Source organism: Allobosea sp. CCNWLY174 (assembly GCF_037120455.1).
In the GTDB taxonomy this organism is placed as follows: domain Bacteria; phylum Pseudomonadota; class Alphaproteobacteria; order Rhizobiales; family Beijerinckiaceae; genus Allobosea; species Allobosea lupini.
Window position 1 is genome coordinate 895,960 of the sequence record NZ_JBBBBQ010000001.1, and the last position, 225,674, is coordinate 1,121,633.

Consider the following 225,674-nt stretch of genomic DNA (forward strand, 5'->3'; position numbering starts at 1 on the left):
TGACCGTCACGGCCGCGCTGACCGGTGCCGCTGACAGGCTGCGCCGACGATAGTGCGGCGATATGGAGTGCTGCCTCGTGCGCAGTCTGCTTTATTCACAACCCGGAGCAGCCGACTCGCTCCTTTGGCGCAATCCTCGGCTGCAATCGAAACGACATCGGGGTGTCGCAGCAGCCGGGTGAAACGGAAACCGGCGGAAGGAGAACGGCGTGGTGCAGCAGACGGACGAGATCGAAGCTCACCAGCCCGAGTGGCCGCCGAAACGCCGCTCGCCTTTGCACGCCTTCCTGGAAAGCGGTGCGGCGGCCGGTGTCCTATTGGTCTTCTCCGCCGCTCTGGCGCTGATCATCGCCAATTCGGCGCTCGGCCCGGTCTATTTCAAGCTGCTGGAGGCGAAGGTCGCCGGCCTTTCGATCCTGCACTGGATCAACGACGCGCTCATGGCGCTGTTCTTCCTGCTCGTCGGGCTGGAGATCAAGCGCGAGTTCATCGAAGGCCAGCTCGCAACCTGGAGCCGCCGCGCCCTGCCGGCGCTGGCTGCGCTGGGCGGCATGATCGCGCCCGCCTTGATCTATGCCACGCTCGCCCGCAGCGACCCTGAAGCCTTGCGTGGCTGGGCGATCCCCGCTGCCACCGACATCGCATTTGCGCTTGGCGTGCTCGCCATCCTGGGCTCGCGCGTGCCGGTCTCGCTCAAGATCTTCCTGACCGCGCTCGCCATTCTCGACGATCTCGGCGCGATCCTGATCATCGCCCTGTTCTATTCCGGCGATCTCTCGCTGCCGATGCTGGCCGGCGCCGCCGCCTGCCTCGCCATCCTGATCGCGCTCAACCTGCGCGGCGTCCGCCTGCTGCCGCTCTATCTCGCCATCGGCGCCGTGCTCTGGTTCTTCGTGCTGAAATCCGGCATCCACGCCACGCTCGCCGGTGTCGCGCTGGCGCTGACCATCCCGCTCGGCGGCCGTGGCAAGGAGAGCGACGAGCCCGAGCATTCGCCGCTGCACACGCTGGAGCACCGGCTCCACCCCTGGTCATCCTATTTCATCGTGCCGGTCTTCGGCTTCGCCAATGCCGGCGTCTCGATCGCCGGCATGTCGCCCTCGCTCCTGCTGACGCCAGTACCGCTCGGCATCGTGCTCGGACTTTTCCTCGGCAAGCAGATCGGCGTCTTCGGCTTCGCCTGGCTTGCGGTGCGGCTCGGCCTCGGCACCATGCCAGCCAAGGCGACATGGGCGCAGCTCTACGGCGTCTCGCTGCTCTGCGGCATCGGCTTCACGATGAGCCTGTTCATCGGGGCGCTGGCCTTCGCGAACAGCGCCGCGCTCAACGACGCCACCAAGATCGGCGTGCTCGCCGGCTCGGCGCTGTCGGCGGTGATCGGCTATGTCGTGCTCCATCTCGCCGGCCGGCATCTGGTCAAGGAGGATGTGCCCGTGGCGGCGATCGCTCCACAAAGGCGAGCCCGCTGAGAGGCGATCTGACGATCACACAATCACCGCAGCTGCGGCGGAACCAAGGCGGCGCCTCGACGTTGTCTGCGCAGTGGCGGAGGTGGCAATGGGCTTCAGTCTTCTGGAAATCTCGATCGTGATGGGGTGCATATCGCTGCTCGGCTTCCTGATCGCCGATAATCTGGCCTGATTCGATCCCACCGCAGGCGGGTCAGCCCGCCTGCATCAGCCGCCGCAGCCGTTCGCGGCCAGCGGCTCTGATGTGATCGCGGGCGGCAGCCTCCGCCCTGATCGGATCGCGAGCTTCGATCGCCGAGACAATCGCGTCATGCTCGGCATGGGCCTGTCCCGCCCGATCTGCATCGAGCAATGTCGAGGAGCCGAGCAGCGCACGCGCATCGCGCAGCGCGTTCAGGGCCTTCAGCAGATAGCGGTTATGCGCGGCGCCATAGAGTGCCGAATGGAAGCGCTCATTGTGACGCGCCAGCTCCTGCGGGCGGCTGAGCAGCCCAGCCTCGATCGCGTGCAGATCACGCAGCAGCGCGACATCGCCCTCGGAGGCGTGGCGCGCGGCGAAGGCGGCGACAGTTCCCTCCAACACCTCGCGCATCGCATAAAGCTCGGACACCGCCTGATGGTCGAGCGTCATCACGACGAGCGTGCGCGAATCGCGGGTGAAAAAGCCTTCGGCCTCGAGCCGGCGGACCGCCTCGCGCAAGGGCGTACGGCTCATCTCCAGACGGGTGGCGAGATCCTCCTCCCGCAGGCGCATGCCCGGCTTGAGCTCGCCGGCGTCGATCGCCTCACGCAGGCGCGCATAAGCCTGGCCCGCGAGCGAGCGTACCGGCTGGACATCGGCGAACACCGTCAAACTGCGCCCTCTCCCATTTCTCCAGGCCCGATGCCCTGATCGCCCGGCCCTGCGCCGAAATCAACGCTTGCCTCTGCGGCTCAATTCAGCATACTTCGGTATACTGAAAAATCAAAACAATGTGGGAGGCATCATGTTACGCCGGTTTCCAAGGTTCCTGCTCGCTGCCGCATTCGCCGCGCTGCCGGCCATCGCTGCGAAAGCGCAGGACTGGCCGAGCAAGGCAATCACCATGGTCGTGCCTTATGCCGCCGGCGGCGGCACCGACGTGATCGCGCGGGCGGTGGCGCAGAAGCTGCAAGATCGGCTCGGGGTCGGCGTCGTCGTCGAAAACCGCGCCGGCGCCGGCGGCAATCTGGGCACCACGGCCGCGGCGCAGGCCCCGGCCGACGGCTATACAATGCTGATCAGCAATATCGGCCCGATGGCTGTCAATCCGAGCCTGTTCAAGAACCTGAAGCACGACCCGGCCGAAGTGCTGGAGCCGGTGACGCTGATCGCCAAGGCGCCGCTGCTTCTGCTGGTCCACCCTTCGGTCAAGGCCAACTCGGTCGCGGAATTGGTCGCGCTCGCCAAGGCGCAGCCGGAGGGGCTGACCTATGGCACCGCCGGGCACGGCTCGGCCAACCACATCGCCACTGCGCTGTTCGAGCTGATGGCAGGCGTCAAGCTGAAGCACGCTCCCTATCGCGGCGCCGGCCCGGCGCTCAACGACCTGCTGGGCGGCCATATCCCGATGATGTTCGCGACGCTGCCCTCGGCGATCGGCCATGTGAACGGCGGCGGCCTCAAGGCGCTCGCCGTCACCACGGCCGAGCGGGCTCCGGCGCTGCCGCAGGTGCCGACGCTCGCGGAAGCCGGCGTGCCCGGGTACGAGGCGAGCGGCTGGTACGGCGTCTTCGTGCGCAAGGGCACAGCGCAGGCGATCGTCGACAAGCTGCGCAGCGAGGTCGCGACCATCATCAACCTGCCGGAGGTGCGCAGGAACCTGGAGCTGGAAGGCGCCCAGCCCATCGGCAATACGCCCGCCGAGTTCGCCGCCTTCGTCAAGGCCGAGCGCGAGAAGTGGTCGAAGGTCGTCGCCGAGGCCGACATCAAGATCGAGTGACGCCTCCTCGTCCCCTTTCCCTTTCATCACTTCCGGACTGACGCCGACATGACCGACGCAACCTCACCTGCCCTGCGCCTGCTCGTCCTCGAAGGGGATGGCATCGGCCCCGAGATCGCGGCGGCGACCTGCAAGGTGCTCGACGCGGCAAGCAAGCTCTTCGGCTTCGGACTCGCTTTTGAGCGTGCCGAGATCGGATTCGCGGCGCTCGCCAATCAGGGCACGACCTTCCCCGAGACCGTGCTCGCGGCGGCAAAACGGACGGACGGCGTCATCCTCGGCCCGGTCTCGCACAACGAGTATCCGCCGGCCGAGAAGGGGGGTCTCAACCCGTCCGGACAGCTGCGCAAGCGGCTCGACCTCTACGCCAATATCCGCCCGGCCCGCTCGCGCGAAGGTTTCGCGCCGCGCTGCGGCAAGCCGCTCGACCTCGTCATGGTGCGCGAGAACACGGAAGGCTTCTATTCCGACCGCTCGATGCATCTCGGCCCCGGCGAGATCATGCCGACGCCGGACCTCGCCATGTCGTTCCGCAAGGTGACGCGGCAGGCTTCCCTACGCATCGCCGAGAGCGCCTTTGCACTGGCCCGCCAGCGTCGGCGCAAGGTCACGGCCGTGCACAAGGCCAATGTTTTGCGCATCTCCGACGGGCTCTTCCTCGAATGCGTGCGCTCGGTGGCCGAGCGTTATCCCGATGTCGCATACGAGGAGAAGATCATCGACGCCATGGCTGCGCTGCTGGTGCGCGACGCCAGCGTCTTCGACGTGATCGTCACCACCAACATGTTCGGCGACATCCTCTCCGACCAGGCCTCGGAAATCTCCGGCAGCCTCGGCCTCGCCGCCTCGCTCAATGCCGGCGAAGATCACGCGGTGGCGCAGGCCCAGCACGGCTCGGCGCCTGATATCGCGGGTCGCGACCTCGCCAACCCGGCCTCGCTGATCGGCTCGGCCGCGATGCTGCTCGCCTGGCTCGGCGAGCGGCGGCAGGCCCCTGCCCTGCTGCAGGCAGGAGAGGCTATCGAGCGGGCGATCGACCTGACGATCAAGGCGCCGGAGCTGCGCACGCGCGATCTTGGCGGCCCGCTCGGTACGCGAGCCTTCGCGGAACAGGTTCTCGGCATGCTGGCAGAGGCCGCAGAGGCGGCCTGACTCTGGCGCAATCGGCGGTCCCACGGAGGTCATGGCCAGGCGGGAACGTCCCGCCTGCTCGCGGATTGAGAGGAGGCGCTGCCAGGTCCGGGGCGCGGCCGGAGCCTAACGATGCAGACTGCCGATCATTCCGTAACCGCGATCAAGCGCCTTGCCTGCGACCTCCAGAAATGGCCCTCTTCCCTGACTGCCAAGGCGCTCGCCCGTACGGCGAAACGGGCCGGCACCTGCGCGGACGAGCTCGCGCCCTATTTCGAGCGAATTCATCTGGCGGCCACCGATCTGCTGAAACCGGGCGGCAGGCCCGATCCGACCTATGCAGAACTGCGCCAGGCGGTGGCGATCCTCGACACGGTCGCCAAGGTCAGACGGCAGACAAAGAGCCGTCTGCAATAATCTGCCAGATCAACAGAAAAGCCCCCGGCTTTCGCCGGGGGCTCGTGATGTCGACCGGCCGAAGCCAGGATCAGATGTCCTGGTCGCCCTGCAGAGCGGCGACGGCCGCCGGGCCGAGGCCATCCTTGTTGTAGATGTCATCGCGGAACTGCACGCCGCCGTCGGGCGTGGCCCAGGCGGTGATGTAGACCCAGTAGCACGGCACCGGATTGGCGATGCGGGCATTGACGCGCTCGCCAGACGCAATGGTCTCGTCGATCTTGGCGCGATCCCAGCCGGGCGTCTCCTTGAGCAGGAAGGCGATGTAGTCGCGCACGTTCTGGACGCGGATGCAGCCCGAGGACACGAAGCGGTAATCGTCGCCGAAGATGCCCTTCGACGGCGTGTCGTGCATGTAGACCCCGTGCGGGCTCGGAATGTTGATGCGCACGAAGCCGAGCGAGTTGAACTCGCCACCCGGGTCCTGGCGGAAGGTGTATCGGGTCGCCTCGTCCGAGCGCCAGTTGACGCGCTCGGGCGGGATCTCGCCATTGGGACCGATGATGCGGATCTTGTTCTCGGTGAGGTAGGTCGGCTCCTTCTGCATCTTCGGGATCAGATCCTTGCGGATGATCGAAGCCGGAACCGTCCAGGTCGGGTTGAAGTTGACCTCGGGAATCTTGGTCTGCAGCAGCGGCGACTGGCGGTCGATCTTGCCGACGCCGGCGGCATGGCGGGTCGCGACATGGCCGTTCTCGACCGTCTCGACCGCAGCGGCCGGGATGTTGGCGACGACATAGCGGTTGCCGAGATTGCCCGACCAGGTGCGCAGGCGCACGATATTGGTCTCGAGCTGGCGGATGCGCCGGTCGACCGGCACGTTGAGCGCCGCCAGCGTCGCGCGGTTGATGCTGCCGGTGGTCGACAGGCCCATGCGCGACTGGAAGCGGCGCACGCCGCCCTCGACATAGGAATCGTAGATATTGCTGTCGCCGGCAGAAGCGTCGAGATCGCCGGTGATGATCAGCCGCTGGCGCAGGGCGACCACGCTCGGACCGCGCGAACCGACGGAAAGCCGCTCGCTGACCTGCAGTGTCGGCCAGCCGCCGCGCGCGGCGATCTCGCGATAAGTCTCGACGGCCTGCTCGGTCGCGGCCAACGCGGCCGGGGAGAGCATCGGGGTCGAAGAGCGGTGGACGGCGTTGCGCGAGCCGGCATCGTAGCTCTGGCGCCACTCGGCCTGCTGGGCGAAGGCCGGCAGGCTCGCGCCGGCGGCAGCAGTCGAGAGCAGGGCCAGAACCGTCTCGCGGCGGGTCAGGCGGATATTCGGCATCGATCGTTACCCCTTGGACTTCGCAATATCATCGGAGCGGGACGCGACCCGCCCCTTCGGCCGGGCATCTGCCACGGCCGGTCGCTGGGGACGATCCCTTACCACAGTTAACACGGTATGATGAGCGCGGCATTTTTGGGGCGGCGATGCGTCGCGCTCACGCGGGTTTGATCGCTGTGGCCGAAGGGAAATCACTGTTGCCGTAAAGAAACAGGCGCGCGCCCCGGCCGGGAGGCCGAAGCGCGCTGCGGGGGATACTGTCGAGACCGGGCCCTTGGCCCGGCGCTCAGAGCTTGTAGCGGATCTGGTCGGTCCAGAAGCGCTCGAGGCGCAGCAGGGCGTTGTTCATCCGCTCGAAATCGTCGGCCGCGATGCCGCCGATCTGCTCGACCGTGCGGACATGCTTGTCGTAGACGCCCTTGACGATGTGATGCACCTCGCGGCCCTTGTCGGTCAGGCTGATGCGCACCGAGCGGCGGTCGATCCGCGAACGGGCATGATGGAGGAAGCCGAGCTCGACCAGCTTCTTGACGTTGTAGGAGACGTTCGAGCCGAGATAGTAGCCGCGGGTGCGCAGCTCGCTGGCCGAGAGCTCGGCGTCACCGATATTGTAGAGCAGCAGCGCCTGCACGCTGTTGACGTCGTCGCGGTTGCGACGCTCGAACTCGTCCTTGATCACGTCAAGCAGCCGGCGATGCAGCCGCTCGACCAAGGTGAGGGACTCAAGGTAAAGCGGCTTCACCTTGAGCTGAACCTCGTCAGATGCGGCCGGCTCCACAGTCTTTACATTGCTCTTCATGGTAATATCCCGCCTGTTGATGACCGGCCAGGATTGTCTCCCGGTCCGCTTCTGAGAGACACCATAGGCGGAGCCGATGAAAACGAGTTTAAATATCAGGATGAATCAGGGATTTACCCATTTGGGTGAATCCGAAATGAACCGCAAATCCCTTAAGCTAAAGCGATTCTTACTATCGCCCAGCGTATTCGAGGCAGGCGTGCGTCTCAGGATTCCTGGTTCTCGGCGGCCCAGGTTGCGAGGAAATAGGCCAGCATCAACGCGACATAGGTGCCAATCAGCGCCGGCGACAATGTCAGCCAGCGCGGGAAGAAGAAGCCGAGCAGCAACTGGCTGACGGCGGCGAGCAGCCAGAGCACGCCGCCCCAGGTCGCGGTCAGCCAGAGGCCGACGCCGGCGACGAGATCGAAGACCGCGAAATAGACGGTGATCGCCTGGAAGGTCAGCGGGCGCGTCTCGAAAGCGGGGCCGGGCTCGAACACCAATCCGAGCCCAAGGATCGTCATCCAATGCATCAGGCCCTTGCCGATCCAGACCACCGAGAGCAGGCGCAGCAGCCAGACCAGCAGCAGGCGCCAGCGAACCCGGCGCTTCACCTCACCCGCCTGCCCCGGGCCGCGCAGAACCTCGCCGTCGCGTATCGTCATTTCAGCCGCCCAGCGCCAACTCGGCCGCGCCGAGCGGAGCGAAATAGGCCGCCACATCTGCCGGATCGAGCTCCTCCAGCGTCCGCGGCCGCCAGGACGGGGCCTGGTCCTTGTCGATCACCACGGCGCGCACGCCCTCGTAGAAATCATGGCCATGCGGGATGCGCGAGACGATGCGGAATTCGAGCTGCATCGCCTCAGCGAAGCCGAGCGAGGCGCCGCGGCGCATCTGCTCGAAGGCGATGGCGACGCTGGTCGGCGACTTCGCCCGGATCGTGGCGAGCGTCTTGGCGGCGAAGGAATCGCCAGCCGCTGCCTTCGCGTCGAGCCGGCCGAGGACATCCGGCAGTGTCGCGGCGCCGAAGCAATGCGCGATCGTCGCGCGCTCCGGTGCGAGCTTGCCCGGCCCGGGATCGACCGCGAAACCGGCGATCGTCGCATCGACAGGCTCGGAGCCGGTCAGGGCCTCGGCGAGCTCGGCCATGCGGGCCGAGGGAACCGCATGCGTCGCCAGCCCGAGCGCGAGCGCATCGGCCTGGCCGACGCGGTCTCCGGTCAAAGCGAGATAGGTGCCGGCGTGATCAGGCAGGCGCGGCAAGGCATAAGTCGCACCGACATCGGGAAAGAAGCCGATGCCGACCTCGGGCATGGCGAAGAGCCAGCGCTCGCCGGCAACACGGTGGCTGCCATGCAGGGAGAGGCCGACGCCACCGCCCATGACGATACCGTCGACCAGCGCGATGTAGGGCTTGGGATAGCTCTGGATCCGGGCGTTGAGGATGTATTCCTCTCGCCAGAAGGTCAGCATCTCGTCATGCTGACCGGCCTTGCCGAGATCGTGCAGGCTGCGGATGTCCCCCCCGGCGCAGAAAGCCTTCTCGCCCGCTCCGGTGACGACGATGCGTGTCACGGCAGGATCGTGCTCCCAGGCATCGAGCGCCTTGGCCAGCTCGCGCACCATGGGAAGATTGAGCGCGTTCAGCGCCTTCGGCCGGTTGAGCACCACGAAGCCGGCGCTGCCGCGGATGTCACAGATGATCTCGGGCGCGTCCGACATGGCGTTCTTTCGTCTCGTGCGGCTTGAGGGCGTGTTTGGGCGCTGGCCGGGTGGCTGTCAACGCGGAGCGCTGCACGATGCGCCTGGGTGAAAGCACGGCCGGAGCCGGGTTGGGCCATGCGACCATCGCGCCTGTTTTGGACGCCTTCCGATATGCTAAGGGATCGCCGGCAAGCCACTATCGCATTCACGGCGGAGGCGTCGATGACTTCCCGGGCACAGCCCCTCTCCGCGCCGCGGGCCGCAAGCTCCGCAGCCGATTCGCTCGGCCTCACCCGCCGCATGCGCCGCAACCGCAAGGCCGAGTGGTCGCGCCGGCTGGTGCGCGAGAACCGCCTGACCAGCGACGACCTGATCTGGCCGATCTTCCTGATCGATTCCGCGGAAGCCGTCTCGCCCGTCGCCTGGATGCCGGGCGTCGATCGTCTCAACATCGACGAAGCCGTACGCCAGGCCGAGGCGGCGGCCACGCTTGGCGTCCCCGCCATCGCACCTTTTCCTTATGTCGACCGGACCTTGCGCGACGCGACCGGCTCGGAAGCGCTGAACAGCCGCAACCTGATGTGCCGGGCAGTCCGTGCGATCAAGGCGGCGGTGCCGCAGATCGGCATCATCTGCGACGCGGCGCTCGACCCCTATACCTCGCATGGCCATGATGGCGTGATGGATGGCGAGCGCATCCTGAACGATGCCAGCGTCGGCATCCTCGTGCGGCAGGCGCTGGCTCTCGCCGACGCAGGCGCCGACGTGATCGCGCCGTCCGACATGATGGACGGGCGCGTCGGCGCGATCCGGGCCGCGCTCGACGCCGGCGGCCACGAGGACGTGCAGATCATGGCCTATTCGGCCAAGTACGCCTCGGCGTTCTACGGCCCGTTCCGCGACGCGATCGGCACCAACGCCACGCTGATCGGCGACAAGCGCACCTACCAGATGGACCCGGCCAATAGCGACGAGGCGATCGCCGAGGTCGCGCTCGATCTCGAGGAGGGCGCCGACATGGTGATGGTCAAGCCCGGCCTGCCCTATCTCGACATCATCGCGCGGGTGAAGGACACGTTCTCGGTGCCGACCTTCGCCTACCAGGTCTCCGGCGAGTACGCGATGATCATGGCGGCGGCCAATAATGGCTGGCTCGACGGCGACAAGGCAATGCTGGAGAGCCTGCTCGCCTTCAAGCGCGCCGGCGCCGACGGCGTGCTGACCTATTTCGCGCCGAAGGTCGCGACGATGCTGAAGGAGCGCGGCTGAGCTAGGCCGGCAGGCGATAGACCGAGACGTGCGAGCGTGAGTCCGCCGTGAAGGGCGCCCCGTTCCAATCGGCATGCCGGCTTTCAAGCGCAAAGCCGGCAAGCTCAGCCATCAGGTCGAGCTCCGCCGGCCAGATGTAGCGGTGCGGCGAGCGGAATAGCTCCGCCTTCTGGCCCTCGCCAAAGCGGACATGGTGCGAAACCAGCTGCTGATTCAGCACGTCATAGGTATCGAGGCCGATATAGCCGGCCTCGGACTGCCAGACGACGGCCTGTTGCCCGGGCGGCAGCTTGCGCAGCTCCGGCACCCAAAGCTCGATCACGAAGCAGCCTCCGGGCGAGAGATGGCGCGCCGCATTGCGAAAGCAGGCCACCTGCTGCGCCTGCGTGAGGAGGTTCGAGATCGTGTTGTAGACGAGGTAGACGAGCGAAAAGCTGCCGGGACAAGTCGCCGTCGCCATGTCGCCGCGGACGACGGGAATCGTGGCTTCATCGACCTTGGCCCGCAGCTCGGCGATCATCGCAGGCGAGAGCTCGATGCCCGCCACCGGCACATTCCGCTGGGCGAGCGGCACGGCGACGCGACCGGTCCCGATCGCGAATTCGAGTACCCTGCCGCCTTCCGCCAGTTGCGCCAGTCGTTCGACCGCCGGATCCAGCACCTCCGGCGAGAACATCCCGGTCCCCGGCGTGTCATAGGTCCTGGCCGCGTCGGCGTCCCAGATCTCGTCCTGCTGCATGCCGGATGTCCCGCTGCGTGCCCGTGCTGGCTGTGCTCCAGCGCGGATCGGATGTGCATCGTCCTGTCGATTTATCAAGCCCTGCGATTGCTCGCCCGGCGCGCGTGCCGCGAGTTCCAACCTCCTGGTTCTCGCGCTAGCGTGCGCCACGATGCGCGCCCTGTTCACGTCGATTCTGCTCTGTCTCGCGCTCGCCGCCTGCGGGCGCTTCGATACCGATCAGATTCGCGCCTGCCGGCTCGCGATCCCGGCGCTGAACCCGACCGACACCGTCATCACCATCGAGGGCACCGGCAGCGGCCCGCGTGCCGACATCCTGCGGATCGTCTACCGGGCGCAGGCGCCTGACGAGCCCCCGCGGCAGCGCACCATCGACTGCATCTTCGCCGGCGAAGGCACCGCGCTGCAGCGCGGCGCGCTGGCAGGCCTCGCCTCCGACGGCGTGCCGATGACCGATGCCAGCTTCCTGCTGCTGCGGCGCTTCTATCTCGAATACAAGGCGGAGCCGCCCGTCGATCCCGGCATGTCGCCCGGGGCCGATCTCCTGACCGTGCCGCCCGGCCTCGCCTATGGTCTGCAGCAGGGCCTGGCCGCCCTGCCCTCGGCCGCGATCTACGCGCTGCTCGCCAGCGCCTATGCGCTGATCTACGGGCTCAACGGCCGCATCCTGCTGACCTTCGGCGAATTCTCGGCGCTTGGCGCACTCGCCGCGGTGGTCGGTGTGGCGCTGACTTTGTCGCTTTCGGTCTCGACGCCGGTCTCCGGCCTGTTCATCGCCTTTGCCGTCGCGATCGCCGTCAGCGCGCTGCACGGCTTCGCCATGGGCCGGTTCGTGCTGCGCCATCTCGATAAGAGCAACGGCCAGCAGGTGCTGATCGCGACGATCGGGCTCGCCATCGCGCTGTCGGAATACCTGCGCCTCGCGCAGGGGGCCGAATTGCGCTGGCTGCCGCCGGTGTTCAACGAGCCCATGCCGCTGGTGCGGGCCGAGCAGTTCATCGTCACGGCGACACCGGTCTCGCTCGCCATGGCCGGGCTCGGCTTCTGCGCCGCGACCTGCCTCATCCTCTATCTCGCCCGCTCGTCCTATGGCCGGGCCTGGCGCGCAGTCTCCGACGATGCCAGGACCGCCTCGCTGTTCGGGATCGATCCGCGCGCAGTGCACGACCGGGCGCTGATCATCGCCTGCGCCATCTGCGGCGCGGCCGGCGTCATCGTCACGGTGATCTATGGCGGCATGGGGTTTTCCGGCGGCTTCACGCTCGGCCTCAAGGCACTCGTCGCCGCGGTCCTGGGCGGCATCGGCTCGGTGCCCGGCGCCTGCCTGGGCGGCCTCGCCATCGCCGCCTTCGAGGTGCTGTGGTCGGCGACGATGCCGCTCGAACAGCGCGACATCGCAGTCTATAGCTTGCTCGCCGTGACGCTGATCCTGCGCCCCGGCGGCTTCTTCGGCGACGGCGCGCTGACGCCGCGCCAGGTCTGAAAAAAACGACACGACGGGGTAACGGATGGGCAGCGGCTTCGCGATCAGCTTCGCCGATATCGAGGCGGCTGCGCAGACCATCGCAAGCCATGTGCTGAAGACGCCGCTGATGCCGGCGCCGCGCCTGTCGGCCCTGACCGGCGCGGTGGTCTTCGTCAAGCACGAGAACATGCAGGCGACCGCCTCCTTCAAGGAGCGCGGCGCAGTCAACAAGCTGCTGAGCCTCACGCAGGACGAGAGGCGTCGCGGCGTTATCGCCATGTCGGCCGGCAACCATGCCCAGGCCGTGGCCTATCATGCGCGGCGCTTCGGCATCCCGGCGACGATCGTCATGCCGGAGACGACGCCGCTGGTGAAGGTGGAGAATACGCGTGCCCATGGCGCCGAGGTCGTGCTGTTCGGCGAGACGCTTTACGAGTCCACGCAGAGGGCGCGCGAGATCGCCGCGCAGAAAAGCCTCGTTTTCGTCCACCCCTATGACGACGCGGCTGTGATGGCCGGCCAGGGCACCGTCGCGCTGGAAATGCTGCGCGAGGTCCCCGAACTCGACACGCTGCTGATCCCGCTCGGTGGCGGCGGCCTTATGGCCGGTAACGCCATCGCCGCCAAGGCGCTGAAGCCGTCGGTCGAGATGATCGGCGTCGAGGCGGCGCTCTATCCCTCCTTCCACAATGCCGTCGATGGCGCCGACCTGCCGATCGGCGGTGCGACGCTGGCCGAGGGCATCGCGGTCAAGACCGTCGGCGCACAGACCCTGCCGGTGGTGAAGGCGTTGGTCTCCGACATCGTGCTGGTGAGCGAGGACCTGATCGAGCGCGCCGTCAATGCCTGCGCGACGCTGCAGCACACCCTCGCCGAAGGCGCGGGCGCCGCCGGCCTCGCGGCTATGCTGAAGGAACCGGAGCGCTATCGCGGCCGCAAGGTCGGCCTCGTGCTCTCGGGCGGCAATATCGATGCGCGCCTGCTCGCGGCGATCATGGTACGCGAGCTCGAGCGCGAGCAGCGCATCGCCGCCTTCCGCCTCACCGCCAGCGACCGGCCAGGGCTGCTCGGCAAGGTCGCGAGCCTGTTCGGCACGCTCGGCGCCAACATCCTGGAGGTCAGCCATGGCCGGCTCTTCCTCGACGTTCCCGCCAAGGGCGTGATGCTCGACGTCACCATCGAGACTCGCGACGAGGCGCACACCGCCGCGATCGAAGAGGCGTTGCGCCAGGAAGGCTTCGCGCCGCGGCGGATTTACCCTCGCGGCCTTGCGGAACCGGCCGGCTGATCAAACATTATTGTCCGGTGGGCCATCCTGGCCCCTGAGCAATGAGGAATTCAACGTCGATGTCGAACCCGTCCTATCGCCAGCCGCCGATCGTCGCGCTGGAGGACCGGCCGCTGCAGGATACGCGCGGCGTGCTCGGGTCGCGCCTGTTCGCCTGGATCGGCGACGTCGTCGTGCTGTTCATCTTGGGCAGCATGGTCTGGTTTCTGCTCGCCATCCTCGGCATCGTCACCTTCGGCCTGACTTGGCTGCTGATGGGCGGCGCGACGATCGCGGTCGCGCTCGGCTATGCCGCGATCACCATCGGCGGGCGCAAGCAGGCGACGCTCGGCATGCGCATGGCCGGCCTGCGGGTCGAGACCGCCTCTGGCGGCCGGCCCGATGCGCTGGCTGCCGCCGTGCACGCGCTCTTCTTCTATGTCGCGGCTGGCACGGTCGGCCTCTGGTTCCTCGATGTCGCCTGCGGGCTGGTCCGCGAGGACCGGCGCCTCGGCCACGACATCCTGACCGGGCTCGTGGTGGTGCGCGCCTGAGCCGATCTCAAAAGCGATAGCGCAGCAGCAGGCCGATGCGGGCCAGCGGCGGGATCAACGAGAAGAACTGCATCGTACAGCGTGCCGGCCACGACATGCGAGCGATCTGGGCGGGATCGTAACCATCAGGGTCGTAGGCCGTCATTTCGGTCACCAGCTCCAGTCCCGGCACCTGCCGCTCGAGTTCGCAGGGATCGTCGAGCGACCAGTGCAGCGCCGCGCCGGTCGCCTTGATCGAGGGCTGCATCGCGATCAGCTTGAGGCCGAACGGACTATAGGCGTCGAAGACGATCTCCCCGCTCGGGGAGCGCTGAACCAGCCGCTCCAGCAGCAATGGCACCTCTTCTTCGGGCAGATAGAGCAAAAGCCCCTCGGCCACGATCATCGTCGGGCGATCCCGCGGCAGCCCGGCGATCCAGCCTGGCTCCGTCACCGACGAGCCGATCAGATGATAGCCGTCGCGCGCCGGGTAGAGCTTTTGCCTGAGCGCGATGACATCCGGATAGTCGATGTCGTACCAATCGACACCGGCCGGCGGATCGATCCGGAAGACGCGGCTGTCGAGCCCGCAGCCGAGATGCAGCACCAGAGCTTCGGGGTGCCTGCCGAGAAAATCGCGTGTCCAGCCATCGAGCGCATGAGCACGCATGGCGAGGCCGACCATCAAGTCGCGGTTGACCTTGAGCCTGGCGAAATCATAGTCGATGTGAGTTGCAGCCTCGGCGGCGAAACGATCCTTGAGCAGGGAATCGGGCAGCAGGCTCTCGCCGGCCTTGGCCCAGAGCGTGATCAGCAGGGTTTCCTTCTCGCGGGTCAACGCGACCGTCTCGGCCTGCATCGCATCACCCCCGCCTCTGGGGTCTCAAGGGAATCCCTGCGAGCGCAAGCTAGCACTGATTCAGGGGTTATCCCATGCGGAGTGGCCGCTCCCGGCTTCCCGCTTGTTGCCGCCGCACCGGCTGCTAAACTCAGGTTCAATTCGGCGGTTCCGGAGCCTGCCTGACGTGACACGTCCCTTGCGGGATGCCCCGCAATTCTACCTGACCTCGCCGACGCCCTGCCCCTACCTGCCGGGCCGCGAGGAGCGCAAGGTGTTCACCCATCTCGTCGGGGCGCGGGCGCGCGACCTCAACGACGTACTCTCGCAAGGCGGCTTCCGGCGCTCGCAGAGCATCGCCTATCGGCCGGCCTGCGAGACCTGCCGGGCCTGCATCTCTGTCAGGATCGTCGTCGCCGATTTCCGGCCCTCGCGCACCTTCCGCAAGATCCTCTCGCATAACAGCGACCTGATCGGCGAGGCGCTGCCGCCGCAGCCGCGCTCGGAGCATTATTCGCTGTTCCGCGGCTATCTCGACGACCGCCATCCCGATGGCGGGATGGCGACGATGTCGGCGCTCGACTTCGCCATGATGGTCGAGGACACCCATGTCGAGACCAGCCTGATCGAATACCGTCGGCGCAGTCCTGACAGCGGCTTCACCGGACGAGGCCAGGGCGACCTCTTCGCCTTCGCTTTGACCGACCGGCTGAGCGACGGGCTCTCCATGGTCTATTCGGTCTATGACCCCGCCCTCGAAGCCCGCTCGCTCGGCACCTTCATGGTGCTGGAGCATATCGAGCGCGCCCGCAAGCTCGGCCTGCCTTACGTCTATCTCGGCTACTGGGTCGAGGGCTCGCCGAAAATGGCCTACAAGGCCCGCTTCCTGCCGCAGGAGCGGCTGATGCCGCAGGGCTGGGAGCGCGTGGGCTGACAGGTCGGCGCGTCATTGTCGGGCGAAGCGAAGCGCAGACCCTAGAATCTCAGGACGAGAAGGCGCTGACAGGAGCCCTTCTGGCATGAGATGCTCGGGTCAAGCCCGAGCATGACGAAAGTCACGATTTAAATCGTTTAATGCGCGCGACTGCGCTGCAAAATCCGCACTTGCCTGCTGAGCCCCCGCTGCGCAAGGTGCCCGCAAGGCCGCCGAAACGGCCGCACCGGAGGAACCATGACGGACACGCTGACCGAGCGCCTCGAACGCTGCTACACCGGCATCATCCACGATACGATGCGCGCCATGGGGCTGAAGGACTTCACCTTGCCGCCGGCGCTGCGTCCGCTGCTGCCCGGCGTGAAGCTCGCCGGCCCGGCCTTCACCGTCGAGGGCAAGACCGGCGAGTTCGATGCGCACGAGACCCTGCTCGGCTGGACCGGACTGCTCTCCGCCGCCAAGCCCGGCCATGTCTGGGTCTGCCAGCCCAACACCGAAGAGGTCGCGCTGATGGGCGAGCTCTCGGCCGAGACGCTGAAGAACAAGGGCGTGCGCGGCTGCGTCATCGACGGCCTGTCGCGTGACACCGAATTCATGGTCGAGATGGGCTTCCAGGCCTATTTCAAGGCCTATACCCCGCGCGATATCGTCGGCGTCTGGCTGCCCAAGGCGGTCGACGAGCCGATCAAGATCGGCGACGTCTGGATCCGGCCCGGCGACTACATCCTCGCCGACCGCGACGGCGTCGTCCGCATCCCCCTGGAGATCATCGAGGAAGTGCTGGAGAAGTCCGAGACCGCGATCTCGGCCGAGAACAAGGTGCGCACCGCGATCCTCGCCGGCACCGACCCGCAGCAAGCCTATCTGCAGTTCGGCAAGTTCTGATGTCCCAGCACGATCCCCGCCTGATCCTGCTAGACCCGCGCGACAACGTCTTCGTCGCGCGCACCCGCCTGCCGGCAGGCGAGCCGATCGAGACCGGCATGGGCCCGGCGGTGATCGACCGCGACATCGCGCTCGCCCACAAGATCGCCCGGCGCGCCATCGCGGCCGGCGAGAAGATCCTGAAGTACGGCGCGCCGATCGGGGTGGCGACAAAGGCGATCGCTGCGGGTCACCATGTCCATGTCCAGAACATGAAGAGCGACTACACGCCGACCTATCATCTCGAGGACGAGCGCAAGGCGGGAGCGGCGGAATGAGCGGACTGCAAGGCTATCTCCGCAGCGACGGCCGCAAGGGCATCCGCAACGTCGTCGCCGTCGCCTATCTGGTCGAATGCGCCCACCATGTCGCGCGCGAGATCGCCCTGCCATGGCGCGAGCATGAGGTGCACGCCATCGGCTTCCCGGGCTGCTATCCCAACCCCTACGCCGAGAAGATGATGGAGCAGCTCTGCACCCATCCCAATGTCGGGGCGGTGCTGCTGGTCTCGCTCGGCTGCGAAAGCTTCAATAAATATGCGCTGGAGCGGGCGGTGCGCGCCACCGGCCGGCCGGTGAAGACCATCGTGATCCAGGGCACCGGCGGCACCCGCGCCTCGATCAAGGAGGGCCGCGGCTGGGTCGAGGAGCAGCGCATCGCGCTCGACGCTGCCGAGACCGTGCCGATGCAGGTCAGCGAACTGGTGATCGGCACCGTCTGCGGCGGCTCGGACGGCACTTCCGGCATCACCGGCAACCCGGCGGCTGGCCGCGCCTTCGACCAACTCATCGCCGAGGGCGCCGCCTGCATCTTCGAGGAGACCGGCGAGTTGATCGGCTGCGAGCACATCATGGCGGCCCGCGCGATCACGCCCGAGCTCGGTGTCGAGCTGGAGAAATCTGTGGCCAAGGCAGCGCGCTACTATGCGACGCTCGGCTACGGCTCCTTCGCCGCCGGCAATGCCGAGGGCGGGCTCTCGACCATCGAGGAGAAGTCGATGGGCGCCTATGCCAAATCGGGGGCGTCGCCGATCTCCGGGCTTCTGAAGCCAGGCGACGTGCCGCCGCGCGGCGGGCTCTATCTGCTCGACGTGGTGCCGGACGGCGAGGTCCGCTTCGGCTTCCCCAACATCAACGATAATGCCGAGATCGCCGAACTGATCGCCTGCGGCGCGCATTGCGTGCTGTTCGTCACCGGCCGCGGCTCGGTGGTCGGCTCGGCGATCTCGCCGGTGGTGAAGATCTGCGCCAATCCGGAGACCTATCGCCGGATGAGCGACGATATGGACGTCGATGCGGGCCGTATCCTCGAGGGCCGAGCCAGCCTCGACGAGGTCGGAACCGAAATCCGCGATCTCGTCGTCTCGCTGGCTCAGGGCGGGCGGACGAAGTCTGAGGAGCTCGGCCATCAGGAGTTCATCCTGACCTATAAGAGCTTCGAGCCGCTCGGCCCGGCCTGCCTGCCGGCCGCATAAGCCAAGTTGCCTTGCAGCCATCCTTGCCCCCTCCCCGAGCCCGGAACTAGCCTTGAGTCACCGGGGACGGGCAGGATCGAGATCACGGCGCTCGCGTCACCGCGCTTCTCGCACAATGCGCTGATCGATCTCGGGCTGGCGATGCCGAACTCGACCAGCCAGGGCCGCACCCTGCCCAACGCCATCATCGGCCCGTTGACCATGGCGGCGCTGGAGCGCGCCATCATCGCGCAAAGCGCCCTCAACCGGCGCGCCGACGCCAACAAGGCACGCAGGCACGGTGCCGCCGTTCGCTAGATCGACGCTCCTGGCCTCATAGGCCCGGGATCACCGGGACGCCCGATATCAGCAGGAGTAGCCATGGTTGTCGCAATCGCTCCCGGCACCGCCACGATCACCGCCAACAAGGGCTTCCTGGTGACCTACAAGCTCGGCGACCACCGCAACAATCCGTTTCCCTTGCGTCAGACCAATGGCGTGACGCATTCACCGAACGTCCTGCACACGGCGCGGCGGGACGACGGCTTCATCGCCTATTTCGTCACCAGGGAACGCGGCACGACGGTGCATCATCTGGCACGGATCGGCTGGCACATCATCTGGCATGGCATGCTGGGCTGGGCCACACCGACCGCCAAGCGGACAGTCGCCATGGTGACGTCGCGCATCGATATCGGCTAGCCGACCACCGACGCCGTCGACAACACCGCTTTCCCGAAATCAGCCGCGATCGCAAAAAACCCGCAGCGGCCGACCTGCAACGACGGCACCGCCTTCGACAGGGGCTATGGATCGGGCGCGCGCGAGCCGGTGCGGGTTGAATCGACTGCGCGCACCGGCAACCTGCCGAGCGTCTTCTTCCCAGCGCCGTGGATCGTCACGCGGCCGGCTCAGTCCAGCTGGTCGTCCAGGTCTCGCTGAGCGTCGCCCTGGGCGTGCGCAGGAAAATGCGCAGATCGGTGCTCTCGCCGGGCCGGAGCGTGACATCGACGATGACGCGGAAGCCTTTCGCCGCGAAGTTCGGATCGATGGTCGCCCGGGCGACCGTGCCGGTCGACACCGTCGCGACCACGGAGACGCGCTTGGGGTCGGACAGATAGTATTCGAGATCGCCGGCGTTGAAGTCGACAATGAAGCGCCGCTTCGCCAGCCCTGCGGCCGCGTCGAGCTCCTCGCGAGCGGCGATGCTGCTCTGGACTTGCGCCATTGCGTGCAGGGTCTCGGTCGTCGACACCGTGGTGATGCGATAGCTCAGCTCGGTCGGCTGGCCGCTCGGCAACGGCGTCTTCGGCGTCCAGCAGCAGACGATGTTGTCGAACTCCTCGCCCTGGGTCGGGATCTCGATCAGGTCGACGCGGCCCTCGCCCCAGTCGCCCGACGGCTCGATCCAATAGCCGGGGCGGGCGTGGTAATGCGCCTCCAGATCTTGGTAGTGGCCGAATTCGCGGTCGCGCTGGATCAGGCCGAAGCCGCGCGGGTTGCGATCGTGGAAGGACGAGATCGTCAGCGCCTGCGGATTGCGGATCGGCCGCCAGATCCATTCGCCCGCACCGGTCTTCAGCATCAGCCCGTCGGAATCGTGGACCTCGGGCCGGAAATCGGTGCGTTGCTCCCGGTCGCCCTCGCCGGCGAGGAACATCGAGGTCAGCGGCGCGATACCGATGCGCTCGATCGTCCGGCGCGGCACGATCGTCGCCGTCACGGCGACGCTGGTCTGCTGACCGGGGGTGACGACATAGCGGAAGGCACCGCTGACGGAAGGCGAATCCAGCAAAGCGTAGATGACGAGATCGACGCTGTCGGGCTGCGGCTTATCCAGCCAGAGCGCGCGGAAGAACGGAAACTCCTCGGCCTGCTCGCCACCGACATCGAGGGCGAGCGAGCGAGCAGAGAGACCATAGCGGTGGCCGCGTCCCAGGAAGCGGAAATAGCTGGCGCCAAGGAACGAGATAACCTCGTCCTGCACTTTCAGATCATTCAGCGTCGTGGTGACGGCGAAGCCGGCGAAGCCGAGCGAGACCGGCAGCTTCTGCGGAACCTGGGCCTTGCCATACTCGAACAGCGCCATGTTGAACGGCAGCGGAATCGCATTGCCGTCGCTGATCACATGGATCGGTACAGGCTTGTCGTGCAGGAAGCCGAGGTGGAATAGGTGAAGGCGGTAGTCAGAGCCGCCATCCTGCCAGAGCGCCTTCTCGCGCCGGAACCTGATCTCGCGATAGCTGTCATAAGTCAGCGATGTCAGCGCATCGGGAACGGCGGGGGCGCTGGTGTCGAACGGACGGGCCGCGAGCTCGCGGGCCTGGCGGACGACATCCTCATAGCCGAAATTGCCACGCCGTGGCTCGACAGGCGGCGCGGCGGCCGGCGGGCGGCCATCCTGGGAGCGGAGGGGCGTGGCGAGCCAGATCGAGCCCAAGGCAGCCAGCAACGTCCGGCGCGACAACCCAGTTACTGCATCGACGACTAAACGCCTGTGCGCGTCAGATCGGCTTGTCATCATGCTCCGCATCGTGGGCTGTGTCGATGGCCGCAGAAGGACGGCAACCTGCCAACGTGAGCCGGGCGAGGATGTTCCGCCCGCGACGACCAAAGCCATATATCTTTGGTTGTATAAATATAAAACTGCAATCTAAAGATTGCCCTTTTGACACTTAAATACTGGCGATTCTTCGGCCGGCTTAAGACTAAATCAAATGGCGCTGGGTAAAGTCTGGCAGGTCCCGCAAACGTGATACTTCGCCGGAAGCCACGCCGATGCTCAACACTCTGACCCGCATGCCCGCGGACATGTCGTCGGACTCCCGACGCAAGCTGCTCAATGCGGTGACGGATTTGTTCCTGCTTGACACCGACCCGAGCGAGGAATCGAAGGATCACTACGGCGACATCGCGCTGCGCTCGTTGCCGCATCTCGATGCCGACGGCCGCCGCGAATACGCTGACTCCGTTGCCGCGACCGGAACGCTACCGCGGCAAGTGGCGGTGACGCTGGCGAACGATGCGGATGCCGACGTGGCGCGGCTGGTGCTCAAGCTCTCCCCGGTCCTGACCGACACCGACCTCGCAGCCATCGCCGTCAGCCAGACGCAAACCCATCTCGCGGCGATCGCCGAACGCGCCCGCCTGTCCGAAGGCGTGACCGATATCTTGGTCGAGCGCGGCGACACGACGGTGCTGCGCACGGTCTCCGGCAATGAAGGGGCGCAATTCTCCGACCACGGCTTCGACCGGCTGCTGCAACGCGGCGGCGACGATGCGGGCGTAGGCGAAGCACTCTCACGTCGCTCCGACCTGTCGCCGCAGCGGGCCCAGCGCGTGCTGCGCATCGTGGAGCAGATCTCCGACCAGTCCGAGCGCAACGAGGAAGCCGAGACCCTCGCGAAGCAGGCGCGCCAGCAAAGGCTCGAGGTCAAGCTGCTGCTCTCGGACCTGCGCGCGAAGACCCGCACGCTCGACGACGTCGTCACGATGCTGGCGGAGGAGGATCGCGCCTTCCACCTCGCCCAGGTGATCGCGACCAGCGCCGAGGTCACCAACGAGCAGGCGCTGCGCGTGCTGATGCAGCGCGACGTCAGCGGCATCGCCGTGCTGGCGCGCATACTGGAACTCGGCAAGCACAGCTTTCACGCCATTCTGGAGCTGCGCGCACGACGCCTCTATTTTAAGGCCAAGGACATCGAGGACGATCTCAAGGACTATGAGCAGCTCGACATGGCTACCGCCGAACGGACGATGCGGTTCCTGCGTCTCAAAACCAAGCTGAGCTGACGACCTGGTGTCGCGCCACAAAAGCGCGACAATCCCACCTTCACCTGCTATGCCATGAGCATGATCCCGGTCATCGGCACCGCACGCATGAAGCTACTTTCAGCCGGCGCAGCCTTGGCCGCGCTGCTCGCGACCGGCGCCCCGGCGCAGGCGCAAGCCTTCCTGCCGCTCTCCGGCTTCGGCGTCCTGCCCTCCTTCGCCTGGTCGCAGCCGACCCTGTCGCCCGGCGGCGTCAAATGGGAAGGCTCCTATGCCCGCATCTCCAGCGGCTTCCAGGTCACCAGTTCGAAGCATTACGGGACGTCCGCCGGACCGGTGATCGGGCTGGAAGCCGGCAAGATGTGGCGCGACGGCGACTTCGTCTACGGCATCGCCGGAGCGCTCGAATTCTCGCCCGCCTTCGGCGGCTACGCCAATCCCGGCTTCAACCGCGCGACCTATACCCGCGACATCGCCGGCGCGTTCCAGGTCAAGGCCGGCGTGTTCGCGACACCGGACGTGCTGCTCTACACCACGGTCGGCCTGGCGGCAGCCGACGAGACCTTCCGCTATGGCGCGACCTCGTTCTCGGCGCCGTTCTCGCGCTCCGACATCGCCGTCCGGCCGGAGGCGCGCGCCGGCGTCGAATGGGCGGTCACCGACAAGATAACGCTCGGACTCGAAGTCGGCGTCGTCGGGCCTGCGATGCGCTGAGGATGCGATTCAAGACGCTGGCGAGTTGATTCAAGCTGTCGCCCTAAGCCTTTGAAGTACCGTCATTCTCGGACGAAGCGAAGCGCAGCCGCGAGAATCTCGTGACGGTACGGCCAAGGCAGCCGCTTCAGGCCTGAGATGCTCGGGTCAAGCCCGAGCATGACGTCCTGCATCAGCCCCCGAACTTATTGTTCTTCGGGAAGCCCTTGGGCGGCAGGCGGCCTGCCTCGGCGCGGTGGCCGAGCCATTCGAGCAATTCGGCCTGCGCCACCGTCCAGGTCCGACCGGAGGTGTCGAGCCAGGTCAGCCCATCCTCCAGCTTGAAGACCTTGGCGTCCGACAGGCCGCCATCCTTGTAGCGCTGCAGCCTGACACCCTTGCCGCGCCCCATCTCCGCAACCTCGGAGAGCGGGAAGCAGAGCAGCTTGCGGTTCTGGCCGATGATCGCGACATGGTCGCCTTCGGCCGGCACCGCCAGCATCGCCTCCATCGGCGCCTCGACGTTCAGCACCTGCTTGCCCTTGCGGGTGTTGGCGACGACGTCGTCGGTCGGAACGACGAAGCCGCGCCCCTCGGTCGTCGCGACCAGCAGTTTCAGGCCCGCCCGGTAGGGGAACGCGGCGACGATCTCGGCGCTCTCCTCCAGCTCGATCATCAGCCGGATCGGATCGCCGAAGCCACGCCCACCGGGCAGCTTCGAGGCTTCCAGCGTGAAGACCTTGCCGTTGGTCGCCATCACCAGGATCTTGGACGTCGTCTCGCTGAAGAAGGCGGTGCGTAGACCGTCGTCCCCCTTGAAGGACAGGGTCGAGAGGTCCTGGACATGGCCCTTCAGCGCCCGGATCCAGCCCTTCTTCGAGATCACCACCGTCACCGGCTCGCGCTCGACCATGGCCTGGGTCAGGTCGATATCGGTGGTGTCCGGCATATCGGCGAAAGTGGTGCGGCGCTTGCCGATCGCCGTCTCCGGGCCGAACAGCTTCTTCACCTCGCGGATGTCCCAGGAGATGGTCTTCCACTGCTGGGCTTCGGAGGCGAGCAGCCCCTCGATCTGGCCCTTCTCCTGGGTCAGCTCGTCGAACTCGGTCTTGAGCTGCATCTCCTCCAGCTTGCGCAAGGCGCGCAGGCGGGTGTCGAGGATGGCGTTGGCCTGGACCTCGTTGAGCGCGAAGACCTTCATCAGCTCGATCTTGGGCTCGTCCTCCTCGCGGATGATTTTGATCACCCGGTCGAGATCGAGATAGACGATCAGGAGGCCCGCGAGGATTTCAAGCCGCTTGTCGATCTGGCCGAGACGGAAGCGCGAGCGCCGCTGCAAGACCTCGCGGCGATGGTCGAGCCAGGCCCGCAACGCTTCAGCCAGGCTGAGCACGCGCGGCACGACGCCGCCTGTCAGCACGTTCATGTTCATCGGAATGCGCGATTCCAGCTCGGAGAGCCTGAACAGCGATTCCATCATCAGATTGGCGTCGACATTGCGGGCGCGCGGCTCGATGACGACGCGGATGTCCTCGGCCGACTCGTCGCGCAGGTCCGCGACCAGCGGCAGCTTCCGATCGCCCAGCAATTCGGCGATCTTCTCGATCAGCCGGCCCTTCTGGACCCCGTAGGGGATCTCGGTGACGACGACGAACCAGGTGCCGCGCCCCTGGTCCTCGACATGCCAGCGCGCCCGCGTGCGGAAACCGCCACGGCCGGTGCGATAGGTCTCGGCCATCGACGAGCGCGTCTCGACGATGATGCCGCCGGTCGGGAAGTCCGGCCCGGGCACGAAGGTCATCAACTGCTCGGACGTCGTGTCCGGATGCTGGATCAGATAGAGCGCCGCGTCGCAGAGCTCGGCGGCGTTGTGCGGCGGGATCGAGGTCGCCATGCCGACCGCGATGCCCTGCGAGCCGTTGGCGAGCAGGTTCGGGAAGGCGGCCGGGAGCACCATCGGCTCCTCGTCCTCGGCATTGTAGGTCGGACGGAAATCGACCGCGTCCTCCTCGATGCCGTCGAGCAGGAGGCGCGCGACCTCGGTCATGCGTGCTTCGGTATAGCGGTAGGCAGCGGCGTTATCGCCGTCGATATTGCCGAAATTGCCTTGCCCGTCGATCAGCGGGTAGCGCTGGGCGAAATCCTGGGCGAGGCGGACCAGCGCGTCATAGACCGACTGGTCGCCATGCGGGTGAAAGCCGCCGATGACGTCGCCGACGATCTTGGCGCATTTGCGGTGGACGACGTCGGGGTTCAGGCGCAGGAGGCGCATCGCATAGAGAATGCGGCGATGGACCGGCTTCAGCCCGTCGCGCGCATCCGGCAGGGCGCGATGCATGATCGTGGAGAGCGCATAGGCGAGGTAACGCTCCTCGAGCGCGCTCTTCAGATCGACGCGTTCGGCTTCCTCCTCCGGAGGCGGCTCGACGGGTTTGCCCATGCTTCTATCAACCTAGTTCGACACGCAGCCCAGAAAAGGGGCCAACACCGGTCCATACCTCGCGAGCCGAGGGAATAAGGGCCCGAATCACTTGATGCAACGATGCAGCCGGGATGCAAGCGACGCAAAGCGCCGCAGTCCGAAAACCAGCGGAAATCAGTGGATTTTCGCTGCCAGCTCCAGCAGGCGCGCCCGCTCGGGCGGCTCCTGCAGGCCGCGCGGTTCGTAGAGGTCGCGGCGCAGGAAAAAGCCGGTCAGGGCGAAGCCGGCAGCGATCTCGGCCGGCGCCGGCCGGCGCGCGCCCTGTCCCTCGCTCAGGAAGGGCGGCAAGGCCAGGAGCCGGTCGAGATAGGGCTCGGCCGCCTTGCGGCTGACCGCCTTGCCGGATTTCGGCGAGACATGGCTCAAGTCCTCGCGCAGGCCGGTAACAGCGCAGCGTTCGAGCGAGAGCCCGTAGCCGAGCTCGGACAGCATGGCGAGTTCGAAGCGTACCATCAGCGCCGGCGCGATCGCGATCTCGTCGAGATGGGCCAGCAGCACTGCCAGCCCCTCGTAGAGGCCCGGATGCGGATCGCGCTCCGGCAGCAGCCGCAGCAGGCCCGCGACATTGGCGAGGCCGTAAAGCGCGACCGGCTGGGCCATCAGCCTCGCCGCATGCGAGGTCAGGAGTTCGACCTTGTATTCGCCAAGATGCTCGTCGAGCCGCGCCCGCCAATTCAGCGATACGAGATTGCCGGGCTGGAGCACCGGTTGCTGCTTGCTGGAGCGGCCACCGCGGACGAGGCCGAGATGGCGGCCATGGTCACGCGTCATCACCTCCAGGATCACGGCGCTCTCGCCATGACGCCTGACGCCGATGATCGTGCCCTCGTCGCTCCATTCCATGCAGCGGTGTTATGGTCCCACTCGTGCATAGGTCAAATGATGCGAGTCGTCCCGGGCGGAGCGAAGCGGATACCCGGGACCCATTCCGGAACCCCTTTCGGAAAAGCTCAGGAATGCATCCCGGATCGGCGCCGCTCCGCGGCTTGTCCGGGATGACTAATATTGTAAGGCGCTACGCCACGTACTGCGCGATGCCGCCGCCGAAGGACCAGTCCTCGCGCTTGACCTCGACGAGGTTGATGAAGATGTCGTCGGGCTTCAGGCCGGGCTCCTTCTGCAGGTTCTCGGCGATAGCGGCATAGAGCGCCTTCTTCTGGGTGACGCCACGGGTGTTGGCGACATTAAGCTGGATGATCACCAGGGAGTCGCTGCGGTTGAAGCCAAAAAAGTTGTTGTCGAAGATGAACTCCTCGGCCTCGTGCTGGTGCACCACGGCAAAAAGGTCGTTCTCCGGCACCTCGAAGGTGGCGCGCAGGGCGCGATATACGCCGTCGACGATGGCGGCGGGGTGCGAGGCCGGGCGGCCGCGGCGCATCGAAATCCGGATCAGAGGCATGACAGGCTCCATGTGGCAGGGGCGGTCTTTGCCGCCGACACTTGGAAACTAGGCTTGAAATATTCATCTGAAAATCGTATTTTTGATGATATCAATAATCGCAAATTCAGATTTATCATGAGCAACACACTCGACCTCGACGGCGTCGCCGCCTTCCTGCGCGCAGCGGAGTTCAGCAGCTTCACCCGCGCCGCCGAGGCGCTCGGCACGGCGCAATCGCTGGTCTCGACGCGCATCAAGAAGCTGGAGGAGGCGCTTGGCCAATTGCTGCTGCAGCGGCATCCGCGCCTCGTCCGGCTGACTGCCGAAGGTGAGCGCTTCCTGCCGGCGGCGCGTGACTTGATGGCGGCGCATGAGCGGGCGCTGACCTCGTTCCGGCAGGTCCAGGAGCGCATCAGCATCGGCATCAGCGAGCAGGCTGTGGGAGCCGACGCCCCTGCCCTGCTGGCGCGGCTGGCCCGCCACGACCCTTCTCTGGTGATCGGGCTGCGCATCGAGCCCTCGGCGGCGCTCGATACGGCGTTCGAGCGCGGCGAGCTCGATGTCGCCGTGATCCGCCGGCTGGGCTCGGGCCGCACCGGCGAGGTGCTGCGCCGTGACGCCTTCGGCTGGTTCGGCGCGCCCTCGCTGACGAAGCCCAACGGGCCCGTGCCGCTGGTCAGCCTGATGCCGGAATGTCGCCTGCGCCGCCATGCCATGGAGGCGCTCGACAGCGCCGGCCTGCCCTGGCGCGAAGCCTTCATCGGCGGCGGCATGGCAGCGGTGCTGGCGGCGGTCGAAGGCGGCCTCGGCGTCTCGCCGCTGGCCGCCCGGATCGCGCCGCGCGGGGCGATCGATCTGGGGCCGGACTGGGGGTTGCCGGCGCTAGACACCTTCGAGGTGGTGCTGCGCAGCAATGTCGCCACGCCCCGCGCCAACGCCTTCGTCAGGGAGCTCGCGGCGGCGTTCCGGGCGGGGTGATTCAGGCCGCGTGCGCAAGCACATAGGGTATGCGGGGGATCCCCTCTCCCGGATGGGAGAGGGGTAGGGGTGAGGGACCGCCGCGAATTATTGAAACTCAGCGGCGCCGCTGCGCCTTCTGCGGATAGGGCGGGCCCTCATCCCTGCCCTTCTCCCACACGGGAGAAGGGTTCCCCGCGCCCGTGATCCCACCCTCGCGTCAAGCAACCGCGGCTCGACGCAGAGCATGACGCCTTTCTCTACGCCACCACCCTCTCGACCCTGCTGATCACGCGCTTCTCGCGCAGTTCGCTGATGATCGCGCTGAGGTGCTTCAGGTCCCAAACCGTCAGGTCGATGGTGACGTCGGTGAAATCCGGCGTCGGGCGGACCATCGAGACCGCGTCGATATTGCCGTCATGCTCGGCGATGGTGGTGGTGATCTGGGCGAGCGATCCCGGCTCGTTGATCGAGTTGAGCTGGATGCGCGCCGGGAAGCGCTGCGGGCGCTTGTCGTCGAGGTCCCAGCGCACATCGAGCCAGCGCTCCGGCTCGTTGTCGAAGGCGGCGAGCGAAGGCGACTGGATCGGATAGATCGTCACCGCCTCGCCCGGCGTCAGGATGCCGACGATGCGATCGCCCGGCACGGCGCCGCCGCCCGGCGCGAAACGGACCGGCAGGTCGCCGCCGAGGCCGCGGATCGGGATCGCGTCGCTGCCGGGCGTCTCGTTTGGCAGCTTGAACTTGAGGTTCTCGCCCTGGCGCAGTTCGAACCAGCCCTTGCCGGAGGGCTTGGCCTTGGCGTCGCCGGTAGCGCCGCGCTTCTCTGGTTCGAGATCGGGGTAGACCGCCCGCACCACGTCGCCGGAGAACATCTCGCCGCGCCCGACCGCCGCCAGCACGTCGTCGACCGCCGTGCGGGCGAGCCGCTTCAACGCCGCCTTGAGCTTGTCGTCGGAGAACGGGCGTTCGGCCCGCATGAAGGCGCGTTCCAGGATCTGGCGGCCGAGGCCGGCATATTGCCGGCGCACGGCGACACGGGTGGCGCGGCGGATGGCGGCCCGGGCCTTGCCGGTGACCACCAGCGATTCCCAGGCGGCGGGAGGCGCCTGCCCCTCGGCGCGGGTGATCTCGACCTCGTCGCCGTTCTGGAGTTCGGTCAGCAGCGGCGCGATCCGCCCATTGATCTTGGCGCCGACAGCCGTGTTGCCGACATCGGTATGGACGGCATAGGCGAAGTCGATCGGCGTCGCCCCGCGCGGCAGGGCGATCAGGCGCCCCTTGGGCGTGAAGCAGAAGACCTGGTCGTGGAAGAGCTCGAGCTTGGTGTGCTCGAGGAACTCCTCGGGATTGTCGCCCTCGGCCAGAAGATCGACGGTGCGGCGCAGCCACTGATAGGCGCGGCTCTCGTCGGCGGCGGCGACGACGCCGGCGGTGCGCCCGTCCTTGTAGCGGGCATGGGCGGCGATGCCGAACTCGGCGACGCGGTCCATCCCGTCGGTGCGGATCTGCAATTCGACGCGCTGGCGGCCGGGACCGACGACGGTGGTGTGCAGCGAGCGGTAGTCGTTCTGCTTCGGCGTCGAGATGTAGTCCTTGTAGCGGCCTGGCACCATCGGCCAGGTCATGTGCACGATGCCGAGGACGCGATAGCAGTCCTCCGGCTTGTCGACGATGACGCGGAAGCCGAAAATATCGGAGAGCTGCTCGAAGGAGACGGATTTGCGCTCCATCTTCTTCCAGATCGAATAGGGCCGCTTGCGCCGGCCATAGACCTGCGCCTCGATGCCGCGTTCGGCGAGCTTGGCCTTGAGATCGCTCTCGATCTCGCCGATGACCTTGCCCTCGCGCTGGGTCACCTCTTCCAGCCGCTTGGTGATGGTGGCGTGCGCTTCCGGCTTGATATGGCGGAAAGCGAGCTCCTCCAGCTCCTCGCGCAATTCCTGCATGCCCATGCGGCCGGCGAGCGGCGCATAGATCTCGATCGTCTCCTCGGCGACGCGCAGGCGCTTTTCCGGCGGCACGTAATGCAGCGTGCGCATGTTGTGCAGCCGGTCGGCGAGCTTGACCAGCAGCACCCGGATATCGTCGACGATGGCGAGCAGCAGCTTGCGGAAGTTCTCGCCCTGCGCCGCCTTCTTGGAGACGAGGTCGAGCTTCTTGATCTTGGTGAGACCGTCGACGAGGCGGCGGATATCGGGCCCGAACAGGGTCTCGATTTCCTCCAGCGTCGCCTCGGTGTCCTCGACGGTATCGTGCAGGACGGCGGCGACGATTGTGGCGTCGTCGAGCTTGAGCTCGGTGAGGATCGCCGCGACTTCGAGCGGATGGGCGAAGAACGGGTCGCCCGAGGCGCGCTTCTGCGTTCCATGCGCACGCATGGCGTAGACATAGGCGCGGTTGAGCAGCTCCTCGTCGGTGTTCGGGTTGTAGCGCTTGACCCGGTCGACAAGCTCATATTGCCGCATCATGCCCATGCGGGCGCAACTCCACCGCTCAACTCGATTGGATTCGCTTCAATATCGACGATCGCGGCAGGTCGCGGCAAGATCAATCCGTCCGGTACAGGCATGAAAAAGCCCGGCAGGGCCGGGCTTTAGCAAACGTCATAAACGCTTTCCGACGGTTCAATCTTCGTCGTCGGCGCTCTCGGTCGGCGGGACGAGCCCGTCGAGGCCGCGCAGCAGATCGTCTTCGCTCATCCGATCGAACTGGACTTCCGAATCGGGGGTGGCGACATGCGACTGCGAGGTCAGCAGCGGCACGGTGTCGGCCTCCGGCTCGTCGACCTCGACATGCTTCTGCAGCGAGTGGATCAGGTCTTCCTTGAGATCCTCGGGGGTGAGCTTCTCGTCGGCGATCTCGCGCAGGGCGACGACCGGGTTCTTGTCGTTGTCGCGCTGGACGAGGATCGAGGAGCCCGAGGCGATCATGCGGGCGCGGTGGCTCGCGAGGAGAACCAGCTCGAAGCGGTTCTCGACCTTGTCGATGCAGTCCTCAACGGTGACGCGAGCCATTCGCGGCTCCTTCTGATCGTGCGCGATGCGATGGAAAGGTTGAACGGCGCTCATACAGGTTGAAACGGAGGGATGCAAGAATTTCGCTGCTGCCATGCGAACGCATCGGTCATTGCTTGACTGGGGCTCTCCAACTGTCTTCGGCGGAGGTTTCGGTTTGACCAGTTCCTCCCGCTCCCGCAGCCTGTCGGGTCGGTGCTTTTGCGGCGTGGTGTCCTACAGCGTTACAGACGCCTTCGACTACGCCATGAACTGCCATTGTTCGCAGTGCCGCCGGACCACCGGAGCCGCCTTCAAACCATTCGCCGGCATTGCGAGGCGGGAGCTCGACGTCACGAAGGGCGTCGACGCCCTGCTGCGCTATGGCAGCGACGAAGCCCATGACGTTCACTGCGGACGGTGTGGCTCGCTGCTCTATTCCGTGGTCCGCGAGGGTGCTTTCGTCCATGTCACCCTGGGCACGTTGACCGACGCACCCAGCATCAGGCCGACGGCGCACATCTTCGTCGCTTCCAAGGCACCGTGGTTCGAAATCACCGATGCCCTGCCGCAATATGCCGAGTTCCCCGGCGGCCCGCTCATCGCATCCGGTTGACGACAGCGTCAGAGTCCACGCATGCGGGCGACGAGCTCCTCGACCAGCGGCTCGCGATGCTCCGCCTGTGCCGGCATACGACCAGCCATCGCCGGCAGTTCCTCGGGTCGCTGCTCCAGGAAGCGCATACGCATCGTCGTCGCGACCGCCTCGCCGAAGGCGATCGCCTCGCGATTGCCGATCGAGGAGAGGAAGGCGATGGTGCTGGCCGAGGCATCGGCGATCGCGGCCCGGATGATCTCCTGATCGCGATCATTGCCGAGACGCATGGCGAAGACGGTCGAGCATTGCGACAGGATGGTCGGGTCGAGTTCGCCGGGACGCTGCGTCACCAGGCCGAGATAAGCGCCGTATTTGCGCCCCTCCTTGGCGATGCGGGCGATGGCCTGGCGCGTCGGCGCGAAGCCGAGCGCCTGATCCTGCGGCACATAGCGATGCGCCTCCTCGCAGAGCAGCAAAATCTCGTAGCTGCCGCGGCTCGCCATGGCGAGATCGAAGGCGAGTCGCGCCAGGCTGGACGCGACGGCGTTGACGACCTCCGAGGGCAGCCCGGCGAGCTGGAAGACGGTGATCGGCCGGCCCCGATGCGGAACGCGGAAGACCTGGCTGATCACCGGGGCGATCGTCTCCATGCTGTTGGCATGGGCGAAGAGGAAGCCGTAGCGCGGGTCGCCGTGCAACGTCTCCAGCCGCACCCTGAGCGCCCGCAGGGTCGTGCGCGGATAACGCAGTTCGTGGAGACCGATCAGCTCGTCGATTGCCGCGAAGAGATCGGCGAGGCGATACGGCGCGGCAAGCTCGGCAGATCCGCTGGCGTCGGCCGGACGACGTGCGGCGCCGAACTCCAGCGGTCGCTTCAGCACGCTGCTGCCAAGATCGCGCGCCATGTCCTGCGGCGACACGGTGCGGTAGCGGCTGCGCGCGACGGCGATGACCTCGCGCAGGATCTCGGCCTCGTCCTCCAGCGGAGAGCGGCCGCGGAAGACGATGTCGGCGAACTCCTCGAAGCGGAACAGCCAGAACGGCAGGTCGAGCGTGCTCGCATCGATCCGCGCGGAGTTTTCGGGGAAGGCGTGGGCGTACTCGTTGTGGGGATCGAGGATCAGCACGCGCAGATTCGGCTTGGCCGCGACCGCCTTGCGCAGCATCAGCGCGACAGCGCTCGACTTGCCGACACCGGTGGTGCCGAGCACGGCAAAATGCCGCGACAGCAGGCGCTCGATGTCGACGCTCGCCGCGACGCCCGCATCCTGCGTCAGGCTGCCGAGGACGACGCCCTTGCGCTGACCGAGATCGTGGATGCGCTCGAGGTCGCGCGAGCGGATGCGGTGCGCCGGCGCTCCGATCGGCGGATAGGTGGTGATGCCGCTGTCGAAGCGCGCAGTGCCGTTCTCGTCATCGACGACCTCGCCGAGCAGTTCGACCTCGACTGCTATGGAATTGCACCCGGCCTCGTTCCAGGCCGATTCCAACGCACGCATCTCGTAAACCAGGCCAACGATTCGGCTGGTGCCGAGATTGATCGAGAGCAGGCGGCCGATCGCACAGCCGTCCAGCGTGCCTGGCCCTGCCGCGGACGCGCTTGCCGCGATCGTGGCGCGCGAACCCGAACAGGCAATCACGCGGCCGAGCGCGCGATCGGACGACCGGTTCGCATCGCGCCGATCGGGGGTAACCTCGCTCTCGAACTGCCGATGGTTCGCGGGAAGCTGCATGACAGGTCTGAAAACGCCCAAGGGAATTTTCGGAGGCTAGTTTCCAGGACTTAACAACAATCACGCCGCAGATTTCGCGCATCCTCCGATAACACACGTATTGCGTGCATCAATTGATCAAGAACGCTGACGGTGTCGATCACATTGCTTGCCTTGAACCGCTGCCGAGTGCGGCGTAGACGGCAGAGGACGGAGGGGCGACCATGACCGAGAACCGCTTGCGCCTTGGCGTGAACATCGACCATGTCGCGACCGTGCGAAATGCCCGCGGCGGCGCCCTGCCCGATCCGGTGCGTGCCGCCCTTCTCGCAGTGGCCGCCGGCGCCGACGGCATCACCGCCCATCTGCGCGAAGACAGACGCCATATCCGCGACGCCGACATGGCAAGGCTGGCAACCGAACTGTCCAGGCCGCTCAATTTCGAGCTGGCCGCGACGGAGGAGATGATCGGCCTCGCCGAGAGGTTCAAGCCGCATGCCGCCTGCCTGGTCCCCGAGAAGCGCGAGGAACGCACCACCGAGGGCGGGCTCGACGTCGTCGGCCAGGCGCAGGCGCTCGCTGCCCCAATCGCCCGCCTAAAGGCTGCGGGTTGCCGCGTATCGCTGTTCATCGAGGCTGACGAGGCGCCGATCGCGATGGCGGCGAAACTCGGTGCCCCCGTGGTCGAGCTGCATACCGGCACCTGGTGCCACGCCGTGGCGGACGGCCATGCCGACAAGGCGCAAGCCGAGTTCCAGCGGCTCGCCAATGGCGCAGCCTTTGCCGCCTCGCTGGGCCTCGAAGTCCATGCCGGCCATGGGCTCGACTACGACACCGCCCGAAAGCTCGCCGGGGTCGCCGATTTCGTCGAGTTCAACATCGGCCATTTCCTGATCGGCGAAGCGATCTTCGTCGGGCTTGAGACGGCCATCGCCGTGATGCGGCGAGCGATGGACGAAGGACGTGCGGCCAGCTAGACCGCTGGCATGATCATCGGCATCGGCTCCGATCTCTGCGACATCCGTCGCATCGAGAACTCGCTCGCCCGCTTCGGCGAGCGTTTTACGCAGCGCATCTTCACTCCAGGCGAGCAGGCGAAATCCGATCGCCGCGCCACGCGGGCAGCGTCCTATGCCCGTCGCTTTGCCGCCAAGGAAGCCTGCTCGAAGGCGCTCGGCACCGGCATCCGCTCCGGCGTCTTCTGGCGCGACATGGAGGTGGTGAACCTGCCGAGCGGGCGGCCGACCATGCGGCTGACCGGGGGCGCCGCAGCGCGTCTCGCGCAGATGGTACCGCCGGGCCATGAGGCGGTCGTGCATGTTTCGCTGACCGACGATCCGCCTCTGGCCCAGGCCTTCGTGGTGATCGAGGCCAGGCCGATCCAGGCCTGACCTCGTTTCGCATAGCGCTATTCGGCGGGAGCCGGGTTGACGCCGGTGATCTGGCCCTTCGGCTCGTCGCTCAGCCAGCGGTAAAGAGCGCCGCCGAGCACGCCGCCGATGATCGGGGCAACCCAGAACAGCCAGAGCTGCTGCAAAGCCCAGCCGCCGACGAAAAGCGCCGGGCCGGTAGAGCGCGCCGGGTTCACCGAGGTGTTGGTCACCGGAATGCTGACCAGGTGGATCAGGGCGAGGCCGAGGCCGATGGCGAGCGGGGCGAAGCCGGCCGGCGCCTTGCCATGGGTCGCGCCCATGATGATGAACAGGAACATCATGGTCATCACCACCTCGGTCAGGAAGGACGAGGCCAGGCCGTATTTGCCGGGGGAGTGCTCGCCATAGCCGTTCGAGGCGAAGCCCTTGGCGAGATCGAAGCCGGGCGCGCCGACCGCGATGAAATAGAGCACGGTGGCGGCGAGGATGGCGCCGACGACCTGGGCGACGATGTAGGGCACCACCTGACCGGTCGGGAAGCGCCCGCCGGCGGCGAGGCCGATCGTGACGGCCGGGTTGAGATGGCAGCCGGAGATATGGCCGATCGAGTAGGCCATGGTGACGACGGTCAGACCGAACGCGAGCGAGACGCCAAGCAACCCGATGCCGACTTGCGGAAAGCCCGCCGCGATCACGGCGCTGCCGCAGCCCGCGAAAGTCAGCCAGAAGGTTCCGATCGCCTCTGCGACATAATTTCTCGTGCTCATGCCGATTCCCCCCTGGTTGCAATCACGGGACTGTGATCGCAGGCGGACCCAGCGTCAATCTGGCGCAGACGCAGGGGGGCGCGGAGGGCAGCGTTTCGCCAAGGCACCGGCCTAAGGCCGGGCATGCCTTCGGCAGCGCTTGCAGAGGCACCCTGCACTGAGGACACCACCTCGGGGCTTTTCGGCGACGGCCGATAGGAGTATCGGCACAGCATGCCTTCGGCCCGTGCAAGGGCCGTCTCTTCTTCCATATCGCCTTGTCATATCACGCGTTCGTTGTCCGCCGCCCGATAGTCGGCTAGACCGCGCAATCGAAACGCATCCAGCAGGAGCCCCCGCGTGGCGAACGACGCCGAGATCAAAAGCAAGACCAAGGACGAAGGCGGCATCCTCGAGACGGTCAAGGTCGTCGTCCAGGCGTTGCTGATCGCCCTGGTGATCCGCACCCTGCTGTTCCAGCCCTTCAACATCCCCTCGGGCTCGCTGATCCCGACGCTGCTGATCGGCGACTACCTGTTCGTCTCGAAATACACCTACGGCTATTCGAAGCACTCGATGCCGTTCAGCCCGCCGCTGTTCCAGGGCCGGGTCTGGGCCGCCGAGCCCAAGCGCGGCGACATCGCGGTGTTCAAGCTGCCGAGCGACGGATCGACCGACTACATCAAGCGCGTCATCGGCCTGCCGGGCGACCGCATCCAGATGATCGACGGCATCCTCCACATCAACAACGCGCCGGTGAAGCGCGAGCGCATCGCCGATTTCGTCACCACCGATGCCTGGGGCCGCTCGGCGCCCGTGATCCAGTACCGCGAGACCCTGCCGAACGGGGTCAGCCACAACATCATCGAGCGCGAGGGCGACACCGGCACCTTCGACAACACCCCAGTGTTCACGGTGCCCGCCGGCCATTTCTTCATGATGGGCGACAATCGCGACAACTCGCTCGATTCGCGCGACCGCAGCGTCGGCTATGTGCCGTTCGAGAACTTCGTCGGCCGCGCCGAGATCATCTTCTTCTCGATCGACGAGGGCGCATCGGCCTGGCGCATCTGGGAGTGGCCCTGGACGGTGCGCTGGAACCGCATGTTCTCGACGATCAAGTGAGCAAGCCCAGCGATAGCGGCCGCAAGCTGCCCGAACTCTCGCGGCTCGAGGACAGGCTCGGCTACCGCTTCCGCGACCGGACCCTGCTGGAGACGGCGCTCACCCATATGAGCGCCGATCCGCGCCGGCTCGCGAGCTATCAGCGGCTCGAATTCCTCGGCGACCGCGTGCTCGGTCTCTCGATCGCCGACATGCTGTTCACCACCTACCCGCAGGCCGAGGAAGGCGACATGTCGCGCCGCCTCGCCGACCTGGTCCGCAAGGAAACCTGCGCGGCGGTGGCGGGCGCCTGGGACGTCGGCCCGCATCTTCGCCTCGGCGAGGGCGAGATCCTTTCCGGCGCGCGCAAGAACAAGGCGATCCTGGCCGATGCCTGCGAGGCGATCATCGGTGCCGTCTTCATCGACGGTGGCTATGATGCCGCGCGCAAGCTCGTCGAAGCCGGCTTCGGCGAGCGGCTGCTGACGCCGGTGACGCCCTTACGCGACGCCAAGACCGCGTTGCAGGAATGGGCGCAGGGCCAGGGCCATCCGACGCCGACCTATGCCGAGCGCGGCCGCTCCGGCCCCGACCATGCGCCGATCTTCCGGATCGCGGTGAGGATCGGCTCGCTGGTGGAAGCAGAGGCCGAAGGCCGCTCGAAGCGACTGGCCGAGCAGGCGGCGGCCGAAGCCTTCCTGCGGCGGCAGGGATTGTGGAACGAAGGGGCGGAGGCCGACCATGGCTGAGGGCGACCAGCAAACCCGCTGCGGCTTCGTCGCGCTGATCGGCGCGCCCAATGCCGGCAAGTCGACGCTGCTGAACCAGCTCGTCGGCGCCAAGATCTCGATCGTCTCGCGCAAGGTGCAGACGACGCGCACGCAGGTGCGCGGCATCGCCCTCTCAGGCCCGACACAGATCATCTTCGTCGACACGCCCGGCATCTTCGCGCCCAAGCGCCGGCTCGACCGCGCCATGGTGACGAGCGCCTGGGGCGGTGCAACCGATGCCGACCTGATCGGCGTGCTGATCGATGTCGGCCGCTTCGACCATGAAGAGAACACCGCGCTGCTGGAAAGGCTCGCGCAGCTGAAGCAGCCGAAGTTCCTGATCCTCAACAAGATCGACACGATCCCGAAGGAGAAACTGCTCGCCATCACCGCAGCAGTAAACGAGCAGTCCAAGTTCGAGACGACCTTCATGGTCGCGGCGCTGACCGGCTATGGCGTCAAGGACATCCTCGCCTGGCTGGAGAGCCGGCTGAAGCCCGGTCCCTGGCTCTATCCGGAGGATCAGATCTCGGATGCGCCGTTGCGCTTCCTTGCCGCCGAGATCACCCGCGAGAAGATCTTCGAGCGGCTGCACGACGAACTCCCCTACCGCTCGACGGTCGAGACCGAGAGCTGGCAGCAGCGCCCGGACGGCTCGGTCAGGATCGAGCAGACGATCTATGTCGAGCGCGAAGGCCAGCGGAAGATCGTGCTCGGCGAAGGCGGCCAGACGATCAAGGCGATCGGCCAGAAGGCGCGCGTCGAGATCGCCGAAGCGGCCGAGGCGAAGGTGCACCTCTTCCTTTTCGTCAAGGTCCGCGAGAATTGGAGCGACGATCCGGAGCGCTATCGCGAGATGGGATTGGACTTTCCAAAAAGCTGAATATTGCAGCGTTCGCACGTGAAAATGGTAAAATCTGCTCCCAATCTTGCGCGGTACGCCACATTCACCACATAAGCGCCGAAGGATCGCTCGATTTGGAGCGTCAGCCTGACATTATTCGACCCAGATCCGTGCCGATTCTTATTGATCGACCGTATTTAAGCCAGGAGCCATTGCATGGCAGGTGAACCGCGTATCGCGCTCTTCATCGACGGAGCTAACCTCTACGCGACGTCGAAGCAGCTCGGCTTCGACATGGACTATCGACGCCTGCTCAAGGAATTCCAGGGACGCGGCAATCTGATACGTGCCTTCTACTTCACAACACTTGTGGAAAGCGAAGAGTACACCTCGATCAGACCGCTGGTCGACTGGCTCGACTACAACGGCTACCGCGTCGTCACCAAGGCTGCCAAGGAGTTCACCGACGCGACCGGGCGCCGGCGCGTCAAGGGCAACATGGACATCGAGCTCGCCATCGAGATGCTCGAGCTCGCCCCCCATCTCGACCAAATCTACCTGTTCTCCGGCGATGGCGATTTCCGCCCGCTGGTCGAGGCGGTCCAGCGCAAGGGCGTGAAAGTCTCGGTGGTCTCGACCATCAACACCAATCCGCCGATGGTCGCCGACGATCTGCGCCGGCAATGCGACGAGTTCGTCGAACTCGCCAGCCTGATGCAGAAGGTCGGCCGCGACCCGGCCGAGCGCGCGGCGCGCGCGCCCGGCGCCGGTAATCCGGGGCTGGAGCGGCGCTACGGCATCCGCCAGGGGGACGAGCTGCCGGAAGGTTGAACCTGCCCTGCCCTGTCGCGTTGTCGATGCAGGGAGCAGCGACGTTGAGCCGCGGGCACTTGACCGCAGCTGCGGCTCGCGCAACCTCTGTTTCCGCAACGACACCCGGAGGGCACGCCTTGGAACGCCGCAGCTTTCTCACCGGCCTCGCCGCCGGTTCAGCCTTCGTGATTGCCCGTCCGGCGCTGGTCCTGGCGCAGGCGGCCCCTGCGCCGGCACCCGCCGCTCCGCCGCCGGTCTTCACACTGCCGAAGCTCTCTTACGCCTATGAGGCGCTGGAGCCGGTCATCGACGCGCAGACCATGCGCATCCACCATTCGCTGCACCATCAGGCTTACGTGAACGGCGCCAACGCGGCCGCGGGCCAGTGGGAAGCGCTGCGCACCACGCCGATCGAGACGGTGCTCGCCGATCTCAGCGTTGCCCCGGATAATGTCCGCACCGCCGTGCGCAACAATGTCGGCGGGCACTGGAACCACAGCTTCTTCTGGGAGCTGATGACGCCGGGCGGCGCGCAGCAGCCCGGTGCGGAGCTGAAGAGCGCGATCGACGGCGCCTTCGGTTCGATGCTCGAGCTGGTGCAAAAGGTCAATCAGGCCGGCGCGACGCGCTTCGGTTCGGGCTGGGCCTGGCTCGTCGTCGACAAGGACAAGAAGCTCGCCATCATCTCGACGGCCAACCAGGACACGCCGCTGGAGCTAGGCGCGAAGGCCGTGCTCGGCATCGACGTCTGGGAGCACGCCTACTACCTGAAGTACCAGAATCGCCGACCCGAATACCTCGCCGCCTGGTGGAAGACGGTGAACTGGGACAAGGCGAACGAGAACTTCAAGAAAGCGATGGGCTGACAGAGGGAACTTGCCCCGACCTCTCCCGTTACGGTTGCAACGGGAAAAGGGGGGCAGTTCCATGTCGGATGTCAGCGCGATCGCGCGCGCCTGCTACCAAGTTTATGTCGACAAGGATCGGGCAGCGATCGAAGCCCTGCTCGACGATGACTTCCATTTCACCAGCCCGCTCGACAATCGCCTCGATCGCGCGACCTATTTCGAGCGCTGCTGGCCGAACAGCGAGCGCATCCGCGCCTGCACGTTCAAGCACCTGATCGCGAGCGGCGAGACGGTCTTCGTGACCTATGAGGGCGAAGGCCGCGACGGCAAGGGCTTTCGCAACACCGAGATCCTGACAATCCGGAACGGCAAGATCGTCGAGGTCGAGGTCTATTTCGGCTGGTCGCTGCCTCACTCGGCGCCAGAGGGAGGTTTTGTCGAGCCTGACGGGCTGACCGCCGGATAGGCAGGAATTGGGCGCCTATCCGCCCGTCTTCAGGATGCGCGCCTTGTCGCGGTTCCAGTCGCGGGCCTTCTCGGTCTCGCGCTTGTCGTGCAGCTTCTTGCCCTTGCCGAGGCCGAGCTCGACCTTCGCCCGGCCCTTGTCGTTGAAATAGACCTTGAGCGGGATGACGGTGTAGCCCTCGCGCTGGATCGCGCCCATCAGCTTGTCGATCTGGCGGCGGTGCAGCAGCAGCTTACGCGGCCGGCGGACATCGTGGTTGAAGCGGTTGGCTTCGAGATATTCCGGGATATGGGCGTTGAACAGGAAGAGCTCGGTGCCCATCGGCCCGGCATAGCTCTCGCCGATCGTCGCCTTGCCGCCGCGCAGCGACTTGATCTCGGTGCCCTGGAGGGCGATGCCGGCTTCCAGCGTCTCGGTGATGGCATAGTTGTAGCGCGCCTTGCGGTTGTCGGCCGCAAGCTTGTAGCGCTCGGGATCGGGCTTACTCATCGAAACACTCCGGCAACCGGCGGCCGCAAATAGCGGGACCGATCGCCTTACTTAAGCATTCAACAGGCCGGCGTGAACCATGGCGCTGCGAATGACCTCGCCGGTCGCCGGCGTCACCGCCATCAGCGGCAGACGGACTTCCTCCTCGATCCGGCCGAGACGCTTCAGACCGTGCTTGGCGCCGGCAAGGCCCGGCTCCTTGAAGATGGCGTCGTGCAGCGGCACCAGCCGGTCCTGGATCTTCAGGGCACCGGCATAGTCGCCCTTGAGCGCGCAAGCCATCAGGTCGGCGCAAAGCTTGGGCGCGACATTGGCGACGACCGAGATGCAGCCATGGCCGCCGGCAGCCATATAGGCCAGCGCGGTCATGTCTTCGCCCGAGAGCTGGATGAAATCGGGTCCGAGCACATGGCGCTGCAGCGATACGCGCGCGAGATTGGCGGTCGCGTCCTTCACGCCCGCGATGTTCTTGAGCTCGTAGAGCCGCGCCATGGTCTCGACCGACATGTCGACCACCGAGCGCGGCGGGATGTTGTAGATGATGATCGGGATGCCGATCGCGTCGTTCACCGCCTTGAAGTGCTGGTACATGCCTTCCTGGGTCGGCTTGTTGTAATAGGGCGTGACCACGAGCACGGCCTGGGCGCCCGCCTTCTCGGCATGCCTGGCCAGCGAGATCGCCTCGGTGGTGTTGTTCGAGCCGGCGCCGGCGATGACCGGCACCCTGCCCCTGGCCTGGTCGATGACGATCTCGGTGACTTGGCCGTGCTCGTCATGGCTGAGCGTCGGGCTTTCGCCGGTGGTGCCGACCGGAACGAGCGCGGTCGAGCCGCTCTCGATCTGCCAGTCGACCAAAGCGCGCAACGTCGCCTCGTCGATCTTGCCGCCCTTGAACGGCGTCACCAGCGCGGGCATCGAACCGGTGAGGGGCGCATGCTTGGTCATGGACGGTCCTGAAAACGACAAAGTTCGGCGTGAAACGGGCGACAGACATAGCCTTTCAGCCGCAGTCCGCAAAGCCGGCAACCCATCAAAAATCGTGGCGGCATGGTTAGGACTTCATAAAGCTCCCTGCGGGAGCATGGCCTACTGCTACGATCCGGCTTGCTTGGGGGGACCCCTTGATGGCGCTATCGCCGGGCCGACGGTTCTTCGGAGCTGGCCTGACGCTTATCCTCGTTGCTGTTGGACCCTGCTCCGCGGGCCCTGACGGCTCGCATCCATTGCAGATCGATCGCCTGGCGCGCGTCAATACGAGCGACGACACCGGGCCTGCGAGCGTCGATATCGGCGTGACCGCCTCGCTCGCGCCACAGACCGAGCCGCCTGCGTCGCCCGTGCCGCCAGCCACGATCCTTCGGCCGGAGGAGCGCATCGATCTCGAGCCGCTCAAGAAGGCGGTTTCAGCCTACCGCGCCGGCAAACTGGAAGACGGTGACGCCATCGCCCGCGGCATCGACGACAAGGCGGTGCGCGGCATGCTCGAATGGGTGGCGCTGCGCAGCCTCGCCAATGTCGTCAGCTTCGAGCGCATCGCCGAATTCCTCGACGCCTTCCCGAACTATCCCGGTACGACGCCGTTCCGCCGGCGCGCCGAAGCAGCGCTGCTCACCGACCGGCGCTCGCCCGAGACCGTCCGTGCCTTCTTCCACGGCCGCGAGCCGATCAGCCCCGCCGGACGCGTCGCGCTGGCGCGAGCCCTCGCCGCCGAGGGCAAGGCGGACGAGGCGCTGGCGCTGGCGCGCCGGATCTGGCTCAAGGACCATCTCGGCGCCGGGCTCGAGAAAATCGTGCTCGACAATTTCGGCGAGAAGCTCACCGTCGCCGACCATCGCCTGCGCACCGAGCGCTATCTCTTCGCCGGCAAGAGCGAAGAGGCGCTGCGCAACGCGGCACGCGTCTCGCAGGACTATGTCGCACTGGCCAAGGTCCGGCTCGCCAGCGCCAAGGCCAAGGGCCCGATCGCGCAAAAGCAGATCGACGCGGTGCCGGCCGCCTTGAAGAAGGACATCTCCTTCGCTTTTCTGCAGGCGCAGCAGGCGCGCCGCTCCGGCAAGCCGGCCGATGCGGCCAAGGCGATCGCCGAGGTGCCGCGCGACCCAGGCGTGCTCGGCGACGGCGATGGCTGGTGGGAAGAGCGCCGGCTGATCGCCCGCAAGCTGCTCGACGACGGCGACGCCAAGGGCGCCTATGCGGTCGCGTCCGGGCATGGCGCCGAGGATTCAGCCGAGCGCATCGACGCCGAATGGCATGCGGGCTGGATCGCGCTGCGCTTCGAGAAGGATGCTGAGCGGGCAGCCAAGCATTTCGCCGAAGCCGCCAAGATCGCGGAGACGCCGATCTCTGTAGCCCGCGCCACCTATTGGCAAGGCCGTGCCGCCGATGCGCTGAACAAGAGCGATGAGGCCAGGACCTTCTACGCCCGCGCCGCCGAGCACCCCGTCGCCTATTACGGCCAGCTCGCCCGCGCCCGCCTCGGCCTCACCGACCTGCCGGTCCGGCGCACCATCGCGGCGCCGCTGGCGCATCTGCCTGGCTTCAAAGCGGCCAAGCTGCTCTATGCGATCGAGGCACCCGATCTCGCCGGCCAATTGCTGATCGACCTGTCGCAGCGCCTGCACGATGCCGCCGCGCTCGAGGCGATCGCCGATATCGCGCGCCAGCGCGCCGACGCCAGGACCCTGCTGACCATCGGCAAGATTTCGCTGCAGCGCGGCTTCCCGCTCGACGAGGCCGCCTTCCCGACCTTCGGCGTACCGGAATTCCCGTCGGTTGGCGATCCGATGGAGCGCGCCATCGTCCACGCGATCGCCCGCCAGGAAAGCGCCTTCGATCCAGGCGCGGTCTCGCATGCCGGCGCGCTCGGGCTGATGCAGATGATGCCGGCAACGGCGCGCGAGACGGCGCGACGGGCGCAGATGCCCTTCGAGCTCGACAAGCTGACCAAGGACCCGCTCTATTCGGCCAAGATGGGCGCGGCCCATCTCAACGACCTGCTCGGCGACTGGCGCGGCTCCTATATCCTGACCTTCGCCGCCTATAATGCCGGCTCCGGCAATGTGAAGAAGTGGATCGCCGCCTATGGCGATCCGCGCACGCCCGAGGTCGATGCCGTCGACTGGGTCGAGCGCATCTCCTTCACCGAGACCCGCAACTATGTGCAGCGGGTGATGGAAAACCTGCAGGTCTATCGCCAGCGCCTCAACCAGCGCACGGCCTATATGATCGACTACGATCTGAAGCGCGGCGGCAAGCGGGATTGAGCGCCTGACCGCTGCGCCGCGCTATTCCGCGACCAGTCGTGCATGCGCCCGCACCGGGAAGGTGCCCATGCCGCTGATCTTGGGCGGAACGGCGGAAAAGCGGAAACCGGAGGCCGGCAGCCCGCCCAGCCCGGTGAGATGCTCCACGATCGGGATATCGGCGCCGAGCAGGACGGAGTGCACCGGCCGGGCCCCACCGGCGGTGTCGTCGATATTCAGTGAATCGATCCCGACGAGCACGGCGCCCTGGTCGCGCAGATAGAGAGCCGCCTTCTCGGTCAGGAACGGATGCCCTTCGAAATAGGCGTCCGTGCGCCAGTGCCGGTCCCAGCCGGTATGGACGAGCACCGCATGTCCGGTGCACGCGACAGGGACGAAATGGTGCCAGTCGATCGCCCGCCCGGCCGCGCCTTCGACCCGAACCACGACGGCCGGCACATCCGACACACGCCGCAGCTGCAGCCCCGCCAGGTCGTGGCCCGTGGCATAGCGGTGGAACGGCATATCGATATAGGTGCCGGTATTGGCAACCATGTCGATGCGGCCGATCTGAAACTCGGTGCCTTCGGCATAGAACTCGCGCGACTTGCCGCGGGAAAGGTGGTCGCAGATCAGCGGGGCAGGCATCCCCTTGTAAGTGATCATCCCCGACTCGATCGTATGGCTGAGATCGACGAAAAGGTCGTCGAGCCCTTGCACCACCTCGTCCGGCGACTGCGGCGCCCGCTTGTGACGCTCTTCCATGATCACCTTGTTGAGAATGCGGACCTCGCCAACCATCAGCAGGCGCAGGTCCTTGATGATGTAGGCCGCAAGCTCGTCGTCCGAGATATCGTCACCGGCAATGTCGAGACGAAAATCCTGCCCCTGAATGCCTCCGCCATTGGAGAAGGCCACCTCGAAATCGAAACAGACCCGCTTGTCGACCATGGCCCCCTCGCTGCTGGCGATGCCGCGCGCTCGAACGAGCGCATGACGCTCCCGCATTGTCCATGCGGACCCCTGCAAGGCTCATTATGCAGCCAGGCATGCTTTCCTGTCGCTTGCGGCCGTGATTAAGGTGCGGGCTGGCGACGACGCATTCGAGATTATGATGACCGCCTATACCGGCTTCCGCTCCCTCTTCATCAGCGCCCGCGACGGGCTGAAGCTGCACATCCGCGAGTATGGGCCACAGGCGGCGCCAAACCTCCCGATCGTCTGCCTCGCGGGGTTGGCGCGCACCTCCGCCGATTTCCACGAGCTCGCGCTGGCGCTGGCGGAAGACGGGCCGAGGCGTGTCTTGGCGCTCGACTATCGCGGCCGCGGCCGCTCTGACTACGCCAAGGACTGGCACGACTACGACATCCGCGTCGAACTCGACGATCTCATGCAGGTCCTGGCAGCGACCGGCGTCGAAGAGGCCGTTTTTGTCGGCACGTCGCGCGGCGGGCTCCTGACCATGGCTCTCGGCGCGGCACGGCCTGCTGCGATCCGCGGCGCCGTCCTCAACGATGTCGGGCCGGTGATCGACGCGCGTGGCCTGCTGCGCATCCGCGGCTATGTCGGCAAGCTGCCGACGCCGCGCAGCTTCGCCGAAGGCGCCGAGATCCTGAAGCGGCTCTCGGACCAGCAGTTCCCGCTCTTCGGCGAGGCCGAATGGGAGATCATGGCGCGCCGGACCTGGACCGAGCGCAACGGCGCGCTGGTCCCGGACTATGATCCGCGCCTGCTGAAGACGCTGGAGGAGCTCGACCTCGAAGCGCCGCTACCCGAGCTCTGGCCTTATTTCGCGGCGCTGAACCATGTCCCGGTGCTGGCGATCCGCGGCGAGAATTCCGACCTGCTGGCGGAAAAGACGCTGGACGAGATGGGCCGGCGGCATCCGCGCTGCGAGACCTTCACCGCGCCGGGCCAGGGTCATGCGCCTTTGCTCGGCAGCAAGGACATGGTCCGCCGCATCGGCCGGCTGATCGCGAAGGCGGAGAAGCAGGCGGCCTGAGCCGCTCAGCGCTTCCTCTTGCGGCGCTTCGCCTTGACCGCCCGCGAATGCGCGGTCTCGCCGCCGCCGGCGAGGATCTTCGCCTCCGCCTGCCACTGCTCCGCGACATTGCGGCCCGGGAAGCCGGTGTGATGGGCGAGGAAACGCAGTTCGTCCGGCCCCAGCGCGACGATCTGGTCGAAATGCCAGATGCCGAGCGTGTTCAGGGTCTCGGCGATCGCCGGACCGATGCCATCGATCAGGCCGAGATCGTCCGGCTTGCCGCCGCGAGCGCCCGGCAGGAGGTTGCTCGGGCGCTTGCCTTCGAGCGCCGCTCCGGAGAGCGGGATCGCCGTCACCGGCTCGACCGTCGTCGCAGTTCGTGCCAGCGCAGCCGCCTGGGCCACCCAGCCCTCGCGCTCGATCCGCCCCGGAAAAGCGAGATAAGTGCCGATCCACTCGACGTTTTCAGGGGTCCAGGCGGCGATCTGGCTGAAATGCCAGATTCCGAGCGCATGCAGGCGCGCCTCGTTCTGCGGGCCGATTCCCTTGATCAGCTTGAGATCGTCGGCCTGCCCGCCACGGGCGGCGATGAAGCCGGCCGGGCGCTTGCCGGCGATCGCATCCTCGCCCTCCACCTTCGGCATGGGAGCCGGCTCGCCCGTCGCTGCCTCGCTGGCCTTGACCTTCGCGACCGGTGGGGGAAGAGCCGGAGCAGGCTGCGGCAAGGCAAGGCGGGGTGCCGGGGCGGCAAGCACCGGGAGCGCCTCGCCTTCACCGGCGAACAGGCTGCCGATCAGGCAGCCGGCGGCATAGGCGAGCAGATAGAGCAGCGCCGTCTCGATCCAGAACGCCGCCTGATCGTTGACGAGCCGAAGCCAGACCAGCGCCGCCAGCGCGGCCCAGAGCATGGCGAGGCCGAGGACCGGGCCGCCAGCGAAACCACGCGGGCCGCCGCGGCCGGTCAGCCAGCCAAAGACGAGGCCCATCGCGAAGGCGGCGAGGAGAAACCAGGCGAACTGGGTCGCGAGATAGAGCATCGCTCCCTCCTTACTTCGCCACGGTGAACTGGACGCGGCGGTTCTTCACCCGCGCCTCCGGATCGCCATGGGCTACCAGCGGACGGTCGGTGCCGTAGCCCTTGACCTCGAGTTGGGCCGGGCCGATGCCGCGACGGATCAGCTCCTCGCGGACCCGCAGCGCCCGCCGGCTCGACAGATCGAGATTGTTGAAGCCGCTGCGCTCGCCGTCGAGATTGGCATGGCCCTCGATGGTGACACGCGAGGCCGGGCACTGCTTGAGGATGGCGGCAGCCTCCGTCATCGCCCGCTCGGTCACCGGATCGAGCGTCACGACCGCCGTGCCCTGGCCGAACATCACGTAGTAGCGCTGGGTCAGCGCATCGAGCTCGTTCTGGCAGCTGCTCGGCGGATCGATGACGCAGCCGGTCTGGCGCATGCCGATCTCGGCCTTGCCGGAGAAGCTGTCCGGCAAGCCGCTCGCCAGATTGGTTTGGACCTCGTCGCGGATCAGCGCGCGGCAGGTCAAACCGCGGACATTGACCTCGCGATCGACCACGCTCGCCGAGCCCAGATCGAGCCGCAGCAGGTCCTGGACCGCCCCGCGCGCCGCAACCCCGAATCCGGTCGGAGCCGCCGGCAGAATCTCGGTCTCGTCGCTGATGCGACCGCGCAAGGGCGAGGCCTCGATCAGAGCCGCGATGGCGTCCTTCGCCGCAGCGTCGGGCAGATAGCCGCTGAGATAGCCGCCGGATCTGTCGATCGAGGCGCTGAAGCCATAGCTGCGCAGGGTGAGCGCGGGCCGGCCCGAGAGCGAGAGCCCGGCCGGCAAGGCCTTGCCTTTCAGAGCGTCGTCCAAGACCTGCCAGCCGGCCTTGTCCGCAGCCGCGCCAGTGAGGCTGAGTGCAGAACCCGCCAGAGAGACACTGCCCTGCGCCATCCTGCCGAGGAGCCCGAGGGCGAAGCGGGTCGCCTCGCCATAGTCGGGACCGCCGCGCTGACCAGCTTCGATCACAGTCCGATCGATGACCTCGCCGCCAGACAGCGCCGCGCGCGCCGCCTCCAGTGCAGCCGCCTTGGCCGCAGCGTCGGGCGCGGCACCGGACAGGACGATACCGCTTTCGGACTTCTCGGCCCGCCATTGCAGCGGCCGCGGGGCGATAGGCGGCGCTGGCCGCGGCTCGGCGGTTGCAGCGGGACCAGGCGCGGCAGGGATCGGATTGACCGGAGCCGATGGCTGGCTGGCCGGAGCAGGCACGCTCGGTGTTGCCGGCCCGGTCGGCGGCACGTCGACCGATGGAGCCGGCGCAGGCTCGCTCTTAGGCTCCGGCGGCGGAGGTGGCGGGCAGGAGACGGTGGCGAGCGCGACAGAATCGGGACCGTCGCCTTGCGCGATGTTCAGCTTCAGCGCCTCGCAGGCCTCGTAACCGTCCGGTCCCTGTCCGGAGATGCGATAGGCGGCGCCATCGAGCTCGACCTTGCCGCTGCGCAGACGAGCGAGATCGGCGACGGCACGCGCCACCCTGCTCGCAAAAGCTGGCGGCTCGCCGGCAGCCTGCAGCATGCGATCGGTCACGGCTCCGGCGGAGGAGAAAGCGCGGCCGAGCAACGCTCCGATCTCGCGACGCGCCGCATCGGAGGGGTAGTAGCCGGTGACCGTGACGGCGCCGGACGCGGTCTTTTCCGCGCTCCAGCGATAGGGACTCACCGTCGCCGGACCGAGCATGCAGTCGACGCGCGTGAAGCCTCTCGGCGACGCGCTGGCAGCGCCCTCGCGCAAGGATTGGAAGCTCTGCGGCGTCGCCGCCGTGCCTTCGACGCAATAGCGAGTGTCGTCCAGCGCGACCTTGCCGGTGGAGAGCTGGCCGAGGTCGCGCATCAGCTGGGCTGCAAGTTCGGCGAAACCGACGGGGGCTCCGAACGCGACCTTCTGCTGGTCGTCGACCTTGAACCCCGGGCCCAGCGCCCGCGCCGCCGCCAGCGTCGCCATGGCCGTCGCCTCGTCGGGCACGAATCCGGACAACGTCACGAGATTGCCCTGCCGCGTCGCCGACCAGCTATAGGGTTTCTGAGCGATGACCTGAGTCAGCCCGCCGAGCACGCGCCGGACGCCGAATTCCGATTGAAGCTGGGCCAGCGCCTTGCTCGCGCCATCGGCCGTGACAGCCTCGCCATCCAGATAGACGTCGCGCCCGCTGACGCGGACCGAGACGCCGCGCGCGCCCGCGGCCGACCCGGCGACCGCGCTCGCCGCAAGAGCCCTCGCCTCGATATCACGGCGGACGGGCTCGGTGTTCAGCGCATTGGCGGCCGCCCAGACCAAGGACAGCGGAACGAGCCCCCAGAGCCACCCGGCCTGCCGCGCCATGCCGAAATCCCCGCCTCGTCCTCGGGCCGCGCGGGTCGAATCCCGACGCTCGCAACCTGTTCCAATCACGCCCTATCGTATCCCTGAGTCAAGCAAGGGACCGCCCAGCCCTTGTGACGATCAGATGGGTTTTCGCGCTGCGAATATCGGCCCAAAACGAAAGAAGCCCCGGGTTTCCCCGGGGCCTCCCTTGAACGATCGGATGATCGATCAGAAGTCGCGCTGGATGCGGAGACGACCAGCCCAGGCGTCGTCGCTCTTGACGCCGGCCAAGCCACCGACGCGAGCGCCGTTGTTGTCGACGGGCAGAACGCGCGAGGCGAGCTCGGTACGGGTGTAGAGAACCTCGACACCGATATCCAGGCCCGAAACCGGCGACCAGATCAGGTTACCAGCAACGATGAGCTCCTTCGGATCAAGCGAGCGAACCGGAGCGCCAGCGGCGTAGAAGCCAGCAGCCTGGACGTAGCCGAGCTTGACTTCAGAGTACGAGCCGTAAAGCTCCGAACGCAGCTGCGGGGTCCAGAAGTGACGCAGACCGGCAACGACCGACCAGCCGGTCGAGGTCTTGGCGTTGCCGAGCGGCGAGACGCCGATGTCGCCAATCACGAGCTGGTTGCCAGCGATCGCGGAGGTCTGGCGGCCCGAGCCGTACTGACCACCCCAGCCGAGGTAGCCGAGAGCGCCGTCGGCATAAGCGGCCTGCAGGAACAGGTGATCGCCAGCCGCAAGCATCGGCAGGTTGATCTTCACGCCGCCCTGGATGGCAAAGCCGTACTCGTCCGAGCTGGCCTGGGTAAGAACGCCAGCAGCGCTGAAGGTCGAGAGGACCTTACGCTGGGTGAACGCACCCGACAGCTGAGCCGAACCCCAGCCCTGATCGACGCGGAGCGAGGCAACGATGTCCGGGAAGTCCTGACCGCCGAGGGTCAGACCAGCGCCGGTGAAGCGACCGAAAGCGCCGTTCTCACGCTGGCCGGTGCCGGTGTTGCGATCTTCCAGCGAGACCGTGGCCGAGAAGCCCGAACCGAAGGTGGCGGTGTAAGCCAACAGGTTGAGGCGCGAGTCAGCCGTACGGATCGTCGAGAAGCCGAAGTCGTTCGCATAGAAGTCGAAGAACGACTGAGCGCGACCAGCGGTGATCGGGCCGAACTGGACGAAGGCCAGATCGAGGTTCGAGGCAGTGCCCGGGCCGGCGGCGCCGTTACGAGCCTGACCGGGGGCGATGATGCCCTGGTTGCCACCGATGGTGCCGGCATAGAAGCCCGAGCTGACCGTCAGCTCGTAGCGGAAGAACGTACGCAGCGTGCCGTAGGCGGTCGCGGTGCGGGCGTCGACGTTCAGGCGACCGCGCGAGCGGGTGCCGTAAGCGTCCTGGGCGTCGCCGTAGCGGGTGCCGACCGTGTATTCAGCACGGACACGACCACCGACGCGCAGGCAGGTGTCGGTGCCCGGGATGTAGAAGAAGCCCGCGCCGTAGGCGGAGCAAACGCGAACGTATTCGACCGGAGCGGCCTTCCGCGAAGGAAGGTCGGCGGCCTGAGCCCCGGCAACCGCGGCGATGCCGGCGGCGGAACCGAGGAGGAGGCTCTTTACGAGCTTCATTTGATAACCTCCAAAAGAGTTTCGAGACCCTCGGGCGTCGGCGTGTTCCTATCCGGTGGCCCCAGGAGACCTGTCCGGCGAACCCGCCTATCCCGGTCTTTCGCCCGCGTCCCCGAACCGTTCGGAGGCGAAGACGAAAAACAGCGACCGGGAACGTCCCGCCGCACAGTCACCATTACGAATGCCCGGCCGCCAATCAACCACGATCACGCCACAGTCCCTGCCGAGGACCCGCTTTACCCCCCGGTGTTGCAGCCGGGCCACGCTTTGACCGGCAAACTTAAGAGGGCGTTAACCGAACCGGGCCGTTTGCGAGCTTCCTGGCCCGCCTGGCGGCGAATCTCATGGGTCATGGCCTGCGCCTGAGTCGCCCGACGGCGCCACGCAGCAGACGAATCTCGCCGTCCTTCCGAAGCAGGCCAAAGGCGCGAGCTCGGGCCACGGCACCTTTTCATGCCACCATCGTGTTCACGGGTTCCGGGCTCAAGCGCTGCGCGCTGCCCCCGAATGACGGAGGAGGCTTCGGCGGGCGGCGGAGCGAATGCGGGGCTCAGTATTCCCACTCGGCCCCGACGCCGACAGCAGCGCTGCCGTCGGCATTGGTCTCGGCCTGGAGCTTCAGGCGCCGGGTCACGTCGATGCCGACCGAGACGCCGCTGTCCTCGGGCTTGGCGCCAGCCTTCACCCCGAGGGTGATGTTGTCGGAGATCGCGCGGGAGACGCCGACCGTCGGGCCGCCCGGCCCCACCTGCACATCGAGATTGTCGACGCCGAGCGAGCGACGGATGCGCTCGAAGACATCGTCGCCACCGGCGCCGGAGAATTGCGCGGCAGTCTGCGCGAGCTGAAGCGCCTGGAAAGGCGAGAGCGAGCCGGAGGCGCGAGCGAAGAGCAGGCGCGACAACACCTCGTCAGGCGGCAGCTCGGGCGAGGAGGTGAAGGTGAACTCCGGCGCCGAAGCCTCGCCGGAGACAATGATCCGCGCGGTGACATCGGCGGCTCTGGTCTCGGCGACGAAGTCGAGCGTGGGCATGACGTCGCCGGAGAAGGTGACGCGGCCCTTGCTGAAGTCGAGGCGCTGGCTGGCGAGGTTGAATCGCCCGCGCCGGAGATCGAAGCCGCCGGTCAGCTGCGGCGCGCCGGAGGTGCCGCCGACGCGCAAATCACCGCCGAGCTCGGCATCGATGCCGCGGCCGCGGATGAAGACGCGCCCCGGAGCCGAGACGGTGATGTCGAGCACGGCGTCGAAGGCCGGCGCGCGCGCCCCCTTGCGATTCGCCACAGCGCGGGCCTTGCGCTCGGCGGCGAGGCGGGCCGCTGCCTGACCCTTGGCATTGACATGGCGGATGCCGTCGACCGGCCGCGAGCTCGACGGCAGGCGATCGGGCACCGCGACCTCGATGGTGACGACATCGATGCGTCCGCCGATGCGTGGCCGCTGCGCCAGCGGGCCGGCAAGGTCGAGATTGAGATCGGCGACCGCCCGGACCAGCCCGCTGTCGACGAGCTGGGCGCGCCGGCCCTCGATGCGGATCGTGCCGGGGAAACCGGCCGCGGGATCGAGCTTGACGTTGCCGCGGGCCGAGAGCGTGCCGCCGCCGGGTGTCTGCGCCGCGAAACGCTCGATGACCAGATCGGGCCCGTTGGCCGCGACGCGCGCCTCGAGCCCGGTCAGCTTCACGCCCTGGAGCGCATCGCTGAAGCTGCCGCCGGAGAGTGTCGCGCCGCCGGACAAGCGCGGTGCGGCGAGTGTGCCGCCGGCACGCAGGTCGAGCGCGAGCTGGCCGGTCAAGCGTCGGCCGTCGGCTGCGAGCTGGGCGTTGGCGAGCTGAGCGTCGGCTTTTCCCTGTATGGAGAGGTCGAGCGCGCCGTCGCCGCCGAGCGGCGCCCTGCCCTTGGCGGTCAGGCTGACGAAGCGGCCGGCATTCAGGCTGGCGTCGAGGCTGGTGTGGCGGCCATCGAGCGCGCCCTGCCCCGAAATCTCTATCGGCGGCAAGCCGGCGGAGCGCGTCTGCGGCGCGACGAGGCGGGCGATGCGGACCCGCCAGGGGCCGGTCGGCGCCTCGGGCGTACCCTTGATCGTCGCTTCCGCATCGAGCGTGCCGGAGAGATCGAGCGTCGGCGACGCCAGGCGCGCGGCCGAGAGCGGCACGTTCTGCGCGGCAAAGCGCAGGTCGAGCGCCTTGCCCACCTCGCCGTCGAGGGCGATCCGGCCGCCGTCGAGCGCGATGGAAAGATCGCGGATGGAAACACCGCCGTCGATCGCGGTGAAGCTCGCCGGCTTGGCCAGCGCGATCCTGCGGCCGTCGCGGGTCGCAGTGAAACTGGCGAGATCGAAGCGCAGGGGATCGGCGACCGAGAGCCGCCCCTTCGAGGCGAGCGAGAAGCCGCGTGCGGTGGCATCGAGGCTGATGTCGCTGGCATCGGCCCCGCCCTTGGAGACGAGGCGGATCGCGCTTACCGGCTCGCCGGCGATGACGGCGCGGTCGATCTGGACGGCGCCGTTGATCAAGGGCTTACGCAGCGCGTCGACGATGGCGATGTCGGCGTCGAGCCGATCGAGCGAAACGCTAGGTGCAACAAGCTTCTGCGCGCTGGCCTTGAGATCCAGATTCTGGCCGCCGGTCGGGCGCGCCAGCTTCACATCGGCCTCGATCCGGCCGCCCAGCTTGGCGAGCGCCAGAGCCGAGAGATCGTCGAGATTGCGCGCCGCGAGCTTGAGGTTGCCCTCGGCCAGATTGGAGGCGTCAAGATCGAGCGCGCCGTTCAAGGTGACCGAGCCGATGGCGATATCGAGCTGCGGCAGCGCCCAGCCACCCGGATCGCGCTTGGCGAAGCGCAACACACCTGTCGCCGGCCTGCCATCGACTTCGCCGGAGAGCCTGGCATCTCCAGAGAGCGCGCCTTGCAGATCGCGCAGCGTGGCGTCGAGCGCCAGGCGCGGCACCGGCCGGCCGAGCGCGGTCGCGTTGCTGATGCCGGCTTTCAGCGTCGCATCGAGCTTGTCGAGGGGGCCGGTCAGCGTCGCATCGAAAGCGCCCTGCCCCGAGAGTTTCGGATCGGCGCGGCGCAGATCGGGAATGGCGATGTTGGCTTTCAGGCTCGAGCCTTGCGCGCCGAGCGCGCCGTCGGCCGTCGCCGCGACATGGGTGCCGGCGATGCGCAGTCCGTTGACGACGAGGCCGCTGCTGGCGGGCACCCGGATCTCGCCACCGAGGGTAAGCTTTCCGGCGAGCAGCCGGTCGAGCGCCTCCTGGCCGAGCGTCAGCGATTCGGCGCCGCCATCGAGCTTGACCGCATAGAGGCGCTTCTTCGGCTCGGCATCGACATCGGCGCTGACGGCGGCGGAGCCCTTGAGCGTGCGGCCAGCGAGCGTGCTGAGGCGCGACAGATCCGGCAGGCGCGCCTGCACCTTGCCGAGGATGCGGGCCGGATCGAGGCGGCCGGCATAGCCGAGCTCCGCCCCGCCGAAGGCAAGCTTCAGCGTCTCGAACTCGCCGCCACCGCCCTCAGAAGCCGTGCCGCGCAAGGTGAAGCGCAGGCGATCGCCGATGAAGCGCGCCAGCCCGGGATCGGTCAGCGCGACGCCGGAGGCTTCGCCGTCGGAGACGAGCACGGTGCGCGTCGCCGGATCATTCAGTGCGCCGGTCGGCGTCGCAGTGAAGCTGAAATCGAGCTTGGCGAGCTTGCCCATGGGAACGCTCGCGCCCTCCGCCTGCAGGCTGGCGTTGATGCGCGGCCCGGCGGCCGGCCCGCGGATCGTCGCATCGAAGGCGAGCTTGGCGATCTCGGCGCCGGAGGCGACGGTGCGCCCTTCGGCATTGGGACGGGCGGCGGCGGTGATCTTGAAGTCGAGGTTCTTGTCGGCGCCATAGAGGCCGTTCACGTCGAGCCGGGCCAGTGCCGAGACCAGAGCCATCTGGTCGACCGAGACGGCACCGCTATCGGCGAAGGCGAGCGTGCCGTCGAGCCGGGTCGAGCCCTCGAACACCGGCGCGACCGGCGGCGGCATCAGGCCGGCGATGCGCGAATCGAGCGCGAGCAGGAGCCGGCGTGCCGCCCCCTGGCGGCTGAGATCAGCCGTGCCGTTGGCGCCGATGGTCGGGCCGGCAGCGAAGGCGAGCGTCGCGCGAAAGCGGTCGAGCGGGCCGTCGCCGGTGAGGTCGAGCTTGACCGGCGGGCGGTCCGGCAGGTCGGCGATGGTCGAGATCAGGCCGCCGGCCGGCTCGTCGAGCTTGACCGCGAGCTGGAGCTGCGTCGATTGCGGGACGAAGCGAAGATTGACATCCAGGCTGCCACCCATGTCGAGCCGGCGCCCGGCGAGCCGGAAGTCGAGGCCTTCATTGGGCGGGCCGAGACGGGCCGCCCCGGTCGCCGACAATCTGGCGGGCGCGCCGATCACGGTCGGGCCGAGCGCGAGCTCGCCGAGCTGAAAGGCCTCGACGATCACCTTGAGCGGCAATTCCGGCAGGATCGGCGCGTTGTCGGCCGGCGGCGGGGCGCCCGGTTCCGGCACGGGCTTGCGCAGGATCTCGAGCTTGCCGATCTCCAGCCGGTTGACCTCCAGCCGGCGCAGCAGCAGCGCCGAGCGGGTCCAGATCAGCCGGGCGCGATCGAGCCTGAGCCAGGGGCCGTCGCGGTCGGAGATGACGATGTCGCGGATGGTCGCGTCGGAGGAGAGCGCGCCGTCGACGGCGCCGATCGAGACCTGACTGCCATCGGTGGAAAGCGCCTTCGAGATCAGATCGGCGAGGACGCCGCGGTCGCCGGCGTTCTGGGCAAAGCCGCCAAGGCCGGTGAAGACGACCAGCGTTGCGGCGATGAGCAGGGCCCCCAGGCCAGCGAGCAGTCGCGAGATGCGGAGCTTGCCCATCAGAAGGCCTGCCCGATGCTGATATAGAGCGCGACCGGCTTGTCGCCCTTGCGCGGGTTGAGCGGCGCGGCGACATCGAGACGGATCGGCCCGATCGGCGTGTAGTAGCGCAGGCCAAGTCCGGCCGCGTACTGCATCTTTTCCTTGAAGCTCGGGAACTGCGACGCGAAGGCCATGCCCGCGTCGAAGAAGGGCACGATGCCGATCGTGTTGGTGATCTTGATCCGGGCCTCGACCGAAGCCTCGAACAGGCTGCGCCCGCCGGTCAGGCGGTTGAGCGGGCCGAGCGGCGAAAGCGTGCGATAGGCGTAGCCGCGCACCGAGCCACCGCCGCCGGCATAGAAGCGCCGCGTCGCCGGCACTTCATCGAGGTCGGCGCCGGCAATCGAGCCGAGCCCGATCCGGCCGGCAAGGACATAGCGGGCGTCTTCGTCGAGCGCGTAATAGCCGGAGATCGAGGCCTTGCTCTGGATGAACGGCGCAGCGTTGTCGCCGAAGGCGGCATAGGGCGTGACCGAGGCAGCGACCCTGATGCCGCGGGTCGGGTCGAGCTGGCTGTCGGTCGAATCGTAGCGCAGGGAGAGCGGCACGCCGACCAGCATGTAGTCGACCTGCCCGAGCACGTCGCTGGTCTGGCCGCGCTCGGCCTCGATGCCGGCCTGGATCGAGAAGACGTCGCTGAAACGATGGCGAATCGCGGCGGTGACGTTGGCGTAGCGCGCGGTGTAGCCGCCATAGCGGTTGGTGCCGACCCGCTCGCGCACCCCGGTCGCGTCGATCAGCAGATCGTTGCGGCTGCCGCCGAGCGCCGGCTTCAGGAAGCTGGCGGAAAAGCGGGCGCCGAGATCGCTCGGCTCGAAATCGCCGAAGCGCTGGATCTTGGTGCCGTCGATGCGCGGCGCGAAGAAGACGGAGGCTTCGAGCCGCAGGCGCTCGGCGCCGCCGAACAGATTGCGGTGCTCCCAGTAGGTCTTCACCGCCGGGCCGTCGATCGTCGAATAGCGGGCGGAGAAGCCGAGCAGTCGCTTGGGCCGTTCGTTGACCTCGACGAAGATCGGCAGGTTGCCGGCCTGGTCCAGCCCCTTGCCCTCGCGGATGCGGACCGAGCCGACGGCGGGGATCGTCGCGATCGACTTGCGCGTGTCGGCGAGCGCCTTGGGCGAATAGGGTTCACCCGGCTCGAGATAGATGAAGGAGCGGATCACCTCGGGCGGGATGTCGCCGGTCTCGGTGATCGAAACGTCGCCGAAACCGGCGACCGGGCCGGGATCGACGAGGACCGAGACGTCCATGATCTTCGCGGCGTGGTCGACGACCGGGCGAACCTCGACGACGCGCGCGAGCGGGCGGGATTTGCCGCGCCAGTAATCGACCAGCGCCGCCTGTGCCGCCCGGATCGAGGACGACGTCGCCGGGGCACCAGGCACGAGGCCGGACACCTTGCCGGGATCGGGAATCACCGCCTCGGGATCGCGGTGCCCGCTCGGCACGATATCGACATTGCGCAGCGAGAATTGCGGGCCGGGGTCGACTGTGACCACGATCGGCGCCGGGGCGCGGTTGCGGTAGCGCTCGGCGGTGGGTGCGAGCCCCGGCGGCGGTTCGCCAGCCTGCGTCACCGCGACGCCGTCGACCGCAATCGCGACCTGCGCGTTGAAATAGCCCTGCGCCCAGAGCGCGTCGATCAGCGGATTGATGTCGGCGGCGGCGCGGCGGGCCAGGGTCTCGCCGTCCGGAGGCGCATCCTCGCGCAGGCGATAGAGCAGCGAGGCGTCCTGCAGGCTGCGCTTCAGCGTGCTGGCATCGGGCACGTCGCCGAGCTCGAACTTCAGTTCATAGGGAAGCGTCGTTTCGCTGACCGGCGGCGGCTTGTCCTTGCTGCCGAAGAGGTTGAAGACGTCGAGCGACGACAGGTCGAAGGCGCGGGCCGGCGAAACCTCACCGGCAAGCATCGCCGCGAAAGCAACCAAGCCTCCGCCGGCAATACCGATCCTGCCCCTTCGCCATGACCGCATCAAACCTCCAACTCAACCCAACTCAAACGCAGCGAATGCGTTGATTTTGTGATCGCGCCTCCGATTGATCACAATTCGACGCTCGGGATCAGGCTACCGTCAACCGAAAACCTGAACGAATCGTTGGCCATCCGGACATTGTCGAATGGCCGCAATCGCAACCTCTCAGTCGCCCTGCTCGGCCAGCGCAAAGGAGATCGCGGTGACCGGGTCGAGCCGGGCCACGACCGGGCCGACCGTCGGCGCGAGCACGCCGCCGCACAGGCTGCCGGTGGTGATGATCTGGCCGGCCTTCAGCGGACCGAGCGGCCCCTCGACCGAACGGTTCGCCCAGGCGAGCGCGGTGACCAGCGGATCGCCATTGGCATGCAGGGCCTGGCGGTCATAGAGCACGTCGCCGTCGAGCTCGACCGTGCAGGTCAGCGCCGGGACGTCGTCGAAGATGCTGAAGGGAACCTCGGGGCCGAGCAGATAGCCGCCATGGCCCATCGCATCGGCGAGCCAGAGCGGAAACGGCACATTGGTCCAGTCGGCGATGCGGCTCTCGACGATCTCGATGCCGACGAGCGCGGCGTCGCAATGATCGATCAGCTCCTCGCGGGTATAGGGCTGTCCGGGGCGCAGCGGCATGTCGCGGCCGAGACGGATGGCGAGCTCGATCTCGACGCGCAATTCGGCGCCGTGCACGCCGCGATAGGTGTCGCCGGATTTGAGATAAGGGCCCTGCATCAGTCCGGCCATCGGCCGACCGCCCTCGCCGAGCGAGACTTTCCAGCCGGCGAGCGGATAGCCCATGCCCTTGTTGACCTCGGCCTGAGCGGCGAAGCCGGCATCGACATCGGCGGGGACCGGCAAGGTCGCGATGTCGACCAGCTTGTGGCCGCGACGGGCGGCGATGAAGGCGCCAGCAAGATTATCGGTCGTCACAGCCATGGTCGTCTCGTCCCTGTCGCCAGCAAGCAGGTTCCTGCCGGCTCATGCTCTCTGGCTACAGCATCGACCGGCTTGCGGGAACCCGGAGATCGCTCAACAGCTATTTGCGGCTGGCGAGCACGACGCCGAGCACGGCGACCGCCATGCCGACGAGCTGGACCAGGCTCAGCGTCTCGCCGAAGAGGATCCAGGCCTCCACCGCCACCGCGGGCGGCACGAGGTAGAGGAAGGTCGCGATGCGCGAGACCTGGCCACGGCGGATCATCACGAGATAGAGCCCGATCCCGCCGAGCGAGAGCGCCAGCACCGACCAGGCCAACACCAGCCCCATGGTCAGGTTCCACTCGATCCGCATCGGCTCGAGCAGGAAGGCGAAGGGCAGCGTGAACAGGAAGGCGGAGATGTACTGCACCGCCGTCACCGTGCGCAGGTCGCCCTCTACGATGCGGGCCTTCTGCCAGAACGAGCCGAAGGTGACGGCGAACATGCCGACGATGTTGACGATCACCGGCAGCGCAATGGCTGAAAGCGCCTCGGGCGCGACGCCGACGAGCTTCGGCTCCAGCACCAGCGCGACGCCGACGAAGCCGAAGACGATGCCGAGCCAACGGATCGGCGAGATGCTCTCGCGCATGATCAAGGGCGCGAACAATGCGGTCAGGACCGGTTGCAAGCCGGCGATCAGGCCGGAGACGCCCGCCGGCAAGCCATGGCGCACTGCCCACCAGACGCCGCCCAGATAAACGGCGTGCAGCAGGATGCCGGCGACGATGCAATCGAAAAGGGCGCGCCGCGTCTTCGGCCAGGGCGCGCCGAGGGCGACGGCGAACACGGCGAGCGCGAGGCCGGCACAGCCGAAGCGGACCGAGAGGAAGGTCAGCGCATCGGAATAGCGGGCCGAATAGCCCGCGACGATCCAGCCGCTCGACCAGAGGAAGACGAACAGAGCCGGAGACAGGCGCAGGAAGAGCGGGGAATCGAACATGGCGGCAGCCTTCTAGGCGCCTGATAGGCCCGATAGCGGCAGTTGTCGCCGTATGCGGACGCGGTGAGGCCATGTCTCTCGCGCTCTTCGTCTTGCGCATCCTCCCGTCTTGCCAGCAGCCCCGAACCAGCGACAATCACCGCGCTGCCCCGCCCGAGACCCGCATGTCGCTGCGCTCAGTCCCCACCCTCGCATTCGAGCGCTTCATCGCCCATGACGGCTGGGCGATCGCCAGCCACATCGCGCTCTCGGTGCTGATGTCGCTGTTTCCGTTCCTGATCCTCGTCACCGCACTCGGCGGCTTCTTCGGCTCGCAGGCGGCCGCCGACGAAGCCGCGCAATTGCTGCTGGAAGCCTGGCCGCGCGAGGTGGCAGAGCCGATCACGCGCGAGGTTCGCTCCGTGCTGACAGCGGTGCGCAAGGATGCGCTGACGCTCGGCGCGATCCTGGCGCTCTACTTCTCCTCGTCCGGGGTCGAGGCGGTCAGGATCGGGCTCAACCGCGCCTATGAGGCCTATGAATGGCGCAGCTGGTGGCGCACCCGGCTGGAATCGATCGTCTATGTCGTCGGCGGCGCGGTCTTCATGCTCGCCTTCTCGCTGCTGGTCGTGCTCGGCCCGCTGATCTGGCGCGGCATCGTCGGCTTCGCGCCGGCGCTTGCCCCGCTCGGCTTCCTGCTCGCCTTCTTGCGAATCGCCGGGGCGACCGTGCTCGTCGTGCTGGCGCTCAGTGTCGCTCACAAGCTGCTGCCGGCCCGCGCTCCGCATATCCGGGCGATGTGGCCGGGCATATTGATGACGCTGGTGGTCTGGCTGATCGGCGGTGTCGGCTTCGGCTGGTATCTCGACTCGTTCGCCGGCGCTTACGTCACAACCTATGCCGGCCTCGCCACCGCGATGATCGCGCTGGTCTTCCTCTATTGGCTGGCGGCGATCTTCCTTTATGGCGCCGAGCTCAACGCCGCGATTGCGCTGCGCCGGGCGCCGGAGAAGTCGAGCGGAGATGTCTTGAGCGGGCTATGAGAGCCTCCCACCCGCGGAAGGATCAAGACGTCAGCGCGACCAGGCCTTCACGGTAACGGCGGCTGCCGGAGAAGCTCTCTCCTGTATCCATCTCGACGTCGAAATCGCCAGAGGGCTTACCGGCGATGCGCCGAATGCGGGCTGTATTCACCAGCCTTGTTCGGTGGATGCGGGAAAAACCGAACGGACGCAGCCGCTCGTCCTCACCCTGCAGGGTCGCGCGGATCAAGTGGCGCTTGCCGCTCGCCAAGCAGTACTCGACGTAATTTCCGGCGGAGACCACGGCGATGATCTCCGCCGGTTCGAGCCGCAGATCGACCGTGCCGTCGCGCAGCCAGAACTCAGAGGGGGCGCCGGCCAATACGGTCGCGGCTTGCGGCTGCGGGCGCCGCCCCCAGAGCTCGCTCAGCCAGAAGAGGGACGCGAGCAAGAGGTAGACGAGAATATCCTTGCGCAACTCGTAGAACAGGTTGCCGCCGGAGAAGCCGAAATTGTAGTCGCCGGCGCCGGCGGCCCAATAGCCGAGCTTGCGCAGCAGAACCATCCCGCAGACATGCGCGGCCGAGAACGCGAGGATCGCAGTAGCGTGCAGCGGCCCGAGGAGCCATGGCCGATGCGGCCACGTAAGCGAGACCAGCACCAGCCGATGGACGAGCGGCGCCAGCGCGACGACCAGGATGCCACTCGAAATTTCCCAGAGCAGGGGTTGCCACAGCGGAACGGCGCGGCCGAGGCGGCTGAGATCGTGCGCGGTCGAGAACGCGTTGACCAGACAGGTCAGGGCGGTGCCCAACGCGATCGCCAGATAGGGCGGCCAGCCCCGGAGACGACCCGAGCCGCCATTCGTCACGACCGCGTCGCCGCTCGTCCCAGCGCGCTGGCTTTCATCCCGCAGCATCGACTGCTCGTCCCGCACCGTCTCGACCTGCGCGCTGGCATGCCGGCCTGCTCGGGGCGAGCAAGGAACAGCCGCCATGCAGACACAAACCGATCATTCGCCACCACATGGCGCCGGGCGCCGACTCGATCTCGACTGGATCAGGATCGGCGCCTTCGGCCTGCTGATCCTCTACCATACCGGCATGCTCTATGTGTCATGGGACTTCCATGTGAAGAGCACCCACCGTCTGCGCGAGCTCGAGCCGCTGATGCTGCTGCTCAATCCGTGGCGGATGGCGCTGCTCTTCCTGGTCTCGGGCGCCGCGACGCGGTTCATGCTGGGCAAATACGAGGTCGGAGCCTTTGCACGGCGACGCTCGGCGCGGCTGCTGATCCCCCTCGCCTTCGGCATGCTGGTGGTGGTGCCCCCGCAATCCTGGGCGGAGATCGTCGAAAAGCTCGGCTTTTCCGGCCGCTATCTCGACTTCTGGTTCGGACACTATCTCGCCTTTGACCAGAGCTTCTGCCGGATCGCGAACGGCCGGCAGGTCTGCATCATCCTGCCAACCTGGAACCACCTCTGGTTTGTCGCCTATCTCTGGCTTTACACGATGGTGCTCGCCGGCCTGCTTGCGCTGGCCCCAACTCTGGCTGCACGCGCCGAGCCGCTTCTGGAGCGCGCCTTGCCCGGCCTGCTCCTGCTGACAGCGCCGGCGCTGCTACTCGGGCTCAACCGCTTCCTGATCTTCCCGGCCGCGCCACCCACCTACATCGTCGTCGGCGACTGGTACCAGCACGCCCTGTACGGCTTCTGCTTCCTGTTCGGCTTCCTCGCCGCGCGCTCGCAAGCGCTGGCCGAGCGGACCGAGCGGCTGCGCTGGCTGGCGCTCGCCCTCGCCGCCATGGCCTTCCTCGCCACGCTCTGGCTGCGCGCACAGCCGCAGGGCGAGTTCCAACGCCTGGTCAGGCCGTTCGTCTATGGGCTCGATCAATGGTGCTGGATCGTCGCGATCCTCGGCTTCGCCCGCCGACACCTCTCGCGGCGCGACGGGCCGGTGCGGCGCTACCTCGTCGAGGCCGTGTTCTGCTGGTACATCGTCCACCAGACCGTGATCATCCTCGCCGCGCACTGGCTCAAGCCGCTCGCGCTGCCGGCCGGACAGGAAGCGGCACTGGTCATCGCCATCGCGGCGCTGAGTTGCGCCGCGACCTACGAGATTGCGCGGCGCGTCGGCTGGGTGCGGCCGCTATTCGGGATCGCAGCGGACAAGCGCGGGCGCCTGCCCGCTTCTAGCCTTCAGCCCTCCAGTGCTTCGGCGACGTCCTCATAGGTGCGCAGGCCCGTGCGCGGCGCATAGACCAGCACGGCCATGTTGCCGGGCGCATGCTCGTTCTTCCACATCTTGTGATGAGCGAGCGGGATCTTGTCCCAGGGGAAGACCTCGGACATGCAGGGGTCGACGCGGCGGTCGATGACGAACTGGTTCGCGGCGGAAGCCTGCTTCAGATGGGCGAAATGCGAGCCCTGCACGCGCTTCTGCCGCATCCAGACATAGCGGGCGTCGAAGGTGATGTTGAAGCCGGAGGTGCCGGCGCAGAACACCACCATGCCGCCGCGCTTGGCGACGAGGCAGGAGACCGGGAAGGTCGCCTCCCCCGGATGCTCGAAGACGATGTCGACGTCCTTCTTGCCGGTGATGTCCCAGATCGCCTTGCCGAACTTGCGGGCCTCCTTCACCCAGGCGTCGTATTCGGGCGAGTTGACCGTGGGCATCTGGCCCCAGCAGTTGAAGTCCTTGCGGTTGATCACGCCCTTGGCGCCGAGGCCCAGCACATAATCGCGCTTGGTCTCGTCGGAGATGACGCCGATCGCATTGGCGCCGGACGCAGCGCAGAGCTGCACGCCGAAGACGCCGAGCCCGCCCGAGGCGCCCCAGATCAGGACGTTGTCGCCTGGCTTGATCGTGTGCGGGGCGTGGCCGAAGAGCATGCGGTAGGCGGTCGCGAGCGTCAGCGTGTAGCAGGCCGCTTCCTCCCAGGAGAGGTGCTTCGGCTTCAGCATCAGCTGGCGCGACTGCACCCGGCAGAACTGGGCGAAGGAGCCGTCCGGCGTCTCGTAGCCCCAGATTCGCTGGGACGACGAGAACATCGGGTCGCCGCCATTGCACTCCTCGTCGTCGCCGTCGTCCTGGTTGCAGTGGACGATGACCTCGTCGCCGACCTTCCAGCGCTTCACCTTGGAGCCGACCGCCCAGACGATGCCCGACGCATCCGAACCGGCGATGTGCAGCTGGCCCTTGTGGACGTCGAAGGGCGAGATCGGCTGGCCGAGGCCGGCCCAGATACCGTTATAGTTGACGCCGCCGGCCATCACGAGGAGCAGCACCTCTTCCTCGCCGATCGACCAGGTCGGCACGACCTCGACCTTGAAGCTGTCCTGCGGCGGACCATGGCGCTCGCGGCGGATCGTCCAGGCGTACATGTTGGCCGGGACATGGCCGAGCGGCGGCAATTCGCCAAGCTCGTAGAGATCCTTCAAAGCGGGCTTCGCAACGGGTTGCAGCTGTGCCATCTCACCTCTCCCTTGTCGCCACGCCTCTGATCCGGTGGCGTTGCCGGCATCATGCAGGTCAATGCTGCACTGCGCCATACACCTATCGAATTATGCCGCAGCGCAAAAAACAAGAGGAAATGCGGAAAGTTCCCCGCCGCTTGCCTCCTGGCGAGGCCACGGCGATACCACCTGCATGGACATGATTCGAGAGCTTCACGGCACGACCGTGCTCATCTGCGCCGAAAACGGCTCGCCACTCGCCGCCGAGCGCGACATCAACGACTTCCTCGGCGCCGCCTGGGCGGCTGACGCGGCGATGGTGGCGATCCCGGTCGCGCGGCTCGATCCCGCTTTCTTCCAGCTCGCGACGCGGCTCGCCGGCGAGGTCGCGCAGAAATTCGTCAACTACCGGATGCGCCTGGCGATCGTCGGCGACATCAGCGCTCAGTGCTCACAAAGCAAGGCGCTGCGCGACCTCGTCTACGAGAGCAATCAGGGCCAGGCGCTCTGGTTCGTCGAGGACCTCGCAGCGCTCGACGCCAGGCTGGCAGCCTGAAGGCGATCAGGCCTGGCGGCTCGCCGCCAGCATGTAGTTGACGTCGAGATCGCGCGAGCGCGACCAGCGATCGGCGAGCGGGTTGTAGGCGACGCCCTCGCGGGCGAAGACCGAGAGCCCCCCGGTCTCGATCGCCGCCTCCAGCTCGTCCGGCGTCACGAACTTCTCCCAGTCATGGGTACCGCGCGGCAGCCAGCGCAGGATGTACTCGGCGCCGACGATGGCGAGCGCATAGGATTTCAGCGTGCGGTTGAGCGTCGCCATGACGAGCAGCCCGCCCGGCTTCACCGCCGCACAGCAGGAGGCGACGAAGGCCTCGACATCGGCGACGTGCTCGACGACCTCCATGGCGAGCACGATATCGAAGCGCGCGCCGGAGGCGACGATCGCCTCGATCGTCTCCTCGCGATAATTGACGCCGACGCCGGCCTTCTGCGCATGCGCCCGCGCTACGGCGATGTTGGTCGTGGCCGGATCAAGCCCGGTCACCTCGGCACCGAGCCGCGCCATCGGCTCGGACAGCACGCCGCCGCCGCAGCCGATATCGACGACGCTCAGCCCTTCAAGCGCGCGCAGCGACTTGGGATCGCGATCGAAGCGCTCGCTGGCGAGGTCGCGGATGAAGGCGAGCCTGACGGGATTGAATTTGTGCAGGACCGCCATCGGCCCCTTCGGATCCCACCAGCTCTTCGCCAGCGCGTCGAAGCGCGCGACCTCGGCCGGGTCGATGGTGGAGCCTTCGCGTGCCGCTGCCGTCATCGCCTTTGATATCCCGTTTATGCTCGTGCGGGCCGTGGCTGCATTGACACTTTCCGCGCTGCCCGTCATCTACACCCGCCCTTCGCTAGGTGCGAGGGGACGTTTCGTCCCGGCCCGGCCGGGCGCAGATTAGAGAGCCTTTAGACGTCATGGCCCGTCTGGTGATGAAGTTCGGCGGCACATCGGTCGCCACTGTCGAGCGCATCAAGAACGCGGCCCGCCACGTCAAACGCGAATTCGACGCCGGCAACCAGGTCGCGGTCGTGGTCTCGGCCATGTCGGGCAAGACCAATGAGCTCGTCGCCTGGTGCAAGGAAGCGTCCTCCGTCTACGACCAGGCCGAATACGACACCGTCGTCGCCTCCGGCGAGCAGGTCACCTCGGGCCTGATGGCGATCGTGCTGCAGGAGATGGGCCTGCCTGCCCGCTCCTGGCAGGGCTGGCAGATCCCGCTCTACGGCTCGGACGCGCATGGCTCGGCCAGGATCGAGGGCGTCGACGGCGCCGGCATCCTCGCCGGCTTCGACCGCAACCGCGAAATCGCCGTCTGCTCCGGCTTCCAGGGCATCAACCCGCGCAGCCACCGCATCGTGACGCTCGGACGCGGCGGCTCGGACACCAGCGCCGTCGCGCTCGCCGCGGGCCTGAAGGCCGATCGCTGCGACATCTACACCGATGTCGACGGCGTCTATACCACCGATCCGCGTATCGTCCCGAAGGCGAGACGGATGGACAAGGTCTCGTTCGAAGAGATGCTGGAGATGGCCTCTCTCGGCTCGAAGGTGCTGCAAGTGCGCTCGGTCGAGATCGCCATGGTCCAGCGCGTGCCGACCTATGTGCGCTCCTCCTTCGACGACCCCGACAATCCCAATCCAGGCACCCTCATCTGCGACGAGGACGACATCGTGGAACAGCAGATCGTCACCGGCATCGCGTTCTCGCGCGACGAAGCCCAGATCACGCTCCGGCGCGTGGCCGACAAGCCCGGCGTCGCCGCGGCGATCTTCGGGCCGCTGGCCGACGCCAACATCAATGTCGACATGATCATCCAGGTCGTCTCCGACGACCAGGCGACCACCGACATCACCTTCACCGTGCCGACCGCCGACTACGAGCGCGCCCGCAAGCTGCTCGAAGATCGGCATAACGACATCGCCTATCAGGCGCTGCAGGGCGCGACTGACGTGGTGAAGATCTCGGCCATCGGCGTCGGCATGCGCAGCCATGCCGGCGTTGCGGCCCGTGCCTTCCGGGCGCTGGCCGAGAAGGGCATCAACATCCGCGCGATCACCACCTCCGAGATCAAGTTCTCGGTGCTGATCGACGCCGCCTATACCGAGCTGGCGGTACGCACGCTGCACTCGCTCTACGGGCTGGACGCGGCCTGAGATCAGCGGCCGCGGCCGGCGAAGACGTTGCCGCGTATCACGCGGCACGACTCGGACAGGACCTCGACCGGCGGCACCGGCCCATCGCGCCCGACGCGCATCCGGCAGCCGAAGCCGCCGGCTTGCGGAAACACCTCGATCGTCTGCGTGACCTGCACGCCGATGCCGTTGACCCAACTTCGCGTCAGGGCCGAGCCGTTCCAGGCCAGTTGGCTCGTGCCGCCCTGCCCGTCCCCGACGGACTCGCGTCCCCCGCCACGACCAGGCACGGTCGAGCGCACATCCGCCCGGTGGAAGATCCGGGACGCTTCCGAGATATAGACCCTGTCGTTCCAGAAGAATCCGATCGGCCCCATCCGGCCGATCAGGCGCTCGCGATACGAAATCACGATGGAATGGCCACGCAGGCTGTCGATGTCCAGCGCCTGCGCGCCGCCTCCGAGAGCCACCGCCAGAGTGCACAGGATCACCACACGCGCACTCATCGCCGATCTCGCCCTGACGTTGCGGTAACCGCAGGATGCCAAGGCCAGCACGTGTGGGCAAGCCGCGCCGCGAATGCCCCTTCAGCGCCGCGATATGATCACGAAATGGCCCGATCGCTTCCAGCCTCTGATCCCATTGCTGGTGTCAGATCGTGCTTTCCGAGACCGATGGAAGGACATGCCATGCGTATGATCACGATCGCCGCTGCGAGCACCGCCGTTATCCTGGCCGGCGCCGCCTATGCCCAGGCGCCGTCGACGGAGCGCCCCTCGGCCAAACCGCCCGCCTCCTCGCAGGAAGCTCCTGCAGGCGCCCCGACGATCACCTCGGTCAAGGTCGTGGAGATCGACGAGCTTCCCGAAGCGAGCAAGGCGCAGGTCAACCAGCTGGTGGCGACCCGCACCGCCGACGAGCTCGAAAAGCTGCGCCAGGCGATCGAGAAGGCGCCGGCTGCCAAATCGGCCGTCGAAGCCAAGGGCTTCTCGACCCGCGACGTCGTGCTCGCCCAGGTGAGCAACGAGGGCGAGCTGACCATCGTCACCAGGAAGACCAGCTGATCGGGCCGAAGCCGATCGGCTGGATTCGAACGGTGTAGCGAGCCCGGGACGGACTATGTCCAGAACGGGTTCGCCGCCTCGAATCTCCGCCAGCGCTTCTTGAGCTTGCGGCCGGATTCGATGGTATGGCGGGATTGCCAGCCATGGATGGCGCCGGCGGCGAAATGCAGCTCCGGCCCCGGCGCCTTGCCATCGCGCAGTTCGGCCAGGAGGTGCTGCGTCGTCGCCGCATCGTTGGCGAGGCCGAGCGCCTCCTGCAAGCGCGACAACCGAGCCAGGTATCGTCGCGCCGCCGGGCCGTCATGCAGCGGCAGGAAGAATTCCGCGGTGTAGCGGAGCTTCTTCAAGGCCAGCCGCAATTCGTGACGCCCTTCGGGCCGGAGGCTGCCGAAACCGCGGCCACGCTTCAGCGCTTGGCGATGCGTGCGTGCCAGCACTCGCCCGGCGAAATCATCGGCGGGCTCGGCCAGCACCGCCATGGCCTCGCTGGGAAGGCCGCTGCGCCAGCCGCGGCGCTCGATCAGGGCGCCGAAGGACAGCAGGAACCGGCTGGTCTGCGGGTTCTCCAGTCGCTTGGCGATATCGGCATAGCTTTTCGTCTGGAATGGCTCCGCCGCCTTGCGCAGCGCCGACAACCCGGCATCGTCGAGCCCGTCGGCCTCGATATCCGGCACGGTCTGGGTGATGAAGACATCCCAGTTGCGGGCCGGCCCCAGCACATGGCCGAGGCGCTTCGCTTCCCGCCCGACCGGCTCGAATGCAGGCGAAGCGACCTGCCGCTTCAGCACCGACAGCGCCGAGCGCAGGCGGCGCAGCGACACCCGCATCTGGTGGACACCCTCAGGACCCGAGCGCGTCGCCACCGCCGCAAGATTGCCGAGAAGCTGCCTGTAGGTGTTGGCGAGGATCGCGGCGATCGCCGCATCGGCATTGTCTTGCGCGCCGATCTCGACCGGCCTGGCCTTCACCGCCTGCGGCAGGCGCGCGAATGCGAGCCCGTAACCGCGCGCCGACTTGCTTTGCGTCGCGAGCTGCAACGGGGCGACGTCCAGCATGGCGAGCCCGAGGTCGTAGAGCGCCGCCGCCTCGCCTTCCTTCAGTTCGAGTTCGACCTCGCTGACCTGCAGGGTCTTCTCGCCGGCTTCGATCGTGCCGTCGTCGAAGGCGATCTCGATCAGCGCGCCGGCATAGTCGAGGCGACGCAAGCGTCGCCTGACGCGCGTGGCGAAGACCGGCGCGAGCTGCCCGGCCGACAGGCTGGCGAGCGGCTCGCCGATCTCCGCGAGCGGCAGCAGAGCAAGATCGAGCGTGCCATCGGGCAGCGCGACCTCCCATTCGTCGCGCGCCAGCGGATCGCCCGAGCCCGAGCGCTTCAGCGTCTGGACATGGCGCTTGCCGCTGCGGCGCACCCGCAGCGCCAGGCCGTTGCGGTCGAGCAGACGGTCTGGCGTGTCGTAATAGACCGCGTCGAGCCGGCGGGTGACGCCCTGGTTTCGGGCATGGCGCGCAATCAGATCGGCGCCGCGCAGCGCCTCCAGCGCCTCGGGCGACGCGGCCAGCTTCAGCTCGATCTCGCGCGGCGGCTGCGTCTGCGGCTCGGAGGCTGCGACACCCTCGGGCTGGGCGGCATCGTCTCTCGGCACGGCGTCCAAGGCTTCTCTCCACCGGGCAGTGCGTGAGCCGCGACACTAGCTGCGCAGGCGGCAGCTTGTCACCACTTCGCCCGAGGACCGAGCCCCGGGCGAAGTGGCGCAGGCGTCAGAGTGCTTGCCGGATCGCGGCCTCGACGGGCGAAGAGGCGCCATCTTCCCGATCCAAGCGGAGCGGCTCACGCGGCAACAGCGGCGGCTGCGCCATGAAGCGCGGCGTCTCGCCGCGATGCGGCTGAGCGGAATGCACCAGGAAAGGATGGCAGAGATAGACCGTGCCGGCCTGCCCCGTCGCCAGCAGCTCCTCGCACCCGGCGCTGCCGGCGAAGCCGTCGAAGGCCAGTTCGCGCAACGACAGGCCGGCCTCGCCTGCCGGCGCGAGCTGGCGGGCGATGTGATGATGCGAGCCCGCCCTGATACGCGTCGGCGCATCCTGCTCGCCGACATCGGAGAACAGGAAGAGCATCAACAGCGCCCTGCCCTTCGAGGCGAGATTGACGCGCCAGTTCATGAAATCGGGATCGTCGAAGCCGAAGCTGACATCGACATGCCAGCCGGCATCGCCCGGGTCCTCCGCTGAGGGAAAGCGCACCGGAAAGGTACCCATGGCGCGGCAGGGCAGCCAGCGCCCGGCGCCGACGAGCTGGTCGAAGGCCCGGTGCAGCAGCGGAGTGTTCGCCGCTGCGACGAAAGGCGCGTCCGTGTACATACCGAGCCGGATCACCGGCTTCGTCCAGCTTGCCGGATCATGCGGATTGCAGGCGAGATCGCGCCAGAGGATGGCGCGGGCCTCATCGGCAAGCGCAGGCGGGAAGGCATGATCGAGCCGGACGAAGCCGCGCTCGACGAAATGGGCGATCTGCGCAGCGTCGAGGACGCGGGCGCCGGTTTCAGGATGAACCATTGACGGATGTCTTTCGATATCGGCCAGCCGAAACGCCCGCCGCACGGGCAGGCTGGCAAAGGACCTTCGGATGCGGAGCATCCGTTTGCGGTGCCCGGGCGCGATACGCGCTTCAGGTCCGCAGGAAGGTCAGACGAGATCGAAGACGGCAAACATCATCATGATGCGTGCAGTATCGCAGCGGCCGCCGGGGCGATCAACCCTGCGGGCCTCGATCTGAGCCGAAAGGCGCTCTGGCCAAGCCGGCAGCTGCCCTGCCACGATATGGCATCCCCGGATTCGGGCCCGGATACTGAATGCGGATCGCCATCCTCTCCGACATCCACGCCAACCGCGAGGCGTTCGAGGCGGTGCTGCAAGCGATGCGCCGGCTCGCGCCGGACACGCTGGTGCTGCTCGGCGATATCGTCGGATACGGCCCCGATCCGGGGTTCTGTGTCGATATCGCACGCGAACTCGTCGCCGCCGGCGCGATCTGCATCCGTGGCAACCATGACGAAGCCGCGGTGCACGGCCCCGCCGGCATGACGCCGAATGCGCATGAGGCGGCGCTGTGGACCAGGGCGCAACTCTCAGCAGGGCAAAGCGCCTTTCTCGACAGCCTGCCGCTGACGGCAAAGCTCGACGGCGTGCTCTTCGTCCATGCCAGCGCCCGCGACCCCGACGCCTGGCACTATGTCCGCGACCTCCGCAGCGCCGAGGCCTGCCTGGCGGCGACAGACGCGGCAACAGTGGTCTGCGGCCACACCCATCTGCCGATGATCTTCTATGCGAGGGCCGGGCGCGAGCCGGTGGCGTTCATCCCCCTGCGCGACGTCCCGGCGCCGCTTTCGGCCGTACACCGGCATGTCGTCGTGGTCGGCGCCGTCGGCCAGCCGCGCGACGGCGACCCGACCGCATGCTTTGCCCTGCTCGATACGCAGGCGCGCGAGGTCACCATGGTCCGCGTGCCCTACGACACGCAGGATACCGTGCGAAAGATCAGGGCGGCAGGTTTGCCCGACTGGCTCGGCCTGCGCCTGCAGATCGGCAGATAGGGGGCAAGATGGAACGGCCTCACACCGGCTCGGTCATCGATGGCTTCACCCTGGGCGAGCGGCTGAAGGCCGGCGGCATGGCGACGCTCTGGCGCGCCACGCACCCGGATCATCCCGGGCCGCTCGTCGTGAAGATCCCGGTGCTCGACCCCGGCGCCGACGTCTCGGCCATCGTCGGCTACGAGACCGAGGTGCTGATCCACAAGCGCCTGTCGGGCCCGCATGTGCCGCGCTTCGTCGCGTCGGGCGATCTCGCCCGCATCCCCTTCATCGCCATGGGTCTCGTTGCCGGCACAGCCCTGGCCGATCGCATCAGGCAGGCACCCCTGACCTTCGCCGAGGTCCAGCGCATCGGCATCGCGATCGCGACGGCGCTGGCCGATCTGCACCGGCAGCACGTCGTCCATCTCGATCTCAAGCCCGAGAACGTGATCCTGACCGACAAGGGCGCGGTGCTGCTCGATTTCGGCCTCGCCCGCCATGCCGAATTGCCGGACCTCCTCGGCGAGGAGAGCACCGAGCCGATGGGGACATCAGCCTATATCGCGCCGGAGCAGGTGCTGGGCGAGCGCTCCGACCCGGCGAGCGATCTCTTTGCGCTCGGCTGCCTGCTCTATCAGATGGCATCGGGCGAAGAGCCGTTCGGCCGGCCCAAGACCGTGCCCGGCATGAAGCGGCGGCTCTATCATGCGCCCAAATCCTTGCGCGCGGTCAATCCGCAGGCGCCGGCCTGGCTCGAGGCGATCATCGCACGCTGTCTCGAGGTCGATCGTGGCCGGCGCTATGCCGATGCGACCAGGCTCGCCTTCGACCTGCGACACCCCGAGCAAGTCACCGTCTCGCGCAGGCGCCCGACCGCCGGGGAACGCAGCCTCGCCAAGCGGCTGGTCGACCTGTTCCAGAAGCGCGACGAAGCCGCGGTCACAGGCACGCCGACGGTGGCGCGACGCAAGGCAGGCCCCTCGATCGTGCTGACCGCCGTCGATCTCTCGGAGGGGCTGGATGCGCTGGCCGCCGCGATCCTCGCCGAGACGAGCCGGCTCTTGGCCGCCCGGCCAGACTCCTCCCTCGCCTGCCTGACGGTGCTCAAGACCGAAATCATCGGGGAGACCAAGACCGTCGATGCGGAAGGTCGCTTGCTCTACATTGGCCGGCTGGTAGCGCTGAAGGACTGGGCCCGGCCGCTGCACCTGCCGGAGGACCGCGTCAGCTATCACGTGATCGAGGCGGTCAGCGCCGCCGATGCGATCCTGCGCTATGCCGGGCACAACGACATCGACCATATCGTGCTCGGCGCCCGCTCCTCCTCGGCCGTGCGCCGCCATCTCGGCAGCGTCTCGACCAAGGTGGTGGCGGAAGCTCTGTGCTCGGTCTCGGTGGTGCGGGTGAAAGGCGGGGCGGAAGCGTGAGCGATGTCACGTTGACCTCTCCGCCCGCGCCTCCGAGTATGCCAAGCATGCCGGCTGCTCCCTCCGCACGAACCGAATTCGATCCCGCCCGGCTGGACGCCTTCCTGCGCTCCACTTTGCCCAGCCGTGCCCAGGGTCAGATTACGGTCGAGCCGATCAGCGGCGGCCAGTCGAATCCGACCTTCTTCGTCTCCTATCCCGATGCCGGCACACGGCTCGTCCTGCGCAAGAAGCCGCTGGGGCCGCTGCTGCCCTCTGCGCACGCCGTCGAGCGCGAATACCGCATCCTGAAGGCGCTCGCCGGCTCTTCCGTGCCGGTGCCGCCCGCGCTGTTGTTGCATGAGGCCGACGATGTCGTCGGAACGCCGTTCTACCTGATGGAGCGGCTGGAGGGCCGCGTCTTCCACGACACCGCCTTGCCCGGCGTTAGCCCTGGCGAGCGGCGCGCCATGTATTTCGCCATGGCGGAGGCGCTGGCCGCGCTGCACGGCTTCGACTGGCAGGGCACCGGCCTCGCCGACTTCGGCAAGCCCGGCAACTATTATGCACGCCAGCTCGCGCGCTGGGGCCGGCAATGGCGCGAGACCCGGACGCGCGAGATTCCGGCGATCGACCGAGTGATCGACTGGCTCGGCGCAAACCTCGACGAGACGCCGGACACGACCATCGTCCATGGCGATTTCCGGCTCGGCAACCTGATGTTCGCGCCATCGGAGCCGAAGGTCGTCGCGGTGCTCGACTGGGAGCTCTCGACGCTCGGACACCCGCTCTCCGATGTCGCCTTCTCGTGTCTGCCCTGGCATTCGACACCGGACATGTATGCCGGCATCGTCGGGCTCGACCGCGAGGCGCTCGGCATTCCGACGCAGGACGAGTACATCGCCCGCTATTGTGCCGCCGCCGGGCGGGTCGAGGGCCCGGGCCGCTTCCACATCGCCTTCTCGCTGTTCCGCTTCGCCGTCATTCTCGATGGCATCGCGGCGCGGGCGAAGACCGGGAACGCAGCGGCGGAGAATGCCGTCGCGGTCGGCGCGATGGCGGAAAGCTTTGCGCAGCGCGCGCAGGCGCTGATCGACCAGACGAACTGACGAGGAACGCCATGGATTTCGCCTACTCGGCCAGGGTCGAAGAGCTGCGCGCCAAGCTGCAAGCCTTCATGGATACCCGTGTCCAGCCGGCCGACGCCGCCTGGAAGCATGAAGTCGAAGCCGGACGCTATCCCAGCGCGCTGATCGACGATCTCAAGGCCAAGGCGAAGGCCGAAGGGCTGTGGAACCTCTTCCTGCCGGCGCTCAAGCCGGACGAGCCCGGCACGCGCCTGACGAACCTCGAATACGCCCCGCTCGCCGAGATCATGGGCCGGTTCTACTGGTCCTCGGAGGTGTTCAACTGCAACGCTCCCGACACCGGCAACATGGAAATCCTGCATATGTTCGCGACACCTGAGCAGCGCGAACGCTGGCTGAACCCGCTGCTCAATGGCGAGATCCGCTCCTGCGTCGGGATCACCGAGCCCGGCGTCGCCTCATCCGACCCAACCAATCTGCAGACCACCATCATCCGCGACGGCGACCACTACGTCGTCAACGGCCGCAAATGGTGGACGACCGGGGCGCTGCACCCGAAGGTGAGGTTCTGTATCGTCATGGGCCTGTCCGATCCACGGCCCGAGGCCGATCCGCACAAGCGCCACAGCATGATCATCGTGCCGATGGATTCGCCCGGCCTGACGGTGATGCGCAATTTGCCGCTGCTGAACCATTATTCGATCGAAGGCCACACCGAGACCGACTTCAGCGAGGTCCGGGTGCCGGCCGCGAACCTGCTCGGCGAAGAGGGCGCAGGGTTCGCGCTGGCGCAGGCGCGGCTCGGGCCGGGACGCATCCACCATTGCATGCGCACCATCGGCCAATGCGAGGTCGCGCTTGAGCTGATGGTCGAGCGTGCGCTGGAGCGAAAGGCTTTCGGCCGCAACCTCGCTGACTATGCCAATGTCCAGGACTGGATCGCCGAAGGGCGGATGGAGATCGACCAGGCCCGCCTGCTCTGCCTGCGCGCCGCCTGGATGATGGACAAGCACGGCAACAAGGCCGCGCGCACCGAGGTCTCGGCGATCAAGGTCGCGGCGACGCGCTTGCAGACCAGAATCGCTGATCGGGCGATGCAGGTCTTCGGTGCAGGCGGACTCTCAAACGACACGCCGCTCGCCTTCATCTACTCCTGGGGCCGGGCGCTACGCTTCATCGATGGCCCGGACGAGGTCCACCTGCGCACCATTGCCCGCGCCGAGATCAGGAAGCGCAAGGAGAGCAACCGCAGCACCTTCGCCGAGCAGGGTGTGCTGCGGCCTTGGGTGAAGGGCGCCTAACAGGCGTGAGGAACGCTTTCGCCAAGACTTATGCTAAGGCGGGCGCTCGCTGATCGTCCGGCCAGATTCTCGGCGTGACCGGATCGCAGAACGGCAGGGTAGCGGCCTTGCGGACGGCCTGCGCGAGATGCTCGTTCACCTCTGCCGTGGTCGTCTTCAGCCCGTATTTCACCGCGGCGAGGCTGACCGTCTCGTCGACGATTCGGATCGCCGCCATCACCGTCGCGGCGCAGAGGCGCACATCGAAATCGCCCTTCGGGCGATCGAGGCGCTCGGCGATGATCTCGATCAGTTGTTCCTCGCCGATGTGACAGGACATTAGCCACGCCGTTCGCAGCGCCGGCTCCTCCGGCAGCCTAGCGAGGAGCTTCACGACCAGGATGTCGTCGGCGAGGTCCTGCGGCGCCATCTTGTCGGGACCGAGGCTGGCATGGAACAGCTCCTCGATCGCGACATCGCGCGGCCAGCGCCGCAGGATGTCGGCGAATCGCAGCGACGAATGCGCGAAGAGCGGCTCGACAGTGCTCTCCTTCGAGCGGAAATGCCGCCATAGCGTGCGGGTCGCGACCCCGGCCGCCGCAGCGATGTCGTCACCGCTGGTATCGGCGACACCCCGCTCCAGGAACAGCCGCGCCGCATGCCTGGCGAGCGCCAGGCGGGTATTCTCTCGGGCGAGGCTCCGGCTCATCCCCTTCATGTGCTCCCTATTTTCGAGTCATTCAAGTCGTCATACTAATGCCACTTGCAGACATATTAAATGTCACTAAGTGACATATACGAATGCCCCAACCAGAATCGTCGACGAGGTGACCGCGCATGACCGCCATCGAGACCAAGATGCCCCTCCCCTACCCGCCGACGCGCCGCGTCGATGTCAGCGAGCGCCGTTTCGGGCATGAGATCGCCGACCCCTATCGCTGGCTGGAGAACGACCCCCGCCGCGATGGCGAGGTGGCCCGATGGGTGCAGGAGCAGACCGCGCTGGCTCGCAGCTACCTCGACGGCCTGCCGGCCCGGGAGGTGTTTCGCCGGCAGATCTCGGCGCTGTTCGACTATGAGCAGTCGGGCGTACCGCTGAAGCGCGGCAATCGCTACTTCCACACCATGCGGCAGGGCCTCAAGAACCAGGCGACACTGCATGTCCGGGACGGCGTCGAGGGGCCGGGTAGGCTGCTGCTCGACCCAAACGACTGGTCGGAGGATGGCGCCGACGCCATCGCCGAATGGGATGCTTCGGATGACGGTGCCCATGTCGCCTATGGCGTGCAGCGCGGCGGCATCGACTGGCGCGAGATCAAGGTGCTCGACGTCGCCACCGGCGAGACCCTGGCCGACGCGATCAAATGGGTGCGCTTCGGCAATATCGCCTGGGCGAAGGACGGCTCGGGCTTCTTCTACTCGCGCTATCCCGAGCCTCAGCCGGGCACGGAGGCGCAGGCGAACGTCGCCAATCACGCTATCTACTTCCACCGGCTGCGAACGGCGCAGGCGCAAGACCGGCTGGTCCATGCGACGCCCGATCGCCCCGATCTCCTGCATCTGGCCGGCGTGACTGATGACGGGCGCTACCTGATCATCCATTCGACGCCGGGAGCGTCGATGACCATGGTCAGCGTGGTCGACCTGACAAGCGACGATTGGACGGTTCGCCCCGTGGCCGGCGCGGATTTCGCTGCCGAATGGGCGGCCGTCGGCAATGACGGCACGACGATCTTCGTCGTCACCAGCGAGGGCGCGCCGCGCCGCAGGATCGTCACCTTCGACCTCGCCGAGGCGGCGCGACAGCCACGCGAGATCGTCGGCGAGGACGAGGCTGCTCTCCAGCATGGCTGGCTCGTCGGCGGCCGCCTGATCCTGTCCTATCTGGTCGATGCCAGCACCGAGCTGCGGCGCCACCGGCTCGATGGCACGCCGGACGGCACGGTCGAGCTGCCCGGCATCGGTAGCGCCGGCATTCGTGGCACACTGGCGGATGACGAGGCCTTCCTCGCCTATACCAGCTTCAATGCCCCGCTGACGATCTATCGCTACGAAGTGTCGACCGGGAAACGCACGGTCTGGGCAAAGCCCGCGATCGGTTTCGACCTCGCCGAGATCGCGGTCGAGCAGCGCTTCTACGCCTCGAAGGACGGCACCAGGGTTCCGATCTTCGTGATCAGGCGCAAGGGCGTGCAGGCTCCGGCGCCGACGCTGCTCTACGGCTATGGCGGATTCTCCATCAGCCTGACGCCGTATTACGCGCCGACGCAGCTGGCCTGGGTGGCGCAGGGCGGCACGCTCGCGATCGCCAATATCCGCGGCGGCGGCGAATACGGCCGGGCGTGGCACGATGCCGGCCGCCTCGCCAACAAGCAGAACTCCTACGACGATTTCATCGCCGCGGCCGAGTTCCTGCGCGGTGAGGGCATTGCCAGGGACATCGCGATCCAGGGCGAATCCAATGGCGGCCTGCTCGTCGGCGCGGTGACGAACCAGCGCCCCGACCTCTTCGCCGCCGCCCTACCCGGCGTCGGCGTGATGGACCTGCTGCGCTTCCACCATTTCACCGGCGGCACCTTCTGGAAATACGATTTCGGCGATCCGCAGGACCAGGCGGCGTTCGAGAACCTCCTTCGCCTCTCGCCCTATCACAACATCGCCGCTGGCAAGCCCTACCCCGCCATCCTCGTCACCACCGCCGATGCCGACGACCGCGTCGTGCCCGGCCACAGCTTCAAATATGCCGCCGCGATTCAGGCCGCCGAGATCGGCTCCAGGCCGCGCCTGCTGCTCGTCGAGACCCGCGCCGGCCACGGCGCCGGCAAGCCGCTCGGCAAGGTCATCGCCGAGGCCGCCGACATGTGGGCCTTCGCTGCCCGCTGGACCGGGCTCGAGACCGGCCGGGCCTGACGGCACCCCTCACCCCAACCACGAACTGGAGATACCCAATGAACCGCTTCTCGATCGCAGCCGCATTCATGCTCGGCGCGGCGCTGTTCTCGCCGGCCTTCGCCTCAGATGCCGAGGCGAGCGAAGCCCTCCCCGCGAGCCTCGCCGCGAAACTCGACGAGCTCCCCGCCGCCTTCACGATGACCGCCGCCAAGCGCCGCCGCCTGATGATGATGCAGGACGCGACGCGCCAGCAGCGCTGGCACGAGCGCCGGCGCGGCTATGGCTATGGCTACGGCCATCCCAGCTATGGCCGACCCTATGGTCCGCCGCCGCGCCATGGCTATTACCGGCGTTATGATCGGTTTTAGCCGCTAGCTCTTAATCGGCAACGGCAGGAGCCGCGGCGAGCTGGACCGCGACCGTGCCGAACCAGCGCGTCTCGACCTCGAAGCGCGCCGGCACGGGGAACTCGCCGCCCTCGCGCAGCGCGAGCAGGACCGAGCCCTTCAGCGGCCGCATCGCCGCCTCGCGATCATCGTCATGGCGGAAGCCGGCGATCGTCCGGACGGTGAAGCCGCAGCTCAGCCCGCGGCCGTTCAGCGGCCCCTGGTCGCTGACCTGCACCCTGGCCGAGGAGGTCATGACCGCGACCGAGCGGCGGCGGCCGTCATAGATCGCCGTCGAGCCGTCGCAGCTTTCGCTCTCCGCCACCTTCTTGAGCATCCCGGCGAGGCCGGAGAGCGAGTCGACCGTGCCGCGGATCAGCTCGGGCGGGACGGCCTCGCGGTCCTCGTTCGACGGCTCCAGCCGCCGGATCGTCGGCACGCCGCGCTGATAGTGCATCTCGCTGACATAGGCCCGGCCGCGCCATGAGCCGTTCGCCTGGTAGAGCCGCGGCTCGGGGCCGCTGCGGCCCCAGCGGCCTTCGACCTTGCCGGATTGCTCGGCCGCCCCGACGAGCTGGGCCGCCCGGTAGGGGCGCGTGCGGATCTCGATACGATAGCCGGCGCGGTCGAGCAGCGAGGTGACCTCGATCTCGCCTAGCGTGACCCCGCCCAGCACCGTGACATCGTAGCGAAGGCGCAGCTCGCGCGCCGAGGCGGCCGAGGGAGCAGCGCAGCCGAGCGCCCCGGCGATCAGGGCCCCTGCCGCGAGGGCCCTGGCCTGTCTCGATGCGACGCCGGTCAACCTCCCGCCGTGCTCGGACCTAATCGCCGTCGCCGGAGAGGCCGCACACCGTCGCAGCCGCCGCGCGTCGTTACTGTCGAAGCCGCACCCGAGCATCCGCATCATCCCGCACGAGACCGGTAGGTCCCCTTCCCTCCGCGTGGCCGCCCAGCATGACAGAGCCGAGGCGATGTGCCGTTGTAGCGTGAAGGACGAGAGCCCAGCCATGCACGAAGGCGCGACGGCCTACGGTTTCGGATCAGGCGATGCAGGGCCTCCGGACCGGCGGATTCTGCAGGGATGCGCGCTGGCCTTCATCGACAGCCCGGTGCGGACAATTCAGCCCCTTCCAGGGCTAAGTCGTGATCACCGTTCCAGCTGCGGCTTCCGGTCAGTAGGGCGTGACGTTCGCCGGGATCGTGACGATGGTCTGATCCCGCGGCAAAGGCGGGCCGGCGGGTTTCGTTCTGCCCAGCATTTCGAGAAGCGGCAGCACCGGATCGCGCGCAAGTTCACGGATAACGCGCCGCTCCAGCCAGTTCAGCCGCCAGGGCAGCACGGCCGCCTTGAAGAGGCGGCCGCGATTTCTCAGCTCCAGCCCGTCCGGCGGCCCCTTTCCCAGGGCTTCCTTCGTCAAGGCCGCCCGGATGAAATCCAGGCCCGCGAGCGTCATGACGTCCATTCGGAACCAGAAGCGCGGATTGCTCTCGATGAAGAAGACCTGACCATCGGCTCGTTCACGCAGGTCGAACCCGATCACCCCATCGAGCTTGAGATGGGCGGCGACGACCCGGCTGAAAGCATCGACATTGGGGCGTCGAACGAAACGGATGCCATGGCGCGCAAAGGTGTAGGCGACCTGACCCGTGATCTCGCCGCGCTCGCACAGATAGAAGACGCAGAGATCACGGCCGGGAATGAAATCCTGTGCCAGGATCGGGCTGTAGTCGATCCGCCCGAGCAGATCCTCCGGCCCGTTGATCCGGCGCACCCCCCATCCGCCATCGAGGTTCGTCGGCTTGACGATGAAGGGGTAGATCAGTGCGCCCGTGGCGGCAGCGGCGCGCAGCTCGGACCAGGTCTCGAAGATTCGCGTCCCCGGCACGGGCAGGTCGAGATCACGGCAGAGCTGATGAAAGGTGAGCTTGTTGTTCAGCAGATCGAACGCCTGCCCAGCAGGAACAGGGAAGCAAGGCGTCTCGAAGCTGTCCGGATAGGCTGCCAGAAAGCGGGTCGTGTGCCCACAGGTCGGAAGGATACAGGAAATCTGATGATCTTTTGCGTAGCTGTCTATCGTAGACGCCTCACCAGGACCAGCAAGCGCGAACGGTTTTCCTAGATCATGGAAGGCCCGACAGTGACGAGAATGCCTGAGCCAGGCCCCATCGCCAGTCCCGATGATATGAATATCGTCGAAATACGAGGATACTGCTTTCAGTATCCTGTATTCCATCCGAAATCTGTCTGCCAGAAGGATTGCGCGACCGCTCATTGCTCGACTTCCCGCTGCGGGCGCCAAATGAGGATGAAGCACATCTGAAAATTCTTTTTCGATTATCGGATTTCCTCATATTCGCCTGCCTGCTCCCCTGCCGCAACCGATCTGCCCACGAACCAATGGTGTTAAGCCGATTGATCTCTGGAAGGCGCGAGACCTTCGTAGATCATGAGGCAGCGCATTCGGTCCTTGGGGTCGCGGGTGGACGAGGCCGATCCTATCAACGCAATGAACAGGCAGTCGGGCACGGCGTGGCGCGGCGACCTGCCCTCTCGCCTGCCGCGCTCCTCCGCCGCCGTCCGAGCGTATCCCGCGCAGCCACTCGGCCAGGCCGAGAGGCTTGAATCGGAGATCGTCACTGCCTCGGATTTCGCGCGATATCGGGATGACTGGGACGATCTCGTCCGTCGCGCCCTGATCCCGAACGTCTACATGCACCCGGCGGTTGCGCTCGCCGCCGAACGGCATGCTGGACGGCCTGTCGTCGTCGCGCTTGTCTGGCGCGTATCCGGGCTCGGTCGGATTCTCGTCGGCGCCTGGCTTCTGGGCGAGTTCACAGAGCGGCGCGGCTTCTTCAGGGTTCTCGATACGGCGTTGAACCGGCTCGTCTTCTCGGGCACGCCGGTCGTCGACGCCGGCCTGGTGCCGGACGTGCTCGACAAGCTGCTGGACGCCATCGCCGACCAGCCGAACCTTCCCGGGATCATCGTCGCATCCGATCTGAATGCGGACGAGCGCTTGCTGCCGTGTCTGCGCGGCGTTCTCGCCCGGCGCCGGTCCCGCGCCGTGGTCGTGGGGCGGCGACGGCGAGCCGTCCTGACACGCGGAACCGAGGCGGAGTTCCCGAGGCATCCGGAGGCCTCCGCGAAGCAGAAGCAGAGCTTCCGCCGGAGAAGCCGGCGACTGACAGAGGCCGGCATCGAGCCTTTCACCTTGGCGCGCGGCTCACAGGTCGCGGACGCGTTCCGGGCGTTCCTGGAGATCGAGGCCAGCGGCTGGAAGGGCAAGCAGGAGTACAAGGGCTGGGCAATCCGGCTCGACCCGGCGCTGGAGCCATTCGCGGCGGAGATGATCGAGGGCCTGGTGCGCGCCGGATGCGCGAGCATCGAAGGCTTGCGGCGGGGCGAGCGCTGGATCGCCTTCTCGATCTGGCTCCGCTCCGGCTCGCGCGCCTTCGGCTGGAAGATGGCCTATGACGAGGCCTTCGCCAGCTTCGGGCCCGGGCGCCAGCTCTCGGAACGGGTGACGGCGACGTTCACGTCCGATCCCGCACTGGCCGATTTCGACAGCTGCAACGGCTCGGAGACGTCCTTTCACGCCACGATCTGGCCAGAGCGGCTCGACCTGGTCGACATCGTCATCGACGCGCGGCGCGGCGGCTCGGTGCCGGGCACGCTCTTCATGATCGTCGAACTGGCGTATCGCCGCGGGCGAGAATGGCTGAAGGCCGCGCGCGATACGGTGCGCGCATCTTGGCGTCGCTTGCGCTCAGGACGCTGAACACGCCATGGCTGAGGTAGTTTCGCGACATGGCGATAGCGCGGCCTTTGGGTGAAAACGGCCCTGTCTCGATGCGATGCCGGCTGCCCCCTCCCCGCGCAAGGTCGCCGTCGCCGGAGCAACTGCACAGCCTCGCAGCCGCTGCGCGTCGTCGCTGTCGAAGTCGCGCCCGAGCATCCGCATCATCCCGCACAGGACCGGCAGGTCCCCTTCCCTCCGCGTGACCGCCCGGCGTGACAGGGCCAAGCGATGTGCCGTTGTAGCGCGGACGACGAGAGCCCCGCCATGCACGAAGGCGCGACGCGTTGGGGTCTCAGATCGGACGATGCAGGGTGAGGCCGCCGCGGTGTTGGAGCGGCTGCCGGTTAAGTGTATCGGAGGCCCGTGTAGCTGGGCATATTCTAACCGTTCCGAATGCGGTCGACGACAGTGCGGTATCGATCGGGAATCTTCGTGATGATCTCATGCCAGAAGAATGAGCATTCGATGATGCCGCAGGCATAAGGCATCACCTCATAGGGCGGGAAAGAAAAGGTTACGGTGCGACGGTCAAACGTGAAGCGATCCAAGCCCTGCCAAGCATTGGTTTCCATTTCCTCGCGGGTCGTAAGTGAAAACGTCGAACCGTCATCGTCGGTACCGTAAGCGGCGACCAAACGGTCGAAGCACAGGCCGGCGAGCCACTTGGCGGTTTCGTCATCCCAATTCAGGAGCTCCCGAATCCCGACGAGGCCACCGGCATTACCAAAAAAATTTAGACTCTCGACGCCGTGATTTGGATGTGCGCCGCCACTGTAGTCGTGGATGTAGATCCGAATCGAGAGCAGGTCGTCGTCGCGATAGAATTCGGTCACAGCGACTTCCTGCCAGAGCTCTTGAGGGTCAAGCTGATCCGGGCGATACTCGAGCAGTTGCTCCGCCTGGGTACGCCAGCCTACATGCTGTGCCAGCGCGCGGGAGGCGATACTTGCGTTAACGAGTTCCCAGAACGGCGTCTTGCCGGGATATTGCGGGTATGATGCCCGGGACGTGAACCCCTCTGTCCCTTCCATCAGTTCGACGTTCTTCGACGTCACTGGCGCCTCGGCGGCCTCCACAGTCGGCGCCTCCGTGGCGATTGACTGAGTGGGATTCTGCGGCTTGCGGCCCTCCAATTGGGCCACCCTCTTCTCGACCGCCCGCAGCAAATCCGACTGCCAGCCGTCCTTGAACTTGTCGACGTAATGCCAGACGGTTAGCTGCACCGGCACTCGATATTCTTCTAGCCGCATGAACATCGCCAGGTTGCTGCTAAAAGGCTCGTCCTCGAGCAGCCGCAGAGTTTCCCGGATTTCTCGCATCGCGACGCTGCGGCGACGCTCGATCACTGGCGACAGCAGATGGATGATGAAATCGGCAGCCTTCTGGCCAGCTAGGCGCTCGGCGTCCCAGTTGTCTCCGCCAACCAACAGGTCTCCATCCCGCCAGACACTATAGCCGGCGCCCTTGAGGCACGCAGCGACGTCTTTCGCGTGCTCTAGGTCCTCACGGGCATATCCGAGGAAAATCTGCATCGCCTCGGCTACCGCTGGCCGTGTAACGTTCGAAACCGCTCGGCGAGCTTTCTTTGAAGCTCTTGCAGGCCCTCGCCATTGTTCAAATAGCTCAGCTGGCGATGATGCCGCAGGTCGAAGGGGATGTCGCCATCGCTTTGCGAGATCGGCACGACATGCTTACCCAGGGTGTGCGCGATCCCAGCTTCGTAGAACACGTTCGCGTTGCGGCCGGTGAAATCGCAGACGACGATGAAGGACCGGTAGATCAACGAGAAGATGTCCTGGATGACTGCGGAGTGCTCCCAGATGTCATCGGCTTTTTGGCACTGAAAACCGGCCACCTTGGCCGCGGCCTCGATCGCTGAGTAGACCGGCTTCATACCGGAGTGGAACGGCATCATTACCGAGATTAGCATCGGGTCGACCAGCGCATTCGGGACCTCGAAGACCTTTGGTTGGAACACGATCGTCTTGCCGGTTGACTTGCCGCTCGACACATTCTCCCCTTCGCCCTGGCCGCGCTTGCGTGCAAACGACTCCATGATCGCGATGTTGCCCGGGTCTCGCTTCGAGATTCCGATTAGCACCGGCAAGATGGTGTCGGGGTAATCGGCATCGTCCCAGCTTAGGCTCCGCAAAAGCCGCGGGTGATTGGTGACAATGTCGTCCGAGCCGGTCAGTAGGCCAAGTTCGTGCCAGTCCCCCTCCGAGAAATGCTCGCGGGCCAAGTCTCGAATCTTCAGTAGTCGTTCGCTGTCGTTTGCCACTTTACCTGCGTCCCGCGGTGGTGTCGCCGAGGCAGCATGCGGGGGCACGCCGGGAATTTCCAGGCCAAGTTCATAGGCCATGCGCAGGATGATCTCGTCGCTGACCCCCGCCAGGGCGGTCTTCGCATAGAGCCGCTTGCTATTCATCGGGGCGTCGACGGGCTTTGGGACGGAAAATCCGCCGAGGAATGCGTCGACGTCGGCGAAGCTGAATCTGCTCTGGAGCTCGGTGCCAATCTTCTCGACTAGCGTGATCTTGTCCGTAACCCGCACGTGCCATTCCCTTCGTTTTCTGCACGTATCACGTCGCCAACGAGAGCGGCAGGTTCCGCTACCGAAGCGGAATCCGGTTAAGGCAAGCGGTCATTCTGATAAAGGCAGCTCCAGGCATCCAGACCGAGCGGACTCGAAGCGGCTTAGCTACTTCAGTCGGGCGAATGTCCGAATCCGGGCGGCGAGCCAACGTCCGCTGGTTGCACTTCACGTCAACTTGGCGGGGCCGGGGAACATTACGCCCGAATAGCATCGTCATCATCGCAGCCAACCCAAAACGACTAAGGCCCCGCCATGCGCTCAGGCATGACAGGGTCGCAAATGGCGGCAAACGCCGACAGGGTCGCAACTGCCGCAACCCCGCCCGCCACTCCTCAAGCTGCCTCAGCCATCTCCCCCTTCCCCTCCACCCCATGCTGGCGCAGCGGCCGGTTCCCCGAGAGCCTCCGCATCAGCACGTAGAACACCGGGGTCAGGAAGATGCCGAAGGCGGTGACGCCGATCATGCCGGCGAAGACCGCGATGCCCATGGCCTGGCGCATCTCGGCGCCCGCCCCGGTCGAGAGCACCAGCGGCACCACGCCCATGACGAAGGCGAGCGAGGTCATCAGGATCGGCCGCAGGCGCAGGCGGCTGGCCTCGATCGCGGCCTCGACCGGCGTCCTGCCCTCGAATTCGAGCTCGCGCGCGAATTCGACGATCAGGATGGCGTTCTTGGCCGATAGTCCGACCAGGACGACGAGGCCGATCTGGGTGAAGACGTTGTTGTCGCCGCCGCTCCACCAGACGCCGGCCATCGCCGCGAGCAGGCCCATCGGGATGATCAGCAGGATCGCGACCGGCAGGGTCAGGCTCTCGTATTGCGCCGCCAGCACCAGGAAGACGAGCAGGATCGCGACCGGGAAGACCAGGATGGCGGAATTGCCGGCCAGGATCTCCTGATAGGTCAGCTCGGTCCATTCGAAGGCGAAGCCCTTGGGCAGGGTCTCGGCGGCGATGCGGGTGACGGCGTCCTGCGCCTGGCCCGAGGAGAAGCCGGGGGCCGGGCCGGCATTGATGTCGGCGCTGAGGAAGCCGTTATAGCGCATGGCGCGTTCGGGGCCGGCATCGGTGCGCACGTTGAGCACGGCCGAGAGCGGCACCATCTCGCCCGAATTCGAGCGGACCTTGAGCTTGCCGATGTCCTCCTGATAGGCGCGGTAGGGCGCATCGGCCTGGACGCGCACCGTGTAGGTGCGGCCGAACTTGTTGAAGTCGTTCACATAGGACGAGCCAAGATAGATCTGCAGCGTCTCGAAGACATCGGTGACGGGAACGCCGAGCTGGCGCGCCTTGGTGCGATCGATGTCGGCATAGAGCTGGGGCACGTTGACCTGGAAGCTCGAGAACATGCCGGCGAGCTCGGGCGCCGTCGCGGCCTTGGCCATGAAGGCCTTGGTCGCCTCGTCGAGCGCCTTGTAGCCGAGGCCGGCGCGGTCCTCGATCTGCAGCTTGAAGCCGCCGATGGTGCCGAGGCCCTGGACGGGCGGCGGCGGGAACATCGCGATGAACGCCTCCTTGATGCCGGCGAACTCCTTGTTGAGCTGCATGGCGACGGCGTTGCCCGAGAGCGAAGGGTCCTTGCGCTGGTCGAAGGGCTTCAGGCCGACGAAGACGATGCCGGCATTCGAGGAGTTGGTGAAGCCGTTGATCGACAGGCCCGGGAAGGAAATCGCGTTCTCGACGCCGGGATGCTTCAGCGCGATCGCGTCCATCCTGCGGATGACGTCCTCGGTGCGGTCGAGCGTCGCCGCGTCGGGGAGCTGGGCGAAGCCGACGAGGTACTGCTTGTCCTGGCCCGGCACGAAGCCCGACGGCACCTTCTGGAAGAGCATGACGGTCAGGCCGACGAGGCCGGCATAGACCACGAGCATCACGGTCTTGCGGCCGAGGATGCGGGTGACGCCGCCGCCATAGGCCTCCGACGAGCGGTTGAAGAAGCGGTTGAAGCCGCGAAAGAACCAGCCGAACAGGAAGTCCATGCCGCGGGTCAGCGCATCCTTGGGGGCGTCATGGCCGCGCAGCAGCAGCGCCGCGAGCGCCGGCGACAAGGTCAGCGAGTTGATCGCCGAGATCACCGTCGAGATCGCGATGGTGAGCGCGAACTGGCGGTAGAACTGGCCGGTCAGGCCGCTGATGAAGGCGAGCGGGACGAAGACCGCGACGAGGACGAGCGCGATCGCAATGATCGGGCCGGAGACCTCGCGCATCGCCTTGTAGGTGGCTTCGCGCGGGGACAGGCCGTTCTCGATGTTGCGCTCGACGTTCTCGACCACGACGATGGCGTCGTCGACGACGATGCCGATCGCCAGCACGAGGCCGAACAGCGAGAGCGCATTGATCGAGAAGCCGAAGAGGTACATCACCGCAAAGGTGCCGACGACCGAGATCGGCACGGCGACGAGCGGGATGATCGAGGCGCGCCAGGTCTGCAGGAAGACGATGACGACGAGCACGACCAGCGCGATCGCCTCGAGCAGCGTCGAGATCACCGCCTTGATCGAGGCGCGGACGAACTGGGTGGTGTCGTAGACGATCGAGTAGTCCACGCCCTCGGGCATGTTCTGCTTGATCTCGCGCATCGTCTCCTGGACGCGGTCGGCGATGGCGATGGCGTTCGAGTTCGGGGCCTGGAAGACCGGCACGGCGACGGCCGACTTGCCGTTGAGCAGCGAGCGCAGCGCGTATTCGGCGGCGCCCAGTTCGATGCGGGAGACGTCCTTCAGGCGCACCACCGCGCCGCTCGCGGCAGTCTTGACGATGATCTCGCCGAACTCCTCCTCGCTGGCGAGGCGGCCCTGCGCATTGACCGAGAGCTGCAGATCGAGCCCCGGCCCGCTCGGCGAGGCGCCGATGACGCCGGCGGCGGCCTGGACGTTCTGGGCCCGGATTTCGCGGACGATGTCGGAGGGCGAGAGGCCGTGCTCGGCAACTTTTTGCGGGTCGAGCCAGACGCGCATCGAATAGTCGCCCGAGCCGAAGAGCTGGACCTGGCCGACGCCGTCGATGCGCGCCAGCCGGTCCTTGACGTTGAGGACGGCGTAATTGCGCAGATAGGTCATGTCGTAGCGGCCGTTCGGCGAGGTGATGTGCACCACCATCGTCAGGTCCGGCGAGCTCTTGATGGTGGTGACGCCGAGGCGGCGCACCTCCTCCGGCAGGCGCGGCTCAGCCTGCGAGACCCGGTTCTGGACCAGCTGCTGGGCCTTGTCCGGGTCGGTGCCGAGCTTGAAGGTGACGTTCAGCGTCATCACGCCGTCGGTCGTCGCCTGGCTCGACATGTAGAGCATGCCCTCGACCCCGTTGATCTGCTCCTCGATCGGCGTCGCCACGGTCTCGGCGATGACGCGCGGATTGGCGCCGGGATATTGCGCGCGCACCACCACGGTGGGCGGCACGACCTCGGGATATTCCGAGATCGGCAGGGCCCGCAGCGCCAGCAGGCCGGCGAGGAAGATCAGGACGGAGAGCACACCGGCGAAGATCGGCCGGTCGATGAAGAACTTCGAGAGGTTCATGGGGGTGCCCCTTCAAGGCGGCGGCCCCGCCGGTCCCGAAGCGGCCGGCGGGGCGATAGAACTGGGATGGGATCGCGCGCCTTAGCGCTGCGCGAGCTCGGTCGTGGGCTTCTTCAGTTCGGAGCGCTCGGCCATCGGCACCTGCTCGGGGGCGACGGAGGCGCCAGGGCGGATGCGCTGCAGGCCGTTGACGACGATCTGCTCGCCCGCTTCCAGCCCGCTGGTGACGATGCGCAGGCCCTCGGCAGCGGTGCCGAGCGTGACCTCGCGCCACTGGGCCTTGTGGTCCTTGCCGACGACGAAGACGAACTTCTTGTTCTGGTCGGTACCGACGGCGCGCTCGTTGATGACGAGGGCGGGCTCCGATTTCGCCTGGCCCATGCGCAGGCGCACGAACTGGCCGGGCATCAGCGCGCCGTCCTTGTTGTCGAAGATCGCCCGGACGCGGACCGTACCGGTCGCGGCGTCGATGCCGTTGTCGACGAAGTTGAGATGGCCGGAGACCGGCGCGGCCTCGTTCGCCGCGGTCGTCATCTGCACCGGGATGCGCTTGAGGTCGCGCGGCTTGCCGGGCTCGGCCGGCAGGGTCGCCAGCGCCTTCAGCAGCGAGCCCTCGTCGGCGTTGAAACCGGCATAGACCGGATCGACCGAGACCAAAGTCGTCAGCAGCGGCGCATTGGCGCCGGCGGCGACCAAGTTGCCGATGGTGACTTCCAGTCGGCCGATGCGACCGCCGATGGGGGCGCGGATCTGGGTGTAGTCGAGGTTGAGCCTGGCCGACTGCAGGGCGGCGCGGGCGGCGCGCTCGTTGGCCTGCGCCTCGCGCAGCGCATTCAGCCTGGTGTCGAGGTCGCGCTGCGAGACGTTCTGCGTCGACATCAGCTTCTGACCGCGCTCATGCTCGCCCGCGGCAAGCGCGACGCGGGCCTCGGCCGCAAGCAACTGGGCCTGGGCCCGCTCGAATTCGGCCTGGTAGGGCGCCTGGTCGATGCTGACCAGCAGATCGCCCTGCTTGACCAGCGCACCTTGCGAGAAGTGCACCTGCTCGACGACGCCGGAGACGCGCGAGCGAATCTCGACGCGCTCGATCGCTTCGAGCCGGCCGGAGAACTCGGCCCAGCTGACCAGCGCGCGCTGCTCGACGACCGCGACCGAAACCGGCGTCGCCGGCGGTGCGGCGGGCGCCGTGTCGCCTTGCGCTGTGTTCGAGCCATGGACGGCGGCAGTGAGCGCCGCAAGCGAGACGCCGGCGGTGATGGCAACGCCCAACAGGGCATGACGGACCGTTCCCAGAATCATGGGTTCATTCCTTCGTGGAGAGAGGTTGAAAGAGCGGACGACCGGCGGTTCTAGGACGGTGCGGTCGCGGTGAAGAACTCGCTGACGTGATGACAGGCCGCGCACAGGCAGGAGCCGTCGCGGGGCCCTTCGGCGAAGGCATCCGGCCACCGGCTCGGGCCGCCGACGATGCGGATGGTGGTGTCGACGCCGGCCGCCTTCAGCCGGTGGGCATAGTTGATGCTCTCGTCGCGCAAGAGGTCGTCCTCGGCGGTGACGATCAGGGCCGGTGCGAGCCCGGTCAGCCTGACGGCATTGACGGGGGCAGCGTAAGGATGCGCCGCCTTTTCGGGCGAGCCGAGATAGGCATGCCAGCCATCGGCCCAGCGGCAGCCGACCGGGCCGGCCTCGGCATTGCGGAAGGAATAGGTGCCGAGGCAGGAATCGAGCATCGGCGAAAACAGGATCTGGCCGGCGAGCGGCGGGCCGTGCCGGTCGCGCGCCATCATGGCGAGCGCTGCGGCGAGGTTGCCGCCGGCCTCCTCGCCCGCCACATAGAGCGGCGCGGTCTTGCCGACCCAGCGCGCCTTGTCGCGGGCGATCTTCTCGAGCGCAGCATAGGAGGCTTCGAGCGCCTGCGGAAACGGATTGGCGGGTGCGAGCGGATAAGGCAGCGAGATCACGATCGCGCCCGCCTCGGCCAGCGTGGTCGCGACAGCTTCGCCGGACGCAAGCGTGCCGCTGTCGAAGGTGCCGCCATGCAGATGGACGACAAGGCCAGCCTCGTCCGGCACGGCAGCCGGCGCATAGAGCCGGCCGGCGAGCTTGTCGCGCCCGACCGCAACGCTCTGCTCGCGCCAGAAGACGGCGCGGCGATAGCGGCTTTCCGGGACGGACGGGACGAGCATGGCGACGGCGCCTGACGAATGTTGCGGTGCATCACGATTTAGGTGATGCTCTCAGCTTAATAAACCGCCGTTCTGCTCCTACATTATTTCCATATGGAAACAATCGGCGGACTACCGGAGTCTCGATATGGACCAGCTCAACGCCATGCGCGCCTTCGTGCGCGTCGTCGAAGTCGGCACCTTCACCCGCGCCGCCGAGCTGCTCGATCTGCCCAAACCGACCGTGACCAAGCTGATCCAGCAGCTCGAAGGGCATCTGCACGCGCAACTGCTCAACCGCACGACGCGGCGCGTCACCGTGACGATGGACGGCGCCGCCTATTACGAACGGGCGCTGCGCGTGCTCGGCGAGATCGACGAGCTCGACCAGAGCATGGCCTCCTCGCAGGCCCGGCCGAGCGGGCGCCTGCGCATCGATGTCAGCGCGTCGTTCGCTACCGACATCATCCTGCCGGCCCTGCCCGGTTTCCTGGCCCGCTATCCCGAAATCCAGGTCGACATGGGCCTGTCCGACCGGCCAGCCGACCTGATCGGCGAGAATCTCGACCTCGCCATCCGTGCCGGCGCGATCGAGGATCAGAGCCTGATCGCCCGCCGCATCGGCGAGATGATGCTGATCACCTGTGCGACGCCGGGCTATCTCGCCAAGCATGGCACGCCGCAGCACCCGCGCGATCTGGAGGACGGCCATCTCGCGATCGGCTATCGCCGGGCCGGCACCAGCCGCGTCATGCCCTTCACCTTCGCCAGCCCGAAGGAGACGATCGAGATCCAGGGCGACTATGTCGTCTCCCTGAACGACGGGACCGGCTATGTCGCCGCCGGGCTGGCGGGGCTCGGCGTCATGCAGGTGCCGACGTTCATGGCGATGGCGCACATCGCCTCTGGCCGGCTCGTCCCGATCCTGACCGACTGGTGCACGAAGCCGAAGCCGCTGCACATCATCTATCCGCCGAACCGCCACCTCTCGAACAAGGTCCGCGTCTTTGTCGACTGGCTGGCCGAATTGTTCGCGCGGAACGCGTTGCTTCAGGGCAAGCCGCTGCTGCCCTGCCCTGGCGGCGTCGCCGCGGAGGCGCTCGCTCATCAGTCCGAGCAGGCCGCCTAGCCGCGCAGGTCCGAGATGACGGGCCGGCGGTTCCATCGCATCGCGAACTGGCCTAACCAGAGGCGCCGGCTTTCCGCCGCGTTCCTCAAGCAGCCAGGTCCGCCCGATGTCCCGCAGCGTCCGCGACAAGCTCGAAGCCAATCTCGCCCGCATCGGCGACGGCGCCCCGGTCTTCACAAAGCTTTTGCTCGACACCGCGCGCGCCGAGGCCGACGCCGCCGATCGCCGCCGCGAAGCCGGGCTGCAGTTGAGCGCGATCGACGGCACGATCGTCTCGGTCAAGGACCTGCTCGACGTGAAGGGCGTGACGACCTGGGCCGGCTCCAGCGTGCTGAAGGGCGCAACCGCAGCAGCTCAGGATGCGCCTTCGGTGGCGCGGCTGCGCCGGGCCGGCGCGGTGATCATCGGCAAGACCAACATGACCGAGTTCGCCTTCTCCGGCATCGGCCTCAACACCACCTTCGGCACGCCTGGCAGTGCCGTCGACAAGGCGCGTATCCCGGGCGGCTCCTCGTCCGGCGCGGCGGTCTCGGTGGCGGAAGGCTCGTCGGAGCTGACGGTCGGCACGGATACCGGCGGCTCCTGCCGCATCCCCGCCGCCTTCAACGGCATCACCGGGATGAAGCCGACGCACAAGACGGTTCCCGATGAGGGCTGCTTCCCGCTTGCGCCGAGCCTCGATTCGATAGGCCCGCTGGCCAAGGATGTCGCCGGCTGCGCGCGCCTGCTCTCAGTGCTGGCGGATCGACCCTTCGATCTCGCGGAAGGCCTGTCGCCGGCCCGCATCCGCCTCGGCGTGGCGCGCGGCGGCTTCCTGGCCGAAGCAGCCCCGTCCGTCGCCAAGGCCTATGAGGCGGCGATCGAGCGCGTGACGCGGCTCGGCATCGCGGTCGAGCCGGTCGATCTCGACGGGCTTTGGCAGGAGATGCTGGCAATATGCCCGGTGCCGCTGGTCACGGTCGAGGCAGCGGCGGTGCATCGCGACCTCCTGGAGAGCAAGGCCGAGACTTACGACCGGCGCGTCGCCGCCCGCATCGCCATCGGAGTGCCCTGCAAGGCGACCGACTACATCATCGCCATGGAGAGGCGCCGGGCGCTGATCGGAAGACTCGCCGCCCAGCTCGACGGGCTCGACGGCTTCCTGGCGCCGACCGTGCCGATCGAGGCGCCGATGATCGCCGCGATGGAGGCGGATGACGAGGCGTTCTTCGCGGCCAATCGCCTGATCCTGCGCAACCCGGCCTTCGGCAACCTGTTCGACCTGTGCTCGATCTCGCTGCCGATGCCGCTCGGCGACAAGCTCTCGGGCGGGCTGATGCTGAGCGCCGTCGCAGGCCGGGACCAGCAGCTGCTCAACATCGCCAAGTTGATCGAGCCGGCCGCAGCGGGCTGAGCGGGCGGATCAGCCCCTCACCTCGCCCAGCGACCAGGGCAGCTCCTCGCCGCCTCGGAAAATGACGACGTCCTCCTCGCCGACCGCCACCGTCGGCGAGACCCGGCAGGGCCGCTTCTCCAGCGTGATCGTGCCTTCGTTCAGCGGCAGGCCGTAGAAGCGCGCGCCGTTCTCGGAGGCAAAAGCCTCGAAATGATCGAGCGCGCCCTCCTCGTCGAAGACCTGGACATAGGTCTGCAGGGCGGTGGCCCCGCCGAAGACGCCGGCCGAGCAGCACTCCGCCTGCTTGGCGCTGCGCAGATGCGGGGCCGTGTCGGTGCCGATGAAGAAATTGCCGTCGCCGGCGGTGACCGCCTTGCGCAGAGCGAGGCGGTGGCGCTCGCGCTTGGCGACCGGCAGGCAATAGAGATGGGGCCTGAGGCCGCCCTGGAAGATCGAGGTGCGGTTGATGATCAGGTGATGCGGCGTCACCGTCGCCGCGGCCCGGCCGGCATGGGCGCGCACCAGTTCGACGGTCTCGGCAGTGGTGACATGCTCGACCACGACCTTGAGGCCCTGATGCCGCTTCAGCAGCGGCAGCATCTCTGTCTCCATGAACACCGCCTCGCGGTCGAAGATGTCGACGGCCGGGTCGGTCGCCTCGCCATGGACGAGGACCGGCATGCCGATCTTTTCCATTCGCTCCAGCACCGGGGCGAGCTTGGGAATGCTGGTGACCCCGTGATGGGAGTTGGTCGTCGCGCCCGAGGGATAGAGCTTGGCCGCGGCCCAGACGCCTTCGCGGAAGCCACGCTCGATCTCGTCGGGATCGGTCGAGTCGGTCAGATAGCAGGTCATAAGGGGCGTGAAATCGTTGCCGTCCGGGCGCGCCGCCAGGATGCGCTCGCGATAGGCCGATGCCGCGTCGACCGAGGTGACCGGCGGGACCAGGTTCGGCATGATGATGCCGCGTTTGAACTGCGCGGCCGTGAAGGGCAGCACTGCCTTCAGCATGGCGCCGTCGCGCAGGTGGACATGCCAGTCGTCCGGGCGGCGGATGGTCAGTGTCTGCGCCGGGGTGGCGGCCTTGGGCTCGCTGCTGCCGAAGAGTTCCGTGACGCTCATGCCCTGCCCCTGTGCTGACCTGCCCCCAAACGAATCCGCCGGCGAGCCGGCCTTCCATAGCCGCCTTGGCGAGGCCGCGCGAGTACGTCGAAGCAATCCTGCCGGGGACAGCGCACGGCAGGGATTGACCTTCACCGGCAACCTGTCGAGAAGAGGCCGTTTGCGAATTCGACACGAGCCGCGCCAACGCCTGCAAACGGCGAAGGCTGGCGCGCGCTGGCCCTGGAGACCAAGACCATGCCCAATCTCTACATGCCGGTCGACCGGGATACCATCGCGCTCGAAGCGGCCAAGATGCTGCTGGAGATCAAGGCAGTCCACTTCTACCAGGACAAGCCCTTCATCTTCACCTCCGGCTGGGCGAGCCCGGTCTATATCGATTGCCGCAAGATCATTTCCTTCCCGCGGCTGCGCTCCTCGCTGATCGACTTCGCCGCGACGACGATCGTGCGTGACATCGGTTATGAATCGATCGACATCGTCGCGGGTGGCGAGACCGCCGGCATTCCCTTCGCCGCCTGGATCTCCGACCGGCTCTCGCTGCCGATGCAGTATGTCCGCAAGAAGCCCAAGGGTTTCGGCCGCAATGCCCAGATCGAGGGCGAGGTTGTCGAGGGCGCGCGCACGCTGCTGGTCGAGGATCTCGCCACCGACGGCGGCAGCAAGGTCAATTTCTGCAAGGCGCTGCGCGACGCCGGCGCCAAGGTCGATCACTGCTTCGTGCTGTTCTACTACGACATCTTCCCGCAAGGGCGCGAGATGATGAAGGAGATCGGCGTCGGCCTGCACTATCTCACCACTTGGTGGGACGTGCTCAAGGTCGCCAAGGCGAGCGGGCATTTCGAGCCCAAGGTGCTGGCCGAGGTCGAGAGCTTCCTGAACGAGCCGGCCAAGTGGTCGGCCGCGCATGGCGGCATCTCGGACTTCAACCAGGCCAAGACCGGCTGATGCACGGCAATTGAGCTGCCTGTACGCGCTCTCAGCCGGCGCGCAGGACGCGAAAACGATCGGGCGCCGCCGGGTCCCGATCGACGACCTGGATCGGCGGCCAAGCCCATTGCCAGACGCCGATGCCCGGCACGCGCGAGAAGCCGATTTGCCCGCGCGTGCCCTCGACCGATACCTCCGACCAAGCCTGCGCCAGACGTCCCGGCTCAGTGCCGTGGGACCGCATCATCGCGGCAAGAACGGCAACCGTGTCGTAGCCCTCGAAGGCGACGAAGGACGGCGCCTGCACCAGCCGCTGGCGCAGGGCCGCTTCGACTCGCACACCGAGCGGTGGAAGCTGCTCCGGCAGATAGCGCAGGAACGGGATCGCGGCTCCGTCCGTGCCGAGCAGAGCCAACCATTCGGGCAGCTCGGGCGGCCCGGCCGGCGCACCGATCAGGACGTTGCCGAGGCGCGGATCACTGCGGATCGCCTTGACGAGCGACACCGCCGGCTCCGGATGGCCGACCAGCAGCAGCAGGCACGTGGCGCCCTGGCCGGCGAGGTGGTCACAAAGCGCGGCAGGCGTGAGCGAGCTCATCTCGAGCTCGATGACGCTCCCCCCGCGTGGCGTGATGCAGCCCTGCAGGATACGTGTTCCGGAGACCCAGTAGACGCTCGGCACGGTTGCGACGGCGACGTGCCGGTGGCCGGCATCAAGCAGAAAATCGGCATAGAGCCGCCAGCCGCGCGACTGCGCCGGGGCGATCCGGGCAACCCAGTCCGTCGGCTGTTCGGTGAGCGCATCGAGGACCGCCGACGAGCAAATGAACGGCAGGCGCAGCGCATCGGCCCTGGCGGCAGCGGCGCGGGCGACGACGCTGTGGTACTCCCCGACAAGGGCAGAAATCCCCAGGCCAGCCAGTTCATCGACGACGGCCACCGCCTTCTGCGGATCGGCCGCGGTGTCGCGGACCAGCAGCTCGAGCGGCCTTCCGCCGATCCCGCCGGTTGCATTGACGTCGGCGACGGCGAGCTCGAGCCCGGCGAGCAGATGCCGGCCGGCCTCGACCCAGCCGGGCGGCGACAGCGGCGCCAGGGCACCGATCCGGATAGGCATGGTCATGCGGCGGTGTCTCCGGCCAAGGTTTCGGCCGCACTATGCCGGGATCGCGCCCGTGGGCGTCAGTAGCGCAAACGCAGCCCTGTCGCCTGATTTCAGAATTTCGCCGGCCGACGCTCGAAGAAGGCGGCGATGCCCTCGCGGAAATCCGTCGTCCCGGCATTGGCGACGAAATTCTGTTTCTCCAGGTCGAGCTGGGCATCGAAGGAGCCATGCGTCGCGGCCTGGACCAGCGCCTTGCTCGCGCCTTGCGCGCCGACGCTGCCGCGGGCGAGCTTATCAGCCACCACTTGCACGGTCTCCATCAGCTCGCCATGCGGCACGATACGGTTGACGAGGCCGAGCTGGAGCGCGGTTTGCGCATTGATCGCCTCGTTGAGCAGCACGAATTCCAGCGCCCGACGCGGGCCGAGCAATTGCGTCAGCGTCCAGGTGGTGCCGCCATCGGGGCTGGTGCCGAGCTTGGTATAGGCCGAGAGGAAGCTTGCATCCTCTGCCGCCACCACGAGGTCGCAGGCGAGCGCCAGGCCGACACCACCGCCCGCGACCGGCCCCTGTACCGCGGCGATCACCGGCTGCGGCATCGCCTTGATCAGCCGCATCAGCGTGTGGAAGCGGTCGATCAGCTTCGTCGCGGTCTGCGGCGCGCCAGGCAGATCGGCCTGGAAGCGGGCGAGATCACCGCCTGCCATGAAGGAGCGCCCTGCCCCGGCCAGGATGACGGCGCGGATGGTGCGGTCCGCCGCGAGCCCCGAGAAGGCCGCGACCAGCGCATCGGCCATCGCCTCGTCGAGGACGTTGAGCACCTTGGGACGGTTCATGGTCACGGTCAGGATCGGGCCCTGCCGCTGCGTGATCACCACTTCGCCTGCCGGATCGCTCATCGTCTCATCCTCATCCCTCTGCGCCACCAGCCTCAGCCCGGCGCCCTCGTATCGTCGATGACCTTGCCGTCGTTGGGCAATGTCCCTCGTGTCACCAGCTCGACCGTGCCGCTCAGCTTGAAGACGTCACGGACGGAGGCCTTCACCGCCTCGGCCAAACCGCCACTCGGCGCGGCAACCTCGGCCCTGAAGCTCATCGCATCCGTCTCGCCGGCGCGCGACACCACCAGCCGGCAGCGGTCGAGCTCGGGATGCCGCGCCGCGACAGCCGCGACCTGCTCGGGCCGGACGAACATGCCCTTGACCTTGGCCGACTGGTCGGCCCGGCCGAGCCAGCCACGGATGCGCTGGTTGGTGCGCCCGCAGGGCGATGGTCCCGGCAGCGCCGCAGTGAGATCGCCGACGGCGAAGCGGATCAGCGGTTTCGTCGGATCGAGGATGGTGACGACGATCTCGCCGACCTCGCCTTCCGCCACCGGCTGCCCGGTGCCCGGCCGCAGGATCTCGACGATGATGTCCTCGTTGAGGACGAGTCCGTCACGAGCCGGCGTCTCATAGGCGATGATGCCGCATTCTGCGGTGGCATAGCACTGGTAGGCATCGATGCCGCGGGCGCGGAACTCGGCCTGCAGCGAGGGAGGGAAGGCCGCACCGGACACCACCGCCCGTTTCAGGCTGGAAAGATCGCGCCCGCGCGCCGCGCCGAGATCGAGCAGGATTTTCAGGAAGTCCGGCACGCCGGCATAGAGCGTCGGCCGATAGGCCTCGATCAGGTCCAGCTGCGCGTCGCCGTTGCCCGGCCCGGCCGGGATCACGGCGCAGCCGAGCACGCGCGCGCCGGCATCGAAGCACCAGGCACCGGGCGTCATATGATAGGAGAAGGTGTTGAGCACGATGTCGCGCCAGCCGGCGCCGGTCGCGGCAAGCGCGCGGGCGACGCGCCAGGGATCGTCGTCGTGGCTCTCGGGCTCGAAGATCGGCCCCGGCGACATCATCAGTCGACGATAATCATTGGGCCGGCCGGGCAGAAAACCGCCGAAGGGCGGCTTTGCGCGCTGGGCTGTCGGCAGGTCCGACTTGCGCAGCACCGGCAGGCGGGAGAGCGCCGCCCGATCGGTGACGGCCTTGGGATCGATGCCGCGAAGATGCTTGCGCCAGCCGGGGAGCCGCTGCGCAGCCGCGATCACCTGCGGCAGCCGCCCGAACAGATCGGCCTCGCGGCGCGCGGGCGGACGGGTTTCCAGGCGGTCGTAATGCTTGCCCATGACGGTCTCAGGCGAGCCAGCGCTTGCGGCGCCGGTAGTGCTTGACCGCGTGGTAGTCGACCTTCTGGTGGCCGCCGAGATAGGCGTCGGCGACGTCTGGATTGGCGCTCAGCACGGCAGCCTCGCCGCTCATCAGGATGCGGCCGTTCTCGATCAGGTAGCCGTAATGGGCAATCTCCAGCGCTGCCGTGGCGTTCTGCTCGACCAGCAGCACGGCGACGCCGTCGCGCGCGTTGACGTTGCGGACGATGTCGAAGATCTCGTCGACGAGGAAGGGTGCCAGACCAAGGCTCGGCTCGTCGAGCATCAGCAGGCGCGGCTCGGTCATCAGGGCGCGGGCGATCGCCAGCATCTGCTGTTCACCACCGGAGAGGTAGCCGGCCTCGGCCTTGGCCCGCTGGGCAAGGCGCGGGAAGGTCTCGAACATCCGGTCGATCAGCGCCGTGACATGGCCGCGCTCGCGATGCATGGTCGCCGCCGCGATCAGGTTCTCTTTCGGCGTCAGATGGCCGAACACACGCCGCCCCTCCAGCACATGGACGATGCCGAGCCGCACGCGATCGGGCGGATCGACCGACAGGATCGAGCGCCCTTCGAAACTGATCTCGCCGCGCGTGACCGCGCCGCGCTCGGGCTTGAGCAGGCCGGAGATCGACTTCAGCACCGTGCTCTTGCCGGCGCCGTTGGCGCCGAGCACGGCGACGAGCCCCTTCTCGGGCACCTCGATCGAGACGCCGCGCACCGCGAGGAAGACCTGATCGTAGACGATCTCGATATTATTCAGCGCCAGCAGCGTCATCGGCCCGATCCGAAAAGGGGCGACGCGGAGCGCCCGCGCCGCCCGGACCTCATCATTTCCCGGACTTCTTGAACTCGTCCGAGTTCTTGCGGATCTCCTCCCAGACCACGTCCTGGTTGGCAGAGTACCAGTCGGTGATCGGCACGAACTTGGCACCGTCCCAGCGCGCGATCCGGCCCATGCCGCCGCCCTGGTGGTCGTCCCTGGTGATCGTGGTCGGCGGCAGCAGGCCGTCGGCGGTGAAGTTGGTGATCGAGCGCAGCCCCTCGTTGAGCCAGGGGCCGGTGACCGGCCCGTTCGGCGCTTTCTCGGCCGCCTTGCGCACGCCCTCGACCATCAGCGTCGCCATCTGGACGCCGTAGTTGTAGTAGGCCGTGCCGACCTTGTTCTCGGGGCCGGCGCCTTTGCCCTTGCCGACGACGTCCGCGAGGATGTCCTTGATCACCTTGGGCTCGCGGCCGCCGACGCAGGGCTCGACCTTCATCACGCCCTTGGCCGCCTCGCGCCCGACCACGTCCATATCGGATTCGGATAGCCAGACGCTGCCGGAGACCCGGTCCATCGGCAGGCCGTTGCGGATCGCCTCGGTCAGCGCCACGGTCTGGCCGACGCCGGCGCCCCAGAAGATCACGAAATCGGGCCGCGCGCGGCGCACCTGCGGCCAGATCGCCGACTGGTCGTTGCCCGGCGGCGTATAGGGGAAGGCCGCGAGCTCATAGCCTTCCTTCTTGGCGAGCACGTTGAGGATCGGCAGCGGCTCCTTGCCGAAGGGCGTGTCGATGTGGACGAAGACGATCTTCTTGCCCTTCAGGCTGCCCTTCTCGGTCTTCTTGAACTGCTCGATGATCAGGCCGGCCTGGGTCCAGTAGTTGATCGAGAGCGGCAGCACGTAGGGGAAGGCACTGCCGTCGGCCGCGTCGCTGCGGCCGGAATAGGCGGTGATCATGTTGATCTTGTCCTCGAGCGCACGCGGCACCAGCGCGCGCGCCACCGGGGTCGAGAGCGGGTCGATCAGCACGGCGCCCTCGCGCTTGCCGCGCTCATAGGCCTCGATGGCGCGCGGCAGGTCGTTGGCATGGTCGGTGATGTCGGCGACGATCTTGTAGCCCGCGACTCCGCCGCGATCATTGACCAGGGTGAAGTAGTCGCGCTGGCCCTGATTATATTCCGAGGTCACGAAGGTGTAGATGCGGGTGAAGTCCTGCGGCAGCGAGAAGCGGACGATCTTCTCCTGGGCGAAGACCTGCACCGGCAGGGCGAGCGGCGCGGCCAGCGCGGCCGAGCCGGCGATGAACGAACGGCGATCGAGCGACATCCTGTTTCCTCCAGCCCTGTCGTTGATTGAGGCACCGTCACCGCTGGGCATGGCGGAACGGCCAGACGAGCAAGTAGTTGCGGAAATTGGCGTAGATCTTGGCCAGCCCGAGCGGCTCGTAGAGCAGGAAGCCGATCACCAGCGCGCCATAGGCCATCAGCGGCAGATGGGCGCGCAGGTCGATCGGCAAGGACCAGCCGAAGGTGCCGGCGGCGGCGCCGAGCAGGTTGTTGAGCAGAATGGGCGCGAACAGGATCAGCGCCGTGCCGAAGAACGGGCCAAGCACGCTGCCGAGCCCGCCGACGATGATCATCGCCAGGATCTGGATCGAGAGTTCGATATGGAACTGATCGGGCGAGATCGCGCGCAGATAGGTCACCGCCAGCACCGAGCCGACGACGCCGCCGATGAAGGACGAGACCCAGAAGGCCAACAGCTTGTAGCGGAAGGTCGAGATGCCGAGGATCTGGGCGGCGTAATCCTTCTCGCGCAGCGCCGCCAGCGCCCGGCCGAAGCTGGTGCGCCGGACATTCAGCATGAACAGCGTGATGACGAAGCAGACGCCGAAAGCGAGGTAATAGGTCGGTAGGTCGCCCTGCAGGGGTATGCCGAGGAAGCTGACCGGCGGCACCTGCAAGGTCGCGAGCGAGCCGCCACTGATCACAGAGGAATGCGAGATGACGAAGTCGACGACGTACTGCATGGCGAGCGTCGCCATAGCCAGATAGATGCCCTTCATGCGTAGGGCCGCGCCGCCGAACATCGTGCCGATCGTGGCGCTGAGCAGGCCGCCGGCGATCATCGCCATCTCGAGCGGCACGCCGAGACGCACCAGGTGAACCGAGCCATAGGCGCCGATGCCCATCACCGCGCCATAGCCGAGATGGATCTGGCCGGACCAGCCCATCAGCAGGTTGAGGCCGAGCGCAGCCGAGGTCCAGATCAGCCAGGGCAGCAGATAGCCGGAGACATAGAGCCGGTCGAAGATGAAGGGCGCGGCCAGGAGGATGGCGATGACAGCGATGATCAGCCCACGGTCGAAGCCGAGCGGGAACAGCTGGCGCTCGTCCTGATAGCGCGTATGGCGGATGCCGGCGCGACGATAGAACACGGCGTCAGACCCTCTCGATATGGTGACGGCCGAACAGGCCGTGCGGCTTGAGCAGCAGCGTCACGAGAATGATCACGGCCGCGACCACGTCGCGCGAGCCGCCGCCGACGAGCGGATCGAGCACGCCGGTGGCGAGGCTCTCGGCGACGCCGACGATGACGCCGGCGACGAGCACACCCGGGATCGAGTCGAGCCCGCCGAGGATGGCGATGGCGAGCGCCTTGATCAGCAGCAGCGAGAGCGACCAGTCGATGCCCTGGGTGCTGCCCCAGAGCACGCCGGCGGCGGTCGCGGATACCGCGGCGAGCCCCCAGGCGACGGCGATCGCCCGCTCGACCCTGATGCCCACCGACCAGGACGCGGTCTGGTCGTCGGCGACGGCGCGCATCACCACGCCGAAGCGCGAGTTGAAGAAGAAGAGCGAGAGCAGGATCAGCAGCAGCGAGATCGACCCGCCGATCATCGTCGAGCGATTGAGCAGGAGCTCGCCGACGAAGAGCGGCTGCTGCGGCAGGCCGATGTCGAGACGCTTCACAGCGGCACCGAAGATGCCCGGCAGCAGGCCACGCAGCATGATCTCGACGCCGAGCGTCAGCATGATCGTCATGATCACCGGCTGGCCGATCATCCGGCGCAGCGCGACGCGCTCCATCAAGAGGCCGAAGCCGAACATGCCGATAAGCGCGGCCGGGATCGCCAGCCACATCGGCAGGCCGACCAGCGTCGCGAGCGCCCAGGTGACGTAGCCGCCGGTCATGGCGATCGCGCCCTGGGCGAGATTGGCGGTGCCGGAGGTCTTGTAGATCAGTACTATGCCGAGCGAGACCAGCGCGTACATCAGGCCGACGAAAACGCCGTTGGTCGAGAGTTCCGCGAGCAGGATCCAGTCCATCAGGGATTCCTCCACGCAAGACGCGCGGCCGCGGGATCCCCTCCCCCCTGTGGGGAGGGGAAGGGGTGGGGGTCGCAAAGCTGGAGCGATCGGAGGAGCCAGATGGTGTTGTCCCCGCTGCCAGCCTTTTTTGCCAAGAGATCACCAAGCGGCACCACCCCCATCCCCAGCCCTTCCCCACAAGGGGGAAGGGAGGAGTTCGGGCGATCAGCGTTGCGCAGACGAACCATCAGGCGAGGACCTCACTGATCTTGAGCGTCCGTCGGATCACGCCGCGCTCCCCGTTCTCATAGGCGATGGCGGCGTCGAACACGGTCTCGGTTACCCCGCTATAGAGCGCCTCGATCAGCGAGGCGTAGGTGGTCTCGATCGTGTTGCGGCGCAGCTTGCGGGTGCGGGTGATCTCTCCGTCGTCGGCGTCGAAATCCTTGTGCAGATTGGAGAAGCGCCGCACGCGCAGGCCATCCGGCTGCGTGCCGTTGACGTGCCGGACCACCTGGCCGATCAGCGCCTGCACCTCGGGCTTCTGCGAGAGCTCCGCATAGGAGGTGTACGAGATGCCGCGCTCCTCGGCCCAGTGGCCGACCGCGTCGAAATCGATGCAGACGATGGCTGTGAGCTGGTCACGCCCGGCGCCGATCACCGCGACATTGCGAATATAGGGGCTGAACTTCAGCCGGTTCTCGATGAAGTTCGGGATGTAGCGCTCGCCCGAGGCGGTGCGCACGACTTCGCTGACGCGGCCGAGCACGACGAGCTGGCCATCCTCGTCGATGCGCCCGGCATCGCCGGTGTGCAGCCAGCCGTCGACCAGCGCCTTGGCGCTGCTTTCCGGGTCGTCATAGTAGCCGTCGACCACCGACGAGGAGCGCACCAGGATCTCGCCGCTCTCGTCGATGCGGATCTCGCTGCCCTGCATCGGCCTGCCAACCGTGTGGAGCTTGACCTGCCCTTCCGTCTGCGCCGCCGTCAGCGCGCAGGTCTCGGTCTGGCCGTAGAACTGCTTGAGCTTGATGCCGAGCGCCCGGAAGAACAGGAAGGTGTCCTCGCCCAGCGCCTCGCCGCCGGTGAAGGCCCGCTCGGCGCGTCCTAATCCGAGATGATCGCGCAGCGGCGCATAGACCAATAGGTTGCCGACCGCATCGAGCAGCTTTTCCGACGGCGTCAGCGAACCGCCGGACAGGCGCTTGCGCTCGTAGGCGACGGCGCGCTCCATTACCGTCTCGAACAGCCAGCGCTTGAACGGCGTCGAGTTCTTCATGCCGACCTGGACGCGGGTCAGCATCTGGTCCCAGGCGCGCGGCGCGGCGAGATAGAAGGTCGGCGAGACCTCGCGCAGGTCGCGCATCACCGTCTCCTGCCGCTCGGGGATGTTGATCGTCGCCGCCATCATCATGCCGGCGCCAAGCGTGAAGACGAAATCGCCGACCCAGGCCGTCGGAAGGTAGGCGTAGAGTTCCTCGTGCTTGTGGAAATAGCCGCTGGCGCCGGCATTGAGCAGGCCGCCGGTGACGTTGCGATGGCGCAGCGGGATGCCCTTGGGCAGGCCGGTCGTGCCGGAGGAATGCAGCAGCACCGAGATGTCGTCGGCCTGTGGCTCGTCGACGAACCGCCGGACGAGACCGGGCTCGCGTGCCAGCCGCTCTCGACCCTTTTTCACGAGCTCGTCGAGCGACATCAGCCCGGGCTGATCGTAGCCGTCGAGGCCGCGCTCGTCGTCGTAGAGAATGGTGGCGACGCGCCCGGTCGCATCGCGAAGCTGCAGCAGCTTGTCGACCTGCTCCTGATCCTCGGCGATACCGACCGGCGGCGCGCCATGCCGGGTCGCGACGATCAGTTCCTCGAGCGGCACGTCGGGAAACACCGGCGACGGAAAGGCGCGCAGCATGTTGGCGGCAAGCATGGCGTAGTAGAGCCGCGGGCGGTTGTCGCCGATCACGGTCATCGCGGCACCGGCGACCAGCCCAGCCTCTTCGAGCCCGGCCGCCATGGCGGCGATCTCGTCGAAGACCACGCGCCAGTCCTGTTCCTGCCAGATGCCATAACGCCGCTCGCGGAAGGCGACCCGGTCGCCGAACTCAGCAGCGTTACGGGCGAGCGCCGCGATCAGCGTCGCCGGCTCGCCATTGGCGCCGACCGGCCAGTGGGCCACCTCCCCGATCCTGCCCGATACCGCCGTCATGCGGTGCTCCCGGCGTGGTGGCGCTTGGCGGCGCGCTCGCCGAGATAGGCGCTGACCACGCTCGGATGCGAGATCGCCGCCTGCGGCTCGCCCTCCGAGATCACCTCGCCATAGCTCAGGACGACGACTCGGTCGCAGATCGAGGTCACCACATCCATGTGATGCTCGATGATCAGGGTGGTGACGCCGCGGGCCTCGCTCGCATCAAGGATGAAGCGGGCGATGTATTCCTTCTCCTCCTGGTTCATGCCGGCCATCGGCTCGTCCAGGATCAGGAGGCGCGGTTCGGCGACGAGGGCGCGTGCCAGTTCGACGCGCTTCTGCAGGCCGAGCGGAATGACCTCGACCGGCTCGTCGCGGATGTCCTGGAGTTGCATGAACTCGATCATCTCTTCGACGACGCGCCGGTGCGCCAGTTCCTCGCGCTCCGCCCACCACCAGTAGAACAGCGCCCCGAGCGCGCTCGGCTTCATGTGGGTGTGGCGGCCAATCAGGATGTTGTCGAGGACGCTCATGCCCCTGAACAGGGCCAGATTCTGGAAGGTGCGGGCGACGCCACGGGCGGCGACGCGGTGCGGCTTCAGCGCTGTGATGTCCTCGCCGAACAGGCTGACCTTGCCGGCATTGGGCGGGTAGAAGCCGGTGATCACGTTGACCATGGTGGTCTTGCCCGAGCCGTTCGGACCGACGAGCCCGAGAATCTCGCCCTGGCGGACGTCGAGCGAGACGCCCTTCAGCGCGCGCAGCCCGCCGAAGACGCGCTCGATCCCGGTGCAGGAGAGCGCGACGGGCGCGCCTGCGGCGCTCGCGGCGTGGCGGTACTGAACCTCATTCATCCGCGGCGCCCGGACCGGCCGGCCGGAAGGCCGCGCTCAAAGACCCCAAGCGCGACATCTGCGGGCACCCGGCGCACACAAGGCGCGGCCGCGCGAACGGCGTTGACTCCCACGGCATCCTCCCCGGCTGCGCTGGCTTGTTGGCTCGATATGCGTCAGCTCGATACAGCTAATGAATAGAATTCATCTTGTGCTGTCAACTCTTTCGCCGACCGGTGTCCGCCCTGTCGGCAGCTGCGAATTTTCGCACAAGTCCGCCCGAAGTACCCCTTTCGCGCCGACCGACCACACCATTCGACACCTGTCCCCGATCCGCAGCTCAATGAACCCGGCTCAGCCCGCCGGCCGTTCGACCGCCCGGCACGACAGGCGAGTAGCGCCGTCCAGCGCCTCCTCGTATTCATCCGCCAGTCGCCGACAGAGGTCGGCCGCAGCAGGCACATCGCGGATCGTCCCGACACCCTGGCCCGCCGCCCAGATGTCGCGCCAGGCCTTGGCTTCCGTCGTGCCGAAATCATAGCTTGCGGGCTTGCTCAGATCGTCGGGATCGCGCCCGGCCGCCACGATGCTGGGACGCAGGAAATTGCCGTGCACGCCGCTGATCGCCGGGGTGTAGACGATGTCGGCCGCGGACGCGTCGAGCAGCATGGACCGCAGCGCCGGCGGCGCCATGCTTTCCTGCGTCGCCATGAAGCGCGTGCCGAGATAGGCCATGTCCGCCCCCGCCATCCGGGCCGCCGCGACCTGGGCGCCCGTGCTCAGCGCCCCGCCCAGCACCAGCGTGCCGTCAAAGATGCGGCGGATATCGGCCAGCGCCGCGAAGGGATTGAGCGGCCCGGCATGCCCGCCGGCCCCGGCCGAGACGGCGATCAGCCCGTCGACGCCGGCATCAGCCGCCTTGGCGGCAAAGGCGAGGTTGATCACGTCATGGAAGACCAATCCGCCATAGCCATGCACGGCCTTGATCAAGTCGCGGTTGAGACCGAGCGAGGTGATGACCAGCGGCACCTTGCGCTCGATGACGACGGCAAGATCGGCTTCCAGCCGCGGATTGCTGCGGTGGACCACCAGGTTGACGCCGAAAGGTGCGGCATCATCTATGCCGTCGAGCCGGCGCGCAATCTCGTCGAGCCAGTCGGCGAAACCGGCCGTCGTCCGCTGGTTGAGTGCCGGAAAGCTGCCGATGACGCCGTTGCGGCAGCACGAGACGACAAGATCCGGCCCCGAGATCAGGAACATCGGCGCGGCGATGACGGGAACGCGCAGGCGTCCGGCGAAAGCTGCAGGCAACGGCAAGGATCCCTCCCCTAACAAGGCGACCCTTCCCGGCCGCGCCCGGTCGCCAATGCAATGAACGCGACTTAGCAGCCCTTCCGCGGGCGTCATCAGCGGCGAAGCCCGGCATGACCATCCAGTCCGGACAGGCAGCAACTGCGCCTCGGCCGACCTTCCGGCTTACCTCACGTTCCTGCTTGCGGCGCGATGGTGATGAATGGTATTTATTAGGACAGTATCGGGACGCGACCGAAGCGCCGCGACGAACCGGCGTTGCGCAAACCCCTCGACAGGCTCTACGAGGCCCGCCAGCGCGCTGCCACTTCGCCTCAGCAAGGATCATCGATGCCGCCCCGCAATGCCCTGAAGCGCCAGGTCAACCGGCTCCCGCCCGAGCGGCGCATCTCCGACATCATGGCCGCGGCCAAGGAGGTCTTCGTCGAGAAAGGCTATAACGACGCGCTGATCACCGACATCGCGCTGCGCGCCGGCGTGGTCGAGGGCAGCATCTACCGCTTCTTCGCCAACAAGCGCGAATTGCTGGTCAAGGTCGTCGAGCACTGGTTCGAGGAGATGCTGCGCGACGATGCCGAGCAGTTCGCCGCGGTGCGCGGCAGCTGGAACCAGATCCGCTTCATCGTCTACACCCATCTCACCTCGATTCACCGCGACCCCGCGCTGTCGCGCCTGATGTTCCAGGAGATCCGGCCGGCCCCCGACTATCGCGGCTCGCACTTGTTCGAGCTGAACCGGGCCTACACCAATCGCCTGGTCGACGTGGTCAAGGTCGGCATCGCCGCCGGCGATCTGCGGCCCGAGACCTCGCCGAGCCTGGTGCGCGACCTTGTCTTCGGCTGCATCGAGCATCGCACCTGGGCCTTCCTGCGTGGCGAAGGCGATTTCGACCCGGCCGAACTGGCTGACGCCATCACCAATCTGGTCCATCACGGCCTCGCGCTCGACGACGAGCCGGCCTCGCCGATGGAGAGCGTGGTCGCCCGGCTGGAGACTGCAACGGCGCGGCTCGAGGCTGCCGCCGGCATCGCTCCGACGAAGCCCTCCTCCGCCCGGGCGCGCTGAGCTCATCGCCTATCCGCCACTGCTACCCGGACCGTCGAAGAAGGCCGGGCGCGGGATCGTCCAGGTCTCGCCCCAGAGCTGCGCGCCGCCGGCGACGTTGAGCACCTCGCCGGTGACATAGGCCGCCGCCGGGCCGCAGAGATACGCACAGGCCTCCGCCACCTCCCAGGTCGTCGCGGTGCGCATCATCGGGTTGGAACGCGGATAGGCCGCGACCTGCGCGGGATCGTAGACGCGCCAGCCCGGCGTCTCGACCGCGCCCGGCGCGATGCAGTTCACCCGAATATCGAGCGGCGCCCATTCCACAGCCAGCGCCTGGGTCAGGCCGACCACGCCAGCGCGGGCCGCGATCGTATGGGCAACGCCATGCAGACCCTGGCGCGTAACCACCACGATCGAGACGATGCTGCCCGGCCGCTTGGCATCGCGCCAGCGCCGCGCCGCCTCCTGCATCATGTACCAGGTGCCGTTGAGATTGGTGTCGACGACGGCGTTCCAGCCCTTGGTCGAGAAGTCGATCGCCGCCTGTGGGAACTGGCCGCCGGCGCTGTTGACGAGGATGTCGATGCCCCCGAACTCGGCCGCGATCCAGTCGTGGAGCGCGGTGATCGTGGCGGGATCGCGGACATTCACCGTCCTGCCTGCCGCTTTCAGCCCGGCGGCGCGCATCGCCTGCACCGCCGCCTCCAGCCTGCCCTCGTCACGCCCGGCGATGATCACCTGCGCACCGAGCCGGCCGAGCAGCCAGGCGGTGGCGCGGCCGATGCCGCCGGCGCCGCCGGAGATGAGGACGGTCTTGCCGGTGAAAGCGTCGGGTCCGTAGACCGTCGGCAGCACGGCGAGGTCGGCGTCGTCCAGCCCGAGTTCGCGGGGCTCGGCCTCAGCCATGACGGTCCATCCCCTTCAGCAATTCGCCGGCGATGATCATCTTGCGGACTTCGGTGGTGCCGGCACCGATCTCCAGCAGCTTGGTGCTGCGGAAGAGGCGGTTGATCTCCGATTCCCAGATATAGCCGGCCCCGCCATGGACCTGCACGGCCTTGTCGAGGACATCGTGGCAGGCCTGCGCCGCATACATCACCGAGGCCGCGGTCAGGCGATGGATGTCGCCGCGCCCGCCGCCGCCGACTTCGAGCGGCGCCGCCTCGGCCAAGGTGCGATAGGTGAAGCTGCGCATGGTCTCGACCAGCACATACATCTCGGCCAGCATGGACTGGACCATCTGGAAGGCGCCGATCGGCTTGCCGAACTGCTTGCGCGTCCTGGCGTAGTCGATCGAGAGGTCCAGCGCCCGCTCGGCAACGCCGAGGCAGAGCGGCGAGATCATCGCCCGTTCGAGATCGAGCCCGCTCATCACGATCGCGACGCCCTGGTTCTCGGCGCCGACGAGGTTGGCGGCCGGCACACGGCAATCCTCGAACAGCAGTTCCGCCGTCTGACTGCCGCGATAGCCCATCTTCACCAGCTTCTGCGCCACCTTGAAGCCGGGAAAACCCTTCTCGACGATGAAGGCGGAGATGCCGTGGGCGCCGCGCTCCTTGTCGGTCTTGGCATAGACCAGCAGCACGTCGGCGACCGGGCCGTTGGTGATGTAGATCTTGCTGCCGTTGAGGATGTAATGGTCGCCCTCACGGCGCGCCGTGGTGCGCATCGAGCCGAGCGCGTCCGACCCTGCCCCCGGCTCGGTCAGGCCGAGCGCGCCGATCGTCCTGCCCGAGCAGAGATCGGGCAGATAGCGGCGGCGCTGCTCCTCGTTGCCGTTGCGATAGATGTTGTTGGCGCAGAGGTTGTCGTGGGCGACGACCGAGAGCGCCATGGCATGGTTCCAGCGGCTGAAGCCCTGCAGGACCAAGCCAGCCTGAAGCAGGTCGAGCCCTGCCCCGCCATATTGCTCGGGGATCGTTGCGCCCAAGAAGCCGTTGGCGCCGATCTGGCGGAAAGCCTCGTCCGGCCACCACTCCTCATCGTCCATGCGTCGCGACAGCGGATAGAGCTCGGCGCGTGCATAGCGGTCGGCGCCGTCGAGGATGGCGTTCTGCTCCTCGTCGAGGCCGAAGGCGTTGGCGCGGTTGCTACCGGTCACGGCATTCACGTCGATCTCCTCCCTTGCCTCGTCACGCAGCGGTGCGGGCATCGCGCCATTCGGCTGTCGATCTTATTGAGCGTATTTCATCAGCGTCAAACCCAGCTGTCAATGCAGGCTGGATATAGCGAGATCGGACAATCCGTTTGCGCAATTGCTGGCACGATTCAAGTGCGGAACGACTATTGACACAACAAATGAATTCAAATCATTTATTCAGCGAAGGCTCCTTCAGCGAGCCGCGCAGGGACGGAACCCGTGAGCGAAGAGGTCATCACCCGACGCGAGGGCGCGGCGCTGGTCGTCACGATCAATCGCGAGAGCCGCCGCAACGCCCTGAACGAGGCGGTCGCCGAGGGGATCGTTGCCGCGCTCGACCGGGCCGAGGCCGGTTCCGAGGTGCGCGCGGTCATCCTGACCGGCGCCGGCGGCAAGGCCTTCTGCGCTGGCGGCGATCTCAAGCCGAACGCGGACGGAACCCCCTTCACCATCGAGGCCGCCGATCCCCGCCATTACGTCGCCCGCCTACTGCGCCGGATGGATGCCTGCCGGCTGCCGCTGGTGGCGCGGGTCAACGGCCATGCGCTGGCCGGCGGCTTCGGCCTGATCTGCGCCTGCGATCTGGTGGTGGCACGCGACGACGCCTTGCTCGGGGTGACCGAGGTCAAAGTCGGGCTCTTCCCGATGATGATCCTGCCCTATCTGATGCGGGTCCTGCCCTATCGCCGGCTGATGGAGCTCTGCCTGACCGGCGAGACCATCAAGGCGGGCGATCCCGAGGCCGGCGCGATCGTCAACTACGCCGTGCCGGCTGATCAGCTCGACGCCAAGACCGCGTGGCTGGTCGGTCGCCTCGTCGACAAATCGCCGACCGGCATTCGCCTGGGCAAGCAGGGCCTCGCCAAGATCCGGGAGATGACGACCGACGCGGCGCTCGAATACGCCCAGTTCATGCTGGCCAACATGGCCCGCACCGAGGATGCGCGCGAGGGCTTTGCCGCCTTCGCCGAAAAGCGCCCGCCGGCCTGGACCGGGCGGTGAGCGCCATGGCGGCGACACTGCGCGAGAGCATCCGCATCGGCTGCGGCGCCGGCTTCTGGGGCGACAGCCCGGAAGGGCCGCGACAGCTCGTCCGGCAGGGCGGCATCGACTATCTCGTGCTCGACTATCTCGCCGAGATCACCATGTCGATCCTCGCCCGGATGAAGGCGAAGAACCCGGCGCTCGGCTATGCCACCGACTTCGTCTCGCTGGTGATGAGGCCGCTCGCCCGCGAAATCGCGGAAAAGCGCATCCGCGTCGTCACCAACGCCGGCGGCGTCAACCCGGAAGCCTGCCGCGACGCGCTACTCACCGCCTTCAGGGAGGTCGGCGTCGACCTCAAGGTCGCGATCGTCACCGGCGACGATCTCTCGGGCGAAGCCGAGCGGCTGCGCACCCAAGGCATCACCGAGATGTTCTCAGGCGCGCCCTTCCCCGAGCGGACCGCCAGCATCAACGCCTATCTCGGCGCCTTCCCGATCGCGGCGGCGCTCGCCGCCGGTGCCGATGTCGTGGTGACCGGGCGCTGCGTCGACTCGGCCGTGGTTCTCGGCCCGCTGATCCATGAATTCGGCTGGGCGCCTGAGGACTACGACAAACTCTCGGCCGGGAGTCTGGCCGGCCACATCCTCGAATGCGGCGCGCAGGCGACCGGCGGCATCGTCACCGACTGGCGCGAGGTCGCCGGCGACTGGGCCGATATGGGCTTTCCCTTCGCCGATTGCCGGGCCGATGGCAGCTTCGAGATCGGCAAGCCCGAGGGAACCGGCGGGCGCGTCACCCCTTCGACGATCGCCGAGCAGGTCGTCTATGAGGTCGGCGCCCCCGCCGCCTACATGCTGCCGGATGTCACTTGCGACTGGTCGCAGGTGCGGCTCGAAGCCGCCGGCCTCGATCGCGTCCGGGTGTCCGGTGCGCGCGGGCGGGCACCAACCGCCAGCTACAAGGTCAGCGCCACCTATGCCGACGGCTATCGCTGCGCGGCGACGATGATGATCGTCGGCGACGATGCGCCCGAGCGGGCCGAAGCTGTCGCGAAGGCGGTTCTCGCCCGCTGCGGCCGCCTGATCCGCGAGGCCGGCTTCCCGGATTTCGCCGAAGCTTCCGTCGAGACGCTCGGCGCCGAGGCGAGCTATGGCGCGCAGAGCCGGGCGCGAGCGACACGCGAGGTCGTGCTCAAGATCGGCGTGCGCCATCCCGCCAAGGAAGCGCTGCAGACCTTCGCCCGCGAAATCTACCCGGCCGCGACCGCGATGGCGCAGAGCCTGACCGGCTTCGCCGGAGGCCGGCCCGAGCCGCAGCCGGTGATTAGGCTGTTCTCCTTCCTGATCGACAAGACCGAGCTGCAGCCGACGGTGAGTCTCGGCGAGACGCGCCTGCCGGTGCCGGCGCATATCCCCGCGGCGGCCACGAGCGCGCCCTCTCCTGCCAGCGCGAACTCGGACGCCCCGGAGGCACCAATCGGCGAGACCGTCTCCGTCCCGCTCGTCGCCCTCGCCTTCGGCCGCAGCGGCGACAAGGGCGACATCGCCAATATCGGCGTGATCGCGCGCGATGCCGCTTTCCTGCCCTGGCTCCGGCGCGCGCTGACGCCGGAGGCGGTCGGCCAGCATTTCGCGCACCACGTCCAGGGCAAGGTCGAGCGCTTCGACTGGCCGGGCCTGCGCGGATTCAACCTCGTGATGCACCGGGCGCTTGGCGGCGGCGGCATCGCCTCGCTGCGCCATGACCCGCAGGGCAAGGCGATGGCCCAGGTGCTGATGAGCCTGCCGGTGCCCGTCCCTGCCGTCTGGCTCGCGTCGGGTGGCCCCCTCCACGGCTCCAAGACCATGGACGACGCATGATGGCTCCGGACGACAAACCGCCGTTCCGCAAAGTCCTGATCGCCAATCGCGGCGAGATCGCTTGCCGGGTGATCCGGACCTTGCGCGAGATGGGCATCGCCTCGGTCGCGATCCACCACCCGGTCGAGGCTCGCGCCCGGCATGTGCGCGAGGCGGATCAGGCGATCGAGATATCCGGCGAGACGCCGGTCGCCGCCCATCTCGACATCGCCCAGATCGTTGACGCTGCCCGCGCCGTCGGGGCCGATGCGATCCATCCCGGCTATGGCTTCCTCTCCGAGAATGCGCGCTTTGCCCGCGCCGTCGCCGAGGCCGGCCTCACCTTCATCGGCCCGGATGCCGATACGATCGCTCTGATGGGCGACAAGATCTCGGCGCGCCAGTTCGCGGCCGATCATGGCGTGCCTGTCGCGCCGTCGGTGATGCCGACGCAGGATCTCGCCGAATTCACCCGCCAGGCGACAGAAATCGGCTTCCCGCTGTTGATCAAGGCGGCGGCCGGCGGCGGCGGCAAGGGCATGAGCATCGTGCGCTCGGCCGAGGAGTTGGAAGGTGCAGCCCGCCACGCCGCAAGCGAGGCCCAGCGCTATTTTGGCGACGGGCGCGTCTATGCCGAGCTCTTCGTCGAGCAGCCCCGTCATATCGAGGTGCAGGTCTTCGGCGACGGCAAGGGCGGTGCCATCCACCTGTTTGAGCGCGAATGCTCGGTGCAGCGCCGCTTCCAGAAGATCATCGAGGAGGCGCCGGCGGCGAACCTGCCGGCCGGACTGCGGGACGAGATCTGCGCCTCGGCGGTCAGGCTCGCGGCGGCGGCACACTATCGCAATGCCGGCACCGTCGAATACATCCTCGGCGCAGACGGCCGCTTCTTCTTCCTGGAGATGAATACGCGCCTGCAGGTCGAGCATCCCGTCACCGAGATGATCACCGGGCTCGATCTCGTACGCCTGCAGCTCCAGATCGCCGCCGGGCACGACCTGTCTTTCGCGCAAGATCAAGTCACTGCCAGCGGCCATGCCATCGAATGCCGAATCTGCGCCGAGGATCCCGAGCGCGACTTCCTGCCGGAGACCGGCACGATCCTGCATCTCGACGCGCCGCAGGCGGCCTATCTGCGATTCGAGAACGCGCTCGATCGCGGCCAGCGCGTCACCGCCGATTTCGACCCGATGCTGGCCAAGCTCGTCGCCCATGGGCCCGACCGGGCCAGCGCGACCCGCCGCAGCATCGCGGCGCTACATGATCTCGCACTGCTCGGGGTCAAGACCAATATCGACTATCTCGCCCGCGTGCTCGGCCATCCCGCCTTCGCCGCCGGGGAGCTGCATACCGGCTTCGTCACCCAGCACAGGGCGGTGCTCGCCGCCGCCGAGCCGGATGACGCGACGCGCGACAGGGTCCTGATCGCCGCCGCGCTCGGCCTGCGCGATTTCCGCGACCTCATCCTCGGCGTGCCCGAGCCGCACGCCTCGATCGGGCGCTGGAGGAACTGAGCATGGTCCTCAAGCTCGATCTCGCTGGCAGCGTGCATCACGTCACCATCCTCGCGCGCCGGCCGCATCTCGTGCTCTCGATCAACGGTCGCCGGCATGTCGTGGAGCGCCTCGACGAGGCCGGCGACGGCAGCCGGCAATTGACGATCGACGGCGAGCCGATCGCCTTCGTCCGCGCCGGTAGCGCCGACGGCGTCATCGTCCGGCTCGACGGCCGCAGCTTCGCGCTGCGCCGGCACGATGCCGCAGGCGAAGCCTCAGCAGCCGGCGGCGGCGCCAATGTCGTGCGCGCGCCGATGCCGGGCACGGTCGTCGTGGTCCACAAGCGCGTCGGCGACAAGGTCCAGCGCGGCGAGACCGTCGTCACGATCGAAAGCATGAAGCTGCAGATGAAACTCGATGCGCCACGCGACGGCGAGATCGCCGAGATCGCGGCGCGCGAGGGCGAAGGCTTCGACAAGGATGCCGTCCTCGCCCGTCTCGCGGCTCCGGCGGAAGGCTGACACGATGTCCAGACTGCAATCGTCGATCAACACCGCTTCCGCCGATTTCCGCCGCAACGAGGCGCATAACCGCCGCCTCGTCGCCGAATTCAAGGCCAAGCAGGAGGCGGCGCGTCATAGCCGGCCGCAGCGCGATCTCGATCGGCTCGCCCGCCAGCAGAAGATGCCGCAGCGCAAGCGCATCGAGATGCTGCTCGACCCAGGTACGCCCTTCCTGGAGCTGTCCTCGCTCGCGGCCAACATGGCCTATGGCGGGGAATCGCCGTCGGCCAGCTCGATCGTCGGCATCGGCATGATCTGCGGCCGCGAAGTGATGATCCGCGCCGACGACCCGACCGTGAAGGGCGGCGCGTGGTATCCGCTGACGGTCAAGAAGATCGTCCGCGCCCTCGATATCGCCATGGAGAACCGCCTCCCGGTCGTGCATCTCTGCGATTCCGCCGGCGGCTTCCTGCAGCTCCAGTCGGAGCTGTTTCCGGATCGCTATATGGGCGGAAGGATCTTCCGCAATCAGTCGCTGCTGTCGAAGATGGGCGTGAAGCAGCTCGCCCTCGTCTTCGGCCATTGCACCGCCGGCGGCGCCTATATCCCCGGGCTGTCCGACTACAGTGTCATCGTGCGCGGCACCGGCGCGGTCTTCCTGGGCGGCCCGCCGCTGGTGAAGGCGGCGACGGGCGAGGACGTCACGGTCGAGGAGCTCGGCGGCGCCGAGATGCATACCAGCGTCTCCGGCACCTGCGACTACCCCGCCGACAGCGAGGAACACGCCATCGAGATCGGACGCGACATCGTCGCGCAATGGGACCGGTTGCCGCGCTGGGAAGCCCAGCGCGAGGCGCCGGAGGAGCCGTTCTACGATCCCGCCGAGATCTACGGGATCGTGCCCGACGACATCAAGAAGGCCTTCGACATGCGCGAGATCATCGCCCGCATCGTCGACGGCAGCCGCTTCCACGAATACAAGCCGAACTATGGCACGACGCTGGTCTGCGGCTTCGCCAATATCTGGGGCTTCAAGGTCGGGATCCTCGCCAATAACGGCGTGCTCTTCAACGATTCCTCGATCAAGGGCGCCCATTTCATCGAGCTCTGCAACCAGAACAGTACGCCGCTGGTCTTCCTGCAGAACATCACCGGCTACATGGTCGGGCGCGAATACGAGCGGCGGGGCATCACCAAGGACGGCGCCAAGATGATCATGGCGCAGAGCTGCTCGCGGGTGCCGAAATTCACGGTGATGTGCAACGGCTCGTTCGGCGCCGGCAATTACGGCATGTGCGGGCGCGCCTTCGACGGGCGCTTCCTGTTCTCCTGGCCGAACCACCAGATCGGCGTGATGGGCGGCGACCAGGCGGCAAACACCCTGGCCGAGGTCAAGGCCAACCAGATGAAGCGCAATGGCGGCGCGGTCGACCAGAGCGAGATCGATCGGCTCTGGGAGGAGACGCGGAGAGCCTATCAGGAGCAGCTCTCGGCCTATCATTCGACCTCGGAACTCTGGGACGATGGCATCATCGACCCGCTCGACACCCGCAATGCGCTCGGCGTGGCGATCTCGGCCTCGCTGAACGCTCCGCTCGGCCCGCCCGGCTACGGCGTCTTCAGGTTCTGATCGATGCCGGGAGCGCTGCGCCTCTATCTCGATTTCGCCTCGCCCTATTCCTACTTCGCGCTTCGTCCGCTGGCGCGACTGGCGGAAGAGCATGGCCGGGCACTGGAGCTAAGGCCGATCCTGCTCTGGGCGGTGTTCAAGCAGCAGGGTGTGACCAACCCGCTGGAGAAGCCGGCGCGGCGGCGCTATTTTCTCGAGGACGTGATCCGCTCGGCCGAGTTCTTCGGCCTGCCCTTCAGGATCCCCGAGCCGCTGCAGATCTCGGCCCATCTCGCCGGTCGGCTCTATCACGCCTGGACCGCGACGCGGCCGCAGGACGGTTTGCGCCTGGCGAGCGAGATTTTCGAGGCCTTCTTCGCCCGGGGTGGAGACATAACCGACCCGGCCGTGCTCGCCGCCCTGCCCTGTCTTGCGGACGAGACTCCGGAGACGGTCCGCGCCATGATCGACGGCAGCGAAGGCCGCCAGCGCCTTGGCGAGGCAGTGGATGAAGCGTGCGCGGCCAATATCATCGGCGTGCCGTTCATGACGCTGGACGGCGAAAGCTTCTTCGGCGCCGACCGCCTGCCGCAGATCGCCTGGCGGCTGCAGCATCCGCGCACCGCGTAGACGGGAGAGTGCGATGAGCGACGACAGGCTCGCCGGGGCGCTGAAGGCGACGCCCTTCATCGATGCGAATGCGCCGAAGGTCCGCGCCTTTGTCGACCGCCATGCCGGCAGCGGCCCCGATCGCTACCGCGCCGTGCGGCTCTATTACGCCGTCCGCGACGCGATCCCATACGACCTGCGCTATTTCGGGATTGAGCGCGACATCTTCGTCGCCTCGCGCTGCCTGGAGGCGAAGGGCTCGTTCTGCGTGCCCAAGGCGGTAACGCTCGCTGCGGTTTGCCGCGCCGCCTGCATTCCGGCACGCGTCGGCTTCGCCGATGTACGCAACCACCTGGCCTCGCCGCGCATCCTCGATCTCATGGGCAGCGACGTCTTCCGCTGGCACGCCTATACGCTAATCCATCTCGAAGGCCGCTGGGTCAAGGCGACGCCGGCCTTCGATCTTGCCTTCTGCGCCCGCTTCGGCGTCGAGCCGCTCGATTTCGACGGCAGCTTGGACTCGATCTTCCAGCCCTTCGATGCGGCCGGCCGGCAGCACATGGACTATGTGCTCGACCGCGGCGATCATGACGAGATGCCGTTCGAAGCCTTTCGCGAGGCGATGCAGGACGCCTATCCGCGCCTGATCACGGCGATGGCGGCGGAGCGCGCCGCCCTTGCGGGCAAGGCTCATCCTGAACACGCCCCGGACGGGTGACCATCGCGTCCCGGCCAGCGGGCCCGACCAGTGACCGCAATTCTTCCACACTGACCAGGTAGCCAGACCGCTTCGTCAGCGCGTGTCGTGGACGACCACGCACGCCAGTTGCAGGCTCGGTGGATCATAACCGGCCAGCGCGTTTGTGATCGCGCATCGACCGCCTTCTGCTCCGTCCCGCTCGATATGCGTAAGAAGTAGACCATTTCCGCCGTCGATTTTATAAGACGGCTAACGAACTTGGCGGCATAATCAGCCGCTTGACCCTCGCTGATTCCCGCCTGCAGGAGCGCCCACCCCACGATGAACGCCGCAGACAGCACCACGTCCATCCTGATCCACCTGGCCGGCTCGGTGGCGCTGCTGATCTGGGCGGTCAGGCTGGTGCGGACGGGCGCGACGCGGGCCTTCGGCCCCTCGCTGCGGCAGGGCCTCGCCCGCTTCGCCGGCAACCGTGTCTCGGCGATGGCGAGCGGCGCGGTGGTGACGCTGATCCTGCAAAGCTCGACCGCGACGACGCTGCTGCTCTCCTCCTTCGCCGGCCAGGCGCTGATCGGCCTGCCGATGGCCTTCGCCGTGCTGCTCGGCGCCAATGTCGGCACAGCGATGGCCGCCTTTGTGATCTCCTTCGATCTCGGCTGGCTTTGGGGCGCCTGCCTTTCCGTCGGCGTCGCGCTCTACCTCGCCAACGAAGCGATGAACCGCGCCCGCAATATCGGGCGCCTGATCGTCGGTATCGGCCTGATCCTGCTCTCGCTCGCCGAGCTCAAGACCGCCTCGGCGCCGCTGGCGCAATCGCCCGTGTTCCGCTCGGTGTTCGAGGCGCTGGCGAGCGAGCCGCTGCTCGCCGTCGGGATCACCGTCGCGGCGACGTGGCTGACCCATTCCAGTCTCGCCATCGTCCTCCTGATCGCCTCGTTCTGGGCCGGCGGGCTGTTCCCGGCACCGACCGCGCTGACCCTGATCGTGGGTGCCAATCTCGGCAATGCGCTGGTGCCGGTGCTCGACCAGCTCGGCGCGCCCGTGGTGCAGCGCCGCGTCGCGCTCGCCAACCTGCTGACGCGCATGATCATCGCGCTGGTCGTCATCCCTTTCGCCAAGCCGCTCTCCGTCTGGTTCTCGGCGCTGTCGCATGACCCGTCGCGCCTGGCGGTCGAAATCCATCTGGCGCTGAACATCATCGGCGCCATCGCCTTCCTGCCCTTCGTCCAGCCGATCGCGGCACTGGTGACGCGCCTGACCCCGGCCAAGCCCGAAGCCGAGCAGCGCAATCGGCCGCTCTATCTCGACGCCGGCCTGCTCGACAGCCCGCCCGAAGCCCTCGCCAGCGCGATGCGAGAGACGCTGCATCTGGGCGACCGTGTCGGCGCCATGCTGAAGGACCTGCAGGTCCTGCTGGAACAGGACAAGCTCGCCCTCTCGCGCGAGATCGCGGCCGCCGATGACGGCGTCGACGCGATCCACGAGGCGATCAAGCTCTATCTCGTCAAGCTCTCTCGCCATCCGCTCGGCGAGGAGGACAGCCGACGCCTGTTCGAGATCATTACGGCAACCACCAATCTCGAGCATATCGGCGACATCATCGACAAGAACCTGCGCGAGCTCGCCGAGAAGAAGATCCGCAAGCGCTACCGCTTCTCCGAGGAAGGCCTAGCCGAGATCCGCGATTTCCACAGGCAGGTCAGCCACAGCCTGCAGCTTTCGCTGAATGTGCTGGCCACGCGCGATATCGGCCTCGCCCGCCAGCTCTTCGACGAGAAGAGCGCGATGCGCGTCGCCGAGCGCATGGCAACCGAGAAGCATTACGAACGCCTGCGCAGCGGGGTGACGCAATCGCTCGAGACATCCTCGATCCATCTCGACGTGCTGCGCGACCTCAAGCGCATCCACGGCCACATCACCTCGATCGCCTACCCGATCCTGGAGGCCGCCGACGAGCTCAGGGACACCAGGCTGCGCAGGGCTGGCGAGCAACCGGCCAAGGAGCAGCCCGGCGTGGCTGACGGCTACGGCCTCGCTTTGCCGCAGAAGCCGGCCTGAGACCGGCACGGCCTGGGCCGGCGCCGCCTGCGCTTGACAGCCTGCCGGTTTGACCGAGCTTAAGGCCCGAGGCTCGGGGGCACCATGGATCGCATCGACGCGATGAAAGTGTTCATCGCCGCTCTGGACGAGGGCAGCCTCGCCGGAGCGGGACGCCTGCTCGGGCGCTCACCGGCCGCCGTCAGCCGGGCCGTCGCTTTTCTCGAACAGCAGGCCGGCGCGCCGCTGTTGCACCGGACGACCCGCTCGATCCGGCTGAGCGAAACCGGCGAGCGTTATGCCAATATCTGCCGCCGCTTGCTTGCGGACCTGCAGGAACTGGAAGCGATCGGCGCCGGCGAGCAGGCCGCTCCTCGCGGCACCTTGACCATCACCGCGCCGCCGATCAGCGGCGAAGAGATCCTGCGCCCGATCGTCGACGCCTTCATCGCGGCCTTTCCGGCCGTCTCGGTCAACCTCGTCCTGCTCTCGCGTGGCGCGAATCTGGTCGAGGAAGGCATCGATATCGCCTTGCGTATCCTCGACCTGCCGGATTCCGCGATGACCGCCATCCGTATCGGCGGCGAAGTCCGGACGGTCGTCGCAGCTTCGCCCCGCTATCTCAGCCAGCACCCGCGCATCGACGAGCCGGGAGACCTGGCAAGTCACAGCATCATCGCCTGCACCGATTTCGGGCGCGAGTCCTGGGTCTTCCCGCCGGCGAAGGGCGGCTCCGTATCCCGCTCCGTCCAATTCAGGCCGCGGCTCACCGTCAACAGCGTCAGGGCGGCTTTGGGCGCTGCGGTCGGCGGCCTCGGCGTCACGCGGCTGTTCACCTATCATGTCGCCGAGCGCGTGCAGGACGGCTCGCTCGAGCTCCTGCTGCGGGATGCCGAGCCGCCGCCCCGCCCCGTCAACCTGATCATGCCGCAGGGCCGCTCGAACGTCCCCAAGGTCCGCGCCTTTCTCGACTTCGCCGTGCCGCGCTTGCGCGCCGACTTCGCGCGGCTCTCGGCCGAATTGGGTGTGAAGCGGTCCTGAACCGCCGATTCTTCCGCGCAGCGGTTGAATGCCTGCCGACCAACGGGCATTCAGCTGCAGCGCGAAACACTCCAGATTCCTCGTCATCAGGCCAATGGCCGGGCAGCGGCACATCCGCTCGCTGCCGACGTAACGAGGATCATCATGAGCAACGAACGGAAGGTCGCCATCGTCACCGGTGCCTCGCAGGGCATCGGCGCCGCGCTGGTCAAGGGTTTCCGCGACCGCAATTATCGCGTCGTCGCGACGTCGCGCTCGATCACGCAGGGCAGCGACCCGGACATCCTTGCGGTCCCCGGCGACATCGCCGATCCGGCGACCGCCGAGACAGTCGTCAGGGAGGCGATGGCCCGCTTCGGACGCGTCGACACGCTGGTCAACAATGCCGGCATCTTCATCGCCAAGCCCTTCATCGACTACACGGCCGAGGACTTCCAGGCCAAGATCGCGACCAATCTCGCCGGCTTCTTCCACATCACCCAGCAGGCGGCCCGCGCCATGCTGGCGCAGGGCTCCGGCCACATCGTCAGCATCACCACCAGCCTGACGGACCAGGCCGTCGCGGGCGTCCCGACCGTGCTCGCCAACCTGACCAAGGGCGGCATCAACTCGGCGACCAAGGCGCTGGCGATCGAATACGCCACCCAAGGCATCCGCGTGAACGCAGTCTCGCCAGGCATCATCAAGACGCCGATGCACGCGCCGCAGACGCATGAATTCCTGGCCAATCTGCATCCAGTCAAGCGCTTGGGCGAGGTCAAGGACATCGTCGATGCCGTGCTGTTCCTGGAGAGCGCCCCCTTCGTCACCGGCGAGATCCTGCATGTCGACGGCGGCCAGAGCGCCGGCCACTGACGCAACGCGCAACCCCATAGGAGGCTTCCATGCCGATCGTCACCATTCAGGTCACCCGCGAGGGCTCCGGCCCGGGCCGCACCTCAGTCACGCCTGAGGAGAAGGCCAGGCTCATCGCCGGTGCCAGCCAGCTCCTGCTCGATGTGCTGAACAAGCCGCTCGAGGCGACCTTCGTCGTGATCGAGGAGGTCGAGCTCGACAATTGGGGCTGGGGCGGCCTGCCCGTTGCGGACTACCGCAAGCGGCGCGCGGCGCGCTGATCTCGCCGCCAGCGTCTCGAACCGCGTCCCGCCCAATCCTGCACCCCGGATGCGCTGAGCTTCACCTTGCAATCGGCGAGCAGGGCCGGACTCTAGCGCCGACCGGCTCTGCCCCCGAGAGGAACAACCATGACCAGCACCGCACAAGCGCGCCTGCTCGACCTCTTCGGCATCGAGCTGCCGATCATCCAGGGACCGATGGCCCTCGCCTCGACGCCCGAGATGGTCATCGCCGTCAGCGAAGCCGGCGGGCTCGGCTCGCTGGCCGGCGCGCAGTACGATGCGGCGGGCCTGCGGGCCGCATTCGACACGGTGCGGGCCGGCACGAGACGGCCTTTCAACGTCAACTTCTTCTGCCACACGCCCCCGGCCGATGACCCGGCCCGTCAGGCTGCCTGGCTCGACCGCCTCGCCGGCTACTATGCCGAGGCCGGGCTCGACCCGAACATGCCGAAGACGCCGAGCGGGCGCACGCCTTTCGACGCAGGCCTGGCGAGCGTGGTGGAAGAGTACCGCCCCGAGATCGTCAGCTTCCATTTCGGCCTGCCAGCGCCCGACCTGTTCGAGCGGGTGAAGCGAACTGGCGCCAGGATCATCGCCTCCGCCACGACCGTGCCCGAGGCACGCTGGCTCGCGGACCACGGCGTCGACGCGGTCATCGCCATGGGCGCCGAGGCCGGCGGCCATCGCGGCATCTTCCTGAACGACCGGATATCCGAACAGCTCGGGACCTTCGCACTGGTGCCGCAGGTCGTCGATGCCGTGCCGGTCCCGGTCATCGCCGCCGGCGGCGTCACCGACCGGCGCGGGGTGGAGGCTGCTTTTGCGCTCGGAGCGGCGGCCGTCCAGGTCGGCACCGCCTATCTGTTCACGCCCGAGGCCGAGGCCAAGATCTCGCCGATCTACCGCAAGGCGCTCCGCATGAGCGAGCGGCCGACCGCGCTCACCAACCTGTTCACCGGCCGGCCGGCGCGCGGCATCGTCAACCGCGCCATGACGGAGCTCGGCCCGATCTCAGAGCTCGCGCCGGCCTTCCCGACGGCCGGCACGGCGCTGGGACCGCTACGCAGCGCGGCGGAAGCTGCCGGCCGCGACGACTTCACCCTGCTCTGGGCCGGCCAATCCTTCCCGCTCGCCAGGCCGATGTCCGCGGCGGCGCTGACGCGGATGCTCGCGGGGCTGGACGGTTGATGGAGGCCGTTGCGCGCTGCTTAAGCCGATAGCCTACTGCGCTCGGTCTCGACCGGCGGAACGTTCGTGCCCCATAGCGCGAGCGCGCTGCGGCCGGCCTCGGTCAGCCCGTAGACGCCGCGCTCGGCGCGCTCGAACCAGCCATAGACGTTGCGGTGCAGGATCTTCTGGGCGTCGGGGCATGCCGGCTTGAGGTCGCGCGGGCGCAGCGGCGCCGTGCTCATCGCCGCGGCGCAAGCGAGCGCCTGCTGGCGATAAGCGGTCATGATCGGCCGGCGCGTGCTGCCGCCGGCAGCGGGGTCACCCTTGCGCCGCCGGTGCTCGTCGACCAGCCGCGAGCGGGCCTTGGCGTTCTTGCGCGGTGTCGGTGCGACCGGCGAGACAAGCACCTCGACGCGCCCCGTGCTGCTGACGCCGAGCAGGCCGAAGCCTAGCCGGCGGCAGAGATCGCGATAGCGCGGATCGCTCTCGCGGCCCTTGCCCCGGGCCGAAAGCTGCGCCGCCAGCCAGATCTCGTCGCCGAGGCGCAGCCGGTCGACGCCCTGCAGGATCAGCTCCAGATTGAAGGCCAGCTTCAGTTCCCCGATCACCACCACCGTCGGATCGCCTTCCCTGAGGCCGACGAGGTCGCAGCGGCCGATCTCACCCTTCACGGCATAGCCGAGTTCCTCGAGGAAGCGCTTGACGGGCGGGTAGAGGGTGGTTTCCACGCGGGGCTCTCCGGACGACTCGCACCATGATGGTAGCAAGACGTTTCGAAGTGCCGAACGCGGACGCCGGAGCCCGTCCTAAGCCGCCACCGCCTCGGTCGCAGCGGTCACCTGCCAGCCCTGCAATTCGCGCCAGTTCGGCTCCAGCTCGGCGAAGCGCGACAGTGCGAAACTGGAGATGTCGGCGAAGCCGCAGGCCCCGTCGATGATGAGATCGCGGATCGCCCGCCCGCTCGCGGGCGAGAGGCCGAAGCCGACGCTCGACAGCGTCGCGACCACGACATTGGCCTGCGAGGCGAGCCGGTCGATCACCGGCCGGCCGTCCGGCGTGTTCTCGATCACCCCGGCCCAGGAGCGGATGATGCGGGCATGCGACGCCTTTGGCAGCAGTTCGGCGAGCCTCCGGCCCATATGCAGCATCAGCGGCGTGGTCGGCTTAGGCAGCGTGCCCTCCTCCGCCATGGCCAGCCATTCATGCGGCCCGCCACCATAGGCAAGGTTGCCGCGCAGGGTCTGTCGGCCATAGAGCCCGCAGCCGTCGACGCCGCCGAGCGGCATCAGCGGCAGCGGCTCGGTCACGATCATCTCGCAGCGGGCCGACTGCACCGGCACCTCCTGCCCGAGCATGGCGGAGAGACGCCCGGTCTGCGGACCGGCGGCGAGCACGAGGCTGTCACAGCCGATCTCACCACGATCGGTCTCGACCGCGACGACCCGGCCGCCCTCGGTCCGGAAGCCGGTGACGGTGGTGTGCTGCAGGATGCGCCCGCCATGGTCCTGCATCGCCCAGGCGTAGCCCTGCAGCGTGCGGTGCGGATTGGCATGGCCGCCGAACTTGTAGTGATAGCCGCCGACGACGGTATCGCCTGCCAGCGGCACCAGTTCCTTGGCCTGCTTGACGTCGAGCACCTCGGACTCGAAGCCCTGCCGCGCGGCATTGCGCAAGGCGCGGCCATAGAGCGCCATCTGGTGCTCGCTCGCGGCAAGGCGAACACGCTCGCCCCGGAACTCGGTGGGGTAGCCGAGCAGTTCGTCCATGATCGGCCAGAGCCGCTGCTCCTCGGCGAAGAGCGGCGAATGATGGTGCGAGCAGCCGCCGCCATTGCGGCCCGATGCCTCCCAGCCGATCAGCCCCTTCTCCAGCACCAGCACGTCGACGCCATCGCGCGCCAGCCACCAGCCTGCGGAGAGGCCGGTGACGCCGCCGCCGACGATGACGACCGAAGCTCCCTTGATCTCGCTCATGATGGCTCTCACTCGCTCGCGACGGGGCCGGTCGCGTCATTGCCAGCGACGGTATAGCGCGCCGGCACCTCCCAGAACGGCACCCATTGCGCATGCATGCCGAACCAGGTGTCCCAATGCTCGGCCTGCTCGGGCGCCTCGGGAACAAGGGCGGTCATCGCCAGCGGCATCGGCCGGACCGGCGCGCGATAGCCGGCGAGCGGGATCGCCGAGAGCGGCTGCGCCGCGCCGAGCGCCAGCAGGGCTGCGACCTGCTCGCGGCAGCGTCGGCCCTGGCAAGGCCCCATGCCGGCGCGGGTCAGGCGCTTGACCTGATCGGGATTGGGCGGGCCCTCGCCAAGCAGGGCGGAGAGCGAGCGGTCATTACGGCGCTCGTTCTGCCAGTCGAGATAGCGCGGCGGACGGATCTCGAGGATCTCGCGCGCCGTCACCTCCTCGCATTGGCAGACATGGAACTCGGCCTGGGCCTCGATCACGCTCGCCCTGACCCAGGCGAGACGATAGGCGGAGATGTCATAGCTCGGCGCGGGCGGCGTTGGGGCTTCCGCACTGACGCTGTCTTCCCCGAGCGTTGCGACCGCGCGGGCGGCCTCCGCCTCGGCAATCGTGCGGTCGCGCGTCTTGGCCGCCCAGAGGCCGGCGCAGTCGCCGACGGCGTAGACGTTGGCGAGGCTGGTGCGCTGGCCGGCGTCGAGCACGGGCGCATAGCCGCCGCGCTCGGCCTGGAACGCGACCTTGCAGCCGGCTGCGTCGATCAGGTCGATGACCGGAGTGGCGCCGACCGCCAATACGATGCCGTCGCAGGCGATGGCGCGCTCTTCGCCAACCGGGCGGCCCTCCCCGTCCAGTCTCGCGACGACAGCCGCTTCGACGCCATCGCGGCCGATCGCCTCGCGCACGACATGGCCGGCCAGGATTTCGGTGCCGGCAGCGCGGAGCTTCGCCAGAAAATCCGCGTCGCCGATCGGTTCGGCCGCCTGCTCGACGATGGCGGCGATGGTGACGCCCGCCTCACGCAAGGCGAGCGCGGTGGTCAGGGCCTCCGTGTTCGAACCGAGGACGACGACGGTGCGGGGACCGAAGGCGTCGTAGCGCGTCGCGAGATTGAGCGCGGCGGTGGCGCCCATCACGCCGGGCTTTTCCCAGCCGGGAAAGCCGAGGCCCATGTCGCGGCGGCCGCAGGCCAAAATGACGTGCCGGGCCTGGACGAGGATGCTGCTCTCTTCGTCGGCGAGGCCGGCGACGAGGCCCGGCATCCAGCCGAGCGCCGGGCCGTTGGCATAGAGCCCCCAGCAGGCCGTGCCGAGGCGCAGATCGACACCGGCTTCGAAGGCCTCGGCGATCCGCGGCTCGGAGGCGACGAAGGTCTCCATCATGGCGTTGCGGTTGCGGGCGCTGGCGGCCATGCCCTGGCCGAAATGCAAGGGGACGTCGTCGCCCATCGTCTTGAACGGCACCGGGTTCTCGTCGACCAGCAAGACGCCAAAGCCTCGCGCCGCCGCGCCGATGGCAGCTTCGAGGCCGGCAGGGCCGGCGCCGACGACGAGGACATCGACGCTCTCGGCAATGGCGAGCGGCTTGCCGGTGACGGATTTGGGATCGGAGGCCGGGACGGTCATGGTCTGCGCTTTCGAATGACTGAGCTCATTCTTGGCGCCGGCGCCTGGCGGAGCCGGCCGGTTTGCGACATCGACCGGCCGGGACGCGACATCCGGGCCGAGGGATCTGCCAGCTCAGAGCACCTGTTCGAGGAAGGCGCGGGTGCGCGTCTCGCGCGGTGCGCCGAAGAACTCGGCCGGCGCCGCATGCTCGACGATGACGCCGCCATCGGTGAAGTAGACGTGATCGGCGACCTCGCGGGCGAAGCCCATCTCATGGGTGACGAGGATGCAGGTCATGCCCTCCGCCGCGAGGTCGCGGATGGTGACGAGCACCTCCTTCTTGGTCTCGGGATCGAGCGCGGCAGTGACCTCGTCGAACAACATCACCTTCGGGTTCATCGCCAGCGAGCGGGCGATGGCGACGCGCTGCTGCTGGCCGCCGGAGAGTTCGCCCGGATAGGCATCGTGCTTGTGCGAGAGCCCGACCTTGGCGAGTAGGCGCCTGGCCCGCTCCCCGACCTCGGCAGGGTCCTGCTTCAGCACATGGATCGGCGCCATCATCACGTTCTGCAGCGCGGTCTTGTGAGGGAAGAGATTGTATTGCTGGAAGACGATGCCGACATCGCGGCGCAGCGCCAGCTTGTCCAAAGCGGGATCGTTGACCTGCCGTCCGGCGACTGTGATCGAACCCTTGCTGATCGGCACCAGGGCGTTGATGCAGCGCAGCAGCGTCGACTTGCCGGAGCCGGACGGGCCGATGATGCAGACGGTCTCGCCGCGGCGGATGGTGAGGCTGACATCCTTGAGCACCATGAAGGCGCCGAAGGCCTTCTCGACGCCCTCGACGACGACGACCGGCTCGCCGAGTTCATGCCTGGCAGCCATGGTCATCCCTTCACGTTGAAGCGGCGTTCGAGCGCCATGGTCAGGCGCGCGATCGGGTAGCAGTAGGCGAAGAACATCAGCAGCAGCAGCAGGTACATCGGCAGCATCAGCTCGGGCCGGCTCTCGGCGACGAGGGCCGCACGAGTGATGGTGAGCCCGTCCTGGATGCCGACCACCGAGATCAGCGTCGTCGCCATGGTCAGGATGGCGTAGAGGTTCATCCACGGCGGCAGCATGCGTTTCACCGCCTGCGGCAGGATGATCATCCACATCGTCTGGCGGCGGGTGAAGGCGAGCGCCTCGGCCGATTCCCACTGGCCGGAAGGGATCGAGCGGATACCGCCGCGCACGATTTCCGAGACATTGGCGGCAACCGGCAGTGCCAGTCCGATGATCGCCTTGACCCAGGCCGGGAAGGCGATGGTGACCGGCCCGAGCCTGATCTCGAACGGCAAGAGAAACATCGCGTAGAACAAGAGCACGAGCCAGGGCGCGTTGCGGAAGAACTGCGTCGCCGCCCATGACGGCTGGCGCATGATGGCCGAGGGCGAGACCTGGCCGATGCCGAACAGCACGCCGACCGCGGTGCCGAGCGCCATGGAGAGCACGCTGATCAACAGGTTGAACAGGAAGCCCTGGAAGATCAGTGGCGCCCAGCGCATGAGGATGATGACGGCGCTATCGCGGGCCGTCGGCCCCGTCGCCTGCGCTACCGCGAGCGAGGCGGCGAAGACGATGGCGACGCCGGCTACGAGCCCGGCGCTGAGCATCATCGGCGCAGCGAGCCCGCTCGGCGCGATCGGCGCCGCGCGGAAGGGTTTCAGGACGGGGAGATCGGTCGTGGCGGTCTTCATGGCATGTATCCGGGAATGCGCATGGCCCGCTCCCAGCGATGCATCACCCAGACCAGCACGGCGACGAGCAGCACATAGACCACCAGCAGCACGTTCATCATTTCGCGGACATTGAAGACCTCGGACCAGATCTGCGACGCCGCATAGAGCAGCTCGGGCACGCCGATGGCGTAGGCGAGCGTCGTGGTCTTCACGAGGTTGACGAGATTGTTGTTGAGCGCCGGCAGGCAGATGCGGAAGGCGAGCGGCAGCACGATCTGGCGCCAGAGCTGGAAGCGGGTGTAGCCGAGCGATTCCGCCGCCTCGACCATCGTCTCCGGCACGGCCTCGATCCCGGCGCGGAAGATCTCGACATTGAAGGCGCCGGCGAAGAGCGAGAATGCGATGATCGCCCAGCCGGTGCCGCTGACCAGCGGCGACTGCCCGCCGAAGCCGTCCGACACCGTCGGCAGGAGGCCGCCGACGGCGAAATAGAAGAAGGAGAGCTGCACCAGAGGCGGCGTGTTGCGGAAGAACTGGACGTACCCCCGCACCACGAGCCGGCCGAGCCGCGAAGTGCTGCCGGCGACCCAGACGCCGAGCAGTCCGATCGCGAGCGAGGCCAGGATCGAGACGACGCAGATATAGGTCGTCGTCCACAGCCCGGTCAGGAAGCGCGAGCGGTCGAAGGCGTCGTAGAAGATCGAGAAGTTGAGGCCGTGGACCTCGTTCAGGCGCTCGAAGAAAGCGGCGATCATGGTGTCATCGGCCCATCGCTGGCCACACCGTCATCCCGGGCGACCGAAGGGAGACCCGGGATCCACGCCGGAGCGCGTGCGAAAGAGGCTCGGGCATGGATCCCGGATCTCCGCTGCGCTCCGTCCGGGATGACGGCGAGGGTGTGACCAACGCTCCTTCGCCTACGAGCCGGCCTTCAGCTTCTTGTTGGTCTCGATCAGATAGGGGCTCTGCTTGATACCCCATTTGGTCTCGAGCGCGAGCAGCTTGCCGCTCTTGTGCCAGTCGACCGACATGTCCTTGATCAGCTTGCCGAAGGCACCGTCGAGATCGTCGAGACGCACGCCGATCGCCCAGAGCTGCGGATCCTCCGAGACCAGCGGCATCTCGTAGTTCGCCCATTTCGGATCGCCGCCAGACAACGTCGAGACGATCAGCGTGTCGTCGAACAGGAAGGCGACGCAGTTGTTGCCGAGCAGCGCATTCAGCCCGTCCGGCACCGAGGGGAACACCACCATCTCCGGCGAATAGATCTGCGAGACGCGGCGGTTGTAGTAGGCGCCCTGCACGGCGCAGACCTTGCGGCCCTTGAGGTCTTCCCACTTCTTCAGGCCGGCGCTCTTGGGCGCGAGCACATTGGTGGCCCCCGCATAGTAGTTCGGCTCGATCATGCCGATCTGCTTGCGCCGGTCCTGCGTGTCGCCGAGCGTCGCCAGGATCATGTCGATGCGGCCCTGGCGCAGGAACTCGATGCGGTTGGCCGCGATGACCGGCACCATCTCGAGCTTGACGCCGATCTTGCTCGCGACCTCCTGGGCGAGATCGATCTCGAGGCCGACGATCTTGCCCGACGGATCGAGGAAGCCCCAGGGCTTGTAGTCGTTCTTGACGCCGACGGTGAGGACGCCCTTTTCCTTGATCTTGGCGAGCGTGTCCTGCGCGAAGGCCGGCACGGCGGCAAGCGTGGCGGCGAGTGCGAATGCCAGGGCGGTCAATCGTTTCATCGGTCGCGATCCCCTTGTTTTCTTATGAAGCCCTAGCTTCGGGTGGATCGGCGCATCGATTTGACTGGATGCGACGCTTTCTTGACTCTCAGCGGCGAGCCGGGCGGACCTCCTGCACACGCTCGGCCCGTGGCGGATGGCCGAAGCGCTCGCGATAGCTGCGCGAGAAATGGCTGGCGCTGGCAAAACCACAGGCAAGCGCCGTCTCCAGGATCGATAGGCTGGTCTGGCGCAGGAGGTCGCGGGCGCGGTCGAGGCGCAAGGCGAGATAGTGCTCGCCGAGCGAGCGGCCGAGATGCTGGCGGAACAGACGCTCGAGCTGGCGTAGCGAGACGTTCGCGAGCCGAGCGAGGCCCTCGCGCGACTCTGGGGTCTCGATGGTCTGCTCCATGCGTGCGATCACGCGCAGCAAGGGCGCATGAGCGATGCCGAGCCGCTCGCGCAGCGGCATGCGCTGCGGCCCCGCCCCTTCCCGCACATGGGTCTGCAGGAACCATTCGCTGACCGCGAGCGCGAGCTCGCTGCCGTGCTCGCGCGCGATCACGGCGTGCAGCATATCGAGCGGCGCGGTGCCACCGCTGCAGGTCAGGCGGTCGCGGTCGATCTCGTAGAGCGAGCGCCGCAGGTCGAGATCGGGATATTCCTCAAGGAAAGCCGGCGCGTGCTCCCAGTGGATGGTGAAGCGATGGCCGGAGAGCAGGTTGGCGCGCGCCAGCAGATAGGGGCCACCCGAGACGCCGCCGATCTTCACGCCGCGCCGCGCGAGCTGACGCAGCCAGGCGAAGGTCGGCTGGTGATGGAACAAGGCCGGATTGCCGCCGGCGCAGACGAAGAGATAATCGAGCCTGAGATCGGCGCCGACGCTGGCATCGGCGGCGATGGCCACGCCGTTCGAGGCCGGCGCCGCGGCGCCGTCGATCGAGACATGGCTCCAGCGATAGAGCGGCCGGCCCGAGAGCCGGTTGGCGGCGCGCAGGGGCTCGATCGCCGAGGCGTAAGGCAGCAACGCGAAGTCGGGGATCAGCAGGAAGCCGACATGGGTCGGCGCGCTGTCGTCGCTTTCAGGCAATCTGATGTCGCTATCGAGCATGTCGGCGAGCCTATGTCGGTCAATCTCCTGATGACAAGACCGCCCGGACCCAATGATGCGCTATTCCATCTTCTCGCTGCTGTCCCAGACGCTCCAGGGCCACAAGGGCTGGACTCCGGCCTGGCGCGATCCCGCGCCGAAGCCCGAATACGACGTGATCATCATCGGCGGCGGCGGCCATGGCCTGGCGACGGCGCATTACCTCGCCAGCCGGCACGGCATCACCAATGTCGCGGTGCTGGAGAAGGGCTATCTCGGTTCCGGCAATGTCGGCCGCAACACCACGATCATCCGCTCGAACTACCTGCTGCCGGGCAACACCCCGTTCTACGAGCTCTCGATGAAGCTCTGGGAAGGGCTGGAGCAGGACCTCAACTACAACGCCATGGTCAGCCAGCGTGGCGTCTTGAACCTCTACCATTCCGATGCCCAGCGCGACGCCTTCGCCAGGCGCGGCAACGCGATGCGGCTCGCCGGGGTCGATGCCGAACTGCTCGGCACCGAGCAGGTCCGGGTGATGCTGCCCTATCTCGATTTCGGCAATGCGCGGTTCCCGATCCAGGGCGGCCTCTTGCAGCGCCGCGGCGGCTCGGCCCGGCACGACGCCGTCGCCTGGGGCTTCGCCCGCGCCGCCGACAGCCGCGGCGTCGACATGATCCAGAACTGCGAGGTCACCGGCATCACCATGTCGGGAGGGCGCGCGATCGGCGTCGAGACCTCGCGCGGGCCGATCCGGGGAAAGAAGATCGCCATGGCGGTCGCCGGCAACTCGTCGCGCGTCGCGGCGATGGCGGGATTACGACTGCCGATCGAGACCCATGTCCTGCAGGCGTTCGTCTCGGAAGGGCTTAAGCCGCTGATCGACTGCGTCGTCACCTACGGCGCCGGGCATTTCTACATCAGCCAGTCCGACAAGGGCGGCCTCGTCTTCGGCGGCGACATCGACGGCTACAACTCATACGCCCAGCGCGGCAACCTGCCGGTGATCGAGGACGTGATGGAGTCGGCGATGGCGCTCTGGCCGGGGCTCGGCCGGGTGCGGATGCTGCGCCATTGGGGCGGTGTCATGGACATGTCGATGGACGGCTCGCCGATCATCGACACGACGCCGGTCGAGGGGCTCTATCTCAATGCCGGCTGGTGCTATGGCGGCTTCAAGGCGACGCCGGCCTCGGGCTTCTGCTTCGCCCATCTGATCGCGACGGGCCAGCCGCACGAGGTCGCCACCGCCTATCGGCTCGACCGCTTCGCCACCGGGCGGGTGATCGACGAAAAGGGCGCCGGCGCCCAGCCGAACCTGCACTGACCGCGCGCTGCCGAGGATCCCATGCGCATCACCTGTCCCCATTGCGGCGCGCGCGACGCCCAGGAATTCAGCTATCTCGGCGCCGCCGATCTGCAGCGCCCCGAAGGCATGGCGGCGAGCGAGGCCGCGATGGCCGATTACGTCTATCAGCGCGACAACCCGGCCGGCGTCCATCGCGAGCTCTGGTATCACGGCGCCGGCTGCCATGCCTGGCTGGTGGTGACCCGCGACACCCGCAACCACGCGATCACGGCGGTCGAGGTCGCGAAGGCGCGCAAGGCGGGAGCCACGGCATGAGCACCCAGCCTTTCCGCCTCGCCTCCGGCGGCCTGATCGATCGCGGTCATCCGCTGGATTTCAGCTTCGACGGCGCCTCCTATCGCGGCTATGCCGGCGACACGCTGGCCTCGGCGCTGCTCGCCAACGGCGTGCGCCTGGTTGGCCGCTCGTTCAAATATCACCGCCCGCGCGGCATCCTCTCGGCCGGGCCGGAGGAGCCGAACGCGCTGGTCGAACTGCGCTCCGGCGCGCGGCGGGAGCCCAACACCCGCGCCACGGTGGTCGACTTGTTCGCCGGGCTGGAGGCGGCGAGCCAGAACCGCTGGCCTTCGCTCGCCTTCGACCTGCTCTCGATCAACGGGCTGATCTCGCCGACCCTCGTCGCCGGCTTCTACTACAAGACCTTCATGTGGCCGGCCTCCTTCTGGGAAAAGCTCTACGAGCCGCTGATCCGGCGCGCCGCCGGCCTCGGACGCGCCGCCGGAGCGGAAGATCCGGACCATTACGAGAAGGCCTTCGCCTTCTGCGACCTGCTGGTGATCGGCGGCGGGCCGGCCGGTCTCTCCGCTGCGCTGGCAGCCGGGCGCAGCGGCGCCCGCGTGATCCTCTGCGACGAGGATTTCCGGCTCGGTGGACGGCTGCTGGCCGAGCAGCGCGAGATCGACGGCAAGCCAGCCTCCGAATGGCTCGCCGCGACGCTGGCCGAGCTCGAAAGCCTGCCGGAAGTGCGGATCATGCCGCGCACCACCGTGTTCGGGCTCTATGACCACGGGATCTACGGCGCGGTCGAGCGCGTCGCCGATCACCTGCCGCAGCCGCCGGCGCATCAGCCACGCCAGCGCGGCTGGCGCATCCATGCCAGGCGGGCGATCCTCGCCGCCGGCGCGCTGGAGCGGCCGATCGTCTTCGCAGGCAATGACCGGCCCGGCGTGATGCTGGCCGGTGCGGTGCGGTCTTACGTCAATCGCCATGGCGTCCTGCCCGGCCGCGAAACCGTGCTGTTCACGGCCGGCGACGATGGCTGGACGACGGCGCGCGACATCGCCGCGGCTGGCGGCAAGGTCGCGGCGATCGTCGATTCCCGCCCCGCCGATCCCGTCCGCAAGGCGCTCGCCGACAAGCTCGGCGCGCGGCTGTTCGCCGGCGGCGCCGTGACGGGCGCGCGTGGCGGGCGGCAGCTCAGCGGCGTCACCATCCGCGATGCCTCGGGCGCGGTGAGCGAATTGTCCTGCGACCTGCTCGCCGTCTCCAATGGCTGGAATCCGACGCTGCACCTGACCTCGCACCAGAACGGCAAGCCGGCCTGGGACGATGGCCTGCAGTGTTTCGTGCCGGGAACCGTGCCGGCGGGGCTCACGGTCGCCGGCAGCGCCGCCGGACGCTTCACGCTGGCGCAGGCGCTGGAAGACGGCGCGAGGCTCGGACGCGATGCGGCGACCGAGGTGGGCCTGACCACGCTGCCGGCCGAGCCGACCCCGACGACCGACCCCGAGACAAACGGGCTTTCGCCGGTCTGGCGGGTGTCCGGCGGCAAGGGAAAAGCCTTCGTCGACTACCAGAACGACGTCACCGACAAGGATGTCGAGCTCGCCGCCCGCGAGGGCTTCCGGCCGGTCGAGCATCTCAAGCGCTACACCACGCTCGGCATGGCGACCGACCAGGGCAAGACCTCGAACCTTTCCGGCCTCGCCATCATGGCCGAACAGACGGGCAGGACGATCCCGCAGACCGGCACCACCACCTTCCGGCCGCCCTATACACCGGTCGCGATCGGGGCGCTGGCCGGCCATCACCGCGGCAAGGACTTCAGGCCGATCCGGCTCGCGCCGACGCATGACTGGTCGAAGGAGCAGGGCGCCATCTTCGTCGAGAGCGGGCCTTGGTTGCGGGCGCAATACTATCCGCGCTCCGGCGAAGCCGACTGGCTGACGACGGTCAACCGCGAGGTCAAGGCGGTGCGCGCCGGCGTCGGCCTTTGCGACGTCTCGACGCTCGGCAAGATCGACATCCAGGGCGCCGACGCCGCCGAATTCCTGGAGCGGGTCTACATCAATGGCTGGAAGGCGCTGCCGGTCGGCAAGGCCCGCTACGGGCTGATGCTGCGCGAGGACGGCTTCGTCATGGATGACGGCACCACCTCGCGCCTCGGCGAGACGCATTTCCTGATGACGACCACCACCGCCAATGCCGGCAAGGTGATGCAGCATCTCGAATTCTGCCATCAGGTGCTGTGGCCGGAGCTGGACGTGCGCATGGTCTCGGTCTCCGAGCAATGGGCGCAGGTCGCCATCGCGGGGCCGAAGGCGCGCGAGACCCTGCGTGGTGTCGTCGACCGCGAGCACGATCTCTCGAACGAGGCCTTCCCCTATCTCGCGGCGCGCGCCGTCACGGTCGGCGGCGGCATCCCGGCGCGGCTCTTTCGCATCTCCTTCTCGGGCGAGCTCGCCTATGAGCTCGCCGTTCCCGCCGACTATGGCGATGCGACGGTGCGGGCGCTGATGCAGGCGGGCGCCCCCTTCGGCATCACGCCCTATGGCACCGAGGCGCTCGGCGTGATGCGCATCGAGAAGGGCCATGTCGCCGGCAACGAGCTCAACGGCCAGACCACGGCGCGCGATCTCGGGCTCGGCAAGATGATGTCGTCGAAGAAGGATTTCGTCGGCCGGCTGATGGCGGGTCGGCAGGCCCTGGTCGAGCCGGACCGGCCTGCGTTCGTCGGCTTCAAGCCCGTCGATCCCTCCCAGCGCCTGCGCGCCGGCGCGCATTTCATCGGCATCGGCAAGCCGGGCGTGATGGAGAACGACGAGGGTTACATGACCTCGGTCGCCTACTCCCCGCATCTCAACCACTGGATGGGGCTCGGACTGATCAAGGGCGGAGCTGCCCGCATCGGCGAACGCGTGCGCGCCTATGACCCGGTGCGCAATGGCGACGTCGTCGTCGAGATCTGCTCGCCCGTCTTCGTCGATCCCGAAGGAGCCCGCCTCCATGGCTGAGACAACGCGTTCATGGGCGCCGCGCAGCGCCTGGGCCGGCATCGCGCAGGCCGGGCGGATCGGTGCTGCCGGAGCGGCCGGCGTCACCGCTACCCTGCTCGACAGCTTCGGGCTGGCGACGCTGATCGCCGCGCCGGGCGGAACTCCGGCCTTGTCGCAGGCTATCGACGCACTGCTGGGCATCACCTTGCCGACGACGCCGAAGATCGCCTCGGGCGCCGCGCATGACGCGATCTGGTCCGGCCCCGATCAGTGGCTGCTGCGTGCCGCCACGCGCGACGATTTCGGCAGCCTCCTGGAGTCGCTTTCGGCTCAGGCGGCGGTCAGCGACCAGAGCGATGCGCGCGCCGCGATGCGGCTTAGCGGCCCACGCGTCCGCGACGCTCTGGCCAAGGGCGTGATGCTCGATCTGCATCCCGCCGCCTTCGCGGTCGGCGATACCGCCTTGACAAGCATCGCCCATATCGGTGTGCATCTCTGGCGGCCCGCTGACGGGCCGGATGGATCCGTGTTCGAGATCATGGTCGCACGCAGCATGGTGGGAAGCTTCTGGTCCTGGTTCGCCGCCTCCGCGGCCGAATTCGGCTGCCAGATTTCCATCGATCGCTCCACCGGCCGAGGTTGACGGCAGCGCGCCGCGCGCCGTCCCTTCCGCCGACCTTTCCCCATTCTCATTGTTCAGGGACCCGCGCGAGCGGGCCGATCCGTCACATGTCCGATTCTCCGATGATCCTCGCTCTGTCCTGCCCTGATCGGCCGGGCATCGTCGCTGCCGTCTCGACGCTGCTCGCCGAGGCCGGCTGCAACATCCGCGACGCGCAGCAGTTCGACGACCTCGAAACCGGCCGCTTCTTCATGCGGGTGGTGTTCGACCGGCTCGAAGGCGCGCGCAGCGCCGCCGAGATTCAGGGTCTCGTCGACGAGCTGGCAGCACGCTTCAAGATGACCGTCTCGCTGCGCGATGCGGCTGCCCGCAAGCGGGTCATGCTGCTGGTCTCGAAATTCGACCATTGCCTGGCCGACCTGATCTACCGCTGGCGCATCGGCGAACTGCCGATGGAGATCACCGCGATCGTCTCGAACCATGCCCGCGAGCACATCGCCTCGACCGATCTCGGCGACCTGCCCTTCCATCACCTGCCGGTCAATCGGCAGACCAAGATGGAGCAGGAGGCCGAGCTCTGGCACCTGATCCAGGAGACGCAAAGCGATCTCGTCGTGCTCGCCCGCTACATGCAGGTCCTGTCGGACGGACTCTCGGCCAAGCTCTCGGGGCGCTGCATCAACATCCACCATTCGTTCCTGCCCGGCTTCAAGGGCGCCAAGCCCTATCATCAGGCGCACGAGCGCGGGGTGAAGCTGATCGGCGCGACCGCGCATTACGTCACCTCCGATCTCGACGAAGGGCCGATCATCGAGCAGGACGTCGAGCGCATCAGCCATCGCGACACGCCGGACGACCTCGTGCGCAAGGGCCGCGACATCGAGCGGCGCGTCCTGGCCCGGGCGGTGCGCTACCACCTGGAAGATCGCGTGCTGCTCAACGGAAAGAAATCCGTCGTCTTCACCGATTGATTTGGAGCCTCGGTGCGGCCGGAGCTTCGCTGTGCGCCAAGCTCCGGCCCAGCCGCTGTCGAAAGCCGGCAGCGGCGCGAGGACCCGCAGCTCATCGAAGCGTTCGCGCAAACCCACGCCCGATACCCTGCCGAGCGGGCACTGCATCACGGCGATTTGTGCGTGTGCGAAGATAGAGAACGGCAGATCGTTCTTGCAGTGAGGCGGCATGTTGGCGGCGGCAGACATCTTCGCCGCAAACAAGGGGACCGCCATGAAGCGCCTACTCGCCGCTGCCCTCCTCTGCGCCTCAGCGACATTCGCGCAGGCCCAGGCTCAGAAATCCACCCTGTCCATCGTCAAGAGCCGCGGCGAACTGATCTGCGGCGTCAGTCCAGGACTCGCCGGCTTCGGCCTGCCGGACGAGAAGGGCGAATGGCATGGCCTCGACGTCGATCTTTGCCGCGCCATCTCGGCTGCCGTCTTCAACGATCCGAAGAAGGTCAAGTTCACGCCGCTGTCGTCCAAGGACCGCTTCACCGCGCTCCAGTCGGGCGAGGTCGACCTCCTGTCGCGCACCAGCACCTGGACGATGGCGCGCGACACCTCGCTCGGCCTGGCCTTCGCCGGCGTCAACTACTATGACGGCCAGGCCTTCCTGGTTCAGAAGAAGCTCGGCGTCGATTCCGCGCTCAAGCTCAACGGCGCGTCGATCTGCCTGCAGCAGGGCACGACGACCGAGCTCAACGTCGCCGACTATTTCCGCCAGAACAACATCAAGTACGAGCCGGTCACCTTCGACAAGGGCGACGAGGCGATCAAGGCCTTCGAATCCGGACGCTGCGACGCCCTCACCGACGATTCCTCGGCGCTCTACGCGCTCAAGCTCAAGCTGGTGAAGCCGGACGATGCGATCGTCCTGCCCGAGCTGATCTCGAAGGAGCCGCTCGGGCCGGTGGTGCGCAGCGCCGACCACGACTGGTTCAACCTGGTGAAATGGGTGCATTTCGCCATGGTGAACGCCGAAGAGCTCGGCGTGACCCAGGCTAATGCCGATCAGCAGCTGAATTCGACCAACCCCGAGATCAGGCGGCTGCTCGGCAAGGACGGCAAGTTCGGCGAGGCGATCGGTCTCACGCCCGACTGGGCCTACCGGATCGTCAAGCAGGTGGGCAATTACGGCGAAGCCTTCGAGCGCAGCGTCGGTGCCGGCTCGGTGCTCAAGATCGCCCGCGGCAAGAACGACCTCTGGAGCAAGGGCGGCCTGCAATACGCCCCGCCGATCCGCTGAGCGGTCACTCCGGCAAAGATCGCGCCGCGCCGGAGCGCCGTGGCGACAGCTGACAGTCGCCGCGGCGGCGCAACTTTCTGATTTTGCGCGAATTCTTTCCGTTCAGCCGATTCCGGCTGAACGGAAAGCGCGCTAGGATCACGCCATGCGTGCCCGCCAGATCGAAGTCTTTCGCATGGTCATGCGCTGCGGAACGTTGACCGGCGCCGCCGAGGCGCTCGCGGTATCGCAGCCGGCGCTCAGCCAGATCCTGCTGCACACCGAGGACGAGCTCGGCTTCAAGCTGTTCCTGCGCGTCAAGGGCCGGCTGATCCCGACGCCGGAAGCCGAGGAGATCTACCCCGAGGTCGAGCGCCTGTTCGGCGACCTTGAAATGCTCAGGCGGCGCACGCGCGATTTGCGCCACGGCAAGGCCGGGCTCGTGCGCCTTGCCGCCTCGGCCCCGCCCTCCCTCTCCTTCGTTCCCGAGGCGCTCCGCCATTTCCGCGCCGCGCATCCGAACACGCGCGTGCGCTCCTATGTCGTGCCAGCCGAAGTCATCCTGACCATGCTCGACCGCGACCAGGCCGGGCTCGGCATCGCCATGATGGACCAGCCGACGCCCTTCATCGAGACCGAGGTAGTCGGCTACACCCGCGTCGTCTGCGTGCTGCCAGCCGGGCATCCTTTGGCCGAGCGCGATGCCGTCGGCGCCGAGGACCTCGATGGCGAGACGCTGATCTCCTATCGCGCCGAGTCGTTGCCGGGACAGCTGCTGCGCGACGCGCTGGCCAAGGAAGGCCTGCCCTTCCGGCCCGAGATGGAGATCGACGTCTCGATCATCGCTCTCGCCTTCGTGCAGCAGGGGCTCGGCGTCGCCGTGGTCGACGGCCTCCTGCCCTGGCACAATTTCCCCGGCCTGGTGACGCGCCCGTTCCGGCCGCATGTCGCCCTGCCGCTTTGCCTGCTCACCAGCACGCGCCGGCCGCTCTCGCGCAGCCATGAGCTGCTGCGCAACCATATCCGTACCGCCTGCCGGCAGCTCGATCTCGACCAGCCTGCGCCCACAGCAACCGAGGCATAAGGCCGGCTTATCCGGCAGCGCGGTTTTGGTGTTGGACCCTCGGGCGCACCGCCGCCAAGACTGGCCTGTCCTTTTACCAACAGGCGCATCATGAGCTGGCGTATCGGCGTCGACATCGGTGGCACCTTCATCGATTTCTGCGCGCTGGAGACCGGCAGCGGCCGCGTCGAAACCATCAAGGTTTTGACGACACCAGACGCCCCGGGCCGTGAGCTCCTCGCCGGGCTCGACCTGCTGAATGAGCGACATGCCGTGCCGCCGCAGGAGATCGTCTCCTTCGTCCACGGCACCACGGTCGGCATCAACACCATCATCCAGCGCAAGGGCAGCCGGCTCGGGCTGATCACCACCGCCGGCTTCGAGGATGTGATCGAGCTGGCGCGCCTGCGCATGCCCGACATGTACTCGCTGTTCTGCGCCCGCCCGGAGCAACTGATCCCACGCGACCGCGTCTTCGGCGTCGGTGGACGCACCCTCTCCGATGGCAGCATCGCCGAACCGCTCGACCGCGATGCCCTTGCGGAAGCCGTCGCGAAGCTCAGGGCGCGCGGCGTCGACGGCGTGATCGTCTCCTTCCTGCACGCCTATCGCAATCCCGCCCATGAGGCGGAAGCGCGGGCGCTGATCGCCGAACTGGCGCCGGAGCTTTTCGTCTTCAGCACCAGCGAAGTCTGGCCGGTGATCCGTGAATATGAGCGCACCACGACCGCGATCCTGAACGGCTATGTCCATCCGCGTGTCTGCGGCTATCTCGAAGCCCTCGAGGAGGCGCTTTCTTCGCGCGCCGTGCCCGCTGGCCCGATGCTGACCAAGTCGAATGGCGGGGTGATGAACGCCGCCACCGGCAAGCGCGCCTGCGTCAACATGCTGCTCTCGGGCACGGCCTCGGGCGTGATCGGCGCGGCCTATCTCGCCGAGCAGGCCGGCGCCAGGAACATCCTTACCCTCGACATCGGCGGCACCAGCGCCGACCTCGCCCTGATCATCGAGGGCCAGCCGCAATTCGGCACCGGCGAGGTCGTCGGCGACTTCCCGCTCTATGTTCCCAGCGTCTCGGTGACCTCGATCGGTGCCGGCGGCGGCTCGATCGCCTGGGCCGACGCCTTCGGCGTGCTGAAGGTCGGCCCCGAAAGCGCCGGATCGACGCCCGGCCCCGCCTGCTATGGCCGCGGCGGCGCCCGCGCCACCGTCACCGACGCCATGGCGACCTGCGGCTTCCTCGGCCACACCGCCCTCGCCTACGACCAGATCGGCATGCGCCGCGATCTGGCGCAGAAAGTCGTCGGCGAGGTCGCCGCAATGCTCGGCCGCAGCGCCCAGGCGACCGCCGAGGCCATCATCGCCATCGCCGTGTCCGAGATGTTCGTCGAGGTCAACAAGCTCGTCGCCCGCTACGGCGTCGACCTGCGCGACTTCGCGCTGATGCCCTTCGGCGGCGCGGGGCCGATGCTCGGCTGCTTCCTGGCGCGCGAACTCGGCATACCCCGCGTGCTGGTGCCGCGCCGCCCCGGCGTCGTCAGCGCGCTCGGCGGGCTGATCGCCGATCTGAAGGGCGATTTCATCCAGAGCGTCTTCGCCGCGGCGGAGCCGGCCTCACTGCCGCAGCTGCGCGCGGCGCTGGCACAGCTCAAGCGCGACGGGCTCGACTGGATCCGCGAGGACCAGCGCTTTACCGGCCCCGTCGTCGAAGCCTTGAGCGCCGACATGCGCTATCATGGTCAGTCCTTCGAGATCGAGGTGCAACTCGCCGAGGGCTGGCTCGCCGAGGGCGATCTCGCGGCCATATGCGCGGCTTTCCATCGCCAGCATCTTGCCATCTACGACTTCAACGACGAGGCGGCCGAGGTCCAGATCGTCAATCTGCGCCTCGTCGTCACCGGCGCGACGCCGCGGCCCGAGCTCGCCCCGGCGAGCGAAGCGGTCGACGAGGTGGCGGTCCCGGCGCGCTCCATCACGGTCTGGCTCGACGGCGCCGAGCGCGAGGTCGCGCTCTTCCACCGCGAGGCGCTGTGTTGCGGCCAGCACTTCTCCGGCCCGGCCGTGGTGGCGCAGGAGGACACCACGATCTGCATACCCGCCGGTTTCGAGGCGAAGGTCGACGCCTTCCTCAACCTGCATCTCATCCTGCGCGAGGGAGCCTGATCATGGTCGACAAGGTCACCCTGCAGGTCCTGGCCAATCATTGCCGGGCCGCCGCCGAGAACATGGCCTACACGCTCTACCGCACGGCCCATTCCACCTTCGTCAAGGAGACGGAGGACTTCACGGTGATGGTGATGGACCGCACCGGGCGCGTCGTCGCCGTGCCGATGGACCTAGGCGCGACCTGGTATCCGGGCATGAACTACAACCGCGCCATCGAGATGGTGACGGACTATCGCCCGGGCGACATCGCCTTCACCAACGACCCCTATAGCGGCTATCTCGCCACCCACGCGCCCGACACACATCTGTGGAAGCCGATCTTCCACGAAGGCGAGATCGTCTGCTTCGTCGGCGGCCATGTCCACAACACCGACATGGGCGGGGCGGTGCCGGCCAGCCTGTCGCGCTCGCTCACCGAGATCCATCAGGAGGGCATCCGCTTTCCGCCGATGACGCTGATGCGCGACGGCGCCTTCGACGAGACGGTGCTGCGCATCATGATGATGAATGTGCGCAAGCCGGCGCTCAACATGGGCGACCTCAAGGCGCTGGCCGGCGCGCTCAACACCGGGGAGCGCAAGATCCAGGCGATGGTCGCCAAGTTCGGCGCCAAGGGCTTCATGGACGGGCTAGACGGGCTGATGGACTATGCCGAGCATCAGGCCCGCGAGATCCTGCGCTCGATCCCCGACGGCGAGTACGTCTTCTCCGACTATGCCGACGAGGACAGCGTCGACGGCAATCCCTGCCGGCTGGCGCTGACGCTGACGATCAGGGGCGACGAGGCGATCCTCGACTTCACGGGATCGGACCCGCAGCTCGGCTCCTCGCTCAACGTCCCGACCGGCTCCGACCCGCGCCATACGCTGCTGCTCGTCGGCGTCTACTACGTGCTCTACACGCTGAACCCGCAGCTCCTGCTCAATTCCGGCCTGACCCGGCCTTTCACCTGCATCGCGCCGGAAGGAACGGTGCTGAACCCGTCCTTTCCGGCGGCGGTCGGCATGCGCAGCCTGACCTGCGCTAGGCTGCGCAGCCTGATCTTTGGCGCCTTCAGCCTCGCCGCGCCGGAGCGCCTGCCGGCAGCGCCGGCCGGCTCCAGCTCGATCGTCAACGTGATGACGACGGACGAGACCACGCATCGCAGCGTCATCGCGGCGATCAATCCGGTGGTCGGTGGCGGTGGCGGCATGCCGCATCGCGACGGGCCGAACGGCTCTGGCGCCGACGCCGCCTATCTCAAGAACACGCCGATCGAGATCACCGAGACCGAGGTGCCGATCCGCTTCATGCGCTACGGGCTGCAGCCGGATTCAGGCGGCGCCGGGCGCTGGCGCGGCGGCCTCGCCACGGTGATGGAGTTCAAGGTGTTCTCGCCGAACTCGCGGATCACCGTGCGCAACCGCGACCGCTCGCATTTCCGGCCGTGGGGCACGCTCGGCGGGCTCTCCGCCGAAACCTCGAACTTCATCATCAATCCCGGCCGCCCAAACGAGCGCATCCTCGGCAATACCGACATCGCCATCGCCGAGCCAGGCGACGTGATCCACATCCATTCACCGGGCGGAGGCGGGCGCGGCTCGCCCTTGGAGCGCGAGCCGGAACGGGTGCTGCTCGATGTCGAGCGCGGCTATGTCAGCCTGGACGCGGCGCGGGCGCTCTATGGCGTGGTGATCGAGGGGGACGCCGTCGATCACGAGGCGACGGCGGCCCTGCGGGCAGAGCTGAAGACGCGCGCCCACAGCACGCATTTCCATTTCGGCCCCGAGCGGGACGCGTTCGAGCAGGTCTGGACGGCAGAGAACTATGCCGCGCTGACGCGGCTGCTGGCCGCTTTACCGGTCCACTGGCGCTTCTTCACCAAGACCAAGCTCTTCGCTGTGATGCGCAACGCTGCCGGCAAGCTCGATCTTGCGGCGGCCTTCGCCATCGTCCGGCGGGACTATCCGCAGATCCCGGAGGTCGGGCAGGACGCGCCCGCGATCTCGCAGGCGGCCGAATAGCCGCCGGCCTCAGCCGACGGTGACGGTCGCGCCGGTCGCGATCTCGCCGGGCGTCACCACGTCGCAATAGATGCCGAAATTGCGCTCGTGGCGCTTGACCACCGTCCGCAGGATTTCGACGTCCTGGGGCAGGCCCTCCTGCGCGATCGTGATGAAGCCGCAGCGCCCGCAAGGCTCGCGTCCGCGCAGCACGACGTCCCCGATCCTGATCTCGCGCCCGATCCAGCCATGCTCCGGGATGGCTTCGAGGTCATCGGGCCAATCAACGAGGATGTTCGGCCGGAAGCGGCGGGCATCGATGACGCTGCCGGGCAGTTCCCGTTCGAGGCTGCGGATCGCAGCGCTGGTGACGAGATGGATCGGCGCATGCTCGTAGCGCGGTCTGAATCCCCCTGAACCGACCGCGTCGAACGGCTTGAGCATCGGCATGAAGCCGAAGGCCTGCGACAGGCCTTCCAGCAGCTCCGCATCCCGCGGCCCCGCCCAGCGCTCGCCATCGAGCGACAGGGCGACGCACTCCTGCACGGCTTTGGCATGAGCGCGCGGCACGCCGATGAAGTGCTTCTCGCGCCCCGGCGAGGCGATGCGGCCGGTGGCTGCGTCGAGCAGTCCCCAAATCCGGTCACCCACGACACCCGCGGCGTGTATGTGGAGCTGGTCCAGCCGCTCGCCGGCCATCGAGCTGACGGGATAGCGCCAGAGTTCGGCAACCTTTCCCGTCACTGACCATCCATCCGCGGATCGAGCGCGTCGCGTAGGCCGTCGCCGATGAAGTTGAAGCTGGTGACGGCGAGCGTGATCGCGGCGCCGGGAATGATGGCGAGCCAGGGCGCGCTGGTGAGATAGCTCTGGGCGCTTTCGAGCATGTTGCCCCAGCTCGGCGTCGGCGGCTGGATGCCGAAGCCGAGGAAGGAGATGTAGCTCTCCGCCAGGATCGCATGGGCGACGTTGAGCGTCGCCGCGACGACGATCGGCGCGATCGCGTTCGGCAGGAGCTCGCGGATCATGATGCGCCGGTTGCTCGCGCCGAAGGAGACGGCCGCCTGCGCGAATTCGCGCGTCTTCAGCGAGCGGATCTGCGCCTCGACCACGCGGGCGACCTCCATCCACGAGGTCATCGCGATCAGGAGGATGATCGACGGCACCGAAGGCGAGATCAGCGCCGAGATCGCCAGCAGCAGGAAGATCGAGGGGAAGCACAGCATCGCGTCGACGAAGCGCATCAGCGCGGCGCCGAGCGCGCCCTCGTAGAAGCCCGCGACCATGCCGACGACGATGCCGATCGCCATCGCGATCGCCATGGCCGAGAAGCCGACCGCCAGCGAGATCCGCCCGGCCATCAGGAGGCGCGCGAGGATGTCGCGTCCGAGCGGGTCGGTGCCGAGCACATGCGGGCCGGAGAAGGGCGCTGCGAAGCGGTTGCGGATGTCGATGAAGGTATCGGTATAGGGCAGCAGCCAGGGGCCGACGATGCAGGCGAGCGTCAGGAAGATGATCGTCGCCGCGCCGAAAACCGCGAGCTTGTGACGCCTGAAGCGCTTAAAGCCGGGTCGGTGCCACAGTCCAGGCGGAGGCAGGGCGAGCGGTTCCGCCATCGCGTTGAGGTTGCTCATCGCCCGCTCCTCGAAATGCGCGGATCGGCGATGCCGTAGAGCAGGTCGGCGAGCAGGGATCCCAGCAGCACCAGCACCGCGGTGAACATCAGGATGCCCATGACGACCGGGTAGTCGCGATAGCTGATCGAATCGAGGAAGAGCCGGCCCATGCCCGGCCAGGTGAAGACCGTCTCGGTCACCAAAGCGCCCGAGAGCAGCGTCGGCACATGCAGGCCGGTGATGGTGATCATCGGCAGCAGCGCATTGCGCAGGGCATGGCGCATCAGGATCTGGCGCTCCGGCACGCCCTTGGCGCGGGCGGTGCGGATATAATCCTGGTTGACCACCTCGAGCATGGAAGAGCGCATGTAGCGGCTCCAGACTGCGGTCGAGACCAGCGCCAGCACGATGCAGGGCCCGATCAGGTGATGCACCTGGTTGAGGAAGGAGCCGTCGCCCATGGTGTAGCGGTTGCCCGCCGGCAGCCAGCCGAGCCCGACGGAGAAGACGTAGATCACAACGAGGCCGAACCAGAAGGTCGGGATCGAGAGCGCGATCATCGCGCCGATGGTGGCGAGCGAGTCGAACAGCGAATAGCGCCGGATCGCGCCGAGGATGCCGACCCAGGCGCCGATCACCATGGCGAGCAGCGTCGAGGTCAGCATCAGCTCCAGCGTCGCCCCCAGATGCGAGGCGATGATGTGCAGCACCGGCTGCTGGTCGCGATAGGATACGCCCCAATCGCCCGAGAGCATGCGCCAGAGCCATTCGACATATTGCACCGGCAGCGGCCGGTTTAGGCCGAGCTGCTCGGCGATGCGGTCGAGATCGGCCTGGGTCATGTCGCCGCCGGCGGCGAACTGCGACATCGGCCCGCCCGGCGCCAGATGCAGGATGGCGAAGCCGATCACCGAGACGATCAGCAGCAGGAGCAGCGACTGCCCGAGCCGGCGCAGGAGAAAGGCGATCATGGCGCCCTCCTCCCGGCCGGCGCCGGCATCATGCCGGCGCGTTTGACATCGCTCATCACTTCACGCACCACGTCACTTGGCCCAGTACCACTGGCCCATGTTCCAGGTGTTCTGCCTGGCGTTGATGTTGGGCTGGTAGCCGACCAGCCCCTCCTTGTAGCCCTCGACCGGCGCATACTGGTAGATCGGCAGGATCGGCAGCTCCTCGCGCACCAGCACCTGCAGCTTCTGGTAGATCTCCTTGCGCTTGGCCGTGTCGAAGGTTTCCTGGCCGGCCTTCATCAGCGCGTCGGCCTCGGCGTTCTGCCACTGCATCTGGTTGGCGCCATTGCCGCTCTTGGCCGGGATCGCGTCCGAGCCGAAGCGATGCGCCGGATCGGGATCGATCACCGTGCGGAAGGCGGTGCCGACCAGCAGCGACTGGAACTTGGAGCGGGTGTAGAATTCGCCCCAGATCACGGCGGCGGGCATGTTGTTGATCGCCATCTTGATGCCGATCTGCTGCCAGTCCTGCTGCATCAACTGCTGGCACTGCTCGCGCAGGGCCGCGCCCGTCGTGGTCGAGACCGCGAACTCCAGCGGCACGCCGTTCTTCATGCGCACGCCGGAGCCGGAACGCTTCCAGCCGGCATCGTCGAGTATCTTGCCGGCGAGTGCGGGATCATAGACCTGCTTGGGCAGGTTCGGGTCGTAAGCCCAGGATTCCTGCGGCATGAAGGATTCGGTCGGGATGTGCAGGCCGTAGAAGACGATGTCGATGATCGCCTGCTTGTTGATCGAGGCATAGAGCGCCTTGCGCACCGCCTTGTCGGACAGAGCGGGATGCTCAAGGTTCGGCATCAGCACCTCGAGCGAGGCGCTCGGAATCTTCACCACCTTGCGTCCGGGCAGCTTGACCGCCTCGGCGTAAAAATTGGCGGGGATGCCGGTGCCGATGATCAGGTCGACCTGGCCAGTGCGGAACTGGGCATAGAGCGCGGTCTGGTCCGGCACGTATTTCAGCACCGCCTTCTCGAGATACGGCCCCTTGCCGTGGTATTTCTCGTTGGCGACCAGCTGGATGTTGTCGCCCGGCGTGCGCGTGCCCCATTTGAACGGGCCGGTGCCGACCGGCGCGCCGTTGAACGGCGCCGTGTTCGGATCGGCCGCCTTCTCCAGCAGGTGCTTGGGCACGATGAAGGTGTTGGAGAGCAACGCGAGATAGGGCGCATACGCCTTCTCCATGCGCCAGGAGATCTCCAGCGGGCCGGTGACCTTGATGTCCTTGACCAGCGAATGGCCGACGCGGGTGCGCGCCTTGAAGCCCGGCGCGTTGATCAGCTCGAGCGTATACTTGACGTCCTCGGCGGTGAACGGAGCCCCGTCATGCCAGGTGATGCCCTCGCGCAGCTTGACCTTCCAGGCGAGACCGCCTTCGGAAATGCCGCCATTGGCCTCGCTCGGTACTTCGACGGCGAGGTCTGGGACCAGCGAACCGTCGGGCTGGGCCAGCCACATCGTATTGAAGACCTGCATCCAGACGGTCTCGTCAACCTCGATGCCGGGCATCAGCGGGTTGAAAGCGGTCGGCTCCTGCGACAGGCCAACCACGACCTGGCCGCTCGGCTTGGCGGGTGGCGGCGGAGGCGCCTTGCCCTGGGCGCGGGCGCCAAGGCCGGAAGCGGCGAGGATGCCGCCGGCGCCGAGCGCCAGGACCTCGCGGCGATGCAGGGCAGGCAGAGCAAGGCCGGACGCCTTCGTGGACGGCTTGTTCATCGTTGATCCCCTCGTTGTCGGCGGCCTTGCATGGCCGTTGCGCGGTGCCGCCTTTTGGCTGACGGTCGGCCGCATGAGCCGCCCGTTGTCGGCCCGCCTCATGATAGGCAGCAGGCGACCCGCGATGGTCCCCGTCCTTTGCCGGGACAACCAAAACAATCTGCCGAATCGCACCCGTCCTTTGGCATAGGGTTCCAGACGGTTCGGGCTTGAATATCGGCCTCCCGATCCCGGTCCGCGCCGCCGGCACGACCGCCCTCCGCCAAGGACCATGCCGCATGTCGCCACCGGTCAACCGCGTCCACAGCGACGAAGCCCTGCCCGCCGCAGCCGACATCGTGGTCATCGGCGGCGGCATCGCCGGCGTAACCGCGGCCTATCACCTGGCGAAGAAAGGCCATTCGGTCGCGCTGGTCGAGAAAGGCTATCTCGCCGGCGAGCAGTCGAGCCGCAACTGGGGCTGGTGCCGCCAGCAGAACCGCGATCTGCGCGAACTGCCATTGGCAATGCGTGCCGTCGAGATGTGGAACGGGCTCTCCGAAGAGGTCGGTGCCGATGTCGGCTTCCGCCGCAGCGGCCTGACCTATCTGACGACGCGCCAATCCGATCTCGATGCCTGGGAGGGCTGGGGCGAGAAGGCCCGGCAATACCAGATGCAGACACGCATGCTGAGCGCCGAGGAAGCCAGGGCGATGGCGCCGCATGCCAAGGGTGAGTGGATCGGCGGCGTGCATTCACCCACCGACGGTCGCGCCGAGCCGGCCATGGCCGTTCCCGCCATCGCCGAGGCCGCACGCAGGCTTGGCGTCACCATCCATCAGGATTGCGCGGCGCGCGGCCTCGAAACCGCGGCAGGCCGCGTCTCCGGCGTCGTCACCGAGAAGGGCACGATCAAGACCTCGACGGTGCTACTCTCCGGCGGCGTCTGGACGGCGATGTTCGCCCGCCATCACGGCATCCGCATGCCGCTCGCCGGCATCAAGTCGACCTCGTTCTTCACAGGACCTGCGCCGGAAATCACCACGGGAGGCATCTCGACCCCCGATCTCACCATTCGCCGCCGGGTCGATGGCGGCTTCACCGTCGGCATCAGCGGGCGCGGCCTGCTCGAGCTCTCACCGCACGGCATGCTCAACGCCCAGCCGTTCTGGCGCACCTTCAAGAAGCGCCACAAGCTGCTGACGATCCGGGCCGGCAAGTCCTTCTTCTTCGGGCCGGAAGCGCTGATGCGCTGGAGCAACGATACGATCTCGCCCTTCGAGAAGATGAGGACCTATGACCCGCCGCCGCAGGAAGAGCTGATCACCTTCGCCAAGAAGCGGCTGGGCGAGGTCTTTCCGCAGCTGGCGACGGTCGAGATCAAGCACAAATATGGCGGGCTGATCGACTTCACGCCCGATTGGGTGCCGGTGATCTCCGCGGTCGACAAGCTGCCGGGCCTGCATGTCTCGGCCGGCTTCAGCGGCCATGGCTTCGGCATCGGCCCGGCGGCGGGGCGGCTCGCGGCAGATATCGTCGCCGGCGATGCCCCGATCGTCGACCCCACCCCCTACCGCTACAGCCGCCTCGTCGATGGCACCGATCTCGGCGAGCCCGGCCTGATGTGACGCAAGCCTCTGCCCCAACCACATAGTCCCGCCTCAGCAGGACATCCCGCGCCGTGCCGCTTCGTGGCATGGCCGCCTCCGGAGCCATTCATGCCACTGACCATCCAACGCATCGCCAGCAGCGAGGCGCTGCCCGCCGCCGCGGATGTCGTCGTCATCGGCGGCGGCATCGTCGGCGCGGCGGCGGCCTATTATCTGGCACGGCGTGGCCGCTCGGTGGCTCTGGTCGAGAAGGGCGTGGTCGGCGGCGAGCAGTCGAGCCGCAACTGGGGCTGGTGCCGCAAGCAGAACCGCGACGCCCGCGAATTGCCGCTCGCCATCCGCGCCATGGAGCTCTGGGAGACGCTCAGCGAAGAGCTCGGCCGCGACAGCGGTTTTCGCCGCTGCGGCCTGGTCTATGCCACCAACGACCCTGCGCAGCTGGCGCAATGGGAGCGCTGGCGCGAGACGGCGAAGGCTTTCGGCGTCGAGACCACGATGCTCACCGGAGCAGAGACCGCGGCGATGACTGCAGCCAGCGGTCGGAGCTGGCTCGGCGGCCTGCATTCAGTCACCGACGGCAAGGCCGAGCCGTCGCTCGCAGCGCCGCTGATGGCTGACGGCGCCCGCCGTGCTGGCGCCAGCGTGCATCAGGGTTGCGCCGCGCGTGGGCTCGACGTCACCAATGGCGCGGTCACCGGCGTCGTCACCGAGAAGGGCACGATCCGCACGAACGCGGTCATCCTCGCCGGCGGCGCCTGGGCCTCGGCCTTCTGCCGCCGTCATGGCATCGCCTTCCCGCAGGCGAGCATTCGCGCGACCAGCCTGCGGACCGAGGCCGCGCCGGAGTTCCTCGATGCGTTCTATACCCCCGAGATCGCGCTGACGCGCCGCCTCGACGGCAGCTACACGATCGCGATCAGCGGCAAGGGCACGCTCGAGATCACGCCACAGGGCCTGCGCTATGCCCGGGACTTCCTGCCGATGTTCGTCAAGCGGCTGAAGGCGGTCGAGCTCGGCATCAGCTCCTCCTTCTTCAAGGGGCCGGAGGCCTTAGGCAGCTGGAAGCTCGACGAGGTCACGCCCTTCGAGACGATCCGCGTGCTCGATCCGGCGCCGAGCCGACGTGCGATGGCGACCCTGCTGGAGCGTGCCCACGCCATGTTTCCGGCCCTGAAGAGCGTCGCCGTACGCGAAAGCTGGGGCGCCTATATCGATTCCACGCCGGACGCCGTGCCGGTGATCTCGCCGGTCGCCGGCCTCTCGGGCTTCGTGCTGGCCGCCGGCTTCAGCGGCCACGGCTTCGGCCTCGGTCCTGCGGCCGGTCATCTCGCGGCCGACCTCGCAACCGGCGACACGCCGATCGTCGATCCGCGTCCGTTCAGGCATTCGCGCCTCGTCGACGGCTCGCGCGGTGCGATCGGCGAGTTCTGAGCCTCATTCAGACACACAGCCCTCATCCTGAGGAGCGCTCATAGAGCGCGTCTCGAAGGATGTTTCAGGAGGCTCCAGAACCATCTGGACCATCCTTCGAGACGCCGCTACGCGGCTCCTCAGGATGAGGGCTGAGGATATTTTCAGCCGAGCCGCTCGGCGACACCAGCGATCATCGCCATCGCTCCGGCGAGTTCGGCCTCGGTGATGTACTCTTCCGGCTTGTGGGCGCGGTCGACATCGCCTGGCCCGCAGACGATCGCGGCGATGCCGGCGCGCTGGAACAGCCCGGCCTCGGTGCCATAGCTGACCGCTGCCTGGCGCTCCTGGCCCGATACCGCCTCGGTGAAGGCGACCAGCGGATCGTTCTCGTCGAGGGCGAGCGGCGGGTAGTCGCTCATAGTCTCGAAGCTGAACGCGACCTTGTGCCCGGTCACAGCAGCCTCGCGCGCGATCCGCTCGGCGACACCCTGGAGGGAGCCGAGCAGCGCGGCAGGCTCCTGCCCGGCGATGGCACGGGCCTCGACCTCGAATACGCATTGCGCCGGAACGATGTTGATGCCGGTGCCGCCCCTGATCACGCCGACCTGGATCGTCGAATAGGGCGGCGCGAAGGCTTCGGCGAAAGGCCCCTGCGCGGCATGGCGCAGCGCCTCGTCATGGATCGCGGTGATGAGACCAGCGGCGTAGTGGATCGCGTTGTCGCCGAGATCGGTGCGGGAGGAATGCCCGGCCTTGCCATCGACCGTGACGCGCTGGGCGATCTTGCCCTTATGGGCCAGCACCGGCCGCAAGCCGCTCGGCTCGCCGACGATGCAGCCGAGCACCGGCGGGCACAGCTCCGGCAGTCGCGCGATCAGATGGCGCACGCCGACGCAACCGACCTCCTCGTCATAGGACAGCGCGATGTGCACCGGCCGCGCCAGCCTCTTGGCGACGAGGGCGGGAACGCTCGCCAGCACGCAGGCTGCGAAGCCCTTCATGTCGACAGCGCCACGCCCGATCAGCCGCTCGCCGTCGCGCCGCAGCTTGAAGGGGTCGCCGACCCAGCCCTCCGGCGCCGCCGGTACCACGTCGAGATGGGCCGAGAGGATGATACCGCCTTCGACCTTGGGCCCGATCGTCGCGAACAGGTTGGCGCGGTCCCCCTCCGGTCCCGGCACGATCAAGCTGTCGACGCCATGGCCGGCGAGATAGGCGCGGACATGCTCGATGATCGCCCCGTTCGGGGTGCGGCAGACGGAGGGAAAGCCGACGAGATCGGCGAGAACGGTTTCGACGGTCATGGGATTCGCTGGAGGGTTGATTCAGCCGACCTTCGGAGAGGCGAGCGGGCCTGTCCATCCTGCCCCGACAGCCGCAGCAATCCATGCCGAAGCAACCCGATTCATCGGCAGAATATTCGGTCATGGCGTTCGATTTCCGCCTCCCTCCCCGCGGTCGCGCTCTAGCCTCTTCCTAACGGCAGAGAGCCGTCGCAACGAGCAAGGGCGAGACGATGAGCAGTTTCCGGCCGAAATTCATCACCTTCGACTGCTATGGCACGCTGATCTATTTCGAGATGGCTCCGGCCGCCCGTCGCGCCTATGCCGACCGCCTGTCGCCCGAGCAGCTGGACGCGTTCTGCGACGCCTTCTCGAACTATCGTCTGGATGAGGTGCTCGGCGCCTGGAAGCCCTATCAGGACGTCGTCCGCAATGCTGTGGCGCGGACCTGCAAGCTCCTCGGCATCCCCTACGATCCGGCCGACGCCCAGCGCATCATCGACGAGATCCCGAGCTGGGGCCCGCATCCCGATGTGCCGGCCGGCCTCGCCAAGGTCGCCAAGGAGATCCCGCTCGTCATCCTCTCGAACTCGATGACCGACCTGATCCCGCATTCGGTCGCCAAGCTGGGCGCGCCCTTCCACGCCGCCTATACCGCGCAGGAAGCGCAGGCCTACAAGCCTCGTATGCCCGCCTTCGAATACATGTTCGACATGCTCGGCTGCGGCCCGGAGGACGTGATGCATTGCTCGTCGAGCTTCCGCTACGACCAGATGACCGCCTATGACATGAAGATCGCCCGCCGCGTCTTCGTCAATCGCGGCCACGAGCCGTCGAACCCCTATTACAGCACGCATGAGATCAAGGACATCGGCGGCCTGCCGGCTCTGGTCGGGCTCTGACATGTCCGGTGATTTCGACCCGGCCGCGATCCATGTCACGGCCGGGCATTTCATCGCCGGCGCGGCGATCGGCGGCGGCGAGACGCTTCCCGTCGCTCGTCCGTCCGATCTCGTCGACTATGCCGAGATCCCGATCGCCGACGCCGGCATGGTCGACCGGGCCGTCGGCAGCGCGCATGCAGCGGTCGCGGCCAGCGGCTGGGCGGTAAGGCCGCCGCGCGAGCGGGCCCGCATTCTGAGGCGATGGGCCGAGCTGATCGAAGCGAACGCCGAGGAACTCGGCCGGATTGAAGCCGTCGGGTCGACGCGGCCGATCTCGCAGGCCGTCACCGGCGACGTCGCAGCCACGGCAGACGGCATCCGCTTCTTCGCCGAATGGGCCGACAAGCTCGGGGGCGAGGTCGCGGCGACGCGCAGCGACAATCTCGGCCTGATCGTCTCCGAGCCCTATGGCGTCGTCGGCGCGATCGCGCCCTGGAACGTGCCTCTCAGCACCGCCTCATGGAAGCTCGGTCCGGCGCTGGCGGCGGGCAATGCCATCGTGCTGAAACCGTCGGAACTGACGCCGTTTTCCGCCGTGAGGCTGGCGCAGCTCGCGATCGAGGCAGGCATGCCGGCCGGCATCTTCAACGTCGTCCAGGGCACTGGCGTTACAGGCGATGCGCTGACGCGCCATCCGGGCATCGGCAAGATCTCGTTCACCGGATCGACCCGGACCGGCGCGGCGATCATGAAGGCCGCAGCCGAGAGCGGCATCAAGCCGGTGACGCTCGAGCTCGGCGGCAAGAGCCCGCAGCTCGTCTTCGCCGATGCCGACCTTGAGAAAGCGGCGACCTGCATCGCCGGCTCGATCCTGGCGAATTCCGGCCAGGGCTGTGTCGCCGGCTCGCGGGTGATCGTGCAACGCCCGATCGCCGACGCCCTGATCGAGCTGTTGAAAATGAAGCTTCCGCAGGTCAAGCCGGGCCACACCTGGAAGGCCGCGACCGATTTCGGCCCGATCATCTCGGACGCCCAGGCTCGCCGGATCGATCGCATCGTCACCGCCAGCCGCGAGCAAGGCGGCGAAGTCCTGCTCGGCGGCGGACTGATGACAGGCTATGGCGGCGCCTACTACCAGCCGACGATCATCGCGAACGTGACCGCCGACAACGCGGCGGTGCGCGAGGAGATCTTCGGCCCTGTCCTGACCCTTCAGCTCTTCGACACGGAGGAAGAAGGCTTGTCCCTCGCCGATCATCCCGAATACGGGCTCGCCGCCGGCGTCTACACACGCGATCTCGGCCGCGGCCTGCGCGCGGTGCGCCAGCTGCAGGCCGGCACCGTCTGGGTCAACCGCTACAGCCGCACGCTCGACTTCATCCTGCCGACCGGCGGCTACAAGAGCTCGGGCATCGGCAAGGATCTCGGCCGCCAGGCGGTGGAGCAGAACCTGCGGCACAAGACGGTGCTGATCGACATCGCGAGCTGAGGCGCCACTCAGCCATAGCAGGCCTGCTTCAGACCGAGGCCGGGATGAAGCGCGTCGATCGCCTCGATCTCGGCCCTGAGCTCCGCCCCGATCCAGTCCCGGATCTCGCGGACGACCGGGCTCGGCGGGCGGTTGCGCGGCGTCAGCAGCACGCAGTTGCGCTCACCGCGCGTCAGCCGATCGCTCGCCGGCACCAGCGCGCCCGATCTCAGCGCATGGGATACGACGGTGATCCAGCCGAAGGCGACGCCCTGGCCGAGCAGCGCCGCCTGCACCACCACGGCATAGTCCGAGAAGCTCAGCGTCTTGACCGGCCCCGGCCGGCCGGTGGCGAAGGGCGGATAGCGCTCGGCCCAGTCGAGCGCGGAATCGGTCAGGTTGATGATCGTGTTGCCCTCGCCCGCCGCCCCGTCTTCGGGCTTGGCCTGTCGGTAGCCGGGGCTGCAGATCGGCAGCATCGTCTCGCGCATCACCATCGCCTCGGCCGGCACCGCCTCGTCGCCATCGAGGAAGCGCATGCCGAGATCGACATTGTCGACCTGGCCGCGCAGCGAGCCGGCGATCATCTGGAAACGCAGATCGACCGAGGGAAACCGGCGCTGGAAGTGATCCATGCGGGGCATCAGCCAATGCGTGGTGAAGGCGGAGGAGACCGAGATCGTCACCGTCTCCTTGCCGCCGCGCAGCTGCTCGACCTCGCGCAGGCCCGCTTCGATGCTGCGGAAGCCATCGGCGACGCGGCGATAGAGCACTTCGCCCTCCGCCGTCAGGATCGCCCCCTTCCCGCCGCGCTCGAACAGGCGCAGGCCGAGATAGCTCTCGAAACGCGACAACATGCGGCTAACCGCCGGCTGGGTGACGTTCAGCTCCTCGGCTGCGCGGGTGAAGCTGCCGCTGCGCGCCGCCGCCTCGAAGACGAAGAGCGCATTGCTCGACGAGACCATGCGGCGCAGCTCTGACATTACACCAGGTTATGCTTCGCCTGATTATTTGGCAATTGCGACAGGGGACCGAAATCCCGTTTCATGAACCGATCGAATACGGCTTGCGGTGACGGCCCGGCAGAGGTCCGCACCGCCGAGCAGCACCAGCGCCGGAACGGATCGCCATAAGACCAGCTTATGGCCCGTCCCAAAAACGGTCTTTGCCTGCGCAGTGCCGCGATGTCGCTGTATCCGGACGGGAGAGTGCCATGGCCAACATAGGCGGCGAGCGCGTCGAGATCAGATCAGCGAGCAAGCATTACGGCGCGGTGCGCGCGCTCGACGACGTCTCGCTCGACATTGCCCCGCAGGAATTCGTCTCGCTGCTCGGTCCGTCCGGCTCGGGCAAGACCACCCTGCTCGGCATCCTCGGCGGCTTCATCCAGCCGTCCGGCGGCTCGGTCCATCTCGGCGGCCGCGACGTCACCTATACGCCGCCGCACAAGCGCGACATCGGCATCGTCTTCCAGAACTACGCGCTGTTTCCGCATATGAGTGTCGGCGAGAACGTCGCCTTCCCCCTGCGAGCGCGGCGTCTGCCGAAATCGACCTATGCCGAGAAGGTCCGCGGTGCGCTCGCCACGGTCGACCTCGCCGGCTACGAGGAGCGCGGCATCGCCCAGCTCTCCGGTGGCCAGCGCCAGCGCGTCGCGCTCGCCCGCGCCATGATCTTCGAGCCGCGCCTGATCCTGATGGACGAGCCGCTCTCGGCGCTCGACAAGCAGCTGCGCGAAAACATGCAGATCGAACTGCGCCAGCTGCACAGGCGGCTGGGCGCGACGATCATCTACGTCACCCACGACCAGCGCGAAGCGCTGACGATGAGCGATCGCGTCGCCATCCTGAAGGATGGCAAGCTGGTCCAGATCGACAGGCCCGAGCGCCTTCACGACCACCCGGCCAACGCCTTCGTCGCCAGCTTCATCGGCGAGGCGACGCTGCTGCCGGTCCAGCGCGCCGGCGCAGACAGCGTCTCGCTCGCCGGCACGGTGCTGAAGAGCGCCCGCCCGATCGCTGCGAATGGCGAGCTCGTGCTGGCGATCCAGACCGAGAAGCTGCTGGTCGAGGACGGTTCCGGCAGTCCCGAGCGCAACCGGCTCGAAGGCCACGTCACCGATATCGTCTTCCAGGGCGAGAGCCTGCGCGTCTTCCTCGCGCTCGACGACGGCACGGCCTTAAGCCTGCGCCAGCCCAGCCATTACGAGGCCGCCCGTCGGATCCCGCCGGTCGGCGAACGCCTCGCCGTCAGCCTCCACCCGCAGGACACGATCATCGTGCCGAAAACCGGCGCCTGAGCCCTTCCTCCAGCAGAGACGCAAGACCATGGCCCTCAGCGATTTCAAGGTTCTCACATTCGATGTCGTCGGCACGCTGATCGACTTCGAGACCGGCGTCCTCGGCGCGGTGCGCCGCATCGGCGGGCCGGCAGCGGCCAAGCTCAGCGACGACGAGATCTTCGCGCCCTACCTCAAGGGCCGCGAGCTGCACTATGAGCGCTCCAGCGAGGTGATGAAGCTGGTCTACATCCACCTCGCCAAGGAGCTGGGCCTGCCCGCCGACGAGGGCTCGGCTGATGCCTTCCAATACGCGATCCTGCAGCATCCGGCCTTCCCGGACTCGGTCGAGGCGCTGGCGAGGCTGCGCAAGCATTTCCGCCTGGTCGCGATGACCAATGCCGACCGGCCGAGTTTCGCGTTCTATTCGCAGACGCTTGGCAACCCGTTCCATGACAGCGTCACCGCCGACGAGGCGGTCGATCCCAAGCCCGATCCCCGGTACTTCGCCTATAATCGCGGTCGGCAATCGGCCTTCGGCTACAAGCAGGAGGAGATCCTCCACGTCGCACAGAGCCAGTACCACGACATCCGCGTCGCCAAATCGCTCGGCTATGCCACCTGCTGGATCGAGCGGCGACAGGGCCAGAAGGGCTTCGGCGGCACACCGGCGGTGCCCGAGATCACCAAACCCGATTATCACTTCCCGACGCTGAAGGCGCTTGCCGACGCGGTCGAGGCCGAACGGGCCTGACGCGCATGACGGCCGCGCCGACATCCTGGCAGGCCCTCGACGCCGCGCCATCGCTCTGGCGGGCGACGGCGTCGCCGCTGCAGGCGTTGCCGCCGCTCGCCGGCGACGCGCTGGCGGATGTCGTGATCATCGGTGCCGGCTATACCGGGCTCTCGGCCGCCCATCATCTTGCCGCCAGCGGCCTTGCGCCTGTCGTGCTCGAAGCGAACGAGCCCGGCTGGGGTGCGAGCGGGCGCAATGGCGGCGTCATCACCGCCAAGTTCCGCTTGTCCTTCCCAGCCATCGCCGCCTCCCACGGCCGGGGCATGGCCAAGCGCATGTACGACATCGCCCATGAGGCGACCGATATCGTCGCCGAACTGGTCGACGCCCATGGCATCACGGACGCCGGCTTGACCCGCGCCGGCCAGGTCAAGGCAGCCCACAACCACGAGACGCTGGCCTACGCGGTGAAGGAAGCTGATTGGCTCCGCGCCGAACTCGGCGACACCACGATGACCGTGCTCGATGCCGGGCAGGTGCGCGAGGAGACCGGTTCGGCCGGCTTCGTCGGCGGCGTGCTCAATGCCGGCTCGGGCGGAATCCATCCGCTCAACTATCTGCGCGGGCTTGCCCGCGGCGTGACCGCGCAGGGCATCCCCGTCCATAGCCGGACGCCGGCGCTCGGCCTCAGGCGCGAAGCGGCCGGCGTGCTGGTCGAGACGCCCCGCGGCACGGTGCGGGCGAAGCAGGCGATCATCGCGACCAACGGCTACTCCGACCTGACGCCCGCGACCCGGGACTACCAGCGCACGCTGAACCCGTTCCGCAGCGCGATCATCGCGACCGAAAAACTCTCGCCGAACCTCGCCGCCAGCGTGATGCCGACGGGCCGGACCTATAGCGAGACCAAGCGGATGATGCGCTGGTTCCGCATGGTCGACGGCCGGATCGTCTTCGGCGGCCGCGGTGCCTTCGGCAAGACCGATTCCGCCTCGGCCTTCGCCGCCCTGCACAAGGCGATGGTCGGCATCTTCCCTCAGGTCGCCGATGTGCCGCTGGCCTATTCCTGGTCCGGCCTCGTCGCGATGACGCTCGATTCCGTGCCGCATGTCGGCCGCGTCGATGACCGGGTCATGGTCGCCATGGGCTACAATGGCGCCGGTGTCGCCATGTCCAGCCTGATGGGGCGCTATCTCGCCGCCTTTGCGCGCGGCGAACGCCCCGATGTCGGGCTGCTGGACGTCGGCCGCATGCGGCCGGTGCCCTTCTACGCGCTTCGAGAACCGGCGGTCCGTGCGGTCGCCGGCTGGTACCAGTTTCTGGACGCGATCGGACGGTAGGCCTCGAAGCTCCGATCCAAAACAACAGGGGAACAGGACATGGCCAAGAGCTTGAACTTCCGGACGACCTGCGCCGTCGCAGGCTTCTCCCTCGCGCTGCTCGGCTCCGCCAGCGCGGCCGAGCAGATCATGTTCGTCTCGCAGGGCGGCGCCTACCAGAAGGCGCAGACCATCGCGATCCTCGATCCCGCCGCCAAGAAGCTCGGCATCACCATCAACCAGGACAGCGTGCCCGACGCCTGGCCGATCATGCGCTCGCAGGTCGCCACCGGTAAGCCGACCTGGGACGTCGTCGACGTCGCCACCAATTTCTGCCTGCGCGGCGGCGAGCAGGGCATCGTCGAGAAGCTCGACTTCAGCAAGATCCCGAACGCAGCGGCGATGCCGGCCGAGTATCGCAGCGACTGGTCGGTCGCCTACGAGTTTTATTCGAGCGTGCTCGGCTACAACCAGAAGAAATTCCCGGACGCGGCCTCGGCGCCCAAGACATGGGCCGATTTCTGGGACGTGAAGAAGTTCCCGGGCCGCCGCTCGCTGCGCAACCACCCGCTCGCCACGCTGGAAGCGGCGCTGATGGCCGACGGCGTCGCTCCCGACAAGCTCTACCCGCTCGACGTCGAGCGCGCCTTCAAGAAGCTCGAAGAGATCAAGCCGAACATCACGGTGTGGTGGACCTCCGGCGCCCAGTCGGCCCAACTTCTCAATGACGGCGAGGTCGACATGGTGATGGCCTGGAACGGCCGCATCAGCGCGCTGACCAAGGAGGGCGCCAAGGTCGCCTACACCTACAACCAGGGCATCCTGCAGAGCACCTCGCTCTGCGTGCTCAAGGGCGCGCCGAACCTGCCGACCGCGATCAAGTTCCTGAACGAGGCGGTCGATCCCGTGCATCAGGCCAACCTGCCGCTGCATATCGACTACGGCCCGGCCAATCCGAAGGCCTACGACACCAAGGTCATCTCCGAGGCACGGGTCAAGGAGCTGCCGAGCGCGCCGGAGAACGCCAAGGTGCAGGCGCTGATGTCCTACGCCTGGTGGACCTCGCCGGCCGGCGAAGCCGCCGAGAAGCGCTGGCTGCAGTTCATGCAGAAGTGAGCAGCCTCGCCGTCATGCTCGGGCTTGTCCCGAGCATCTCTTGCAGGAGATTCTCGGGTCTGCGCTGCGCTTCGCCCGAGAATGACGTCTAGAAGGGACCGCAACGTGACCACCAGCGCGATCGATCCATCCCTCCGTCATCAGCGCCGCGAGCAGGCGCTGATGACTCTGCTAGCGGCTCCGGCCGTGCTGGTGATCGTCGCGCTGGTGGTGATCCCGGTCGGCTGGCTCGCGGCCCAGTCGATCTATGACAACGGCTTCACGCTGGAGCACTACCGCCGCATCTTCACGGAAGAAGTCTACTGGCGCAGCTTCGCGCTGACCTTCCGCATCGCCCTGATGGTGACGCTGCTCACTCTGCTGCTCGGCTACCCGGTCGCCTATGCGGCAGCCCATGCGAGGCGGCCCTGGAACGTCTTGATCCTGGCCTGCGTGATGCTGCCGTTCTGGACCAGCGTCCTGGTGCGCGCCTATGCCTGGCTCGTGCTGCTGCAGCGCACCGGCGTCGCCAACCAGTTGCTCGAACGTTTTGGCCTGATCACCGAGCCGCTGGCGATGGTCCACAACGAGCTCGGCACGGTGATCGCGACCGTGCACATCCTGCTGCCCTTCATGGTCCTGCCGCTCTATTCGACCATGCAGAAGATCCCGCGCGAGCTGATGCTCGCCGGCGCCAGCCTCGGCGGCGGCCCGCTCTACAGCTTCCTGCGCATCTTCCTGCCGCTGTCGCTGCCGGGCGTCGTCGCCGGGCTCACCCTCGTCTTCGTGCTGACGCTCGGCTTCTACATCACGCCCGAGCTGCTCGGCGGCGGGCGCACCGTGATGATCTCGATGGTGGTGAGCCGCAATGTCGAGCTCTACGCGCAATGGGGCGCTGCAAGCGCCGTCGGCGTCGTGCTCCTCGCCTGCGTGCTCGCGATCTTCGCTGCGGTCGGCCGCATCATCCCACTCGACAAGATGCTGGTGCAGAAATGAAAACCTCGCTGCTGCCGCGCCTCGCCTTCGGCCTCATCGTCGGGCTCGTCCTGATCTACCTGATGCTGCCGGTGCTGATCATCGTGCCGATGTCGTTCTCGAGCACGCGCTTCCTGACCTTCCCGCCGCCGGCGCTGTCGCTGCGCTGGTATGCCGAGTATTTCGGCAATCCGAACTGGATGCAGGGCACGCGGATGAGCCTGATGCTCGGCGTGCTGACCGTGCTGATCGCGACGCCGCTCGGCACCGCCGCGGCCTATGCGATCAGCAATGCCCAGAATCGGCTGATGCGCTCGTTGCACATGGTGCTGATGCTGCCGCTGATCGTGCCGATCATCATCGTCGCGATCGGCATCTTCTTCGTCTACGCCAAGCTCGGCCTGATCCAGACGCTGACCGGGCTGGTGCTCGCCAATGTCATGCTCGGCCTGCCTTATGTCATCACCTCGGTCGTCGCCGGCCTGCAGAGCTTCGACAAGACGCAGGAGATGGTGGCGCGCAGCCTCGGCATGAACCGCCTGCGGGCGTTCCTGACCGTGACCCTGCCGCAGATCAAGGCCAGCGTCTTCGCCGGCGCCGTCTTCGCCTTCATCTCGGCGATCGACGAGACGATCATCGCGCTGTTCGTCTCCGGCGGTCAGTACCAGACCCTGACCAAGCGCATGTTCACCGCCCTGCGCGACGAGATCGACCCGACCATCGCCTCGATCTCGACCCTGCTGACGGCGGCCTCCTTCCTGCTCGTCCTGCTGGCCATGAGCGGGCAGAAGAAGGAGGCGTAGGGACGCACCCGTCATGCTCGGGCTTGACCCGAGCATTGCAGCCCGGAAGAGGCGCCGACCAACGCCTTCCCGTCATGAGATTCTCGGGTCTTGCTCCGCTCCGCCCGAGAATGACGGCCCTGGTCAGGCTCAGTGCCGCCAATCCTGGTAGCGGTAATACATCCCGACGAAAGGCAGGAACCAGGGCGGGCCGAAATGGCCGGGCACCGCCGGCCAGCCCAGCCCGGCGAAGGGGTTCGCCTTGACGTCCCCGCCCATTACCTTCGCCATCGCCTGCCCCATATGCACCGACATCTGGGTGCCGTGGCCGCTATAGCCGAGCGCGTGGAAGACGCCGTCGCGCTCGCCGGCGCGCGGCAGCCGGTCGGCGGTCATATCGACGAGACCGCCCCAGCAATAGTCGATGCGCGTATCGGCGAGCTCCGGAAAGAGCTCCAGCATGCGCGCCCGCAGGATCGCACCGCTCTTGGCGTCCGAAGCCGGGCTCGACAGCGCAAAGCGCGCCCGCCCGCCGAAGATCAGCCGGTTGTCCGGGGTGAGCCGGAAATAGTTGCCGATGTTCTTGGTCGTCGTCGCCGTCCGCCGTGTCGGCATGATCGCCGCGGCGCGCTCCGGCGAGAGCGGCTCGGTCGCGATGATGAAGCTGCCGACCGGCACGATGCGCCGCCGGAGCCAGGCGAAGGGCCCCCGGCGCGAGGTGCCGGTCGCGAGCAGCACCTGCCCCGCCTCCAGCGTGCCGCGGCTGGTGACGACGCGATGGGCCTGGCCGTTCAGCCGCTCGAGCCCGGTCACTGCAGCGTTCTCATGGATCGCCGCGCCATTTCGCGCCGCCGCCTCGGCGAGGCCGACGCCGAAGCGGCCCATATGCATATGGGCGCTGCGTGGATAGACGAGGCCACCGAAGAAGCCGTCGGTGCCGATCTCGCGCCGAATCTCGGACGGCGACACCACGGCCAGGTCCGGCTCGACCGTGCGCCGCAGCAGGGCGGCGCTCTTCTCCAGCTTGGCGAAGTGCTCCGGCTTGGCCGCGAGCTTGATCTTGCCGGTGCGGATGAAATCGCAATCGATCGCCTCGCGCGCCACCAGCGCCTCGACGGTGTCGACGGCGTTGTCGAAGGCGCGATAGAGCGCGACCGCCCTCTCCTCGCCGAGGCTGGCGGCAAGGCTGCCGAGATCATGTGCGAGGCCGTTATTGCAATGCCCGCCATTGCGTCCGGAGGCCTCGCCGATCACGCGCCCGGCCTCCAGCACCGCGACACTTGCGCCGGACTTCGCCAAGGCGAGCGCAGCCGACAGGCCGGTGAAGCCGCCGCCGACGATGGCGACATCGACCTTGCCGGCAATCGGGGCCGTAGAGCCGCCGGTGAATCCCGGCGCCGTCGCGAGCCAATAAGGTTCGAGCTTCATGGAAGACAGGGCCTCAATGCTTCGGACAGGACGACAGGGATGGTATTCCGCCGGACAGGTCGGCTCCGACCGTCGAGAATACCGCCTTGCTGCACAGGTTCTTGGACAATTTTGCAGTTCTCCGTAGCCCGGCGCCTGCCTATAGTCGCCCCGCATTGCGACGAACGAGGCCTGCAACGGTGGCTCACGGAACGGCTCGGCGCCGGCTCGACTACGAGCTCGCCATCAGGCCGATGACAGAAGCGGATATCTCCCAGGCGCACCAGCTCTCCGTCGGCGTCAGCTGGCCGCATCGGCCGGAGGACTGGCGCTTCGTGCTGGAGGTCGGGCACGGCTTCGTCGCCTGCGACGCGATCGACCGGGCGCTCGCATCGGCGATGTGGTGGCCCTATGGGCCGCATTTCGCCACGATCGGCATGGTCATCACCTCGCCGCGCCTGCAGATGCAGGGCGCTGGCCGGCGGCTGATGGATACGATCTTCGAACAGGCCGGCGAGCGCGATCTCAGACTCAATGCGACGCGGGCCGGCTACCGGCTCTACCGCTCGCTTGATTTCCAGCCGATCGGCCGCATCTTCCAGCATCAGGGCCGCGCGCAGGCACCGGCCGGCGCTGCGCCCGACGAAGTCACCGTCCGCCCCGCGACAGCAGCCGATGGCGACGCGATCGCCCAGCTCGACGCCGACGCCTATGGAGCCGATCGCTCGCGCGTCATCGCCGCGCTGATGAAGCTGGCGACCGGGACGGTGATCGAGCGCGACGGCACTGTCGTCGGCTTTGCGCTCTGCCGCCGCTTCGGCCGTGGCCATGTCGTCGGCCCGATCGTCGCCGAGAGCGACGAGGCGGCAATCGCGCTGCTGCGGCCGCACATAATCGCCCATGACGGGCAGTTCCTGCGCGTCGACACCGCCCAGGAACAGGGCAGGTTCGGCGGCTTCCTCGAAGAATGCGGCATGACCGTCTACGACACCGTGACCACGATGGTCAGGGGTCACAATCACGGGCCGCGCGGCGCGGCGCGGACCTTCGGGCTCGTCACCCAGGCGCTCGGCTGACGCCGGTCAGATGTCGAAGAGCACCGGCAGCGGATAGCCGGGCTTCTGGATCGGCGACTTGATCACGATGTAGCTGAAATATTTGGAGATGCCGATATTGCGGTCGAGCAGCGTCTCGATCAGCGATTGGTAGTGCGTGAGACCGCGCGTGACGAACTTGACGAGGTAATCGTAGCCGCCGCTGACGAGATGGCATTCGACGACCTCGTCGACGCGCCGAAGCGCCATCTCGAAGCGGATGAAGTATTCCTTGGTGTGGTCGGTCAGGGTGATCTCGGTGAAGACGGTGATCGTCTCGCCGAGCTTCTGCAGGTTGATGGTCGCGCCGTAGCCGGAGATGAAGCCGGCCTGCTCCAGCCGCTTGACCCGCAGCAGGCAGGGGCTCGGCGACAGGCCCACCGCATCAGCCAGATTGACGTTCGTGATCCTGCCGTTGTTCTGCAGCTCGATCAGGATTTTCATGTCGATGCGGTCGAGCCGCACGCCCGGTGTCACGACGAAGGCCTCTCGTCCCTTGATGCCTCTTGCGGACCCGGGCCTGCAGAGCGGACCCGAACCGGCATCAGACTAATCGTTTGATACGGTCCGGGCCAAGCAGGGATCATGCCGCCTTTGCGGTTTTCAACGCCGCCGCGACCTCGGGCAGCGCCATGACATCGTCGAGCGTCTTGCGCAGCCGGGAGATGATCAGGTCGATCTCGGCCTCGCTGCAGCACAGCGGCGGCGCCAGTCCGATGATGTCGTCGGCGAAAGCCCGGAAGATGACGCCATTGGCATAGCCGCGGGCGAAGAGATGGTCGGGCAGCTTCGCCTCGCGCGGCAGCTTCTCTTTCGTCACCTTGTCGGCGACGAGCTCGATACCGGCGAGCAGGCCGCGCGCCCTGACCTCGCCGACGAGCGGGTGGTCGGCGAGCGTCGCCAGGCGCTCCTCGAAATAAGCGCCGACCCGCTGGCCGTTGGCGAGGATACCGCCCTCTTCGTAGAGGCGCAGCACTTCGAGCGCGACGGCGGCGCTGACCGGATGGCCGGAATAGGTGTAGCCATGGCCGACCGGCCCGCCGGCCGGGGCATTGTCGGCGATGGCGCGGTAGACCGTCTCGCCGATGGCGAGCGCGCCAAGCGGCGCATAGCCCGAGGTCAGGCCCTTCGCCATGGTCATCATGTCGGGCACGACGCCTTCCGCCTCGCAGGCGAACATCGGGCCGGTACGGCCGAAGCCGGTGATGACCTCGTCCGCGACGAAGAGGATGTCGAGCTCGGCCGCCGTCTCGCGCATCGCCCTGAGCCAGCCCTTCGGCGGCACGATGACGCCGCCCGAACCGATCACCGGCTCGCAGAAGAAGGCGGCGACGTTCTCGGCGCCGAGCTCCGCGACCTTGGCGCGCAGCGAGGCGACGCTGGCCGCGATCACCGCCGCGTCGCCCGAGCCGGTCGGGTTGCGATAGGCATAGGGTGGGGTTACGTAGTGATGCACATGTGCCGGAAAATCGAAGCCCGCGTGGAAGGCCGGTAGCGCCGTGACACCGGCGCCGGTCGAGCTCGAGCCGTGGTAACCGCGCTCGAGCGAGAGGATCGCCTTCTTCGTCGGCCGGCCGGTGACGTTGTAGTAGAACTGGATCAGCCGCAGCGCGCTGTCGACCGCATCCGAGCCGCCCAGCGAGAAATAGATGTGATCGAGATCGCCGGGGGTCAGCTCGGCGAGCTTGGCGGCGAGGCGGATCGTCGGCTCGCTGCCGAAGCTGAAATAGCCGGTGGCATAGGGCAGTTCGCGCATTTGGCGAGCCGCCGCCTCGACGATGCTCTCGTGACCATAGCCGACATTGACGCACCACAGTCCGGCGAAGCCGTCGATCAGCTCATGGCCGTCGGCATCGGTGATGAAGGCGCCCTTGGCAGACTTCATCACGGTGACGCCGCGCTTCTCATGGCCGGCCCAGTTGGCGACAGGATGGACCCAATGGCGGCGGTCGAGGGCTTCGAGGGAGTTGACGGTCATGGCGGAACCTCAGGCAGGGCGTGAAGACGAAACGGGAGAAAAGGCGGTGCGCGCCGGATAGCCGATCCGGCCGGCCCGCATCGGCGGCGATTGCACCAGCTCGCGCAGATAGCGGCCGGGCGTCACGCCGTAGACGCTCTTGAAATGGCGCGAGAGATGGCTCTGGTCGAAGAAGCCGGCCTCCAGCGCCGCCTGCGCGGCCGGGACGCCGTCAACGAGAAGACCCCGCGCATAGCGCACGCGCTCACGGCAGACGAAGCGATGCGGCGTCAACCCGACCTGGCGCCGGAAGACGGTGACGAAACGGCAGACGCTGAGGCCGGCCAGCGCCGCGAGGTCGTCGAGGTAGAGAGCCTCGGTGAAATGCCGTTCGATATGGCTGAGAGCCCGCCGGATGCCGGGGCTCACCGGCTCTGCCGCGCGGGCGGCAGGGCTGGAAACAGACTGGAGCATGGACCGCATCGTCCTCCGCTGAACGCGCTCGGGCCGGATCCGATCAGGTCGACTCGACCTGATCGGTGCATCCGTCTCGCGCTTTGAGTCAGAGGCCGTTTTGCCGATCGGCTTGCGATGCAAGCTGATCGGAACGGGCTCTGGCGCTAGCAGGAAGGCTAGGAGCGACTGGCGGGGCTGTGCGGCGTCTTTGGAGGGCCGCTTTGGTATCCCCTGCCCTATTCGGGGACGGGTTTGGCAGATCGTGCTTTGCCCTGCCGATCAGGCGGATTTCAGCCCGCCGATATGGAAGCTCTTCAGCTCGAGATATTCCTCGATTCCGGTCGCGCCGCCCTCGCGGCCGATGCCGGACTGCTTGATGCCGCCGAAGGGCGCCACCTCCATCGAGACCGAGCCGGTGTTGAGGCCGACCATGCCAAATTCGAGCCGCTCGCCGACACGCCAGGAGCGGTTGAGGTTCTCGGTGTAGAAATACGCCGCGAGCCCATAGGGCGTGCCGTTGGCGATCTCGATCGCCTCGTCCTCGTGTTTGAAGCGGAACAGTGGCGCGACCGGGCCAAAGGTCTCCTCATTGGCGAGGCGCATGCGCGTGGTCGCGCCGGTCAGCACCGTCGGCACCACGAAGCGGGAGCCGTCGACCTCGCCCTGAGCTGCGGCGAAACGCGTTGCACCGAGCGAGAGCGCATCGTCGAGATGGGCATGGACCTTCTCGACCGCCGCCGCGTTGATCAGCGGACCGATGGTGACGCCCTCCTGCCGCCCGTCGCCGACCCGCATCGCCGCCACCGCCTTGGCGAGGCGATCGGCGAAGGCGTCGTGGATGCCGTCCTGCACCAGGATGCGGTTGGCACAGACGCAGGTCTGACCGGCATTGCGGAACTTGCTGGCGAGGGCGCCGGCGACGGCGGCGTCGAGATCGGCGTCATCGAAGACGATGAAGGGCGCATTGCCGCCGAGTTCCAGGCTCAAGCGCTTCAGCGTGTCCGAGCATTGCCGCATCAAGAGCGCGCCGACGCGGGTCGATCCGGTGAAGGAGAGCTTGCGAACGACAGGGTTCTGCGTCAGCGCCGCGCCGACGCCCTGCGGCAGCCCGGTGACGATGTTGATCACGCCGGGCGGGAAACCGGCGCGCTCAGCCAGCACACCGAGCGCCAACGCCGAGAAGGGCGTCAGCTCCGAGGGTTTCACCACGATCGAGCAACCGGCCGCGAGCGCCGGCGCGCATTTGCGGGTGATCATCGCATTGGGGAAGTTCCAGGGCGTGATCGCGGCGGAGACGCCGACCGGCTCTTTCAGGATGAGAATGCGCCGATCGGCGGTCGGCGCCGGCACGGTGCCGCCATAGACGCGGCGCGCCTCCTCGGCGAACCATTTGATGAAGCCGGCACCGTACAGGACTTCGCCCTCGGCCTCCGCCAGCGGCTTGCCCTGCTCGGCCGTCATGATGCGGGCGAGATCCTTGCGGTGCTCCAGCACGAGATCGTGCCAGCGCTCGAGCAGGGCGGCCCGCTCGGCCGCAGGCCGTGCCTTCCAGGCCGGGAACGCAGCCTCGGCGGCGGCGATCGCTGCGTTGGTCTCGGCCTCGCCGCAGGCCGGAATCGAGCCGATCTCGACGCCTGTCGCCGGATCGCGCACCGCCAGTTCCTCACCGGAGGCGGCGCCGACCCACTCGCCGCCGATCAGGGCACGGCCGACGAGAAGGCTGGGATCTTCGAGAGCGACAGTCGACATGGCAAGCCTCGTTCAGTAGCCGCGATCGCGGTCGATCAGGCCGATCAGGGGTTCGCCCGCCTGGTGGCGCTGCAGGTTGTCGAGGACGATGTCGAGCGAGGCCTCGGAGCGCGAGCGGCTGGCGATATGCGGGGTGAGCAGCACCTTGGGATGGTTCCAGAGCGGATGGCCTTCCGGCAGCGGCTCCGGCTCGCAGACATCCAGGACCGCTGCCGCGAGATGGTCGCTGTCCAAAGCAGCCAGCAGCGCGTCCTGGTCAAGATGGCCGCCGCGGCCGGCGTTGACGATCATCGCGCCCTGCGGCAGCCGGGCGAACAGTTCGGCGCCGAGCAGGCCGCGCGTCGCATCGGTCAATGGCAGCAGACAGACCAGGATGTCGCTGCGCGCGAGGAAGGCGGGCAACTCGGCATCGCCAGCGAAGGTTTCGATGCCTTCGACCTCATGCCGCGAGCGGCTCCAGCCGGCGACGCCGAAGCCGAATTCGGCGAGCTTCAGCGCGCAGGCCTTGCCGAGCATGCCGAGGCCGAGGACACCGACTCGGCGCTCGGTGGCCGGCCTGATCCGCAGCGGCCGCCAGGCCTTTTCCCGCTGGGCGGCGATGTAGGGAATGAGGTCGCGATGCAGGGCCAGCACCGACATGGTGACGTATTCCACCATGCTGTCGACGAGGCCTGGCTCGATCATCCGCACGATCGGCAAATGCGGGGGGATGTCGGCCAGATTCAACTGGTCGACGCCGGCGCCGACCGAGACGAGCAATTCGAGATTGGGAAACTGGCCGAGCAGATCGTCCGGCGGGAGCCAGGCGGCGAGATAGCGAATCTCGGCGGGATCGCCGACATCCGGCCAGATCCGGAACGGCAACTCCGGCGCCTTGTCCGCAAGCAACCGCGTCCATTCCTCGGCCCGGGCGGCATCCGATTTGAGCAGCAGCGTCATCGCATCGACCTCGCGGATATCAACCGAGCGCCTGGGTGACCAGGGCGTGGAGGCGCGCCGGTCCGGATGCGACCGGCAGATCGCCGCGCACCATTGCGGTGACATCGCCAGCCGGCGCAAGACCATGCTGGACCAGCCAGTCGCCCAGTCCGGAGCCAAACGGCAGATCGACCCGGATGAACTGCCCTGCCCGGCCGTGCAGCCAGCAGGCGATCAAAGTGCGCGCATCCATCTCGTCTGCAGCCACGACCGGGCCAACCACCTGTCCGCGACCAAAGGCGCGCAGGATACTGAAGCCGATGGGCTGCCCAGCCTGCTCCAGCACCAGGCATTCGCCGCATTTCAGCAGCGCCGCCAGGACCGGCCCGCGTTCCAGGCCGGTCGCCTCTCGATCGAGCCGTTCGAGCATCGCCAGGTCGGCCGGGCTGCCCGGGCGTAGCCGCTTGCCAAGCGTGGGCTCGGGCTCAGCGACGACCAGCGCATGCCCATGGTACTGTCGCACGCCGCCGCCCCAGCTCCGGAAGCCGAGGCGGACATAGAGCGGCGCACCGGCGACGGTGGCGTTGAGCATCAGCGAACGCTGCCCGGCCTGTGCGAGCAGCTCCTGCATCAGGCGCTTGCCGATCCCGGCCCCCTGCTGCTCGGGCGCGACGATGATCATCCCGACCGTCGCATGGCTCTCGCCATAGGGCCACCACTGGCCGGTAGCGACGAGCTCGCCGTTGCGCTCCGCGACCAGACCGCGGCCGAGGCCGATCACGAACTCCCAGTCCTCACGGCGATGCGGCCAGCCGACGTGGCGCGACAGCTCCGCGCAGGACGCCGCATCGTCGATACGGATTGCCCGCAGCGTCAGCGCGTCCGAAGCCGCGATCCCGGTCATTCCCGTGCCGGCAGCGGACGCCAGGGAGCTCACGCGCCGACCTCCTGGACGACATAGACCTTGGCGATGTGCTCGTCGCTGTCCCAGGCGCATGGCGTGCCCTGCGCGACGAACACGCTCTCGCCCGCCGCGATCCGGACCGGGCGCCCGTCCGTCCCAGTCAAGGTGACGCTGCCGACGAGGATATGCATCAGCTCGTTGACCGGCTGCGGACGCAGGACGCGCCGATACGGCGTCGAATCCCAGATGCCGGCCCGCAGGCGCGCCGTCTCGTCGGTGAAGGCGTTGAAGCTCCGGCACTGCGGCACCGGCCCTTCGAGAAGGTTGGCCGGCGGCGGCGACGAGGGCGCCAGCGGCGCATCGGCCGGCAGCTCCGTCACGCCGGGGGCTGCGGAAGCTGCTCCGGTGCCGGCGCAGGAGACCCAGCTCGTGCCGGGCGCCGCATCGATGCGCAAAGCCGTGCCGCGCGCGATCACGATGCTCTCGCCCACCTGGACCGTGCGCCTGCCGCCGTCAGCGAGCGTCAGATCGAGACGCCCCGACCGGACGACGATCACCTCCGTGTGCGGGAAGGCCGCGCTGTCGAGGATGCCGGAAAACGTGACGCGCCCCACCGCCAGGTCCTGCGGCCCGCTCCAGACGGTCTCCCGGCCGGCGCCGAACGGATCGTCTTTGGACAATGGCCCGGCGCCGGAGGCGGAGACGTGAGCGGCGAAAACAATCGGAAAGGTCGGCATTAACGGTCCATCCAGCATGATGGTGCTGAGCTAGGCCGTTTCCCAGCCGCCGGATTGGAGGAAATTCGCGGGACGAGCGATCGGCATCGCGCCTTCGCTGCGCGGCTCCGAGAGTCTGTCCCGACCGGGCGCTGACCACGGCGCGGGATGATGCTTGCATCGCATTTTGACACAAGGACTAGCCCGGCGACAGGACACCCAGCGCGGGCAGATCGCGAGTGAGCTGATCGCCCAGGACAAAAACGAGGTTCAATCCGGCTCGCCGGTCCCGCCGTGCCGCTTCGCTGCAGCGATCCGAGCAGGTCGAGATCGTGTCCCAGATGCGCTCCCATTTCTTGCGCCAGGCAAACGGCCAGCTATAGGAAGCGCAGATCTTCGTCGGTAGATCGGCCTTCCGTCGCATCCTCGGCTTGTGCAAGGTCGTTCCCGTTGGCGCGCACAAACCAGATCAGATTTTTAGTGCGCGGTTTGATTGTATCTTCCCTGTTTCATCTGCGCCCGGGAGAGACGATCAGGCGATCGATAACATCGCGCGTGAATCCAAACACGCGCCCCCTCAGTTCTGACCTGGTCCACAGCAAGTAACCTGCTGCACCCGCAAGAATAAGCCTGATCATGTCGTCGCTTCTCTGGTTCACTCGGCCTCAAACGGCAGCGGCCTCTTTAGGTTCCCGCATGAGCGAAGCCCATACTGACTGGACAGGCGTGGCCGGAGCCAGAAATCGCGAACGCGGCCGGCGGCGCTGCGAAGCCCGACCGCCGCAATGGCCCGAGCGTTTCGTCAACACGTGGCGACGCTCCGCGCGCGGCAGACCCGCTGCGCTAAGAGCCGACATTGGCAAACTGCCAGGCGCGGACTTTCGCGCAGGCGTAGCTCAACGCTATGTCCATATGAAGGCTCGCAGGGTGTGGCTGCGGTCATGCATTCTCTAGGAAGCTAAAGACATCATCAAGAACGGGCGCTCGCCAGCTCATGGCGCGCGCGAGCGACGCCGCCGTTCCGGCGTGGCCGAGGCCGGCATAGGCCTTGAGCGTGACGGAGCGCGCACCGGCGCGGCGCAGTGCAGCGGCGAGCCGCTCGCTGTTGCGGGGCAGGACAGTGGTGTCGTCGGTGCCTGTCGCCAGCAGGATCGGCGGCGCGTCCTTGCGAGCGAAATGGATCGGCTGCGTACGTTCCAGATTGCGGGCATTGCCGAAGGCGGCTTTGGTCACGTCGATATCCAGCGGCAGGAAGTCATAGGGGCCGGACAGGCCTACGGCCGAACGAATGGCATTCGACGGCAGTCCAACCCGCGCGAGATAGCTCCCGTCCAGCGTCAGCATCATTGCATTGTAGGCACCCGCCGAGTGCCCCATGACATGAATACTGCGCGGATCACCGCCGTAACGCGCGACGTTGTCATGGACGAAGCGCAGCGCAGCAGCGCCGTCCTCGATGAAGACGGGGAAGCGCACCTCCGGCACGAGCCGGTAGTCGGCAATCACGGTGACGAAGCCGCGCGCAGCCAGCGCGTCACCGACGAAGGCATAGCTCTCCTTGGCTCCGTTGGCCCATGAGCCGCCATAGATGAAGAAGACGACCGGCCTTCCCGTGCCGCCGCCGGGCGGAACATAGATGTCCATCGTCTGGCGCGGATGGCGGCCGTAGGCGATATCGCGGGCGCCTTCGTTCAGCGCGCCCGGCCGCAGCACGGCGCAGCCGGCGAGCGCCATGCTGGACAGCGCCGCCATAACGGCCCGCCTGGAAGTCGATATCGTCATGGGCGCCTTTGCATTGCAGACCTCCGCGAATGTACGTCGGGCAAGGCGTGCTGGATCGCTGGGCTGAGCAAGCCGCGCGGCAAGGTAATCCGAATGGGCGCGCGCTGCGTATCTTCAGGTACCAAACCTGGAGGTCGTCATGCGCTTCGTCGCCGGCTACGTCGCCTTTCTCGTCGCCTTCGGCATCTGCGATGCAATCTGGCTCGGCACCATGACCGCCAGGCTCTATCGTCCGGCGCTCGGCGACCTGATCGTCGAGCAGGTTCGCTATGTGCCGGCTGCTCTGTTCTATTTCGGCTTTCCGCTGGGCGTGCTGCATTTCGCGGTGATGCCGGCCTTGCGCGACGGGAACGCCGGCGCCGCTCTCGTCAACGGGGCCCTGATCGGACTGCTTGCCTATGCGACCTATGATCTGACCAATTACGCCACGCTGCGGCCGTGGACGCTGACGATCACGCTCGCCGACATCGTCTATGGCACCGTCGCCGTCGGCTTCTGCAGCTGGGTGGCGTACGAGGTCGTGCGGCGGGCGATCGGCTGGGGCTGGCTCTGATCGCCACCGGCACCGCGCACGGCGTCAGACGGGCCTCAGCCGGTAGTGGTTGACGCCCCAGGCTGCGCCGCCCGAGTGCCCGAACAGCCCGCTCGTCGCCAGGAAGAACAGGCGCCAGCGTCGGCGCCATAACGGCGCGTCGTCGCCATAGGCCTGGCGCAGGATGGGTTCGATCGCCGGCAGGTTGCGGTCGAAATTCGCCAGCCAGTCCTCGGCCGTGCGCCGATAATGCTCGCCGCTCCAACGCCATTCCTCCTCGACGGCGAAGAGGTCGGGAAACTGGTGCGCCAGCGCAGCGCTCGGCATAATCCCGCCGGTGAAGAAGTGCTGGGCGATCCAATCTGCACTCTCCCCGACATCGAAACGATAGCAGCCGTGCGCGTGGGCGAAGACGTGCATGAACAGGCGCCCGTCCGGCTTCAGCCAGCCATGCACCCGCCCGAGCAGCGCACGCCAGTTCGTCATGTGCTCGAACATCTCGACCGAGACGACGCGGTCGAAGCGCTCCTCGATGGCGAAGTCGTTCATGTCCGCGGTGATGACGCGCAGATTGCCGAAGCCGCGTTCGCGCGCACGCTCTTCAATGAAGGCGCGTTGCGATGCCGAGTTCGAGACCGAGACGATCCGTGCCTGCGGGTAGGCTTGCGCCATCCACAGCGAGAGCGAACCCCAGCCGCAGCCGAGCTCGAGGATCTCCTGTCCGTCCGCGAGGCCGGCATGGTCGGCGGTCAGCGCCAGGGCTGCCTCCTCGGCCGTTGCGAGGCTGTCGGCAGGGCCAGCGTAAAAGCAGCAGGAGTATTTCCGCCTCGGCCCCAGGACCTGGTCGAAAAACGCCGCCGGCACTTCGTAATGCTGCGCATTGGCGGCATCCGTATGCACCGCGATCGGGCGATCCATCATCTCCTGCGCGAAGCTGGCGGCGTTGCCTGGCTGGGTCGTGAGCGTGCGCTCCGTTCGCCCGACCAGCGAGGCGATGACCATCCGGCTGACCGCATCGGGCACAGGCAAGGCCTCGCCCCAGCTCGACAACCTCTGCATGATCGTCATGGCATGGCTCCTTTGGGCGGCAGCGGGATGAAGGCGCTGGTCCGGCTCTGATAGTCGCGATACGCCGCTCCGTGCTTGGCGAGCATATGCTCCTCCAGCGGCGGAATGCCGGAGACGCCGACGAGCAGCAGGGTGATCGAAGCGGGCGCGAGCCAGGCCAGCCAGCCGATCGGGTAGTTCATGGCGGAGGCTATCACCGCATAGGCACACCAGAGCACGGCTTCGAAAAAGTAGTTGGGATGGCGCGACAAGGCCCAGAGACCCGTGTCGCAGACCCCTCCTCGTCCCGAACGTGCGAAGGCGCGAAGCTGCCGGTCGGCGATCGCGCCTCCGACGATGCCGACGAGGAAGATCGCGAGGCCCAGAGCATCCTGTGCCTGGCCAAGCGCGGCCGGGTTATGAGCCGCGAGGATGATGCCGATGGCGAGCGGGGTGCTTGCGAGCGCCTGGAATTGCAGCAGGCGAGCCATTCTGACGGGAGCCTCCGGGCCCCAGTCGCGCTTCATCCGGGCATAGCGCGGGTCATCGGAGATCCCCTTGGTGCGGCCGGCGATGTGCAAGCCGAGGCGCAGCGCCCATGCCGCCACAAGCACAGCGACGAAAAGGCGGCGGCCCAGCGGACCATCACCAAAAGGCAGGAGCGCGCCGATCACGCCGGTTGCGCCGAGGCCGAACGTCCAGACGACGTCGATCCAGCCGGAATTGCCGGTGCGGCGCTCGATCCGCGTTGCCAACTGCATGGTTGTCGACATCGCGACGGCGACGAAAAGCAAGGCCGCTAGAAAAGAGGCGAATGTCAAAACCGCACCAGTGGCTGCAACAGTCGACCGAGCCAGCCCTGCAGGAGCACCTTGCCAGTCATGGCGACAAGACAGGTGCACCCTTCGACCGGATCGACGGCCGGCGTGTGATCATGCTCGGTATCGGCTTCATCAAAGTCGCCGACGACATACCGGCCGTATTGGTGTTCGTAAGCGCCGGCAAGGATCGTCGTCCACTCGAAGCCGGTATGCTTGTGGGGTGGCAGGGCGATTCCAGGACCGGCTCTCAACATGAAAACCCGACTGTCCGCGCCCGGCACCTCGACCCTTCGCATTGCAATCCGAAGCCCGATCGGGCGCCACGGTCCAAGAGCATAGGGGCGCAGGACGGCCGGCAAGTCTGCCGCGATGGCAGGAGATGCGGCCGGGGCAGCGATCGCCGAATGCGGCTCGAGCTCCTCCGCCGGGTATCGCGCAGCCATGGGAATCGGCTCGATGCGATCGAGCAGTTCCCCCTTAATCGCCATGAACTCGCGCATGCGGCGCCGGCTTTCGCCGTCCAGCTCGAGATGGGCGGCGACCACCAAGGCAAGCCCCTCGTCGAGATGGCCGCCAGCGAAGGCGGCAAGGGTCTCGTCGGATGGGCGATGGGCCATGCTCATCGCAGATCCTCCAGCTTGCCGCGCAGATGCGACAGCGCGAGTCGCAGCCGCGACTTCACAGTACCGAGCGGGATCGCCAGACGCTGAGCCACGTCCTGGTGGCTGAACTCCTCCAGGAAGGCGAGCTCGACGACCCGGTACTGGTCGGCGGACAATCCGGTCATCGCTGCCCTGATCCGCGCGTCGCGCTCGGCTCCCGAGATGGTCTCGTCAGGCTGTTCGGGTCCGTCTTCATCCAGAATCTCATAAACTTGCGAAAGCCGCGAGCGAGTCTCCCGGCGGGCGATGTCGATGCGCCGGTTGCGCGCGATCGTTGCGATCCAGGTCGAGGCATTTGCCTTCGCCGGATCGAACAGCGCGGCTTTGCGCCAGACCGTGAGCAACGTCTCCTGCGCGATCTCCTCCGCCAGCTCCGCGGAGGTCCCGCCGCGCATCAGCAATCCTTTCACGCGTGGCGCGAAATGGTCGAAGAGCTCCGCGAACGCGGCCCGGTCACCCGAGCGCGCAACCGCGGCAATCAAGGCATTGGCGTCGAACAAGGCGAAGAACCGACCTCCCGGCGCTGCGGCTGACGCCTCGCGCATGTCTTCGACAGTCAGGGCGAATGCGGCAACCATAACGCAGATACGGTGGTGCCGCGGCGACGGATCACTGCGCTAACGGCACGCGCTAGTCGGCCGACTTCCAGCCAACGTCTCGGCAGACCAGGCGCCCGAGGATACAGCCGCGCGTAGTGAGTTCGCCCGGAGCGGTCTTGATCGTCATCGAATAGGTCCAGTCCCGCTTGGCATCGTAGGCGGTGCCTGAAAAGGAGCCGTCCGCCTCTCGCGACAATGTCATCACGAGCTTGTCCCCAACGGCTTCACCTTTGCTGGTATCGCCGATCCAGAGGTTGGTGGCACAGACCTTGTCACCACAAGGAGCAATACGGACCCGAGCGTTGCCGTCATCGCGCATCCAGGTGCCATCGAGCGCGGTCGAAGCCGCGCTCGCGGCGGATGGAGAGGCGATGATCAGGGCGAGCAGAAGACGTCTCATGCGATGTCCTTTCCGCGAGATGTGTCCCTTCTACGCTCGGCGATCCGATCCGGTTTCACTGTTCGGCGAGACGCCGGCATGCCGCTGGGCAAAAAGCCACCCTATCAGCGCGGTCAGCGACGCCGCGCTCAGGAAGTTCAGGCGCTGCAACGCAACGTATTCCTGCGGCTGGTAGTGATGCAGCGGTGCCGCGATGGCATCGACGGGCAGCAGATAGGCCCCGAAGCTCAATGCCAGAAAGCCGGCGGCATAAAGACGCTCGTCGCGACGAAAAAGCAGAGCCGCGAGCATCAGGCACGGGAACAGAAAGACTTCGACGCCTGACGCGCTGCCGAAGGCAAAGCGGCAAAGCAGCGTATTGCCGATCCCCGCGCAAAGCAGGAGGCAGCGCCCAAGCCTCGCATTGCGGCGCATCACGCTCGGAACCAGCGCGAACAGCGGCGTCGACAGGAAGGTCAGGAAGGACGGGAAGATCACGGGCGATACGGCCCAGTAGAGATAGAGCGGGTAGAAGGGCTGGTTGGAGACGATCACCAGGGCGACCGTATTGGCGATCGCCTCCCGTGGCCCTGGATGGGCGAGATGGGCATTCAATGCCGCGAACAGACGCCTCAACCCCTTGGCGGGCATGGCCAGACCTCCGGTTGCCTCGGTCTGTTTACGTCCGGCAATAGCGATCGGCCCACATCCCGGCAGAGATTTCCGGGACCGGGCGACAAATCCAAAGCGCAGCCCCCCGCGTATAGCCTTTCCGAAAAGCAAGGAATGGCCATGCCACAGGTTCAGGGACGCCCGCAGAGGATCGCCGTCATCGGCGCCGGCATCTCCGGCCTGTCGGCGGCATGGCTGCTGGGACAGGCCCATGACGTCGTGCTGATCGAGGCCGCCCCGCGGCTTGGCGGTCATGCAAACACTGTCCTGGTGCCCGGGGACGACGGCAGCGAAATTCCCGTCGATACCGGCTTCATCGTCTACAATGAGAAAACCTATCCGAACTTCGTCGCGCTGCTCGATCACCTCGGCGTTGCGACGCAGCCGACCGAGATGTCGTTCGCCGTCTCGCTCGATGGCGGCCGCCTCGAATACAGCGGCGCCGGGCTGACCGGCCTATTTGCGCAGCGGCGCAACCTCGCGAGCCCGCGCTTCTGGGCCATGCTCCAGGGCCTCGTCCGCTTTTATCGGGATGCCACACGCGACGCCCGGGCAGGAAGCGCCGGCGCGGCGACGCTCGGCGAATATCTGGCTGCCGGCGGCTATGGCAGTGCATTCCGGGATGACCACCTCCTGCCGATGGCCGCGGCGATCTGGTCGGCTCCGTGCTCGGAGATCCTGTCCTACCCCGTCCAGGCCTTCCTGAGCTTCCATCACAATCACGGGCTGTTGCAGCTGACCGACCGCCCGCTCTGGCGCACCGTCACCGGCGGCAGCGCCCGTTATGTCGCGCGGTTGCGCGAGCAATTCGGCGGCAGCGTGCGGCTGGGCGCGACAGTACGCCAGGTCAGGCGATCGCCGAACGAGGTCGTGGTTGCGGGCGACGGCTGGAGCGAGCGCTTCGACCAGGTCGTCTTCGCTGGTCATGCCGACCAGACGCTGGCCATGCTCGCCGATCCCGATCCGCTCGAAGCGAGCGCGCTCGGCGCCTTTCGCTACAGCCGGAACCGTGCCGTATTGCATGGCGACGAGGCGCTCATGCCTCGCCGCCGCCGCGCCTGGGCGAGCTGGAACCACATCGGCGAGCGCGCCCGGCCGGATGCCGCCTGCGCGGTCACCTACTGGATGAACCTCCTGCAGAACCTGCCTGGGCGGCGCCCCTTCTTCGTCACGCTGAATCCGCCGGATACGCTGCGGGCCGAGACGATCCTGCGCGAGGAGTTCTACGAGCATCCGCTCTTCGACCAGGCCGCGCTCGCGGCTCAGCAGCATTTCTGGGCGCTGCAGGGAGCAAGGCGCAGCTGGTTCTGCGGCGCCTATTTCGGCTCGGGGTTCCATGAGGACGGGTTGCAATCGGGGCTCGCCGTCGCCGAGGCGCTCGGCAATGTGCGGCGTCCGTGGACCGTCGCCGACGAATCCGGCCGCATCCCGCTCCCGGTCCGACGCGAGCAAGCGGCATGAACCGGCATTCGGCTCTCTATGTCGGGCGCGTTCGCCACAGCCGTTTCCGGCCGAGGCCGCATGCACTGGCCTATCGCGTGTTCTGGATGCTGCTCGATCTCGACGAGATCGACGCCCTGGCGAAGCAGTCGCACCTGTTCTCCCGCAACCGCTTCAATCTCTACGCCTTCCGGGATGCCGACTATGGCGACCGCAGCGGCAGGCCGTTGAAGGAGCAGGTCGCGGAAGCGCTGGCGACCGCCGGCATCGACTGGGACGAGGGCGCGGTGAGGCTGCTGACGATGCCGCGCATCCTCGGCTACGCCTTCAATCCGATCAGCACCTATTTCTGCTACGGCCGAGACGGCGCACTGCGAGCGACCGTCTACGAAGTCCACAACACCTTCGGCGAGATCCATAGCTACGTAGCGCCCGTCGGTGCGCAGGCGCGTCCCGTGCGGCAGGAGGCGGAAAAGCGCTTCCATGTCTCGCCCTTCATGAGCCTTGCCATGCGCTACGCCTTTCGGGTCGAGCCGCCGGGCGAGCGCGTCTCGATCGTGATCGACGGGCACGATGCCGAGGGCAGGCTGATCGCCGCCTCCCTCAGCGGCGAACGCCGCACGCTCGACGACGGCGCCCTTCTGCGCCTGCTGGCGAGCCACCCTTTGCTTACCTTGAAGGTCACCGCCGCCATCCATTGGCACGCGCTGCGTCTCCTGGCGAAGCGCGTGCGCTGGTGGACGCATCCTGCGCCGCCCGAGCATCGGTTCAGCACCGGCCGGGCGGCGACTCCTCATCCGAAGGGATCGACCCAGCCATGAGGCTTCCCGACACCGAACGCCAGGCAGAGATGCCCGAATCGTCGCTCTCGCTGCCGGGCGGCATCGGCCTTTACCGCTGGTTCCTGCGCCGGCTTCTCTCGCAGATCGTCATCGGCCGGCTGAGCATCGTCACGCCCGAAGGCGAGCAGCTTTGGAGTGGGTCCGCCGGTCCCGGCCCGCAGGCGGCGATCGTCCTGAAGAGCTGGCGCGCAATGCGTCGCCTGATGCTCGACGGCGACATCGGCCTGGCGGAGGCGTATCGCGACGGCGATTTCACAACACCCGATCTGACGGCACTGATCGAACTCGGAGCGCGCAACGACGCGACGCTGCGCCACCTTGTCTCCGGTACCTGGCCGGCGCGCCTGCTCAACCGCTTCCGCCACTGGCGCAACGCCAACAGCCGGACCGGTAGCAGCCGCAACATCACCGCGCACTACGACCTCGGCAACGACTTCTACCGTCATTGGCTGGATGAGAGCATGACCTACTCGTCCGCGCTCTACGAGGCGCCGACGGACACGCTGGAGGCTGCGCAACAGCGTAAGCTCGACAGGATCGTCGAGATGCTCATGCTGTCGGGTGGCGAACGGGTCCTGGAGATCGGCTGCGGCTGGGGCGCTCTGGCCGAGCGCTTGGCCCGCGAGGGCTGCCATGTCACCGCCATCACGCTGTCCCCGGCGCAGCTCGCCCACGCGCAAAGGCGGATCGCCGAAGCCGGGCTGGCGGACAAGGTCGACCTGCGCTTGCAGGATTATCGCGACATTGTCGGCCAGTTCGATCGCATCGTCTCGATCGAGATGATCGAGGCCGTGGGGCGCGACTATTGGCCGACCTATTTTGCCGCCTTGAGTCGCTCGCTGACGGCCGATGGTCATGCGGTGCTGCAGTCGATCACCATCGACGAGGCGCTGTTCGAGCCGTATCAGCAAGGGACGGACTTCATCCAGCGCTTCATCTTCCCCGGCGGGTCTCTGCCGTCGGTTCCCGCGCTGGTCGGCGCGGCGAAGGCTGCGGGGCTCGCCGAGATCGAGCGCCTCGCATTCGGCGCGAGCTACGCATTGACCCTGAAGGAATGGCGGCGGCGCTTCCTCGACCATTGGCCGCAGATCGCTTCGCAAGGCTTCGACGAGCCATTCCGCAGGCTTTGGGAGTTCTATCTCTGTTACTGCGAGGCCGGTTTCCGAGCCGGCACGATCGACGTCAGCCTGGTTACCTTGGCAAAGCGTCGTAGATGCCGGTAGTTATCAGCGTGGCGTTCGCTTCAGACTGAACCGTGCATCGCCGCGAAGTGAACGCCCGGATGCGGAAATCCTTGATGCCGGAAAAAGTCGAGAAACGGATTTCCCCTAAGTTTTTGCAGAAGCGGAAGGCAACCAGCTGCACTGGCGGTATCTCGGCCTCTCGTACTAAAGTCCCGTCGACCAGCAAGCTCATGAATTCGATCGTTTTGAAGATTGAAATATCGAGAATTCCGATCAAAGTATGCAATATCTTTGAATGGATGCGAGTGGGACTCCCCCAGGAACGCGAGATGAGGTAACCACCGCGCTACGAAATTATACTTCAATGGTAACGCTTGCAGGCTCCAGAATAACACAGGGCCGCCTCGGCGTGCAGAGATGCTGACCGAAGGCTTCGCGATGAAAATCGTCGTAAGATCGGGAGCGATTTTCTTGTGCCCCCACAGATGATCAGATGTCTCGACCTGCTCGAAACCGCGGCCTTGCCCGCCTCCTAGGCAGCAGGCCTCAATCGCTGCCAAAGCAAGAGATTCGAGAGCATCATCAGCTACCCTGATCAGATACCGCATTACAGAGCAGGGAATCTTCAGCTGGGTTGGCCGCCTGCAGCTTGGCGATCGCTCCGGAATTAAAGTCTGCTCTCGTCCCGCCGACTGCAACGCATTGATCCCTCGTACGCATCCCCGGCTGCGGCCTGAAAGTCTCGCCGAATGGGAAATTCGCTGCCGCGATGCGTCTTCGAGCCCCTCACGTCCTAGCGCGCTCAGTCGCGCGCCCGACACGCAATGGATTTGGTATTGAACAGGTCTGGCGACCGATTGAAATCACACACACTTTTTTGAGAATTCGTTTGAGGCTTCAGTTCTTTAGGCCTGAGGGGTTCTCTGCGCGAGCCGCGCGCCCCCCAAATTCTCGTCCGATGCGACGTCTGCGCGCGCATCGCCGCTCAAGAGGCAAAAGCGACGGAAGATGCGCAGTCAGGCGCAGGCACTTTCCAGCGAATGGGTTTTTGTAGGCGATTTTGTGAGTCGTTAATGATCACTTTAGGAATTTCTGAGCCAAATCAAGATCTTAAAGAAAAAATGGCGGAGACGGAGGGATTCGAACCCTCGATACCCTTGTGGGGTATGCTCATTTAGCAAACGAGTGCCTTCAGCCTCTCGGCCACGTCTCCGTTGGAAGGCTCTATGCCCGATCGCGACCCGCTTTGACAAGCCGTCAGGACACGCGATCGACAGTCATCCCGCAGATTGCCGCGATCCGGGCCATTTCAATGCCCACGGGCGCGGTCGATGCCCTCGATCCAGGCCATAGCCTCGTCGAGCGTCGGGAACACGGGCCCCGGCATCCGGGCATCCTCGGCCTCGCTCAGGCCGAAGCGGATGCCGTAGCCGTCGGCCTCGCGCCGAATCGCGATCAGCGACGGCCTGGCGAGAGGCTGCATGGCGGCAATGGTGTCGGCGGCTGTCATGGGCAATTCCCGTTCGGTCGCCGGAGAAAACGGCCCAGCGCCTGAACGGTTCCCGAACGGCGCGTTCAGGGACGCACAGCGCTTCGCTCACTTCCAAATGAAAAGGGGCCCGCGGCACGCCGCAGGCCCCTTCCCTCGCCTCTTGGAGGCGCGTTCGTCAGTCGGCCGCGACGATCTTGCCGGCTTCCCACTTGTACATGGCGAAGCTTGGCGAGCTCAGATCGCCGGTCTTGCCATAGGTCAGCGTGCCGATCGCGGTCTTGACCTCGAGGCCAGCCTTCAGGGCCTTGGCCACCGCATCGGCCTTGGCGTCCTTGCCGACCTTCTCGATGCCGGCCTTGAGCACTTCGACAGCGGCGTAGGCGTTGAGCGTGAAGGCCTCCGGCGGGATGCCCTTTTCCTTCAGCACCGCCACGGCCTCGGCCGAGGCTGGGTTCTTCAGCGCGTCGGTCGCGTTGGTGAAGAGCGTGCCGGCGGCGGTGTCGCCGCCGATCGCCCAGAGCTCGGTGTTGGAGAGCCCCTCACCGCCGATGATCGTTGCCTTGACGCCGGCATCATGCAGCTGGCGGGCGAGCAGGCCGCCCTCGGGATGGTAGCCGCCGAAATAGATCAGCTCGGCACCGCCCGACTTCAGCCGGGTGATCACCGCAGCGAGGTCCTTGTCGCCCGGGTTCAGGGTGAGATAGGCGACCTCGGTGATGCCGCCGGCATTGATGCCCTTCTTGAAGGAATCGGCGAGGCCTTTGCCATAGGTGCCCTTGTCGTGGACGATGGCGACCTTCTTGCCCTTCAGGTTCTTCAGCACGTAGGCGGCCGCGACTTCGGCCTGCTGGTCGTCGCGGCCGCAGGTCCGGAGGACGTTGGAAAGGCCGCGATTGGTCAGGGCCGGCGAGGTCGCGGTGGGGGTCACCATCAGCACGCCGCTCTCGGCGAAGACATCCGACGCGGCCATGGCGACGCCGGAGGTCACCGGGCCGACGACGAAGCGGACCTTGTCGCCGACCAGAAGGTTGGCGGCAGAGACGCCCTGCTTCGGATCGCCGGCATCGTCGGCGAGCTTCAGGACGACCTTCTCGCCGCCGATGCCGCCCTTCTTGTTGATCGCGTCGACGGCAGCCTGGGCACCGTTCTTGACCTGATCGCCATAGGCCGCGACCGCACCGGTCAGCGGCGCCAGCAGGCCGATGGTGATGTCGGCGCGCGCCGGGGCGCCAGCGAAAACCGCGGCGGCAAAGGCCGCCCCGATCAGGAACTGGGCTTTGAGCGTCATGTGCGTCTCCTCGTGAACCGTACAATCTTTGCGTGCGACCCGACCCATGGATCGCCTGCCACCTGTATAGGCCAGCGAAGGGCATCGCGGCACTGCGTGGCGCGTTTCTGAGCAGATGCAAAAATGCATGGCAGAGATGGCGAGGCCTCTCAGAGCAGCCAGAGCGCCCGCGCGAGCTGGACAGCGCCCGCTCCGAGCATCAGGCCGCCGGTCGCGCGAGCGACGCGCCCGCCGGCCGGCGCGAGCCGCTCGGCGGTGATCGCAAGCGCGAGAATGGCCATGGCGCGCAGATCCATAACGCCACCGACGAGGAGCAGCGTGGTCAACCCGGCGCAGGAGGCGCAGCAGCTCAGGCCGAGCCGCAGACCCCGCCTTATCGCGGCCGCCGCGCCGGCGCCTTGCCCGGCGACACGCGAGCAATGCGCGAGCATGGCCAGCTTCCATTGCGACATCTGGAAGAGACCGGCGGCGATCACGACAACCCCCGCAGCCAACGGCACGGCACGAGCCAGAAGCGGCCAGCGCAGCGCGGCCTCCAGCAGGAGCGCGCCGCCGGCGAAGATCGCCAGGCCGAGCGCCGACCAGACGAGGAGATAAGCGCAACCAGTGAGCGCGGCGAACAGATCCGGGCGAGTTGCGCCAGCTCGGGCTGCGCTCGCCCGCAGCCGCCAGAGCACCGGCGTGAGCGAAGGCAGCATCATCGCCATCGTCATCAGCGCCCACATGCCGAGGAAGGCTGCGGCCGCAGCAAACCAGGAGCCGCCGCAGAGCGACGTCCAGGCCGTCGACATCGACCAGCCGCCGGCCATCGGCACCTCGCCCATCTGCGCCATGGTGAGACAGATCGTGCCTGTCGCGATCGTGCTGGCGATGAACAGGAGGATGCAGATGGCGAGGAAGCTGCGGCCTGCATCGATGACGGAGCCGCCGGACGGAATGTCCGGCGCTCCGCGATCACTCTGCGCCAGAGCGGGATGCGAAAAGGTAGGAACCGGTTTTTCGCTGTGATCCCGCTCTGAACTCTTGGAATCGATCACGTTCACGATTTTGGGTCGGGTCGATCCAAAATCGTCGTGATCTATGGCGCTCAGGCGCAGCATGATTGAGCCGTCGCGGCCGACGAGGCGGCATAGGCGTCGCGATGGCGCCACCAGATACCGCCGGCCTCGTTGCGTCCCTTCGGCGCGCGGTCGAGCCAAGGATACATGCTCCAGATCGCGTCCATGCCGCGGGCATAGCTGGAATAGGTGTGATAGATCGTGCCGCCTTCGCAAATGAAAGCACTCACACCTGGCCGCTCGCGCATGTAAGCGCCGGTATCGGTGCCGGATATCCGGGCGAGCAAAGCTTCGGCCCCTTCCGCACCGGGCTCGCCCTCACGCCAGTCCCGCTCCGGCTCCTTCTGGAAGTTGTAGGTGATCTCGCCCTGACGCTGCTGGTCCTCCGTGAAGGAGGCGCTGAAGTCGAAGTTGAAATCGCCCGTCGCCGAGGAGGCCCAGGGGAAGCTCCAGCCCATGCGCCGCTTGAAGGCGACGAGCTTGTCGAGCGAGGCCAGCGACACGGCGGTCAGCGTCACGTCATGGTTGGCGAGGTGGACGTGAATGCCGTTGAAGCCATCGGCGATCAGCGAGCAGGACGGGCAGCCGGCGGAAAAATCCGGCCCGAACATGAAGTGGTAGATCAGGAGCTGGGAGCGCCCGGCGAAGAGATCGGCGAGGCCGACCTGCCCCGCCTCCGTGGTAAACCGATAGTCCTTGTCGACCCTGACCCAGGGCAGAGCCTGGCGCTGCAGCGCCACGGCATCGCTCTGCCGCGTCAGCGCCTTCTCGGCTGCGAGCAGGTCGAGTCTCGCCTTGAGCCAGTCCTCGCGGGTTCCGGTGAGATGAGCCGTCATGATGCTTGCTCCTGCCTTCGGTTGACATTCGCCGCCCGCCGTTTCGCGATGCGGCGTCGGAAGCAGGGGTAGGCTCGAGCCGACAGGGAGCGGGAGTGACAAGTTTGGCGGGATTCGAAAGCTGGGCATGGACTCGCTGATCACCGCGGCCGGGCGGGCCCTGGCGGCGGGCGATCCGTTCGGGGCGCTCAACCATGTCGCCCTGCGCGAAGATGCGCCGGCGCTGGCGCTGCGCGGCATCGCCATGGCGCAGCTCGGCGACCTCGCCAGGGCCAAAGCATTGCTGAAGCGCGCCGGCCAGGGCTTTGGCGCGAAGGAGCCGGTGGCGCGGGCCCGCTGCATCCTGGCCGAAGCCGAGATCGCCTTGGTCTCGCGCGATCTCGGCTGGCCGGCCAAGGCGCTCGATGCGGCGCGCGCGGTGCTCGAAGCCCATGGCGACCGGCTCAACGCCGCCCATGCCCGCACGATCGAGGTGCGCCGGCTGCTGCTGATCGGCCGGCTCGGCGAGGCCGAGCGCCTGCTCGGCGGCTTCGACAAGAGCCCGCTACCGCCGGCGCTGGATGCGGCGCGCGCGCTCGCCATCGGCGGCATCGCGCTCAGACGGCTGCAGGCGGAGGCGGCCCGCGCAGCGTTCGCACAAGCGGCAGAGGCAGCCGAACGCGCCCGCATCCCGGCACTGATGGCCGAAGTCGAGGCCGCCGCGCGCGTACTGGCAGCCCCGGCGGCGCGATTGATCCTGCGTGGCACGGAACGCCCGCTGCTGCTGGGCGAGGTCGCGGCGCTGCTCGCCTCGGGCAGCTTCGTCGTCGATGCCTGCCGCAACGTGGTACGCGAGGCAGGTACGGCCGTGCCGCTCGCCACTCGCCCCGTGCTGTTCGCGCTCGCTCGCGCCCTCGCCGAGGCCTGGCCGGCGGATGTCTCGCGCGAAGATCTGCTGAAACGGGCCTTCCGGGCGAAGGAGGCGGACGAATCGCATCGTGCCCGCCTGCGGGTCGAGATCGGGCGGCTGCGCGCCGAACTGCACGGGATCGCCGAAATCAGCGCGACCCAGCGCGGCTTTGCCCTGAAGCCGCGCCGGGCGGGCGAGGTCGCGGTGCTGGCGCAGCCGCTGGAAGAGGCGCATGCCGACGTGCTCGCCCTTCTCGCCGATGGCGAGGCCTGGTCGAGCTCGGCCTTGGCGCTGGCGCTCGGCACGAGCCAGCGCAACATGCAGCGCGCGCTCGAGACGCTGGCTGGGGCCGGCAAGATCGAGTCCTTCGGCAAGGCGCGGGCGCGGCGCTGGCTGACCCCGCCGGTGCCGGGTTTCCCGACAGCCTTGTTACTCCCTGCCCCGCTGCCGGATCGCTAGATCTCGTCCCGGTCCAACCGAACAGAGGAGATATTCCCATGACCAGGACAGCCAGGATCGTCCGCGAATACGGCCCCTTCCCCGGCATCGAGGCCGTGCACGGCGTCAGCTATGACGGCAGCCGAGTCTGGTTCGCCTCGGGCGACAAGCTCAATGCGCTCGATCCCGACAGCGGCGAGACGACCCGCAGCCTCGACGTCCCCGCCCATGCCGGCACCGCCTTCGACGGCAAGCACCTTTACCAGATCGCCGAGGACCGCATCCAGAAGATCGACCCGGAGAGCGGGCGTGTGCTCTCGACCATTCCGGCACCCGCCGGTGGCGGCGATTCCGGCCTCGCCTGGGCGGAGGGCACGCTCTGGGTCGGGCACTACCGCGAGCGCCAGATCCACCAGATCGATCCGGAAACCGGCAAGGTGCTGCGCACGCTGCAGTCCAACCGCTTCGTCACCGGCGTGACCTGGAGCGACGGCGAGCTCTGGCATGCGACCTGGGAGAACGAGGAAAGCGAGATCCGGCGGGTCGACCCCGAGAGCGGCGCGGTGCTCGACGCCATGCGCATGCCGGAGGGCACCTTCGTCTCCGGCATGGAAGCGGGCGGCGATCGCTTCTATTGCGGCGGCGGCGGGAAGAACGGCGTGGTCAGGGCGGTGGCCCGGCGCTGAGTCAGGTCAGCGGACGACGCGCCCGCGCTGTCGCGTTCCGTTCGGCAGGCGGCAAGAGCAGGCCGCACCAACCCGAAGTCGACTTGGCGCCGCGCAGGCCCGGCGCGACGTCCTGCAATAGGCCGTGACCACACTGCGCAGCGCGGGATCACTCGACCCGTAGCGCGGCATGGTGATCGGGTTCGACGAGCGCGGCGCGCCCCGCGGCGTGCCGCCATAGTCGACCGGCGGGCCGGCGCCGGGGATGCCGCCGGCACCCGGCGCGTGCAGCCTGATATCGGGCTGGTTGTCGAAGATCGACGGCGGCCCCAGACCCTGGCGCGGGCCGTCCGGCGTCAGCGGCGCATTGCCCGGCGTGCCGATCTGGGCGTGTGCTGGATGGAAGAGCAGCAATGCCGCCAGTGCCGGCACCAACCATTTCCAATACGTCATCATCTCTCGCCTTCCTTCCGGCAGCTCGCCCGACAGTAATCCCTTCGGATTAGTTCGAGCGACCTAAAGTTTTCACTCGAATAGAATAAAATCAAGTCAATACCACATGCTATTGCTCAACATGCCGGCTTGGCCGTGTTCGAGCGTCTAGAACAAGCCATCCCGAATACATCTCTTTTTTGCGCTGAGCGGCCGCTCGACCGCCCGGGCGGGAGGCACGTCATGCGGTACCTGCCGAGCAAGATCTTTATTGCGGGACTTCTCGCGACCACGTCGACCTTTGCTTATGCCCAAGGGACGAGCCCATGGCCTGAATACCACGAGGGCTTTGCCGTCAACGGCAACCCGACGCCGCAGCCCCATAGCGGCTGCGAACGCAAGCTCATCAGAGACAATTGGCTTTGGGAATGCGATCCGGCGGCGCGTGGCAACCCGTTCCGCCCGACCGCATCCGCATCCGGCCCAAGCGCGTCGGATGCCGGCGGAGTGCGATATTACAACGCCGTCTCCCCAAACGGCCGCAGGACCCGGGCACCGAGCCGGGACTGCGTCGTCATGCAGTCCGAACGCGACCTGCTGTGGGCCTGCCCGCCGCTTGCCACCGCGTCGATCGGCGCCACCGCCACAGTCCCCCAGGGCACCGCGGCCGGCAATGTCCAATACTACAATATCGTCGCCGCCAACGGGAGGCGCACGCGCGCGCCCGGTCCCGGCTGCACCGTGGTCCAGCAGGGCGGCAACCAATACTGGGCCTGCCCGCCGCTGACGACGGGAGCCTTGTCCTCGGGAGGGCCAAGCGGCCCTGGCGATGCGGGAGGCAACGGCCGTAACGGCAGTGACGGCTTTGGCGGCGGCGCTGGGGGCTCGTCCAATGACGGCTCGGGCGGCGGCTCCGCAAGCAATAGTGGCGGCGGTGGCCAGGGTGGCGGCGGTCAAGGTGGCGGCGGCCAGGGCGGCGGTGGTCAGGGTGGCGGCGGTCAGGGCGGCGGCGGCCAGGGTGGCGGCGGCCAGGGTGGCGGCGGTCAGGGTGGCGGCGGTCAGGGCGGCGGCAGTCAGGGTGGCGGCGGTCAGGGCGGCGGTGGTCAGGGTGGCGGCGGTCAGGGCGGCGGCGGCCAGGGTGGCGGCGGTCAGGGTGGCGGCGGTCAGGGTGGCGGCGGCCAGGGCGGCGGCGGTCAGGGCGGCGGTGGCCAGGGTGGCGGCGGTCAGGGCGGCGGCAGTCAGGGTGGCGGCGGTCAGGGCGGCGGTGGCCAGGGTGGCGGCGGTCAGGGCGGCGGTGGTCAAGGTGGCGGCGGCCAGGGTGGCAGTGGCGGAGGTGGCGGCGGCCAGGGTGGCAGTGGCGGAGGTGGAGGTCACGGAGGTGGCGGCGGTGGCCATGGCGGTAATGGCGGCGGAGGCCACGGCGGCAATGGCGGAGGTGGAGGTCACGGCGGTGGCGGCCATGGCGGCGGCGGTGGCCACGGAGGTGGCGGCCACGGTGGCGGCGGCGGTGGCCACGGTGGCCATGGCGGCGGTGGCCACGGCGGCAATGGCGGCGGAGGCCACGGTGGCGGAGGCCACGGTGGCGGCGGCCATGGCGGCGGTGGCCATGGCGGCGGCGGTGGAGGTGGCGGCCACGGCGGCGGCGGGAACGGGAGCAATGGTGGCGGAGGCCACGGCGGCAATGGCGGAGGTGGAGGTCACGGCGGTAACGGTGGCGGCAACGGTGGCGGCGGCCACGGCGGTGGCGGCAACGGCGGAGGCCACGGTGGCAACGGCGGCGGCGGCCTTGGCGGCGGTGGCGGTGGCCATGGTGGCGGCGGCGGCGGTGGCGGTGGCCATGGTGGCGGCGGAGGCGGTGGCGGTGGCCACGGTGGCGGCCTCAGCCGCTGACGCGGCAGCTCCATTCGGCCGGGCCATGTGCCAGCCCGGCCGGATCGTGCGCGTTGCCAGGCGAACGATGCGAGCGCCTTCGGCCAGCAGCCGGCACGGATCTGAGCGCACACGTCATGACATGCCCCGTCTTACCGGACGGGGCATTCTCGGCGAGCGGCCCGCTCAGGGACGATACGAGCGGCGGGTCGCGGCGGTCACGGCGATAGTGCCGCCATCGATCGCTTCCCAGGCGCGGGGATTGGACTGCGACATGCGGGTGAAAAACAGATATCCGGTTTGCGTCCAGGGCAGCAGGCGGGAGGTCTTGTTGTCGAGAACGAGATCCCCCTCGGAGGTTATCGCCATCAGCACCGCGTGTCCCTCGCCAGCGGGCGTGCCGACGACCGCGATCAGCAGGGCCGATGACGGCCAGCCGCGCTCGATCAGGTGCTTGCGCTTCAACAGCGCGAAATCTTCGCAATCGCCCTGCCCGTCGGCCGGGATGCTCCAGACATCCTCACGGCCATGATGCTCCCGGTCGGAGATTTCCCATATCGCGGCGTTCACCCGCGCATTGACCTCCTGCAGGTCGCGCTGGCGCTCCGGCGTCAGCACAACCTGCCGCGTCAGAACGCCGGATCGGCGGCATTCCACCGGGTTCCTGGCGCAGAAATCGAGGAATGCCGGCGGCGGCGACGCCGGCCCGCGGGTCCGCGCCGCGAGCTGATCGGCCCTGGCAGCGCTCGGCACGCTTCCGGCGAGCAGAGCGACAACGCCCGCCCATGCCGTGATGAAGGCAGGCATCGTCATGGTCGAAACCACATCATGGTCCGCCTTGCTAAGGGGAGAGCGCGGGATCGGCAGTCGGAAGGATGGGCGCCTTTGCTTAAGAAAGAAGGCGATTCTGTGATGAGAAATGACGGGAGATTCGGACGACCGAAGCACGGCTGAAGGCGCCCCGTCCACAGAATGCGCGACACGTGCAGTAGCTCGCGAGGTGAGAATTTTACCGTAATATACTGATTTTACTTAAAAACCTTCCCAATTCGACAGCAAGGCAAAGCGTTCGGCTGGGCGGTTTCAGCCCGATCACGCAACTCCGTCGCCACTGCCCTGCACGCGATCTGGCCGGCCGGCCCGGCGCTCGATCGAATGATCCACGATCAGCAGCCCCAGCGCGAGCACGGTCGCCGACGCCACGATGGCATGATCGCCGAGCCCGGCAGCGCAGCCGAGCGCCGCGGTAACCCAGATCGCCGCCGCCGTCGTCAGGCCCTGCGGCGCGGAGTGGCCCTTGCGCAGTACGATCACGCCGGCGCCGAGGAAGCCGATGCCGGTGAGGATCCCCTGCACCACGCGGCTGGCGGCGTCGATCTGCTGCGGTTCGCTGAAGATGGTCGCAGCAGCAGCCGTGCCGAGGCCGACGAGCCCGAAGGTGCGAATGCCGGCGGCGCTCTGCCTGCCGGTCCGCTCCCAGCCGACGACGATCCCGGCCGCCATCCCGGCCAGCAGGCGCAGCAGGAGGTCGACCTCGGCCCAGATGTCGAAACTCAGCTCATCGAGGCTCATGGTTCCCCTCCGCGTGACGATTGCCCGTGCGTCCTGAACGCGCGAGAGAGCAAGCTGTTGCCACGCGTAGTTCCTGCCGCCAAGACCACCGCATCCAAGCAAGGTTCGATAGATGCCCTATACCGACCCGCTCGAGCCGATGCTCCAACGCGAGGAGGAGCTGCGCCGTCAGATCGCGAGACGCCTCGCCGAGGAGGCAGGCGCCATACCGCTCGTTTTGTCGGTCGACCATCTCGCCGCCGCCGACGAGGCGATCGCCGCCTGGGCCGAGCAAGGCGAGGAAGAGCAGGACCAGCGGGCGTTCCGGCCGATCGGTCCGCTGCAGGAGCTGCTGGCCGAGCACCGCGACATGATCGAGCGCATCGCCGAGCTGCGGACAGGCGCCTCTCCTGACAGCCTGGAGCAACTCCGCAAGTCTTCGAGTCACGGACTTGTTCCAAGCCTTTGTTTTAGCGCATTTTCTTCGCGCAAACCTGTGTCCGCTTCGCTCGCAAATGCTTTAGCTCTTCGTTTCCCCGCAATTCTGGACGCAAGACCGCTCCGCACTTCAGCTGGAGTTGCTCTAGGAGGCCCGGGACATCGCGTGTTGCGGCCCGCCTGCCGAAATGCGACTCTGGCGGAAAGGTTGCGAGCTGGGGTCGCGCCATGCGGTTCGGCAATGGGCTGACGGGACTGTGGCGCCGCCGGGAGGCCGCTCACCGGCTGTCTCTGTTCGTCTTCGGATTGCTTCTCACGGCCTCCGCCGCCGTCGCGCAGCAAGAGCGCCGCGTTGCTCTGATCGTCGGCGTCGGCGCCTATCGCAACGTGCCCCCGCTCCCCAACCCGCCGAACGATGCGCGGGACCTCGGCGCGGTGCTCGACCGCCTCGGCTTCGAGACGGAAACGCTGGTCGACCCTGATCGGCTAGCACTGGAAGCAGGGGTCAGGCGCCTCGGCCAGCGCGCCCGCGGCGCCGATGCGGCGTTCTTCTTCTTCGCCGGCCACGGGCTCGAGGCGTCCGGGCGCAACTGGCTCCTGCCCGCGCCGGCGGAGATCCGCAGCGACCGGGATTTGCGTTTCGAGGCGCTCGATGTCGACAGCGTGCTCGAACAGCTCGACGGCGCGGCGCGGCTTTCGATCCTCGTTCTCGATGCCTGCCGCGACAATCCCTTCCGCAAGCGCCTGCAGGCCTCGGGTCGCGGCGCGCCGGCTGCATCCGGGCTCGGCCAGGCGAGCGCAACGGTCGGGACGCTGCTCGCTTTCGCCACCGCGCCCGGCACGGTGGCCGATGACGGTCGCGGCCGGAACAGCCCCTTCACCACCGCCCTGCTGAAGCGCATCGAGACGCCGGGGCTGGAGATTCGCCAGCTCATGGCCGAGGTCCGGCGCGAGGTCCGCGAGGCGACGCAGGGGCGCCAGGTGCCGTGGGAGAACTCGGCGCTGGAGGGCAGCTTCTATTTCCGCGCCGCAGCCGCCTCTGCGCCGGCTCCGGCGGCAGCCCCTTCCGCTGCCGCTCAGGCCCCAGGCACAGCAGTGCCCGGCGCCGAGACGGTGTTCTGGGAAAGCGTGCGCAGCAGCCGCAACCCGGCCGATCTGCGCGCCTATCTGGCGCGCTTCCCGGCCGGCGTCTTCGCTTCGCTGGCGCGCAACCGGCTGGAGGAGATGGAGCGCAATCGCTCGCCCGACCTGCGCCGCCCCGACGCAAGCAGCGCGACAGCGCTCGATCCGGCAACGCCCGAGGGGCGCGAGGCGCTGCTGCTCAGCGTCCTGAGCCTCGACCGCACGGTTCCCCGCGGGCGCCTCGAAGCGCAGGTGCGCGCCTTGCAGGCCTACCAGGAGAGCAAGCAGCACCGCGCCATCGCCATCTCGCCGAAGCAGCAGCGAAGCTTTCGCGTCGCCGAGAGCCCCTCAGCTGCTGCGGCCGAGGAACTGGCCCTGGAGCGCTGCCAGCTTCGCAACGACGAGCCCTGCGTCCTGTTCGCCGTGAACGAGGCGTTCCGCACGCCGCAACAGGGCGGGGAGTGGCCGCGCCGGGACATGGAGCGGCTGCGCCACGACGGCCGCTATCGCCCCGACAAGGTGCCGGCGATCACGGCGGAACGGCGCAAGGAAGCCGACATCGCCGGCTATGGCCGGGCGCGCGAACCGAAGGCGATGGCGATCCACCCGCTCGGCCGCATCTTCGTCAGGACCGGGGCGGCCAGCGCCCTCGCGGCCGAGACCGAGGCCTTGAAGGTCTGCAACGACGATCCGGCCCGCGACGGAGCGACCGGCTCCTGCCTCCTCTACGCTGCCGGCAACACCGTCGTGCTGCCCGGCCACCATACCGCACCGCTCGCCACCGATCCGGCTGGGACGGCCAGGCCGGCGAGTGGGCGGTGAGTGGCGTAGTGGGCGTCGTGCGATTTGTCGAGGAGGTGAGCACAACAGCCATCGCTCCCTCGGCCGACTACCCGATCGCTAGCGAGGCGCTCGCCGCCTAGAAGGAACAGCAGGGCCGGCCGTCGTTTCGTCCGATCGGGCGATTGCAGCAGTTGTCGGCCGCGCATCAGGAGATCGTGGAGCCGATCTTCGATGAGCGCGGTTGGGGGAAGGCGGCGCATCCTGACATCTTTCGCCGCTCAATAGAACATTATGAGAATAAACACAGGAAGCGAAGGCAAGCTTGGCCGACTTCCGCATTGATATCGATGAACTTAGTAACCCAGCCCAGAGTATGCGCCATTACGCACTGAAAGCCCCGGCAATTTGGGCGCCATCGAAACTGCTAGAAGGAAGAATGGTGCCCAGGGCTGGAATCGAACCAGCGACACTGCGATTTTCAGTCGCATGCTCTACCAACTGAGCTACCTGGGCGTCCCGCGAAGCGCGCCGCGCTTCGGTTGGTGGAGGCGATATAGAGGCATGGGCATGGGCTGTCCAGCCGACAAACGATCCTGCCGGTGGGAAAATTTCGTCCTGACCGGCAAGGGGACGAAAAATCGGGGCTGAGACGGCCCTTTTTCCACTGCGCCCGGCGCGAATGCCGCCTCGCGCCAGGCTGGCCGCGAACGCGGCAACGCAGATGCTGACAAGCCCTGGAACCAAAGCGCGGTGGTCGGGTTGATGCGGCGGCGCCAGCGATGGCGCCGTGCCTACCGCCGATCTTGAGCACGCCGCGGATGTACCGGCAGTTCGATCGCGCGGGAGGCGGAATTCAGGGCGATGAGCCCACCGAAAAGTCCTGACCCGTCGCGCGGCCGGTCAGCGAATGGCCCGGCGTCCTCCCGAGAGGGAAACGCCGGGCCTTTCCATTAGAGCGGTTCCGCAATTCTCCGAATCGCGGAACCGCTCTACATCTTTGTCTTATCGCATTTTCTTCCCGCGAACCGGCGTCCACTTCGCTCGAAAATGCTCTAGTTGTCCTCGCCCTGCCGCGTCGGTGCTTCCTCGGTTTCCTCCAGCGGGTCGCCTGGGATCACGTAGTTGCCCTTGAGCCAGCGGCCGAGGTCGATATCGGCGCAGCGGGACGAGCAGAACGGCTTGAAGCGCTGCACGGCCGGCTTGCCGCAGATCGGGCAAGGCCGCGCGGGCGGGGCGGGATTTTCCGGTTGTTCAGGCGCCATATTGCAAGGTCACTCCGCCATCGACTGGAAGCTCGATGCCGGTGACATAGCGCGCTTCGTCGCTGGCGAGGAAGAGCGCCGCCCAGGCGACGTCCCAGGCCTCGCCCATGTGGCCCATCGGAACCTGCGAGTCTCGCTTGGCCCACATCGCTGCGACGTCGCCCTTGCCATAGGTCTGGGCGAGCCCGGCCGAATGCTCGACCATCGGCGTCTTCATCAGCCCGGGCAGCACGGCGTTCACGCGGATCTTCTGCGGAGCGTACTGGGCCGCCGTGGTGCGGGTGAGCTGGTTCATCGCCGCCTTGCTGGCGCCATAGCTGGCATAGGGCACGCCGGTGTGGCGGATCGAGGCGATCGAGGAGATGTTGATGATCGAGCCGCCCTGCCCGCCCTCGGCGAACTGGCGCTGCATCACCGGGATCACATGCTTCATCGCCAGGAAGCAGCCGGTCAGGTTGACCCTGAAGACGCGCTCCCAGGTCTCCAGCGGCAGGTCGACGACGCTGCCGACCTCGGCGATGCCGACATTGTTGTCGAGCACGTCGATGCGGCCGTAACGGCCCAAAGTCGCCGCGACCAGCGCACGCAAATCGTCCTCGCTGGTGACATCGGTGCGGATCGCGAAGGCCTCGCCGCCTTCGCTGGCGATGATGTTCGCGGTCTCCTGCGCAGCCTCGAGGTTGCGGTCGGCGCAAACGACCCTGGCGCCCTCGCGGGCGAACACCGTCGCCGTCGCCTTGCCATTGCCCCAGCCCGGGCCGATCGAGCCCGCGCCGGCGACGATCGCGACCTTGCCTTCGAGACGTTTCGTCATGGCGATGTTCCCTGCCCTGCACGCTTGCTTGCCGTTGGCGCCACCATCGGCACTCGCAGCGGCCGGAGCAAGCGCATGGCATGCAAGCCGGCATGCGCGTGGACAGCGCTCAGGCGAGTTGCGCGGCCGCGAGCGCGATGGCGGTGGTGAGGCCGACGACCAGCACGAACCAGGGCCAGAGCGCGCGCATTGCCTGCCCGGTCTCAGGCGTCGTCGCCTTGATCAGGACCTGGCCCATGGTGACGCGGACCGGGCTGACTGCCGTGAGCAGGCTGCCGGCGACGACCGCGGCGGCGATCACCGCCAGCCTCGCTTCACCGGCCGGGACGAGCGCGGTCGCGAGCGGCATCGAGACCGCGCCGGCGCCGGTGTTCGAGCCGGTGAGATAGCCGCCGAGCGCCCCCGCGACCGGCACGATGCCGGCCGACCAGGAACCGAGCACGCTGCTGACGGCGAGCCCGATGCCGCCGGCAAGGCCGGAGCCGACCATGATCCAGGCCATGCCGACGAGCAGGAAGGTCAGCAGCGCCGCCCGCCCCGAACGCCGCAGCGTCAGCTTCATCAGGGTGGTCGCCTGCTTCGCCCCGCCCCGGCGCAGGGCGACCACGAGCGCGATGACGAGCAGCGGCAGCGCCGGCGAGAGCAGCGGCGCGAAGGTCGAGGCGTCGGCGAACGGCTTGAAGGACGGATGCTCGAGCCGGTCATGGACCGCCGGCACCAGCCGCATCAGCGCCAGTGCGACGACAAGGGCGATATAGGGCGACAAACGCGCCAGCAGTGCCCGATCGAGCCCGGCCCAGCCCTTCACGCGCAGGACACGCAGCAGCATCACCGGCGCCAGCGCCGCGATGGCAGCGAGTTCCAGCGGCAGAGTGAGATTCGCGGCGACGAGCAGGGCCATCAGCAACGCGATCAGGCCGGCCCATTCGAGGCGGTCGGAGAGCGCGGGCGGCAGCCTGGCCTGCCGCGACAGGTGCCAGAACAGCGGCAGCAGCATCGCCCCGAGCAGCGCCGTCGCCAGCGCGATCCGCCAGATCAATGCCGCGAGCGGGACTCCGGCGATATCGGCGCTGATCCTGGTGCCGATGCCGAGCGCACCCCAGGGCACCAGGATCTGGCTGAAGGTGGCGAGCGCCAGTGCCGGCGCCTTGTCGACGCCGAGGCGCCGGGCGCCGGAAACGGCGACGACATAGCCGACGCCGAAGCCGGTCGCGGTCTCCAGGAACGGCCCGCGCAGCAGGCAGGCCTCGGCCAGCGCGCCATGTTCGGGCAGGGCCGGGTCGGCGTTATCGCTTGCCTTCTCCAGGCTGAGGGAAAAGGCGAGCCCCGCAATGATGACCAGTGTCGCCGGCAGGCCGATCCAGGCTCCGGCGGCGAAATGCCCGATGATCGCAGCGGCGTCGGGCTGGCTGGGGCCAGCGATGTAGGCGACGAGCGCGGCGCAGAGCGTGCCGGCCAGCCCGGCGCTCAGCGCCGAACGCCCGGACAGGATCAATCCGAGGAAGAGGATCAGCGGCGAGAGCCAGACCAGAACCATGATCGTCTGGCCTACGCCCGCTCAGCCGACATTCAGCCAGCCGAGGCGGATCGGGAAGCCCTCGCCGCCGAGCAGGTTGACCGTTTCGTAGAGCGGCAGGCCAACGACGCCGGTATAGGAGCCGACGAGCTTGACGACGAAGGAGCCGGCGATGCCCTGGATGGCATAGGCGCCGGCCTTGCCGCGCCATTCGCCCGAGGCGAGGTAGTTCTCGATATCCTCGTTCGAGAGTCGCTTGAAGCGCAGCCGCGTCTCGACGATGCGCTCGCGGATCGTGCCCGCCGGCGTCGCCAGCGCGACACCGGTATAGACCCGGTGCGCCCGACCCGAGAGCAGGCGCAGGCACGCTGCGGCCTCGTCGACGATCTCGGCCTTGGGCAGGATACGCCGGCCGACAGCGACCACGGTGTCGGCGGCGAGGATATAGGCACTTTCGAGATCGGGCCGCCCTTTCAGCCCGGCAAGCCCGGCCTCGGCTTTGGCGCGGGCGAGCCGGCGGGCGAGATCGCGCGGGCGCTCGCCCTTGAGCGGGCTCTCGTCGAGATCGGAGGGCAGCAGCGCGTCGGGCTTGAGTCCGGCCTGTTCGAGCAGGGCAAGGCGCCGCGGCGAGGCCGAGGCCAGGACCAGCTTCGGGCGCCAGCCCGGCGGCTTCTGGGAGTTGAAGAGATTCAAGTGTCGGCTCGCTGCGCGTCCGGGACGATTTCCCGCAAGGCTTTAGAGCCAGTTGCGGAATATCCCAAGCCCTCTATGTCCAGGCCCTCTCCGCGGAAGCCCGGCCAACTGGTTGTCCTGCCGCTCGCGCGTGGGGTGACTGCATCTCCTGTGCAATGCGCAGAATTTGAGCGTCGCCATGCATGGTTCCGGATTGCACTAACCCGTTTAGCTTGCCACATCAGACAAGCGGGCGTGGCGGCGACCCGCAAGGCTCGGCCTACACGGCCCCCTTCTCGTCACCGGAGAGCTTTCGCCATGGCATCACGAACTGGATCTGCCTCGACCGTCGCTCTGGCGGCGGACGCGCAAAGCGTCCTTGCCCAGATGGTCGCGATGCAGGTCGATGCCGGGCTCACCATCGCCATGCGGATGCCGATCCTGGCCAAGGGCGCCCTGGGCGACGCCAGGGGCCAGCGCGAGGCCAGCAAGGCCGTGGTCGAGAAGGCCGCGGCCCTGGCCGAGAGCAGCTTCGCCATCGGCCATGCCGCGACCTTGTTCTGGTGGAGCATGGCGCTCAACCCGCTGACCCCGAACGGACTCGGCGAAGCGACGGCCAAGGCCGTCCACAGCACGCTGGAGCCGTTCTCGCGGCGCACCCGCGCCAATGCCAGCCGGCTGTCGAAGCGTCGTTAAGCCTTGGGTTCTGAGCCCGTCTCAAGCACCGGCTCGGCGACCGTCGGCAGCGCTGCTGTGGCGTCGTACTCGCGCTCCAGCTTGCGATAGCGTGCCACGCTGACTGGGATCAGCGCGAGGTAGGCCGCAACGACCAGCGCCAGCATCTCGAACGGATAAGCGAAGAGCAGGCCGGCGATGACCACGACGGCGACGAAGATCGGCAGCACCTGATCGCGCGGAACGCGGGTGCCGAGCGTCTTGCCGGCATAGCAGGGGATGCGCGAGATCGTCAGGAAGGCGATAAACAGGATGTAGAGGCCGACGAAGGGAGCGCCATACTCCCTCACAGGCAGGCCGACGAAGTCGAGATAGAACGGCAGCATGGCGGTGATCGCGCCGGCCGGGGCCGGCATGCCGACGAAGAAGTTCTTCTGCCATTCCGGCCGGTTCGGATCGTCGATCATCACGTTGAAGCGCGCCAGCCTGAGCGCCATGGCACAGGCCAGCGTCAGCACGATGATCCAGCCGAAGGAGCGCAGATCGTGCAGGACGAAGGTCCAGAGCACGAAGCCGGTGGCGACGCCGAAGCAGACGAAGTCCGAGAGCGAATCGAGCTCGGCACCGAAGCGCGACGTGCCCTTGAGCAGGCGCGCAAGGCGCCCGTCGATACCATCGAGCAGGGCCGCGACGAGGATGCAGATCGTCGCCGATTCGAACTTGCCGTCGACGGCGAGACGCATTGCGGTCAGGCCCAGGCAAAGGGCGATCAGCGTCACGACATTGGGCGCGATCAGCCGGAACGGGATCGCCTTGAAGCGGGTCCGCTTCGATTCGACGCGCTCGGGTTCGAAAGGCGGAAAGAGGTCGCTCATATCAGCGGGAATACGCGGTTTTCAGGTGAGAGGGAATGGGCAGGCGCGGGTTTCCCTCTCCCGTGTGGAGGGGGGTACGGGTGAGGGACCGCCGCTGACTGTCAGGGTGAGGCGGCTGCCACCGCGATTCTACGGCTGGGGCAGGCCCTCATCCCTACCCTTCTCCCACACGAGAGAGGGTTTCCCGCGCCCTTCCTCGAAACTCAAATCCCCCGGAACGCCCGGCCGATGTCGTTGCCCGAGAAATCCGCCAGCACGGTCTCGCCGGCGATCGCGGTCTGGCCCTCGCCGACCAGCGGGACGACGCCCTGCGGCAGGTAGACGTCGACGCGCGAGCCGAAGCGGATCAGGCCGAAGCGCTCGCCCTGGCCGAGCGGATCGCCCTCCTTGACGAAGGGCACGATGCGGCGGGCGATCAGCCCGGCGATCTGGACGACCGCGATGGTGCCGGCCGGCGTCTCGATCGCCAGCGCATTGCGCTCATTGTCCTCGCTCGCCTTGTCGAGCTCGGCATTGAGGAAGAGGCCTGGCGTATAGGCCATCTTGGTGAGGCGGCCGGCGACGGGGCTGCGGTTCACATGGCAGTCGAAGACGTTCATGAACACCGAAATGCGCGTCATCGGCTCGGCCGGCAGCTCAAGCTCCGGCGGCGGCACGGCGGTGGCGATCTGGCTGATGCGGCCGTCGGCGGGCGAGATCACCAGCCCCTCGCGCTGCGGTACGATGCGCACGGGATCGCGGAAGAAATAGCAGATCCACAGCGTGATCAGCGTGCCGATCCAGCCGAAGGGCCCCCAGAGCTGGCCGAGCACGAGCGTCGCCACCACGCCGATGGCGATGAAGACATAGCCTTCCTTGTGGATCGGCACGATCGTCCGGCGGACGGAGTCGACGAGAGACATGGGCGTAAAGTCCTGTTGCTCTTGTTGGCGCGGCGCGCGCATCTGGCAGGGCCTTCGCGGCGGGGTTGAGACCGCAAGGCGGGCAAGCTGTTTAGGCTTTTGCGGGCTTTTGCGAAAGGGGCGCGGGGACCGCGCGACAATCGATCCTAGCCAACCGCCTTCGCCGCCGCCCTTCCCGCGACTCGTCCCGAGAAGATGCAGCCGCCGAGGAAAGTGCCCTCCAGCGCGCGATAGCCGTGCAGGCCGCCGCCGCCGAAGCCGGCGGCTTCGCCGATCGCATAGAGTCCCGGCACCGGCTCGCCACGCTGCCCCAGCACGCGCGCCGAGAGATCGGTCATCAGCCCGCCCAGCGATTTGCGCGTCAGGATGTTGAGGCGGACCGCGACAAGCGGGCCGTGGGCGGGGTCGAGGATGCGATGCGGTTTGGCCGTGCGGATCAGGCGGTCGCCAAGATAGGCGCGCGCGCCGCGCAGCGCCGTCACCTGCAGGTCCTTGCCATAGGGGTTGTCGGCGTCGCGATCGCGCGCCTCGATCTGCGTGCGTAGGTGCGCCTCGTCGATCAAACCGGCACCGCCGAGCGCGTTCATCCGGGAGACCAGACGCGAAAAATCTGTCTCGACGATGAAGTCCTCGCCCTTGTCGAGGAAGGCCTGGACCGCTGCCGGCATGCCGGCCCGGGCACGCTGGATCACCTGGCGCCAGCTCTTGCCAGTGAGGTCCGGGTTCTGCTCGGAGCCCGAGAGCGCGAACTCCTTGGCGACGATGCTGCGGCTGGTGACGAACCAGGAATGGTCGAAGCCGGTCCTGCGTAGGTATTCCAGCGTGCCGAGCGTGTCGAAGCCCGGGAAGAGCGGCGCCGGCAGGCGGTTGCCACGCGCATCGAACCAGAGCGAGGACGGGCCGGGCAGGATGCGGATGGCATGTGCCGGCCAGATCGGCGCCCAGTTGGCGATGCCCTCGACATAATGCCACATCCGGTCGCCATTGATCAGCCGCCCGCCCGCCGCCTCAGCGATCCCGAGCATCTTGCCGTCGACATGGGCCGGCACGCCGGAGAGCATCCGCTGCGGCGGCTGGCCGAGGCGTTGCGGCCAGTTGCGGCGGACGAGGTCGTGATTGCCGCCGATGCCGCCGGAGGCGACGATCACGGCCTGCGCCTTGATCGCGAAAGTGCCGGTCACCGTCCGGGAGCTCGCCTGCCCGCGTTCGACCGCGCTCTCCTCCAGCACCTCGCCCTCGACGCCGTCGATGGCGCCGCCGCTGTGCGTCAGGCCGGTGACGCGGTGGCGGAAGCAAGGCTTGATCAGCCCGTTCTTCTCAGCCTCCGCGACGCGGCGCAGGAAGGGCTCGAGCACGCCCGGGCCCGTACCCCAGGTGACGTGGAAGCGCGGCACGGAGTTGCCATGGCCGGTGGCGAGATAGCCGCCGCGCTCGGCCCAGCCGACGACCGGGAACCAGCGCATGCCCTGCCGGTGCAGCCAGCTGCGCTTCTCGCCGGCGGCGAAATCGAGATAGGCGTCCGCCCATTGCTTCGGCCAATGATCCTCTTCCCGATCGAAGCGGGCCGAGCCGAACCAGTCCTGACGGGCGAGGTCGAGCGAATCCCTGATCCGCAGGCGCCGCTGCTCGGGCGAATCGATCAGGAAGAGCCCGCCGAAGGACCAGTGCGCCTGGCCGCCGAGCGAGGCCCGCGGCTCCTGGTCGACGATGACGACCCTGCGGCCGGCATCCGCCAATTCGGCCGCGGCGACGAGGCCGGCAAGGCCGGCCCCGACAATGACCACATCCGCCTCGAGCGCCATGCCCCCTCCCTGCCGTCGGTTTCCCGTTACTGTCGAGCTTGCCCAGAAGTCGCTTGGCCGCAAGGGCGTTGGATGCGGCGGCGCGCGGAACAGAGCCAGCAGCGACACGTTGCCCAAAGCAACAGGGAAAGCACGCAAGGAGGCTCGGATGGCCAAGACCGCCGCGAAGCGCAAAGACGACAAGGCGCCCAAATCGGTGAAAACCGCCGCCAAGCAGCAGCGGCGAATCCAGAAGGACATCGCCCGCGCCGACGCTCGGCCATCGAAGCAGAAGGATGGCGCGGTGCAAACCGGCGCCAGAGTCTACCCCGCGCCACCGTTCAAGCCCCAGCACCAGGCCAAGCCCGGCTCGGAGTCGGCGCTCGATCCGGCACCGATGTACGATGCGCCCTTCTACAAGGGCTCTGGAAAGCTCGACGGCAAGGTCGCGCTGATTAGCGGCGGCGATTCCGGCATCGGCCGGGCGGTGGCGGTGCTGTTCGCCCGCGAGGGCGCCGATGTCGCGATCCTGCATCTTGGCGAGAACGCCGATGCGAGAGAAACGCTCGCCGCGATCGAGAAGGAAGGCCGCAAGGGCATCGCCATCTCCGGCGACATCCGCGATTCAGCCTTCTGCCGCGATGCCGTGGCGAAGACGGTGAAGGCGCTCGGCGGGCTCGACATCCTCGTCAACAACGCTGCTTTCCAAGTGCACTCCCCCCGCTTCGAGGACTTAAGCGAAGAGCATTTCGACACGACGATCCGCACGAATCTGCACGGCTATTTCCATCTGACGCAGGCGGCATTGCCGCATCTCGGCAAGGGCTGCGCCATCGTCAACACCGGCTCGGTCGTCGGGCTGGAGGGGAGCAAGGAGTTGATCGACTACGCCACGACCAAGGGTGGCATTCATGCCTTCACCCGGTCGCTGGCGGCGCATCTGCTGCCGCGCGGGATCAGGGTCAACGCCGTCGCGCCCGGCCCGGTATGGACGCCGCTCAACCCGTCGGACCGGCCGGCCGAGGCCGTGGCGGAATTCGGTTCGAAAGTGCCGATGAAGCGGCCGGCCCAGCCCGAGGAGATCGCCCCGGCCTATGTCTTCCTCGCCTCACCGCACTGCTCGAGCTACATCACCGGCGAAATCCTGCCGATCATCGGCGGGCATGGCTAGTTTAACGGGCGGATTAAATATTTGCCTCAGAAACGTCACGAAAGATCTTGGAACGTCTGACAGGCACGGCGGTTTCTATATCAGTACACATCATCGACCCGTGGAGGATGAGTATGAAACCTCTGAAGACTGGATTGGTGGCTGGCGCGTTGGCGCTGTCGTCTGTCGCGGCGATGGCGCAAGGTGTCGACCTGAGGCCGGAGAACAGCGTTCCGAAATATGAGCGCGGGCCGACAAGCTACGACAATGCACCCCATCGCGGCGGCACGTACAAGCCGGACGATTATCGCCAAGGCTATGATCGTGGCAGCTATGGCAGCGCTCGCTACGAGATGATCTCGCAACGCGAGGCGATCAGGATCGCGCGCCGCAACGGCGTTTCCGAGATCGACCAAGCCCGCTGGAGCGGCAATGTCTGGGTCATCGACGGCTCCGACAGGCGCGGCGAAGAGTTGCGAGTCGAAATCAACGCGCGCGGCGAGATCGTCGACGTCGACCGCAACTGAGGCAGCATCAGAAGACCAGCATGGTGAGAACTTGGGCGGCCTCCGGGCCGCCCTCTTTTATGCCGTTCTCGCCGCAGCCACGCCCGCGCCGAAACGGCGCGCCGCGAGCAGGGTCAGGATCAGGAAGACGATCAGCGCCAGCACCTGGGCGATCGCGAAGGGCGGCTCGCTCTGCGTCGGCGCCATATCGTGCAAGACGTTCACCTTGAGGAAGAGCTGGGCGATCAGCACGAAGATCAGCAGATAGAACGAGAGCACCGCGGTGATCGCGTAGATCCGCCGCCAGACATCGCGCAGGGCGAAGGCGTAGAGCGCCAGCCCCGCAAGCACGATCAGCACAAGCGACACCGCGCCGACGATATGCGAGGGCAGCACCCTGTCGAAGGGGAAGGCGTAGCCGGTGGCACTGCACGCGAAGGCAGTCGAGAGATAGATGCCATTCCAGCGCGGGCTGAGATGGCCCTTCAGCAGGGCGGCCGTCATCGGGAACCCGGCGACGATCGCGATCAGGCTGAGCCAGGTATGGAAGCCCACCAGCGTGGTTGGATCGAGCACGAACATGGCAAAGCCCCCCCGCTTCAACCGCAGCGAGCCCACAGCCAGGCTCTGCAAGCCATACTGCCAATCGTGGGGCGTGCTGGCGAGAGGCTTATGGAAAAGTTCTCAACTGAATGGCTCCGCAGCCACAGCAGGCGCACTGGTGCGCTGTTGGCGGGCCGTGGCGAAGTAAGAACCGGCGAGGATCAGCAGGAACCCGACCAATAGGGCGGCGGAAAGTGGCTCGCCGAGCACAAGCACTCCGAGCAGCACCGCCACCGCGGGATTGAGATAGGCGATCACGGTCGCTCGGGCCGCGCCGACCTCGGCGATGAGCGCAAACAGCAGCTGGAAGGCCAGCGCCGTGCAGACGACGGCGAGGGCTACCACCGCAAGGCTCGCATCGAGCGTGATCCGGGCAGGCCAGAGAGCCGGAACGAAAGGCAGATAGAGGATCGCAGCGACGATCAGTGAAACGACCACCACCGCGCTCGCCTCCGCCTCGGCGAGCTTGCGCACGACAATGATCGGGCCGATGGCATAGCCGAGCGCGCTCAGCCCCAGCGCCAGCGCCGGCCAGAGTTCGACCGGCTGCTCGTCGAAGCCGAGCAGTGCGACGACACCGGCCAGGCCGAGGCCGAGCCCGGCAAGCCGCCCGATCCCGAGCCGCTCCTGCGAGAGCACGACGCCCAGGACCGCGGCGATGATCGGCGTCAGCGCGATGATCAGGCCTGCCAGCGAGCTCGTCACCCGCGTCTCGGCGAAGCCGATCAGGAACCACGGGCCGCTAATCTCGACGAGCGTGTAAAGGATCAGCCAGCCGGGCCGGCGGAAGCCCGACATGATGCCCTTGCCGCGCAGCGCGAAGGGCAGCAGCACCAGCGCGCCGATGGCAGCGCGGCCGAAGGCGACGATGACCGGGTGGTAATCGGCAACGGCGATCCGGATCAGCAGATAGGGCACGCCCCAGATCACGCCGAGGGCGAGGAACAGCAGCCAGGCTTTCCGGTTCATGCCAGCGTGCCCTTCCAGAACAGCGCAGTCAGCCAGCGGCCGTCGCGGCCCTCGAACGAGTGCGACCAGTGCAAGCCGAGCCCGAGTGCTGCGAGAGTCGCGATGATCTCGGAACGCGGCCACAGGGCGACGTAATACGTGTTGCCCTTCGTGCCGATTTCGACGCTCTCGCCCTGCCCTTCCCGAAGCGCGAGCAGGAAGACGCCGCCCTCGCGGATCGCCTCCGCGATCCTGGCGAGGACCGAAGGCAGGATCTCGCGCTCGACGTGCTGGAGCACGTACAGCGCCACGACGCCGTCATACGGGCCGCCGAGCGGATCGCGGATAACGTCGAGAAGCTCGGCCCGGCGGCCGCGCCCCGCCTGCAACTGCACGAAGGACTGCGCTCCATCGGTGCGCCTGATGGCAAGCCCCCGCTCCTCGAGCCAGTCGGCATCCCAGCCCGGACCTGAGCCGATCTCGAGCAGATGACTGCCCGGCGGGACGAGCTTCAGCAGTTCGACAAGCGCCGGCTGGTCGTCAGCCTGCGGCTTGGGCGCCGTCGTTGCCGCGTAGTCGTCGGCACAGCCTTCATAGCCGGCGAGGGTCGAGCTGTTCGAAGCCGAGCGGTTCGCTTGTACCGCCTCCTTGACCGTTTCCGGCGCACTCATCTCCCACCTCCCTCGCGCTCCAGGGGGATCCAGATCTGCAGGCCGCCGAGCCCGGTGCCCGGATCGAAGGCGTCGTTGTGGAATTCTAGGACGGGGCCGTTCGCCGCATTGAGCCCGGCGGCGGGCAGCGCCTCGTTCCAGATCGCCGTGTAGGTGTCGAAGATCGTCGAGACGTGGTCGCGATGCTCGAAAACGGCATAGGTTCGGGGCTCGGTCTCCAGATAGGCCAGCGGCTTTCGCGGCGGAGCGGCCGAGCTCACCTCCGTGGCGCACATATACTCGAAGCAGCCATCCTCATCGGGCGCGCGGCAGACGCCGATCGGTATGCCCGGAGCCTTGTCGGGGATATCGGCATAGTGGTCGCACATGAATGACTGCCATTGCGCCGGTATCCCGATCGCCGATTCATAGGAGCACGGGGCTGACAGGCCGACGAGGCGCAGCCGACCCAGCTCCCGAACAGTCGGGACCGGAGTCCTGGCGCGTCCGTTGGTCAACCGCAGCGGTGCGACGAGGTCGATCCGCTCGGTACTGCCAGTGTTGCGAATCTCCTCGGGCGTGGTGCCGAACTGGTCGCGAAAGGCGCGGGTGAAAGCCTCGTGCGAGCCATAGCCGAACTCAAGTGCGACCGAGAGGATGTCGGGCGCGCCAGCGGCAAGGCGCTTGGCGGCCTCGCTCAATCGCCGGGCCCGCAGATAGGCCATCACCGGCCAGCCGCTCGCCGTTCCGAAGGCATTGGCGAGGTGCGAGCGCGAGACGTTGCAAGCCGCCGCGATCGAGCCCAGCGTCAGTTCCCGGCTGGAATTGCGCTCCATCACCCAAAGCGCCTTGTCGGCAAGCGACATGCCCCGGCTCCTCCCGCGAAAGTCCCGTGCATATCATCGGCTTCAGCCGGTCGCTTGATCGATCGTCCACAACCGACAGCGCTCTTTCCGGAAGCCGCCGCCCCGGAGCCTTAGCTCCGGGGCGGGGTCTATTCAGTGGCCGATGCCGCTCAGGGTGGCGATGGCCAGAAGCGTGTAGCCGAGCGCCAGAAGGGCGTAGCCGGCGATGATCATGGTCGGGCTCCGGGATTGGGGCCGCGCGCCTCGTATGTCGGGCGCTGCGTGCGCCTGGATTGCGGAATGGGACGGAGAAAGAAGCTGCGACGCCGTAGCGGCGTGCACGCCGGAAAGAAACAAGCGACGACCCGAAGGCCACCTAGGCCGGGGCGCCCCGGCCTATGCTAGCGTCGTAAATTCGATATGCGTCATTCTGGGCAGGAATCAACGACGCCGCGCAAATTTCCTTCGCGCGGCGTGAGAACCTCACTGCGTCAGACTGACCCGGACGCTCTCGCCCTCTTCCTGGGTCGCGCGCTGCAGCGTCGCCTTGGCCTCGTCCACCTGGCGCTGGCGGTTCCAAAGCGCGGCGTAGACGCCGTCGGCGGTGAGCAGGTCGCGGTGATGGCCGCGCTCGACGATCACGCCCTTGTCGAGGACGATGATCTCGTCGGCGTTGACCACGGTCGAGAGCCGGTGGGCGATCACCAGCGTGGTGCGGCCCTCGCTGACCCGGTCGAGCGCGTCCTGGATCTCCTTTTCGGTGAAGGAATCGAGCGCCGAGGTCGCCTCGTCGAGCACCAGCACCGGCGGGCCCTTCAGGATGGTGCGGGCGATGGCGACGCGCTGCTTCTCGCCGCCCGAGAGCTTGAGGCCGCGCTCGCCGACCGAGGTCTGGTAGCCTTCCGGCAGCGATTTGATGAAGCGGTCGATCTGGGCGAGGCGCGCCGCGTCCTCGATCTCGGCCTGCGTCGCCTCGGGTCGACCATAGCGCAGATTGTATTCGATGGTGTCGTTGAACAGCACCGTGTCCTGAGGGACCATGCCGATCGCCGAGCGCAGGCTGACCTGCTGCACCGCGGCGATGTCCTGGCCGTCGATGAGGATGCGGCCGCGTTGCGGCTCGTAGAAGCGGAACAGCAGGCGCGAGATCGTCGACTTGCCGGCGCCCGAGGGGCCGACGATCGCGATGGTCTTGCCGGCGGGCACCTCGAAGGAGACCCCGCGCAGGATCGGCCGCTCCGGCACATAGGCGAAATGGACATCCTCGAAGGTGACGGTGCCGGCGTGGACGTCGAGCGCCGGAGCCCCCGGCCGATCCTGGATCTCCGGATCGCGGCCGATCAGCGAGAACATCTGCTCGATGTCGAGCGTCGCCTGCTTGATCTCGCGGTAGACGGTGCCCATGAAGTTCAGGGGTATGTAGAGCTGGATCAGCATGGCGTTGATCAGCACGAAATCGCCGACCGTGTTTGTGCCGGCCTGGAAGCCGCGCACGCACATCACCATCGAGATGGTGAGGCCCGCCGCGAAGATCGCGGCCTGGCCGAAGTTCAGCCAGGCGAGCGAGGTGTAGGCCTTGATCGAGTTGCGCTCATAGCGCGCCATGGAGAGATCGTAGCGCGCCGTCTCGCGCGCCTCGGCGCCGAAATACTTCACCGTCTCATAGTTGAGCAGCGAGTCGATCGCCTTGGCGTTTGCGTCGGTATCGGACTCGTTCATCTGGGCGCGGATGGCGATGCGCCATTCGGTGGCCTTGATGGTGTAGGCCATGTAGCCCACCACCATCACGACCAGCACGACGACATAGCGCCAGTCGAACAGCCAAAGCAGCACGGTGATGATCAGTGTGACCTCGATGATCACCGGCACGAGCTGGTTCAGGCCGAGGCGGACCATCTCCTCGATGCCGTTGCGGCCGCGCTCGAGCACCCGCGTCAGGCCGCCGGTCTTGCGCTCGAGATGGAAGCGCAGCGAGAGATGGTGGAGATGGCCGAAGGTCTGCAGCGCCAGCGTTCGCACCGCATGCATGAAGACCGGCGCGAAGATCGCGTCGCGCAGCTGCACGAAGGCGGCCGAGCCGACGCGGGCAAAACCGTAGATCACCGTCAGCGCCAACGGTGCGCCGACGAGGAAGGGCAGCCAGTTCGACAGCGAGGTCGGGTTGTTGGCGAGCGCATCCGTCGCCCACTTGAAGGTGAAGGGCACGCCCATCAGCACGAGCCGACCGATCACCAGCAGCACGAAGGCAGCGACGACGCGCTGGCGCAGATCGGCCCGCTCCGGCGGCCAGAGATAGGGCCAGAGCGCCTGGAACGTTGCGATGAAGCCGGAGCCGGGCTGGAGCACGGCTTGGCGCGCGAGGGGCGCCGGAACCGGCGTAGCAGGCGAGGACATTGAAATGCTTCCAAATGGAACCGCCGATATAGGCGGATTCTCCGGGGAATGCAGGGGGCGGGAGATGAAATTGCCGAAGTCGCTTTTGCGATGATGCTAGTAGCAGTGTCCTCTCGGACGCAGCGAAGCGGAAATCCGGGACCCACTCCGGAGCTTTTCCGAAAGAGGTTCCGGAATGGGTACCGGGTCTCCCTTCGGTCGCCCGGGACGACCAGCGCTTGATCTTGAAGCCGATCAGCGTGTGGCGACGCCATTCTTCCAGATGATATCGGCCCTGCGACTGCCTTCGACAACCAGCCGCGCATTGGGCAGGTCGTTGCCCTCGACCCAGGCGCGCGCCGCCTCCTCGCTGCGACCGAGATCGGTCCAGCGCGCGAGCAGACGGCGCTCCAGTTCGGCGATCGGCACGTCGATGAAGAGCGTCAGGTCGAAGAGCGGCGCGAGCTCCGACCATGGCGCTCGGTCGACCAGAAGGTAGTTGCCCTCGACCAGTACGAAACGCGCATCGGCCGGTATGATGGCCGCGCCAGCGCGGGCAAGATCGGCCTGGCGATCGAAGACCGGCACCGCCACATCCCCCTCGCCCGAGCGAATGCGCCGCAACGTCACTTTAAGCCCGGCGCAGTCGAAGGTCTGCGGTGCGCCCTTGCAGTCACGCAGGCCCATCGCGTCAAGCACGGCATTGTCGAAATGAAAGCCGTCCATCGGCACCAGCGCCGCTTCGCCGGCTGGCAGCGCTGCGAGCAGATGCTCGCTCAACGTCGACTTGCCAGCCCCCGGAGCACCGGCGAGCCCAATGACGACGCGGCGCCGGTCACCGGCCCGCTCGACGATCCTGGCAGCGACATCTTCGGCAGTTTGCATGGTCACAAGCCCGGAATCTCCGCTCCCCCGCCGCAGGATCGGCGACGTCCGCGCCGTCTGCAACCGGACGCCGGCGCCATGAACCGGCACCGATCAGGCCTTGTTCTCGTCGCAACTGCGATGTCAGATTGGCCTAAAGCCTTTAAGGGCTGAAGCCTGGAGAAGACGCTCATGATGCTTCGACGCATTCTTCCCGCCGCTTGCGCACTCGCGCTGCTGCCGATCGTGCCGGCGCTGGCGCAATCGCGCCCGCCGGCACAGATCAAGATCACCAATGCCCGTACCGTGCCGCTCGAGTCGCTGGAGATCACCACCACGGGTGAGCAGGCCCGGCTCGTCGGCAAGCTCGCCAAGCCGCTGGCTCCCGGCAAGAGCGCCATGGTCAAGCTCAACAAGCCGGCCGGCTGCAGCTACTATCTGCTCGGCAAGTTCAGCGACGAGAGCGAGAGCGACAATGACGGCATCGACCTCTGCAAGGAGAAGTCGCTGCGCCTGACGGAGTGACCCTTCACCTTCTCCCCACCAATCTCGGGCCTGCCCGAGATTGGCAGCTTTGGATGCGCATGTCGGAAACATCCGACATGCGGCGGGAGAAGGTGGCAGCGCGAAGCGCTGACGGATGAGGGAAGGAAAGGGCCGGTCGACAACCGGCTCACCCAGTCGAACCACCCTCATCCCCGGCCGGACCTTCTCCCCCGGGGGGAGAAGGAGGCTGACTATGCCGTCGCGCCTTCGCGCATCAGCTTGTAAGTGATCGAATCGACCAGTGCCTGGAACGAGGCATCGATGATGTTGGCGCTGACGCCGACCGTGGTCCAGCGCTCGCCGGTCTCGTCGGCGGATTCGATCAGGACGCGGGTGACAGCGTCGGTGCCGCCCTGGAAGACGCGGACCTTGTAGTCGACCAGCCTCAGGCCACCGATCAGCGACTGGTAGCGGCCGAGATCCTTGCGCAAGGCGAGGTCGAGCGCGTTGACCGGGCCGAGCGCGCTTTCGGCGACCGAGATCAGCGATTCCTCGCCGACCTTCACCTTGACGATCGCCTCCGAGAAGGTGACGAGCTCGCCCAGCGCGTTGTAGCGGCGCTCGACATTGGCGGTGAAGCGCTCGATCTCGAAATAATCAGGCAATTCGCCGAGGATGCGCTTGGCAAGCAGGTAGAACGAGGCGTCGGCGCCCTCGAAGGCATAACCCTGTGCCTCCTTCTCCTTCAGCTCCTCCAGCACGCGCGAGAGCCGCGGATCGTCGCGGCCGATGGTGACGCCGATGCGCTCCAGCTCGGCGACGAGGTTCGACTTGCCGCCCTGGTCGGAAACCAGGACTTTCCGGACATTGCCGACCAGATCGGGCGCGACATGCTCGTAGGTGCGCGGGTCCTTCAGCACGGCCGAGGCGTGGATGCCGGCCTTGGTGGCGAAGGCCGAGGCGCCGACGAAGGGGGCGTGCCGGTTCGGCGCGCGGTTCAGCATCTCGTCGAGCGCGCGCGAGACATGGGTGAGCTCGCCGAGCTCGGCCTCGCCGACACCGAGCGCGAAGCGGCGGTTGTAGCGCTCCTTCAGCTTCAGCGCGCCGATCAGCGTGACGAGATTGGCGTTGCCGCAGCGCTCGCCGAGCCCGTTCAGCGTGCCTTGGATCTGGCGAACGCCGGCCTCGACCGCGGCGAGCGAGTTGGCGACGGCGCAGCCGCAATCGTCATGGGCGTGGATGCCGAGATAATCGCCGGGCACAACCTTCGCGACCTCGGCGACGATCCGTCCGACCTCGTCCGGCAGCGTGCCGCCATTGGTGTCGCAGAGCACGACCCAGCGCGCGCCGGCTTCATAGGCGGTGCGGGCGCAGGCGAGCGCATAGTCGGGATTGGCCTTGTAGCCATCGAAGAAATGCTCGCAATCGAGCATCACCTCGCGGCCGGCCGCCCTCGCGGTGGCGACGCTGTCGCGGATGCCGTCGAGATTGTCCTCCAAGGAGATCTCGAGCGCGACATGGACGTGATAGTCCCAGCTCTTGGCGACGAAGACGATCGCGTCGGCCTTCGCATCGAGCAGCGCGGCGATGCCAGGGTCGTTCGAGGCCGAGCGCCCTGCCCGCTTGGTCATGCCGAAGGCGGCGAACTTGGCGCGCTGCGTCGGCTTCTGCGCGAAGAAGGCCGTATCGAGCGGATTGGCTCCGGGATAACCGCCCTCGACATAGTCGATGCCGAGCTTGTCGAGCAGGCCGGCGACCGCGCGCTTGTCGTCGAGCGAGAAATCGACGCCCGTGGTCTGGGCGCCGTCGCGCAGCGTCGTGTCGAAAAGGTGGATGCGGGCGAGCGTCACCTCGCCAGCCTTGCGCGGCGCGGCTTCGGCCACTGGAGCGGGGGCTGCGGCGCTCATCGCCTCACCCGCAACCGGTAACGCAACACCTTCGGCATCACCATGGCGAGCATGACGAGCTTCATCGCGATCGAGAGCGAACCACGCTTGCGGATCTTCGGAGCCTCGGTGGTCATTGTTCTTGGTCTTCTTTCAAAACAGCCGGCAGGGGTCGCAGGTCGACAGGCGTATCGGGGTCGATCTCGCCGATCATCGCCGGCTTGAGATCATAGATGCCGGCAATGGCTTCGAGCGCGGCCGGGGCATCGAGATTGACGCCCCATAACGCCATGGTCCGGGCAAAGGCGCGGGTCGTCATAAAAGTGACCGGGTAATCGACTTCGAGGAACAGGTTCGGGACCTTGCGGTCCTCGTAGAGCACGACGGCGGAGGAGGTTTCGTCGGGCCGCCAGAAGTCGACGAATTCGCGCAGCGCAAGCTCGCCGGAATTGCGCAGGCTCGCCTTTAGACGTGCCTCCTCCTCGAGCGAGCGCTCGCGCGCCCTGAGCGAACGGATGCCTTCGCCGATCACGGTCGGCACGCGCAGGAGTGCCATGCCTTCGCTCTCGATCCAGTTGCGGATCTCGATCGCGAAGGGTTTGGTCTCATCGCCGACCAGCTCGTCCTCGACACGATCGACCAGCACGATGCGGCGGTTCAGCCGCGGCAGCATGGCGAGCAGCCCAGCCGCAGCCAGACGCAGGACCGGCCCCGCATCGGCAATGATGATCGGCTCACGTGAGGCGGGAGTCATCACCGCTTCACCTCCCAGCTGGTCGTCAACTCGCCGGTCGCCGGGTCCTTGCCGTCCATGAGCACGATGCCCATCGCCACAAGCTCGTCGCGAAGGCGATCGGATTCGGCGAAGTTCTTCGCCTTGCGGGCAGCGAGGCGGGCGGCGATCAAGGCCTCGACCTTCGTGCGCAAGGCATCATCGATCGCGGCCACGGGCAGCTCCGGCAAGCCGATGCCGAGCAGCGCGAGGCTCGCTTTCAGGCTGGCGTGATCACCGGCCTTGCGCAGGGCATGCAGTTCGGCGAGCACCTGCGAGGTGTTTAGATCATCCGCCAGCGCTTCGATCACGCCGGCAGGAACCTGCCCTGCTTCAGCGTCTCCTGCAGCCACGGCCCAGTCGGCCAGCGTCCTTTCCGCCTCCTCCAGCGCCTTCACCGTCCAGTCGATCGGCTGGCGGTAATGGGTCTTGAGCATGGCGAGACGCAGCACCTCGCCGGGCCATGTCCGACCGCCGAAGCTCTCGGTCGCCAGCAGCTCGTTGATGGTGACGAAGTTGCCGAGCGACTTCGACATCTTCTCGCCTTCGACCTGCAGGAAGCCGTTGTGCATCCAGTAGTTTGCCATGCGCGCAGCACCGCCGGCCGCACCGAAGGCGCAGCAGCTCTGGGCGAGCTCGTTCTCGTGATGCGGGAAGACGAGATCGATCCCGCCGCCATGAACGTCGAAGACGTTCCTGGCGGGATCGTCGCATTGCAGGCCGCCGCCGAACGGCTCGAGCAGCGCCTTCATCGACATGGCCGAGCACTCGATGTGCCAGCCGGGGCGGCCGGGCGTGGCGATGCCAGCCGGTGACGGCCAGCCCGGATCGATCCCGGCGCGGCTCGGCTTCCACAGCACGAAATCCATCGGATCCCTTTTGTAGGGAGCGACATCCACTCGTGCTCCAGCCACCATCTCGTCGAGCGAGCGGCGGGCGAGCGAGCCGTAGCGCGGCGCGTCCTTCAGCCCGGCGACGGCCGGGACATAGAAGAGCACATGCTCCTCGGCGACATAGGCGACACCGCGGGCGATCAGGCGCTCGATGATCGCCTTCATCTCCTCGATGTGGCCGGTGGCGCGCGGCTCGTCGTCGGGGCGCAGGTTGCCGAGCGCATCGACATCGGCGTGAAACTGCGCCGTCGTCGTCTGCGTGACCTTCGCGATCGCCTCGTTCAGCGGCAGGTCGGGAAAATCGCGCGCGGCGCGGGCGTTGATCTTGTCATCGACGTCGGTGAGGTTGCGCGCATAGCGGACATGACCCTCGCCATAGACGTGCCGCAGCAGCCGGTAGAGCACGTCGAAGACGATGACCGGCCGGGCATTGCCGATATGAGCATAGTCATAGACCGTCGGGCCGCAGACATACATGCGCACGTTCTGGGGATCGACGGGGGTAAAGACCTCCTTCGTCCGCGTGAGCGTGTTGTAGAGCCTGAGGGTCGGCTGCATCGAAGTGGTATCCTGACGAGAAGGCGACAAAAACGGCTTATCCTGGCCGCTGGCCGGGGCGCTGTCTGTCTTTTCGTTGGGACGAGGACGTGAGCAGCCGGCCAGCGAAAGCTAGCGGCAAATAATGCAGGTAATGGCGAGGGCTCGCGTCATCCTGCCGTGATGCCTGTCATGTACGCTTACGTCAAGTGGCAGCTTGGCAACGCCTGCGCGCCATCGCCCTGCCCTCCCGCGATTTCTGCCCTCATCGCCGCAATGCCGCCACAAGCGGAAGACGGTTTGCGCGCAACCAAGATTGCCGAGGTTCACGCAGTCTTAACCATTTGGAACCAATTTGACATGTCGAAGGTTCAGCCCCGGTCGGGTCTCAGGGACAATATCATGCGCCGCGCCGTCGCTCTGGTCGGGCTCTTCGGAATCATCGGTGCGGGGATGTCGCTGGCGCTGCTGCCTGCGACCGGAACCGTCGCCGCCCCCAAGGCCGAGCGCACCTATCTGATCCCGGCCGGAGACGGCTACGGCGTCGCCGATTGCATTTCCAGCAAGTCCGAATGCGGCCAGATCGTCGCCGACGCCTGGTGCGAGTCGCAAGGCCATCGTGCCGCCACCGCCTATGGTCTCGCCAAGCCGGAAGACTTCACCGGCTCGACGCCGCGCCAAGCCAGCGCTCCCGTGGCCGAGCAGCCGCTGGCGATCACCTGCGGGGGCTAATCCCGACGGGCGAGATTTTCCCGGATTGACGCAAGCCGTATGCTTGGCCGCCGTGGATGTTCCCCGGCTGCATCGGGGATCACCGGCCCATGATCCGTCCAGCGCTCATCGCCATCTTCGCCTTGGCGACACTGCTGCCGGCCGAGGCCTTCGAGGGCCGCTATCGGACGGTCGGCGGCAGCATGACGATCCGCCCGGCCGGCGCCGGCATGCTCAAGGTCGATGCCGAGATCGGCAGCCGGAGCTGCGTCGGCGTCATCTCGGCTCGCGGCCGGCCCCAGGGTGACCGGCTCGTCGCCGAAGCAACGGAATATGGTGAGATCTGCCGCCTCGACATTCGCCGCAGGGGCCGCGCCCTCACGGTGACGGAAAGCGGCGCCTGCACACCGTTCCACGGCGCGAACTGCAACTACACCGGCACCTACACGCCTCGTTAGATCGGACCGGCCAAACCCGCCTCACTTCACCCATTCGGAGCATTTCGGTACGTCGCCCATCCCGCCCCAGGGCATGATCGGCACGCTCGAGGTCGAGTTCTGCGGCGAGCCGTCGATCAGCTTGTCGGTGTAGACCATGTAGATCAGCACGTTGCGCTTGGTATCGCATCCACGCACGATCTGCATCTTCTTCCAGATCAGCGAGCGGCGCTCGCGGAAGACGACGTCGCCCTGCGAGAACTTCTCCTTGATCTTCACCGGACCGACCTGGCGGCAGGCGAGCGAGACCTCCGAGACCTCCTCGGCGACGCCGAACATGCCGGAAACGCCGCCCTTCTCAGGAACGGTGTAATGGCAGGCGACGCCCTCGACGACCGGGTCGTCGACGCCGTAGACCGCGAGCTTGTCGTCCGGGGTCAGCATCTTCCAGACCGTCGACTTCCTGAAGATCAGGTCCTCCTGCGCCACGGCCGGCGCAGCGACGCCGGCGAGCGCGAGAAGAGACGAGAGGGCGAGAAGACAATGACGAAAGCTCATCCAGATTCTCCCAGAGCGTTCCCGAGGGACGGCGGGCAGGATATGGGATGGCGCGCGGTCCCGCACCAGTGCAGGCGTCAGCAATCCTCGAACGACACGACAGGGCGACCACCATGCTGCCGGTGCTGGAAACCGAGCGCCTCCTGCTGAAGCCGCGAACCGCGACCGATCTCGCCTTCATCGCCACGCTCAACGCCGACCCGCAGGTGATGCGCCATATCGCGGCGATCGGGGACCCCGCGATGGGGCGCGAGGGCGTCGCAGCGCGCAGCTTCCTGCATGTCGAGCGCGGGCTCGGCTACTGGACAGTGTTCGCCCGTACCGACGAAAGCGGACCGCTCGGCTATGTCGGGCTCATTCCGGATGGCGACGACCCGGAACAGGCGCAGGTCAGCTATCGTTTCGCCACGCGCCATTGGGGACAGGGTTTCGCCCGGGAGGCAGTCAGCCGGCTGCTCCGCCATGCCTTCGAGACGCTCGACCTGCCCGAGACCCTGATTGTCACGCATCCGCAGAACGTCGCATCGCTGCAACTCGCCGCTCGGCTCGGCTTCGAAGCCGACAAGACGCGGGACGCGCCGAGCATCGGCGATCCACCGGTACCGGCCGCCTGCTTCCGCCAGGATCGGGCCGCCTGGCGAAACGCCGCTCAGGCCACGATCGGCTTGAACGCCAGGTAGTAGGCCGCGATCGCGCCGATGAAGCCAAGCCCTGTCAGGACGAGCTTCAGCCGGGTGAAGCCGCTGGCGATGGCAACGGTGCCGTCGTCGAGGGTCGGGAACCGATCGAGGAGGCGGGCGATGGCGAGGTTCTCGACGATGTCGCAGAGCCCGCCGAAGAGCCAGCCGCCGCCGCACAGGGCCGCCACCCACCAGGGATAGCCGCGCATCGACAGGCCGGTGATGATCAACGCGCCGACGACCGTATAGACAAGCGCGAAGGCGAGGTCGGCCGGGAGCAGCTTGTTGCGATAAATGGCGCGGCGCTCGGGACCATAGAGCGAGAACAGCTTCTCGACGTCGTCCTTGGTGAAACCGTCGAGATCGCTCTCCAGCGCCCGGTCGACCTTGAGGCTGCGCGCCCAGAGCCAGGAGAGCAGCAGCGTCAGCACGACCAGCGCCGGCCCCCAGAAGAAGAAGCCGAGCGGAATCAAGGTGGAGTAGAAGGTCGGAAGGTCTTCCATCATGGCTCGCTCCGGCGTCGTGCGCCGAACCTAGCTCGCCTCGCGCGCCAGCGCCACGGCTTCGCGCAGAACCTGTTCATCGCCGATCTGGTTAGCGAGGATCAGGACGAGGCGGGCATTGAGCGCGGCGCTTGCACGCTCATCGAGGTCGCGATGCGCCTGGGCGAGCAGGCGAAAGGCGGCGTCGGGATCGGCGAAGCGCGATTCGCGCGCGAGCCTGCTCGCTGGCGCCATGGTGGCCGCTGCATTCATCCCCTGCCCTCCATCCGCGCGAGCGCGGCTTCGATCGCGGCCCGATTCGGCTCGCGGAACCGAGCAGCGACATGCCCGTCCGGCCGCAGCAGCACGGCTGCACCCTGCTCCAGGGCATAACGCTGGCGCAGGGTGCCATCGCTGGAAGCCGGCTCGATCGCGAGGACCCTGGCGGGCGCAATCTCTGCCGCGCCCTCACCGATCAGGATCGCCTGCCCGGCCGCAAAGGCCTCGCTCAGCCAAGTATGGGAACCACCGGCCAGCGGCGCATCGAGGAAGGGCGCACCCGGCAGCAGGCCGTCGTCCCAATCCTCTTCGTCACTCGACGGTGCCGAGCCGGCATAGGCGCTGGCCACCGAAAGCCGGCCGGAATTGACGAAGCGCTTGGCGAAGCCGGTCAGGGGCGCGAGCGAAAGCGCCGCCTCGCGCAGCAGGCGCTCGCCGGGGGAGCGTGGCGCGATGAAATCGGTCGCGCGCGTGGAGTTCAGGATGTTCTCGTCTGCGGCGGCGACGCGCTCGCTGTCATAGCTGTCTAGCAACGAGGCAGGGCTGTTGCCCTGCACGATCAGCGCGAGCTTCCAGCCGAGATTGTCGGCGTCCTGGATACCGGAATTGGCGCCGCGCGCGCCAAAGGGCGAGACCTGATGAGCGGCGTCGCCGGCGAAGACCACGCGGCCGTGCAGGAATCTGTCGAGCCGGCGGCACTGGAAGCGGTAGACCGAGACCCATTCCAGCGCGAAATCGGCATGGCCGAGCATGCGCTCGATCCGGGGCCGCACGATCTCCGGCTGCTTCTCATGCTCGGGATCGGCATCGGGGCCGAGCTGCAGGTCGATGCGCCAGATATCGTCCGGCTGCTTGTGCAGCAGCGCCGACTGGCCGGAATGAAAAGGCGGATCGAACCAGAACCAGCGCTCTGTCGGGAACGGCGCGGTCATCTTCACATCGGCGATGAGGAAGCGGTCCTCGAAAGCCTCGCCGCGGAATTCCAGGCCGAGCAGGCCGCGCGTCGGCGAGCGCGCGCCGTCGCAGGCGACGAGCCAGTCGGCGTGCAGGGAATAATCGCCTTCCGGGGTGGCGATTGTGAGCCGCGCCCCGTCCTCGCGGTTGTCGAGACCGCTGAGACGGTTGTTCCAGCGCAGATCGACCAGCGGCTCGGCCAGAACAGCGTCGACCAGTGCCGCCTCGACATAGAATTGCTGGAGATTGATGAAGGCCGGCTGCTTGTGGCCGCCCTCGGGCAGGAGGTCGAACTCGTAGAGCTCGGCCTCACCACGAAAGACCCTGCCCTTTTGCCAGGTGACGCCCTTCTCGACCATCGCCTGCGCCAGTCCGAGCCGATCGAAGATCTCGAGCGTGCGCTTGGCGAAGCAGATGGCGCGCGAGCCCTCGCCGATCCGATCGGCATCGTCGATCAGCACGACCGGGACCTGCCGGCGTGCCAGATCGAGCGCCAAGGTCAGCCCGACCGGGCCGGCACCGACGATGACGACCGGATGCCGGGCGGGCGTTGCCGCGTCCTGATCCGCGCTGCGGCGATAGGCGAACTGGCGGAAGGGCTGCATGCGCTGACGCCTCAGCCCCTGAGGTCCAGCCACATCTGGCGGTCGCGCTCGTCGGTCCAGATGCGCGGATGGTCGAGGCCGCCAGCCTCGTCATAGGCGCGGGTGACGTTGAAGGGCAGGCAGTGCTCGAAGATCACCCAGTCGCCATAGGCCGGCTTCAGCGTTTCGTGGACCCGCTCAAAGGTTTCGCGCAGCGAGCGGCCGGCGGCGACATGGCCTTTAACCGCCTCGTAGAGGTCGGTGAGGAAGGCGCGCGTGCCCTTGATGCCGTCGGCGACCATCGCCCGGTTGGTCAGCGCCGCGCCGCGGCCCGGCACCATCGCAGCGGGAGCAAAGGCGGCGAGCGCGTCCAGCGTCGTCGGCCAGTCGGTGAAATGAGCGTCGCCGCAATAGGGCGTCGCCCCGTATTCGACGAGGTCGCCGGCGAAGATCACATTGGTGTCGGGCATCCAGGCGACGATGTCGCCGGCGGTGTGGCCGCGCCCAAGCTTCATCAGCCGGACCTCGCGCTTGCCGAGCCAGATCGAGGCGTTGTGCGAGAAGGTCGTGGTCGGCCAGGTCAGGCCGGGGCCGATCGAATCGGCGCCCTGGAACAGCCGCGGGAAGCGGCCGATCTCGCTCGCCTTGTCCTCCTCGCCGCGCTCGACGATCATCGCCCGCGCCGCATCCGAGCAGACGATCTCCTTCGCGCCATAGGCGGGCGCACCGAGGACGCGCACGGCGTGGTAATGCGAGAGCACGACATGGCTGACCGGCTTGTCGGTGACCTCGCGCACTTTTCCGATGACGCGCTCGGCCATGGTCGGCGTCGCCTGCGCGTCGAAGACGAGCACGCTGTCGTCGCCGACGACGATGCCGCTATTGGGGTCGCCCTCGGCGGTATAGGCGTAGACGCCCTTGCCGATCTCCTCGAACGATACGGTCTTTTCGCCGAGATCGGCGGTGGAGGCGAAAGCGGGGGAGGACATTGGGCAACCTCGTAAACGTGTTGATACTGACGTCATGCTCGGGCTTGACCCGAGCATCTCAGGCCGCGAGAGGCTCCAGTCCGGGCCCTACTCGCCAGGAGATTCTCGGGTCTGCGCTTCGCTTCGCCCGAGAATGACGGTGCGGGCTACGCATACGGCAGGATCTCCTGCTCGATCGCGCCGAAGATCGAATGGCCGGCGGCGTCTTTCATCTCGATGCGGACACTGTCTCCGAAGCGCAGGAACGGCGTCTTCGGCGCGCCGTGCCGGATCGTTTCGACCATGCGCTGCTCGGCGATGCAGGCATAACCGAGCCCGCCTTCCGCGACCGGCCGGCCAGGGCCGCCGTCGGCATCGCGGTTCGAAACCGTGCCGGAGCCGACGATGGTGCCGGCGACGAGCGGGCGGGTCTTGGCGGCATGGGCGATCAGCACGCCGAAATCGAAGGTCATGTCGACGCCGGCCTGCGGCTTGCCGAAGGGCTTGCCGTTGACCTGGGCCAGCAGCGGCAGGTTGAGCTTGCCGTCCTTCCAGGCCGGGCCGAGTTCGTCCGGCGTCACCGCCGCCGGCGAGAAGGCCGAGGACGGCTTTGCTTGAAGGAAACCAAAGCCTTTCGCCAATTCGTTGGGAATCAGATTCCGCAAGCTCACGTCATTCACGAGCATGACGAGGCGGATCAGCCCCCTCGCCTCCTCGGGCGTCACGCCCATCGGCACGTCGCCGGTGACGACCGCGATCTCGGCTTCGAGATCGATGCCGTAATCCTCGCTCGCGAGCTTCACTGCCTCACGCGGACCGAGGAAGGAATCGGAGCCGCCCTGGTACATCAGCGGGTCGGTCCAGAAGCTCTCGGGCATCTCGGCGCCCCTCGCCTTCCGGACCAGCTCGACATGGTTCACATAGGCCGAGCCATCGACCCACTGATAGGCACGCGGCAGCGGCGAGGCGCAGTCATGCTCGTGGAAACGGAAGGACGGTACCGAGCCGTGCTCCAGGCTCTCGGCGAGATCGGCGAGGCGCGGCGCGCAGCGATCCCAGTCGTCGAGCGCGCCCTGCAGCGTCGCGACGACCGGGAAGGCATCGGTGGCGCGGGTCAGGTCGCCGGAGACGATGACGAGGCGGCCATCCCGGCCGTGCATGAGGGATGCTAGTTTCATCTCTTTTCAATCCTCGCCGAACAGTGATGATGGCAGCAAATCTGTCCCCGGGAGGAAAGTCCATGCAACGCCGTATGTTTTTGAAGACGGGCGCGCTCGCCGCAGCCGCCGCGCCGATCGCGATGCCCGCGATCGCGCAATCGATGCCCGAAGTGAAATGGCGGTTGACGTCGAGCTTCCCCAAGCAGCTCGACACGATCTACGGCACCGCCCAGCAGTTCGCGAAGTTCATGTCCGACGCCACGGACGGCAAGTTCCAGATCCAGACCTTCTCGGCCGGCGAGATCGTGCCCGGCCTGCAGGCGCTCGACGCCGTCACCTCCGGCACTGTCGAATGCGCCCACACGCCGACTTATTTCTACGTCGGCAAGGAGCCGGCGCTTGGGCTCGGTACCGGCATCCCCTTCGGCCTCAACGCCCGCCAGCAACACAGCTGGTGGTACTTCGGCGGCGGCGAGCAGATCGTCAACGCCGCGCTGGCCAAGTTCAACGCCTACTCGATCCCTTGCGGCAACTCCGGCTGCCAGATGGGCGGCTTCTTCCGCAAGGAGCTCAAGACGCTCGATGACCTCAAGGGCCTGAAGTTCCGCATCGGCGGCATGGGCGGGGCCGTGCTGGCCAAGCTCGGCGTGGTGCCGACCCAGATCGCGGCCGGCGACGTCTATCCGGCGCTGGAGCGCGGCACCATCGACGCGGCCGAGTTCGTCGGCCCCTATGACGACGAGAAGCTCGGCTTCGTGAAGGTCGCGCCCTATTACTACTATCCCGGCTGGTGGGAAGGCGGCGCCATGCTGCACCTCGTGATCAACCAGGATCAGTGGAACAAGCTGCCTAAGCACTACCAGGCGATCGTGCAGAATGCCTGCGAAGCGGCCAACAACTGGATGCTGGCGAAGTACGACTTCGTCAATCCGGGCGGCCTGCGCAAGCTGATCGCCCAGGGCGCGCAGCTCAAGGCTTTCCCGCAGCCGATCATGGAAGCCTCGCTCAAGGCGGCGGAGGAGTACTACGCCGAGACCTCGGCCAAGAGCGAAGCCTTCAAGAAGGGCTACGAGTCGATGGTCGCCTTCCGCGGCGAGAACCTGCTCTGGTGGCAGGTGGCGGAGCTCTCCTACGACGCCTTCATGAACCGGCTGCGTTCGCGCTGACCGACAACCATCGCTCCGGAGCGTGCCGACGGCGCGCTTCCGGGGCCGAGGGCCTCGCCGGGAGACGCCCGGCTCACGCATGGACAGGCACAGTCCCGATCCGCCGGCAGAACCCTGGACGAACCGCGGCCTGCAAGCTCATCGTTGTTCCTCCCATGCCGGCAGCTTTGACAGGCGATGCCGTTCGGTAATGATGCGTGCCGCAGCCTCTGCGGCATTCTCTCACCCCAGTTAGTTACAAGCGCAACTAATGTCAACGAAGCAAAAGCCTGAAGACCGCGCCCTGCATCTCGAGCAGTTCCTGCCCTATCGGCTCAACGTCGTCGGCTTTTTCGCCAGCCGCGCGCTCGGCCGCGTCTACGGCACGCGCTTCGGCATCGGCATCCCGGAATGGCGTGTGATCGCGCAGCTCGGCGAATTTGGGCAATTGACCTCGCGCGACATCGGCGAGCTCTCGCAGATGCACAAGACCAAGGTCTCGCGAGCTGTCTCGGAGCTAGACAAGCGCGGGCTGGTGACGCGAGCCGAGAATCGGGCCGACCGGCGCGAGGCCTTCGTCGCCCTGACGGCCGCAGGCCAACGCCTCTACGCCCAGATCGTGCCGCTGGCACTCGCTTTCGAAGAACGCTGGATCGAGGGGATCGCGCCGGAAGAGCTGCGCGTCTTCGAGCGCGTTCTGGCAGTGCTGACCGAGCGCGGTCGCCATCTCGCCGGCGCGTACCAGACAGAGGAAGCCTGATCGCGCAAGCGTTATCGAGAGCTGATTTGCCGCCCGGGGCGCGATATGCGATGCGCTGAGGCGAATAGACGGTGCGTCGAATCGCCGTTTCGATCCGGCTGACGCGCGCCTCCTTAGTTCCGTCGCGTTTCTAGCATGTGCTCTGTCTGTGCGGGCGATCACGGCCTGCACCGGACGAGTTACAGGGATAGCACTCTGCCTTCGATGATTTTCGCTTCGCTCCGACGCGTTCTCGCTCCGGCGCTGGCTTTCGCCGCGCTGACGAGCGCAGCCGTGGCGCAGTCGCCGGCTTGCGACAACTGGCGCGCCGAGCTCTCCAGCCTGCAGGGCCAACGCGGCGGCGATCCCCGCGCCGCCCAGGCGGCGCAGCGCGTCGCCGGCCAGCTGGGGCAGCTCTCCAACCAATATCGGGCGATGGGCTGCGATCGCGGCGGCTTCCTCTTCTTCGGCGACGCCCCCCCGCCGCAATGTGGCGGCATCCGCGCCCAGCTGGGCGCGCTCCAGCAGCAATATGCCCAGCTTCAGCAGCAGGCGCAGGGCGGCGGCATCGAGCAGCGCCGTGCCCAGCTCGCCGCGCTGATCAACAATAATTGCCGGGCGCCGCAGCAGCGCGGCTTCTTCGAGACGATCTTCGGCATCGAGCCGCGCCGCGGCGAGATCGATTCCACCTTGCCCGAGCTCGACCCGGATCAACCGTCCGAGCCGACGGAAGGCGGTGGACGCCAGGGCGGGCCCTATACGGTCTGCGTACGCAGCTGCGACGGCTTCTTCTTCCCGCTCGCCAACAGCCCGAGCGGACGCGAAGGGCAGGACGAGATGTGCCAGTCGCTCTGCCCCGGCACCGAGACGCGCGCCTATGGCATGAGCAGCGGCGGCGACATCCAGAACGCCGTGGCACGCTCGACCGGGCAGCCCTATACCTCTCTGCCGAACGCGCTGAAGTACACCCGCAGCTTCGACGCCGCCTGCACCTGCCGGGGCGCCGGCCAGAGCTGGGCCCAGGCGCTGGCGAACGCCGAGCAGATGCTCGAGCAGCGCAAAGGCGACATCATCGTCACCGAGCAGCGCTCGCAGGAGATGTCGCGGCCCAAGCCCGAGCAGCCGCAGCGCGGCAAGAAGGGTGCTGCCAATGCGCCTGCGACTGAGGCCAAGCCGGCCACCCCGGCGCCGACCACGCTTCAGGCCGCACCCGGCGACGAGCCGACGCCGGATGCCAATGTCCCGACTGCCAGCACCGAATCCGCCGGCGTCGGCCCACAGCGGATCGACGGCGAGAAGACCTTGCAGCAGGGCGACGGCCTGAAGCGCGAGAGCAAGAGCGTCACCGGCGAGCGCCGCACAGTGCGGATCGTCGCGCCGAACCTCGCGCCCAATCTAGGCGTCGGAGCAACCGCACGGCCGTAGCGCGGCAAGCTGAAAGTTCCTCGGCTCTCACCCCGAGGAGCCGGCAACAGCCTGCGTCTCGAAGGATGCGCCAGCCTGTTCCGGCACCTCCTCAAGCATCCTTCGAGGCGCCGCTTGGCGGCTCCTCAGGATGAGGGCTGAGGTTGTCAGAACTGGCCATCGGAACAGTGCCGTCATGCGCTGGAAGCAAGCCTGCTCAAATCTTCCGTCGCTGACAGGCCAGGAACGCAAGGCGTAGACCTGAGTTCTGCTGCCGGCGCCCGCTGCTGCTCGCGCCGCCCTCGAAAGCGGAGCGAGCCATGTCCAATCCAGCAACCGCAACGCCTGCCCCTCAGGGCCTCGACGTCGCCGATACGGCGCGACGCCTGAAGGCGATCTTCATCGGCTCGGTCGGCAACCTCGTCGAATGGTATGATTTCTACGCCTACACCGCCTTCGCGCTCTATTTCGCGCCGAAGTTCTTCCCCTCGCATGACCCGGTGGTGGTGCAGCTCAACGCAGCGACACTGTTCGCCGCCGGCTTCATCGTCCGCCCGATCGGCGGCTGGCTCTTCGGCCATATCGCCGACCGCTACGGGCGGCGGCTGTCACTGACCGTCTCGGTGCTGATGATGTGCTTCGGCTCGCTGATCATCGCGCTGACGCCGACCTATGAGACGATCGGCTTCGCCGCGCCGGTGCTGCTGGCGCTGGCCCGGATCATCGAGGGGCTGAGCCTCGGCGGCGAATACGGGGCGAGCGCGACCTATCTCACCGAGATCGCCCATCCCGATCATCGCGGCTTCTATTCGAGCTTCCAGTATGTGACGCTGATCGGCGGGCAGCTCACTGCCATTCTGGTGCTACTGCTCCTGCAGAACGTCTTCCTGACGCATGAGCAGCTGGTCGACTGGGGCTGGCGCATCCCCT

General features: G+C 67.3%; 209 protein-coding genes, 2 tRNA genes and 1 pseudogene (2 of these 212 only partly in view). 96 read left to right on the forward strand and 116 right to left on the reverse strand.

Features of this window, described 5'->3' with window-relative positions:
* Both V7S63_RS04360 and nhaA read left to right on the forward strand, forming a co-directional pair.
* Positions 1–53 carry the end of an MFS transporter gene (locus tag V7S63_RS04360; protein WP_336529314.1) on the forward strand. 1,156 nt of this gene lie to the left of the window's left edge, so the window shows 53 of its 1,209 coding nt (coding positions 1,157–1,209); its start codon lies off the left edge, out of view; it ends in the stop codon at positions 51–53.
* 156 nt (positions 54–209) lie between these two features.
* Positions 210–1,469: a Na+/H+ antiporter NhaA gene (gene nhaA, locus V7S63_RS04365; RefSeq protein ID WP_442896411.1), complete on the forward strand. Its 1,260-nt coding sequence runs from the start codon at positions 210–212 to the stop codon at positions 1,467–1,469.
* Between the two features lie 193 nt (positions 1,470–1,662).
* Here the strand turns inward: nhaA and V7S63_RS04370 are convergent, their stop codons facing one another.
* Positions 1,663–2,316, reverse strand: coding sequence for a GntR family transcriptional regulator (locus V7S63_RS04370; RefSeq protein ID WP_336529664.1), 654 nt, complete (start codon positions 2,314–2,316; stop codon positions 1,663–1,665).
* A gap of 139 nt (positions 2,317–2,455) precedes the next feature.
* Between V7S63_RS04370 and V7S63_RS04375 the strand changes: the two genes are divergently transcribed.
* The 3 genes from V7S63_RS04375 (at position 2,456) to V7S63_RS04385 (ending at position 4,978) form a co-directional block, all read left to right on the forward strand.
* Entirely contained in the window at positions 2,456–3,430 is a 975-nt protein-coding gene (locus V7S63_RS04375) for a Bug family tripartite tricarboxylate transporter substrate binding protein (RefSeq protein WP_336529315.1), read from the forward strand.
* A 48-nt stretch (positions 3,431–3,478) separates the two neighbouring features.
* On the forward strand, positions 3,479–4,582 hold the full coding sequence (locus tag V7S63_RS04380; protein ID WP_336529316.1) for an isocitrate/isopropylmalate dehydrogenase family protein: 1,104 nt from the start codon (positions 3,479–3,481) through the stop codon (positions 4,580–4,582).
* Positions 4,583–4,693: 111 nt separating this feature from the next.
* Complete coding sequence (locus V7S63_RS04385; protein ID WP_336529317.1) at positions 4,694–4,978, forward strand: hypothetical protein; 285 nt, start codon at positions 4,694–4,696, stop codon at positions 4,976–4,978.
* A gap of 70 nt (positions 4,979–5,048) precedes the next feature.
* Here the strand turns inward: V7S63_RS04385 and V7S63_RS04390 are convergent, their stop codons facing one another.
* The 4 genes from V7S63_RS04390 to V7S63_RS04405 all read right to left on the reverse strand — a co-directional run bounded on the left by V7S63_RS04390 (position 5,049) and on the right by V7S63_RS04405 (position 8,793).
* Complete coding sequence (locus tag V7S63_RS04390) at positions 5,049–6,290, reverse strand: L,D-transpeptidase family protein (RefSeq protein WP_091830113.1); 1,242 nt, start codon at positions 6,288–6,290, stop codon at positions 5,049–5,051.
* Between the two features lie 286 nt (positions 6,291–6,576).
* Positions 6,577–7,089 carry a transcriptional regulator LdtR gene (gene ldtR, locus V7S63_RS04395; protein WP_057192211.1) on the reverse strand — a complete coding sequence of 171 codons (513 nt, stop codon included), beginning with the start codon at positions 7,087–7,089 and terminating at the stop codon, positions 6,577–6,579.
* Between the two features lie 206 nt (positions 7,090–7,295).
* Positions 7,296–7,736 carry a DUF6163 family protein gene (locus tag V7S63_RS04400; protein ID WP_100963087.1) on the reverse strand — a complete coding sequence of 147 codons (441 nt, stop codon included), beginning with the start codon at positions 7,734–7,736 and terminating at the stop codon, positions 7,296–7,298.
* 1 nt (position 7,737) lies between these two features.
* Positions 7,738–8,793, reverse strand: a complete 1,056-nt coding sequence (locus V7S63_RS04405; RefSeq protein WP_336529318.1) for an enoyl-CoA hydratase/isomerase family protein — start codon at positions 8,791–8,793, stop codon at positions 7,738–7,740.
* 204 nt (positions 8,794–8,997) lie between these two features.
* Here V7S63_RS04405 and hemB point away from each other — a divergent pair, with 204 nt between their 5' ends.
* Positions 8,998–10,044, forward strand: coding sequence for a porphobilinogen synthase (hemB, locus tag V7S63_RS04410; RefSeq protein ID WP_336529319.1), 1,047 nt, complete (start codon positions 8,998–9,000; stop codon positions 10,042–10,044).
* Between the two features lies 1 nt (position 10,045).
* Here the strand turns inward: hemB and V7S63_RS04415 are convergent, their stop codons facing one another.
* Positions 10,046–10,783, reverse strand: a complete 738-nt coding sequence (locus tag V7S63_RS04415; protein WP_336529320.1) for a class I SAM-dependent methyltransferase — start codon at positions 10,781–10,783, stop codon at positions 10,046–10,048.
* Between the two features lie 151 nt (positions 10,784–10,934).
* On the opposite strand from V7S63_RS04415, the gene V7S63_RS04420 reads away from it, so the two are divergent.
* The 3 genes from V7S63_RS04420 to V7S63_RS04430 are packed head-to-tail and all read left to right on the forward strand — an operon-like array spanning position 10,935 to position 14,069.
* Entirely contained in the window at positions 10,935–12,266 is a 1,332-nt protein-coding gene (locus V7S63_RS04420) for a branched-chain amino acid ABC transporter permease (protein ID WP_336529321.1), read from the forward strand.
* A gap of 25 nt (positions 12,267–12,291) precedes the next feature.
* Positions 12,292–13,536: a threonine ammonia-lyase gene (locus V7S63_RS04425; protein WP_336529322.1), complete on the forward strand. Its 1,245-nt coding sequence runs from the start codon at positions 12,292–12,294 to the stop codon at positions 13,534–13,536.
* A gap of 59 nt (positions 13,537–13,595) precedes the next feature.
* The gene (locus V7S63_RS04430) at positions 13,596–14,069 is read left to right on the forward strand and encodes an RDD family protein (protein ID WP_158673520.1); all 474 of its coding nucleotides are present in this window, start codon (positions 13,596–13,598) and stop codon (positions 14,067–14,069) included.
* A gap of 7 nt (positions 14,070–14,076) precedes the next feature.
* On the opposite strand, the gene V7S63_RS04435 is transcribed toward V7S63_RS04430, so the two are convergent.
* Positions 14,077–14,907, reverse strand: coding sequence for a class I SAM-dependent methyltransferase (locus V7S63_RS04435; protein WP_336529323.1), 831 nt, complete (start codon positions 14,905–14,907; stop codon positions 14,077–14,079).
* A 166-nt stretch (positions 14,908–15,073) separates the two neighbouring features.
* Here V7S63_RS04435 and V7S63_RS04440 point away from each other — a divergent pair, with 166 nt between their 5' ends.
* From V7S63_RS04440 to V7S63_RS04465, 6 genes are all read left to right on the forward strand, one after another.
* Positions 15,074–15,820 (forward strand): arginyltransferase, encoded by a 747-nt coding sequence (locus V7S63_RS04440; protein WP_336529324.1) that lies wholly within the window; start codon positions 15,074–15,076, stop codon positions 15,818–15,820.
* A 237-nt stretch (positions 15,821–16,057) separates the two neighbouring features.
* Positions 16,058–16,705, forward strand: coding sequence for an RraA family protein (locus tag V7S63_RS04445; RefSeq protein WP_091830132.1), 648 nt, complete (start codon positions 16,058–16,060; stop codon positions 16,703–16,705).
* Positions 16,705–17,022, forward strand: coding sequence for a UxaA family hydrolase (locus V7S63_RS04450; protein WP_336529325.1), 318 nt, complete (start codon positions 16,705–16,707; stop codon positions 17,020–17,022). The genes V7S63_RS04445 and V7S63_RS04450 overlap by 1 nt, the downstream gene beginning before the upstream one ends.
* A complete protein-coding gene (locus tag V7S63_RS04455) occupies positions 17,019–18,218 on the forward strand; it encodes a UxaA family hydrolase (RefSeq protein ID WP_336529326.1) in 1,200 nt (399 codons plus the stop codon). Before V7S63_RS04450 ends, V7S63_RS04455 begins: the two co-directional genes overlap by 4 nt.
* 141 nt (positions 18,219–18,359) lie before the next feature.
* Positions 18,360–18,515 (forward strand): hypothetical protein, encoded by a 156-nt coding sequence (locus tag V7S63_RS04460; protein ID WP_167561521.1) that lies wholly within the window; start codon positions 18,360–18,362, stop codon positions 18,513–18,515.
* A 63-nt stretch (positions 18,516–18,578) separates the two neighbouring features.
* The gene (locus tag V7S63_RS04465) at positions 18,579–18,899 is read left to right on the forward strand and encodes a hypothetical protein (protein ID WP_336529327.1); all 321 of its coding nucleotides are present in this window, start codon (positions 18,579–18,581) and stop codon (positions 18,897–18,899) included.
* 196 nt (positions 18,900–19,095) lie between these two features.
* Here the strand turns inward: V7S63_RS04465 and V7S63_RS04470 are convergent, their stop codons facing one another.
* On the reverse strand, positions 19,096–20,649 hold the full coding sequence (locus tag V7S63_RS04470; RefSeq protein ID WP_336529328.1) for an OpgD/OpgG family glucan biosynthesis protein: 1,554 nt from the start codon (positions 20,647–20,649) through the stop codon (positions 19,096–19,098).
* Between the two features lie 326 nt (positions 20,650–20,975).
* On the opposite strand from V7S63_RS04470, the gene V7S63_RS04475 reads away from it, so the two are divergent.
* Together V7S63_RS04475 and V7S63_RS04480 are read left to right on the forward strand one after the other, a co-directional pair.
* Complete coding sequence (locus tag V7S63_RS04475) at positions 20,976–21,989, forward strand: DUF2336 domain-containing protein (protein WP_336529329.1); 1,014 nt, start codon at positions 20,976–20,978, stop codon at positions 21,987–21,989.
* A 54-nt stretch (positions 21,990–22,043) separates the two neighbouring features.
* Positions 22,044–22,682, forward strand: a complete 639-nt coding sequence (locus V7S63_RS04480) for an outer membrane protein (protein WP_336529330.1) — start codon at positions 22,044–22,046, stop codon at positions 22,680–22,682.
* Between the two features lie 172 nt (positions 22,683–22,854).
* On the opposite strand, the gene parC is transcribed toward V7S63_RS04480, so the two are convergent.
* The 3 genes from parC to V7S63_RS04495 form a co-directional block, all read right to left on the reverse strand.
* On the reverse strand, positions 22,855–25,101 hold the full coding sequence (parC, locus tag V7S63_RS04485) for a DNA topoisomerase IV subunit A (RefSeq protein ID WP_091830144.1): 2,247 nt from the start codon (positions 25,099–25,101) through the stop codon (positions 22,855–22,857).
* Between the two features lie 156 nt (positions 25,102–25,257).
* Positions 25,258–25,986, reverse strand: coding sequence for a DNA repair protein RecO (gene recO, locus V7S63_RS04490; protein WP_091830146.1), 729 nt, complete (start codon positions 25,984–25,986; stop codon positions 25,258–25,260).
* Between the two features lie 172 nt (positions 25,987–26,158).
* Positions 26,159–26,542 (reverse strand): tautomerase family protein, encoded by a 384-nt coding sequence (locus V7S63_RS04495; protein ID WP_336529331.1) that lies wholly within the window; start codon positions 26,540–26,542, stop codon positions 26,159–26,161.
* 117 nt (positions 26,543–26,659) lie between these two features.
* Between V7S63_RS04495 and V7S63_RS04500 the strand changes: the two genes are divergently transcribed.
* Positions 26,660–27,502, forward strand: coding sequence for a LysR substrate-binding domain-containing protein (locus V7S63_RS04500; protein ID WP_100963075.1), 843 nt, complete (start codon positions 26,660–26,662; stop codon positions 27,500–27,502).
* A gap of 239 nt (positions 27,503–27,741) precedes the next feature.
* Here the strand turns inward: V7S63_RS04500 and V7S63_RS04505 are convergent, their stop codons facing one another.
* Both V7S63_RS04505 and rpoZ read right to left on the reverse strand, forming a co-directional pair.
* Positions 27,742–29,952 carry a RelA/SpoT family protein gene (locus tag V7S63_RS04505; RefSeq protein WP_091830622.1) on the reverse strand — a complete coding sequence of 737 codons (2,211 nt, stop codon included), beginning with the start codon at positions 29,950–29,952 and terminating at the stop codon, positions 27,742–27,744.
* A gap of 156 nt (positions 29,953–30,108) precedes the next feature.
* A complete protein-coding gene (rpoZ, locus tag V7S63_RS04510) occupies positions 30,109–30,498 on the reverse strand; it encodes a DNA-directed RNA polymerase subunit omega (RefSeq protein ID WP_057192190.1) in 390 nt (129 codons plus the stop codon).
* 157 nt (positions 30,499–30,655) lie between these two features.
* Here rpoZ and V7S63_RS04515 point away from each other — a divergent pair, with 157 nt between their 5' ends.
* Complete coding sequence (locus tag V7S63_RS04515) at positions 30,656–31,093, forward strand: GFA family protein (protein WP_336529332.1); 438 nt, start codon at positions 30,656–30,658, stop codon at positions 31,091–31,093.
* An 8-nt stretch (positions 31,094–31,101) separates the two neighbouring features.
* Here the strand turns inward: V7S63_RS04515 and V7S63_RS04520 are convergent, their stop codons facing one another.
* Complete coding sequence (locus V7S63_RS04520; protein ID WP_336529333.1) at positions 31,102–32,808, reverse strand: ATP-binding protein; 1,707 nt, start codon at positions 32,806–32,808, stop codon at positions 31,102–31,104.
* A 203-nt stretch (positions 32,809–33,011) separates the two neighbouring features.
* Between V7S63_RS04520 and V7S63_RS04525 the strand changes: the two genes are divergently transcribed.
* Together V7S63_RS04525 and acpS are read left to right on the forward strand one after the other, a co-directional pair.
* Positions 33,012–33,764, forward strand: coding sequence for a pyridoxine 5'-phosphate synthase (locus tag V7S63_RS04525; protein WP_336529334.1), 753 nt, complete (start codon positions 33,012–33,014; stop codon positions 33,762–33,764).
* 9 nt (positions 33,765–33,773) lie between these two features.
* Complete coding sequence (gene acpS, locus V7S63_RS04530) at positions 33,774–34,178, forward strand: holo-ACP synthase (protein WP_336529335.1); 405 nt, start codon at positions 33,774–33,776, stop codon at positions 34,176–34,178.
* A 17-nt stretch (positions 34,179–34,195) separates the two neighbouring features.
* On the opposite strand, the gene aqpZ is transcribed toward acpS, so the two are convergent.
* Complete coding sequence (aqpZ, locus tag V7S63_RS04535; protein WP_091830161.1) at positions 34,196–34,927, reverse strand: aquaporin Z; 732 nt, start codon at positions 34,925–34,927, stop codon at positions 34,196–34,198.
* 339 nt (positions 34,928–35,266) lie between these two features.
* Here aqpZ and lepB point away from each other — a divergent pair, with 339 nt between their 5' ends.
* From lepB to V7S63_RS04565, 6 genes are all read left to right on the forward strand, one after another.
* A complete protein-coding gene (gene lepB, locus V7S63_RS04540) occupies positions 35,267–36,031 on the forward strand; it encodes a signal peptidase I (protein ID WP_091830163.1) in 765 nt (254 codons plus the stop codon).
* Positions 36,028–36,759 carry a ribonuclease III gene (gene rnc, locus V7S63_RS04545; RefSeq protein WP_208862214.1) on the forward strand — a complete coding sequence of 244 codons (732 nt, stop codon included), beginning with the start codon at positions 36,028–36,030 and terminating at the stop codon, positions 36,757–36,759. The genes lepB and rnc overlap by 4 nt, the downstream gene beginning before the upstream one ends.
* Positions 36,752–37,663 carry a GTPase Era gene (gene era / locus V7S63_RS04550; protein WP_336529336.1) on the forward strand — a complete coding sequence of 304 codons (912 nt, stop codon included), beginning with the start codon at positions 36,752–36,754 and terminating at the stop codon, positions 37,661–37,663. Before rnc ends, era begins: the two co-directional genes overlap by 8 nt.
* Before the next feature lie 177 nt (positions 37,664–37,840).
* Positions 37,841–38,455, forward strand: a complete 615-nt coding sequence (locus V7S63_RS04555) for a LabA-like NYN domain-containing protein (RefSeq protein ID WP_091830169.1) — start codon at positions 37,841–37,843, stop codon at positions 38,453–38,455.
* Positions 38,456–38,574: 119 nt separating this feature from the next.
* A complete protein-coding gene (locus V7S63_RS04560) occupies positions 38,575–39,303 on the forward strand; it encodes a superoxide dismutase (RefSeq protein WP_442896412.1) in 729 nt (242 codons plus the stop codon).
* Positions 39,304–39,364: 61 nt separating this feature from the next.
* Entirely contained in the window at positions 39,365–39,751 is a 387-nt protein-coding gene (locus V7S63_RS04565) for a nuclear transport factor 2 family protein (protein ID WP_336529337.1), read from the forward strand.
* A 15-nt stretch (positions 39,752–39,766) separates the two neighbouring features.
* On the opposite strand, the gene smpB is transcribed toward V7S63_RS04565, so the two are convergent.
* Positions 39,767–40,240, reverse strand: a complete 474-nt coding sequence (smpB, locus tag V7S63_RS04570) for an SsrA-binding protein SmpB (RefSeq protein WP_091830177.1) — start codon at positions 40,238–40,240, stop codon at positions 39,767–39,769.
* Between the two features lie 51 nt (positions 40,241–40,291).
* On the reverse strand, positions 40,292–41,185 hold the full coding sequence (gene dapA / locus V7S63_RS04575) for a 4-hydroxy-tetrahydrodipicolinate synthase (protein WP_336529338.1): 894 nt from the start codon (positions 41,183–41,185) through the stop codon (positions 40,292–40,294).
* A gap of 278 nt (positions 41,186–41,463) precedes the next feature.
* Between dapA and V7S63_RS04580 the strand changes: the two genes are divergently transcribed.
* Entirely contained in the window at positions 41,464–43,503 is a 2,040-nt protein-coding gene (locus tag V7S63_RS04580) for a lytic transglycosylase domain-containing protein (RefSeq protein ID WP_336529339.1), read from the forward strand.
* Positions 43,504–43,524: 21 nt separating this feature from the next.
* Here the strand turns inward: V7S63_RS04580 and V7S63_RS04585 are convergent, their stop codons facing one another.
* On the reverse strand, positions 43,525–44,433 hold the full coding sequence (locus tag V7S63_RS04585) for a cyclase family protein (RefSeq protein WP_336529340.1): 909 nt from the start codon (positions 44,431–44,433) through the stop codon (positions 43,525–43,527).
* Positions 44,434–44,596: 163 nt separating this feature from the next.
* Between V7S63_RS04585 and V7S63_RS04590 the strand changes: the two genes are divergently transcribed.
* The gene (locus tag V7S63_RS04590; RefSeq protein WP_091830183.1) at positions 44,597–45,484 is read left to right on the forward strand and encodes an alpha/beta fold hydrolase; all 888 of its coding nucleotides are present in this window, start codon (positions 44,597–44,599) and stop codon (positions 45,482–45,484) included.
* Positions 45,485–45,489: 5 nt separating this feature from the next.
* Here the strand turns inward: V7S63_RS04590 and V7S63_RS04595 are convergent, their stop codons facing one another.
* The 7 genes from V7S63_RS04595 to V7S63_RS04625 form a co-directional block, all read right to left on the reverse strand.
* The gene (locus V7S63_RS04595; RefSeq protein WP_336529341.1) at positions 45,490–46,503 is read right to left on the reverse strand and encodes a hypothetical protein; all 1,014 of its coding nucleotides are present in this window, start codon (positions 46,501–46,503) and stop codon (positions 45,490–45,492) included.
* Positions 46,504–46,513: 10 nt separating this feature from the next.
* Positions 46,514–48,850: an OmpA family protein gene (locus tag V7S63_RS04600; RefSeq protein ID WP_336529342.1), complete on the reverse strand. Its 2,337-nt coding sequence runs from the start codon at positions 48,848–48,850 to the stop codon at positions 46,514–46,516.
* Between the two features lie 210 nt (positions 48,851–49,060).
* Positions 49,061–50,455, reverse strand: coding sequence for a porin (locus V7S63_RS04605; RefSeq protein WP_336529343.1), 1,395 nt, complete (start codon positions 50,453–50,455; stop codon positions 49,061–49,063).
* Between the two features lie 550 nt (positions 50,456–51,005).
* Complete coding sequence (locus V7S63_RS04610) at positions 51,006–55,328, reverse strand: translocation/assembly module TamB domain-containing protein (protein WP_336529344.1); 4,323 nt, start codon at positions 55,326–55,328, stop codon at positions 51,006–51,008.
* Positions 55,328–57,298: an autotransporter assembly complex protein TamA gene (locus V7S63_RS04615; protein WP_336529345.1), complete on the reverse strand. Its 1,971-nt coding sequence runs from the start codon at positions 57,296–57,298 to the stop codon at positions 55,328–55,330. The genes V7S63_RS04610 and V7S63_RS04615 overlap by 1 nt, the downstream gene beginning before the upstream one ends.
* A gap of 210 nt (positions 57,299–57,508) precedes the next feature.
* A complete protein-coding gene (locus tag V7S63_RS04620) occupies positions 57,509–58,276 on the reverse strand; it encodes a fumarylacetoacetate hydrolase family protein (protein ID WP_091830193.1) in 768 nt (255 codons plus the stop codon).
* A gap of 100 nt (positions 58,277–58,376) precedes the next feature.
* The gene (locus V7S63_RS04625; protein WP_336529346.1) at positions 58,377–59,261 is read right to left on the reverse strand and encodes a DMT family transporter; all 885 of its coding nucleotides are present in this window, start codon (positions 59,259–59,261) and stop codon (positions 58,377–58,379) included.
* A gap of 164 nt (positions 59,262–59,425) precedes the next feature.
* Here V7S63_RS04625 and V7S63_RS04630 point away from each other — a divergent pair, with 164 nt between their 5' ends.
* Positions 59,426–60,283, forward strand: a complete 858-nt coding sequence (locus tag V7S63_RS04630) for a YihY/virulence factor BrkB family protein (protein ID WP_336529347.1) — start codon at positions 59,426–59,428, stop codon at positions 60,281–60,283.
* 22 nt (positions 60,284–60,305) lie between these two features.
* Here V7S63_RS04630 and V7S63_RS04635 read toward each other — a convergent pair whose 3' ends face one another.
* Positions 60,306–61,181: a LytTR family DNA-binding domain-containing protein gene (locus tag V7S63_RS04635; RefSeq protein WP_336529348.1), complete on the reverse strand. Its 876-nt coding sequence runs from the start codon at positions 61,179–61,181 to the stop codon at positions 60,306–60,308.
* A gap of 76 nt (positions 61,182–61,257) precedes the next feature.
* Here V7S63_RS04635 and V7S63_RS04640 point away from each other — a divergent pair, with 76 nt between their 5' ends.
* Entirely contained in the window at positions 61,258–62,493 is a 1,236-nt protein-coding gene (locus V7S63_RS04640; protein ID WP_336529349.1) for an acyltransferase family protein, read from the forward strand.
* On the opposite strand, the gene ccrA is transcribed toward V7S63_RS04640, so the two are convergent.
* Entirely contained in the window at positions 62,460–63,734 is a 1,275-nt protein-coding gene (gene ccrA / locus V7S63_RS04645) for a crotonyl-CoA carboxylase/reductase (RefSeq protein WP_091830204.1), read from the reverse strand. The two genes, V7S63_RS04640 and ccrA, sit on opposite strands and share 34 nt — an antisense overlap.
* Positions 63,735–63,909: 175 nt before the next feature.
* Between ccrA and V7S63_RS04650 the strand changes: the two genes are divergently transcribed.
* Positions 63,910–64,272 (forward strand): DUF4180 domain-containing protein, encoded by a 363-nt coding sequence (locus V7S63_RS04650; protein ID WP_091830206.1) that lies wholly within the window; start codon positions 63,910–63,912, stop codon positions 64,270–64,272.
* A 6-nt stretch (positions 64,273–64,278) separates the two neighbouring features.
* Here the strand turns inward: V7S63_RS04650 and ubiG are convergent, their stop codons facing one another.
* Positions 64,279–65,031, reverse strand: coding sequence for a bifunctional 2-polyprenyl-6-hydroxyphenol methylase/3-demethylubiquinol 3-O-methyltransferase UbiG (gene ubiG, locus V7S63_RS04655; RefSeq protein ID WP_336529350.1), 753 nt, complete (start codon positions 65,029–65,031; stop codon positions 64,279–64,281).
* Between the two features lie 149 nt (positions 65,032–65,180).
* Between ubiG and V7S63_RS04660 the strand changes: the two genes are divergently transcribed.
* Complete coding sequence (locus V7S63_RS04660) at positions 65,181–66,419, forward strand: aspartate kinase (protein WP_100963054.1); 1,239 nt, start codon at positions 65,181–65,183, stop codon at positions 66,417–66,419.
* Positions 66,420–66,421: 2 nt separating this feature from the next.
* Here V7S63_RS04660 and V7S63_RS04665 read toward each other — a convergent pair whose 3' ends face one another.
* Entirely contained in the window at positions 66,422–66,904 is a 483-nt protein-coding gene (locus tag V7S63_RS04665; protein ID WP_100963053.1) for a hypothetical protein, read from the reverse strand.
* 183 nt (positions 66,905–67,087) lie between these two features.
* On the opposite strand from V7S63_RS04665, the gene V7S63_RS04670 reads away from it, so the two are divergent.
* Positions 67,088–67,462 (forward strand): hypothetical protein, encoded by a 375-nt coding sequence (locus tag V7S63_RS04670; protein ID WP_336529351.1) that lies wholly within the window; start codon positions 67,088–67,090, stop codon positions 67,460–67,462.
* A 53-nt stretch (positions 67,463–67,515) separates the two neighbouring features.
* On the opposite strand, the gene V7S63_RS04675 is transcribed toward V7S63_RS04670, so the two are convergent.
* Both V7S63_RS04675 and V7S63_RS04680 read right to left on the reverse strand, forming a co-directional pair.
* Positions 67,516–69,105, reverse strand: coding sequence for a CYTH and CHAD domain-containing protein (locus V7S63_RS04675; RefSeq protein ID WP_336529666.1), 1,590 nt, complete (start codon positions 69,103–69,105; stop codon positions 67,516–67,518).
* Positions 69,106–69,220: 115 nt separating this feature from the next.
* The gene (locus V7S63_RS04680) at positions 69,221–70,015 is read right to left on the reverse strand and encodes a phytanoyl-CoA dioxygenase family protein (RefSeq protein WP_336529352.1); all 795 of its coding nucleotides are present in this window, start codon (positions 70,013–70,015) and stop codon (positions 69,221–69,223) included.
* A gap of 296 nt (positions 70,016–70,311) precedes the next feature.
* Here V7S63_RS04680 and V7S63_RS04685 point away from each other — a divergent pair, with 296 nt between their 5' ends.
* The 4 genes from V7S63_RS04685 to V7S63_RS04700 are packed head-to-tail and all read left to right on the forward strand — an operon-like array spanning position 70,312 to position 74,829.
* On the forward strand, positions 70,312–71,052 hold the full coding sequence (locus V7S63_RS04685) for a metallophosphoesterase family protein (protein WP_336529353.1): 741 nt from the start codon (positions 70,312–70,314) through the stop codon (positions 71,050–71,052).
* Between the two features lie 8 nt (positions 71,053–71,060).
* Positions 71,061–72,461 carry a bifunctional serine/threonine-protein kinase/universal stress protein gene (locus tag V7S63_RS04690; protein ID WP_336529354.1) on the forward strand — a complete coding sequence of 467 codons (1,401 nt, stop codon included), beginning with the start codon at positions 71,061–71,063 and terminating at the stop codon, positions 72,459–72,461.
* A gap of 47 nt (positions 72,462–72,508) precedes the next feature.
* Positions 72,509–73,549, forward strand: coding sequence for a phosphotransferase family protein (locus tag V7S63_RS04695; protein ID WP_336529355.1), 1,041 nt, complete (start codon positions 72,509–72,511; stop codon positions 73,547–73,549).
* 11 nt (positions 73,550–73,560) lie between these two features.
* Positions 73,561–74,829: an acyl-CoA dehydrogenase family protein gene (locus V7S63_RS04700; protein ID WP_336529356.1), complete on the forward strand. Its 1,269-nt coding sequence runs from the start codon at positions 73,561–73,563 to the stop codon at positions 74,827–74,829.
* Between the two features lie 28 nt (positions 74,830–74,857).
* Here V7S63_RS04700 and V7S63_RS04705 read toward each other — a convergent pair whose 3' ends face one another.
* On the reverse strand, positions 74,858–75,517 hold the full coding sequence (locus tag V7S63_RS04705; protein ID WP_336529357.1) for a TetR/AcrR family transcriptional regulator: 660 nt from the start codon (positions 75,515–75,517) through the stop codon (positions 74,858–74,860).
* 128 nt (positions 75,518–75,645) lie between these two features.
* Between V7S63_RS04705 and V7S63_RS04710 the strand changes: the two genes are divergently transcribed.
* Positions 75,646–77,718 (forward strand): prolyl oligopeptidase family serine peptidase, encoded by a 2,073-nt coding sequence (locus V7S63_RS04710; RefSeq protein ID WP_336529358.1) that lies wholly within the window; start codon positions 75,646–75,648, stop codon positions 77,716–77,718.
* A gap of 38 nt (positions 77,719–77,756) precedes the next feature.
* Positions 77,757–78,068, forward strand: coding sequence for a hypothetical protein (locus tag V7S63_RS04715; RefSeq protein ID WP_336529359.1), 312 nt, complete (start codon positions 77,757–77,759; stop codon positions 78,066–78,068).
* A 10-nt stretch (positions 78,069–78,078) separates the two neighbouring features.
* On the opposite strand, the gene V7S63_RS04720 is transcribed toward V7S63_RS04715, so the two are convergent.
* Together V7S63_RS04720 and V7S63_RS04725 are read right to left on the reverse strand one after the other, a co-directional pair.
* Positions 78,079–78,888 carry a DUF3108 domain-containing protein gene (locus V7S63_RS04720; protein WP_336529360.1) on the reverse strand — a complete coding sequence of 270 codons (810 nt, stop codon included), beginning with the start codon at positions 78,886–78,888 and terminating at the stop codon, positions 78,079–78,081.
* Between the two features lie 370 nt (positions 78,889–79,258).
* Positions 79,259–80,359 (reverse strand): ATP-grasp domain-containing protein, encoded by a 1,101-nt coding sequence (locus V7S63_RS04725; RefSeq protein WP_158673512.1) that lies wholly within the window; start codon positions 80,357–80,359, stop codon positions 79,259–79,261.
* A 207-nt stretch (positions 80,360–80,566) separates the two neighbouring features.
* Here V7S63_RS04725 and V7S63_RS04730 point away from each other — a divergent pair, with 207 nt between their 5' ends.
* A complete protein-coding gene (locus V7S63_RS04730) occupies positions 80,567–81,865 on the forward strand; it encodes a GNAT family N-acetyltransferase (protein WP_336529361.1) in 1,299 nt (432 codons plus the stop codon).
* Between the two features lie 401 nt (positions 81,866–82,266).
* On the opposite strand, the gene V7S63_RS04735 is transcribed toward V7S63_RS04730, so the two are convergent.
* The 5 genes from V7S63_RS04735 to V7S63_RS04755 all read right to left on the reverse strand — a co-directional run bounded on the left by V7S63_RS04735 (position 82,267) and on the right by V7S63_RS04755 (position 90,183).
* Entirely contained in the window at positions 82,267–83,418 is a 1,152-nt protein-coding gene (locus V7S63_RS04735) for a TIR domain-containing protein (protein WP_336529362.1), read from the reverse strand.
* Between the two features lie 8 nt (positions 83,419–83,426).
* Positions 83,427–84,440: a hypothetical protein gene (locus tag V7S63_RS04740; RefSeq protein WP_336529363.1), complete on the reverse strand. Its 1,014-nt coding sequence runs from the start codon at positions 84,438–84,440 to the stop codon at positions 83,427–83,429.
* A 374-nt stretch (positions 84,441–84,814) separates the two neighbouring features.
* Entirely contained in the window at positions 84,815–87,997 is a 3,183-nt protein-coding gene (locus V7S63_RS04745; protein WP_336529364.1) for an efflux RND transporter permease subunit, read from the reverse strand.
* Between the two features lie 81 nt (positions 87,998–88,078).
* Positions 88,079–89,296 carry an efflux RND transporter periplasmic adaptor subunit gene (locus V7S63_RS04750; RefSeq protein ID WP_336529365.1) on the reverse strand — a complete coding sequence of 406 codons (1,218 nt, stop codon included), beginning with the start codon at positions 89,294–89,296 and terminating at the stop codon, positions 88,079–88,081.
* Positions 89,297–89,346: 50 nt separating this feature from the next.
* Complete coding sequence (locus tag V7S63_RS04755; protein ID WP_336529366.1) at positions 89,347–90,183, reverse strand: alpha/beta hydrolase fold domain-containing protein; 837 nt, start codon at positions 90,181–90,183, stop codon at positions 89,347–89,349.
* 127 nt (positions 90,184–90,310) lie between these two features.
* On the opposite strand from V7S63_RS04755, the gene V7S63_RS04760 reads away from it, so the two are divergent.
* Both V7S63_RS04760 and V7S63_RS04765 read left to right on the forward strand, forming a co-directional pair.
* Entirely contained in the window at positions 90,311–91,291 is a 981-nt protein-coding gene (locus tag V7S63_RS04760; protein ID WP_336529367.1) for a LysR family transcriptional regulator, read from the forward strand.
* Between the two features lie 106 nt (positions 91,292–91,397).
* Positions 91,398–92,684 carry an amidase gene (locus tag V7S63_RS04765; RefSeq protein ID WP_336529368.1) on the forward strand — a complete coding sequence of 429 codons (1,287 nt, stop codon included), beginning with the start codon at positions 91,398–91,400 and terminating at the stop codon, positions 92,682–92,684.
* Between the two features lie 9 nt (positions 92,685–92,693).
* On the opposite strand, the gene pyrC is transcribed toward V7S63_RS04765, so the two are convergent.
* A complete protein-coding gene (gene pyrC, locus V7S63_RS04770; RefSeq protein WP_336529369.1) occupies positions 92,694–93,788 on the reverse strand; it encodes a dihydroorotase in 1,095 nt (364 codons plus the stop codon).
* 237 nt (positions 93,789–94,025) lie between these two features.
* Here pyrC and V7S63_RS04775 point away from each other — a divergent pair, with 237 nt between their 5' ends.
* Positions 94,026–94,736 (forward strand): orotate phosphoribosyltransferase, encoded by a 711-nt coding sequence (locus V7S63_RS04775; RefSeq protein WP_091830248.1) that lies wholly within the window; start codon positions 94,026–94,028, stop codon positions 94,734–94,736.
* A gap of 31 nt (positions 94,737–94,767) precedes the next feature.
* Here the strand turns inward: V7S63_RS04775 and V7S63_RS04780 are convergent, their stop codons facing one another.
* From V7S63_RS04780 to V7S63_RS04825, 10 genes are all read right to left on the reverse strand, one after another.
* On the reverse strand, positions 94,768–95,841 hold the full coding sequence (locus tag V7S63_RS04780) for an ABC transporter substrate-binding protein (RefSeq protein ID WP_336529370.1): 1,074 nt from the start codon (positions 95,839–95,841) through the stop codon (positions 94,768–94,770).
* Positions 95,842–95,933: 92 nt separating this feature from the next.
* Complete coding sequence (locus tag V7S63_RS04785; protein WP_336529371.1) at positions 95,934–96,722, reverse strand: enoyl-CoA hydratase/isomerase family protein; 789 nt, start codon at positions 96,720–96,722, stop codon at positions 95,934–95,936.
* Between the two features lie 32 nt (positions 96,723–96,754).
* Positions 96,755–97,987, reverse strand: coding sequence for a phenylacetate--CoA ligase family protein (locus tag V7S63_RS04790; protein WP_336529372.1), 1,233 nt, complete (start codon positions 97,985–97,987; stop codon positions 96,755–96,757).
* A 7-nt stretch (positions 97,988–97,994) separates the two neighbouring features.
* Positions 97,995–98,786 (reverse strand): ABC transporter ATP-binding protein, encoded by a 792-nt coding sequence (locus V7S63_RS04795; RefSeq protein ID WP_336529373.1) that lies wholly within the window; start codon positions 98,784–98,786, stop codon positions 97,995–97,997.
* Positions 98,787–98,838: 52 nt separating this feature from the next.
* The gene (locus V7S63_RS04800; RefSeq protein ID WP_336529374.1) at positions 98,839–100,101 is read right to left on the reverse strand and encodes an ABC transporter substrate-binding protein; all 1,263 of its coding nucleotides are present in this window, start codon (positions 100,099–100,101) and stop codon (positions 98,839–98,841) included.
* A gap of 37 nt (positions 100,102–100,138) precedes the next feature.
* Entirely contained in the window at positions 100,139–101,212 is a 1,074-nt protein-coding gene (locus V7S63_RS04805) for a branched-chain amino acid ABC transporter permease (RefSeq protein ID WP_336529375.1), read from the reverse strand.
* A gap of 4 nt (positions 101,213–101,216) precedes the next feature.
* Positions 101,217–102,104 (reverse strand): branched-chain amino acid ABC transporter permease, encoded by an 888-nt coding sequence (locus V7S63_RS04810; RefSeq protein WP_100963030.1) that lies wholly within the window; start codon positions 102,102–102,104, stop codon positions 101,217–101,219.
* Positions 102,105–102,333: 229 nt separating this feature from the next.
* The gene (locus V7S63_RS04815; RefSeq protein ID WP_336529376.1) at positions 102,334–104,286 is read right to left on the reverse strand and encodes an AMP-dependent synthetase/ligase; all 1,953 of its coding nucleotides are present in this window, start codon (positions 104,284–104,286) and stop codon (positions 102,334–102,336) included.
* On the reverse strand, positions 104,283–105,122 hold the full coding sequence (locus V7S63_RS04820) for an ABC transporter ATP-binding protein (protein ID WP_336529377.1): 840 nt from the start codon (positions 105,120–105,122) through the stop codon (positions 104,283–104,285). The genes V7S63_RS04815 and V7S63_RS04820 overlap by 4 nt, the downstream gene beginning before the upstream one ends.
* A 333-nt stretch (positions 105,123–105,455) precedes the next feature.
* Positions 105,456–106,418: an NAD(P)H-dependent flavin oxidoreductase gene (locus V7S63_RS04825; RefSeq protein WP_442896413.1), complete on the reverse strand. Its 963-nt coding sequence runs from the start codon at positions 106,416–106,418 to the stop codon at positions 105,456–105,458.
* Between the two features lie 324 nt (positions 106,419–106,742).
* Here V7S63_RS04825 and V7S63_RS04830 point away from each other — a divergent pair, with 324 nt between their 5' ends.
* A complete protein-coding gene (locus V7S63_RS04830) occupies positions 106,743–107,477 on the forward strand; it encodes a TetR/AcrR family transcriptional regulator (protein WP_100963026.1) in 735 nt (244 codons plus the stop codon).
* A gap of 9 nt (positions 107,478–107,486) precedes the next feature.
* On the opposite strand, the gene V7S63_RS04835 is transcribed toward V7S63_RS04830, so the two are convergent.
* Together V7S63_RS04835 and V7S63_RS04840 are read right to left on the reverse strand one after the other, a co-directional pair.
* Positions 107,487–108,365 (reverse strand): SDR family oxidoreductase, encoded by an 879-nt coding sequence (locus tag V7S63_RS04835; RefSeq protein WP_336529379.1) that lies wholly within the window; start codon positions 108,363–108,365, stop codon positions 107,487–107,489.
* A complete protein-coding gene (locus V7S63_RS04840) occupies positions 108,358–109,611 on the reverse strand; it encodes an acyl-CoA dehydrogenase family protein (RefSeq protein WP_336529380.1) in 1,254 nt (417 codons plus the stop codon). Before V7S63_RS04840 ends, V7S63_RS04835 begins: the two co-directional genes overlap by 8 nt.
* Positions 109,612–109,818: 207 nt before the next feature.
* Between V7S63_RS04840 and V7S63_RS04845 the strand changes: the two genes are divergently transcribed.
* The 12 genes from V7S63_RS04845 to V7S63_RS04900 all read left to right on the forward strand — a co-directional run bounded on the left by V7S63_RS04845 (position 109,819) and on the right by V7S63_RS04900 (position 122,725).
* Positions 109,819–110,601 (forward strand): enoyl-CoA hydratase-related protein, encoded by a 783-nt coding sequence (locus tag V7S63_RS04845; protein ID WP_336529381.1) that lies wholly within the window; start codon positions 109,819–109,821, stop codon positions 110,599–110,601.
* 5 nt (positions 110,602–110,606) lie between these two features.
* Positions 110,607–112,445: an acyclic terpene utilization AtuA family protein gene (locus V7S63_RS04850; RefSeq protein ID WP_336529667.1), complete on the forward strand. Its 1,839-nt coding sequence runs from the start codon at positions 110,607–110,609 to the stop codon at positions 112,443–112,445.
* Positions 112,442–113,938 (forward strand): acetyl-CoA carboxylase biotin carboxylase subunit, encoded by a 1,497-nt coding sequence (locus V7S63_RS04855; RefSeq protein ID WP_336529382.1) that lies wholly within the window; start codon positions 112,442–112,444, stop codon positions 113,936–113,938. The genes V7S63_RS04850 and V7S63_RS04855 overlap by 4 nt, the downstream gene beginning before the upstream one ends.
* A 2-nt stretch (positions 113,939–113,940) precedes the next feature.
* On the forward strand, positions 113,941–114,441 hold the full coding sequence (locus V7S63_RS04860) for an acyl-CoA carboxylase biotin carboxyl carrier protein subunit (protein ID WP_336529383.1): 501 nt from the start codon (positions 113,941–113,943) through the stop codon (positions 114,439–114,441).
* Between the two features lie 4 nt (positions 114,442–114,445).
* Positions 114,446–116,053 carry an acyl-CoA carboxylase subunit beta gene (locus V7S63_RS04865; RefSeq protein WP_336529384.1) on the forward strand — a complete coding sequence of 536 codons (1,608 nt, stop codon included), beginning with the start codon at positions 114,446–114,448 and terminating at the stop codon, positions 116,051–116,053.
* Positions 116,054–116,056: 3 nt separating this feature from the next.
* Positions 116,057–116,662 (forward strand): 2-hydroxychromene-2-carboxylate isomerase, encoded by a 606-nt coding sequence (locus V7S63_RS04870; RefSeq protein ID WP_336529385.1) that lies wholly within the window; start codon positions 116,057–116,059, stop codon positions 116,660–116,662.
* A gap of 13 nt (positions 116,663–116,675) precedes the next feature.
* Positions 116,676–117,359, forward strand: coding sequence for a transglutaminase-like domain-containing protein (locus tag V7S63_RS04875; protein WP_336529386.1), 684 nt, complete (start codon positions 116,676–116,678; stop codon positions 117,357–117,359).
* Positions 117,360–117,662: 303 nt separating this feature from the next.
* Positions 117,663–119,399 (forward strand): Na/Pi cotransporter family protein, encoded by a 1,737-nt coding sequence (locus tag V7S63_RS04880; RefSeq protein WP_336529387.1) that lies wholly within the window; start codon positions 117,663–117,665, stop codon positions 119,397–119,399.
* Between the two features lie 84 nt (positions 119,400–119,483).
* Positions 119,484–120,419, forward strand: a complete 936-nt coding sequence (locus V7S63_RS04885; RefSeq protein ID WP_336529388.1) for a LysR family transcriptional regulator — start codon at positions 119,484–119,486, stop codon at positions 120,417–120,419.
* Between the two features lie 144 nt (positions 120,420–120,563).
* Positions 120,564–121,274, forward strand: coding sequence for an SDR family NAD(P)-dependent oxidoreductase (locus V7S63_RS04890; RefSeq protein WP_091830632.1), 711 nt, complete (start codon positions 120,564–120,566; stop codon positions 121,272–121,274).
* A gap of 29 nt (positions 121,275–121,303) precedes the next feature.
* Positions 121,304–121,534, forward strand: a complete 231-nt coding sequence (locus tag V7S63_RS04895; protein WP_091830296.1) for a tautomerase family protein — start codon at positions 121,304–121,306, stop codon at positions 121,532–121,534.
* Between the two features lie 129 nt (positions 121,535–121,663).
* A complete protein-coding gene (locus V7S63_RS04900) occupies positions 121,664–122,725 on the forward strand; it encodes an NAD(P)H-dependent flavin oxidoreductase (RefSeq protein WP_336529389.1) in 1,062 nt (353 codons plus the stop codon).
* Between the two features lie 20 nt (positions 122,726–122,745).
* Here V7S63_RS04900 and V7S63_RS04905 read toward each other — a convergent pair whose 3' ends face one another.
* The 8 genes from V7S63_RS04905 to V7S63_RS04940 form a co-directional block, all read right to left on the reverse strand.
* The gene (locus V7S63_RS04905) at positions 122,746–123,435 is read right to left on the reverse strand and encodes a DUF2161 domain-containing phosphodiesterase (RefSeq protein WP_336529390.1); all 690 of its coding nucleotides are present in this window, start codon (positions 123,433–123,435) and stop codon (positions 122,746–122,748) included.
* A gap of 78 nt (positions 123,436–123,513) precedes the next feature.
* Complete coding sequence (locus tag V7S63_RS04910) at positions 123,514–124,680, reverse strand: NAD(P)/FAD-dependent oxidoreductase (protein ID WP_336529391.1); 1,167 nt, start codon at positions 124,678–124,680, stop codon at positions 123,514–123,516.
* A gap of 8 nt (positions 124,681–124,688) precedes the next feature.
* Complete coding sequence (locus tag V7S63_RS04915; protein ID WP_336529392.1) at positions 124,689–126,299, reverse strand: FAD-dependent oxidoreductase; 1,611 nt, start codon at positions 126,297–126,299, stop codon at positions 124,689–124,691.
* 114 nt (positions 126,300–126,413) lie between these two features.
* A complete protein-coding gene (locus V7S63_RS04920) occupies positions 126,414–127,172 on the reverse strand; it encodes an amino acid ABC transporter ATP-binding protein (protein WP_425285404.1) in 759 nt (252 codons plus the stop codon).
* Positions 127,169–128,020, reverse strand: coding sequence for an amino acid ABC transporter permease (locus tag V7S63_RS04925; RefSeq protein WP_336529393.1), 852 nt, complete (start codon positions 128,018–128,020; stop codon positions 127,169–127,171). The genes V7S63_RS04920 and V7S63_RS04925 overlap by 4 nt, the downstream gene beginning before the upstream one ends.
* Positions 128,017–128,757 (reverse strand): amino acid ABC transporter permease, encoded by a 741-nt coding sequence (locus tag V7S63_RS04930; protein ID WP_100963008.1) that lies wholly within the window; start codon positions 128,755–128,757, stop codon positions 128,017–128,019. The genes V7S63_RS04925 and V7S63_RS04930 overlap by 4 nt, the downstream gene beginning before the upstream one ends.
* A 162-nt stretch (positions 128,758–128,919) precedes the next feature.
* Complete coding sequence (locus tag V7S63_RS04935) at positions 128,920–129,741, reverse strand: transporter substrate-binding domain-containing protein (RefSeq protein ID WP_336529394.1); 822 nt, start codon at positions 129,739–129,741, stop codon at positions 128,920–128,922.
* Between the two features lie 88 nt (positions 129,742–129,829).
* Positions 129,830–130,831: a GlxA family transcriptional regulator gene (locus tag V7S63_RS04940; protein WP_336529395.1), complete on the reverse strand. Its 1,002-nt coding sequence runs from the start codon at positions 130,829–130,831 to the stop codon at positions 129,830–129,832.
* A gap of 55 nt (positions 130,832–130,886) precedes the next feature.
* Between V7S63_RS04940 and V7S63_RS04945 the strand changes: the two genes are divergently transcribed.
* From V7S63_RS04945 to V7S63_RS04985, 9 genes are all read left to right on the forward strand, one after another.
* A complete protein-coding gene (locus V7S63_RS04945) occupies positions 130,887–132,137 on the forward strand; it encodes a sarcosine oxidase subunit beta family protein (RefSeq protein ID WP_336529396.1) in 1,251 nt (416 codons plus the stop codon).
* A gap of 21 nt (positions 132,138–132,158) precedes the next feature.
* Complete coding sequence (locus V7S63_RS04950; protein WP_110490608.1) at positions 132,159–132,434, forward strand: sarcosine oxidase subunit delta; 276 nt, start codon at positions 132,159–132,161, stop codon at positions 132,432–132,434.
* Entirely contained in the window at positions 132,431–135,412 is a 2,982-nt protein-coding gene (locus V7S63_RS04955; protein ID WP_336529397.1) for a sarcosine oxidase subunit alpha family protein, read from the forward strand. Before V7S63_RS04950 ends, V7S63_RS04955 begins: the two co-directional genes overlap by 4 nt.
* A complete protein-coding gene (locus V7S63_RS04960; RefSeq protein ID WP_336529398.1) occupies positions 135,405–136,037 on the forward strand; it encodes a sarcosine oxidase subunit gamma in 633 nt (210 codons plus the stop codon). Before V7S63_RS04955 ends, V7S63_RS04960 begins: the two co-directional genes overlap by 8 nt.
* Before the next feature lie 86 nt (positions 136,038–136,123).
* Positions 136,124–136,987 carry a formyltetrahydrofolate deformylase gene (gene purU / locus V7S63_RS04965; protein WP_336529399.1) on the forward strand — a complete coding sequence of 288 codons (864 nt, stop codon included), beginning with the start codon at positions 136,124–136,126 and terminating at the stop codon, positions 136,985–136,987.
* Positions 136,988–137,240: 253 nt separating this feature from the next.
* Positions 137,241–138,257, forward strand: coding sequence for an amino acid ABC transporter substrate-binding protein (locus V7S63_RS04970; RefSeq protein WP_336529400.1), 1,017 nt, complete (start codon positions 137,241–137,243; stop codon positions 138,255–138,257).
* A 145-nt stretch (positions 138,258–138,402) separates the two neighbouring features.
* A complete protein-coding gene (locus V7S63_RS04975; RefSeq protein ID WP_100963003.1) occupies positions 138,403–139,320 on the forward strand; it encodes a LysR family transcriptional regulator in 918 nt (305 codons plus the stop codon).
* A gap of 90 nt (positions 139,321–139,410) precedes the next feature.
* Positions 139,411–141,462 carry a hydantoinase/oxoprolinase family protein gene (locus V7S63_RS04980; RefSeq protein ID WP_336529401.1) on the forward strand — a complete coding sequence of 684 codons (2,052 nt, stop codon included), beginning with the start codon at positions 139,411–139,413 and terminating at the stop codon, positions 141,460–141,462.
* A gap of 2 nt (positions 141,463–141,464) precedes the next feature.
* Entirely contained in the window at positions 141,465–143,468 is a 2,004-nt protein-coding gene (locus tag V7S63_RS04985) for a hydantoinase B/oxoprolinase family protein (protein WP_336529402.1), read from the forward strand.
* 9 nt (positions 143,469–143,477) lie between these two features.
* Here V7S63_RS04985 and V7S63_RS04990 read toward each other — a convergent pair whose 3' ends face one another.
* The 4 genes from V7S63_RS04990 to V7S63_RS05005 all read right to left on the reverse strand — a co-directional run bounded on the left by V7S63_RS04990 (position 143,478) and on the right by V7S63_RS05005 (position 147,789).
* A complete protein-coding gene (locus V7S63_RS04990) occupies positions 143,478–144,191 on the reverse strand; it encodes an MOSC domain-containing protein (protein ID WP_336529403.1) in 714 nt (237 codons plus the stop codon).
* Complete coding sequence (locus V7S63_RS04995) at positions 144,188–145,063, reverse strand: ABC transporter permease (protein ID WP_091830641.1); 876 nt, start codon at positions 145,061–145,063, stop codon at positions 144,188–144,190. Before V7S63_RS04995 ends, V7S63_RS04990 begins: the two co-directional genes overlap by 4 nt.
* A gap of 14 nt (positions 145,064–145,077) precedes the next feature.
* Complete coding sequence (locus V7S63_RS05000) at positions 145,078–146,034, reverse strand: ABC transporter permease (RefSeq protein WP_100962999.1); 957 nt, start codon at positions 146,032–146,034, stop codon at positions 145,078–145,080.
* 72 nt (positions 146,035–146,106) lie between these two features.
* Positions 146,107–147,789: a peptide ABC transporter substrate-binding protein gene (locus V7S63_RS05005; protein ID WP_336529404.1), complete on the reverse strand. Its 1,683-nt coding sequence runs from the start codon at positions 147,787–147,789 to the stop codon at positions 146,107–146,109.
* Between the two features lie 278 nt (positions 147,790–148,067).
* Between V7S63_RS05005 and V7S63_RS05010 the strand changes: the two genes are divergently transcribed.
* Both V7S63_RS05010 and V7S63_RS05015 read left to right on the forward strand, forming a co-directional pair.
* Positions 148,068–149,396: an NAD(P)/FAD-dependent oxidoreductase gene (locus V7S63_RS05010; RefSeq protein ID WP_336529405.1), complete on the forward strand. Its 1,329-nt coding sequence runs from the start codon at positions 148,068–148,070 to the stop codon at positions 149,394–149,396.
* A 90-nt stretch (positions 149,397–149,486) separates the two neighbouring features.
* On the forward strand, positions 149,487–150,809 hold the full coding sequence (locus V7S63_RS05015) for an NAD(P)/FAD-dependent oxidoreductase (protein ID WP_336529406.1): 1,323 nt from the start codon (positions 149,487–149,489) through the stop codon (positions 150,807–150,809).
* Between the two features lie 143 nt (positions 150,810–150,952).
* Here V7S63_RS05015 and argE read toward each other — a convergent pair whose 3' ends face one another.
* Entirely contained in the window at positions 150,953–152,095 is a 1,143-nt protein-coding gene (argE, locus tag V7S63_RS05020) for an acetylornithine deacetylase (RefSeq protein WP_336529407.1), read from the reverse strand.
* Positions 152,096–152,307: 212 nt separating this feature from the next.
* Here argE and V7S63_RS05025 point away from each other — a divergent pair, with 212 nt between their 5' ends.
* Both V7S63_RS05025 and V7S63_RS05030 read left to right on the forward strand, forming a co-directional pair.
* On the forward strand, positions 152,308–152,976 hold the full coding sequence (locus tag V7S63_RS05025; RefSeq protein ID WP_091830339.1) for a haloacid dehalogenase type II: 669 nt from the start codon (positions 152,308–152,310) through the stop codon (positions 152,974–152,976).
* Between the two features lies 1 nt (position 152,977).
* On the forward strand, positions 152,978–154,447 hold the full coding sequence (locus V7S63_RS05030; RefSeq protein ID WP_336529408.1) for an aldehyde dehydrogenase family protein: 1,470 nt from the start codon (positions 152,978–152,980) through the stop codon (positions 154,445–154,447).
* Positions 154,448–154,455: 8 nt separating this feature from the next.
* Here V7S63_RS05030 and V7S63_RS05035 read toward each other — a convergent pair whose 3' ends face one another.
* Positions 154,456–155,409, reverse strand: coding sequence for a LysR family transcriptional regulator (locus V7S63_RS05035; protein ID WP_091830343.1), 954 nt, complete (start codon positions 155,407–155,409; stop codon positions 154,456–154,458).
* 230 nt (positions 155,410–155,639) lie between these two features.
* On the opposite strand from V7S63_RS05035, the gene V7S63_RS05040 reads away from it, so the two are divergent.
* From V7S63_RS05040 to V7S63_RS05065, 6 genes are all read left to right on the forward strand, one after another.
* Positions 155,640–156,725 (forward strand): ABC transporter ATP-binding protein, encoded by a 1,086-nt coding sequence (locus V7S63_RS05040; RefSeq protein WP_336529409.1) that lies wholly within the window; start codon positions 155,640–155,642, stop codon positions 156,723–156,725.
* 28 nt (positions 156,726–156,753) lie between these two features.
* Positions 156,754–157,458 (forward strand): HAD-IA family hydrolase, encoded by a 705-nt coding sequence (locus tag V7S63_RS05045; RefSeq protein ID WP_100962993.1) that lies wholly within the window; start codon positions 156,754–156,756, stop codon positions 157,456–157,458.
* Between the two features lie 5 nt (positions 157,459–157,463).
* The gene (locus V7S63_RS05050) at positions 157,464–158,780 is read left to right on the forward strand and encodes an NAD(P)/FAD-dependent oxidoreductase (protein ID WP_336529410.1); all 1,317 of its coding nucleotides are present in this window, start codon (positions 157,464–157,466) and stop codon (positions 158,778–158,780) included.
* Between the two features lie 39 nt (positions 158,781–158,819).
* On the forward strand, positions 158,820–159,875 hold the full coding sequence (locus V7S63_RS05055) for an ABC transporter substrate-binding protein (protein WP_100962991.1): 1,056 nt from the start codon (positions 158,820–158,822) through the stop codon (positions 159,873–159,875).
* Between the two features lie 105 nt (positions 159,876–159,980).
* Positions 159,981–160,850 carry an ABC transporter permease gene (locus V7S63_RS05060; RefSeq protein ID WP_336529411.1) on the forward strand — a complete coding sequence of 290 codons (870 nt, stop codon included), beginning with the start codon at positions 159,981–159,983 and terminating at the stop codon, positions 160,848–160,850.
* Positions 160,847–161,632 (forward strand): ABC transporter permease, encoded by a 786-nt coding sequence (locus tag V7S63_RS05065; RefSeq protein ID WP_336529412.1) that lies wholly within the window; start codon positions 160,847–160,849, stop codon positions 161,630–161,632. Before V7S63_RS05060 ends, V7S63_RS05065 begins: the two co-directional genes overlap by 4 nt.
* Positions 161,633–161,761: 129 nt before the next feature.
* Here V7S63_RS05065 and V7S63_RS05070 read toward each other — a convergent pair whose 3' ends face one another.
* Entirely contained in the window at positions 161,762–163,039 is a 1,278-nt protein-coding gene (locus tag V7S63_RS05070) for an NAD(P)/FAD-dependent oxidoreductase (RefSeq protein WP_100962989.1), read from the reverse strand.
* A gap of 179 nt (positions 163,040–163,218) precedes the next feature.
* Here V7S63_RS05070 and V7S63_RS05075 point away from each other — a divergent pair, with 179 nt between their 5' ends.
* Positions 163,219–164,094: a GNAT family N-acetyltransferase gene (locus V7S63_RS05075; RefSeq protein ID WP_336529413.1), complete on the forward strand. Its 876-nt coding sequence runs from the start codon at positions 163,219–163,221 to the stop codon at positions 164,092–164,094.
* A gap of 6 nt (positions 164,095–164,100) precedes the next feature.
* Here the strand turns inward: V7S63_RS05075 and V7S63_RS05080 are convergent, their stop codons facing one another.
* From V7S63_RS05080 to V7S63_RS05120, 9 genes and pseudogenes are all read right to left on the reverse strand, one after another.
* Positions 164,101–164,577 carry an Lrp/AsnC family transcriptional regulator gene (locus V7S63_RS05080; protein WP_199777522.1) on the reverse strand — a complete coding sequence of 159 codons (477 nt, stop codon included), beginning with the start codon at positions 164,575–164,577 and terminating at the stop codon, positions 164,101–164,103.
* A gap of 118 nt (positions 164,578–164,695) precedes the next feature.
* Positions 164,696–166,090 carry an aminotransferase class III-fold pyridoxal phosphate-dependent enzyme gene (locus tag V7S63_RS05085; RefSeq protein ID WP_091830363.1) on the reverse strand — a complete coding sequence of 465 codons (1,395 nt, stop codon included), beginning with the start codon at positions 166,088–166,090 and terminating at the stop codon, positions 164,696–164,698.
* A 9-nt stretch (positions 166,091–166,099) separates the two neighbouring features.
* A complete protein-coding gene (locus V7S63_RS05090; protein WP_336529414.1) occupies positions 166,100–166,543 on the reverse strand; it encodes an AraC family transcriptional regulator in 444 nt (147 codons plus the stop codon).
* A gap of 261 nt (positions 166,544–166,804) precedes the next feature.
* Positions 166,805–168,274 (reverse strand): NAD-dependent succinate-semialdehyde dehydrogenase, encoded by a 1,470-nt coding sequence (locus tag V7S63_RS05095; protein ID WP_336529415.1) that lies wholly within the window; start codon positions 168,272–168,274, stop codon positions 166,805–166,807.
* A gap of 12 nt (positions 168,275–168,286) precedes the next feature.
* Positions 168,287–169,213 carry a 2-hydroxyacid dehydrogenase gene (locus V7S63_RS05100; RefSeq protein ID WP_336529416.1) on the reverse strand — a complete coding sequence of 309 codons (927 nt, stop codon included), beginning with the start codon at positions 169,211–169,213 and terminating at the stop codon, positions 168,287–168,289.
* Positions 169,214–169,232: 19 nt separating this feature from the next.
* The gene (locus tag V7S63_RS05105; RefSeq protein ID WP_336529417.1) at positions 169,233–170,129 is read right to left on the reverse strand and encodes a GNAT family N-acetyltransferase; all 897 of its coding nucleotides are present in this window, start codon (positions 170,127–170,129) and stop codon (positions 169,233–169,235) included.
* Complete coding sequence (locus V7S63_RS05110) at positions 170,126–170,833, reverse strand: cupin domain-containing protein (protein WP_336529418.1); 708 nt, start codon at positions 170,831–170,833, stop codon at positions 170,126–170,128. The genes V7S63_RS05105 and V7S63_RS05110 overlap by 4 nt, the downstream gene beginning before the upstream one ends.
* Positions 170,834–171,092: 259 nt before the next feature.
* A pseudogene (locus tag V7S63_RS05115) lies at positions 171,093–171,236 on the reverse strand (DUF2256 domain-containing protein); the annotation flags it as partial.
* A 515-nt stretch (positions 171,237–171,751) separates the two neighbouring features.
* Positions 171,752–172,546, reverse strand: coding sequence for an alpha/beta hydrolase (locus tag V7S63_RS05120; RefSeq protein ID WP_336529419.1), 795 nt, complete (start codon positions 172,544–172,546; stop codon positions 171,752–171,754).
* Positions 172,547–172,733: 187 nt separating this feature from the next.
* Between V7S63_RS05120 and V7S63_RS05125 the strand changes: the two genes are divergently transcribed.
* Entirely contained in the window at positions 172,734–173,147 is a 414-nt protein-coding gene (locus V7S63_RS05125; protein ID WP_091833295.1) for a DUF2177 family protein, read from the forward strand.
* A 24-nt stretch (positions 173,148–173,171) separates the two neighbouring features.
* Here V7S63_RS05125 and V7S63_RS05130 read toward each other — a convergent pair whose 3' ends face one another.
* The 6 genes from V7S63_RS05130 to V7S63_RS05155 form a co-directional block, all read right to left on the reverse strand.
* Complete coding sequence (locus V7S63_RS05130; protein ID WP_336529420.1) at positions 173,172–174,194, reverse strand: SAM-dependent methyltransferase; 1,023 nt, start codon at positions 174,192–174,194, stop codon at positions 173,172–173,174.
* Positions 174,191–174,934 carry a DUF1295 domain-containing protein gene (locus tag V7S63_RS05135; protein WP_336529421.1) on the reverse strand — a complete coding sequence of 248 codons (744 nt, stop codon included), beginning with the start codon at positions 174,932–174,934 and terminating at the stop codon, positions 174,191–174,193. Before V7S63_RS05135 ends, V7S63_RS05130 begins: the two co-directional genes overlap by 4 nt.
* Before the next feature lie 56 nt (positions 174,935–174,990).
* Positions 174,991–175,617, reverse strand: a complete 627-nt coding sequence (locus V7S63_RS05140) for a ChrR family anti-sigma-E factor (protein WP_336529422.1) — start codon at positions 175,615–175,617, stop codon at positions 174,991–174,993.
* The gene (locus V7S63_RS05145) at positions 175,614–176,156 is read right to left on the reverse strand and encodes a sigma-70 family RNA polymerase sigma factor (protein ID WP_244543800.1); all 543 of its coding nucleotides are present in this window, start codon (positions 176,154–176,156) and stop codon (positions 175,614–175,616) included. The genes V7S63_RS05140 and V7S63_RS05145 overlap by 4 nt, the downstream gene beginning before the upstream one ends.
* A 130-nt stretch (positions 176,157–176,286) precedes the next feature.
* Positions 176,287–176,655, reverse strand: coding sequence for a DUF2147 domain-containing protein (locus tag V7S63_RS05150; protein WP_336529423.1), 369 nt, complete (start codon positions 176,653–176,655; stop codon positions 176,287–176,289).
* A 30-nt stretch (positions 176,656–176,685) separates the two neighbouring features.
* Positions 176,686–177,285, reverse strand: coding sequence for a hypothetical protein (locus tag V7S63_RS05155; protein WP_336529424.1), 600 nt, complete (start codon positions 177,283–177,285; stop codon positions 176,686–176,688).
* A gap of 141 nt (positions 177,286–177,426) precedes the next feature.
* Between V7S63_RS05155 and V7S63_RS05160 the strand changes: the two genes are divergently transcribed.
* Genes V7S63_RS05160 through V7S63_RS05170 form a run of 3 tightly spaced genes read left to right on the forward strand, consistent with a single transcriptional unit; the run spans position 177,427 to position 180,811 of the window.
* Entirely contained in the window at positions 177,427–178,767 is a 1,341-nt protein-coding gene (locus V7S63_RS05160; protein ID WP_336529425.1) for an NAD(P)/FAD-dependent oxidoreductase, read from the forward strand.
* Positions 178,764–179,567: a DUF1365 domain-containing protein gene (locus V7S63_RS05165; RefSeq protein WP_091833269.1), complete on the forward strand. Its 804-nt coding sequence runs from the start codon at positions 178,764–178,766 to the stop codon at positions 179,565–179,567. The genes V7S63_RS05160 and V7S63_RS05165 overlap by 4 nt, the downstream gene beginning before the upstream one ends.
* Entirely contained in the window at positions 179,564–180,811 is a 1,248-nt protein-coding gene (locus V7S63_RS05170) for a cyclopropane-fatty-acyl-phospholipid synthase family protein (protein WP_336529426.1), read from the forward strand. The genes V7S63_RS05165 and V7S63_RS05170 overlap by 4 nt, the downstream gene beginning before the upstream one ends.
* Here V7S63_RS05170 and V7S63_RS05175 read toward each other — a convergent pair.
* The 6 genes from V7S63_RS05175 to V7S63_RS05200 form a co-directional block, all read right to left on the reverse strand.
* Complete coding sequence (locus tag V7S63_RS05175) at positions 180,780–181,004, reverse strand: hypothetical protein (RefSeq protein WP_336529427.1); 225 nt, start codon at positions 181,002–181,004, stop codon at positions 180,780–180,782. The genes V7S63_RS05170 and V7S63_RS05175 overlap by 32 nt on opposite strands.
* An 890-nt stretch (positions 181,005–181,894) precedes the next feature.
* Positions 181,895–181,985, reverse strand: a tRNA-Ser gene (locus tag V7S63_RS05180).
* Positions 181,986–182,081: 96 nt separating this feature from the next.
* On the reverse strand, positions 182,082–182,282 hold the full coding sequence (locus V7S63_RS05185; RefSeq protein ID WP_091830418.1) for a hypothetical protein: 201 nt from the start codon (positions 182,280–182,282) through the stop codon (positions 182,082–182,084).
* Positions 182,283–182,439: 157 nt separating this feature from the next.
* On the reverse strand, positions 182,440–183,552 hold the full coding sequence (locus V7S63_RS05190; RefSeq protein WP_336529428.1) for a branched-chain amino acid ABC transporter substrate-binding protein: 1,113 nt from the start codon (positions 183,550–183,552) through the stop codon (positions 182,440–182,442).
* A gap of 149 nt (positions 183,553–183,701) precedes the next feature.
* Positions 183,702–184,595 (reverse strand): DUF2182 domain-containing protein, encoded by an 894-nt coding sequence (locus V7S63_RS05195; protein WP_336529429.1) that lies wholly within the window; start codon positions 184,593–184,595, stop codon positions 183,702–183,704.
* Between the two features lie 44 nt (positions 184,596–184,639).
* Positions 184,640–185,446, reverse strand: a complete 807-nt coding sequence (locus tag V7S63_RS05200) for a DUF899 domain-containing protein (RefSeq protein WP_100964306.1) — start codon at positions 185,444–185,446, stop codon at positions 184,640–184,642.
* A 127-nt stretch (positions 185,447–185,573) separates the two neighbouring features.
* Here V7S63_RS05200 and V7S63_RS05205 point away from each other — a divergent pair, with 127 nt between their 5' ends.
* Both V7S63_RS05205 and V7S63_RS05210 read left to right on the forward strand, forming a co-directional pair.
* Positions 185,574–186,794 (forward strand): helix-turn-helix domain-containing protein, encoded by a 1,221-nt coding sequence (locus V7S63_RS05205; RefSeq protein ID WP_336529430.1) that lies wholly within the window; start codon positions 185,574–185,576, stop codon positions 186,792–186,794.
* Positions 186,795–186,832: 38 nt separating this feature from the next.
* Positions 186,833–187,459 (forward strand): Vgb family protein, encoded by a 627-nt coding sequence (locus tag V7S63_RS05210; protein WP_336529431.1) that lies wholly within the window; start codon positions 186,833–186,835, stop codon positions 187,457–187,459.
* A 6-nt stretch (positions 187,460–187,465) separates the two neighbouring features.
* Here V7S63_RS05210 and V7S63_RS05215 read toward each other — a convergent pair whose 3' ends face one another.
* The 4 genes from V7S63_RS05215 to V7S63_RS05230 form a co-directional block, all read right to left on the reverse strand.
* Entirely contained in the window at positions 187,466–187,894 is a 429-nt protein-coding gene (locus V7S63_RS05215) for a hypothetical protein (RefSeq protein ID WP_336529432.1), read from the reverse strand.
* A gap of 144 nt (positions 187,895–188,038) precedes the next feature.
* A complete protein-coding gene (locus V7S63_RS05220) occupies positions 188,039–189,739 on the reverse strand; it encodes a hypothetical protein (protein WP_336529433.1) in 1,701 nt (566 codons plus the stop codon).
* A gap of 186 nt (positions 189,740–189,925) precedes the next feature.
* Positions 189,926–190,687: a transglutaminase-like cysteine peptidase gene (locus tag V7S63_RS05225; RefSeq protein ID WP_336529434.1), complete on the reverse strand. Its 762-nt coding sequence runs from the start codon at positions 190,685–190,687 to the stop codon at positions 189,926–189,928.
* A 144-nt stretch (positions 190,688–190,831) separates the two neighbouring features.
* Positions 190,832–191,311 (reverse strand): MgtC/SapB family protein, encoded by a 480-nt coding sequence (locus V7S63_RS05230; RefSeq protein ID WP_336529435.1) that lies wholly within the window; start codon positions 191,309–191,311, stop codon positions 190,832–190,834.
* Positions 191,312–191,423: 112 nt separating this feature from the next.
* Here V7S63_RS05230 and V7S63_RS05235 point away from each other — a divergent pair, with 112 nt between their 5' ends.
* Complete coding sequence (locus V7S63_RS05235) at positions 191,424–191,978, forward strand: hypothetical protein (RefSeq protein ID WP_336529436.1); 555 nt, start codon at positions 191,424–191,426, stop codon at positions 191,976–191,978.
* Positions 191,957–193,672: a caspase family protein gene (locus V7S63_RS05240; RefSeq protein ID WP_336529437.1), complete on the forward strand. Its 1,716-nt coding sequence runs from the start codon at positions 191,957–191,959 to the stop codon at positions 193,670–193,672. The genes V7S63_RS05235 and V7S63_RS05240 overlap by 22 nt, the downstream gene beginning before the upstream one ends.
* Positions 193,673–194,070: 398 nt before the next feature.
* Here the strand turns inward: V7S63_RS05240 and V7S63_RS05245 are convergent.
* From V7S63_RS05245 to V7S63_RS05265, 5 genes are all read right to left on the reverse strand, one after another.
* Positions 194,071–194,146, reverse strand: a tRNA-Phe gene (locus V7S63_RS05245).
* Between the two features lie 539 nt (positions 194,147–194,685).
* Positions 194,686–194,895, reverse strand: coding sequence for a DNA gyrase inhibitor YacG (gene yacG / locus V7S63_RS05250; protein ID WP_336529438.1), 210 nt, complete (start codon positions 194,893–194,895; stop codon positions 194,686–194,688).
* Positions 194,885–195,709, reverse strand: a complete 825-nt coding sequence (locus V7S63_RS05255; protein ID WP_336529439.1) for an SDR family NAD(P)-dependent oxidoreductase — start codon at positions 195,707–195,709, stop codon at positions 194,885–194,887. Before V7S63_RS05255 ends, yacG begins: the two co-directional genes overlap by 11 nt.
* Positions 195,710–195,818: 109 nt before the next feature.
* Positions 195,819–197,246 (reverse strand): L-lactate permease, encoded by a 1,428-nt coding sequence (locus V7S63_RS05260; protein ID WP_336529440.1) that lies wholly within the window; start codon positions 197,244–197,246, stop codon positions 195,819–195,821.
* 21 nt (positions 197,247–197,267) lie between these two features.
* Entirely contained in the window at positions 197,268–197,918 is a 651-nt protein-coding gene (locus V7S63_RS05265; protein ID WP_336529441.1) for a Maf-like protein, read from the reverse strand.
* A 297-nt stretch (positions 197,919–198,215) separates the two neighbouring features.
* On the opposite strand from V7S63_RS05265, the gene V7S63_RS05270 reads away from it, so the two are divergent.
* On the forward strand, positions 198,216–198,593 hold the full coding sequence (locus V7S63_RS05270; RefSeq protein ID WP_143079655.1) for a hypothetical protein: 378 nt from the start codon (positions 198,216–198,218) through the stop codon (positions 198,591–198,593).
* Here V7S63_RS05270 and V7S63_RS05275 read toward each other — a convergent pair.
* From V7S63_RS05275 to V7S63_RS05285, 3 genes are all read right to left on the reverse strand, one after another.
* Positions 198,590–199,447, reverse strand: a complete 858-nt coding sequence (locus tag V7S63_RS05275; protein WP_336529442.1) for a CDP-alcohol phosphatidyltransferase family protein — start codon at positions 199,445–199,447, stop codon at positions 198,590–198,592. The two genes, V7S63_RS05270 and V7S63_RS05275, sit on opposite strands and share 4 nt — an antisense overlap.
* 203 nt (positions 199,448–199,650) lie before the next feature.
* Positions 199,651–200,391, reverse strand: coding sequence for a phosphatidylserine decarboxylase (locus V7S63_RS05280; RefSeq protein WP_091830678.1), 741 nt, complete (start codon positions 200,389–200,391; stop codon positions 199,651–199,653).
* A 104-nt stretch (positions 200,392–200,495) separates the two neighbouring features.
* On the reverse strand, positions 200,496–202,151 hold the full coding sequence (locus V7S63_RS05285) for an FAD-binding dehydrogenase (RefSeq protein WP_336529443.1): 1,656 nt from the start codon (positions 202,149–202,151) through the stop codon (positions 200,496–200,498).
* Between the two features lie 148 nt (positions 202,152–202,299).
* On the opposite strand from V7S63_RS05285, the gene V7S63_RS05290 reads away from it, so the two are divergent.
* Positions 202,300–203,301: an SDR family oxidoreductase gene (locus V7S63_RS05290; protein ID WP_336529444.1), complete on the forward strand. Its 1,002-nt coding sequence runs from the start codon at positions 202,300–202,302 to the stop codon at positions 203,299–203,301.
* 47 nt (positions 203,302–203,348) lie between these two features.
* A complete protein-coding gene (locus tag V7S63_RS05295) occupies positions 203,349–203,807 on the forward strand; it encodes a hypothetical protein (protein ID WP_336529445.1) in 459 nt (152 codons plus the stop codon).
* A gap of 57 nt (positions 203,808–203,864) precedes the next feature.
* Here the strand turns inward: V7S63_RS05295 and V7S63_RS05300 are convergent, their stop codons facing one another.
* The 7 genes from V7S63_RS05300 to V7S63_RS05330 all read right to left on the reverse strand — a co-directional run bounded on the left by V7S63_RS05300 (position 203,865) and on the right by V7S63_RS05330 (position 210,090).
* Positions 203,865–204,368 (reverse strand): hypothetical protein, encoded by a 504-nt coding sequence (locus tag V7S63_RS05300; protein WP_091830686.1) that lies wholly within the window; start codon positions 204,366–204,368, stop codon positions 203,865–203,867.
* 102 nt (positions 204,369–204,470) lie between these two features.
* Entirely contained in the window at positions 204,471–205,358 is an 888-nt protein-coding gene (locus tag V7S63_RS05305; RefSeq protein WP_336529446.1) for a DMT family transporter, read from the reverse strand.
* A complete protein-coding gene (locus tag V7S63_RS05310; protein ID WP_336529447.1) occupies positions 205,355–206,008 on the reverse strand; it encodes an SAM-dependent methyltransferase in 654 nt (217 codons plus the stop codon). Before V7S63_RS05310 ends, V7S63_RS05305 begins: the two co-directional genes overlap by 4 nt.
* Complete coding sequence (locus V7S63_RS05315; protein ID WP_100965203.1) at positions 206,005–206,853, reverse strand: AraC family transcriptional regulator; 849 nt, start codon at positions 206,851–206,853, stop codon at positions 206,005–206,007. Before V7S63_RS05315 ends, V7S63_RS05310 begins: the two co-directional genes overlap by 4 nt.
* Positions 206,854–206,985: 132 nt before the next feature.
* Positions 206,986–207,189 (reverse strand): hypothetical protein, encoded by a 204-nt coding sequence (locus V7S63_RS05320; RefSeq protein WP_158673615.1) that lies wholly within the window; start codon positions 207,187–207,189, stop codon positions 206,986–206,988.
* A 126-nt stretch (positions 207,190–207,315) separates the two neighbouring features.
* Positions 207,316–209,226 carry an ABCB family ABC transporter ATP-binding protein/permease gene (locus V7S63_RS05325; RefSeq protein WP_336529448.1) on the reverse strand — a complete coding sequence of 637 codons (1,911 nt, stop codon included), beginning with the start codon at positions 209,224–209,226 and terminating at the stop codon, positions 207,316–207,318.
* Positions 209,227–209,460: 234 nt separating this feature from the next.
* Positions 209,461–210,090 carry a nucleoside triphosphate hydrolase gene (locus V7S63_RS05330; RefSeq protein WP_336529449.1) on the reverse strand — a complete coding sequence of 210 codons (630 nt, stop codon included), beginning with the start codon at positions 210,088–210,090 and terminating at the stop codon, positions 209,461–209,463.
* Positions 210,091–210,261: 171 nt separating this feature from the next.
* Between V7S63_RS05330 and V7S63_RS05335 the strand changes: the two genes are divergently transcribed.
* Positions 210,262–210,594 (forward strand): hypothetical protein, encoded by a 333-nt coding sequence (locus V7S63_RS05335; RefSeq protein WP_100965209.1) that lies wholly within the window; start codon positions 210,262–210,264, stop codon positions 210,592–210,594.
* Between the two features lie 212 nt (positions 210,595–210,806).
* On the opposite strand, the gene cimA is transcribed toward V7S63_RS05335, so the two are convergent.
* The 3 genes from cimA to cysS all read right to left on the reverse strand — a co-directional run bounded on the left by cimA (position 210,807) and on the right by cysS (position 214,664).
* Entirely contained in the window at positions 210,807–212,405 is a 1,599-nt protein-coding gene (cimA, locus tag V7S63_RS05340; protein WP_336529668.1) for a citramalate synthase, read from the reverse strand.
* A gap of 169 nt (positions 212,406–212,574) precedes the next feature.
* Complete coding sequence (locus V7S63_RS05345; protein WP_100965211.1) at positions 212,575–213,195, reverse strand: hypothetical protein; 621 nt, start codon at positions 213,193–213,195, stop codon at positions 212,575–212,577.
* Positions 213,195–214,664, reverse strand: coding sequence for a cysteine--tRNA ligase (gene cysS / locus V7S63_RS05350; protein WP_336529450.1), 1,470 nt, complete (start codon positions 214,662–214,664; stop codon positions 213,195–213,197). Before cysS ends, V7S63_RS05345 begins: the two co-directional genes overlap by 1 nt.
* A gap of 381 nt (positions 214,665–215,045) precedes the next feature.
* Between cysS and V7S63_RS05355 the strand changes: the two genes are divergently transcribed.
* Positions 215,046–215,375 carry a hypothetical protein gene (locus V7S63_RS05355; protein ID WP_091832272.1) on the forward strand — a complete coding sequence of 110 codons (330 nt, stop codon included), beginning with the start codon at positions 215,046–215,048 and terminating at the stop codon, positions 215,373–215,375.
* Positions 215,376–215,464: 89 nt separating this feature from the next.
* Positions 215,465–215,812 carry a hypothetical protein gene (locus tag V7S63_RS05360; RefSeq protein ID WP_336529451.1) on the forward strand — a complete coding sequence of 116 codons (348 nt, stop codon included), beginning with the start codon at positions 215,465–215,467 and terminating at the stop codon, positions 215,810–215,812.
* 21 nt (positions 215,813–215,833) lie between these two features.
* On the opposite strand, the gene V7S63_RS05365 is transcribed toward V7S63_RS05360, so the two are convergent.
* Complete coding sequence (locus V7S63_RS05365; RefSeq protein ID WP_091830708.1) at positions 215,834–216,349, reverse strand: CreA family protein; 516 nt, start codon at positions 216,347–216,349, stop codon at positions 215,834–215,836.
* Positions 216,350–216,396: 47 nt separating this feature from the next.
* Between V7S63_RS05365 and V7S63_RS05370 the strand changes: the two genes are divergently transcribed.
* Positions 216,397–217,029 (forward strand): GNAT family N-acetyltransferase, encoded by a 633-nt coding sequence (locus V7S63_RS05370; protein ID WP_336529452.1) that lies wholly within the window; start codon positions 216,397–216,399, stop codon positions 217,027–217,029.
* Here V7S63_RS05370 and V7S63_RS05375 read toward each other — a convergent pair.
* The 5 genes from V7S63_RS05375 to V7S63_RS05395 form a co-directional block, all read right to left on the reverse strand.
* Positions 216,999–217,535 (reverse strand): hypothetical protein, encoded by a 537-nt coding sequence (locus V7S63_RS05375; RefSeq protein ID WP_336529453.1) that lies wholly within the window; start codon positions 217,533–217,535, stop codon positions 216,999–217,001. The two genes, V7S63_RS05370 and V7S63_RS05375, sit on opposite strands and share 31 nt — an antisense overlap.
* 27 nt (positions 217,536–217,562) lie before the next feature.
* Positions 217,563–217,784 carry a DUF2783 domain-containing protein gene (locus V7S63_RS05380; RefSeq protein WP_336529454.1) on the reverse strand — a complete coding sequence of 74 codons (222 nt, stop codon included), beginning with the start codon at positions 217,782–217,784 and terminating at the stop codon, positions 217,563–217,565.
* Complete coding sequence (locus tag V7S63_RS05385) at positions 217,781–219,349, reverse strand: FAD-dependent oxidoreductase (RefSeq protein WP_336529455.1); 1,569 nt, start codon at positions 219,347–219,349, stop codon at positions 217,781–217,783. Before V7S63_RS05385 ends, V7S63_RS05380 begins: the two co-directional genes overlap by 4 nt.
* 11 nt (positions 219,350–219,360) lie before the next feature.
* Entirely contained in the window at positions 219,361–220,317 is a 957-nt protein-coding gene (locus tag V7S63_RS05390; protein ID WP_336529456.1) for an MBL fold metallo-hydrolase, read from the reverse strand.
* A gap of 146 nt (positions 220,318–220,463) precedes the next feature.
* Positions 220,464–221,474: a fumarylacetoacetate hydrolase family protein gene (locus V7S63_RS05395; RefSeq protein WP_336529457.1), complete on the reverse strand. Its 1,011-nt coding sequence runs from the start codon at positions 221,472–221,474 to the stop codon at positions 220,464–220,466.
* Positions 221,475–221,536: 62 nt separating this feature from the next.
* Here V7S63_RS05395 and V7S63_RS05400 point away from each other — a divergent pair, with 62 nt between their 5' ends.
* The 4 genes from V7S63_RS05400 to V7S63_RS05415 form a co-directional block, all read left to right on the forward strand.
* Entirely contained in the window at positions 221,537–222,622 is a 1,086-nt protein-coding gene (locus V7S63_RS05400; protein ID WP_091830722.1) for a TRAP transporter substrate-binding protein, read from the forward strand.
* A gap of 250 nt (positions 222,623–222,872) precedes the next feature.
* Entirely contained in the window at positions 222,873–223,361 is a 489-nt protein-coding gene (locus V7S63_RS05405) for a MarR family winged helix-turn-helix transcriptional regulator (protein ID WP_091830724.1), read from the forward strand.
* A 273-nt stretch (positions 223,362–223,634) separates the two neighbouring features.
* Entirely contained in the window at positions 223,635–224,765 is a 1,131-nt protein-coding gene (locus tag V7S63_RS05410) for a DUF2865 domain-containing protein (RefSeq protein ID WP_336529458.1), read from the forward strand.
* Positions 224,766–225,064: 299 nt separating this feature from the next.
* A protein-coding gene (locus V7S63_RS05415) for an MFS transporter (protein WP_336529459.1) crosses the window boundary here: on the forward strand, positions 225,065–225,674 show its start. Its footprint extends 716 nt past the window's final position; 610 of the gene's 1,326 nt are visible here — the first part of the coding sequence; the start codon lies at positions 225,065–225,067; its stop codon lies off the right edge, out of view.

Coding starts and splice junctions, on each gene's coding strand:
- V7S63_RS04375 (WP_336529315.1), top strand. CDS start 2,456: ATGTTACGCCGGTTTCCAAGGTTCCTGCTCGCTGCCGCATTCGCCGCG.
- V7S63_RS04380 (WP_336529316.1), top strand. CDS start 3,479: ATGACCGACGCAACCTCACCTGCCCTGCGCCTGCTCGTCCTCGAAGGG.
- V7S63_RS04385 (WP_336529317.1), top strand. CDS start 4,694: ATGCAGACTGCCGATCATTCCGTAACCGCGATCAAGCGCCTTGCCTGC.
- V7S63_RS04390 (WP_091830113.1), bottom strand. CDS start 6,290: ATGCCGAATATCCGCCTGACCCGCCGCGAGACGGTTCTGGCCCTGCTC.
- ldtR (WP_057192211.1), bottom strand. CDS start 7,089: ATGAAGAGCAATGTAAAGACTGTGGAGCCGGCCGCATCTGACGAGGTT.
- V7S63_RS04400 (WP_100963087.1), bottom strand. CDS start 7,736: ATGACGATACGCGACGGCGAGGTTCTGCGCGGCCCGGGGCAGGCGGGT.
- V7S63_RS04405 (WP_336529318.1), bottom strand. CDS start 8,793: ATGTCGGACGCGCCCGAGATCATCTGTGACATCCGCGGCAGCGCCGGC.
- hemB (WP_336529319.1), top strand. CDS start 8,998: ATGACTTCCCGGGCACAGCCCCTCTCCGCGCCGCGGGCCGCAAGCTCC.
- V7S63_RS04415 (WP_336529320.1), bottom strand. CDS start 10,783: ATGCAGCAGGACGAGATCTGGGACGCCGACGCGGCCAGGACCTATGAC.
- V7S63_RS04420 (WP_336529321.1), top strand. CDS start 10,935: ATGCGCGCCCTGTTCACGTCGATTCTGCTCTGTCTCGCGCTCGCCGCC.
- V7S63_RS04425 (WP_336529322.1), top strand. CDS start 12,292: ATGGGCAGCGGCTTCGCGATCAGCTTCGCCGATATCGAGGCGGCTGCG.
- V7S63_RS04430 (WP_158673520.1), top strand. CDS start 13,596: ATGTCGAACCCGTCCTATCGCCAGCCGCCGATCGTCGCGCTGGAGGAC.
- V7S63_RS04435 (WP_336529323.1), bottom strand. CDS start 14,907: ATGCAGGCCGAGACGGTCGCGTTGACCCGCGAGAAGGAAACCCTGCTG.
- V7S63_RS04445 (WP_091830132.1), top strand. CDS start 16,058: ATGACGGACACGCTGACCGAGCGCCTCGAACGCTGCTACACCGGCATC.
- V7S63_RS04450 (WP_336529325.1), top strand. CDS start 16,705: ATGTCCCAGCACGATCCCCGCCTGATCCTGCTAGACCCGCGCGACAAC.
- V7S63_RS04455 (WP_336529326.1), top strand. CDS start 17,019: ATGAGCGGACTGCAAGGCTATCTCCGCAGCGACGGCCGCAAGGGCATC.
- V7S63_RS04460 (WP_167561521.1), top strand. CDS start 18,360: ATGCCGAACTCGACCAGCCAGGGCCGCACCCTGCCCAACGCCATCATC.
- V7S63_RS04465 (WP_336529327.1), top strand. CDS start 18,579: ATGGTTGTCGCAATCGCTCCCGGCACCGCCACGATCACCGCCAACAAG.
- V7S63_RS04475 (WP_336529329.1), top strand. CDS start 20,976: ATGCTCAACACTCTGACCCGCATGCCCGCGGACATGTCGTCGGACTCC.
- V7S63_RS04480 (WP_336529330.1), top strand. CDS start 22,044: ATGAGCATGATCCCGGTCATCGGCACCGCACGCATGAAGCTACTTTCA.
- parC (WP_091830144.1), bottom strand. CDS start 25,101: ATGGGCAAACCCGTCGAGCCGCCTCCGGAGGAGGAAGCCGAACGCGTC.
- recO (WP_091830146.1), bottom strand. CDS start 25,986: ATGGAATGGAGCGACGAGGGCACGATCATCGGCGTCAGGCGTCATGGC.
- V7S63_RS04495 (WP_336529331.1), bottom strand. CDS start 26,542: ATGCCTCTGATCCGGATTTCGATGCGCCGCGGCCGCCCGGCCTCGCAC.
- V7S63_RS04500 (WP_100963075.1), top strand. CDS start 26,660: ATGAGCAACACACTCGACCTCGACGGCGTCGCCGCCTTCCTGCGCGCA.
- V7S63_RS04505 (WP_091830622.1), bottom strand. CDS start 29,952: ATGATGCGGCAATATGAGCTTGTCGACCGGGTCAAGCGCTACAACCCG.
- rpoZ (WP_057192190.1), bottom strand. CDS start 30,498: ATGGCTCGCGTCACCGTTGAGGACTGCATCGACAAGGTCGAGAACCGC.
- V7S63_RS04520 (WP_336529333.1), bottom strand. CDS start 32,808: ATGCAGCTTCCCGCGAACCATCGGCAGTTCGAGAGCGAGGTTACCCCC.
- V7S63_RS04525 (WP_336529334.1), top strand. CDS start 33,012: ATGACCGAGAACCGCTTGCGCCTTGGCGTGAACATCGACCATGTCGCG.
- acpS (WP_336529335.1), top strand. CDS start 33,774: ATGATCATCGGCATCGGCTCCGATCTCTGCGACATCCGTCGCATCGAG.
- aqpZ (WP_091830161.1), bottom strand. CDS start 34,927: ATGAGCACGAGAAATTATGTCGCAGAGGCGATCGGAACCTTCTGGCTG.
- era (WP_336529336.1), top strand. CDS start 36,752: ATGGCTGAGGGCGACCAGCAAACCCGCTGCGGCTTCGTCGCGCTGATC.
- V7S63_RS04555 (WP_091830169.1), top strand. CDS start 37,841: ATGGCAGGTGAACCGCGTATCGCGCTCTTCATCGACGGAGCTAACCTC.
- V7S63_RS04565 (WP_336529337.1), top strand. CDS start 39,365: ATGTCGGATGTCAGCGCGATCGCGCGCGCCTGCTACCAAGTTTATGTC.
- smpB (WP_091830177.1), bottom strand. CDS start 40,240: ATGAGTAAGCCCGATCCCGAGCGCTACAAGCTTGCGGCCGACAACCGC.
- dapA (WP_336529338.1), bottom strand. CDS start 41,185: ATGACCAAGCATGCGCCCCTCACCGGTTCGATGCCCGCGCTGGTGACG.
- V7S63_RS04585 (WP_336529340.1), bottom strand. CDS start 44,433: ATGGTCGACAAGCGGGTCTGTTTCGATTTCGAGGTGGCCTTCTCCAAT.
- V7S63_RS04590 (WP_091830183.1), top strand. CDS start 44,597: ATGACCGCCTATACCGGCTTCCGCTCCCTCTTCATCAGCGCCCGCGAC.
- V7S63_RS04595 (WP_336529341.1), bottom strand. CDS start 46,503: ATGCTCTATCTCGCGACCCAGTTCGCCTGGTTTCTCCTCGCCGCCTTC.
- V7S63_RS04600 (WP_336529342.1), bottom strand. CDS start 48,850: ATGGCGCGGCAGGCCGGGTGGCTCTGGGGGCTCGTTCCGCTGTCCTTG.
- V7S63_RS04605 (WP_336529343.1), bottom strand. CDS start 50,455: ATGAAGCTCGTAAAGAGCCTCCTCCTCGGTTCCGCCGCCGGCATCGCC.
- V7S63_RS04610 (WP_336529344.1), bottom strand. CDS start 55,328: ATGGGCAAGCTCCGCATCTCGCGACTGCTCGCTGGCCTGGGGGCCCTG.
- V7S63_RS04620 (WP_091830193.1), bottom strand. CDS start 58,276: ATGGCTGTGACGACCGATAATCTTGCTGGCGCCTTCATCGCCGCCCGT.
- V7S63_RS04625 (WP_336529346.1), bottom strand. CDS start 59,261: ATGTTCGATTCCCCGCTCTTCCTGCGCCTGTCTCCGGCTCTGTTCGTC.
- V7S63_RS04630 (WP_336529347.1), top strand. CDS start 59,426: ATGTCGCTGCGCTCAGTCCCCACCCTCGCATTCGAGCGCTTCATCGCC.
- V7S63_RS04635 (WP_336529348.1), bottom strand. CDS start 61,181: ATGCTGCGGGATGAAAGCCAGCGCGCTGGGACGAGCGGCGACGCGGTC.
- V7S63_RS04640 (WP_336529349.1), top strand. CDS start 61,258: ATGCAGACACAAACCGATCATTCGCCACCACATGGCGCCGGGCGCCGA.
- ccrA (WP_091830204.1), bottom strand. CDS start 63,734: ATGGCACAGCTGCAACCCGTTGCGAAGCCCGCTTTGAAGGATCTCTAC.
- V7S63_RS04650 (WP_091830206.1), top strand. CDS start 63,910: ATGGACATGATTCGAGAGCTTCACGGCACGACCGTGCTCATCTGCGCC.
- ubiG (WP_336529350.1), bottom strand. CDS start 65,031: ATGACGGCAGCGGCACGCGAAGGCTCCACCATCGACCCGGCCGAGGTC.
- V7S63_RS04660 (WP_100963054.1), top strand. CDS start 65,181: ATGGCCCGTCTGGTGATGAAGTTCGGCGGCACATCGGTCGCCACTGTC.
- V7S63_RS04665 (WP_100963053.1), bottom strand. CDS start 66,904: ATGAGTGCGCGTGTGGTGATCCTGTGCACTCTGGCGGTGGCTCTCGGA.
- V7S63_RS04670 (WP_336529351.1), top strand. CDS start 67,088: ATGCGTATGATCACGATCGCCGCTGCGAGCACCGCCGTTATCCTGGCC.
- V7S63_RS04680 (WP_336529352.1), bottom strand. CDS start 70,015: ATGGTTCATCCTGAAACCGGCGCCCGCGTCCTCGACGCTGCGCAGATC.
- V7S63_RS04685 (WP_336529353.1), top strand. CDS start 70,312: ATGCGGATCGCCATCCTCTCCGACATCCACGCCAACCGCGAGGCGTTC.
- V7S63_RS04690 (WP_336529354.1), top strand. CDS start 71,061: ATGGAACGGCCTCACACCGGCTCGGTCATCGATGGCTTCACCCTGGGC.
- V7S63_RS04695 (WP_336529355.1), top strand. CDS start 72,509: ATGCCGGCTGCTCCCTCCGCACGAACCGAATTCGATCCCGCCCGGCTG.
- V7S63_RS04700 (WP_336529356.1), top strand. CDS start 73,561: ATGGATTTCGCCTACTCGGCCAGGGTCGAAGAGCTGCGCGCCAAGCTG.
- V7S63_RS04705 (WP_336529357.1), bottom strand. CDS start 75,517: ATGAGCCGGAGCCTCGCCCGAGAGAATACCCGCCTGGCGCTCGCCAGG.
- V7S63_RS04710 (WP_336529358.1), top strand. CDS start 75,646: ATGACCGCCATCGAGACCAAGATGCCCCTCCCCTACCCGCCGACGCGC.
- V7S63_RS04715 (WP_336529359.1), top strand. CDS start 77,757: ATGAACCGCTTCTCGATCGCAGCCGCATTCATGCTCGGCGCGGCGCTG.
- V7S63_RS04725 (WP_158673512.1), bottom strand. CDS start 80,359: ATGAGCGGTCGCGCAATCCTTCTGGCAGACAGATTTCGGATGGAATAC.
- V7S63_RS04735 (WP_336529362.1), bottom strand. CDS start 83,418: ATGCAGATTTTCCTCGGATATGCCCGTGAGGACCTAGAGCACGCGAAA.
- V7S63_RS04745 (WP_336529364.1), bottom strand. CDS start 87,997: ATGAACCTCTCGAAGTTCTTCATCGACCGGCCGATCTTCGCCGGTGTG.
- V7S63_RS04750 (WP_336529365.1), bottom strand. CDS start 89,296: ATGATTCTGGGAACGGTCCGTCATGCCCTGTTGGGCGTTGCCATCACC.
- V7S63_RS04755 (WP_336529366.1), bottom strand. CDS start 90,183: ATGCTCGTCCCGTCCGTCCCGGAAAGCCGCTATCGCCGCGCCGTCTTC.
- V7S63_RS04760 (WP_336529367.1), top strand. CDS start 90,311: ATGGACCAGCTCAACGCCATGCGCGCCTTCGTGCGCGTCGTCGAAGTC.
- V7S63_RS04765 (WP_336529368.1), top strand. CDS start 91,398: ATGTCCCGCAGCGTCCGCGACAAGCTCGAAGCCAATCTCGCCCGCATC.
- pyrC (WP_336529369.1), bottom strand. CDS start 93,788: ATGAGCGTCACGGAACTCTTCGGCAGCAGCGAGCCCAAGGCCGCCACC.
- V7S63_RS04775 (WP_091830248.1), top strand. CDS start 94,026: ATGCCCAATCTCTACATGCCGGTCGACCGGGATACCATCGCGCTCGAA.
- V7S63_RS04780 (WP_336529370.1), bottom strand. CDS start 95,841: ATGACCATGCCTATCCGGATCGGTGCCCTGGCGCCGCTGTCGCCGCCC.
- V7S63_RS04785 (WP_336529371.1), bottom strand. CDS start 96,722: ATGAGCGATCCGGCAGGCGAAGTGGTGATCACGCAGCGGCAGGGCCCG.
- V7S63_RS04790 (WP_336529372.1), bottom strand. CDS start 97,987: ATGGGCAAGCATTACGACCGCCTGGAAACCCGTCCGCCCGCGCGCCGC.
- V7S63_RS04795 (WP_336529373.1), bottom strand. CDS start 98,786: ATGACGCTGCTGGCGCTGAATAATATCGAGATCGTCTACGATCAGGTC.
- V7S63_RS04800 (WP_336529374.1), bottom strand. CDS start 100,101: ATGTCGCTCGATCGCCGTTCGTTCATCGCCGGCTCGGCCGCGCTGGCC.
- V7S63_RS04810 (WP_100963030.1), bottom strand. CDS start 102,104: ATGGACTGGATCCTGCTCGCGGAACTCTCGACCAACGGCGTTTTCGTC.
- V7S63_RS04815 (WP_336529376.1), bottom strand. CDS start 104,286: ATGACGGCGGTATCGGGCAGGATCGGGGAGGTGGCCCACTGGCCGGTC.
- V7S63_RS04820 (WP_336529377.1), bottom strand. CDS start 105,122: ATGAATGAGGTTCAGTACCGCCACGCCGCGAGCGCCGCAGGCGCGCCC.
- V7S63_RS04830 (WP_100963026.1), top strand. CDS start 106,743: ATGCCGCCCCGCAATGCCCTGAAGCGCCAGGTCAACCGGCTCCCGCCC.
- V7S63_RS04835 (WP_336529379.1), bottom strand. CDS start 108,365: ATGGCTGAGGCCGAGCCCCGCGAACTCGGGCTGGACGACGCCGACCTC.
- V7S63_RS04840 (WP_336529380.1), bottom strand. CDS start 109,611: ATGCCCGCACCGCTGCGTGACGAGGCAAGGGAGGAGATCGACGTGAAT.
- V7S63_RS04850 (WP_336529667.1), top strand. CDS start 110,607: ATGGCGGCGACACTGCGCGAGAGCATCCGCATCGGCTGCGGCGCCGGC.
- V7S63_RS04855 (WP_336529382.1), top strand. CDS start 112,442: ATGATGGCTCCGGACGACAAACCGCCGTTCCGCAAAGTCCTGATCGCC.
- V7S63_RS04860 (WP_336529383.1), top strand. CDS start 113,941: ATGGTCCTCAAGCTCGATCTCGCTGGCAGCGTGCATCACGTCACCATC.
- V7S63_RS04865 (WP_336529384.1), top strand. CDS start 114,446: ATGTCCAGACTGCAATCGTCGATCAACACCGCTTCCGCCGATTTCCGC.
- V7S63_RS04870 (WP_336529385.1), top strand. CDS start 116,057: ATGCCGGGAGCGCTGCGCCTCTATCTCGATTTCGCCTCGCCCTATTCC.
- V7S63_RS04875 (WP_336529386.1), top strand. CDS start 116,676: ATGAGCGACGACAGGCTCGCCGGGGCGCTGAAGGCGACGCCCTTCATC.
- V7S63_RS04880 (WP_336529387.1), top strand. CDS start 117,663: ATGAACGCCGCAGACAGCACCACGTCCATCCTGATCCACCTGGCCGGC.
- V7S63_RS04885 (WP_336529388.1), top strand. CDS start 119,484: ATGGATCGCATCGACGCGATGAAAGTGTTCATCGCCGCTCTGGACGAG.
- V7S63_RS04890 (WP_091830632.1), top strand. CDS start 120,564: ATGAGCAACGAACGGAAGGTCGCCATCGTCACCGGTGCCTCGCAGGGC.
- V7S63_RS04895 (WP_091830296.1), top strand. CDS start 121,304: ATGCCGATCGTCACCATTCAGGTCACCCGCGAGGGCTCCGGCCCGGGC.
- V7S63_RS04900 (WP_336529389.1), top strand. CDS start 121,664: ATGACCAGCACCGCACAAGCGCGCCTGCTCGACCTCTTCGGCATCGAG.
- V7S63_RS04910 (WP_336529391.1), bottom strand. CDS start 124,680: ATGAGCGAGATCAAGGGAGCTTCGGTCGTCATCGTCGGCGGCGGCGTC.
- V7S63_RS04915 (WP_336529392.1), bottom strand. CDS start 126,299: ATGACCGTCCCGGCCTCCGATCCCAAATCCGTCACCGGCAAGCCGCTC.
- V7S63_RS04920 (WP_425285404.1), bottom strand. CDS start 127,172: ATGACCATGGCTGCCAGGCATGAACTCGGCGAGCCGGTCGTCGTCGTC.
- V7S63_RS04925 (WP_336529393.1), bottom strand. CDS start 128,020: ATGAAGACCGCCACGACCGATCTCCCCGTCCTGAAACCCTTCCGCGCG.
- V7S63_RS04930 (WP_100963008.1), bottom strand. CDS start 128,757: ATGATCGCCGCTTTCTTCGAGCGCCTGAACGAGGTCCACGGCCTCAAC.
- V7S63_RS04935 (WP_336529394.1), bottom strand. CDS start 129,741: ATGAAACGATTGACCGCCCTGGCATTCGCACTCGCCGCCACGCTTGCC.
- V7S63_RS04940 (WP_336529395.1), bottom strand. CDS start 130,831: ATGCTCGATAGCGACATCAGATTGCCTGAAAGCGACGACAGCGCGCCG.
- V7S63_RS04945 (WP_336529396.1), top strand. CDS start 130,887: ATGCGCTATTCCATCTTCTCGCTGCTGTCCCAGACGCTCCAGGGCCAC.
- V7S63_RS04950 (WP_110490608.1), top strand. CDS start 132,159: ATGCGCATCACCTGTCCCCATTGCGGCGCGCGCGACGCCCAGGAATTC.
- V7S63_RS04955 (WP_336529397.1), top strand. CDS start 132,431: ATGAGCACCCAGCCTTTCCGCCTCGCCTCCGGCGGCCTGATCGATCGC.
- V7S63_RS04960 (WP_336529398.1), top strand. CDS start 135,405: ATGGCTGAGACAACGCGTTCATGGGCGCCGCGCAGCGCCTGGGCCGGC.
- purU (WP_336529399.1), top strand. CDS start 136,124: ATGTCCGATTCTCCGATGATCCTCGCTCTGTCCTGCCCTGATCGGCCG.
- V7S63_RS04970 (WP_336529400.1), top strand. CDS start 137,241: ATGAAGCGCCTACTCGCCGCTGCCCTCCTCTGCGCCTCAGCGACATTC.
- V7S63_RS04975 (WP_100963003.1), top strand. CDS start 138,403: ATGCGTGCCCGCCAGATCGAAGTCTTTCGCATGGTCATGCGCTGCGGA.
- V7S63_RS04980 (WP_336529401.1), top strand. CDS start 139,411: ATGAGCTGGCGTATCGGCGTCGACATCGGTGGCACCTTCATCGATTTC.
- V7S63_RS04985 (WP_336529402.1), top strand. CDS start 141,465: ATGGTCGACAAGGTCACCCTGCAGGTCCTGGCCAATCATTGCCGGGCC.
- V7S63_RS04995 (WP_091830641.1), bottom strand. CDS start 145,063: ATGGCGGAACCGCTCGCCCTGCCTCCGCCTGGACTGTGGCACCGACCC.
- V7S63_RS05000 (WP_100962999.1), bottom strand. CDS start 146,034: ATGATCGCCTTTCTCCTGCGCCGGCTCGGGCAGTCGCTGCTCCTGCTG.
- V7S63_RS05005 (WP_336529404.1), bottom strand. CDS start 147,789: ATGAACAAGCCGTCCACGAAGGCGTCCGGCCTTGCTCTGCCTGCCCTG.
- V7S63_RS05010 (WP_336529405.1), top strand. CDS start 148,068: ATGTCGCCACCGGTCAACCGCGTCCACAGCGACGAAGCCCTGCCCGCC.
- V7S63_RS05015 (WP_336529406.1), top strand. CDS start 149,487: ATGCCACTGACCATCCAACGCATCGCCAGCAGCGAGGCGCTGCCCGCC.
- argE (WP_336529407.1), bottom strand. CDS start 152,095: ATGACCGTCGAAACCGTTCTCGCCGATCTCGTCGGCTTTCCCTCCGTC.
- V7S63_RS05025 (WP_091830339.1), top strand. CDS start 152,308: ATGAGCAGTTTCCGGCCGAAATTCATCACCTTCGACTGCTATGGCACG.
- V7S63_RS05030 (WP_336529408.1), top strand. CDS start 152,978: ATGTCCGGTGATTTCGACCCGGCCGCGATCCATGTCACGGCCGGGCAT.
- V7S63_RS05035 (WP_091830343.1), bottom strand. CDS start 155,409: ATGTCAGAGCTGCGCCGCATGGTCTCGTCGAGCAATGCGCTCTTCGTC.
- V7S63_RS05040 (WP_336529409.1), top strand. CDS start 155,640: ATGGCCAACATAGGCGGCGAGCGCGTCGAGATCAGATCAGCGAGCAAG.
- V7S63_RS05045 (WP_100962993.1), top strand. CDS start 156,754: ATGGCCCTCAGCGATTTCAAGGTTCTCACATTCGATGTCGTCGGCACG.
- V7S63_RS05050 (WP_336529410.1), top strand. CDS start 157,464: ATGACGGCCGCGCCGACATCCTGGCAGGCCCTCGACGCCGCGCCATCG.
- V7S63_RS05055 (WP_100962991.1), top strand. CDS start 158,820: ATGGCCAAGAGCTTGAACTTCCGGACGACCTGCGCCGTCGCAGGCTTC.
- V7S63_RS05065 (WP_336529412.1), top strand. CDS start 160,847: ATGAAAACCTCGCTGCTGCCGCGCCTCGCCTTCGGCCTCATCGTCGGG.
- V7S63_RS05070 (WP_100962989.1), bottom strand. CDS start 163,039: ATGAAGCTCGAACCTTATTGGCTCGCGACGGCGCCGGGATTCACCGGC.
- V7S63_RS05085 (WP_091830363.1), bottom strand. CDS start 166,090: ATGACCGTCAACTCCCTCGAAGCCCTCGACCGCCGCCATTGGGTCCAT.
- V7S63_RS05090 (WP_336529414.1), bottom strand. CDS start 166,543: ATGCTCCAGTCTGTTTCCAGCCCTGCCGCCCGCGCGGCAGAGCCGGTG.
- V7S63_RS05095 (WP_336529415.1), bottom strand. CDS start 168,274: ATGTCGACTGTCGCTCTCGAAGATCCCAGCCTTCTCGTCGGCCGTGCC.
- V7S63_RS05100 (WP_336529416.1), bottom strand. CDS start 169,213: ATGACGCTGCTGCTCAAATCGGATGCCGCCCGGGCCGAGGAATGGACG.
- V7S63_RS05110 (WP_336529418.1), bottom strand. CDS start 170,833: ATGCCGACCTTTCCGATTGTTTTCGCCGCTCACGTCTCCGCCTCCGGC.
- V7S63_RS05120 (WP_336529419.1), bottom strand. CDS start 172,546: ATGGCGCTCGCCGGCTGCGCCGTGCTGCGGCCGGGCGCGCTGAACGAA.
- V7S63_RS05125 (WP_091833295.1), top strand. CDS start 172,734: ATGCGCTTCGTCGCCGGCTACGTCGCCTTTCTCGTCGCCTTCGGCATC.
- V7S63_RS05130 (WP_336529420.1), bottom strand. CDS start 174,194: ATGACGATCATGCAGAGGTTGTCGAGCTGGGGCGAGGCCTTGCCTGTG.
- V7S63_RS05135 (WP_336529421.1), bottom strand. CDS start 174,934: ATGCAGTTGGCAACGCGGATCGAGCGCCGCACCGGCAATTCCGGCTGG.
- V7S63_RS05140 (WP_336529422.1), bottom strand. CDS start 175,617: ATGAGCATGGCCCATCGCCCATCCGACGAGACCCTTGCCGCCTTCGCT.
- V7S63_RS05150 (WP_336529423.1), bottom strand. CDS start 176,655: ATGAGACGTCTTCTGCTCGCCCTGATCATCGCCTCTCCATCCGCCGCG.
- V7S63_RS05155 (WP_336529424.1), bottom strand. CDS start 177,285: ATGCCCGCCAAGGGGTTGAGGCGTCTGTTCGCGGCATTGAATGCCCAT.
- V7S63_RS05160 (WP_336529425.1), top strand. CDS start 177,427: ATGCCACAGGTTCAGGGACGCCCGCAGAGGATCGCCGTCATCGGCGCC.
- V7S63_RS05165 (WP_091833269.1), top strand. CDS start 178,764: ATGAACCGGCATTCGGCTCTCTATGTCGGGCGCGTTCGCCACAGCCGT.
- V7S63_RS05170 (WP_336529426.1), top strand. CDS start 179,564: ATGAGGCTTCCCGACACCGAACGCCAGGCAGAGATGCCCGAATCGTCG.
- V7S63_RS05175 (WP_336529427.1), bottom strand. CDS start 181,004: ATGAGCTTGCTGGTCGACGGGACTTTAGTACGAGAGGCCGAGATACCG.
- V7S63_RS05185 (WP_091830418.1), bottom strand. CDS start 182,282: ATGACAGCCGCCGACACCATTGCCGCCATGCAGCCTCTCGCCAGGCCG.
- V7S63_RS05190 (WP_336529428.1), bottom strand. CDS start 183,552: ATGACGCTCAAAGCCCAGTTCCTGATCGGGGCGGCCTTTGCCGCCGCG.
- V7S63_RS05200 (WP_100964306.1), bottom strand. CDS start 185,446: ATGACGGCTCATCTCACCGGAACCCGCGAGGACTGGCTCAAGGCGAGA.
- V7S63_RS05205 (WP_336529430.1), top strand. CDS start 185,574: ATGGACTCGCTGATCACCGCGGCCGGGCGGGCCCTGGCGGCGGGCGAT.
- V7S63_RS05210 (WP_336529431.1), top strand. CDS start 186,833: ATGACCAGGACAGCCAGGATCGTCCGCGAATACGGCCCCTTCCCCGGC.
- V7S63_RS05215 (WP_336529432.1), bottom strand. CDS start 187,894: ATGATGACGTATTGGAAATGGTTGGTGCCGGCACTGGCGGCATTGCTG.
- V7S63_RS05230 (WP_336529435.1), bottom strand. CDS start 191,311: ATGAGCCTCGATGAGCTGAGTTTCGACATCTGGGCCGAGGTCGACCTC.
- V7S63_RS05235 (WP_336529436.1), top strand. CDS start 191,424: ATGCCCTATACCGACCCGCTCGAGCCGATGCTCCAACGCGAGGAGGAG.
- V7S63_RS05240 (WP_336529437.1), top strand. CDS start 191,957: ATGCGGTTCGGCAATGGGCTGACGGGACTGTGGCGCCGCCGGGAGGCC.
- yacG (WP_336529438.1), bottom strand. CDS start 194,895: ATGGCGCCTGAACAACCGGAAAATCCCGCCCCGCCCGCGCGGCCTTGC.
- V7S63_RS05255 (WP_336529439.1), bottom strand. CDS start 195,709: ATGACGAAACGTCTCGAAGGCAAGGTCGCGATCGTCGCCGGCGCGGGC.
- V7S63_RS05260 (WP_336529440.1), bottom strand. CDS start 197,246: ATGGTTCTGGTCTGGCTCTCGCCGCTGATCCTCTTCCTCGGATTGATC.
- V7S63_RS05270 (WP_143079655.1), top strand. CDS start 198,216: ATGGCATCACGAACTGGATCTGCCTCGACCGTCGCTCTGGCGGCGGAC.
- V7S63_RS05275 (WP_336529442.1), bottom strand. CDS start 199,447: ATGAGCGACCTCTTTCCGCCTTTCGAACCCGAGCGCGTCGAATCGAAG.
- V7S63_RS05280 (WP_091830678.1), bottom strand. CDS start 200,391: ATGCGCGCGCCGCGCCAACAAGAGCAACAGGACTTTACGCCCATGTCT.
- V7S63_RS05285 (WP_336529443.1), bottom strand. CDS start 202,151: ATGGCGCTCGAGGCGGATGTGGTCATTGTCGGGGCCGGCCTTGCCGGC.
- V7S63_RS05290 (WP_336529444.1), top strand. CDS start 202,300: ATGGCCAAGACCGCCGCGAAGCGCAAAGACGACAAGGCGCCCAAATCG.
- V7S63_RS05300 (WP_091830686.1), bottom strand. CDS start 204,368: ATGTTCGTGCTCGATCCAACCACGCTGGTGGGCTTCCATACCTGGCTC.
- V7S63_RS05305 (WP_336529446.1), bottom strand. CDS start 205,358: ATGAACCGGAAAGCCTGGCTGCTGTTCCTCGCCCTCGGCGTGATCTGG.
- V7S63_RS05310 (WP_336529447.1), bottom strand. CDS start 206,008: ATGAGTGCGCCGGAAACGGTCAAGGAGGCGGTACAAGCGAACCGCTCG.
- V7S63_RS05315 (WP_100965203.1), bottom strand. CDS start 206,853: ATGTCGCTTGCCGACAAGGCGCTTTGGGTGATGGAGCGCAATTCCAGC.
- V7S63_RS05325 (WP_336529448.1), bottom strand. CDS start 209,226: ATGTCCTCGCCTGCTACGCCGGTTCCGGCGCCCCTCGCGCGCCAAGCC.
- V7S63_RS05330 (WP_336529449.1), bottom strand. CDS start 210,090: ATGCAAACTGCCGAAGATGTCGCTGCCAGGATCGTCGAGCGGGCCGGT.
- V7S63_RS05335 (WP_100965209.1), top strand. CDS start 210,262: ATGATGCTTCGACGCATTCTTCCCGCCGCTTGCGCACTCGCGCTGCTG.
- V7S63_RS05345 (WP_100965211.1), bottom strand. CDS start 213,195: ATGACTCCCGCCTCACGTGAGCCGATCATCATTGCCGATGCGGGGCCG.
- cysS (WP_336529450.1), bottom strand. CDS start 214,664: ATGCAGCCGACCCTCAGGCTCTACAACACGCTCACGCGGACGAAGGAG.
- V7S63_RS05355 (WP_091832272.1), top strand. CDS start 215,046: ATGCGCCGCGCCGTCGCTCTGGTCGGGCTCTTCGGAATCATCGGTGCG.
- V7S63_RS05360 (WP_336529451.1), top strand. CDS start 215,465: ATGATCCGTCCAGCGCTCATCGCCATCTTCGCCTTGGCGACACTGCTG.
- V7S63_RS05365 (WP_091830708.1), bottom strand. CDS start 216,349: ATGAGCTTTCGTCATTGTCTTCTCGCCCTCTCGTCTCTTCTCGCGCTC.
- V7S63_RS05370 (WP_336529452.1), top strand. CDS start 216,397: ATGGCGCGCGGTCCCGCACCAGTGCAGGCGTCAGCAATCCTCGAACGA.
- V7S63_RS05375 (WP_336529453.1), bottom strand. CDS start 217,535: ATGATGGAAGACCTTCCGACCTTCTACTCCACCTTGATTCCGCTCGGC.
- V7S63_RS05380 (WP_336529454.1), bottom strand. CDS start 217,784: ATGAATGCAGCGGCCACCATGGCGCCAGCGAGCAGGCTCGCGCGCGAA.
- V7S63_RS05385 (WP_336529455.1), bottom strand. CDS start 219,349: ATGCAGCCCTTCCGCCAGTTCGCCTATCGCCGCAGCGCGGATCAGGAC.
- V7S63_RS05390 (WP_336529456.1), bottom strand. CDS start 220,317: ATGTCCTCCCCCGCTTTCGCCTCCACCGCCGATCTCGGCGAAAAGACC.
- V7S63_RS05395 (WP_336529457.1), bottom strand. CDS start 221,474: ATGAAACTAGCATCCCTCATGCACGGCCGGGATGGCCGCCTCGTCATC.
- V7S63_RS05400 (WP_091830722.1), top strand. CDS start 221,537: ATGCAACGCCGTATGTTTTTGAAGACGGGCGCGCTCGCCGCAGCCGCC.
- V7S63_RS05405 (WP_091830724.1), top strand. CDS start 222,873: ATGTCAACGAAGCAAAAGCCTGAAGACCGCGCCCTGCATCTCGAGCAG.